Here is a 226,811-nt window from a genome sequence, read left to right as displayed (position 1 = left end):
TCGAGCTGATCGCCGCCTACCGCAACCGCGGCCACCTGATGGCCGACACCGACCCGCTGCGCCTGATCAAGGACAAGTTCCGCAGCCACCCGGACCTGGACGTCACCCAGCACGGCCTCACCCTGTGGGACCTGGACCGCGAGTTCAACGTCGCAGGCTTCCACGGTCAGGAGCGGATGAAGCTGCGCGACGTGCTCTCGGTGCTGCGCGACGCGTACTGCCGCCACGTCGGCGTGGAGTACATGCACATCCTGGAGACCGACCAGCTGCAGTGGATCCAGGAGCGCGTCGAGCAGAAGCACGTCAAGCCGACCGTCGCCCAGCAGAAGTACATCCTGAACCGGCTGAACGCGGCCGAGGCCTTCGAGACCTTCCTGCAGACCAAGTACGTCGGCCAGAAGCGCTTCTCGCTGGAGGGCGCCGAGGCGGTCATCCCGATGATGGACGCCACCATCGACCAGTGCGCCGAGCACTCGCTCGACGAGGTCGTCATCGGCATGCCGCACCGCGGCCGCCTGAACGTGCTCGCCAACATCGTCGGCAAGCCGTACTCGAAGATCTTCACCGAGTTCGAGGGCAACATGAACCCGGCGGCCACGCACGGCTCCGGTGACGTGAAGTACCACCTCGGCGCGCGCGGCACCTACCTGCAGATGTTCGGCGACAACGAGATCGAGGTCTCGCTGACCGCCAACCCCTCGCATCTGGAGGCGGTCGACCCGGTGCTCGAGGGTCTGGTCCGCGCCAAGCAGGACCTGCTGGACAAGGGCGACGGCCCCGAGGGCTTCTCCGTCATGCCGCTGATGCTGCACGGTGACGCCGCGTTCGCGGGCCAGGGCGTGGTCGCCGAGACGCTGAACCTCTCGGGTCTGCGCGGCTACCGGGTCGGCGGCACGATCCACATCGTGGTGAACAACCAGATCGGCTTCACCACGGCACCGGAGAACAGCCGCTCCACCGAGTACTCCACCGACATCGCCAAGTTCATCGGCGCGCCGATCTTCCACGTGAACGGCGACGACCCGGAGGCTTGCGACTGGGTGGCGCGTCTCGCGGTCGACTTCCGCCAGAAGTTCCGCAAGGACGTGGTCATCGACCTGATCTGCTACCGCCGTCGCGGCCACAACGAGGGCGACGACCCGTCGATGACCCAGCCGTACATGTACGACGTCATCGACACCAAGCGCTCGGTGCGCAAGAGCTACACCGAGAGCCTGATCGGCCGTGGCGACATCTCCATGAAAGAGGCCGAGGACGCGCTGCGCGACTACCAGGGCCAGCTGGAGCGCGTGTTCAACGAGGTCCGCGAACTGGAGAAGTTCCCGCCGGGGCCGAGCGAGTCGGTCGAGGACGACCAGAAGGTGCCCGCGACCGTGCAGACCGCGGTCGACAAGGCCGTGCTGCAGCGCATCGGCGACGCCTTCCTCAACGTGCCCGACGGCTTCAACGTGCACCCGCGCGTCAAGCCGGTGCTGGAGAAGCGCCGCGAGATGGCCTACGAGGGCAAGGTCGACTGGGCCTTCGCCGAGCTGATGGCCTTCGGCACGCTGATCGACGAGGGCCGCGCCGTGCGCCTGACCGGTCAGGACTCCCGCCGCGGCACCTTCACCCAGCGGCACGCGGTGATCATCGACCGCAAGACCGCCGACGAGTACACCCCGCTGCACAACATCGGCAGCGAGAACCCGGGTTGGTTCGCGGTGCACGACTCGGCGCTGAGCGAATTCGCCGCCGTCGGTTTCGAATACGGCTACTCGCTGGGCAACCCGAACGCGTTGGTGCTCTGGGAGGCGCAGTTCGGTGACTTCGTCAACGGCGCGCAGTCCATCATCGACGAGTTCATCTCCTCCGGCGAGGCCAAGTGGGGCCAGCTCTCCGACGTGGTGCTGCTGCTGCCGCACGGCCACGAGGGTCAGGGTCCGGACCACACCTCCGGCCGCATCGAGCGCTTCCTGCAGTTGTGCGCCGAGGGCTCGATGACCGTCGCGGTGCCGTCCACCCCGGCGAACTACTTCCACCTGCTGCGCCGCCACGCGCACGACGGCATCCGTCGTCCGCTGATCGTCTTCACCCCGAAGTCGATGCTGCGCAACAAGGCCGTGGTGTCGGATCTCAAGGACTTCACCGAGTCCAAGTTCCACTCCGTGTTCGACGAGCCCACCTACGAGCAGGGCATCGGCGACCGCGGCAAGGTGAAGCGCGTGCTGATGACCAGCGGCAAGCTCTACTACGAGCTGGTCGCCGAGAAGACCAAGCAGAAGCGCGAGGACATCGCCATCGTGCGGATCGAGCAGCTCTACCCGCTGCCCAAGTTCCGCCTGAACGAAGCCCTCGAGGGGTACCCGAACGCGACCGACATCGCGTGGGTGCAGGAGGAACCGGCCAACCAGGGCGCCTGGCCCTTCTTCGGCCTCAACCTCCCCGAGCTGCTCCCCGAGCGCCTCGGCAAACTCCGTCGCATCTCCCGCCGCGCCATGTCGGCCCCGTCCTCGGGTTCGTCGAAGGTGCACGCCGTCGAGCAGGCGGAGATCGTCGCGGAGGCGTTCCTGCCCACCAGCTGACCCCCAGCTGCCTCGAACGCCGGGCGCGAAACCACTGGTTCCCAGTTGGTTTCGGCCCGGCGTTCGCCGTTTCCGGGTGCTGGGCGCGGCTTCGCTGGCGGGGGTGCGGGAATCGTTTCTCTCGGCTCGATAGGAAATTGCGGGGCGACGCGGGTGGATGTGCCGACGGGACGGGGTCGCGGCTCATAGGGTGGGGGCGTTGCGCGCGTCGCGTGACGGAAGGGATTGGTGGAGCGTGGTTCCCGATGCGGGTGGGGGTTCCCTGGCCCTCGTGACGATGGGTATCGGCTGGGACGCGGCGGCCAAGCGGCGGTGGCTGCCCGGCAAACCGGCGGAGATCGATTTGAACGCGGCGGCATTGCTGTTCGCGAACGACGCGATCCTCGATGTGGTGTATCACGAGCAGCTGATGTCGCAGGACGGGTCGGTCCGCCACCTCGGCGACAGCACGAACGGCGAGGGGGACGGCGACGACGAGCTGATCACGATGGACCTGACCAGGATCGCGCCGCAGGTGAACACCGTGATCCTCCTGGTGACCTGCTACACCGGCCAGACCTTCGAGCAGATCGACAACGCCTACTGCCGGGTGATCGACGGCATGACCGAGACCGAGATCGCCCGCTACAACCTCAGCAAGCTGCACGCGCACACCGGCTTCCTCGCGGGTAAACTCGTTCGTACCCAACAGGGTTGGGAGTTCCGCTCGATCGACGAGGAGATCCAGGCCGAGCATCCGGTCGAGGCGGTGCCACAACTCGCCCCGTTCCTCGTCTGAATGCGAATCCTCGTCACGGGCGCCAACGGCTACCTCGGCAGCGCCGTCGCCGGGCGGTTGCCACGCGACGGACACCAGGTCGTCGGACTGGTGCATCGCGAACAAGACCGTCTCCCAAAGGGATTGCCGATCCGGTTCGCCGATCTTCGTGAGCCGGAATGGCTTACGGCGGCCGTGCGGGATGTCGATGCCGTCTGTCACCTGGCCGGACTCACCCGCGCCAGGGAATCGGTCGCCGACCCGCTGCCGTACTTCCAAGTCAACGTCGGCGGCACCGTGGCGCTGCTCGACGCGATGGCACGGGCGGGCGTCGAGAAACTGGTGTTCGCGTCGACCGTCGCGATCTACGCCACCGATATCCAGCCGATGACCGAAGACCTCCCCGACGCACCGCCCCACCCGTACGCCGCGAGCAAGCAGGCGGCCGAATCCGCCATCGCCGCCCAGGCCGCGACCGGCCGCCTCGCCGCGATAGTCCTGCGCATGTCCAACCTCGTCGGCGGCGCCGACACCGACCCCACCCGCCTGCTTCCCCGCCTGCGAGCCGTCGCGGCCGGGACCGGCGCCCGCCTCCCGGTCAACGGCGACGGCACCGCGACCCGCGACTACCTGCACATCGAGGACGCCGCCCGCGCCTTCACCGCCGCCCTCGCCCACCTCCCCGCCCCGGGCGCCTGCCACCGCTACAACATCGGCAGCGGAACCGGCACCAGCATCAACGACCTGATCGACCTCACCTCCCGCCTGACCGGCCGCCCCATCCCGGTCGACCACCACCCCGCCGCCCAGGAACCTCCCACCTTGATCGCCGACAACTCCCGCGCCGCAGGGGAACTCGGCTGGCGACCGACCTGGGATATCGAAGCGATCGTGCGCGAGATGTGGGCCGATCGACCCGACGATCACCCAGCGCACGACGTCGATCCGGCTCACCAGCGTTCAGCGTTCGATCAGCTCGCGGCCATGGACCACAACCCCTTCCTCACCGACGACGAAATCGCTGCCCGGGAGAACCGCGAGCGCCCGACTTAGCCCGATCGCACGCGCCAGCGACCGGTTCGGCTCCTCGAGCACACCAGTAGCGCAGCGTGGCGAACCCGAGTCCGCTCAGCCTCGGAGCGCGGAGGCCAGCTCCGGGCTCAACGCGAGCGCCAAGGTCAGCAGCGATTCCACCAGGAGTTCGACGAGTTCCTCGCGGCTGATCGGCTCCGTGCGCAACCAGGTGAGGGTGGTTTCCTCGACGAACGCGATCCATCCGCGCATGCCGAGCATCAGGCGCGGGTGGTCGGCGGGGTCGATGGGGGTCGGCGCCTCGGCGAGGATGATGCCGATGATGGCGTCACGGGTCTGGTCGACCAGCGGGACCAGGTCGGGGCTGACGCTGGTCGGGCCGCGCAACAGCGCGAGGTAGGACGTGCGGTTCTCGCTGACGTAGTCGACGTAGCGCTCGATCGAATCGCGCAGCATGTCGAAGATGCTCAGCGACCGGTCCGGCGCCACCCGCTCGAGCAGTTCGGCGTTCGCGTGCCGGACGACCTCGCGCTGAAAGTCCTGCTTGGTGGGGAAATAGTGGAACAGCAGACCGCGCGAGATCCCCGCCTGGGCCGCGATCTCGCTGACCGAGAGTTCCTCGATGGTGCGCTCGCCGAGCATCGTGGCGCCCAGCGCGAGCAGCTGTTGACGGCGTTCGTCCGGACTCAGCCGGGTCCGCTTGCCGTTCTCGCCGTGGCTCTTGCTCACGGACTCATGCTACTGAACGGAATTCAATTACTGTTGACTCACGCTCAATAAGCTCGTAGTCTCACTTACATGAGTCGCAAGGTTACAGACAAAGCTGTCGGCGACCGGTCCGTCCGCCACGCCAAGACGATCATCATCGGCAGCGGTTTCGCCGGTCTGGGTCTCGCCATCCGGCTGAGCCAGCAGGGCCGCAACGATTACCTGGTCCTGGAGCGCGGCAGCGATGTGGGCGGCACCTGGCGGGACAACACCTACCCCGGCGCCGCGTGCGACGTCCCCTCGCACCTGTACTCGTATTCCTTCGCACTCAATCCGAATTGGTCGCGCTCGTTCTCCCGGCAGGGCGAGATCCAGTCCTACATCCAGGGCGTCGCGAAGAAGCACAGCGTCCTCGACAAGCACATCTTCGACTGCGACGTGACCGGCGCCCGCTGGAACGACAACACCGCGCAGTGGGAAATCACCTCCAGCAAAGGCGATTTCACCGCCGACACCGTCGTCTCCGCGGTCGGCGCGCTCTGTGAGCCGAACCTGCCCGACATCAAGGGCATCAACACCTTCGAGGGCGAGATCTTCCACTCGGCCCGCTGGAACCACGACGCCGACCTGACCGGCAAGCGGGTCGCGATCATCGGCACCGGCGCCTCGGCGATCCAGATCGTGCCCTCGATCGCGCCGCGGGTCGCCTCGCTGGACGTCTACCAGCGGACCGCGCCGTGGCTGCTGCCCCGCATGGACCGGCCGTACCTGAAGGCCGAGCGGCTGGCGTTCAAGTATCTGCCCGGCGTGCAGCGACTCTCCCGCGCGGCCATCTACGCCGCCCGCGAGACCCAGGTCGTCGGCCTCGCCAAATTCCCCGCGCTGATGCAGGGCTTCCAACTGCTCGCGAAAGCCAAGTTGCAGTACGAGATCCGTGACCCCGAGCTGCGCAAGAAGGTCACGCCGGACTTCCGCATCGGCTGCAAGCGGATGCTGATCTCCAACGAGTACTACCCCGCGCTGAGCCGCGACAACGTCGACGTGGTCACCGACGGCATCCGCGAGGTCCGCGCGGGCTCGATCGTCACCAAGGACGGCACCGAGCGCGAGATCGACGCGCTGATCGTGGCCACCGGCTTCCACGTCACCGACTCGCCGACCTACGAGACCATCACCGGCAAGGACGGCCGGACGCTGAGCGAGGTCTTCGACGAGATCGGCCAGCAGGGCTACAAGGGCTCGACGATCGCCAACTTCCCCAACATGTTCTTCCTGCTCGGCCCGAACGTCGGCCTCGGCCACACCTCGATGGTGTACATGATCGAATCCCAGATCAACTACATCGCCGACGCGCTCGCCACCGTCGATCGCCTGGGTCTGCGCACCGTCGAAGTGCGCCGCGAAGTGCAGGACGCCTACAACAAGGACCTGCAGGCCAAGCTGAGCAAGACGGTGTGGAACACCGGCGGCTGCGCGAGCTGGTACCTGGACAAGCACGGCAACAATACGACGCTGTGGCCCGACTTCACCTTCCAATTCCGTAGGCTGACAAGGCATTTCGATGTCTCGGCCTACGCGACGACAACCGCGCCCGCCGATCTGAAAGCAGTGTGAAACCAGTGAGCAACGATGCTTACTTCCAGAACAAGGTCTGTGTCATCACCGGAGCCGGCTCCGGCATCGGCCGCGCGCTGGCCGAGAACCTGGCCAAGCGCGGCGCCAAGCTCGCGCTCTCCGACATCGACACCGACGGCCTCGCCGAGACCGTTCGCCGCTGCGAACAACTCGGAGCCAAGGTCAAGTCGGATCGGCTCAACGTGGCCGAGCGCGAGGCGGTGCTGCTCTATGCCGACGCCGTGCAGGAGCACTTCGGCGTGGTGCACCAGGTCTACAACAACGCGGGCATCGCCTTCCACGGCGAGGTCCTCCGCTCGGAGTTCAAGGACATCGAGCGGATCATGGACGTCGACTTCTGGGGTGTCGTCAACGGAACAAAGGCGTTCCTGCCGATGCTCATCGAGTCCGGCGACGGGCACGTGATCAACGTGTCCAGCCTGTTCGGCCTGATCGCCGTGCCGGGCCAAAGCGCTTACAACTCGGCCAAATTCGCGGTGCGCGGCTTCACCGAGTCGCTACGCCAGGAGATGCTCGTCGCCAAGCATCCGGTGCGGGTGACCTGCGTGCACCCGGGCGGCATCAAGACCGCCGTGGCCCGCAACGCCACCTACGCCGAGGGCATCGACAGCAAGAACGCCGCGTCCATGTTCGACAAGAAGCTGGCCATCCACACCCCGGCGATGGCCGCGCAGACCATCACCGAGGGCGTGCGCAAGGGCCACGGCCGAGTGCTGATCGGCTGGGAGGCGAAGCTGCTCGATATGTTCGTGCGCGTCACGGCCTCCGGCTACCAGCGCATCGCCGCCGCGGTGAACCGGCCCTTCCTGCCCTGACGACCATGCGAGAGTTCGACATTCCGCTGCCCGTCGGCCGCGTGCTGCTGAAGCCGGTCTTCCGGATGATGCTGAACGCTCGGCTGCCGTTCACGGTGCAGCGCACGCTGATGGATCTCGGTGCGCCACTGCAATTGATGCCCTCGGGCGTCACGGTGCGCAAGACGCGGCTCGGCGCTCGTCCGGCCGAACTGCACATCGCCGACTCGACCAGCCCGACCACCGCCGTGCTCTACCTGCACGGCGGTGGTTACGCGGTCGGCTCGATGGCCACCCATCGCTCGCTGGCGGCGCGGCTGGCCCGCGACACCGGAAGCGCGGTGTACGTCATCGACTACCGGATGGCGCCGGAACACCCGTTCCCCACGGGCCTGGACGACGCGGTCGCCGCGTTCCTGGAGCTGGTGTCGGAGAAGAATTTCCGGCCCGATCAGATCGCCCTCGCGGGCGATTCGGCGGGCGGCGGCTTGAGCATGGCCACCGCGCAGCGGCTGATCGCCGAGCACGGGATGACACCCGCCGCGCTCGGCCTGATCGCGCCGTGGACCGATCCCAACGAGATCCCCGATCGCGACGGCGACACGGTGATCAACAAGGCGTGGTCGCGCGCCTGCGCCGCCGCCTACCTCGGCGACGGCGACGGGAACGATCCCCGCTACGCGCCGCTGCGCGGAGTGCTGCACGGGCTGCCGCCGACCTACGTGCAGGTCGACGTCAGCGAGCTGCTGCACGCGCAGTGCGTCGCGCTGGTCGCGGCGCTGCGCGGCGCGGGCGTGCACGTGCGGTTCACCGAGAGCCGCGGGCTATGGCACGTCGCGCAACTGCAGGCCGGGCTGTTCCGGCCCGCCGCCGTCGCGCTGCGCGAACTATCCGATTTCCTGCGCGATGCCGTCCAACCGGTGTCGGCCAGCGACCTAGGATAAGACGACAAAAGGAGTCCTGGAAGTGTCGACCGATTACCGAGCAGCGAGATTTTCGGTGGTCGATGACACAGCCCGGCACAAGGTGTCGTAGATTACTGGCGAGTAAACCCACGTGGAAGGGCACTGATGCGAGAGTTCGAAGTCCCGGCTTCCTACACCATTCCGGATGACGCGAACAATTCCGACAACGTCTTCCGCCACGCCGAGCAGTCGCCGAACGCGGTGCTGTTCAACGTGCTGAATGGCAGCGGCGGGTGGCGCGACGTCACGGCGGCGGAGTTCGCCAAAACTGTCACCGGCGTGGCCAAGGGCATCATCGCCTCCGGCATCGAACTCGGCGACCGCGTCGCCATCATGGCCCCCACGCGTTACGAGTGGGCCGTACTCGACTTCGCCATCTGGGCCGCGGGCGGCTGCACCGTCGCGATCTACGACAGCTCCGCCGCCGAGCAGGCCAAGTGGATCCTGCAGGACTCGGCGACCAAGCTGCTTCTCGTCGACAACGACAAGCACCGCGCCACCATCGACGAGATCGAGGCGGGCTCGCTGCCCGATCTGAAGGAAACCCTGCAGATCGAGAAGGGCGCCGTCGACGAGCTGATCGCCCGCGGCGCCGAGCTGGACGACCAAGCCGTGCACGACCGCCGCGCGCAGGTCGGCGCGGCCTCGCCCGCCACCCTGATCTACACCTCGGGCACCACGGGCCGCCCCAAGGGCGTCATGCTCACCCACGCGAACCTCTACGCGGAGTCCAAGTCCGACCGGATCGCGCTGAAGCAGTACATCATCGAGGGCAGGAAGACCCTGATGTTCCTGCCGCTCGCGCACGTGTTCGCGCGCGCGGTGGCGCTGACGGCCTTCGACGCCAAGGTGATCGTCGCGCACACCTCCGACTGGTCCACCCTGGTCGACCAGTTCGGCAGCTACCGGCCGCACTTCATCCTCTCGGTGCCGCGCGTGTTCGAGAAGGTGTTCAACGCCTCCAAGCAGAAGGCGCACGACGGCGGCAAGGGCAAGATCTTCGACGCCGCCGCGGACACCGCCATCGCCTACAGCGAAGCGCTGGACAACGGCGGCCCTGGCCTCGTGCTCAAGCTCAAGCACGCGGTGTTCGACAAGCTGGTCTACAGCAAGCTGCGCGCGGCCCTCGGCGGGCAGTGCGAGGCGGCTGTCTCCGGCGGCGGCCCGCTGGGCGCGCGCCTCGGCCACTTCTTCCGCGGCGTCGGCGTGACCATCTACGAGGGCTACGGCCTCACCGAGACCACGGCCGCCATCACCGTGAACACCCCCGAGCACATCCGGGTCGGCTCCGTCGGCCGTCCGGTCGAGGGTCACGCGGCGAAGATCGCCGAGGACGGCGAGCTGCTGCTGCGCGGCTCCGTGGTGTTCGGCGGCTACTGGGGCAACGCCGAGGCCTCCGAGGAAGCCTTCGAGGACGGCTGGTTCAAGACCGGTGACCTCGGCGCCATCGACGCCGACGGCTTCGTGACCATCACCGGCCGCAAGAAGGAAATCATCGTCACCGCGGGCGGCAAGAACGTCTCCCCCGCGCTGCTCGAGGACTCGCTGCGGGCGCATCCGCTGATCAGCCAGGTGATGGTGGTCGGCGACGGCCAGCCGTTCATCGGCGCGCTGATCACCCTCGACCCGGAGGCGCTGCCCGGCTGGAAGGAAAGGCACGGGCTGCCCGCCGACACCGCGATCGAGAAGCTCATCGAGAACGCCGAGCTGGTCGCCGAAATCGACGCCGCGATCGCCGAGACCAACAAGAAGGTCTCGCACGCCGAGCAGATCAAGAAGATCCGCATCCTCGCGGTCGACTGGACCCAGGAGGGTGGCGAGCTCACCCCGAAGATGTCGCTCAAGCGCGCCGTCGTGATGAAGCAGTACGCCTCCGAAGTGGAGAAGATCTACAGCTGATCGGCTGATCGCCGAAGGGCGCTGTTCGCGGGTTCGTCTCGCGGACAGCGCCTTTCGCGTTTCGCAGCGTATTCACGAGGTACGCGACCACGTCGCGGCCGCTCTCGACGCGCTCCTGCATGGTGTCCGCCCGCCCGCCGACGCACTGCGCGCCCTCACCGCCGCCCAGTCCGCCGCCCCAGCCGTCCGCCGCTTGCACTGGGACGGCGCCGCGATCGTCGCTACCCCCCACCGGGACGCCGCCTCCGCCGAGCGCCTGTCAGCGGTCCTCGCCGAAGCCGCGGCCGACCTCCTCACCGACTCCGCCCTCACCGAACTCGAGCGCTGCGAAGCCGACGACTGCGTACTCCTCTTCCTCCCCGCTCACCCCAAACGCCGCTGGTGCTCCCCCGACCGTTGCGGCAACCGCGTCCGCGTGGCGCGCTACTACCGCAAGCACAAGGAGTAAGCGGGGCTGGCGGGCCCGCCCGGTCGACGCGAGCGAAATGGTGGTCGGTGGACTTCGGGTCGGGCGCGGGCGGGGTGGGCGCAGTAGGCTCGCGGCATGGCCGTACTGCGGTGGCGGGTGGCTGCCGGGATACTGTCCGCCGGGTTGGCGCTCGGCGTGGCGGAGCTTGTCGCGGCGTTCATCAGGTCGGAGAGCGCGCCGATGTATGTGCTCGGCTCGACCGTGGTCGACCACACCCCCGACGGACTGCGCGGATGGGCGATCAGCACGTTCGGTACGGCCGACAAGACGGTGCTTTTCGTCTGCATGGGGATTGCCGCGGTTCTCGTCGCGGGTCTCGCGGGCGCACTCGAACGCGTCGATCGCGCGACAGGCTCCACGCTGCTCGTCTTCTTCGGCTTGGTCGCCGCCTTCCTCGCGGCCGAGCGCTACGGTTTTCTCGCCGCGATACCTACCGTAATCGGCGTGGCCGCAGGCGTTTACGCGCTCCGCGTGCTGACCGAGCAGATCGCGGACGCGTTTCCCGGCGCACCATCCGAAGTGTCCGCCCCGGCCACGTCACCGTCCGGCCGCACGACTTCCCCTTCGCCGTCATCCCCACAGGTTCACCCCGGCTCCACCGCGAGCATCGCATCCGAAACTTCTGGCGCACAGTCCGACTCGGATGCGCCCGAACGTGCCGATCGGTTGCAGGCACCGGGTTCGACGCGCAGCGATGCCGTAACCGCGGCTCACACGGACACCGCCGCGGCGGCGAGGGCCGACACCCCCGCCGACCCGCCCAGCGAAGCAGGGGACGGTTCCAGCCGCACAACGGGACCGCAGCGGCGGGATCTGTTGCGAGGGCTGGCTGTCACCGGGGGTGTGGCGGTGCTGGCCGGAGTGGGTGGGCGGTTGTTCGGAGCCCGGCGCGGGGATGTCTCCGCAGAGCGGGCGGCGGTGGTACTGCCGAGACCGACCGAGCCGGGGATCTCGTTGCTGCCCGACGCCGATCTGCGGGTGCCCGGGCTGACGCCGTACATCACCGCCAACGACGACTTCTATCGGATCGACACGGCGCTGTTCCTTCCGCAGGTGTCGATCGAGGACTGGTCGCTGCGCATCCACGGCATGGTGGACCGCGAAATCCGCATCGGCTGGGCGGATCTCGCGCGGCGGCCGGTCGTGGAGCGGCTGATCACGCTGGCCTGCGTTTCGAATCCGGTGAACGGCGATCTGATCGGGAACGCGCTGTGGCGCGGCTACCGCCTCGACGAGTTGCTCGCCGAAGCCGGTCCGCATGCCGACGCCGACATGGTGCTCTCCCGCAGCAAGGACGGCTGGACGGCGGGCTCCCCGCTGGCCGTGCTCACCGACGGCCGCGACGCCCTGCTCGCGGTCGGCATGAACGGCGAACCGCTGCCGGTCTCCCACGGCTACCCGGCCCGGCTGGTGGTGCCCGGCCTCTACGGCTACGTCTCGGCCACCAAATGGGTGACCGAACTCGAGGTCACCCGGTTCGACCGCGCCACCGCCTACTGGACCCGCCGCGGCTGGTCGGCCCACGGCCCGATCAAGACCGGCACCCGCATCGACACACCGCGCGGCCGCGTTCGCCGACCACCCGGCCGCGTCCCCGTCGCGGGCGTGGCCTGGGCCCAGCACCGCGGCATCACCGCCGTCGAAGTCCAGATCGATGACGGCGACTGGCGCCCCGCCCGCCTGTCCACCGAACAGTCCATCGACACCTGGCGCCAATGGGTCTACGACTGGGACGCCACCCCCGGCACCCACACCCTCCGCGCCCGCGCCACCGACGGCACCGGCGAAACCCAAACCGCCGACCGCCGCGACGTCATCCCCGACGGCGCCACCGGCCACCCCACCCTGACCCTCACCATCGGCTGATCTTCGTGCTGGACCACCGCTGACCCAGTACCGGCCGCACGTCGTGCTGGAGCCGGGCGGGACCGAGATCATCGATATGCCAGTGCGTTTGAAGGTGGACTGGGAAAGACTTTCCGGGCTCGTAGGTTGACCGCCGCATCTCGGAGTTTGCGGGATGCGACGGTCAGCCGAGAGTCAGGCCTTGACGGTGTCGACCTTGGCGGGTTCGTCGGTGGGAGTGCCCGCGCCGTGGCGGATGAAGAGGGCCGAGGCCAAGACGCCGATCAGCAGGATGGCGGCGGGGAGGAGGATGGATTCGCTGAGAGCGGAGCTGAATTCGCCCAGGATCTGCGGGGGAATGGGGCCGTGGCCGACGCCTTCCGCGGTGGGCGCGCCGCCCGCGAGTCCGTTGGCGGACATGCGGGCCGCGATCAGGGCGCTGATGGCGGCGCTGCCGAGCACCGAACCGACCTGGCGGGTGGTGTTGTAGATGCCCGCGCCCGCGCCGGCCTGCTGAACGGGCAGGTTGTGGGTGGCGGTGGCGGCCAGCGGCGCCCAGATGCAGGCGTTGGCGAAACCGGCCACCGCGGCGGCCACCAGGAACCACGCGAGGTTCGAGTCCGGCGTCATGATCGCCGACCACCAGAAGATCGAGACCGCGAACAGCGCGAAGCCGAGGGTCGGCACGACGCGCGGGTGCAGCCGGTCGGCGAACTTGCCGACGAACGGCGCGAACACGCCGGTCACGATGGCCATGGGCGCGAACACCAGCGCCGACCTGGTCGGCGACATCTCCCGGACCGCCTGCAGATAGAAGTACGCGGGCACCATCACCGAGACGACCGTCGCACCCATCGCGGCGATGGCCACGTTCGACAGCGCGAAGTTGCGGTCACGGAACAGCGCGAGCGGCACCAGCGGCTCGCCGGTATTGCGCGCCTGGTTCAGCACGAACAGGCCGAGCACCACCAGACCCGCGCAGATCGTCAGCCAGATGCGGGCCGACCAGTCGTAAGTGTTGCCCTCCTGGATGCCGAACACGAGCAGGAACATGCCGACGCCGCTGAGCAGCACGCCGGGGATGTCGAACTTGTGCGGGTTCGTCGGCAGCGCGGGCACCAGCCACACCGCCAATACGAAGGCGATGATGCCGACCGGCACGTTGACGATGAAGATCCACTCCCAGCTCAGCCCGTCGACCAGCACGCCGCCAAGGATCGGGCCGACCAGGGTGGCCAGACCCGCGACGCCGCCCCACAGACCCATGGCCGCGCCGCGCTTGTCCGGCGGGAAGGTGCGGGTGATCACCGCCATGGTCTGCGGCGTCATGAGCGCGGCGCCGATGCCTTGTAGGGCGCGCGCCGCGATCAGCATGCCGACGGTGTGCGACAGTCCGCACCACAGCGAGGCGGCGGTGAAGACCGCGAGGCCGATCAAATAGATGTTCTTGGGTCCGTAGCGATCACCGAGGCGGCCGGTGACCAGCAGCGGCACCGCGTAGGTCAGCAGGTAGGCGCTGGTGACCCAGATGACCTGGGAGATGTCGGCCTGGAGATCCTGCATGATCGCCGGGTTGGCGACCGCCACGATCGTCATGTCCAGCAGGATCATGAAGAAGCCGATCACCAGCGCCAACAGCGCCGGCCACGGATTGCGTTGGGTGGACATGGATTTCGTTCCTCTCCAGGAGGGTCGTCGGCTGCGGTCGGTCGTCGAGGTCACGGCGACCACCCAGTCGGGCGCCGCGGTGTGGGCGGCGGTGTCGGAGGGGTGCCGTCACCCCAGGGGTGTTCGGGCCCGTCGAGCCGTTCGCCGGTGCGCGGGTCGAACTCCTCCCACTCGAGTGCGCCGCCGGCGACTTCGTCGAGGAAGCCGACCAGCCACGCGTGCTCGGCCGCGACGGTGGCGCGCAGATAAGGCAGCACAATCCAGTAGCGGCGCGGCACCTCGTGGGCGCGGGCCCACTCGGCCATCGTGGCGAGGTCGGTGAGATCGTTCTCGAGGTGCGCGACGCGTTCGCGCACCAGCGCGAGCACCTCGTCCTTCGGCAGGTTGTGCGCTTCGCCCAGCGCGACGGGGAAGAGCGGGTATTCCCGGGTGGGATACCGCAGTATCTCGGCGATCCTGGCGCGCAGCGCCGCACGCCCGGACGCGGTGATCCGGTAGATGGTGCGCTCGGGGCGGTTGCCCGCGCGGTCGACGCCCTCGGCGCACACCAGTTCCTGGTCGGCCAGCCGGGCCACGGTGTGATAGAGCGAACCCGGCCGCAGCTTCACGACCAGGTTCTCGCCCCGCCGCAGCATCAGCTGATACATCTCGTACGGATGCATGGGCCGCTCCTCGACCAGCGCGAGCACCGAGACCGCCAACGCGGTCAACGTCGGACGCGCCTCGCCCATGTGATCACCTCCCGCTGGAATCCACCCGCCGCGCCGCGGGAGACGAGCCGCCGAACCTGAACGCGCACGGTAGTCGCGGGCTCCGACATGCTCCACACCGAATACTCCAATTGGAATATACGGCCCGGAGCATTGGGGAGGCAAGAGTGTGAAACGCCAGTGAACGTATGATCAGCGGCCCCGTGACGGACGCGACTCGACTACCCGCCGCCGAGTCCGTCATGCCGAGCGGCGGAAGCCCGCGACACCCCGAGACAGCGACGAACCGACCGATCCCAGCCGAAGCGACGTGGCGAACGAAACCGGCGGTCCCGGCGAGCACGCCCGATACGACACCGCGCACAGGACGACGACGGCGGCGGCGGCGCGACGCCTACAATCCGTGCGCGTCCAACCAGGCTCGCGCGACTTCCCCCGCCGCAGCGCCGTCCCGAACCCGCCGGATCATGTCGACCAACTCGTCGGTCGTGAGCTCCCCCGCCACATAGTTCAACTTCCGAACGCGCTGATCGTCGAGCAGCCCCTTGCGGAACACCGGCACCACGTTCTCGGCGCGAACCGCGTAGTCGGCATCGGTCAACACCGTCAGCCCCTCGGTGACCGGGGCCGTCAGCGCGGACGGTCCACCGACCACGCCCGCTTGAATCGAACTGTCCAGCAGAGCGTTTCGCAGTGCCTCCGCATCGGCGAACGGCGTCTCCGCCGCGAAGTCGCACCCCGCCACCTGCGCCACCGCGGGACCACGCAACACATCCGGCGCGGGAGCCAGCCCGGCCCGCAGCTCCGCGCACCGCGGCACGAGCTCGGCGACCGAATCCACGTCGTCCCGACGCGCGGCCTCCGCCGTGACGAGCACCCGCGGCCGCAGATCGGTCCCGTCGGCCGGATCCGAGACGACCAAACCCTCCGGCAGCGAACGATTCAGATCCTTGACCACGTCGGAAGGTGTGCGCGCGGCGGACCCGCTGTCGTAGTGGGCCAGCAGCTCGCCGGTGTGCTCACCGACCAGAGCGACCCGACCGGCGTCGAGTGCGGCCAGATATTCGGCCCGCGCACCGAGATCCGGCAGCACGGCGACCGGCAGCCCGGTCCTGGACAGCGCACCGGCGTAGATCTCCGCGAGCACCCGCGATTCGACCGCGTCTCCCGCGCCGACCACGAAGGGCGGACCGGCGTCGTCGTCTCCGCAGGATACGACCGTCGCCGCCGCGGCCGCGACGACCAGCACCCGGGCAAGCACCCGCCTCGACGCGGCCAGAACCACCGGCGACACCAACTCTCCGAAGACGACTACAGCCGACAGAAACACCCAGTTGCGGGCAGTATGGACAACCAGAATGTACCGGTGCCCGTCCGGCCAAGGCCGCACGCACCGTCCGCATCTGCCGGAAGGACTCCCGTGAAGACCACGATCACCCCCCTTGCCGGGCGATCGGCGCTGCGGCTCGCGCTGCGCGCCTCCCAGCTTTTCGCCGCCGCCACACTCCTCGCCGTCGGCATGATCCTGTCCGCCTGCGGCGATTCCGATCCGCTCGCCGCCGACGGCGACTGTGCGGGCGAGAGCTTGATCGTCGGCTCGGCGAACTTCCCGGAGTCCGAGACCGTGGCCCACGTGTACGCGGAGGTGCTGCGGATCAACGGCTTCCAAGTGGACACCCGGCTCAATATCGGCAGCCGCGAGGCCTACATTCCGGCGCTGCGCCAGTGCGCGATCTCGGTGATTCCCGAGTACACCGGGAACCTGTTGCAGTACCTGGACAACGACTCGACCGCGACCAGCGCCGCCGACGTCGAGGCCGCGCTGGCGGGCGCGCTCGGCGACCAGCTGGCCACCGCCGCACCGGCGCCCGGCCAGGACTCCGACGCGGTAGTGGTCACCAAGGCCACCGCCGAACGCTGGAACCTGCGCACCATCGCCGATCTCGCGGCGCATTCGGCCGAGGTGAAGTTCGGCGCGCCCGCGGAATTCCAGGAACGGCAGGGCGGCCTGCCCGGCCTGAAGGAGAACTACGGTCTCGACATCGCCGCGAACAACTTCGTCCCGATCGCCGACGGCGGCGGTCCGGCCACCGTGCGCGCGCTGGTGGAGGGGCAGGTGACCGCGGCCAACATCTTCACCACCTCCCCCGCGATCGCCGAGAACGATCTCGTGGTGCTGGAGGACCCGAAGCACAACTTCCCGGCGCAGAACGTGATTCCGCTGTTCAACTCCGCCAAGAAGTCCGACAAGGCCGTTGCCGCGCTCAACGCGGTCTCGGCAAAACTCACCACCGAGGAGCTGATCGAGCTGAACGAGGCCGTGTCGGGCAGCAGCAAGACCGAACCGGCGGCGGCCGCCAAGGCATGGGTCGCGGCGCAGGGGTTGAACACACCCGTCGGGTGAGCCCGCGGGTGAAGGGAGGGCAGCAGTGTCGGACATCGTGTTCCGCGGCGTCAGCAAGACCTATCCGGACGGCACGCACGCCGTCACCGACCTCGATCTGCACATCGAATCCGGCTCGTTCACCGTGTTCGTCGGACCGTCCGGCTGCGGCAAGACCACCTCGATGCGGATGATCAACCGGATGATCCAACCCACTGCGGGCACGATCACCGTTGCCGGACAAGACATCTCGACCGCGGATCCGGTCCGGCTCCGCCTCGGCATCGGTTACGTGATCCAGAGCGGCGGCCTGCTGCCGCACCGCACCGTGCTGGACAATGTCGCGACAGTTCCGGTGCTGCGCGGCGACTCGCGGCGGGCGGCGCGCAAGGCGGCGCTCGAAGTGCTGGACCGAGTGGGCCTGGACCGCGGCTTGGCCCAGCGCTACCCCGCGCAGCTCTCCGGCGGTCAGCAGCAGCGAGTCGGCGTGGCGCGGGCGCTGGCCGCCGACCCGCCGATCCTGCTGATGGACGAGCCGTTCAGCGCCGTCGACCCGGTGGTGCGCGCCGAGTTGCAAAGCGAAATGCGGCGGTTGCAAGCCGAATTGCACAAGACCATCGTGTTCGTCACCCACGACATCGACGAGGCCATCACCCTCGGCGACCGACTCGCGGTCTTCGGCCGCGCCGGCGTGCTCCAGCAGTACGATCCGCCGCAGCGCGTACTCGCGGGTCCCGCAACGGATTTCGTCGCCGAGTTCGTCGGTCGCGATCGTGGTTATCGCGGTCTTTCCTTCCGCTCGGCCGACGACGTTCCGCTGCACGACATTCCGACCGCCACCGCGGGCGCGGTCGGCGCGCTGCGTCTGGAGCAGGGCGACTGGGTGCTCGTGGTGGACGAAGCGGTCAAGCCGCTCGGCTGGGTCGACGCGACCGCCGTCGAAGCGCGGCGGGCGGGCAGGCCGCTCGCGGACTGCATGTCGGCGGGCGGTTCGTTGTTCACTCCCACCGGCGACCTGCGTCAGGCGCTGGACGCCGCCATCTCCTCGCCATCCGGAATCGGTGTGGCCGTGGACGATTCCGGTCTGCTGCGGGGCGGCGTACTCGCCACCGAGGTGATCGCCCAGCTCGCCGAACAGCGCGGCGCGGAGGACGTCGAACGCAACCGGATCGCCAACGAGCAGGGGCTTTCCGACGGCGACGGGACCGGTTCGTGAACCGCGCCGACTTCGTCCCGGGTCCGGTCGAGGAGCGGGAGACCGCGTGCGATACCTGATCGACAACTTCTCCGAGATCCTCGAGATCACCAAGACGCACCTGTATCTCGCCTTGCTGCCCTTGCTGTTCGGTCTGGTGATCGCCATCCCGGCGGGCGCGGTGATCCGGCGAATCCCGTGGCTGCGGCGGATCACCGTCACCGCGGCGAGCCTGGCCTACACCGTGCCCTCGCTCGCGCTGTTCGTCATAATCCCTCCGCTGGTGGGCATTTCGGCGATCGACCCGTGGAACGTGATCATCGCGTTGACCATCTACTCGACCGCGCTGCTGGTCATCGCGGTGCCGGTGGCGCTGGACTCGGTGCCCGCCGCCGTGGTCGACGCCGCCGACGCCGTCGGATTCGGGCCGCTGCGGCGCACGCTGACCGTCGACATGCCTTTGGCCATCCCGGTTTTCGTGTCGAACTTGCGCGTCGTGGTGGTCACCAATATCGCGATGGTCTCGGTCGGCGCGCTGATCGGCGTCGGCGGTCTCGGCAAGCTGTTCACCCAGGGCTATCAGCGCGACTACCCGGACGAGATCGTGGCGGGCATCATCGTGACGCTGGCGCTCGCGCTCGTCTTCGACCGGCTGGTGTACCTGCTCGGGCGCTGGGCGACGCCGTGGACCAGGGCCGACGGGCGAACCAGGCGAGGGGCGCGCACGTGAACCTGTTCGTCGACGCTTGGCACTACTTCACCGACGGCGCCAACTGGGGCGGTCCCACCGGCATCGAATTCCGCTTGGCGCAACATCTTTGGTACACGCTGCTGGCCGTGGCCGGGTCCGCGCTGATCGCGGTGCCGCTGGGCCTCGTCATCGGCCATCGACGGCGGGGCGCCGCGGTGCTCGTCGGCTTCGCCAACGCGATGCGCGCGCTGCCCACCCTCGGCCTGCTCACCTTCCTGGTGCTGTTGCTCGGCCTCGGCCTGATTCCGCCGCTGCTCGCGCTGCTCACCGTCGGCATCCCGCCGCTGCTCGCCGGCGCGTACGCGGGCGTGGCCAACGTACCCGCCGACGTGGTCGACGCCTCGCGGGCTATGGGCATGACGGAGCGGCAGATCCTGTTCCGGGTGGAAGTCCCCAACGCCATGCCGATCCTGGTGAACGGCCTGCGCGGCGCCACCCTCCAGGTGGTGGCCACCGCGACGATCGCGGCGTACGTGAACCTCGGCGGGCTCGGCCGCTACATCTTCGACGGGCTCGGCCTGCACCGATACGACCGGGTGCTGGTGGGCGCGCTGCTGGTGGCCGCCCTGGCGATGCTGCTGGACGGGCTGCTCGCGCTCGTCGTCTGGGCGACGACCCCCGGGACCGGTCGGCTGCGCAGGACACCGGCCCAGGTCGACGTGCCGCAAGCCGCACGGTGACGACGCACTCCCGTAGCGAGCGCGGATAGACGCCTTGACCACGAGTGTGATCTAGGTCACGATGACTGTGGCCGTAGGAGTCGTCAGCCGTGCACGCGCTCGACGCGACTGTGGCACACCGTGTCGAGACCCTGCGCAACCTCGAGTCCTACGGGCACCCCAACCCGAGACAGGAGGATTGCCGTGAGCATGAACGCACCGATGAAGGCACGCGACATCATGCACGCCGATGCCACGTGTATCCCCGTGGACGAAACGCTCGACCGCGCCGCTCAGCTGATGCGCAACCTGGACGTGGGCGCGCTGCCCATTTGCGAGAACGACCGCCTGGTCGGCATGGTGACCGACCGTGACATCGTCGTGCACTGCATCGCCGAGGGACACGATCCCGGCCGCGTCCGCGCCGGTGATCTCGCCAAGGGCACCCCGCGTTGGGTCGACGCCGACGCCGAATTGCGGCAGGTGCTGGACATGATGGAGCAGAACCAGATCAAGCGGCTGCCGGTCATCGAGAACAAGCGCCTCGTCGGCATGATCTGCGAATCAGACCTGGCCAGGAACGTCACCGACGCCCAGCTGGCCGAATTCATCTCGGCCGTTTCCGTGCCGCACTGACCGTCGCAGGATGCGGCAAACAACCACCGGGCGCAGACGACCTAGCTGCGCGCAAAACGACGCAGGGCGCCTCGTTCGCCGTTGAACGGGGCGCCCTGTGATTGCGTAATCAGTTGTTACGCAACGCCCTCCGCACGCGCGGCGGCGGCGACGGCCTCGGCGACGGCCGGGGCGACCCGCGGGTCGAGCGGGCTGGGGACGATCTTGTCGGGGCCGAGTTCGTCGGCGACCACGCTCAGGATGGCGTCGGCGGCGGCGATCTTCATGCCCTCGGTGATGCGACGGGCGCCGGCGTCCAGCGCGCCCTTGAACACGCCGGGGAAGGCGAGCACGTTGTTGATCTGGTTCGGGAAGTCGCTACGGCCGGTCGCGACGATGGAGGCGTACTTGCGCGCCACGTCGGGGTGGATCTCCGGGTCCGGGTTGGACATGGCGAACACGATCGCCTCCGGCGCCATCGAGGCGATGAGTTCCTCGGCGATCAGGCCAGCGGAGAGCCCCAGGAACACGTCCGCGCCCGCGAGCGCCTCGGCGGCGCCGCCGGTGAGTCCGCGCGGGTTGGTGCGCTGGGCCAGGTCGGCCTTCACCTCGTTCAGGTCGGCGCGATCGCGGCTCACGACGCCCTTCGAGTCGAGCACGGTGACATCCTGCACACCCGCGGCGAGCAGGATGTTGGTGCACGCGATACCCGCCGCGCCCGCGCCAGACACCACGACCTTCAGACCGCTGATGTCACGTCCCTGCACGCGAGCCGCGCCGTTCAGGGCGGCGAGCACCACGATCGCGGTGCCGTGCTGGTCGTCGTGCATGACCGGGCAGTCGAGCGCCTCGATGACGCGCTTCTCGATCTCGAAGCAGCGCGGCGCGGAGATGTCCTCCAGGTTGACCGCGCCGAAGCTGGGGCGCAGCCGGATCAGGGTCTCGACGATCTCGTCGACGTCCTTGGTGTCCAGCACGATCGGGATGGAGTCGAGTCCGGCGAACTTCTTGAACAGCGCGGCCTTGCCCTCCATCACCGGCAGCGAGGCGCGCGGGCCGATGTCACCGAGGCCGAGCACGGCGGTGCCGTCGCTGACCACGACCACCAGCCGGTCGGTCCAGGTGTATCGCTTGGCGAGCGTCTCGTCCTGAGCGATCGCGCGGCTGACCTGAGCGACGCCGGGCGTGTACGCGATGGAGAGGTCGCGCTGCGTCTCCAGCGGAGCCGAGAGCTCGACCGAGAGCTTGCCGCCGAGGTGTCCAGCGAAGATTTCGTCGTTGGTGATTTCGGACAAACTCGCGGTGGCATTCGGTGCGTCAGTCACAGGTGACACGATTTCACTCCTGCTCGGGTCGGGCTGAACCGGGGGACGGTTACCGCCGGGTATTTCGTAATAGGTGATTCGTACCGCTCATCGAGTGCGCTGACCGGGACGTTTCGAGTCGGGATTGCGGTGTCGAAACCCGATGATCAGCTCGAGACGTGGCGCTGCACTGATCCGCAGAGCGGGAGCCGGACGGGTGGGTCCGGACGGAACATGCGGGGCGATCCTCGGGGCACAACGGTACGTTGCGCGGCTCGGAGCACCGTGATTCCCGAACCCGGCGGTGGCGTAGGAGGGGAATCCGACACATTCTGCCAGCCGGTCCGATGACTTGCCAAACCGGTGTGTCGGATCCCGGTTGCGCGTCATATTCCGAGGGTAGGTGGCTGTAATTACCCCGAAGTTAGGGGAAACTCGCATCCGCACATCAGGCGGCGGTGAGTTGTCATATCGCCAGACGGTCGGGCGGTGTGAGGTCCGGCCCCCGCTGGTCCGGGACGATCCGCGGGATCTCGGGCAGTCCCGGCGCGGGCTCCGAGCCGACCGGCACCTGGCCGCGCACGACGGACGGCGCGCGCACGATGGGCGCGGGCTCCGACGGTACTCGCCGCGATCGTTCGGCGCTCACCCAGACGCTGTCCAACCCACCCGACATCAAGTGGACTCGCCACTCGGCTCCCGCGTCGGGGTGGTCGGTGCGCCGGTGCATGCCGCGGGTCTCGGTGCGTGCCAGCGCGCTGTGCTTGGTCCATCTGGCCACCGCGAGCAGGGCCGCGGCCTGCCTGGCGCGCACCCGATCGGCGCCGATGCCGCCGAGGGCGTACGCCGCGCCGGGCCACATGCCGTCGAGTTCGGCGATGCTGTCCCGCAGGCTGCCCGCGCTGCGCCAATAACTACGGCGCAGCGGCAGCGTGTGCTCCTGAACCAGTCCGACGATCGCGCGCGGATCGATGCGCGCCCGCGCGGCGAGGCCCGCGCCGGGCACCGGACGCACCGCGCGCACCGGGCCCCTCTTCCGAGCGAAACGGGCGGCGCCCGCGCCCGCCCACACGCCGGACGCGATGCCCCACGCTCCGCTGTGACCGCCGATTCCGCTCACCGCGCCGGTGACCACCTCGCGACTCGTCGCGTCGCCCGCGCCGTACAGCCCCGCCACCGTGGTCGCGCAGTCCGGACCGGTGAGCGCCAGGCCGCCCGTTCCGCGCACCGTTCCCTCGAGCACCGCGTGCAGCGGCACCCGCCGGAATCGGTCGACCGCGCCCTGCCTGGCGAGCCAGTGGCGCGCCGTCTCCGGCACGTCCTCCAGCGCGGCGAACACCCGCCGTCCGTCGGCGATGGCCGCGAACGCCCCGTGCCGACCGCCCGCGACGACGTCGCCGTTCTCGTCGTAGAGCGTCCCGAGACGCAGCGCGAGACCCGAGGCGAAACTCGGATGAATGGCGGGTGTGAACGAATTCAGCGCGGGGCCGAGGGAATAGGCGCTGGAGAATTCCATGCCGGACAGTCGCGCGCCCGCCTCGGCGGCGAGCAGCAGACCGTCGCCGGTGGCCACGTCGGTCCCCGCGCCACCCGAGAGGAACGCGCATCCGCCGGTGGCCACCACCACCGCGCCCGCGCGGATCGTCCAGGAACCGAAACCGTCGTTCTGCCGCACGCCCGCCGCACCCGCGATTACGCCGTCGCCGTCGCGCAGCAGCTGCAACGCGGGATGGTGATCGAGGACGCGCACTCCCGCCTCGATCACGGTGCGGCGCATCCGGCGCAGGTATCCCGCGCCGTCCATGCGAACTCGCGGCGAGCCGCCGCGCGGGTCGTCGGGGAACCGGTAGCCCCAGCCGACCAGCTGTTCGATCCGCCGGTGCGTCTCGTCGAAAACCCGGTCGAGCCACTCCGGATCGCCGAGGTGTCCGCCGTCCGCGTGCGATCGGCGGACCGCCGCGTCCCTGGCCGCGCCGGGTGGGATGTTCCAGACCGTGGTGCTCCCGAACGCAGAAGGCCCGCTGCTTCCGCAACGGGCCTTGTCGACGAGCACCACCCTCGCCCCTCGGGCGGCAGCCGAGACGGCCGCCCAGGTTCCGGCGGGGCCGCCGCCGAGAACCAGCACATCCGTCTCGATCTCACTCACAAGAAAATGTTCGGCCACAATTCACCCGGCCGCAACCAGTACCGGACTATCAGCCCCACCACTGTGTCCAAAGCAATACACCGGTGACCAAGAAAACTACCGCGGACCCGAAAAAGGCGAGAAAACCCCGATGCCTATCCGAAAACGTCTGCGCCGCAAGTACTGTCGCCGAGGCGATCAGATGCCAGGTTACCGATTCCGTGCCCGGGCCGGGGAAGCCGCGCTGCCCGCCGATCAACGCCGCGCCGACCACGACCAGCGTCAGCAACACCGTGCCCGCGGCGACCACGCCGCTGATCGCACGCACATATCTCACGACGTGATCACGGGCACGCCCGTCGCCTTGCCCGCGAGCTCCTCGAATTGCGCTGGATCGGTGGTGAATTCGCCGAGACGGATGGTCTTGTTCGCGCCGTGGTAGTCCGACGAGCCGGTGGTGAGCAGGCCTAGTTCCTCGGCCAGGCCGGTGAGCACGGCGCGATCGGACGCGGAATGGTCGGGATGGTCGACCTCCAGGCCGCCGAGCCCGAGGGTGGCCAGCTCGCGGATGTCGTCGGTGGCGAGCAGCCGCCCCCGCTTGCGGGCCCTGGTGTGGGCGAGCACGCTGACCCCGCCCGCGCCCGCGATCATCTCGACGGCGCGGTGCAGCGGAGTGTCGGCCTTCTCCGCGTAGTACGGACCGCGCGGCGCGAGCAGCTCGGTGAAGGCGGCGTCCACGCTCGGCACCACACCCGCCTCGACCAACGCGCGCGCCAGGTGCGGCCGCCCAGCCGAGGGGCCCGCGGAGGCGAGCACCGCGTCCGGGTCGATGGGCAGTCCGTCGGCGGCCATCCGCTCGGCCATCGCGCGCAGCCGGTCCACCCGCTCGGCACGCAGCCGCTCGCGCTCCTCGGCGAAACCACGGTCGGTCGGATCGAAGAGGTAGGCGAGCAGATGCACCGGCACCGGCCAGCCGTCCTCACCGAGACCGACGCACGACATCTCCATTCCGCGTACCAGGGTCAGGCCCTTCGGTAGCGCGTCGACCGCCTCGGTCCATCCGGCCGTGGTGTCGTGATCGGTGATCGCGATCACGTCCAGACCGGCGGCCGCCGCGTTCCGCACCAGTTCGGCGGGGGTGTCGGTGCCGTCGGACGCGGTCGAATGGGTATGCAGGTCGATGCGCACGTCCTCCAGTCTTACAGTGCGTGATCCGCGGCGGGCACGGCAGCCGACGGCCTCGACCGGCCGCGGCCTCTACCATCGTCGTCGTGCCATCCATCCCGCCCATGCCGTCTTTCCGCGGGCAGGGCCGCGCGGCGATGCCGCGGCCGCGCATTCCGGTTCCCACCGCGCGCGCCATCGTCGACTGCGCCGTCTACGTCGACGGGCAGCGGCTGCCGGGGCGGTTCACCCACGCCGAGGCGCTGGCCGAAGTCCGCTCGCGCGGGACGGGCTTCGTGTGGATCGGGCTGCACGATCCTGACGAGACGCAGATGGCCGATATCGCTTCCACCTTCGACCTGCATCCGCTCGCCGTCGAGGACGCGGTCAAGTCCCGCCAGCGGCCCAAGCTGGAACGCTACGACGACACGCTGTTCCTGGTGTTGCGCACGGTCTCCTATGTGCCGCACGAAATGGACAGCGTCAGCGAGATCGTCGAGACCGGCGACATCATGGTGTTCACCGGACCGGATTTCGCGGTGACAGTCCGGCACGGCGAGCACACCGGCCTCGCGGGGGTGCGCCGCGAACTCGAGGACCGCGCCGACCAGTTGAGCCACGGCCCGTACGCGGTGCTGCACACGGTGGCCGACCACGTCGTCGACTCCTACATCGAGGTGGCGGCGCTGGTGGAGAACGACATCGACGAGATGGAAGAGGCGGTCTTCACCCCGCGCGACCACGTCAGCATCGAGTCGATCTACCAGCTCAAGCGCGAAGTGGTGGAGTTGCGTCGCGCGGTGAACCCACTCGCCGCGCCGCTACGACTGCTGGCGCACAACCCGGATCTGCCGGTGCCCAAGGAGATTCGGCGCTACATGCGTGATGTGTCCGACCACCACACGACCGTCGCCGAGCGCATCTCCGATTTCGACGAATCGCTCAGCGAACTGGTCGGCGCCGCCATGGCCAAGATCACCATGCAGCAGAGCACCGACATGCGGAAGATCTCGGCATGGGTCGCCATCGCGGCGGTCCCGACCATGGTCGCGGGTGTCTACGGCATGAACTTCGACCACATGCCGGAACTGAGGTGGACCTACAGCTACGGCGTATGGTGGCTGCTGGTCCTAGCGGTGTGCATCGGACTGTTCATCACGTTCCGCCGCAACAACTGGCTCTGACCGCCGCTACAGCGTCGCCGCACCGCGACCCGGATCCCGCACATCGATGCCCGCTTCGGTCCACGCGTCGCGCAGTGCCTGCGCACCGCGCACCCGCACCCAGGCCGCCTCGGTCGCGGTCACCGGCGTCACCGTCAGGTACCTGACCGGCTCGGCGGGCTCGGGCAGCACGATCTGCGGTATCTCGCTGTCGCCGAGCAGCGCCGCGGTGAACGTCGAGCCCTGCCACATCGGCTCCCCGAGATCGAGCAGCGCGTCGGCTTGCAGCACAACGCCTTCCACGGAGGGCGTGGCGACCAGGATGCCGAGTGCCTTGGGCAGCCCAGGCATCGCGGTGCCGGAGCGCAGCGTCAGCACCAGCTCCGCGCGTGGGCCGCGTATCGGATCGGCCTGCAGGTCACCGGGATCGCCCATCGGGTGGCGCGAGCCGCCGAGCGTCGCGTAGTGCACGACGTCGCCGTCGACGATGCGCAGGATCTCGATCGGCTCAAGCCCCAGGAACGTCACCGAGGCCGAATCCACGCCGCTTTCGGGCACGCCGTAGTGGTCGAGCACGCCGGTGCGGACCCTGTCCATCACGTTCATGCGTTCAGATCGCCAACCGCGCGAGCATGTCCCGCGCCTGCTCGGCCGACTTCGGGTCGCACAGCACGTCGTAGCGACCGGCCACCAACTGCATGGTGGAGGCGAAATCGCGCTGACCCTTGGTGGCCGCGTACGGAATCGAGGTCGAGATGACGCCGAAGATGATGCCGCCGACCAAGCCGACCAGCAGCGGGCCGAACGCGCCGCTGGTGGTGAACAGGCTCAGCAGCAGGCCGAGGAAGAGGCCGAGCCACGCGCCGGAGACCACGCCGCCGCCGATCACCTTGCCCCAGTTCAGGCGGTAGAGAACCCGTTCGACCTGCATCAGGTCGACGCCGACGATCGTCACGTCCTGCACCGGGAACTGGTTGTCGGCCAGATAGTCGACCGCGCGCTGCGCCTCGGCGTAGGTCGGATAGGAGCCCACCGGCCAGCCCGACGGCGGGGTCGGCAACCCCTGGCGGGCGCGGTTCGTGTTCCCCAAGGGATTCGTCATGGCTCCATTCTGCTATTCCGAGCGGCCGTTCGGTGATGTGAAACGCGTGGTGCGCGTCATTCCAGCGGCGCGCCCCTTCTCGGCGATCACCTGGGCCATCTTGGCGCTGGCCTCGTCGATCATCTCGTCGCCGAGCATGACAGCGCCGCGCGCGCCGCCCGCGGCGGAGGTGTGGAAGGCGTAGGCGTCCAGGATTTCCTCGGCCCGGTCGTAGTCGGCCTGGCGCGGGCTGAAGATCTCGTTGGCCGCGTCGATCTGGGCGGGGTGCAGCACCCACTTGCCGTCGAAGCCGAGCGCGGCGGTGCGCGCGGCGGCCCTGCGGAAACCGTCGACGTCGCGAATCTGCAAGTAGGGGCCATCGATCGCCTGGAGGCCGTGGGCGCGCGCGGCGAGCAGGATGGTCATCAGGATGTGGTGGTAGGCGTCGCCGGTGTCGTAACCCTCGGGCTGTTCACCGACCACCAGGGTGCGCATGTTGATGCTCGCCATGAAGTCGGCCGGGCCGAAGACCAGCGCCTGGACGCGCGGGCTCGCGGTCGCGATCTCATCGATATTGCGCAGGCCCATCGCGTTTTCCAGCTGCGGTTCGATGCCGATCCGCCCGACCTCCAACCCGTTGGCCTTCTCCACCTGGGTGAGCAGCAGATCCAGCGCGCGCACCTGGCCCGCGTCGGTGACCTTCGGCAGCAGGATCGCGTCGATGGCCCGGCCCGCGCCCTCGACGACCGTGATCACGTCGGAGTAGGTCCATTCGGTCGTCCAGTCGTTGACCCGCACCACGCGCAGCTGCGTGCCCCAGCCCGGCTGATTCAGCGCGGCCACGATATTGGCGCGGGCGGCGGCCTTGGCGACCGGCGCGACCGCGTCCTCCAGATCCAGGAAGACTTCGTCGACCGGCAGCCCCTTGGCCTTCTCGATCATCTTGGGGTTGCTGCCCGGCACGGCGAGCACCGATCGGCGCGGCTTCATGGAGCCTCCTGTCTAGTCTGGCAAGCATGGCAGCTACCAGGGTGTACGTCGCCAGGCTTGCCGGCCTGGCGGTGCTGGGACCGGACGGGGAGTCTATCGGCCGGGTCCGCGACGCGGTCGTGGCGATCCGCTACGACCGTCAGGTACCGCGCGTACACGGACTGGTCGTCGAATTGCCGAGCAGGCGCCGGATTTTCGTGCCGATGTTGCGGGTGACCACGATCGAACCGGGCAATGTCACGCTCAATACCGGCACCGTCAGCCTGCGCCGTTTCCAGCAACGACCTGGCGAGATGCTGGCGCTGGCGCAGATCGTGGATTCCAAGGTGCGGGTGGACGATCCGGATCTGCCCGACCTCGCGGGCGTCGACGTCTTCGTTGTCGATCTCGGCATCGAACTGACCAGGACCAGGGATTGGCGGGTCTCCCGGGTCGCGGTGCGCGGACACCGGCGCATCGGACGGCGGCGCACCGTGCACGTCGTCGACTGGACGACGGTGTCGGGTCTGACCCCGTACGAGATCGGCAGGCCGGGCCAGGACGTCACCCAGTTGCTCGAACAGTTCGAGGGCTTGCGGCCCGCCGACGTCGCGCACCTGCTGCGCGAGCTGCCGGAGAAGCGCCGCATCGAGGTGGCCGAGGCGCTGGACGACGAGCGACTGGCCGACGTGGTGCAGGAACTGCCCGACGACGATCAGGTCGACCTGCTCGGCCACCTCGAGGTGCGCCGCGCCGCCGACGTGCTCGAGGCGATGGACCCGGACGACGCGGCCGACCTGCTCGGCGAACTGCCGACGGGGGAACGTGAATCGTTGCTGGCGATGATGGATCCCGAGGAATCCGAGCCGGTGCGCAGGCTGCTCGCGCACTCCCCCGACACCGCGGGCGGTCTGATGACGACCAAGCCCGTGGTGCTGACGCCCTCGACCACGGTCGCGGAGGCGCTGGCCAGGGTGCGCAATCCGGACCTGACGCCCGCGCTCGCCTCGATGGTTTTCGTGGTCCGCCCGCCGACCGCCACGCCCACCGGGCCCTACCTCGGCTGCGTGCACATCCAGCAATTGCTGCGCGAACCGCCCGCGCATCTGGTCGGCGGCATCATCGATGCCGATCTCGCTCCGCTGCGCGCCGAGGTGCCGCTCTCCGCGGTGACCCGGTATTTCGCCACCTACAACCTGGTCTGCGGTCCGGTGGTGGACGACGAGAACCATCTGCTCGGCGCCGTCAGCGTCGACGACGTGCTCGACCATCTGCTGCCGGAGGACTGGCGCGAGGAAGAGCAGCATGAAGGAGTCGCGGCGCATGAGTGAGAAGAACCCGGCGGCGGGCGTCGGGAGAGTGGGGCCGGGCTCGGCGCGGCAGCGCTTGGAGACGCCGGTCGAGTCCCGTTTCCGATTCGACTGGGACGCCGAGGCATTGGCGCGCAGCTCCGAGCGGGTGGCCCGATTCCTCGGCACCGGACGCTATCTCGCGCTGCAGACGATCGTGGTGATCATCTGGATCCTGCTCAACGTCTTCGTCGTCGCGCTGCGCTGGGATCCGTACCCGTTCATCCTGTTGAATCTCGCGTTCTCCACGCAGGCCGCCTACGCGGCGCCGCTGATCCTGTTGGCGCAGAACCGTCAGGACAACCGCGATCGGGTGGCGCTGGAAGAGGACCGGATGCGCGCCGCACAGACCAAGGCGGACACCGAATTCCTCGCCCGCGAACTCGCAGCGCTCCGTATCGCGGTGGGCGAGGTGGCGACTCGTGACTATCTGCGCCGCGAATTGGAGGAGATGCGTGAGGTTCTCGACCGCATCGAGGAGGCGTCGGGCCAGGACGGCAACACGCCGCGTGAGTTGAAGTCCGGCAAGGCGAATCGCAAGAAAACCTCCGGTGGAAAGCAGTCCCAGGTTCAGGTTTCGCCGCCCGTTGCTGATGATTGACCGGAAATGCTCAACAACCTTCTGACCGCTGGGTAACCTGGACAACGTTGTCCTGAGCGGGCCGGGGTGTGGGATGTCCCGGACACCGCACCCATGACGTAGAGGATTGGTGTGGCCGAATGCGAGTTTCCGCTCCGATAACCATGTCGGCCCTCGTTGTCGCAGGTCTGGTCGCCTCCGGCTCGGCGCCCCACAACACGACCGCGAGTGCGCCGCCGCAGGCGCCGGAGGCGCGGCTCGCCGCGTCCAGCGGTCAGGGCGGCGCCGGCAACGGCACGGACACCGACCTAGAAGGCCCTCTGTCTCGGACAGTAGGTCTGTTGCCGGTCACACCGGAGACGCCCCGCAAACTTCGAGCAATGACTCCGCTGAAGGACGGGCTGCCGATGTTCGGTGGCACGATCCCCTTGCACGACGTCACGCTGCCCGCGGTCGGTGGGGCACTGGGCATTCCGGAGATCGTGCTCGCCGCGTACCGGAACGCGGAACTGGCGATGCAGTCCTCGATGCCGGGGTGCGGGTTGTCGTGGAACCTGCTCGCGGGGATCGGGCGGATCGAGTCCGGACACGCCGGAAGCGGTCGCACCGACGCGGCGGGCACGACGGTGACCCCGATCTTCGGACCGGCGCTGGACGGCACGTTGCCGGGCAACGAAGTCATCAAGGCCACGGACGGCGGATACGTGCGGGCGATCGGCCCCATGCAATTCCTGCCAGGGACTTGGAGCCTGTACGCCGCCGACGGCAACGGTGACGGAGTCTCCGACCCGCACAACGTCTTCGACGCCTCGCTTGGCGCGGGCAAGTACCTGTGCTCGGGCGGGCTGGACCTACGCGATCCCGCGCAAGAGCTACGGGCGGTGCTGCGCTACAACAACTCGATGTCCTACGCGGCCAACGTGTTGAGCTGGTCGACGGCCTACCGCACCGGCGGCCGACCGAGCCAGGTCACCATCTCGCCGGAGCTGGTTCCGCCCGGCTCGGCGCCGATCATCGCCGCGAACCCGGACATGAGCGCGGTCGAGAGGACCCTGCCGACCCCCACCTCGCCCGCGGACCAGCCTCCGTCGACGGCGCCCGCCGCGCCCGCCCCCGCGCCGGCCCAGGTGATGATCACGATCCCCGGCCTGCCGCCGATCCCGTGCGGAATCTTCTGCCCGCCACCGCCGCCGCCCGCCAACCCGTGCTCGCAGGTCGCGGTGCCCGCGCCGATGCCACGCCCCGGCGAGTCGGGACGTCCGCTCGGCCCGCGACAGGAATTCGGCGCCGATCCGCTCGATCCGAACGACTCCGCTCTGGCCGAGGACCCTGCACGCGCCGAGGACCCCGCCCGGGCCGAGGCTCGGCAACCGCAGCCGTATCCGGCGTGCGCACCGCAGGTGCAGGCCCTGCCCGCGCCCATGCCGGATGCTCCCGCTCCCGCGCCCAACCCGGCGCAGCCGAATCTCCCCGTCCAGCCGAACGCCCCCGAGCAGCCGAACACCCCGCAGCAGCCGAACCCGGAGCCGGAGGTCGCCACGACCCCCGAGCCCGCGCCCGCCGCGCCCGCCCCGACCGAACAGCCCGGCATCACACTGCCGTTCGGCATCGTGATCCCGCTGCCGCCCGCTCCGCCGCAGGGCTGAGACCAAACCTGAATCCAGATCACGAAGCAGTAACAAAAAGATCTCGAATACGGTAGCCTCTCCTTCGTCCACGAAGGGCTCGTCAGCGAGCCTTTGTGTAACCGAGGAGGGTCACCACACCGTGGGGCGTCACCGCAAGCAATCGCCTAACACCGTCAGGCGCGGCTCCGTAATCGCACTGACCGGGTTGGTTCCCGCCGGATTCGTGGCCTGCGCCGCCGCATCCGATCTGGACTCCGATCAGGCCGCCGTTCAGCAGATCCCCGACGACCAGGACGCGCTCGCCGCCAAGCCCGTCGACTCGATCGAGTTGGTCGCGCACGCCATGGCCGAGCAGCGTTCCGTCGCCCCGCCAGTCGTGAAAACCGTTGCGCTGTCCGCCGATCGGACGAAGGCCGATCTGCCCGCCGGAGCGCTCGGCGTGCCGGGCGTCGCGATCGCCGCCTACCAGAACGCCGAACGCACGCTGGACGCGGAGAACCCCACGTGCAACATGCCGTGGAACCTGCTCGCCGGCATCGGCCGCGTCGAGTCCACCCACGCGTTCGGCGGCAAGGCCGACACCGACGGCAATCCGCTCAGCCCGGTCTACGGCCCCGTGCTGGACGGCTCGCTCGCGGGCAACAACGTCATCCACGACAGCGACGACGGCGCGCTCGACGGACTCGGCGGCTACGACCGCGCGGTCGGCCCGATGCAGTTCCTGCCCGAGACCTGGAAGCGTTACGCCGCCGACGGCAACGGCGACGGCATCGCCGACCCGCAGAACCTCTACGACGCCGCGCTCACGGCGGGCAAGTACCTGTGCGCAGGCGGCTTGAACATGAGCGACCCGGCCCAGCAGTCCCGCGCCATCCTGCGCTACAACAACTCGATGGCCTACGTCGCCAACGTCATGGCGTGGGCGAATTCGTACGGCTCGGGGGTCGCACCGAAGCCCGCGCAGTTGCCTCGGATCTGACCCGCCTAAAATTTCCGTTATGCCAGTGGTAACGGAAACGGATGTACGGGGTGCGCTCGCGAAGGTCGACGACCCGGAGATCCGCAAACCGATCACCGAACTGGGCATGGTGAAAAGCGTCGCCATCGACGCCGAAAGCAATGTCCATGTCGAGGTCTACTTGACGACGGCGGGCTGCCCGCTGCGTACGGAGATCACCCAGCGGGTCACCAAGGCGGTGGCCGACGTCCCCGGTGTCGGCGCGATCTCCGTCGACCTCGACGTGATGAACGACGAGCAGCGCACCACCCTGCGCAAGCAGCTGCGCGGCGACTCCGCCGATCCGGTCATCCCGTTCGCCCAGCCGGGCTCGCTGACCCGCGTGTACGCGGTCGCGTCCGGCAAGGGCGGCGTCGGCAAGTCCTCGGTGACGGTCAATCTCGCGGCCGCCATGGCCGCGCGCGGCCTGTCCGTCGGCGTACTCGACGCCGACATCTACGGACACTCGGTGCCGCGCATGCTCGGCACCGACTCCCGGCCGACCCAGGTCGAGCGGATGATCATGCCGCCGGTCGCGCACGACGTGAAGGTCATCTCGATCGCCATGTTCACCCAGGGCAACACGCCCGTGGTGTGGCGCGGCCCGATGCTGCACCGCGCGCTGCAGCAGTTCCTCGCCGACGTGTTCTGGGGCGATCTGGACATCCTGCTGCTCGACCTGCCGCCGGGCACCGGTGACGTGGCCATCTCCATCGCCCAGCTGATCCCGAACGCGGAGATCCTGGTCGTCACCACCCCGCAGCTCGCGGCCGCCGAGGTCGCCGAGCGGGCGGGCTCGATCGCGCTGCAGACCCGGCAGCGGATCGCGGGCGTGGTGGAGAACATGTCCTGGCTGGACCTGCCGGACGGCAGCCGCATGGAGCTCTACGGCTCCGGCGGCGGGCAGACCGTCGCCGACAGCCTGTCCCGCGCGGTCGGCGCGACCGTCCCGCTGCTCGGTCAGATCCCGATCGAACAGAAGCTGCGCGAGGCGGGGGACGAAGGCACGCCGATCGTGCTGAGCGATCCGGACAGCGCGTCGGCCAAGGCGCTGATCGAGGTCGCCGACAAGCTCGCGGTGCGCCGCCGTGGGCTGGCGGGCATGTCGCTCGGCATCGACACCACGCGGCACCTGTAAACGCGCCTCGGGCGCCGCGTCGGTTGCGTCCTCGGGTTAGTGCTCGGTCGTGAACAAGCATGTCGGAGCGGCGGAATAAGCTCGTGTCATGCTCACGCTGCTGTTGTACGTGCTGATCGTCGGCCTGGTGGCCGCGGTGCTGTTCCTGCTCGCGAGTGCGGTCTTCGGGCGCGGGGAGGAACTCGGTCCGCTGCCCGAGGGCACGACGGCCACCGTGTTGCCCGCCGAGGGCATCACCGGCGCGGACGTGCGCGCGCTGCGGTTCCAGCAGGTGGTGCGCGGCTACAAAGCGGGCGAGGTGGACTGGGCGTTGGCGAGGCTCGCCGCGCGCATCGACGAACTCCAGTTGCAACTGGCCCATGCCCGCGGTGAGACGCCGCGGATGAGCAAGGCGAGCGCGGAAGCGGCGGCGTCCCGTCACGAGACCCCGGCACCGCATCGCGACACCGCGGATTCGGCGCGTCCCGACCCTGGGAATTCGGCGCGCCCCGACGCCGGGGGTTCAGCGCGTCTCGACGCCGGGAATTCCGCGCGTCCCGACGCGATGGTCACCTCCCGCGACGACACCGAGCGCACGGCGACGCCGTGGCCCGCGCCGAGCACCCGCGAACAGCCGTGACCGCTCCGCTCGCCGCCGACGGCAGGATCCGCTGCCCGTGGGCGGAGTCCTCTCAGCTCTACCGCGACTATCACGACTTCGAATGGGGCGAGCCGCTGCGCGGCCCCGACGCGATGTTCGAGCGGGTCTGCCTCGAGGCGTTCCAATCGGGTCTGTCGTGGATCACGATCCTGCGCAAGCGCCCGGCCTTCCGTGCCGCGTTCGCCGACTTCGCCATCGAGAGGGTCGCCGCGTTCGACGACGCCGATGTGGCCCGCCTGCTCGACGATCCCGGCATCGTCCGCAACCGCGCCAAGATCGAAGCCGCCATCGCCAACGCGCGCGCTGCCCGCGCGCTCGACCGCGGCCTCGACGAGTTGATCTGGTCGTTCGCGCCGCCGCCTCGACCGCGTCCGAAGATCATCGCCGACGTTCCCGCGACCAGTCCCGAATCCATCGCTCTGGCAAAAGAATTGAAGCGGCGCGGGTTCCGTTTCGTCGGACCGACCACCGCCTACGCGCTGATGCAAGCAACGGGAATGGTGGACGATCACCTGGCCGATTGCTGGGTCGGAAGTGACCCGCACAACACCGCCCGAGCGATCACATTTCGAACTCAGGTATCCGTCCACATCGGCGATAGGGAAGAATAGGACCGGTGTAGCTCGCCAAATACCGGTGAGCTACCTGGTTGGTGACAACTGTAGTTCCAAGAAAGTGCGCAGAAAACCGCGCAGATCTGGAGGGAGCAGAGGATGGCGGCCATGAAGCCCCGCACCGGGGACGGTCCCCTCGAGGCAACCAAGGAAGGGCGTGGAATCGTTATGCGGGTTCCACTCGAGGGTGGCGGGCGTCTGGTCGTCGAACTCACGCCGGATGAGGCAGCGGCGCTTGGTGACGAATTGAAGAGTGTCACCAGCTAGTCCCTCGGCACTCGCTGACGTGGCGGGTCTGCTGGCCTGCCCGGAATGCCGCCTCGGGCTCGAGGCGGTGGATCGGGCGCTGCGCTGCGACCGCGGCCACAATTTCGACATCGCCAAACAGGGCTATGTCAGCTTGCTGACCGGTGCGTCGACCAAAATGACCGGTGACACCGCGGCAATGCTGGACGCCCGCGCCGCTTTCCAGGGCGAGGGGCATTTCGCCCCGATCGCCGACGCGGTCGCCACCGCCGTCGGTCCGGTCGACGACCGGTCCGCGAGTCTGCTGGAAATCGGCGCGGGCACCGGCTATTACCTGGCCGCGGCCCTGGACGCCGCACCGAACGCCCGCGGTGTCGCCATCGACGTGGCCAAACCCGCCGCCCGCCGCTGCGCGCGCGCCCATCCTCGCGCCGCCGCGGTGCTCGCCGACGCCTGGCGCGGCCTGCCGGTCCGCGACGGCGTGCTCACGGGAGTGCTCTCGGTGTTCGCGCCGCGCAATCCCGCCGAGGTGGCCAGGGTGCTCGACGCGGACGGCCGCTTCGTCGTCGCCGCGCCGACCGCGCGTCATCTCGGCGAGCTGATCGATCCGCTCGGCATGGTGACCGTCGACCCGGACAAGGACCGCCGCATCACCGAGGCGATGTCCGGGCTGTTCGAGCCGGTCGAGCGAGTCGCCGTGGAGTATTCGATGAAACTCGACCACGCGGCGGTGGCGCAGGTGGTCGGCATGGGTCCGTCCGCGCACCACGTGGAGAACGCGCGCGATCCGCGTCTCGCCGCGCTGCCGGAGCAGCTCGAGGTCACCGCTTCGGTCACCGTGTCGACGTATCGCCCCCGCCGCTGACCGCGTCCGGGCCTGCATTGCGCACGGGCTCGCACGTATCGGCCCCGGCTGACCACGCACGGAGCATTCAGAGCTTGTCGTCGTGCTCGCACATGTCGACTTCGGTGCCGACCACGCGGGAATCATTCACGGTTCGGCCCCTGCCAGCACGCATCGTTCAGCGCCGGTCACGCCCGAGGATGCACGGTTTGCGCACGTGCTCGCACATAGTCACCCCGGCAACGACCCGGGCGCGGCGTTCAGGGTTTGCGGACGTACTCGTACACCTCGACGGTCCGCTCGGCGATCCGCGACCAGTCGAATTCCGCGATCGCCCGCGCCCGGCCCGCCGCACCGAACTCGGCCGCCAGGATCGGATCGCCCGCGATCTCGTTGACCGCCGCCGCGAGGCCGCGCTCGTACTCCTCGGCCGCGCCCGCGTCGTAGTGCACGAGTCTGCCGTTGCCGCCGTCGGCGACCACCTCGGGGATGCCGCCGACATCGGAGGCGACCACGGCGGTCGCGCAGGCCATGGCTTCCAGGTTCACGATGCCGAGTGGCTCGTACACCGACGGGCAGACGAACACGCTCGCCGCCGCGAGGATCTGCCGGATCTGCTCGGTGGGCAGCATTTCCCGCACCCAGTGGACGTTCCCGCGCCGCCGCCGCAATTCGGCGACCGCCGCGGCCGTCTCGGCCTCCAGCTCCTTGGTGTCGGGCGCGCCCGCGCAGAGCACCAGCTGGATCTCCGGCTCGAACTCGCGCGCGGCGGCGAGCAGATGACCGACGCCCTTCTGCCGGGTGATGCGGCCGACGAAGGCGACGATCGGACGGTCGGTCCGTACGCCGAGTTCGTCCAGGATCTGCCGGTCGCCCTCGGCGGGCGGTCCGGGCCGCCACAGCGAGGCGTCGATGCCGTTGTGCACCACGTGGACCCGGCTCGGGTCGATCGCCGGGTAGGCGTCGAGCACGTCGTGGCGCATGCCCTCGCTCACCGCGATGACGGCGTCGGCGTGCTCCATGGCGTTGCGCTCCGACCACGAGGAGATGCGGTAGCCGCCGCCGAGCTGCTCGGCCTTCCACGGCCGCCGCGGCTCCAGCGAGTGCGCGGTGAGGATGTGCGGGATGCCGTAGAGGGTACCGGCCAGGTGCCCGGCCAGGCCGGTGTACCAGGTGTGCGAGTGCACCACGTCGACCTCGCCCGCCGCGTCGGCCATCCGCAGCTGCGCCGACATCATCTGCAACGCGGCGTTGGCGGCGTAGAGCGTCGGATCCGATTGGTGCACCACGGCATCGGTGCGCTCGGCGCCCATGCAGTGCACGGTCACCTCGCAGAGCCGCCGCAATTCGGCGGTCAACTGAGTCACGTGTACGCCCGCGCCGCCGTACACCTCGGGTGGGTATTCGCGGGTCAACATCGCGACACGCAACCGGTCCTGGAAGCCCCCCGGCTCGCCGGATCCCGTTGCCGAGTGCCCGTCGTCCGTGCCGAAACTCACCGATCCAAACTAGACGCTCGGCTCGGCAGGGGCCACCCGCGGCCTGACGACACGGTAGTTTGGGCACTGTGAGGAGCCAGCCGCACGTACTCGGGATCGTGCTCGCCGGTGGCGAGGGCAAGCGCCTGTTTCCACTCACCGCCGACCGCGCCAAGCCGGCGGTCCCGTTCGGGGGCGCGTACCGGCTCATCGACTTCGTGCTCAGCAACCTGGTGAACGCGGGCTTCCTTCGCCTGTGCGTACTCACCCAATACAAGTCGCATTCGCTGGACCGGCACATCTCGCAGACCTGGCGGCTCTCGGGTTTCGCCGGCGAGTACATCACGCCGGTGCCCGCCCAGCAGCGCCTCGGCCCGCGCTGGTACACCGGCAGCGCCGACGCGATCATGCAGTCGCTGAACCTGATCTACGACGAGGACCCGGACTACATCGTGGTCTTCGGCGCCGACCACGTGTACCGGATGGACCCGGAGCAGATGGTCTCCCACCACATCGATTCCGGCGCGGGCGTCACCGTGGCGGGCATCCGGGTGCCGCGCAGCGAGGCGAGCGCGTTCGGCTGCATCGATTCCGACGAGTCCGGCCGCATCACCCAGTTCCTGGAGAAGCCCGCCCATCCGCCGGGCACGCCGGACGACCCGAACGTGACCTTCGCGTCGATGGGCAACTACGTCTTCACCACCAAGGTGCTCGTCGACTCGATCCGCGCCGACGCGGACAACTCCGATTCCGACCACGACATGGGCGGCGACATCATTCCCGCGCTGGTCGCGGCGGGTCAGGCCGCGGTATACGACTTCGCCGACAACGAGGTGCCCGGCGCGACCGAGCGCGACCGCGGCTACTGGCGCGACGTCGGGACCATCGACGCCTTCTACGACGCGCACATGGATCTGGTCTCGGTGCACCCGGTGTTCAACCTCTACAACAAGCACTGGCCGATCCGCGGCGCCGCCGAGAACCTGCCGCCCGCCAAGTTCGCCCAGGGCGGCCTCGCCCAGGAGTGCATCGTGGGCGCCGGCAGCATCCTGTCCGCCGCGACGGTGCGCAATTCCGTGCTGAGTTCCAACGTGATGGTCGACGACGGCGCCACCGTCGAGGGCAGCGTGCTGATGCCCGGCGTGCGCATCGGCAGGGGCGCGGTGGTGCGCCACGCCATTCTGGACAAGAACGTGGTGGTCGGCGAGGGCGAGATCATCGGCGTCGACTTGGAGCGCGACCGCGACCGGTTCGCGGTGAGCAAACGCGGTGTGGTGACCGTCGGCAAGGGCGTTTGGGTGTGACGCGTCCGCTGATCAAGGCTCGCTCGGCGGCGCGGTGCAGAACGGCTGGCAGGAGCCCGGCGTGCGCGGAACCGTCGACCGTGAGCCCTCGCCGAAATCGGCGGTGCTGACCAGAATCGCGAGCATGATCGCCAACACGAGCAGGACGGCGAACACGACTGTCGCGCCCGCCCAGTCTTGTGCGCGGTTCCTCGATCGGTCATCGTCGTCGTTCCAGAACATCGGCTCGTCCTCCGCACGGCCCCGGCCCACCCAAGCACACCACGGGACACCCGGTTACCGAAACCGCCAATAGTGTGGCGCCCTACCGGAATTCCGGCCCGGAGTCAGGGCGCGGGCGGTGGGGGCGTTCCGGTGCAGAAGGGCTCACACGGTCCGGTGGTCGGCACCACCTTCGCGGGCCCCGTGTCGAAATCGGCATTGCTCACCACGAGCAGCACGAGCACGACGAGCAGAATCGCCGCGGCGAAAAAGCCCAACCCGGCGACCACCCAATTCAGTGAACCCTTTTCCTCGACCACATGTCCGACATGGCCGTAATGGACGATATCCTCCGCCCGTTCCCAAGTCACCGCACACCTCCGAATTCGCTTGCGGCGCCGGGGTTTTTACGGCACGATTCGCACGACTGTCGCACGGGGTCGCCCGCACCCCGGCTGGTCGTCGGTTACCCGGAGCGGGCGCGCCGAATCAGCGGAATGTCAACTGCCCTACCGCCGAGGCGCTTTCCCGATCCGGTCAGCGGTCGTATCGGATGGATCACCGCGGAAATCCGAGCGGAGGTAGGCCCGGCCCTGCCTAACCGCGTGAGGCGCAGAGCAATCCGTCGCCGACGGGGATCAGCACGCAGGTGAGTTCGGGATCCTCGGCGATGGCGCGGGTCGCGGCGCGCACCGCCTGGGTGGCGGCATCGCGCTGACTCGGGTCGGGGACGCGGCCGCCGAGCAGCGCGTTGTGCAGGATGATGGCGCCGCCGTCGCGCAGCAGCCGCACCGCCTGGGCGACGTACTGCGGGTGCTCCAGTGGAGCGGCATCGATGAAGACCAGATCGTAGGCGCCGTCGGCGAGGCGGGGCAGCACGTCGAGTGCGCGCCCGTTGATCAGCCTGGTGCGGGCGGGCGGGATGTCGGCGGTGCGGAACGCCTCCTTGGCCGCGCGCTGATGCTCCGGCTCGGAATCGATCGTGGTCAGCGTGCCGTCCTCGCGCATGCCGTCGAGCAGCCACAGGCCGCTGATGCCCGCGCCGGTCCCGACCTCGACGACCGCGCGCGCACCGAGCAGCTGGGCGTACATGCTCAGCAGGGCCCCGACCGACGGCGGCACCGGTGCCGCGCCCAGCTCGGTGGCCCGCTCGCGCGCGCTGACGAGGATCTCGTCCTCCACGACGGATTCTTCCACGTAGGAGAGATTTCGCTCCAGGTTCGATGCCACGCCTAAGAGGCTAATGCGGCGCGCGTTGTCTCGGCGTTCCGACAACGCGCTTTCGCGGCGGATCGGTTTTCTCAGGTGTCCCTCAGGATCTCCATATCCCCGCCATATCGGGACAGGAAAGAGTAAGGGCACGCAAGACCAGCCGACCGCGATACGCGGGACGCGGGAACAACGACATACGGGTAGTCGGTTGTATTCCGTACGCGACGGTTCGAGATCCGGACCGAAACGGGAGTCCCGAGTTTACGGTCCCGAGCAGGAGGTAGCCCCATCCACATGGTCAAAGGTTCGTTTGCGGCTCCGCATGGGCACTCCGAGTACGCCACCCTCCCCGACCACATCATGCCGTTCGAGGCCGAGCAGGCCGAGGACCTCGATGTCGAGCTGACCGGCACGGCCGCGTTCGACGCGACGGGCGATCGCTCGGTCATGCCGTCCTGGGACGATCTGGTCCGCGAACACGCCGACCGGGTCTACCGGCTGGCCTACCGTCTTTCCGGCGACGCGCAGGACGCCGAGGATCTCACCCAGGAGACCTTCATCCGCGTGTTCCGCTCGCTGTCGAACTATCAGCCGGGCACCTTCGAGGGCTGGCTGCACCGCATCACGACCAACCTGTTCCTGGACATGGTGCGCCGTCGTAACCGCATCCGCATGGAGGCGCTGCCCGAGGACTACGACCGCGTGCCCGCCGAGGGCCCCGGCCCCGAGCAGGCCTATCACGACGCGCGCCTGGATCCCGACCTGCAATCCGCTTTGGACGCGCTGGCGCCGGAGTTCCGCGCCGCCGTCGTGCTGTGTGACATCGAGGGTCTGTCGTACGAGGAGATCGGCGCTACGCTCGGTGTGAAGCTGGGCACCGTGCGCAGCCGGATCCACCGCGGGCGTCAGGCACTGCGCGAGCATCTTGCGCATAATGGATCTCAGCAGCGGTTGGCCGCTGACACGAACATCGGGTGATTCGCCGGGCACCGGCGACGCCCGGGCCGAAGGATGTCGTTGGAAGGGTGAGCACCGCATGAGTGGCGAGTCCAGCACGTCCGGTCGTCCCGCTCGCGGGGACCGACGGACGCCAGGCAGGTCACCGCGCTTCGCGCCCACCGAACATCTGGCCAGCGAGGCCATCGTCGCCTACGTCGACGGCGAGCTGCGCATGAACGCCTATTTGCGCGCCGCCCAGCATCTTTCGGTCTGCCCGGAGTGCGCCGCCGAGGTGGACGCGCAGCAGCAGGCGCGGTTCGCGCTGCGCCAGTCCGGACCCATCGCGGTCCCCACCGGGTTGCACGACAGCTTGACCCGGATTCCGCTCGCCGAGTTGCCCGGCGGCGCGTCGAACAACCAGGGTCATCCGTCCGGGAACGCCCGCAACGAGGCAGTTTTTGGTTTTCTGCCGGATTCGTTCACCGCGACCCGGTGGACCACGTGGTGGCGCAAGTAGAGTTTGCCGCGTGACCACCGAATCGACGAACACCGGATCTGTGTCGGACTCGCGCCCCACCGCCAGTGACACCTCCGATTCGGCGGCCAGCAGGGGGAACCTGAGGCCGTCGGACGCGCCCGTGCTCGGTCCGCGGCCGGTCGTCCGGCCCCATGTCGACACGCATACCGCCCGCGCCTTCCGGCGCCCGACGGGCACGTCCGGTTCCTTCGCCGAGTACACCCCGCCGCGCGCGGGTGCCGGCGCGCCCGCGCTCGGCCCCGAGTTGCAGAACCGTCCGCCCGACGCGGTGCTCGCCGAGGCGTTCGGCAGGCCGGAGGGCTCCGACGAGCTGCTCCAGCGCGATCCCGACGCGGTCGAGAACGCTCCCGCGCCCGCGGGCCCCGCCGACCCCTGGCGCGATCCGACCGCGGGCGCCCGCCTCGGCGCGCCCGCGGTGCCGACGCCGCGGCCGGAGCCGCTGCCCCGGTCCCGCAAGCTGAGCGTGCGCGAGGTGCTCTTCGGGTCCAGGGTCGCGCCCAAGGCGCTGGCCCTGCTCGCCGCGATCGCGCTCGGCATCGGCGTGCTCGGCGGGCTGGTCGGCAGGCTCACCGCCGAGCAGACCACCAATCTCACCTCGCGCAAGGTCACCCTGGAGCAGACCGACGACATCGAACGTCCGCACGGTCAGATCGCTCAGGTCGCCAACGCGGTGCTGCCCTCGGTGGTCTCCATCCGCGTCACCGTCGGCGACAACGGCGCGACCGGCTCGGGCGTCGTCATCGACGGCGCGGGCTATGTGGTGACCAACAACCACGTCATCTCGATGGCCGCCCAGGACAAGAGCGACCGCGCCGCGATCCAGGTCACCTTCTCCGACGGCAGCCGGGTGCCCGCCGACATCGTCGGCCGCGATCCCAAGACCGATCTCGCCGTGCTCAGGGTCGACGTGAAGAACCTCACGGTCGCCAAGCTGGGCAAGTCCGAAGACGTGCAGGTGGGCGACGACGTGCTGGCCGTCGGTTCACCGCTCGGCCTGAGCAAGACCGTCACCTCCGGCATCGTCAGCGCGCTGCACCGTCCGGTGAAGCTGTCCGGCGAGGGCAGCGACACCAACGCGGTGATCGACGCCGTGCAGACCGACGCCGCGATCAACCCGGGCAACTCCGGCGGCGCGCTGGTCGACATGGACGGCCGCGTCGTCGGCATCAACACCGCCATCCGCAGCGAGACGGGCGGCTCGGTCGGCCTCGGCTTCGCCATCCCGGTCGACACCATGACCGAGGTCGCGCAGAACCTGATCCGGACCGGCAAGATGAACCACCCCGTGATCGGCATCTCGGCGCGCACCAAGACCGTCGCCAACGAAGTGATGAGCGGCGCGGCGGTGGCCGATGTCGCGCCGAACGGTCCTGCGGCGAAGGCGGGCATCGTCGAGGGCGACGTGATCGTGCGGGTCGGCGATCGGGAGGTCACCGGGCCGGAGGAGCTGACCGTCGCGGTGCAGTCCCGCGAGATCGGTGAGACGGTGAACGTGCAGTTGATCCGCGATGGCAGGCAGGTGGACGTGCCTGTGACGTTGGAATCCGACTGAACCGCTGGTCCGACGCACAGGTAGCCTGGATTCGTGTTCAGCAACATCGGCTGGCCCGAGATGATGATTCTGCTCGTCGCCGCCCTCGTCATCCTCGGCCCGGAGCGTCTGCCCGGCGCCGTGCGCTGGACCATCGACAGTCTGCGTAAGGTCCGCGACTACGCCAGCGGGGCGACAGCGCAGCTGAAGGACGAACTCGGTCCCGATTTCGAGGATCTGCGCAAGCCACTGGCCGACCTGAACGAACTGCGCGGGATGACGCCGCGCTCGATGGTCACCAAGCACCTGCTGAACGGCGACGATTCGGTGCTGCGCAACCTGGAGAAGGCCGTGCCGACCAAGGACGATCTGTACGGCACGAGCAGTGGCATGCCGGACTATCCGATGCCGAAGCTGGAAAAACCGTTGGAGCGCAACGAACGTCCGCCGATCGACTCCGACGCCACCTGATCGGCGTTTCGCCCGGCGAGTCCGCGCGAAACGCCGTCGAGCCGAAACAGACTGAGCCGTCTGGTAGTACGCGATGTCAACGAGACTAGACCCGCGAGGCTGTCGAGCTGTCTAGACTTCGCACATGTCGGCCGATGACGTGGCGCGAGTCTTCGCAATCGAGGACAAGGTCGAGAGACTCAAGGCGGCCACCGACGGGGTGGCGGCGGCGCAGCAGACGATCAACGAACTCACCAGGATCCGCAGGGCGGTCATCCGGGAACTTCACGCCGAGGGCTGGACCTTCGCCAGAATCGGTGCGGCGGCGGGTCTTTCCCGCGCCCGCATCCATCAGGTGAGCACCCAGGGCCCGGCCCCGGAAGGGCTGTTCTTCGGCCACGGGACGCTCACCGTGCTGGTACCGGAGGTGCGCGCGGGCCGGGTGCTCGGCGCGCCGGATCCCGGTGCGGCACACCGGCTGGTCGAGCTACTGCACGAACTCGGGTTCGCCGCCTCGATCGAACGGTTCCTGCCGGGCAGGCCGGTGGACCTGAACCGGGACGGGCTGATCGTCGTCGGCGGACCCGAATTGTCCCCCAGCGTGCGACAACTCATCGCCGCCGATCCCCGGCTGCGCCGTGCGGTGGCCAGGGCGGGCGACGCGCGCCGCGGCATCGAGGACAGGGCCGCTCGGCGCGTGTACCGCCCGGGCGGCCCCGACCCGCACGACATCGCGTACCTGGCCCGCCTGCCCCGGCCCGACGGTCGCGGAACGTGTCTGATCATCGACGGACTGCATCCGCCCGGATCACTCGGCGCTGTGCGGCTGCTCGCCACCCGGCTGGCCACGCTGCACGAGCGGGCGGCCAACCATCTCTTCTCGGTCCTCATCGCGGTGCGCTACGACCGAACCACCGGCGAGCCCGTGGACGTCGACCTGCTCACGCCCGTGTACCGGCACGACGCCGATCCCCGGCCGATCAACGCCCGGCCGCGGCGGTGATGCGGATCGATAACCGAGGACCGCCGTTTCCCTTGTCGCGTGCCGGGTTTGCGCGGAATGACCGGCTATTTCCGCAGTGTGTCGCATGTCACGCGACCCTGTGGGTTACAGATACCCGCTCGATGTTTAGATAGCTAGTAGATAACTATTTGTTCGAGTAGGTGAGTGCCCAATGTCTTCCACTATCGAAAGCCGCGCATTCCGGGGATCGGTTGCGCGCGAGGCTGATCCGGGCGCTCGTTCGGGGAGGACGCGATGAACACCATCGTGATCGTCGGTCTGGCCGTCTTCGTCGCCATCACCGTCGGCGTGCTCGTCGCGGTGCTGCGGCGGCCGAATTCTTCGGAGCAGTTGACCGTCGCGGCGATTCAAGCTCGGCTCGCCGACGAGAAGGGGCGGGACTGCGGAGAGGCGGGCGACTCGCAGGCCGAAGGCGAGCTGGCGGCGGCCGAGGTGTCCGGCGGGGAGTCTCGCAGCGAGTCCTGACTTACGCCGCTGCTCGCGACGGGCGCAGCGTGTTCATCGGCGGCCGGTCGGTCAGGCAGACCTCCGTGCTGTGCGCCGTGAACGCGTCACCGACGAGGGGGAATTGGGTGAGGGCGGCGCCGGAGTCGGCGATTCCGCTGCGGCCGAGAACGGTGCCGAGGATCTGGCGGCTCATCACGCCGAGATCGCCGAGCGGGCGGTTGCGGTGGGTCCGCACACCCAGGTTGACCTGGCCGATGGCCGACATGCCGACGCGGTCGTAGGTGTCGAGCAGCAGGCCGATCTCGACGCCGTAGCCGGGGGCGAAGGGCACCGAGGTGAGTAGTTCGCGAGTACCGGCGTATTCGCCGCTGAGCGGTTGCAGGACCGCGCAGAGTTCTGGGCGCAGCGCGGCGAGCAGCGGACGCGCGACCAGCTCGGTGACGCGTCCGCCGCCGTGCGCGTCCACCGCGCCGCCCTGCCGCAGCGGGCGGCGGTAGTAGGCCTTCACCAGGTGCATGTCGTCGTTCAGCAGCAGCGGGCCGAGCAGTTTCGGCACGAAGGCCGGGTCGGGGTCGATGAGATCGGAGTCGACGAACGCGATCAGGTCGCCGCCGGTGACCGCGAGCGAGCGCCACAGCACCTCGCCCTTGCCGGGCAGCGGCTCCAATTCGGGCACCGCCTGCTCACGGCTGATGACCTCGGCGCCCGCAGCGCGGGCTCGTTCGGCGGTGGCGTCGGTGGAGCCGGAGTCGAGCACGACCAGTTCGTCGACCAGCGTGCCGAGCAGCGGCCGGATACTGGCCACCACCTCGGCGACCGTGCGCTCCTCGTTCAGCGCGGGCAGCACCACCGACACGGTGCGCCCGTCCTTCGCGTCGACCAGCTCGTCGACCGTCCACTCGGGGGTGTCCCAGGTATTCGTGCTTACCCAGGCGGACTCGCGGTGTTGGATTTTCATACCAGACCTCGCAGGGTTCGTGCGGGGGGCCGGATGCCCTGGATCGCGGCGATCATGTCCACGACACGCCGGGTTTCGGCGACCTCGTGGACGCGGAAGACTCGGGCGCCGACGGCGGCGGACCACGCTGTCGCCGCCAAGGTGCCCTCCAGCCGCTCGGAGAGCCCGACACCAAGAGTCTCCCCGATGAAATCCTTGTTGCTCAGCGCCATCAAGACCGGCCATCCGGTATTTACGAGAACGTCTACTCCCCGCAACAGTTCGAGCCCGTGATAGGTGTTCTTGCCGAAATCGTGGGTGGGATCGATCAGGATCGAATCCTTGCGCACCCCCGCCGCGAGCGCGTCCTCGGCGGCCCGGACCACCGTGTCGGTGACTTCGCTCACCACATCGGTGTAGCGGACCCGATGCGGGCGGGTACGCGGCACCGCGCCGCCGGTGTGGCTGCACACGATGCCGACACCGAGGTCGGCGGCCACCGCGACCAGATCGGGATCCGCGCCCGCCCAGGTGTCGTTGATCAGGTCCGCGCCTTCGGCCACCGCGGCCCGCGCAACCTCAGACCGCCAGGTGTCGACGCTGATCAGCAGCTCGGGATAGGCGGCGCGGATCGCCGCGACGAACGGCACCACCCGGCGCGTCTCCTCGGCGGCGTCGACCACGGTGCCTGGTCCCGCCTTCACTCCCCCGATGTCGACGAGATCGGCGCCTTCGTCGACGGCGCGGGCGACCGCGTCCATGGCCGCCGCGTCGGTGAAGGTCGCTCCGCGGTCGTAGAACGAGTCGGGGGTCCGGTTGACGATCGCCATGACCAGCGCCCGATCCGTCGCCACCGGTTTGCCGCACAGCGTGGGAGGCGGTACGGCGGGCGGGCTGAACATGCCCTCGACTGTAGCGGCTCGGCTCTTCGGCACGCGGCCCGCGGCGTAGTCGTCGTACGCAGCACGATCGCCGCCCCGCTTTTCGTCGTGCCGTCGACGCCGAACACCAGTGCGCTCGACGGCCTCGTGCCCGCCGAGCGCGCCCTCGACCTCGGCGGGTGGCCACGGCGTTCACCACACTGTCCAGCAGTACGCACAAGCACCTGGTCACGGTGGTGATAGTCGAGCAGCCGACAGTCGCGCCGTCTGCGCGTCTCGTCCTCGACGCGCTAGCTCAGGCCCGGCATAGGTTCCGGTTTCAGCGCCGCGAACGCGGCGGACAGGTCGTTGGCCACGGTGATCCGCTCCATGGCGAAGCGGGAGACGAACTTTCGCTCGTAGAGTTCGTCGATCCACCGGAAAAGGCCGTCGTAGAAGCCGTTCGGATCGAGCACGACCACCGGCTTGGCGTGCTGGCCGAGATAGCCGCCGGTCCAGGTCTCGAAGAACTCCTCGAGCGTGCCGATCCCGCCGGGCAGTGTGAGGAAGGCGTCGGCGCGGTCCTCCATGACCTGTTTGCGCTGGCGCATGGTATCGGTGACCACCAGTTCGTCGGCGTCGACGTCCGCGACTTCCTTGTGCACCAGATGTTTCGGGATCACGCCGATGGTGTTCGCGCCGCCCGCCCGTGCCGCGGTGGCGACGGCGCCCATCATCGAGACGTGGCCGCCACCGGACACCAATTGCCAACCGCGCCGGGCGATCTCGGTGCCGACCCGGGCGGCGAGCGCCAGTGCGCCGGAGTCGGCGGTGCTCGCCGAGCAGTAGACGCAGACGGCATACGGGACGGTGACCTCGAGCGGAACCTCGGTCACCACTTGTCCTCCGTGCCGAGGGTGTCGATGTCGGAGCGTTCGGCGGCCGCGCGCATGATGATCTCGACGACCTCGTCCACATGATCGGTGACGTGGATCAGGTCGAGATCGGCCGGTGCGACCTTGCCCGACCCTTGCAGCGAACCGCGCAGCCAATCCACCAGTCCCGACCAGTATTTGGTGCCGAAGAGGATGATCGGGAAGCGGGTGATCTTGCGGGTCTGTACCAGCGTGAGCGCTTCGAACAACTCGTCCAGAGTGCCGAAACCGCCGGGCAGGCAGATGAAGGCCTCGGAATACTTCACGAACATCGTCTTGCGGACGAAGAAGTAGCGGAAGTTGATGCCGAGATCGACCCATTCGTTGAGGCTCTGCTCGAACGGCAGCTCGATGCCGAGGCCGATCGAGTAGCCGCCCGCCTCGCACGCGCCGCGGTTGGCGGCCTCCATCGCACCGGGGCCGCCGCCGGTGATCACCGCGAAACCGGCCCTGGCGAGCGCGCCGCCGATGGCCATGCCCGCCTGGTATTCGGGGTGGTCGATGGGCGTGCGCGCGGAACCGAAGACCGTGACCGCGCGCGGCACCTCGGCCAGCGCGCCGAAACCCTCGACGAACTCGGCCTGGATGCGCAGCACCCGCCAGGGGTCGGTGTGCACCCAGTCGCTGTCCCCGCGCTGATCGAGGAGGTTCCGGTCGGCGGTCCCGCCGGGTTTACGATCGCGGCGGAACATTATCGGTCCGCGGAATTTCGCTGTCGACTTCGGCTTACTGGCGACCTCGTGATCGGCGGCGTCGGTGGACATGCGCTCCACGCTACCGGGCCGTACGCGCCGCGGGCGGTGCGAGTCGGTGAACGTGCGGCACACCCGCGGTGTCGGATACCGGTGTCACACTCCGGGGTCCCGCGTCGTCGTCTTGGTGAGTCGGAACGACACCGGCGCAGCGAATCCGACGATGGGAGATCACCATGACCATTCTCGTTACCGGCGGCACCGGCACCCTCGGCAAGCACGTCGTCCCGCTGCTCCGCGCCGCGGGCCGCGATGTCCGGGTGCTCAGCCGCGCACCGCGTCCGGCCGCCGCGGGCATCGAGTACGTGACCGGCGATCTGCTGACCGGCGCGGGCATCAAAGCGGCAGTCGCGGGCGTGGACACCATCCTGCACCTGGCGGGCGGGCCCAAGGGCGACGATGTGGCAACCCACAATCTGGTCCAGGCCGCGCAAGGGGTGCGGCACCTCGTGTACATCGGCGTCATCGCCGCGGAAGAGTTGCCGCTCGGCTATTTCCGCGCCAAGTACGAGGCGGAACAGGCCGTCATCGGCTCGGGTGTGCCGTACACCGTCCTGCGCGCGGCCCAGTTCCACGACTTGGCGCTGAAGACCGTGCGCGCCATGGCGAAGCTACCGGTCGTTCCGGCGCCGGGCGGGTTGCGGTGGCAGTCGGTGGATTCGCGCGAAGTGGCGGCGCGGCTGGTCGACCTGACCCTCGACGAGCCCGCCGGACGCGTCCCCGATCTGGCCGGGCCAGAGGTGCGCACGCTGAACGACATGATCCGCGACTACCTGCGTGCCACGGGCAAGCGTCGCGCGCTGCTGCCGGTGCGCGTTCCGGGGAAGGTCGGCCGTCTCTACCGTGCGGGCGCGAACTTGAACCTGGACACCGCCGAACAGGGCAAGCGCACCTGGGCGGAATTTTTCGCCGAACAGCTCGCGAAGGATCAGGCTGCGCCTGTCAGGTAGTTGCGCAGCATGGCGGCGACCGCGGTGATCTGGGCGGTCGGCAGGTGCTCGTCGCGCTTGTGCGCGAGGTTGGGGTCACCGGGGCCGAAGTTGACGGCGGGGATGCCGCGGGCGGCGAAGCGGGACACGTCGGTCCAGCCGTACTTCGCGCGCACCCCGCCGCCGCCGTGGCCGTTCACCGAGGCGATCAGATCGGCGGCGGCGGGCGCGGTGAGACCCGGGAGCGCGCCGGGCGCCGCGTCGACGAGGTCGATCGTGGCGTCGATACCGTCGAAGACCTCGCGCACGTGGCCGATGGCCTGGTCGATATCGCGGTCGGGCGCGAAGCGGAAGTTCAATTCCATCTCGGCGGCGTCGGGAATGACATTGCCCGCCACACCAGCGAACATGCTGGTCGCCGAGAGGCCCTCGCGGTAGAGACAGCCATCGATGTCGACCTGCCGCGGCTGGTAGGCGGCCAGCCGTTGCAGAACGGGGGCCAGTCGGTGAATCGCGTTGTCGCCCATCCACGAACGCGCCGAGTGCGCGCGCACGCCCGTGGTGGCCAGCCTGGCACGCAGGGTGCCCTGGCAGCCCGCCTCGACCCAGCCGCCCGAAGGTTCGCCCAGGATCGCCAGGTCGCCCTCGAGCCATTCGGGCAGGTCGCGCTCGATGTGGCCGAGGCCGTTGTGTTCGGCGGCGATCTCCTCGCCGTCGTAGAAGATCAGTGTCAGGTCGTGCACCGGCTCGGCGATCGTCGCGGCGAGATGCAGGAACACCGCGTCACCGGATTTCATGTCGACGGTGCCGCAACCGTAGAGCAGCTCCTGGCCGTTCTCGTCCTTGTCGAACCGGCTGGGCACGTTGTCCGCGATCGGCACGGTGTCCAGGTGCCCGGCCAGGATCACCCGCGTCGGCAGGCCCCTATCGGTCCTGGCCAGCACCACATTCCCGTGCCGCACGACCTCGAAGCCCTTGGTCTGCTCGCGCAACGCCCGCTCGACGACATCGGTGATCGCCTTCTCGTCCAGTGACACGCTCGGGATGTCGACGAGCGCGGCGGTGAGAGCGATGGGATCGGCAGACAGGTCGATGGTCACGCTCTCAGCCTACGAGCGAGGTGCCGCGGCTCCCCAGCCCGGAGGTGGCGCACCGCTGGGAGCGATCGGTCGGTAACCTTTCATGACGTGAGCATTCAGGGAGCAGCAGCAATCGGTATCGCCAACGTGACCGCGGACGGAACCGTCCTGGACACCTGGTACCCGAACCCGGAGCTCGGTGAGTTCGGCGACACCGGCACCAAGCGCCTGGACGAGGCGCCCGCCGAATACGCCGCGCTGCTCGGCTTCGACGAGGCGCGCGGCGTCGACGTGGTCGCGGTGCGCACCGTCATCGCCGACCTGTCCGCCGCCCCGGTCGACGCGCACGACGTCTACCTGCGCCTGCACCTGCTCTCGCACCGGCTGGTCGAGCCGCACCAGGTGAGCCTGGACGGCCAGTTCGGCCTGCTCAGCAACGTGGTGTGGACCAACCACGGCCCGGCCGCCGTCGAGGGCTTCGAGGCGACCCGCGCCAAGCTGCGCGCCCGCGGCCCGGTGACCGTCTACAGCATCGACAAGTTCCCGCGCATGGTCGACTACGTGGTGCCCTCCGGCGTGCGCATCGGCGACGCCGACCGGGTCCGCCTCGGCGCGCACCTGGCCTCCGGCACCACCGTGATGCACGAGGGCTTCGTCAACTTCAACGCGGGCACCCTCGGCGCCTCCATGGTCGAGGGCCGGATCTCCGCGGGCGTCGTGGTCGGCGACGGTTCCGACATCGGCGGCGGCGCGTCCACCATGGGCACCCTCTCGGGCGGCGGCACCACCGTCATCTCCATCGGCCAGCGCTCCCTGCTCGGCGCCAACGCGGGTCTCGGCATCCCGCTGGGCGACGACTGCGTGCTCGAGGCCGGTCTCTACCTGACCGCGGGCACCAAGGTCGCCACCCCCGACGGCACCGTCGTGAAGGCCGCCCAGCTGAGCGGCCAGAACAACCTGCTGTTCCGCCGCAACTCCCAGACCGGCGCGGTCGAGGTCGTCCACCGCAAGGGCACCGGCATCGAGCTCAACGCGGACTTGCACGCCAACGACTGAGCGCGCGCCGAGTCGGGCGTCGCTCGTGAACAAGCCGACGCGGGCCTAGGCCTGGCCGTCCGACGGCGCGCACGCAGCGGATCGCGTCTCGGGACGAGCTACTTCGCAGCGGTCCGAAGCCAGCGCAGCACAGTGCCGCATCGCGGCCGACTGCTCCGCGGTGCGGCTCGTCGCCCTTCGACTCCGGAGCTCACGCGGTGTGGGCGACCTCGGGCAGGATGCCGAAGGCGATGACCCGCTCCGGGTGGATGCGGATCAGCTCTCGAGAGGCGCCGGACATGTAGGTGTCGACGTCGGTCAGCGCTTCGGCGGTGCCGCGGATTTCCAGGCAGCGCACGCGCCACGGCTGCACCGAGGCGATGTCGTCGACGACGAAGGCGATGCGGTCGTTGGTGGCGAGATTGCGGAACTTGTGGGAGGAGCCCATGTTCCAGCCCGCGACGTCGATGGTGCCGAGTTCGTCGTTGTAGCGGAAGCCGACCGGATTGTTCTGCGGCGACCCGTCCGGCCGCACCGTGGCGAGGCGGCCGAGGCGCTGGGTGCGCAGGTAGGCGATCTGGTCCGAGGTCAGCGTTGCGGTCATGTGAGCGACGGTAGAACCTCGAGCTGACTCGAGGTCAAGACCTATCCCAGCTGCTTCTTCTGCACCTTCCCCATCGTGTTCCGCGGCAGCGTCGCGACAACGCGCACCTCCCGCGGCCGCTTGTGCGCCGAAAGCTGCTCGGCCACGTGATCGATCAGCTCTTTCTCGATCGACGCCTCCGCCTCGCCCCGTAACACGACGAACGCGACCACCCGCTGCCCGAGATCGTCGTCGGGCAGACCGACCACCGCCGCCTCGGCGACCGCCGAATGCCCGAGCAGGGCCGTCTCCACCTCGCCCGCGCCGATCCGGTAGCCGCCGGACTTGATCAGGTCGACCGATTCCCGGCCGACGATACGATGGAAGCCGTCGCCGTCGATGGCGGCCACGTCGCCGGTCTTGAACCACCCGTCCTCGGTCCAGCTTTCGGCCGTGGCGTCGGGCCGGTTCAGATATCCGCCGAACAGCATCGGCCCGCGCACCTGCAACCCGCCGATGCTCTCGCCGTCGTGCGGCACGGGCGCTCCGGTCTCGTCGCGCAGCCTCGTCTCCACGCCGCGTACCGGCGTGCCGACCCACCCCGGACGACGTTCGCCGTCGGCGCGGGTGGACAGCGTGATCATGGTTTCGCTCATGCCGTAGCGCTCGATCGGTGCGTGCCCGGTGAGTTCACGCAGCCGCTCGAACACCGGCACCGGCAGCGGCGCGCTGCCCGACACGAGCAATCGAGCACTGGCCAGTTCGCGTGCGGCATCGGGGTTTTCGACGACGCGCGACCAGACCGTCGGCACGCCGAAGTACAGCGTGCCGTTCGCCTCGGCGTAGGCCTGCGGTGTCGGCTTCCCGGTGTGGATCAGCGGGCTGCCGACGCGCAGCGCGCCGAGCACGCCGAGGATGAGCCCGTGCACATGGAACAGCGGAAGACCGTGCACCAGAACGTCTTTCGCGGTCCAGCCCCAGGCTTCGGCGAGTGCGTCCAGTCCGGCGGCGATCGCGCCGCGAGTCAGCACGACACCTTTCGGCGCACCGGTGGTCCCGGACGTGTAGAGCACGAAAGCCGTTGTCGCCGGGTCGGGTTCGGGATAGGTGTGCCACGACCTCGCGTGCATGCGGACCGGAACCACCGGCAGATCGGTGCCCTCGGGCGCGTCACCCAGCCATGCCTGCGCGCCGGAGTCGGCCAGGATGTGCGCGAGTTCCGCGGCCCCGGAATCCGGCGGCACCGGCACCACCGTGACGCCCGCGATGAGGCAGCCGATTACCGCGAGGACGGTGCGCGCGGTCGGCCGGGCCAGCACCGCGACCCGGTCGGCGCGCGCGATGCGCTCGGCCACCGAGGTCGCCGCGCCGAGCAGGTCGCTGCGCGAGAGCGTCACGCCATCGATGGTGACCGCGTCCGGAATGTCCGCGCCCGCAGCGACCGTGGCCGGATTCAGGGAACGGAGCAGCAGGGAGGGACCGAACGGCATTCGCCCAACCTACTGCGTGCGCGCCGCGGACCGTCAGCGCGTCACAGCTCGGCGTCGACGCGCTGTGACCGTTGACACACCGAAGAGACGGTGAGAAGGTCATAGTACATCCTTCTCAACGAGGAGAACGGGGTCGAACGATGACCAGCCCCCTTCGCGCACCCGCGCTCACCAAGTCCGACGACGATTTCGACATCCGCGGCCACCTCGACGGCTCCGCCGCCTTCTTCGGCGCCGCCGCGAACGTCATCATGCAGCTCAGCGCCCGTCCCGTCGGCTACGGCGTGCTGGAGAGCACGGTCGACAGCGGCAAGATCACGCTGCACCCGGTGAAGCGCACCCGCACCACGCTGACCTACCTGGCCGTGGCGATGCTCGGCACCGACGACGAGCGCGCGGCGTACCGGGCGGCCGTCGATCGCGCGCACCACACCGTTCGGTCCGGCCCGACCAGTCCGGTGAAGTACAACGCCTTCGACTCCCGGTTGCAGCTCTGGGTTGCGGCTTGCCTGTATTGGGGCGCGCGGGATCTGCACGAGCGCATGCACGGACCGATGGACGACGCCACGGCGGACGCGTTCTACCGCAACGCCGAACGTCTCGGCACCACGTTGCAGATGCGCCCCGGCCAGTGGCCCGCCGACCGCGCCGCGTTCGCTCGGTACTGGGCCGAGCATCTCGCGGCGACCGTCATCGATCCGCCGGTCCGCGACTACTTCTGGGACCTGGTGAACCTGCGGATGTTCCCGCGTCCGGTTCAGCTCGCCTTCGGCGGCCTGCACCGCTGGGTGACCGCGGGGCTGCTGCCGGAGCATTTGCGCGACCAGATGGGCATGACCTGGACCGAGCGCGACGACCGACTCCTCGCCACGCTGCTCACCGCCGTCGGCGCGGTGGAGGGCCGGATGCCCAAGGCCGTCAAGGCTTTCCCGGTGAACGCCTTCCTCTGGGACATGCGCCTGCGCCGCCGCCTCGGACTTCCGCTCGTCTGAGCGAACCGCCGCCTTCGCTCCGGCCGTGCGTGGGCGCGCGCTTATATCAGTTAATACACAGCATCCCCATTACGCCACGCCGGAACCGAGCGCCCGCGTACGCTTTGCCTCCTGAATGAAGGCACGACATCGGAGGTCGAACGCCGGGAGGCAATCGTGATCCATCGGATGATCGTCGCGTCACTCGCCGCGGGAGCGCTGTACGCCCTGGGCGCCGCAGCATCGGGCACATCGCCCGCAAACGCTCAGCCAAATGGGGAGGAGACCCCGTCGCGCACCTCGATCGCCGTGCGATCGAGCGTCGGCGCGTCGTGGGGAACCGCGAACCAGCACGAGATTCGCGGCGCCCTTTCGCTGTCCAAGCTCTTCCTCGTCGACTACGCGCTGCGCCACGGCGACGGTTCCGCGACCGATCGCGAATGGGGCGAGCGCATGATCCGCTTCTCCGACGACGGAGCGGCCGGAGCCATGGAAGGCAAGTACCCGCAGGCCATCGATGCCATCGCCGCCGAGTACGGCCTCGCCAACACCCGTTCCGGCGCGGGCGACTGGAGTACCGCGACCACGACCAGCGCCGATGTCGCGGACTTCCTGCACGCCAAGCAACTCCAGGATCCCAGCTCGCCGATCTTCCAGTGGATGGCCACGGCGGGCGACACCGCCGCCGACGGCACCGCGCAGAACTGGGGCACCGCGCAGCTGCCCGGCGTGCTCGGCACCAAGTGGGGATGGTCGGATGTCGGTGCGCCCGAGGTGGCTTCGGCCTCCTACGGAACCGGGTTCACCGTGGCGGCGCTCACCTGGGGCACGTCCGCCGACCAGACCGCCGACGTACTCGGCGCACTGCCGAGCGTGGTGGCCGATGTGCTCGGCGTGCCAGTCTGGCTCGTTCCGCGCTGAGTCGGCGCGGCTCGAATCGCTGGGTTCCGGGCGTCAGCGCACCCGGAACGAGACGACCACGTGGTCGCGGGCGAACTCGCGCAGGGCAGCGTCGTCGCCGAACGGGATGACGGTCTGCGGTGTCAGCGCCAGCGACACCGCGGTCCGCGCGATCATCTCGGCCAGCGGAGCTGGATCGTACGCGGGGAGTTTGCCCTCCTCTTGAAGACGCGTGACGAATTCGGCGACGTAGTCGCGCCCGAGTTCGATGATCGGCGCGCCCTTCACGGTGAGGAACGGAAGCACCAGCTCGGGTTCGGTGGCGAGCAGCCGGTGCACCAGCTGGTTGCCGCGCAGGCCGTTCACGAACGCGACGAACAGCGCGACGATCTGATCTTCGGCGCTGGCGTCCCGGTCCACCTGACCCTGGAGCACGCCGTCCACCTCATCGATGAACTCGCGCGTCTGACGTAGCGCGACGCCCTGGATGAGATCGGATTTGCTGGCGAAGCGCCGATACAGCGTGGCCAGCGAGAGACCGCACCGCCGGGCCACTTCCACCATGCTCGTGCGCTTGATGCCGAAATCCAGGAAGGCCACCAGCGCGGCGTCCAGCACCCGCGCCTGATTGCGATCTTCCGGGCCGGAGTTGCGCACCAGCGGCAGCAATTTGGTGAAGCTCGCCATGTCTCCCACCCTATCGTCCGGCGAAACGATGACAACGTCAGCATCGCATACCTTCACCGCACCGGACCCGAGTGGCACGCGCCTTGGCGGTGCGAATGCGGAGGTCCGCAATTGACAGCGTCCGCCCTCAGATGACAAGGTGAGCCCCTGACCTTCTCATCACTTCACTCCGGTGAACGGAAAGACGAGGACGACGATGACCGCGCCCCTTCGTGCGACGACGCCCGAGCCGGTGCCCGGCAGCCGCTACGGCACCGCCGAGGACTTCGACATCGAGAAGTACTGGAGCGGCGTCGCCGCCTTCCTCGGCGGCACCGCGAACGTGATCATGCAGCTGAGCCTGACCCCGGTCGCCTACGGCGTGCTGGAGAGCACCGTGGATTCCGGCAAGGTCACCCTGCACCCGTGGAAGCGGCTGCGCACCACGCTCACCTATCTCGCCGTCGCCCTGATGGGCACCGAGGAGGAGCGCGCCGCGTACCGCGAGGCGGTCGACACCTCACACCGCAGCATTCGGTCCAGCGCCGAGAGTCCGGTGAAGTACAACGCCTTCGATCCCAAGCTCCAGCTGTGGGTGGCCGCCTGCCTGTACTGGGGCATCGTGGACCTGGAGGAACGGCTGCACGGCCCGCTCGACGCGGCGAGCGCGGACGCGTTCTACCAGTACGCCGCCCGGCTCGGCACCACCTTGCAAATGCGCGGGGAGCTGTGGCCCGCCGACCGCGCCGCGTTCGACGAGTACTGGACCACCAACCTGGCCACCAAGACCATCGACGCCCGCACCCGCGAATACTTCACCGGTCTCGTCGAGCTGAAGATGGTCGCGCCGCCGCTGCGCCTGTTCGCACCGGTGCAGCGATTCATCGTCGCGGGCCTGCTGCCGCCGCACCTGCGCGCCGAGATGGGGATGCGCTGGACGCCGCGCCAGGATCGCGCGCTGGCTCTGCTGCTGCGCGCGATCGGCGCGGTGCACCGGCGACTTCCCCAGCGGCTCAGGCTCTTTCCGATGAACTTCTACCTGTGGGATCTGCGCAGACAGCGCAGGTTGGGCAAGCCGCTCGTCTGAGGCGTACCGGTCCCTCAGGCTGTGTCCGAACGGCCCGCCACCAGCGCGCGCAGGAAGAACCGCATGTTGGCCGGTCGCTCGGCCAGCCTGCGGGTCAGGTAGCCGTACCACTCGTCGCCGTACGGGACGTACACCCGCACCGCGTGCCCAGCCGCCGCCAGCCGCAGCTGCTCGGCGTCGCGCACTCCGTACAGCATCTGATGCTCGAATGTCCCTGCGCTCCGGACCGTTTCGGCCGCCAGGTGTTCGGCGGCCAGCACGAGTGCCGGGTCGTGGGTGGCCACCATCGGGTAACCCGCGCCGCGCATGAGGATCTCCAAACAGCGCAGGTACGAATCGGTCACCTCGACATCCCGCTGATACGCCACCGCCGCGGGTTCGCGATACGCGCCCTTGCACAACCGGATTCGCGAACCGGGACCCGCGAATTCGGCGCAGTCGTCCCTGGTGCGGTGCAGGTACGCCTGAAGAACCGCGCCGAGCAACGGGAATTCCGGCCGCAGCTCGCGCACGGTGGCCAGCGTGGCGTCGGTCGTCGTGTGGTCCTCCGCGTCGACCGTGACCCACACCCCCGCCTCGGCGGCCTTGGTGCACACGATGCGCAGGTTGTCGGTGGCGATGGCGGGACCGTCGCCTGGCAAGGCCTGCCCGAGCGCGGACAGCTTGACCGACACCTCCACCGGCACCGCGACGCCCTCCGGCTCGACGGGCCGGTCGGCCGCGGCGAGCTCGTTGATCAGCGAAAGATATTCCGCGACGGTCGCATCGGCGCGGGACCGATCGGTGGTGTTCTCGCCGAGGTAGTCGACGCTGATCAGCCTGCCGCTGCCGAGCAGCGCCCGCACCACCGGCGCCAATTCCGCCCGAGATTCACCCGGCACGAACCGGCGGACGATATCGGCGGTGAGCTTGGTCCCGGTGAGCGCGCGCTTCATCCGCGGCGAAGCGGCCGCCGCGAGAATCGCCGGGCGCAGCGGGTTCATCGGTCCTCGAGAATGTCACGCATCACGCCTCCCTCTTCCGGCCGACGTGTCGGCGCCGCCGGTCTCACGAGTCCATGTGCGGGTACCGGTGCTGTACCGGTGGCACGAATGTCTCCTTGATGGTGCGCGGCGCCGTCCAGCGCAGCAGGTTCAGCGGCGAGCCCGCCTTGTCGTCGGTACCGGAGGCGCGCGCACCGCCGAACGGCTGCTGACCGACGACGGCGCCGGTGGGTTTGTCGTTGATGTAGAAATTGCCCGCCGCGAAACGCAGTGCGGCGCCCGCTTGTTCGGCGGCGTTGCGGTCGTCGGCGAAGATCGCGCCGGTCAGGGCGTAGGGCGCGGCCGACTCCACCTCGGCGAGAATCGCCGCGTACGAACCGGGTTCGGCGTCGTCGTAGACGTGCACCGAGAGGATCGGGCCGAAGTACTCGGTGGTGAACGACTCGTCGCGCGGGTCGTCGGAGAGCAGCACCGTCGGGCGGACGAACCAGCCTTCGCTGTCGTCGTAGGTGCCGCCGACCGGGATGGTGACGCCCGCGGCTCTGGCCCGTTCGATGGCCGCGACGTTCTTGTCGTAGGCACGCCGATCGATCAGCGCCCCACCGAAATTCGACAGATCGGCCACGTCGCCGTAGCTCAGCTCGGCGGTCGCGGTGAGAAAGTCGTCGCCGATGGTCCGCCACACCGAACGCGCGATGTAGGCGCGCGAGGCCGCCGAGCACTTCTGGCCCTGATACTCGTAGGCTCCGCGAATCAGCGCGGTGCGCAGGGCGTCCGGATCGGCCGACGGGTGCGCGACGATGAAGTCCTTGCCACCCGTCTCCCCGACCAGCCGCGGATAGCCTTGGTAGCGGCCGATATTCGCGCCGACCTGCTGCCACAGCGACTGGAAGGTCCGGGTGGAACCGGTGAAGTGGATACCCGCCAAGCGCGAATCGGTCAGCGCCACCTCCGAGAGCTGGATCCCGTCGCCGGTGACCATGTTGATGACGCCGGGCGGCAGGCCCGCCGCCTCCAGCAGCCGCATGGTGTAGAACGCGGCGAGCGTCTGCGTCGGCGATGGCTTCCACACCACCGTGTTGCCCATCAGCGCGGGCGCGGTCGGCAGGTTGCCCGCGATGGCGGTGAAGTTGAACGGCGTGATCGCGTAGACGAACCCCTCCAGCGGCCGATAGTCCATCCGGTTCCACACGCCGGGACTCGACTGCGGCTGCTGGGCCAGGATGTCGCGCGCGAACGCCACGTTGAACCGCCAGAAGTCGACCAGTTCGCAGGGCGCGTCGATCTCCGCCTGCGCGACCGACTTGGACTGGCCGAGCATCGTCGCGGCAGCCAGCGTCTCCCGCCACGGCCCGGCCAGCAGATCGGCCGCGCGCAGGAAGATCGCGGCGCGATCGTCGAAGGGCATGGTGCGCCACCCCGGGGCGGCCGCGATGGCGGCCTCGATGGCGCCGTGTGCTTCGGAATGAGTGGTATCGGTGTAGGTCCCCAGTACGTGCCGATGCCGATGCGGTGCGACGATCTCGTGCCGCTCGCCGATGCCCGGCCGGTGCTTGCCGCCGATGACCAGCGGCACGTCGACGGATTCGGCGGAGATCTCGGCCAGCTCGGCCACCAGCAGCTCGCGCTCGCGACTCCCCGGCGCGTACGTGTGCACCGGCTCGTTGCCTGGCGTAGGGACAACCGTGACAGCGTCCATAACTCAGGCTAGCCCCAAATCGACGTCCGGACGCCAGCCCTTCCGCGTGTCGGAGTCGATCAGAACGGAGCCTGCGCCCACCACAGGTCGCGGACCTCGTCGAAGGTGTGCCCCGGCCAGGCGACCTCGACCAAGACCGACGAGACCATGGGGGCCACCCAGCCGTGCGTGGCCAGCGCGAACGGCGCGGCGGGATCGGTCGGCCGGAAGACCTGGAGCCCGCCCGGCCTGCTGAATTCGCGCTCACCCGTCAGCGTGGCGTGCGCCGTCAGGTACGCCTGGACATCGCGGAATCCCGCGTACTCGGTGTACCACGCCGTGACGCCGTCCGGATCGGTGCAGACGATCTGGCGCAGCGGCACCGGGTCGCCGGGCTGGGTCACCACCGTCGCGGCCGCGTGACAGCGTGCGCCACGCCAGCCCGTTCCCTCCGGGCTCGCCGGGATGAGCTCGGGAAAGGCGATCGCGATGGAATGCTGCGCGCCCCACGGCAGGGGCTGCGGTCGGTTCGGGCGCACGAACTTCCAGTACACGCCGACGGCCGCGACCCCGCCCACCCCGAGCACCAGTGCCGAGACGAGCAGCAGGACGGAGAACGTCCGCCAGCCGGAGGAGACCTGCCGTCCTGGGGCTCGGCTCACGGGATCGCTCGCCCAGTTGTGCACGGACGCAGGCCGGCGGGCGACAACCGCGTCGGCGGGATGCGGAACCGCGGGCGGCGTACTCGCACCCGACGCGTCCTGCCACCCCGGAGCGTCAGCCGAGTTCGACACTGACGCGGGCACCGGCGGCGAGTAGTCGGCTGGACTTTGCGACACTGCGGCAGCCGCGCGCCCGGCCAACGCCCGTGCCGCCGCGTCGGCGAATTCACCGCAGCCCGCGAACCGGCGCGCCGGGTCCTTTGCCATCGCCCTGGCGATGACCTCGTCCACCGCGGGCGGCAGACCCGGCACGAGCGCACTGGCATTCGGCACCGGTCGTGTCAAGTGGGCAGCGATGATCGCGCCGGGGTTGGTCGCGGTGAACGGCGCCTGTCCGGTCAGCAAGGCGAACAGCGTGCAGCCGAGCGCGTACTGATCCGCGCGCTGATCGACCGCCTCGTCCGAAAGCTGTTCCGGCGCGGCATAAGCCAGCGTGGCGAGCAGTTCGCCGGTCTTGGTCAGCTGGCGGGTGTCCTCGCGCATCCTCGCGATGCCGAAATCGCTGAGCAGTACCCGGTCGCCGCCGCCGTGCGCGGCGCTCAACAGGATGTTGGCGGGTTTCACGTCGCGGTGCAGCACGCCGCGGTCGTGCGCGTAGTCCAGTGCCGCCGCGGTCTGCGCGACGATCCCGGCGGCCCGCGCCGGGTCCATCGGCCTGCCGCGAAACGCGGCCGCGTCGCCGCCGTCGACGTACTGCATGGAAATCCACAGCACACCGTCGTCGGCGCCGCGATCGAGCACCGACACGATGTTCGGATGATCCAGCCGCGCGACCACATCGGCCTCGCGTTCGAATCGCCGCCGCGCCTCCTCGTCGGCGTAGAGCTCGCGGTCGAGCAGCTTCAGTGCGATCAGTCGCGGCAGCCGGGGATGACCGGCCAGGTAGACGGTGCCCATCCCGCCGCGACCGAGCACCCGCTCGATCCGGTATCCGGCGAACACCTCGCCGACGGCGAGCCCCACCCCCTGCATCGCAAACCTTTCGCCGAGCCGATCGAGCGCCTCGAGTGTAAGCGCACCGGAGCCAGCTCGACCGGGCGAAATCAATTCGCGCGCAAGCGCTCCGCGGCGGCGGCGATGCGTTCGTCGGACGCGGTCAGCGCGATACGCACGTGTTCACGGGCCGTCGGTCCGTAGAAGTCGCCGGGCGCGGCGAGGATGCCGCGCTCGGCCAGCCAGTCCAGGGTGGTCCGGCAGTTCTCGCCGCGCGTGGACCACAGGTACAGCCCCGCCTCGGAGTGGTCGATGCGGAAACCCGCGCCCTGCAAGGCGTTTCGCAGCTGCTCGCGGCGGGCGCGGTAGCGTTCGCGCTGCTGGCCCTCATGCGCGTCGTCGCCGAGCGCGGCCGTCATCGCGGCTTGGATCGGGTAGGGCACCATCATGCCCGAGTGCTTGCGCACCTCCAGCAGCTCGGCGACCAGTTCGGGATCGCCCGCCACGAAACCGGCGCGGTAGCTGGCCAGGTTCGAGGTCTTCGAGAGCGAGTGCACCGCCAGCAGACCGGTGTGGTCGCCGTCGCACACTTCGGGATCGAGGATCGAGAGGGGGCGGCTGTCCCAGGACAGGCCCAGGTAGCACTCGTCGGAAGCGACGATCGCGCCGCGCTCCCGCGCGAAGGCCACCACCTTGCGCAAGTGCTCGAGCCCGAGCACCCGGCCGGTCGGGTTGGACGGCGAGTTGAGGTAGATCAGCGCGGGCGACTGCGGGCCGAGCCGGGTGAGCCCGTCCGCACGCAGCACCTGGGCGCCCGCCAGCAGCGCGCCGACCTCATAGGTCGGGTAGGCGATCTCGGGAATGACCACCAGATCGCCGGAGCCGAGGCCGAGCAGCCGCGGCAGACCCGCGATCAGCTCCTTGGTGCCGATCACCGGCAGCACTGCCGCCGGATCGAGGCCGGTGAGTCCGTACCGACGCTTGAGCGCGTCGACCGCGGCGGCGCGCAGCTCGGGCGTGCCGTGCGTGGTCGGGTAGCCGGGCACCTCCGCGACCGCGTTCAATGCCGCCCTGATCAGCGGGGCGACGGGGTCTACCGGGGTGCCGACCGAAAGATCGACGATCCCGTCGGGATGCGCCGCGGCTCTCGCCTTCACCGACGCGATGGTGTCCCAAGGAAAATCGGGCAGCAAAGCGCTGACCCGGCCACGCGAACTCACTTACGGTCTCACTCGCCCATCGGTGGAAGTTCTTTGATGAACGGCGGGTCGTAGTCCACCTTGCCGACCTTGGTCGCGCCGCCCGGCGAGCCCAGCTCGTCGAAGAAGTCGACGTTGGCGTTCACGTACCCGCTCCACTGGTCCGGCGTGTCGTCTTCGTAGAAGATCGCCTCCACCGGGCACACCGGCTCACATGCACCACAGTCCACGCACTCGTCCGGATGGATGTACAGCATGCGACCACCCTCGTAGATGCAGTCCACGGGGCATTCCTCGATGCATGCCTTGTCCTTCACGTCAACGCACGGTTCAGCGATGATGTACGGCACTGCCGCTCTCCTAGTCTGTCCTCACCTGCGGGGATGGTCCGCCACGCGAAACCCTATCCCGACCACCCCACGTTACTACTGGTCAGCCTGCCCTAACTTCACCGGCTCCGCCCCCGGTCGCGGCCGGTGTGCCGAGCCTTCGCATCCGCACCGACGTCCAGTGGACGATGGTAATCGCCCATCGACCCTTCCGTCGCGCGAGTGCGAGTTTCGCACCCGCGCGCGGCGGGGGCCTACCGCACCGACAGCGACAACGTGTGCGGCTTGCGCTCCACCCGCCCGTAGGTCGTCGTGCGCTCCCGGGCCGGGCGGCCGATGCCGGTGGCGATCTCGGTGAGCTCGGCGACCGTCTTCGCGGAGCCGTGCTGGGAGCCGGCCATGCGGGAGATGGTCTCCTCCATCAGCGTGCCGCCGAGGTCGTTCGCGCCGCCGTTGAGCATCATCCTGGTGCCCGCCGTGCCGAGCTTGACCCAGCTGGTCTGGATGTTGTCGATCCGGCCGTGCAGCATGATCCGTGCCAGCGCGTGGGCGGCGCGGTTGTCGCGGATCGTCGGGCCGGGACGTGCCGCGCCCGCCAGGTACAGCGGCGCGCTCTGGTGCACGAAGGGCAGCAGCACGAATTCGGTGAAACCGCCTGTCTCGTCCTGGATTCCGCGGAGGACGCGCAGGTGGCCGACCCAGTGCTTCGGGTTGTCGACGTGTCCGTACATCATCGTCGAACTGGAGCGCAGCCCGACCTGATGCGCCGTGGTGATCACCTCGATCCACGCGGAGGTCGGAAGCTTGCCCTTGGTGAGCACCCAGCGCACCTCGTCGTCCAGGATCTCGGCGGCGGTGCCGGGAATGGTGTCGAGCCCGGCCTCCTTCAGCGCCACCAGCCAGTCGCGGATGCTCTGCCCGCCGCGCGAGGCCCCGTTGACGATCTCCATCGGGCTGAAGGCGTGCACGTGCATGGACGGCACCCGCTGCTTCACCGCGCGCACCAGGTCGGCGTAGCCGGTGACCGGCAGGTCCGGATCGATGCCGCCCTGCATGCAGACCTCGGTGGCGCCGTCGACGTGCGCCTCCCAGGCTCGGTCTGCGACCTCGTCGGTGCTCAGCGTGAACGCGTCGGCGTCGCCCTTGCGCTGGGCGAACGCGCAGAAGCGGCAGCCGGTGTAGCAGATGTTGGTGAAGTTGATGTTCCGGTTCACCACGTAGGTGACGTCGTCGCCGACGGTGTCGCGGCGCAGTTGGTCGGCCAGCGCCGTGACCGCCTCCAGATCGACGCCCTCGGCGGTGGCCAGCGCCAAGTAGTCGGCGTCGGACAGCGCCGCGGGATCGCGTTCGGCGGCGCGCAGCGCGGCGAGCACGTCCCCGTCGAGCCGTTCGGGGGCGGCCAGGTCGCGCGCCTGTTCGCGAATGGTGTCCCAGTCGCCGAAGGCGCCGACCACGTCCTGGCCCAGCGCGGAGTCGCTGCGGCTCTCGGTGTTGCGGCCCTCGGTGTCGATCGAGGTGTTCAGGTCGATCCGGCCCGCCGACTCCCACGATTCGTCCGGCTCCTGCCACGGCAGGCCGACCGGCAGCGCGTCCGGGTTCGCCAGTCCGGTCGCGGGATCGGTCAGCGCGGCCACGTGCGCGCCGATCCGCGGATCCACCCACGGGTTGCCCGCACGCACGTATTTGGGGTGCGCCGAAGTCCTTTCGACGAGCTGGTAGCCCGCCGCCTCGGTGATCTCGCGCAACGTGTCCAGATTCGGCCACGGCCGTTCGGGATTCACGTGATCCGGGGTCACCGGCGAGACGCCGCCCCAGTCATCGATGCCCGCGTCGATCAGCGCGAGGCATTCCTCCAGCGACACCAGGTTCGGCGGGGCCTGCACCGGCACGTCCGGGCCGAGCAGCAGGCGGGTCACCGCGATGGTCGCGCGGAACTCCTCCAGACCGGCGTCGGGCGCGTCGCGCATGGCGGTGTCGTCCTTGGCGCGGAAGTTCTGGATGATCACTTCCTGGATGTGTCCGAAAGCCTTGTGCTGCTTGCGGATCGCCATGATGGACTCGGCGCGCTCGGTCAGCGTCTCGCCGATGCCGACCAGGATGCCGGTGGTGTACGGCACCGAGAGCCGACCGGCGTCGGTGATGGCGCGCAGCCGGACCGCGGGGTCCTTGTCGGGGCTGCCGTAGTGGCACTCCCCCTTCTCGGTGAACAGCCGCGTCGAGGTGGTCTCCAGCATCATGCCCATGGACTGCGCCACCGGCTTGAGCCGCGCGATCTCCTCCCAGCTCATGACGCCGGGGTTGAGGTGCGGCAGCAGACCGGTCTCCTCCAGCACCATGATCGAGACGGCGCGCAGGTAGTCCAGCGTGGAGTCGTAGCCGCGCTCGTCGAGCCACTGGGCCGCTTCCGGCCAGCGCGCCTCGGGCCGGTCGCCGAGGGTGAACAGCGCCTCCTTGCATCCGAGCGCGGCGCCGCGGCGAGCGATGTCGAGCACCTCGTCGGGCTCCAGGAACATGCCCTTGCCCTCGGCCCGCAACTTGCCCGGCACGGTGACGAACGTGCAGTAATGACACTTGTCCCGACACAAGCGGGTCAGCGGAATGAACACGTTGCGCGAATAGGTGATGGTCTTCGACCTGCCCGCCGATTCCAGACCGGCGTCGCGCACCCGCGCCGCGCTGCGACACAACTCGACCAGGTCCTCGCCGCGCGCGTGCAGCAGCACGGCGGCCTCGTCCACGTTCAGTGTCACCCCGTCTCGGGCCCTGCGCAGCGCGCGGCGCATGGCCGACGGGCTGGGCGGGACTGGCGGGACGCTCGGTGTCGCTAGCTCGGTCACGCCCTCGATCATGCGCTACCCATCCTGGACTGTCTCCCTCCAGTGCTCGTGTGTGAGCGTAGTCAGCTCACCGCGACGGCGAGTTCCGCGAAGCCCGTCGTGAGCGTTCACAACCTCACCGCGCCTCACCGTTATTCCACCGGCGTGGCGCGGGGCGGTGAATGTTCGTGCAACCATGACAACCATGTCGCAGCCGCGCACGATCATGGCCGACCCGGCCTGGCGTCCAAGCCCCAAGGCGAAACTGCTGTGGACGGTGCAGGCGGGGCTGGCTTGGGTGCTGCCGTTCCTCGCGCTGCTCGTGTGGATGGCGGTGGACTCGGGCCACCGCGGCTTGCAGCTGACCGCGCTGGCGATCGGGCTGGTCTGCGCGGTGTTCAGCATCGCCGTCGTGCCGTGGTGGCGCTACGCCGTGCACCGGTGGGAGGTCACCGACGAGGCCGTGTACACCAGGGTCGGCTGGCTGGCCCAGGAGAGCCGGGTCGCGCCGATCTCGCGGGTACAGACGGTCGACACCGAACGCGGTCCGCTGGAGCGGCTGCTCGGCCTGGCGACGGTGACGGTCACCACCGCCTCGTCGGCGGGCGCGGTGCAGATCTCGGCGCTGGATCTGCCGGTCGCCGAACAGACCGTCACGCGGCTGACCGAGATCGCCGCGCGGCATCGCGGGGACGCGACGTGACCGAGCGCCTGCCCGCCGACGCCGGACCACCGTGGGCGCGCCTGGATCGGCGAATGCTGTTGGTGCATCCGGTCACCGAGGTGGTCAAGTTCATCCCGGTACTGATCGGTTCGATCATCCTCGGCACGAGCAGCGGCAATCCCGCCTGGAGCATCGTCCCGCTGGTGCTGATCGTCGGGTTCGCGCTGACCAGATGGTTCACCACGACCTACCGGGTCGGCCCGACACATGTCGAATTGCGCACCGGATTGTTGCAGCGCAGGGAGCTTTCGGTGCCGCGCAGCCGGATCCGGTCCGTCGACATCGAATCCGACCTGCTGCACCGAGCGCTCGGACTTTCCGTGGTGGTCATCGGCACCGGCCAGCAGGCCGACAGCGGTGAGAAGTTCAAACTGGACTCGCTCGACGCGCGGGTGGTACCCGCGTTGCGCGCGGAACTGCTCGCGCACACAGCCCGACCGGCACCGACCACTCCCGCCGTCGGCGTATCGGACGACACAGCGGCACAAGAACATTCGGCCGCGCGCGAGATCGGCCACTGGCGGCCGCAGTGGGTGCGGTACGCGCCACTCTCGCTCACCGGATTCGCCGTCATGGCGCCGATAGTGGGCGCGGCGTTCCAATACGGGTTGGGCCAGCGGCTGTTCGAATCCGACGCCGCGCACGACATCGGGGAAGGCACCGCCGTCGCCATCGCGCTCGTCGTGCTCGGCTTGTTCGCCGCGATCGTGCTCGTGGTCAGCCTGGCGGCCTGCACGCGGTACCTGACAACCTATTTCGGCCTCCGCGTCCTGCACAACGGCCGCACCCTGCACGTGCGCCACGGCCTGTTCACCACCAGACAGATCACCCTCGACCTGGCCCGGTTCCGCGGCGCCACGGTGAACGAGCCACTGCTGCTTCGTCTTTCGGGCGCAGCCGAACTCGAGGCGATCATGGTCGGAGAGAACCCGCGCCAGAAGATCCTCCCGCAAGCCCCGCGCGCCGCGGTCGAACGGACGTTGGGGGAGTTGCTGGATGGGGGCGCGAAGCCCGATCGCACGCCACCGAGCGCCGAGCCAGGTGCGGCCGCTGTCGGGCTGCCGCTTCCGAGTGGACCGGCGACGCCAGAGCTCCACGATGCTGCGGCGAGTCCAAGTGCCACCGGTGCGCCCGTTGCTCCTGCGCTGAGCACTGGCGACGCGTCGCGCCGCACTTCCGCGGGCGAACCCCTGGCGCAGATGTCCGCGCGGCTCACCCGCCACGGTCCCGCCGCGCGCCGTCGCCGCTACTTCCGGGCACTGTCGCCCGTCGTCCTGCTGACCTTCGCGGTGCTCGCCTTCGCCCTCGAAGGCCCGGTCCCGCCGTTGTGGTGGCTGCTGCCCGGCATTGCCGCGATCATCGCGATCGCCCTGGCCGAAGACCGCTACCGGGGCCTCGGCCACGTCGTCCTCCCCCGCACCGCCACCTCCCCCGCGTGGCTCATCACCCGTTCCGGAAGCCTCGACCGCGACCGCGACTGCCTCGAAGCCCCCGGCGTCATCGGCTGGACCGTCCGCCAATCCTTCTGGCAGCGCCGCGCCGGTCTGGCCACCGTCATCGCGGCCACCGCGGCGGGCAAGAAGCGCTACCTCGTCATCGACATTCCGATCGCCCAGACCTGGGCGCTCATCGAATCCGTCACTCCCGGCGCGCTCGGCTCCCGCTGAAACCTCGCCGCACGCGTCGCTGCCGAGGCGCGGCGTTCCAGAAGTTTGCGGCGCGGCCGATGAGGCACACCCCGGTGCGGGGACGTGTCGTTCGACGGTGGGCGCAAGGGTGCGGCGTTGAATGTGGGTGTGGTCGAGACCGTAGCGCGGGACGAGTCACGGATCGCCGATCGGCGGATGCGCCGGATGCAGCGCGGCGACGCCTACCGGCTCACCGCGTTCGGAGGTCTGGCGGCGTTGTCGCTGGACGCACTGTCCAGCGTCGCCTACGGGCCGGAGGCCATCGTCCTGGTGCTCGTCGCGGCGGGCGCGGCGGCGGTGCAGTGGACGTTCCCGGTCGCGCTGGCGATCGCGGCCCTGTTGCTGGTGCTCGTCCTGTCCTACCGCCAGGTGATCGCGGCGCACCCGGACGGCGGCGGGGCGTACGCGGTGGCGAAGAAGGATCTCGGCCGGGGGGCCAGCCTGTTGGCCGCGGCCAGTCTGGTGGTCGACTACGTGCTGACGGTCGCGGTCAGCCTTTCGGCGGGCGCGGCGAGCTTGGCCAGTGCGTTTCCCGCGTTGCGCGACCAGGAGCTGGCGGTCGCGCTCGCGGCTCTCACGCTCATCGCCGTGGTGAATCTGATCGGTGTCGCCGAATCCGCCAGGGTGCTGATGGCGCCGATGCTGCTGTTCGTCGGCTGCGTCCTCGGCGTGATCGCGGTCGGCCTGCTGCGCCCGGAGCCGGTGGCCGTGGTCGGCGACGCTCCCGGGCCACTGGTTCCGTACGAGGCGCTCGGAGTGTGGTTGCTGCTCAAGGCTTTCGCCGCGGGCTGTGCGGCGTTGACCGGTGTGGAGGCGATCGCTAACGCGGTGCCCTCGTTCCGCACGCCCGCCGTCCGGCGCGCCCAGCACACCGAGGTCGCGCTCGGCGTACTGCTGTGCGTCATGCTGCTGGGCCTGGCGCTCCTCATCCGCCTACATCACGTGGTGCCACGGGAAGGAGTGACGATCCTGGCCCAGCTCGCCGCGGGCGCGTTCGGCACGGGGTGGCCGTTCTACATTGTGAACGTGGCCGTCGCGATAACGCTCGGGTTGGCGGCCAACACCAGTTTCGGCGGACTGCCGGTGTTGCTCGCGCTGCTGGCCAAGGACCGCCGGATGCCCTCGCTGTTCACGCTGCGCTCCGAGCGGCCGGTCTTCCGATACGGCGTGACCGCCCTCGCCATCGCGGCGGGCGCGATTTTGATCGTGGTGGACGCCGAGACGCACGACCTGCTTCCTCTCTACGCGATCGGCGTCTTCATCGGATTCACCCTGAGCCAATGGGGACTCGTCCGGCACTGGAAGCGGCAGCGCGATCCGGGATGGGCGCCGCGCGCCGCGCTCAACGGATTCGGCGCGTCTCTCACCGCCGTCGCCGCCGTGGTGCTGCTCGGCGAGAAGTTCACCGAGGGCGCGTGGCTGCTGCTGGTGATCATCCCGCTGTTGATCACCTTGTTCGCGCGGACCGAGAACTACTACCGCACGGTGGCGGCGGAACTGCGCCTCGGCGAGATACCGGCGCGACCCCAAAAGGGCTCCGAGACAGCGGCTCTCGTCATCGTCCCGGTGGTGGCCGTCAGCGAGGCGACCGCTCGCGCCCTCGCCGCCGCCCTGCGCATGCGCGGCGAAATCGTCGCCGTCGCAGCGGAAATCGACCCGGCCGCCACCAAACGCCTGAGCGCGCGATGGAAGGAATGGGATCCGGGCGTCCCGCTCACCGTGCTGCCGTGCCCGCATCGCAGCCTGATCGCCACCCTCGTCGGCTATGTGCGCAAACAATCCGCCGCGGGCCGCGACGTCACCGTCCTCCTCGCCCACGTGGAAGCCCGGCACTGGTGGCACCGCCCCCTGCACAACCCGCGCGGCCCCGTCCTCGGCGCCGCCCTGCGCGCCCGCACCGACGCCGTCATCGCCACCCTCCCGATCCGCGTCGACTGAACCGACCCGCTGGCCGCGCCCACCCAGCGTCCTCATCGAGCCACCGCGCGCCCCGCAGCCCAGGCCATCACCACGAGGCGCGCAATGGTCTCTGCGACCTCGGCCCGTCGTCGCAGAGTCACAACACGCCCGCGGCCCTGCTGCGCGGCACACAATGGCTGCGGTCGTCGACCGTTCGGCTATCGACCACCGGGGTCCGCGGCCAGATGCATCGGGCCCGCCCGATCCGCGGCGTGCCTCGCGACCCATGCGAGGCGCGCGAAGGTCTGCGGAGTCAGTCGTGGGCGGGGCGGAGGTAGATGTAGGCCAGCGGTGGGACCAAACCGCAGAGGAGCAGGAGCAGGGTGGGCCAGTCGCTCAACAGCATGAGGTCGCCGCCCGGGCCCGCGAAGGTGCACGCCAGGAAGCCGAAGGTCCAGACGATGACCGGGAGCAACGCGACGCGGGTGCTGTCGGTGAGGGTGCGCATAGCCGCGATCAGCAGGACGTTCAAACCGGCGGCGAGCAGAGCCGTCACCGGTAGAGCGAACGTGCCCGAGCTCGCGACCGCGGCCAGCGGCGCGGCCACCAGGGTGGGCTCCTCGTCGGGCGGCAAATGCGAGGTGCCCAGGTACACCGGCAGATAGAGGACCTCGAAGGCGAGAGTGAACAACCCGCTCAGGGTGAGCACGGCCATCAGCGCCAGCCGCAGGGGTTCGGCGATCCACCCTCGATCATCGGTACGTGGCGCATCCACGCGCTTGTCGAGCGCCGTCACGGCACCGGCGGGTAGCCGAGGAGCGTCAGCAGGTGGCTCTGCATGTCGACGAAGGCGTACAGCACCGACATGTACAGCTCGTGCTGGTGCTCCGCGCCGGGGCGCAAGCTGTCCACGAAGGCCGAGATGGCGTTCTGGAGGTCCCAGTTGTACACGTCCAGGAGTCTATGCCCGGCGGCTCGGCTCGGATCACGCACCATCGACCGGGATGTTCGTGACCACCCGGAACTACCCCGTACAGCCGCGGCGAACCAGTCGTCGATCAGCGCCGGGACGATCAGCGCGATGGTCCAGCCGCCGACCGATCAGTCGAACACGGCCGGTGCGGACAGCGAATTCAAACAATCCCGGCAAACAGGTCGTGTTCGCGCCCATCCGGCCCGACCGGCCCGCGCGTGCCACGGACCAGCACGTAGTGCTCCTCGGGCAGCACCGGCTGGGCGATGTTGTTGGACAGCGCGAACTCTCGCCCCGAAGGCGCGACCGTCACCTGCGTCGCGTGCGCCCGCAACGCCGCCCGCTTGGCGGCCAACGCGTCCGACACCTCGACGGTGGTGGTGACGGTGTGACTCGGCACGCTCGCCAACTCCCCCGCCCCTGGCAGCCGCCACCCGCGCGGCAGCGCGCCGGGCAAGCCTTCGACGGTGCGGCGGGCCAGTGCCTCGGTGTGCAGCCGCAGCATGTCGGCGTCGGTCACCGTCCAATAGAACTTGGGCACGTCCCAGCCGCGCTCGGCCGCCGCCTCGACCGCGGCTGTGGCGACCTCGTGAGCCCGGATGTGATCGGGGTGGCCGTAGCCGCCGCGCGGGTCGTAGCCGATCACCACCCGCGGCCGCAGCTCGAGCAGAATCCCGACGAGCGCGTCCACCGCCTCGGCGCCGGAACTCACGAACGCCCTGGGGTGTTCGGCCGAGGGCGTCCCCGCCATGCCGGAATCCCGCCAGCGGCCCGCCCCGCCGAGGAAGCGCGGCGGCGCGGCGTCCAAAGCGGCCAGCGCCCTTGTCAATTCGAGAACGCGGTAGCCCCCGAGTTGATCGGCGTGCGCGGCGGTCAGCTGCGCCCACTGCTCGCCGATCACCTCGCCCTCCTCGCCGAGGGTGCAGGTCACCACGGTGACCGGAACGCCGCGGCGGCGGTAGTGCGCGATGGTGCCGCCGGTGGTGATGGATTCGTCGTCCGGGTGCGCGTGCACCAGCACGATGCCGCCGGGCCCGTCCGGTTTGGTCACGGGATCCTGCGCCACATCGAGGCATCACCGAAGATGCCCACCTGGATGGCCCCGCTCAGCGACGCGCCGTCCACCCGGGGACCCGCGGCGGCGACCACGTTGTCCTGCACGATCGGCAGCACGGTGGCAAGTCCCCACAGCGCGGGCTCGGCCTCGGCGAGCACCTTGGGCACGTCGATACCGCGCAGCGCGGCGTCGATCGCGGGTTGCAGCACAGGATCGCACACCCCGGACAGGTTGCTCGGCGCGCGCCGCGCCGCCTCGACCGCGGCCTGCGCTTCACCGTCCCCGAGACCGGGATCCGGTGGCAGGCAGCTGTAGCGGGACGCCAGCACGGTGGCCGGATCGGCGCCCGCGACCTCCCAGCCGACGATCGCGTCCACGCCGCCCTCGACCAGTTCCTTGCCGTACAGCTCGTCGGCGGCGAGGCTGCGGACGCTGGCATCGATTCCGGCGCTGCGCAATTGGTCGGCGGCGGTGCTGGCCACCGCGAGCGCGGTCGCGTCACCGGTCACCGCGCCGATCCGCAGCGCGAGGGTCTTGCCGTTCTTCGCGATCGGGCGCGGTTGCGGCGCGGGCGAGGTCGGCGAGATCACCGGCGGCGGCTCGGGTGCGCGCGCGAAACCCGCCTCGGCGAGCAGCGCGAACGCCTCGTCGGCGGTGGGTCGCGGCGGCGCGGTCGGCGCGTAACCGGGATCCGACGGCGTCAGGATCTGCGCGCGCACGGGTTCGACCCATCCGCCGGTCTGCGCGCCGACGGTGGCGAGCAGCGCGGGATCGAGCAGCGCGAGCAGCCCGCGCCGCACCCGCGGATCGGCGAGTTCGGTCGTGCGCCCGTTCAGGACGAATTGCAGTTCGCGCGACTGCGGCATGATCACGGTGCGCACCGAGGGGATCGCGGCCAGCTGCGCCTGGGTCGCGACGCCGCCGTGCACGAGCGCCATCTGCGCGTCACCGGTGCGCAGCGACTCGGCCAGCTGCGCGGGAGTTCCGCCGCGGCGCAACAGGATCTGATCCGGCGCGGCCGGGGTGCCCCAGTAGCGGTCGTTGCGTTCCAGCAGGATCTCGTCGCGACCGGGATCCACCGACTTGATCGCGAAGTTGCCGCCGGACACCGGGATTCCCTCCGCGAGTCCGTTGGCGAAACCACCCGGCTGATCCTTGATCAGATGCGAGGGAAGCAGATTCGCGAACAGTTCGCGCCACGCGGGGTACGGCTGAGTCAGCACCACGGTGACCGTCTTGCCGCCGCCGGAGGAGTTCACATCCGAGATCAACCGGTAGGCGGCGGAATCCGCGACACCGGGCTGCGTCAGCATCTGCTGCCACAGGAAGCGGAAGTCCTCGGCGGCGATGGGCGCTCCGTCGGACCAGTTGGCCTGGTTGCGCAGCGTGTAGGTGATGGTGAACGGCTCCTGGCTGGTGACCTCCGCGGCGGTCACCAGCGCGGTGTCCGGCACCCAGTCCGTGCCGCCCGGCACCGACGAACTCGGCACCGGACGGAACGGGCTCGGCAACACCATCGAACTCACCGCCGAGGTGGCGGGCGACTGATCGGAACGCAGGTGCGGGTTGAACCCGATACCGATGTCGTCGATCGCCACCACGACGGTGTTCTTGCCCGGCTTGGCGGGCGTCGTCTTCGGGCTGTCCGTGCTCTCGATGGGCGGGGGCGGGTTCGCGGTGCATCCGGCGAGCACCGTCGCGGAGGCCGCCAGCAGAACCGTCAGTGCGCGCAGCATCGCGCGTCGTCTTGCCCCCGAGCTCACGTTCGGCACTCTACAGCGCGGCCCGGTCCCGCGCCTTCCGCCTGGACAGCTCGCGGGCCCGCTCGTTCTGGCCGAGGATGACCTTGCGCACCCGGACCACCTCGGGGGTGACCTCGACGCACTCGTCGGCGGCGCAGAACTCCATCGCGCCTTCCAGGTCCAGCTGCAACGGCTTGGCCAGGGTCTCGATGACGTCGGCGGTGGAGCTGCGCATGTTGGTCAGCTTCTTCTCGCGGGTGACGTTGATGTCGAGATCCTCCGCGCGCGGGTTGATGCCCACCACGTGGCCCTCGTAGGTGTCCGCGCCCGGCTCGACGAAGAACTGGCCGCGGTCGGCGAGCTGGATCATCGCGAACGGCGTCACCGACCCCGCGCGGTCGGAGACCAGCGAACCGGTGTGGCGCGCCCGGATCTCGCCCGCCCACGGCGCGTAGCCGTGCGAGACGGCGTTGGCGATGCCGGTGCCGCGAGTCTCGGTCAGGAAGTCGGTGCGGAAGCCGATCAGGCCACGCGAGGGAACGATGAATTCCATCCGCACCCAGCCCGCGGCGTGGTTGTTCATCTGGACCATCTTGCCCTTGCGGGCGGCCAGCAGCTGGGTGATCGCGCCGAGGTACTCCTCGGGGCAGTCGATGGTCAGCTCTTCGTAGGGCTCGTGCACCTTGCCGTCGACCTGCTTGGTCACCACCTGCGGCTTGCCGACGGTCAGCTCGAAGCCCTCGCGGCGCATGGTCTCGACCAGGATGGCCAGCGCCAGCTCACCGCGGCCCTGCACCTCCCAGGCGTCCGGGCGGCCGATGTCGAGCACCCGCAGCGACACGTTGCCGACCAGCTCCTGGTCCAGGCGCGACTTCACCATGCGGGCGGTCAGCTTGTGGCCCTGCACCCGGCCGACCAGCGGCGAGGTGTTGGTGCCGATGGTGACCGAGATCGCGGGTTCGTCCACGGTGATGCGAGGCAGCGCGACCGGGTTGTCGATGTCGGCGAGGGTGTCGCCGATCATGATCTCCGGGATGCCCGCGATGGCGACGATGTCGCCCGCGACGGCCACCTCGCCGGGTTGACGCTCGACGCCGATGGTCTGGAGCAGCTCGGTGATCTTGACCTGCTTGACGCCGTCGGCGTGCATCCACGCCACGTTCTGGCCCTTGCGCAGCTCGCCGTTGTGCACGCGCACCAGCGCGAGGCGGCCGAGGAAGGCCGAGGCGTCGAGGTTGGTGACGTGCGCCTGCAGCGGCGCGGCGGCATCGCCCTTGGGCGCCGGGATGCACTCCATCAGCACGTCGAACAGCGCGTCGAGATTCTCCGCGTCGGGGGCGCTGCCGTTCTCGGGGCGCTCCTTGGAGGCCTTGCCCTCGCGACCGGAGGCGTAGAGCACCGGCAGGTCGAGTGCCAGCTCCGCGGCCTCGGCGGCGGCGTCGTCCAGGTCGGAGGCCAGATCGAGCAGCAGGTCGTGGCTCTCCTCGACGACCTCTTCGATGCGGGCGTCGGGACGGTCGGTCTTGTTGACGACCAGGATCACCGGCAGCGACGCGGCCAGCGCCTTGCGCAGCACGAACCGGGTCTGCGGCAACGGCCCCTCGGAGGCGTCCACCAGCAGCACGACGCCGTCCACCATGGACAGACCGCGCTCGACCTCACCGCCGAAGTCGGCGTGGCCGGGGGTGTCGATGACGTTGATGACGGTGACCGAACCGTCCGCGTTGTGCCGGTGCACCGCGGTGTTCTTGGCGAGAATGGTGATGCCCTTCTCGCGTTCCAGGTCGCCGGAGTCCATCACCCGGTCGACCGGTTCGGCCCGCTCGGCGAAGGCGCCCGACTGGCGCAGCATGGCGTCGACCAGCGTCGTCTTGCCGTGGTCGACGTGGGCCACGATGGCGACGTTGCGAAAATCGCGTGCAGACGACACGCCTGAATCCTCCTGCTGTTGGTGTTGGTGCCGACGGTGCTCGGTGTCCGGCGTGTGCGGGACCCTCCGTGGTTACGCAGGCTGCTGCCTCCGGGTCCTGACTCACACGCCGGGCCCCCTGCAAACAGGTGGAGAATGGAAACTCACCGGGCATCGCGGCCAGCTACACAGTACCGGCAACCGGGTGACCCCTCCGATTCAGGCGCTCGAGTAAGGGTATGCTAACCGTCGTGGGCAAGGTCAAAGCGAAGAAGGTTTCGAGTCTGAAACCGAAGAAGAAGTGCTGTCGTAAGAAGACGCGCTGCTTCAAATGCCCCGTTGTCATCATGCGGATGAAGAAGGCCGAGGCAGCGGGCCTGACCGGCAAGGATTTGAAGAAGGCGCTGAAACAGGCTCGCGCGGCCTGAGTTTCACCGATCCCGGTGCACCTCCGGCAAACGGGGGTACAACCGGCATATGAGCACTCCACTGCTATCCGAAGCCGAGATCGCGGACGCGCTGGCCGGACTGCCGAATTGGAGCCGGTCCGGCGACAACATCACCCGCACCATCAAGGCCGCCTCGTTTCCGGCGGGCATCGATCTGGTGCGCCGGGTCGCCGACGCGGCCGAGGCCGCGAACCATCACCCCGACATCGATATCCGGTGGCGAAATGTGACCTTCACGCTGTCCACCCATTCGGCGGGCGGACTCACCGCCCTGGATCTGGGCCTGGCCCGCGAGATCGATCTGCTCGCGTCGCAGTCCGACTAGCCGCGGGGACAGCCCCGCACCGAACGGTCCCCTGACCGCCGCGCACCCGGACAACCGCCGACCCGGGAGACGGCCGAACTACGCGCGCCGGACCACCGCCGCCGGGCTCACCTCCGATCGGCTGAGACCGGGCCACCGCTGCCCAGCTCACCCCGATCGCCCGCGCGCGCCGACCCCGGGCGGGGCCGGACTACGCCCGCGCGGAATCCTCCGCCACCATCTCGCTCGCCGCGGGCTCACCCGACCGCTCGCGCCGCGCACCCGACCAGATGATCCACGCGAACAGGACGAGCACGCCGAGCACATCCACCGCACCCAGCCAGGACAGCACGCCGGGCCGGGAGATCTCCCAGATCGTCGGCTGGGCGAACGACAGCACCCACGGCACGCCGATCAACATCGTCACCAGCCAATAACCGGCCAGGATTCGCGCGCCCGGCGATCGCCGCAGCGGACCGTAGACCAGCCACAGCACCGTGGGCAGCAGCCAGACCCAGTGGTGCGACCACGAGATCGGCGAGATCAGCAACCCGAACAGCTGCACCATCAGCAGCGTGCCCATCCGGTCGTCCGGTTCCAGCGCCCGCCAGGCGAAGAAGGCCAGCACCGCGAACGCGAGCACCGCCGCGATCCACACCGGGCCGGACTCCACGTCGTGACCGAGGATGCGGCTCAGCGTCCCGCGCAGCGACTGGTTCCACACCGAGCCGACCGGGCCGATCCGGTCCGCGTCACCGAGCAGCGTGCCGAAGTAGCGGGTCGCCTCGTGGTTGTTGATGAGGTAGCTGATGCCGACCGTCGCGCCGAACACCACCGCCGACCACAGCGCGGTCCCCCAGCGCCGCCGCGCGACGAAGTAGAGGCCGGTGATCGCGGGCGTCAGCTTGATGCCCGCGATGATGCCGACCAACCCGCCCGAGACCCACCATCGCGAACTGCGCACCGCGAGCATCGCGCCGAGCACCAGGAAGACGTTGACCTGTCCGTAGTCGATCGTGGTGCGGACGGGCTCGAGCCACACGCCGACCGTCGTCCAGCCGATCGCCGCCGCTCGCCAACCGGGTTCGCGCAGCCGTCGGGCGCCGACGATCAATTCCAGCGCGATCCAGACGACGCCGTACAGCGCCGCCACCGTGGCCAGCAGCCAGCCCACCGCGATCACCTTGAACGGCAGGAAATGCAACGGGAAGAAGACCAGCGCGGCGAACGGCGGATAGGTGAACGGCAGCGGGAAATCCGGGGTCTTCTCCGCGTAGGTGAAGTCGTAGAGCCGGTCGGTGAGCAGCGCCGCCGAACCGTCCACGTAGACGTGCAGGTCGACCAGGTTCATTCCGTTGGGCGACACCAGCATCCACAGCAGCCTGGCCAGAACGGATAGACCGAGCAGCAACACCGCCAGTCGCAGGTGGGCAGCGGCCGGACGCTGGTCCGACCGAGCGCTGTCTCGGTTCAAATCGCGGGCTTTCGGGTCGGGGGGCGGTCGCGAAAACGCGACCCGCCGGTGTCCGGTGTGTCGGCGACAAATGCCGAAGGCTGCGACTAGATTAACCGGAGCGCTGCTCTTCTCTGTGCACGCTATGCACAAGGGATAACATTTGCATCACCTTTCACAGTGGTAACGCCCCGCGGCGCTACGTTCCGATAACACTGATCGTCCACAGCACAACGTGATAACGACCACGGCTGTACAACTCGGTGGTCGTGTCCTTAGAGTGACCCCCGAAACAATGGGTTTTCCCCCGTTGACCCAGATGTACCCGAGGTAAGGACGGCTAGACCAGTGCTTCGCACCCGAGGATCGCGGATCGCATTGACCGCACTCGCCCTGGCGGCGAGCGCTTCGCTCGCCGCGCCGACCGCAATAGCGGCACCGGCGCCCGCCCACGCCGCGGTTTCGAACAGCGTTCCGATGGTGCCCGAGGGCGTCCCGGTGGACGCGATCGCCGCGCTCACCCCCGCCATCGTCGGCGCCATCGCAGGCCCGGCCGATATCGCCAACGGGCCGCAGTCCGCGATCCTCGATCAGGCGCGCATCCTGCTCAACACCCTGAATCTGCCGCCGCAGATCAAGTCGACCCTGGAACGGATCATCACGTTCCTCGACGGCAGCGGCGGCGGCGGTCCCGAACTGCCGCAGGACGGCCCCGTCATCGCGCAGTTCCTCTACCCGACCATCGGCAAGGGCTGCATCAGCCCGACCGCCGACTCGGTCGGCACCGCCCTAGCCGTGCCCGGCCCGGCCACGCTGCCCCCGCCCGGACCGGAGTCCGGCCAGACCGGCTTCGTGTTCACCGCGCTCGGCACCAAGGCGCCGACCGCGCAGCAGAACCCGCCGATGACCGTGCAGTGGCTGAACCTCGACACCCGGCAGTCCGGCGTGCAGGCGCTGACGGGCGAGTCGAAGATCAACCCGGACGGCCCCGCTACCCTGTCCGCCATCGTGAACACCGGCCGCGGCCGGATCGTCGCGGTGGTCGGCGGCTCGCTCACCACCCAGGCTCCCGACGCCGCACCGCGCACCTGCTCGTTCCTGCCGACGCTCGGTTTCTTCACCGTCGCTTGATGTTTCGAAGCCCGGCCGGTCGTACGCGACCGCCGGGCTTCGGCATGTCCGGCCGACACACCGCGGCAATCGCGGCGATAGTCCCCGGCCGGGTCCGGGGTGTGGTAGACCGAAGGCATGCCGACTGTCGAAGGAACGGTACGACCCCGCTCGATCCGGAGCAGGCGCTCACGCCGGTCGATCCTGTCCATCCGGTCCGAAGGCTCGATACTGTCCATCGGATCGGCCTATTCGATCCTGTCCATCGGCAGCGTCGGTTCGGTGCTCTCGGTCGGATCGGTCGGATCGTTCGCGTCCGTGATCTCCTCCGGCTCCTTCGCCAGCCTCGGCTCGGCGCTGTCGGGCCTGTCCCGCTGGTCGCTGCTGTCCTGGATGGGTGATCACGAGGCGCCGGAGACGCGGCCGAATCTGCGCGTGGTGCCCGACGACGAACCGGATCTGCGCGTCGCCCCGGTCTGCCACTGCCAGACCTAGGCGTACCTCCGCCCCGCGCTCACCACTGCCCGTATTCGGGCTTCAGGATGTTGTTGAGATCGATGCCGACGCCGTCGATGGCGCGCTTGTCGATCTCGAACTGGTGCAGGTGCGCGGCGGGGTGCACATACCCCTTCGGGGTGCCCCAATTGTGCTGCCAGTACCAAGAACCCAGGCCTGCCGCCCGCGCGAGATCAATCGTCGGCGAGTTGGCGTAGACGCCGACGTTCTGCTTGCCGAGCACCGCTTCCCAGCCGAGCAGGTACGGCGCGATCATGGTCGCGAAGTCGACCGGGGTCGGATTGTCGTCGATCGAGGCGTAGATGGGTCTGCCCTCGGGGCCACCCGCGGCCAGGTGCAGCTCCAGCCCGCGCTCGGCGTGCTCCTTGCCCGCCTCGAGCCCGCCGCGCCAGTCGGCGGTCGGCCCCTTGCCGAACTGATAGCAGGACACGATCTTCAGTCCGGCCTCGGTGAGCGCCTCGGCCTCGCGTGCGAGCAGTGGCTTGCCCACCATCCATTCCGCGCCGGGCCGCCGATCCGAGACATAACGAATGACGCCGACATGACCGGCTTCGAGAATCGCGTCGGCCGAGGGCACGCCACCGGAATAGTCGATCAGCGTGCCGAGTGATCCCGTCGCGGAGGCGGACGCGGCGGTGCCGGTTACCCCCAGCGCGGCGGCCGCGGCGGTATAGGCGAAAAGCTTGCGGCGAGACAGATCGACAGAACGCATCGCAGGACTCCTTCGCGCAACCCCCATTGGCTGGCAGCGGGCCCGGCGCACCTTCCCCAAGGCTCACACGCGCGCCGGGAGCCTCGAACGTGCACTCATTCCACCACATTTCACATTCGAACCGCTAGACCCATTCGACCCACTTACCCCACTTGTCACAGGAGTTACGCGACGCCGTCGATTCGAGCCGCGACGTCGATGGTGCGGCCGGAGCTGTCGCCGAGCTGCTCGCGCACCACCCCGGCCACCTGCGCGACGACCTGCTTCTTGATTCCGGCCAGCGCGCCGAGGGTCGCCGCGCGCACGCCCTTCGCCTTGAAGTCCATCCGGATGTCCCCGGTCGCGGGCGGCGGCACGTCGATGACGATCAGCAGCGGATCGGCCGCCCTGGCGATCAGTACCAGCGGAATCTCGACATCGGCGCGGTACTCGTTCGCCTTGAAGACCTGCACGGTGATGTCCAGGCCGACCGGCAGCGTGAGATCGAACGAGACGAGATCGTCCGGCCCTTCGGGCCGATCGACCAGACGCGGCTGGCGGATCGCGCCACGCACCGTGACGGTCGCCCGGTCTCTAGGCCCGGTTTTCAGCGGCCCGACCTCGATCGGACGCCCCGCCATCTTGTCCACCACCTCGAAGACCCGGTCCCTGGTCACGATGCGGGAGAAGAATCGGTGGCCGAACTCGCCGTAATCGATCCAGTCGAACTCCTCCTGCGCGCGGTGCCGCGACGGCGTGCCCGCGACCATGGCCTCGACGTCGAAGACTCGCCCGCTCTTGGCCTGCGGTTCGGCCAGCATGCTGTTGACCCGGTTGGCGACCTCGCGCTGCACCAGTCCGGCGATCGGGTCGAGCAGCCACTCCCAGGCCGACTCGACCGTCTGGGCGCGCAGCACGAAACTCACGTCGCGGGTGGTGATGGGCGGGATGTCGATGACGATCAGCAGCGGGTCGGCGGTGCGGGCGTGCAGTGTGAGGTCGATTTCGACGACCGCTTCCAGCCGCAGCTTCCGGCCGCCGAGCCGGACCTTGACCGCGAGGGTGAGCGGCACCGTCACCTGGAAGACGACGTGCGGATCATGGCGCAGAACCGTGGGTTCGCCGACTTTGCCCTCGGCGATGAATCCGGCGAGTCCGGGGGGACCGATGTTGAAGGGTCCGATGGCCATGCCGCGCCCCGCCATGGAGGACACCGCGGCCACGATGCGTTCCTCGGTCACCGCGTGGGTGACGAAGCGTTCGCCGAAGGCGGCGTAGTCGATCCAGGACGGGTCGTTCGTCGTTTCCTCGGTCGGCTGCATCAGAGATTCCGAAACCCTCACCTTTCAACGGACAACCGACACGGTACGCGACGAAAGTTTCCGGAGATCGGAACGTTAGGGAACCCTGTCCTGCTGATGAGGGGGTAGCAGGACAGGGTCCGCGATGGCAGCGCTGCCGGGCGCCGCCGACTCCATACTAAGGCTCCGGAAGGGACGCGCCGAGCAATGCGCTCGCCGAACGGGACGCCCTGAGCGGCAATGATTCTCAGAATCGCCCATACCCGACGACGTCCTTCACGTCGGCAACCCGGAATCGGTGGATACGCACCTCGCCGAACTCGTTGCCGCCGATCGTGGTCACCTCGCCGTTCGCCGCCGTGAGCACGATGTTGGTGTGTTGGGTGAACTGGCTCTCCGGGCCGTAGAGCAGCACGTCACCGGTGCGCGGGCGATAGCCGCTGCCGATGGGCGCGAACAGGTCCGCGTCCTCGTAGTACTCCTGGAGGGTGTAGACACCGGGGATCCGCCACGATCCGGAGTTCGGATTCGACAGCGGACGCCCGGCCTCCCGCATCGCCCAGCTCACGAAGTCGGCGCACCAGGGCTCGATCACTCCCTCGGCGTACTTCGGGCCCCCGCCCGGCTCGGCGAACTCGCGCTCCAACACCTCGACCAGCCGGATCTGCGCCGGGTCGAGCGCGGAGCGGTCGATGGCGGGGAAGGCGGCGGGACTCTCGCCGACCACGGCGGGGCGATCCGAGCCGGTCCACCACCAGACCGTGCCCGCGGCGACGGCCGCGACCACGGCCAGCCCCAGCGTCAGCAACAGACCGAGCCGCCCCCGGGTTCTCTGCGGTGCGGACATTCGCCCCCCAATCGCTTCTACGACCATTCATCCTTAAGACGAACGGACGCGGCTCACGGTTCCCGGATCGCGCCCCAGATAGCGCAACAGTTCCGCGACCGCGTCGTCGTTCGGCGCTCCGTCGACGACCGCGGCATAAGCGCCCCACTGCCGCAGCGGTTCCACGATCGCCGTCTCCGGCCCGCCGCCGGGCGCGGGATTCGCCGTGCGGGCCGCCGTCAGTAGAGCCGCGGCCAGTTCCTCGTCGAGCGGCGAGGCCTGACCGGTGGCGACGGCGAGATCCCAGGCGTGCACGGCCGCGTCCAACGCACAGAGCACCGCGGCGACCGGTGTCGGAAGTTCGCCGTGCGGCAACGGCGTCGGCACCGTCGGCGTGTGCTCGGCGACGGTGTCCCACGCGGCGGCGGTCTGTTCGATCGCGTCGCGCACCAGCGCGGTCGGCGAGCCATCGATGGTGCCCGATGGCTCGAAGGGGTTCTCGGCCGGGCCGTTTCCGATGCCGAGGAATTTCGCGTACGCGAGCTGATCGCCCGCGGCGTGCTGAATCACCTGTGTCACATTCCATTCCGAGCACGGTGTCGGCAGGTGCCACTGGTCGTCGCGAATACCGGCGACGGTGTCGGCGAGCGCGCGGTGGGCGGCGGCGAGGGTCTCGCGCCAGACGGAGGTGAGGGCGACATCGGTATGCATGGCTGGCCTTTCGGGTTTCTCGGTGCTGATACCGAGCCTATGAGTCCATTAGGCTGCTTTCGTTCCTAATAGATCGGAAGATGTGCATGGCCGAGACAACCACCCGCGTCCTGCGCCTGCTCTCGCTCCTCCAGGACCGCACCCATTCCGGCCGTGAGCTGGCCGAAAAGCTCGGCGTCACGGATCGCACGCTGCGCAACGACATTCGCAGATTGCGCGACCTGGGCTATCCCGTGCATGCCGAGCGCGGCGCCATCGGCGGCTACCGGCTCGGGCGCGGCTCCACCATGCCGCCGCTGCTGCTCGACGACGACGAGGCCGTCGCGGTGGCCGTGGCGGTCGGACTGGCCGAGGACGGCGCGACCGGCATCGCCGACATCACCGAGCACGTCGGCCGCGCGCTGGCCAAACTCGAGCAGATCCTGCCGAAACGCTTGCAGCGCAAGGTCACCGCGCTGCGCAGCGCCACCGCCGTCGGCCCGGCGACCACCGGCTCGCGCGAGCCGGACGCCCCCATACCGGCCGAGGTGCTCACCACCCTGGCGGGAGCGATCCGCGACCGCGCCACGGTGCGGCTCGACATCGGCACGGCGGCAGACGAATTCAGCGATCCGACGGAGGTCGAGCCGTACCGGCTGATCAACTGGCAGCGCCGCTGGTACCTCGTCGCCTACGTCCTCGACAGCCACACCTGGCGCGCGATACCCGTCGCCAGGGTGCGCCGCGCGGCCGCGGGCACACGCCGCTTCGCCGCCCGCGCGCTGCCCGACGACGATCTCGTCGCCTTCGTCATGCGCCATGTCGCCAGCACCGGCTGGCGCGTGCACGCGCGGGTCACAGTGCTCGCTCCGGCCGAGCGCGTCATCGCCAGGATCAACCCCGCGGTCGGCGTGGTCGAGGCGGTCGACTCGGACACCTGCGTCCTCTACACCGGCGCCGACGCGCTCGAGACCATCGCCATCTACCTCAGCATGCTGATGATGGACTTTCGTGTAGACGGCCCACCGGAACTCGTCGCGCACCTGCGTATGCTGGCCCGCCGCTACACCGACTCGGTCCGGGAGGCGCCGGACTGATCGGTCAGTCCTTCTTGCCCATCGGAACGCAAGCCGTCAGCGCGATGGCCACCACCGCGGCCGCCATGGCGATGAAGAAGGTGGTGTGGAAGCCCTCGCGGGAGGGCAGCAGGTGCGCGCCGAGCGACATCGTCATGTGCGCGAGCACCACGCTCATCACCGCGGAGGAGGTGGAGGTGCCGATCGAGCGCATCAGCGAGTTGAGCCCGTTGGCGGCGGCGGTTTCGGTGATCGGCACCGCGCCCATGATCAACGCGGGCATCGCGGCGTAGGCCAAACCCACACCGCCCGCGACGATCACGGCGGCGAGCATGATCTCCCAGACGTTGTTCATCAACAGCACCGCGCACAGGTAGCCGACGCCGATCACGGCCGAGCCGAGCATCAGGGTCACCTTGGGTCCGCGCGCCGCCGACAAACGCGCCGACACCGGCGAGAGCGCCATCATCACCAAACCGGTTGGAGCCAGCGCCAATCCGGCGCTCACCATGGAGAGACCGAAGCCGTAGCCGGTCTCCTCCGGAGCCATCAGCAGCTGCGGGAAGGTCAGCGACATGCCGTACAGCGAGAAGCCGACGGCGATCGAGGCCAGATTGGTGAACAGCACCCGCGGTCGTGCCGAGACCCGCAGGTCGACCAGCGGCGCGCCCTGCCGAAGTTCGTAGTAGCCCCAGCCGAGGAAGACCACCACCGACACCGCGAACAGCGTCAGGATCGAGGCGCTGGACCAACCCCAGTCCGCGCCCTTGGTGATCGCGACGAGCAGCGCCAACAGCGCCACCGAAAGACCCACGGCCCCACCGAAATCGAAGCGGGCGGGGGTACGCACCGGCGATTCCGGCACGAAAAGGAAGACCAGAACCAGGCACAGCACGCCGAGCGCCGCGGAGCTCCAGAACAGCACGTGCCAGTCCGCGTTCTGCGCGATCGCCGCGGCCACCGGCAGGCCGATCGCACCGCCGACGCCGAGCGTCGCGCTCATGATCGCCATCGCCGAGCCGACCCGCTCGACCGGCAGTTCGTCGCGCATGATGCTGATCCCCAACGGAATAGCGCCGACGGCGGCGCCTTGCAGCGAGCGCCCGATGATCTCCGGCACCAACGAGGAGAAGCTCGCGCAGACCACCGAACCGGCGATGAGAGCGAGCAGATTCGCGAACAGCACACGGCGCTTGCCGAACATGTCGCCGAGACGACCCGCGATCGGCGTGAACACCGCGCCCGCCAGCAGCGTCGAGGTGATCACCCAGGACGCGTTCGAAGCGGAGGTGTCGAGCAATGTCGGCAGCGCGGGAATGATCGGGATGACCAGCGTCTGCATCAGCGAGACGACCACACCGACCGCGCCGAGCGTGGCGATGAGCAGGCCGGGGGCCGGGCGGCGGGTATCGGCCTCGGTGGCGGGCGAGGACGCGGCAATGGACATGCATGTGTACGGTACACATCGTGTGTATGCTGCACAATTTGTCATAGAAGTGATCCAGGCGACATAGTGAGTGCCATGCCAGACCGGGAACCCGCCGACCCAGCGGCGCTGACGCGCCTCGCCTTCGAGCTCGCGCTGCTCTCCCGGCACTTCCCCGCCTCGGTGTTGCGCCGCCCAGGGTTTCAGCTGGACCGCTCGGCCTTTCTGATCCTGACCAGGTTGGAGATCGACAACCCGCTCACCCTTCGCGAACTCGCCGGCGCCTTCCGCCTCGACATCTCCACCATCAACCGGCAGGTCGGCGCCATGCTCAAGCACGGTCTGGTGGAACGGGTTCCGGATCCCGAAGGCGGTATCGCGCGCAAGATCCGAGCCAGCGCCAAGGGCATGGAGCTGCTCGCCGCCGACCGCGCCCAGAGCCGCGACGGCATCGGCGCCGTGGTCGCCGAGTGGTCCGAGTCCGATATCGGTCAGCTCAGCGCGCTGGTCGCGCGTTTCAACGAGTCCATCGAACACCTCGAGCACAACCCGTGGCCGCGGCCGCCCGCGGCGCGCTGAGCTCGACTTCGCCGAATCCCCTGCGGCGCAGCAGGGGCGCACTATGCTCCCGACGATGGGAGAACTTCGGCATTCCCGGCGCCACGGCACGGTCCGACCGAGCTGGTTCGCCTGGGACAACTACCTGATCGGCGTCGTCGGTCTCGCCTTCGCCGTCGCTTTCGGCACGGCCGCCGCGATCCTCGCCCAAGCGGGGCACTATCCGCCCGCCTTCGCGGTCGCGGCGTTCGCGGCGCTGTTCGCCGCACCCGCCGCGGTGCAGGCGATCGGGGAACTGCTCTCGGGACTGATGCTGGTGGGCATGCTGCTCGGTTCGATCGTGCTACTGCCCGCGCTGTTGGTCAGCCCGGCCGTGCGCCGCTGGGCGAAGCGGCGCTGGGCGCGGGCCACGGCCTGAGCGTTCAGCCCGCGCGCGAATACACGCCGGGCGTGATGCCGTAGCAGCGGCGGAACCAGCGGGTCAGGTGCGCTTGATCGGCGAAGCCAGCGGCCACCGCGGCCTCGGCGACCGGGCGGCCCGCCGCGATCAACCGCCGCGCCGCCCGCAGCCGCAGGATGCGCTGGTAATCGCTCGGCGCCAGACCGTAATTCGCGCGGAAGGCGCGGTAGAGCGCGAAGCGGCTGGCGCCCGTCGCGGTGACGAGATCGTCCATCGACAGCGTCTCCAGATAGCGCTCGTCCAGCACATCGCGCACGCGGCGCGCGATCGCGCCGTTGCCGCCGCCGATCACTGTTCTGGTGCGCGGAGTACGTGCGCCGCGCTGCACCAGCGCCGCCACCGTGGCGGAAAGCGCTTCGTCCCTCGCCAATTCGGTGGCGGGCGAGGTCAGGCTCGCGTACAGCCTGCCGAGCGCGCCAGCGAGCAACGGATCGTGCAGGACCGGTTCGGCGAACAGCGGCAGGCCAGCGGGGCGACCGGCCCGGTCGGACAGCAGGTCGGTGATCAGCTCGGTGCCGATGTGCACGATTCGATAGGTGAAACCCGCCTCGGTGGCGCTGTGCCCGTCGTGCGGTTCGTCCGGGTTGAACGCCATCACCATGCCCGCCGCGCTGACCCGGGCAGCGCCGCGACAGTCGAAACTCTGCGCGCCGAAGTCGGTGAGGCCGAACGAGTAGGTCTCGTGCGCGTGCGGGTGGTAGACGTGCCGCTCGAAGTGGGCGCGCATCACCTCCACCGGCCGGTCCGGCATCCGCCGATATTCGACCCATTCGCTCACCGCCCCATTCTCCCCGCACCAGCGTTCAAGACGCCCGGGCGGTCCGCGCCGAGTATCGAGACGTGCGTATCCGTCTGCTGTTGATCCTGGTCATGGCCCTGTGGGGCAGCGCTTTCGCCTCGTCCAAAGCCGCCGTCGGCGAAGTCCCGCACGAGGTGGCGGGGTTCCTGCGGTTCCTCGGCGGCACCCTCGTGCTGCTGGCCGTCCTGCGCGCGCCCCGGCTGCCCGCCGGCGAAGTGCCGCGCGTCGCGGGCGTCGGCATGGTCGGCGTGTTCGGCTACAACGCGCTGTTCTTCCTCGGCCTTTCCTTGGCGCCCGCGGCCGACGGGAGTGTGATCGTGCCGATGGCCGCGCCCATCTTCACGGTCGCGGTCGGCGTCCTGCTCGGGCGCGTCCGACTGTCCGGGATGCGGTTGCTCGGGCTGGTTCTCGCGGTAAGCGGCGGGTTCGTGTTCTTCCTCGGCATTCCGGATACCGGAAACACCCGCCTGCTCGGCGACCTGACCTTTCTCGGCGCAGCGGCCTGTTGGTCGGCCTACACGCTGCTCGGCGCGCCGCTACTGAGCCGAATGCCCGCGGCCACCGTCACCGTCTACGCGACCGCAGCGGGAACCGCCGCCCTCGGGCTGCTCGCCATACCCGCCTTCGGTGACGTGCGATGGTCGGAACTGGGCCCCGGATTTTGGCTCAACCAGGCGTATCTCGGCGCGCTGCCGACGGCGCTCGCGTACGTCCTGTACTACCGTGCGGTCGGCCAGGTCGGGCCGACCACCGCCACCTCCGCGATGTTCCTCGTCCCGGCCTTCGGGTTGACGTGCGCATGGGTGGTACTCGGGGAGTCCATTGCTCCGTTGCAGGGGATCGGGGCCGGGTTGATGTTCGTTGGGGCATGGGTGAATACGCGTCCGGCGATCGATGATTCGGTGCAGACGACGGCGGATCCTGGCCGAGTCGTCGTCGAAGACGATTGTGTGGCGGCGAGTTCCGAGACGCGGTCGGACGAGCGTTGCGCCTCGGCGGTCGATCCCGCTTCGGCGGCGGCTGATTCCGTCTCGGCGGCGGCTGATTCCGTGCGGCCGAACTAGATTCATCGGATGGATCGAACCGGTCCGGTGCAGGGTGGTGATCGCGTGGATCATCCTTGCTCGACCCCGTGCACATCCCGCTCATCGGCCGGATTTTCTGGCGTCTCGGTGCCGCCGCACTGAAGGCGGTGGAGCGGTCCGCGGTGGTGCGGGCTGCTGGACAACCAATCATAAAGTACTCCGGTCATCACCTGGCACTGACCGCGCCGGACACCGTTGCCGAGCAGCTGATCGCGGCCGTCGGCGCTTCGCTCCTCCGGGTGGTCGCAAGCGGTGGCGCGGCTGAGAATCGCCGCGATCGAACAGCATTCGAGACCGGACGGTTCGAAGGTCGGAGGTTTGGATGCGGCGGAACGAGGCACTACCGCTTCGACAGACTCGTCGAAGGAGAAACCCGTGTCATCCGCAATGGTGGCCGTGGCGATCGTGGCGGTGCTCGTCGCGCTCACGGCCGTACTGCTCTTGTCCTGGCCTTTGCTGCGAACTCGCCGCTTGCGCAAACGATTCGGACCCGAATACGACCGGGCCGTCGAGCAGCGGGACGGCCGCCGCGCCGCCGAACGCGAACTACGCGAACGCGAACTCCGCCACGCCGAACTCGAGCTACGGGACCTCTCCGAGGACCAGCGGAAGCAGTACACCGCTCGGTGGGCCGACGTGCAGGAACGCTTCGTAGACGACCCCGCCGCGGCGCTCGCCGACGCCGACCGCCTCGTCACCAGCGTCATGTCCGATCGCGGCTACCCCGCGGAAAGCTACGACCAGCAGCTGGCCGACCTCTCCGTCGAACACGCCCCCGCCCTCGGCCACTACCGCAGCGCCCACGCCATCGCGGCCCGCAGCAATGGCGACACCAACACCGAGGACATGCGCACCGCCATCGTGCACTACCGCGAACTCTTCCACGACCTCCTCAACGGCCGGACCCGCCAGACCAAGGACGCCCTCTCATGAACACCGATCACACCGAAACCCGCCGCACCACCACCGAATCGCGCACCGCTCCACACGATCCCACGCCGGGTGATCACCTCGACGCGCGCGGCGCCAGCTCCGCGCCGCGCGACATCGAAGCTGGCGGCGCCAACTCCGCGCCCGGCGACAACATCGAAGCACGCAGCGCCAACCCCGCGCCCGGCGACAACAACGAAGCACGCAGCGCCAACCCCGCGCCGGGCAACAACAACGAGGCACGTGGCGCCACTTCCGCGCTGGGCGACAACGAAGCTCGCGGCGCGAACTCCGCGCCGGGCAACAACATCGAAACCCGCAGCGCGAAGTCCGCGCCGGGCAACAACAACGAATCACGCAGCGCCACTTCCGAGCCGAACGCCAACCTCGAAGCACGCAGCGCCACTTCCGCGCCGGGCGACAACAAAGCACACGGCGCCAACCCCGCGCCGGGCAACGCCATCGATGCGCCCGGCACCACCGACTCAGCATCGAGCACGGACCGCGAGGCGCGCACCGCCGCCCACCTCACGCCCACCGACGCGCACCTGAACACGTCGGGCGACATCCCGAACAGCGACCACGCAGCCCCGAGCACCGGCACACGCGATGCCAGCACCGCGGAGGCCGTGGGCGGCGACCGAGCCCACGACAACACCACCGCCGCGACCCCGAACGGCAAATCCACCGCTGCCCGCGACGAACCCATCCCCCTCTTCACCGAAGCCGAGATCGAACGCCTCCGCACCGAATGGCGCACGGTCCAAGGCTCTTTCATCGACAACCCCCGCGACGCGGTCTCCCGCGCCGACAACCTCGTCGCCAACACCATCGACCACCTCACCGCGGCCTACTCCGAACACCGCCGCGGCCTCACCACCCGCTGGTCCCAGGACCCCGACACCGAGGACCTCCGCAACACCCTCCGCGCCTACCGCACCTTCTTCAACCAACTCCTGCCCTGAATCGAATTGTCACTCTCCGCGTTTCGACTTCGGTCGGACGCGGAAGTGAGCACGTTCGCCCTGTTTGCCGAAGAGGCTGAGAAATTCGACTGGTTCGGCGTCGGCGGCGCCGAACCAGTGGGGTATGTGGGTGTCGAATTCGGCCGCTTCGCCAGGGACCAGTTTCAGATCGTGCTCGCCGAGGATGACGCGGAGGCGTCCGTTCAGGACGTAGACCCATTCGTACCCTTCGTGGGTCTGGGGCCGAGGTTGCACGCGGGGGTCGGCGGGCGGCAGGACGATCTTGTATGCCTGGATGCCGCCCGCGCGACGGGTCAGCGGAACCATGGTCATGCCGTGCTGTGTGACCGGTCGCAGGTGGATGCGCGGATCGCCGGTGGGCGGCGCGTCGACGAGCTCGTCCAGCGTGACGCCGTGCGCCTTGGCGAGCGGCAGCAGCAGTTCGAGAGTGGGCCGCCGCGCGCCGGACTCCAGTCGGGAGAGGGTGCTCACGGATATCCCGGTGGTCGCCGAAAGATCGGCCAGCGTGGTTTCGCGCTGGCGACGCAGGGCACGCAGTCGGGGACCGACCGCGTCGAGTGCTCGGTCGAGGCCGTCGTCCATGGGACCAGTTTGCCAGAGTGGCAAACAAAGTTGCCAGTTCGGCGGCGGGGCTCGCATAGTCGTCGCAGGAGGTGGTCACGTGACCGATCAACTGAGAGACAGCTATGACGTGGTAGTGATCGGCGGCGGCGCCGCGGGACTGAGCGGCGCGCTCATGCTCGGCCGATCGCGACGCTCGGTGCTGGTGATCGACGCGGGCGCGCCGCGCAACGCACCGGCCGACGGCGTGCACGGCCTGCTCGCGCGGGAGGGCATGCCGCCCGCCGAGCTGCTCGAACGCGGCCGCGCGGAGGTCCGGCAGTTCGGCGTTCAGCTCGTTTCCGGCGAGGTGCGCGACGCGAGCCGGGACGGCGACGGATTCACGCTGACGACGGCCGACGGCCGGACGGTCCGCGCCCGCAGGTTGCTGCTCGCGACCGGCTTGGTCGACGAGTTGCCCGACGTCCCAGGCCTGCGCGAACGTTGGGGTCGCGACGTGCTGCACTGCCCCTACTGCCACGGTTGGGAAGTGCGCGACCGAGCGATCGGCGTGCTCGCCACCGGTCCGATGTCGGTCCACCAGGCGCTGCTGTTCCGGCAGCTGAGCACCGACGTGGTGTTCTTCACCGACACGACCACACCGACACACGAGGAGACGGTGCAGCTCGCCGCGCGCGGCATCCGGTTGGTCGAGGGCGGGATCGCCGACCTGGTCATCGCCGACGATCGCATCACCGGCGTGCGGCTGAGCGACGGCACGGTGATCGAACGCGAGGTCGTCGCGGTCGGGTCGCGCATGGTGGCGCGGGCCCAGTTCCTCGCGACGCTCGGATTGCGCACCAGCGAGCACCCGATGGGCGAGTTCATCGCGGCAGATCCGACCGGCCGCACCGAGGTGCCCGGCGTGTGGGCAGCGGGCAATATCACCGACTTGGCCGCCCAAGTCGGTGCTGCGGCCGCCGCGGGTGCCACGGCGGGCGCGCAGATCAACGCCGACCTGGTCGCCGAAGAGACCCGAAACGCGGTCGTCGCCTACTCGAGCGCCGACGGACGCGGTCCGGCACCGGACCACCGCACGTGGCCGAGGCACGCGGAACCGTTCTCGGCCGACACCGAAGCGCGCCTGAGCGAGGCGAACTCCGGCGCCAGCCGCCACGGCCTGTGAACGACGAAAGGAGCACCGTGTCCGAACAACTCGACCACGCCTTCTGGGAGAACCGCTACCGCACGACGACTCCGCACGTCCAACCCAACCCACACCTGACGGTGGAGGCGGCGGAACTGCCGCCGGGGCGCGCCCTGGATGCGGGCTGCGGCGAAGGCGCGGAAGCGGTTTGGCTCGCCGCGCACGGCTGGCGGGTGACGGCCGTCGACTTCGCCACCGCGGCACTCGAGCGCGCCCGCGAGCGCGCCGATATCCGCGGTCCCGAGGTGGCCGATCGAATCGATTGGCTCACAGCGGATCTGACCGAATGGACGCCGCCGGAGAGCAGCTTCGACTTGGTCTGCTCCCACTACGCCCACCCCGTCACCGGAGCCGAAACCTTGCTGCGCCGACTGGCCCCAGCGGTCGCACCCGGCGGCACACTCCTCATCGTCGGCCATCATCCGACGGACGCGCATTCGACAGCGCACGCCTCCGGAGTGCACGTCACGGCGGAAAGCCTGGCGGCGAAGCTGGATCCCACCCGCTGGGAAATCATGGTGGCGGAGAACAGATCTCGAACGGTGACGCACGGCAGTCACCAAATCGAGCTTCGCGACGCCGTGCTTGTGGCCCGGAAACATCGCTGACTCGGCCGCTTCGGGCTACCTGGTGTGCCCTGCGCGTGACCGGTTGTGGCGGAACGACCTGGACGACATGCTTCGTCCACTTCCACACGGCCGCCGCCTTGCCCAACCCTGAAGACCCCCAATGGTTCCCGGCCGCGGCGGCGGCGCACTGACCGCCGCGAGCGGGTCAGACCTCCAGGTCCTCTTCGATGCCGCGCAGGTGGTGCCTGGCGAGCGCCAGGTTGGCCCGTCCGCGGTCGAGGGCGAGATAGAGGAAGAGGCCTTTGGATTTGCGGCCGGTCATCGGGCGGATGATGTGGTACTGGCCGGAGAGGGTGATGAGGATGTCCTCGATGTCGTCATTGAGACCGAGCTGCTCCATGGTCCGCAGCTTGGCGCGCACCACTTCGGTGTTACCCGCCGCGGCGACCTGCAGGTCCAACGACTTCGAGCTCCCGAGCATTCCGAGCGCCATGCCACTGTTGTAGTCCACGACGGCGGCACCGACCGCACCGTCGATCACCATCATGTCCTTGAGCGCCAGATCGAGATTCGTCATTTCATTCCTTTCGATGGGTGTGCACTGCCCGGTCCTTTCCGGGCTTTGTCGCCAGCGCCGCCAGATGATCGACGATCGCGCGGGCCACCGGACGCGACTCCAGGTGGAGCCGGCCGACGTTCACTTCGGGTCCGGCCAGTACGGTCAGCGAGGCCCAGCCCGCCGCGTAGATCACCACGTGTCCCTCGGTGCCGCGCACCACGACCTCGTGGAAGCCGCCGCCGTTGGCGGTGGCGGACAGCCGGTACGACAGCGCCAGATGCGAAGCCGACAGCGCTGCCATTCCGTCGGGTTCGATGTGTGCGGGCAGGTCGTGGGCGATCAGCAATCCATCGCCGGAGGAGACCAGCGCGCCGGTCGATTGCGGCACCCGATCCCGCAGCATCTTCAGTTCCGCGAGCACCGCCGCGTTCGGTTCGGGTCCGGACATCGCCACCTTGGTAAACCTTCCCATCCAATCGCCGAGCAATTTCTTTCGCGCGGTCACGCAAGCTCCTCCAACGCCGCCCGCAGGCGAACCAGCACATCGCGGTCCACGGGCTCCCACTGTTCCGCGGTCGGCGGCAGGGCCGACCGCACCCGGCGGCGTAGTGGTGGCGCGGTGGGGTCGCTGATCCGAGGTATCGGCGCGGACGGCTCGTCTTCTCGCGCACGGCCGAAATCTCCGGCCGGCGACTCGATCTCGATGACGCGCCCTCCGGCGGGCGCCCCGGTGCGCGTGGCCAATTCGGTAACGCCCGGCCCGGTCATCTTGGCGTGCTTGCCATTTCGCGTGTCGGTGCGAGCACCCTGCGATCCGCTGTACGGCTCGAACCCCGCACCCCAGTGGGCAGTGTGCCTTCCTCGATCGACGACTGGACTGGGCGGCTTGATCAAGCCCGCCGCGGTCAATTCCCGCACCGCCTCCAGACATCCGTACGTGGTGCGGCCGAGGTCGCGCGCGATTCCGGTGATACTGCGCTGGGTATCCGCCGCCGCGAGCACCTCGGCCTGGCCCGCCGTGAGCACCACCTGCCGCCGCCGGACGCGCCGCACCGGAACTACCGGAGCCCGGTCGACCAGCTCGGCAGGCCAGGGTCCGGACTCCGGATCACCGCGCCGCGCGCATTCCTGCACCAGTGCGCGCGGCGTGATGTGACAGACCGGGGCGAGCCAGTGCGGCGGAGCGGGCCGGAACTCGGGGACGGCGGACGACGCGAGCAGAAAATACGCCGCATCGAAAACCGAAAGCAGCGCAAGGGTTTCCAGTCGCGGGCGGTTCAGCACCTGACCCGGGTCGCCCGAACCCGCTTGCCGCCAATCCTCCGCGGTGGCCACGCCCGCCTCCACCACGAGCCGGTCCAATCCGGTCGCCCTGCGGCAATCGGCGGAGGCGATCACGCCGCCGGTGAGATGAAACGCGCCATCGCCCGCGCGCAACACACCCGTACTCCCTTCCTTTTCCAGCCGCCGCAGCTCGACCGCGAGTTCAACGCCCATGACCGTCCTCGGCGAATTCCGCCAGAATTGCTCGCAGCTGGAATCGCGCCATAGCCAGATTCCCGGTGTCGTCGTCGCACAGGAGGTGCACGAAAAGCCGTCCGTCGAAATCGCCGTCCACCAGATTCAGCAAGTGAAATCCGCGGGTACCGCACACGATGATCTCGGTGAGATCGTCACCGTCGCGACCGGTGGCCAGCGCCGAGCAGCCGAGCACGGCGCGCACCACATCCGTTGTGGCCGCGGCATCTTCGTGCTCGTCGACCAGGTCGTGCTCCCCGGCAGCGGCGATCGCCAGACCACTCGCGCCGTCCACCATCGTCACGCTGCGCGCACCCGGAATGTCCATGATGCGTTTCAGGCAGCCCTCAATTCCGATCACCGTGCCACCGCTTGTCTGTGAGGGATTCAGCGAGTCCCGACGCTACACACGCCCAGTGACCGATGTACAGCTATCGCCGGGAAATTTCTCAGCACACAACGCATTTCCCATGGAAACGAGAAAAGAATACCCTTCGGTATTTGAAACCTACCGGTAGTTAAGGGACTTTTGTCATCTCGCTTTGCGAAATTAGGTTGCCCACAATGCGGAAGACTCGCGCTGCAGGATTCATTTCGTACCGGTAGGCTCTACACAGCTATCCATGCGCGCTCGTGCTCGCAAACTTTGTTGCCGCCCAGTGTTTTTGGGGAGCGCGCTGCGCAGCGGACGCGGACTCGCCGTGACGATGGCACAATTGCGCCGCGCAGCCGAAGGTGGCGTGGGCCGCGCATGGCGCGAGGGCGAATAGAAGAGCGAGTACGCCGCTCTCGACCAGACTCGACGAGTTTTCGAACGGTCGAATTCGGCTGGCGCGGTGCAACGCTCTCGACCGACAGCAATCTCACCAATCACGCGGAGCGACCACTTCGTCGGTTTTGTCGCTGCCCTCGACCAGGGACACGGAGCCGACTCGAATCCATTCCGCCCAGCTTCGTCAACCGGCCGCTCCGACCTGCTTGCGCATCAGGCATTGGGATCTGATCAGCCCCCTCTACGCCGCGCCTCCTCTTCGGACTTGGGCAGTCGGACGCCGTCATGCGTCGCGAAACGGCGCGCTCGGCGTCAGCTCGGCGGCGGGTTCGCCTCCGGCTCGGCGGCGGGCTCGGCCCCGACTCGACGGCGGGCTCGGCCCCGACTCGACGGCGGGTTCGGCGTCGGCTCGGCGGCGGGTTCGCCTCCGGCTCGGCGGCGGGCTCAGCCCCGACTCGACGGCGTTTGTTCGGCCCCGACTCGGCGGCGGGTTCGGCGTCGTCGGATCTGACGACCGGTGACAGGCCTGGCTCAACCCGGGCGAAGGTCCTTAATCGGCAGCCCGTGCTCGACACGCAGACGCTCGGCCACGAGCGAGCGGTGACATGCCTCCGGATCGCACTCGACACAGAAAAGCGCGGTCACCGCGTCGCTCGGAAGCTCGGCCACGAGCGCGCCGAGGTCGAACGGGTCGAGGATCTCACGGGTGTAGCGCTCGGCGTACTCGGGCGCGAGCGCGATGCGGTTGCGCTTGCCCACGCCTTGCCGGTCGTCCTCGCGATATTGGAGCTGACGCAGCTCGGTAGTCGGCGCCAGCCCCTTCACATGCCGGTAGCCGATGCCCGCCGCGGCGAGCATGCTCTGGAGCCGTGCCGAGTTCGCCCAGGAGTAGTCGGGGCCTCGAACCCCCCGGCGCTGGCGGAGGTCGAGTAGCAACCCCACGCCTGCGCCGGTGAGCTCGTCGAGGAAGGTTTCGGCGGTAAAGCCGTAGACGCCGATCGTCACCATTCCGACCACCGGGATATCACCCACCTGCCTGCTATCGTGCCGGTTCCGCTTGTCCCGCCGAGGTGGCGCGATCGCCTCAGGCGACGGCGGTCCCCTCGAGCTCCACCATCAGGACAGGGATCGCCAACCGTGTCACCCCGAGCATCGTGGTGGCCGGCGCCACCCCGGCGGCGCCCAATCGCGACGCCAGCACTCCGTAGTGCTGGAAAAGCAGATCGACGTCGGTGGTGTAGACGTTGAGCCGGACGAGGTTCGCGAGGGACATGCCCGCCTCACCGAGAACGGCCTCCAGGTTGTCGAGGCTCAGCGCCAACTGCGCCGCCATGTCACCGGCGTGTTGCGGCTCGCCGTCACCGCTCATCGCGGTCTGCCCGGCGCAATACAGGGTCCGGGTGTGCCCCGAGACGATCTCGCCCTGGTTGTACCCCAACTTCACCGACCACGGCCACGGATTGATCGCCGTCCGCTCCATCGCCCCGTCAGCGCCGGTCGAGTCCTCGAGAGTCCGTGCGTCCATCGGCTCGGTAACCATCTTCTTTGTCATGCTGGACAGCCTCTCAGCCAATACACGACATCTTGTGTCGTGTATTGCTGACATAATTTTCGTATGCGCGCTGACCGGTTGGTCTCGCTGGTGCTGCTGCTGCGCCAGCACGGTCGGCTGTCCGCGACCGCGCTGGCCCGCGAGCTTGAGGTGTCCACCCGCACCGTGCTGCGCGATATCGAGGCGCTGTCCGCGGCCGGTGTCCCGGTCTACGCCGAACGCGGCAGGCACGGCGGTTTCGCGTTGTTGCCCGGCTTCCAGACCGAGCTCACCGGACTGAACCACGACGAGGCACTTGCCCTGCTGGTGGCCGGATCCCGGCGTGGCGCACAGGCATTCGGCCTCGGCTCGGCGCTAGCGTCGGCCATGCGCAAGGTGGTCGACGCGCTGCCCGAAAGTTATCGGGCCACCGCGGCCGGTGCGGCCCAGCGATTGCTCATCGATCCCGAGACCGATCTCCTCTCGCGCCGGCTGGTCACCGAGGAGGCGCCCGACGCCGTAGTGACCGAGGTTCGGCGCGCGGTGTTCGCCGGACGCAAGCTGCGCATCCACTACGCGGCCGTGAACCAGACCCCGAAATGGCGCACGGTGGACCCGATCGGCCTGGTCACCGCCCGCGGGCACGGCTACTTGCTGGCCACGCGGTCCGGCGCGGACCGCACCTACCGACTGTCTCGAATCTTGGCCGCCGAGGAACTCCCCGAACCCGCACAGCGACCGGACCGGGTCGACCTGGACCGGGCCTGGCAGGAACGCAGCACGCGGTTTCGGACCGGCGGCGACCAGGTCAGCGTGCTGGCACGGGTGGACCCGGCGCGGAGGGAGGAGCTGGTGGGCACCGCGCTTGCCGTCCGCTCCGAAGAAGCCGACGCAGACGGCCGACTGCGACTGGAAGCGACATTCCAAGATTCGAGACATGCGGAATGGGCGCTGTGGCAGCTCGCCGCCGACGCGGAAGTCCTTGCCCCGCAATGGCTGCGTACCTCCCTACGCGATCGCGCCGCCGCGGTCGCCACCTGCTACGGAGAGTCATACGGCCCACCGCCGAACGCTTCCGAAAGTTCCGGCAGTGACTCTCACCCGGCATCCCGCTGAGCGACCAGAAATGGGCAATGACGTTGGCGAGACTCGAGTTCCGCTTCCGTCTGTCTGGAAGCGCACCCTCGCCGACGACCAGCTGGCCGCCATCACCGCGCCCTGCTGCCCCTTTCGGCGCCGATACCAGGTGCGCACCTCGCGTACCGCGGTTCGCCTCTGTCGACAGTGCGATGCGCGGGCCGACCCGTTGCACGAATTGAACTGTCCGGCAGCAGGAGTCGCGGTCGCATGTAACATCCCACGACACAGCGGCGGATACATCCTATGAAATCGACCACTACACGATCGGAGACTTCGTGAAGATCTCGCCACGGGCAGTAGCGATGTGCCTGACCGCCCCCGTTCTCGCACTCACCGCGACAGCAGCGATCGCCGGAACCGCCGCCGCTGACTCGTCCGGCTGCGAGGGGTCGATGAACGGTTCATGGGCGTACAACGGCGTGTGCCGAGGCGGAGAAGGCACCTACCGCCTCGAAATCGATTGCGTCGGATACAACTTCGCGGCCTTCCCACCGGCCATCGGCCCGTACACCACGCGCGTCGACTTGCCCGTCGGACAGCCGGGCACGGTCGCTTGCTTCGGCCCGAACTGGTCCAGCGCCGGATGGGCCGTGGGCTCGCGCATCTTCCGGCTCTGATCGCACCGGCCCGTGGTCGTCCACTGGCCCGCGTCCCGATCAGTGGACGACCACCGGTCCGCGTCAACCGCATCGTCGAAGGCGTCCACGAGGCGATGCCATGATCTGATGGATCAACATCCAAGCAAGGCCGATAAGGCCGACAACCTGATCGGAACATTCGAGCTCAAACGGCGCGCCGCCGACGAGCCCGGCCACGTCACCGACGACGGTCAGGAACTGGAACTGGGTTACCTGATGCGGCGCCACGCCTGGGGCGCGGGCCTGGCGTTCGAGGCCGCTGCCGCCGTATTGCGCACGGCCGCAGCCGAACTCCCCGACCAGCCGGTCCTCGTCGCGACCCGAACCGCCAACAAACGCTGACTGCTCACGCGACCATCGAAGGTGTCCGAACGAAAACGCCTCCTACAAGCGTCCTTTCCTGATATCCAGCGGCCGTGATCGCCCAAAAGGTGTCGGCCCCCTGTGTCACTCTCGAGGTCGGAGCAGCAGCGGCCGAAGGAGCGCGAAATGGCCGAGACCGACGATCGTCCCGAGATCAGGCTGGTAGCCCATTGCCGCCGCTGTCACGGCTGGCTGGTGTCGGCGGAATCGGTCGCGCAGGGCATCGGTCCGACGTGCGCCATCCGCGAGCGGGCCGAACAGCGCGCCGCCGCAGCGCGCGAGCTCACCCTGTTCGACATCGTGGCCTGAAGACGCGGGTGCTCGCGTTCGGTCGGGCAGACACTGTCGGAAACCGCCGAGGTCAGTCGTCGTAGCGCCCGCCGACTCCAATCACAACCAACTCACTGTCCGTGACGTAGTAGATCAGCCGATGTTCGCGGGTGACTCGCCGCGACGAGTGCCCCGCCAAGTGATGCTCAGCGGCTCGGGCTTGCCAATGCCGACGAACGGTCCGCAAGCGCAGCGTTCATGACCTTGTTCGCCGCCTTCAGGATCGTGCGGTCGCGGGCCAACCATGAGGTGTAGGTCTTCCACCCCACCCATAGGCGGTGAAGACCAATTTGCGATCAGACATCCGGATCGATCAGCTCGTGGGCCTCGGCGGCGCCGCGCCGCGCCGCGTGCGCCGATTCGATCGACCGAGGCCGACTGCGTTTCCCATACGTGACAAGCCAGCGCATGACTGAGGTTGCGAAGATCCTATGGTGAGGTTCAGGTGCTGAGCGGAGTTCCGAAAATGCGGCGCAGCGAAGCGGCTGAGGGTAGAGCGATAGAGCCGGTTATCGTTGATTCATCACGTGAGCGACGGCCCGCAAGCCTGGCTCCGGCGCTCAGTGTGACCGATCAGGAAACGAGTGTCGCGGTTGAGGGAGAATTCGGACGTGATCGATGCAATCAGGAAGAAGTTGAGAGATCGACCCGGGGTGCCGTCGATCGTGACTCCGACGGGTGCGACGGCACTCGTCGGCTGCTAGCTCGATGTCGGACCGGGAAGAACCGGGACGCGGATCCCCTCCGGAGCCCGGCGGGACGAGGTTCGACGCGGTGGAACGGTTGCGCAGAAGGCTCGAAGGCCTGAGGGCTGCCGAGACCGGTTCCGCCGAGGCGGGAGACGGCACGTCGAAAGTCACCCGGCTCCCACGTCGACCGCGGCGCGTTTCAGAATCCGGTGAGCGTCCCAACCAACCTTGGCGTTCGGAAGGCGGCTCCGTCTACGATCCGGCTCCGACCAGGCCCGTGCTGCGCTCGGAACTGCAAGCCGAGACAGGACGGTGGCCGGTCGACCCGAGTGCCGCGCGGCACGCCGCTGCGGAGGATGATCCGGGCAGCGCCGACCACCATGGGAGTGTCATCGATCTCGGCGCGATGCGGCGGAAACGAGCTGGCGAGGACGCTCCGGCCGCCGGCATTCGGCGCATCGCCAGACCGCGCCGCATTGGAACCAGGTCCAGCACCGACGATTCTCAGGACAGCGCCCCCACCGATGCCACTGATCCTCCACACTCGGACGGACCTACTCGGGGGCACTGACTCGCCGATTTCGGCGTGATCGCTCGTTGCCCTGCCGCTGGGCCGCCGGGGCCTCGGCCACGTCGGTGGAGTGGGCCAATGCGGTGTACAGCCAGTTGTGCGCTCGCCCCACAGTGATACGAGTTCCGAGCAACTGGCCCGTCAGCGCCCAATAACGATGAATCCGGCAGTCGGTATCGGTTGCGTCGATCAGTAATTGCTCGCGGAACCGCGGGGAATCGCGTTCCCCTCGCGCGAGGGCATGGGCGTTGACGAACCGATCGAGTTCGCTGCCACCACGCGGCCGCACACCGTCCGCGACAAGCGGCACCACCTCCCGCAGTGCGTGGTCCACGTCGGCATACAGACCTCGATGATCGCGGATCAGCTCTGGGCGATTCCGCAAAAGTTGCTGCTGCACAACACTCTTCATCTTGGGATCGGCGACAAGCCTGGCCAACTCGGCGTACGCGACAACCTCGTCAGCGGACGGGTCGGCGGGCGGCTCCGGGACATTCCAGCCCACGTAGATATCGACGTCGCGCCGAGGTATCCGTGCGAGGACGCGCCGCCAGAACCGTACGAGGGAATCGTGCGCCGCGCTACCGTCCTGTGCGGCGGCCAGCAACGCGAGTCGCTCGGCCCGCTGCGGTGGGGTGGCCGTCTCGACTGCCCGCAGTGACGCCCGCCGCCACGCCAGCGACCTGAATTCGATGTCGAGTCGGGCACTTTCGGCGGCGACGACCTCAGTGATCGACCGCTCTTCTTGCAGCACTGCGGTGATCGAGCTCAGCCCGAGACCGAGCGCGCGCAACCGCCGGACCAACAGCAGTCGTTCGGTGGCGCTGTCGGCGTCGAACATCCGATGCCCGCCGGCGCTGCGGCGGGATTCCAGAATGCCCTCGTCGCAGTAGAACCGGATTGTGCGCACCGCGAGCCCGGTGCTGCGCGCCAATTCCCCAATGCTCACCAGCACGCCGGCCTGTGTGTCGTCCGTCACAACCTGTTGAACCTCCACCCCGGTGGAGCTTTTAGCGTACTGGTACCGCCGTTCGGCCCCACACGGAGGAACCAATGCCGTGCTGGAAGGCGAGAGGCGTTGTGCGGATATGTGATTACACCGAGGAGGTTGATTCGTGGCTACCACGCGGGAAGAAATCGTCGCAGGCATCGCGGAGATCGTCGAGGAGGTGACCGGCATCGACGCTTCGGAGGTGGTGATCGAGAAGTCCTTCGTCGACGACCTGGAAATCGACTCGCTGTCGCTGGTGGAGATCGCCGTGCAACTGGAGGACAAGTACGCCGTGAAGGTCCCCGACGAGGACTTGGCGAGCCTGCGAACCGTCGGCGACGCGGTTGCCTACGTCCAGAAGATGGAGGTCGAGGAGCCGCAGATCGCCGCGGAAATGGAGGCGAAATTCAAGGAAGACCGAGAGAATTAAATGCCATCGAGTAAGCCCCCACCGGCTGTCCGGATGGGGGCTCACGAGAACCTCTACCAACAGCGATAACGAGCTGCGTTACTTCTTCACAGGCGGTGATGCGCTGAAGCGCGATTCGACGCCGTCTCGGTTGGCGTCGCAGCCATCGTTGCGATTCCCGGCCGCAAACGCGCGGCCCACGCGCACGCACGTCCAAGGCGGCCGCGCCCCTACGTCCGCGCCGACAGCAGCATCGGCTCGTGCAGGTCGAAGTAGGTGACCTCACCCATGAGCCTGCGCTCCTCCTCGAACAGAGGCCGCAGATCATCCGGAATCTCGACCTTCTCGTGTTCGCGGGCCTCCGCTTCGGACCGGAAGTACACCGCCTCGACGTACCCGTCGGTGCCATAGGTCGACAAGGTGCCGCCGAGAATCTCCGGGCGCAGCTCGTGCACGCGATCACCGGTCTGCGCCAGCAGCTCGCGCATCCGTCGCGTATCGGTCGTGTGACCCTCCATGACCTGTACGAAGCCGGCTTCGTCGGAGCCGCCGCCCATCCACTGCGTCACCTCGGGGCAGTCCATGAAGGTGACCGGCCCGTCGAAGCACCGTTCGGTTTCGGCCCACCAGGCACCCTGTTCTGGGCGCGCACTGTTGCGTCGCGCCGCCTCCTCGGATTCGAAACGGGCCAGCGCGATGAATGTGCCGTCATCGGACAGTCCGTATGTCGTGCCGAGATAGCCGACGGCCCCGGGTTCGAGTTCCGTCGTCCACCGATCCATGCACCGACGCAATTGGTCGACGTCGGACACCTTGCCTTGAATCACTTGGATGAACATCTGTCCTCCTCGTGGTGGAGCGATCGCTCCGCGAAGGTCGCGAGGCCGAAGCGTCGCGGTCCACCGAGCGTGTGCCACCGCGCGGCCCGCGAACGCCGCCGTCGCCAGGTCAATCGTTCACCGACCACCAGGCCCACGCAAGTACGATCCGGGTTCGGCGAACTCGCGGGCCTCTTCGGAAACGACCTGGACGAACGTTCGCTCGCGGCTCTCCGGTAATGCCGCCATTCACGGTTCGCGGCAGTCGACACGTCCTGAATCGCTGTTGGGGGTCAAAGGTTATCCGGATGAGGCGGGCGTCCTGTGCAGCTCGGTGAGTTCCCACCCGAATCTCCGGATGGGCTCAGTTGATGCCAGCTGGCTGCGCCGCGGCGCTGGACTCTTCGATCAGCTACACGTTGAAGCGGAATTCGACGACGTCGCCGTCGGACATGATGTAGTCCTTGCCCTCCATGCGCACCTTGCCCGCGGACTTGGCGGCCGCCATGGAACCCGCGGCGACCAGGTCGTCGAAGGCGACGATTTCGGCCTTGATGAAACCGCGTTCGAAGTCGGTGTGGATGACGCCGGCGGCCTTGGGGGCGGTGTCGCCCTGGTGGATGGTCCAGGCGCGGGATTCCTTGGGGCCTGCGGTGAGGTAGGTCTGGAGGCCCAGGGTGTGGAAGCCGGCGCGGGCGAGGGCGTGCAGGCCGGGTTCGGTCTGGCCGATGGATTCGAGGAGTTCCATGGCGGATTCGGTGTCGAGCTCGAGGAGTTCGGCTTCGACCTTGGCGTCGAGGAAGACGGCGTCGGCGGGGGCGACGGAGGCCTTCAGCTCGGCGACCTTGGCTTCGTCGGTGAGGACGGACTCGTCGGCGTTGAAGACGTAGAGGAAGGGCTTGATGGTGAGCAGCGAAAGCTCTTTGAGCAGTTCGGTGTCCACCTGATCCTGCGCGGCGAACAGGGTCTTGCCGCTGTTGAGGATCTCCTGGGCCGCCTTGGCCGCGTCGGCGACCGGCTTGCGGTCCTTCTTGACCTTGGCTTCCTTCTCCAGCCGCACGACCGCCTTCTCCAGGGTCTGCAGGTCGGCGAGGATGAGCTCGGTCTCGATGACCTCGATGTCGGCGGAGGGGTCGACCCGGCCGTCGACGTGCACCACGTCGTCGTCGGCGAAGACGCGCACCACCTGGCAGATCGCGTCGGCCTCGCGGATGTTGGCGAGGAACTTGTTGCCGAGGCCCGCGCCCTCGGACGCGCCCTTCACGATGCCGGCGATGTCGACGAAGGACACGGTGGCGGGCACGATGCGCTCGGAACCGAAGATCTCGGCCAGCTTGTCCAGCCGCGGATCGGGCAGCGGGACCACGCCGACGTTCGGCTCGATGGTCGCGAACGGATAGTTCGCGGCAAGCACGTCGTTCTTGGTCAGCGCGTTGAACAGCGTCGACTTTCCGACGTTGGGCAGGCCGACGATTCCGAGGGTGAGACTCACGAGGTACAGAGTCTACGCGCCGCGGACCTCCGCCCTCCTCGCGCCTGCCGCATCGTCCCGGCGGCCGCCGGACCCACGCCGCTGATCGTGCTCGATCTGGCGACCGACTCGCGGACGATTCACCGGCACGTCAACGTCGCGAGCTGACGGCGCGCGTCGGCCCGGCATGGGCGGTGCGGCCATGCCGATCGGGGGCAGCGATCACCTGTCGGCCGCACATTTGCGGCGCGGCCGACAGGCGGTCGGCGTCGATCAGGGAATCAGCACGACTTTGCCGAGGTTGCCGCGGCTTTCGATCAGCGCGTGCGCGGCGGCCGCGTCTTCCAGCGCGAACTCCCCGTGCACCACCGGCCGCACCTGGCCGGACGCGAAGTACTGCCACAGCTCCTGCCGCCAGTGCTCGTACACCTCCGGCGTCTCGCGCGCGATCCGCGCCATCTGGAAACCGATCACCGCTTTGGCGCCGGACAGCAGGTCGTAGGCCTGGATGGTGCCGCCGCCGGAGCTGTAGGCGACGAGACGTCCGCCCGGAGCGACGGCCGCCAGAGCGGGTCCGAGCAGTTCGCCGCCGACGGCGTCGAGCACGTAATCGACGGGCTCGCCCCACGACTCCCCGTAGACGACGACCTCGTCGGCGCCGAGTTCGCGCAGGAACTCACCCTTGGCGGGGTCGGAAACGGCGGCGACCACCCGCTTGGCCCCGCGCACCCGCGCCAGCTGCACGGCGAGATGACCGACGCCGCTCGCTGCCGCGGTGACCAGCGCCGATTCACCGGACTGCGGCTTCGCGGCGTCCAGCGCACCGAGCGCGACCAGACCGCTGCGCACCAGCGCGACCGCGTCGACGGCGGAGGCCCCGTCGGGAATCGGCGACGCCATCTCCTGGCGCAGCAGGGCGTACTCGGCGTAGCCGTGGCCGAAGCACAGACCGGTGACGCGGTAGCCGGGCGCGAAGTCGGTGACGCCCTCGCCCACGGCGATCACCTCGCCCGCGATCTCACCGCCGAGCGGGATCGGCTCGCGCTGTTCGCGCACCTTGCGCACCACCGGCAGGGTCACGCCGATCGCGTGGACCTTCACCAGAAGTTCGCCGGGCCCGGGTGTCGGTGTCTCGGCCGATTCCACCTCGAGCACCTCGGGACCACCACTGCGCTCGTATCGGATTCGACGCATGACACCTCCACTCCTCGTCTGAAGGCGTAACGGTAACCGGGTAGCAACCCGAACTCACACACTCGAGGCGCCCCGTGTGCGCGATCTCACCGCACCCCGCGCCGAGGTGTGCGCCACGTTCACACGGCGGGCGATCGGTACGCGAATTGCCCGCGCGGGCGTACCGTGACCCGTATGGAGCCGACCACGGAGGTGGTGACGGCCCGCCCCGCGCCCGCGCTGGCGGCGTTCATCGATCACTACCTCGGCTACCGGATGACGGGATACCGGCCCGGCACGCACCGGGGCCTGCCGTCGCGCCACCTCACGTTCATCGTCGCCATCGGACCGACCATCGACGTTGTGGCGCAGACCGATCCGTCCCAGGATCCACGCGACTATCGCTGCGTGCTCAGCGGCTTGCAGGCGAGTTCGGCCGCCATCGCGCACAACGGGACCCAGGAGGGCGTGGCCATCGCGCTCACTCCGCTCGGCTGCCGGACGCTGTTCGGCCTGCCCGCCGCGAAGATCTGGAACATTTCGCTCGAATGCGCCGAGGTCGCGGGACCGACCGGCGACGAGCTGTGGGAGCGCCTACAGGGCGATGCCCCGTGGTCGCGTCGGTTCGCCGTCTGCGACGAGATCCTGACGCGCCTCGCCTGCCCGGATCGCCTCGTCATCCCCGAGCTCACCTGGGCCTGGCGTGCCGTGGTGGCCAGCGGCGGCACCGCGAGCATCGGCCCGCTCGCCGAACGCATCGGCTGGACCCGCCAGCATCTGACCCGCAAGTTCGGCGCGGAGTTCGGACTGAGCCCGAAGCTCGCCGCCCGCGTCACCCGTTTCGAGCGGGCCAGGCGGATGCTCGAGCACACGCCGTCGTTCGTCTCCATCGCCCAGGTCGCCGCGACCTGCGGCTACTACGACCAAGCACACCTGAACCGCGATTTCCTCGACCTCGCCGGATGCAGCCCGACCACCTGGCTGGCCGAGGAGATTCCATCCGTCCAAGACGAGCCGGGCCTCGGCGGATGAGGCTGGACGCATGACGAATCCCACGACGACAGACACCACCACCCGCACCGCTATCTGGCCCTGCCTCGCCTTCCGCGACGCACGGGCGATGACCGATTTCCTGGTGAACGCCTTCGGTTTCCAGGTCTCGGGCGTCTACGCCCGTGAGGACGAACCGTCGATCGTCGAGCACGGCGAACTGCGCTGGCCGCTCGGCGGCGGCATCATGTTCGGTTCCGCGGGCAAGGACGACACCCCGTTCGGCCAGCGCAAGCCCGGCAACGATTCGATCTACGTGGTCTGCGACAAGCCCGACGAGCTCTTCGAGCGCGCCACCGCCGCCGGGGCCGAGGTGGTGCGCGGACTGCGCGACGAGGACTACGGGTCGCGCGGGTTCACGGTCCGCGATCCCGAGGGCAATCTCTGGAGCTTCGGCACGTACTGGGGTGAATGAGCGCCCAGCGTTCACCGACCGCCGAGACCGGACAGCGTGATGCCTCGGATGAACGCCCGCTGACCGATCGCGTAAACCGCGAGCAGGGGCAGCAGGATGACGACCGCGGCCGCCATCAGCAGCGGCCACTGGGAGTAGTACTGCCCCTGCAAGCGGACCAATCCGAGGGTGACCGTCGCCAGCTCGTTGCGCTGGATCATCACCAGCGGCCAGAGGAAGTCGTTCCACACGGTGATCCAGGTGAGCACCGCGAGCACCATGAGGGCCGGGCGGGTGTGCGGGAGCAGCACGCGCCAATACACCTGCCAGGTCGAGCAGCCGTCGAGGATGGCCGCTTCCTCCAATTCGATTGGCAGCGTGCGGAAGAACTGCCGCATCAGGTAGGTGCCGAAGGCGCTGCCGAACAGGCCGGGCACGATCATCGACCACGCGGTGTCCACCCAGCCGAAGGCGCGCATGAGCAGGAACTGCGGGATGACCGTGACGGTGAGCGGCACCATCAGCGTCGCGAGATAGGCGAGGAACAACGCCTCGCTGCCGCGAAAACGTAAGCGCGCGAACGCGTATCCGGCCAGCGAGCAGAAGAACACCTGCCCGGCGGTCACGCACACGGCGTAGACGGTGGTGTTGAGCAGCATGCGCCCCATAGGCAACAGCTCGAAAACCCGGCCGAAGTTCGACCACTGCGGATCCTCCGGCAGCAAGGCCGGTTCGGTGATCTCGCCGTCCCGCTTCAGCGAACCCGACAGTGCCCAGAGGATCGGCGCCAGCGCGCACCACGCGACACCGGCGAGCGCGGCGTAGATCCCGATGCCGCGCACCAGCCTGCGCACGGCCGCCCGTCGCGCGCGATCGTCCGGGCCGACTGAATCACGCTCCCGCTCAACGGTTGCACCCGACTGAAGGTAACCACCGCCGCGTCCGACGCGGTGCAGGTGACCTTTGGTCGCGTTGCCGCCGCGCAGGCGGGGCCTGAGCAGGACCTTGTGTTTCTTCATAATTCCGTCTCCTCTCGCCGAGACAGACGCAACTGAAGAACCGTCAGCACCAACAGAATCGCGAAGATCACCCAGGCCAGCGCCGAGGCGTAGCCCACCTCGTAGAACCCGAACGCGTGCTGGAACAGCATGATCCCGAGCAGGTAGGTGCCCGTCTCCGGCCCGCCGTTGCCGCCGGTGAGCGCGTACGCCTGGTCGAAGGCCTGCACCGAGTTGATGACGGTGATCACGAAGACGAACGACAGCGGCCCGCGGATCAGCGGCAGCGTCACCGAACGGAAGCGGCGGACGGCCCCCGCGCCGTCGATCTCGGCCGCCTCGTACAGCGTCTGCGGCACGCCCTGCATGGCGGCGAGCAGGATGACGGTGGCGAACGGCACGCTCTTCCACACGGTCACGATGCTGAGCGAGACCAGCGCCCAGTCCGGGTCGGTCAACCACGGCACCGGGTCGACGCCGAACCAGCCGAGCACGATGTTGAGCAACCCGTCGTCGGTGGTGAAGATGAACCGCCACACGACCGCCATCGCCACCGTCGAAGCCACCAGCGGCAGGAACGCCATTGTGCGAAACAGGCCTATTCCGAACAGTTTCCGGTTCAACACGGCCGCGACGACCAGCCCGATCACCACCGTCGGCACCAAGGTCAGCACGGTGAACACCGCGGTGTTGCGCAGCGCGATGAGGAACAGCGGATCGGAGGTGAAGAGCCGCCGATAGTTCGCCGTTCCGACGAATCGCGGCGGGCTGAACAGATCCCAGGAGTGGAAGCTGAGATACAGCGAGAAGCCCAGCGGGAACAGCAGGAAGACCAGAACCGCCAACAGATTCGGCGCGATGAACAACCATCCGGCGCGCTCACGTCGGCGCGCCAGCCGACCGGGACGCGCCGTACCTCGTGAGCGCGGCGGCGGCGCGTCGTCGGCTGCTTCCACCAGAGTGTCGTCGACGGAAGTGCTCATGCCCGCACCTCGCCGACGCTCAGCTCCAGCATGCGCAACGGGCACATGATTCCCTCGCTACGTTCGCTCATGCCTGCGCCTCGCCGAGGCTCGGCTCCACCATGCGCGAGGCGCGCTGGCGCACGATTCGCTCACTGCGTTCGCTCATGCTTGCGCCTCGCTGACGCTCGACTCCAGCATGCGCGAAGCGCGCTGGCACGATTCGCTCACTGCGTTCCCTCATTGCGCCCCCAGCAACGCGTCGACATCCGCGGCGAGCCGTCCACCGAGCGACTGCGCCGTCGCCGCGCCGCGCAGCACCCGGTTCCCGCCGCGTTCGAGCAGCGCCGACACCTTGCCCCACATCGGCGTCACGGGCAGCGGACGGGAACTGGCGGGACCATCGGTCATCACGTCCAGATTGCGGATCTCGCGGTGCGCCGCCGCGAATCCCGGTGTGGCCATGGCGGATTTCAGCACCGGAACGAACAAGCCGGACGCTGCCACGATGGCCTGACCGACCGGCCCCGTCGCGAATTTCACGAATTTCCAGGCCTGTTCGATACGCGGACTGTCGGCGGCGATGGACAGTCCGGTGCAGCCGACGTCCGTGATCGCGCCGGGGCCACCGTGCGGGCCGACCGGCAACACGGTCAGATCGATGGGAACCCCTTCGTTGCCCGCGAATTCGGAGTACAGCCAGTGCCCGCCGAGCGCCATGGCCGCGCGTCCGCGCCGGAACAGATCCGGAGCCGAAACCGATTGCTGGTCGGCGACTCTCGGCGCGACCCGATGCCGCACCGCGAGATCGGCGTAGAACTGAAAGCCTTCCGCGAAGCGGGGATCGCCGAGATTGGTGCGGGTCGGATTCACCGAGGGCGTGAACCATTCGGCGCCGTTGTTCATCCCGAAGCAGGCGGCCGAGAAGTACGGCACCCAGGCGTCGGCGAAGCCCCACTGCGTGGTGCGCCCGTCGCCGTCGCGGCGGGTGAGTGCGCGGGCGGCGTCCAGGAACTGCTCGAAGCTCCACGCGTCACGCCACCGGGCGGGCGGCGTCAGCCCGGCTTCGGCGAACATCGCGCGGTTGTAGTAGAGGAAGACGCCGGACCACTGTTCGGGCAGCGCGTACTGGCCGCCGCCGTAGCTGAAGGTGTCGTACAGCGTGGGAAAGCTGTCGCGGCGCAGTTCGGCGGCGTAGCTCGGATCCCGGTCGAGCAGCGTGCCGAGATCGAGCAGCACGCCGCGCTCGGCCAGTCCCGCGTAGAGCAGTTCCCAGGCCATCAGCACGTCGGGGCATTTGCCGCCCGCGCAGTAGGTAAGCATCTGCTGCAACGGGTCGGGGCCCGACATGATGGTGCGCACGGGGATGTCGGGGTGCCGCTTGCGGAACTCGTCGATGATGCGCAGCCGGACGCGCGCCTCCTCGGGACGGGCCTGGAAGAAGAAGGTCAGCGCGTCGTCGTCGGAGCCGCACGCGTTCGCGAGCAAGGGCGCGGCGAGCGCGGAGCCGAGCAGGGTGCGCCTGCGAATCCCGCGCGGGGCGACAACCGGTGAACGCGCGGCGGGCGCAGGAGAAGTCGAATCCAGCACAGCCCTCCTCGGGCGGACATGGAGTGTGACGAACAGCATCGCAGCATACGTCCGGCTATGACTCAGGTGACGGCCGACACACGAACAATATTTAACGGTCGTCCATCGATGGCCGGAATCCGCGCAGTGGCGATCGGCGATCAGCTACTTTGTCTCGTGTTTCAGCAAGATCCCGCACGTCGAGATCCTGCGCGTTTCACAGGAGAGTAGGCAGATGGCGACAATCGAATATCTGCGGACCGATCCCGACCTGCCACCGGTCGGTGTCGTCGATCGGTCCCCGATAACCCCGGCCAAGAAGGCTGTTTTCGCCGGGATCGCGATACTCGGCGCGGTCGCCTGGGCCATCCTCGCCATCGCGCGCGGTGAGAACGTCAACGCGGTGTGGATCGTGATCGCGGCGGTGTGTACATACATCATCGCGTACCGCTTCTACGCGCGCTTCATCGAATGGAAGATCACCAAGCCGCGCGACGACGTCGCGACTCCGGCCGAAATCCTGGAGAACGGCAAGGATTTCATGCCGATGGACCGGCGGGTGCTCTACGGGCACCACTTCGCCGCCATCGCGGGCGCGGGTCCGCTGGTCGGTCCGGTGCTCGCCGCGCAGATGGGTTATCTGCCGGGCACCATCTGGATCGTGGTCGGCGTCTGCTTCGCGGGCGCGGTGCAGGACTACCTGGTGCTGTGGGCCTCCACCAAGCGGCGCGGGCGCAGTCTCGGCCAGATGGCGCGTGACGAGCTCGGCGCGGTCGGCGGCGTCGCGGCGATCGTGGCGATCCTCGTGATCATGATGATCCTGCTCGCGGTGCTCGCGCTGGTCGTGGTGAACGCGCTCGGCGAGAGCCCGTGGGGTGTGTTCTCCATCGCGATGACCATTCCGATCGCCCTGTTCATGGGCGTCTACCTGCGGTTCCTGCGGCCCGGCAAGGTCGGCGAAGTGTCGGCGATCGGCATCGCGCTGCTGCTGCTCGCCATCGTCTCCGGCGGCTGGGTGTCCGAAACCGAATGGGGCGCCGACTGGTTCACGCTGTCGCGGACCACCATCGCCTGGCTGCTGATCGCCTACGGCTTCCTCGCGTCGGTGCTGCCGGTGTGGCTGCTGCTCGCGCCGCGCGACTACTTGTCGACGTTCATGAAGATCGGCACCATCGGCCTGCTCGCGGTCGGCATCCTGATCACCATGCCGGTGCTGAAGGCCCCCGCGATCTCCGATTTCGCCTCCACCGGCACCGGTCCGGCCTTCGCGGGCAGCCTGTTCCCGTTCCTGTTCATCACCATCGCGTGCGGCGCGCTCTCCGGTTTCCACGCGCTGGTCTCCTCCGGCACCACGCCCAAGCTGCTGGAGAAGGAATCGCACGCGCGGATGATCGGCTACGGCGGCATGCTGATGGAGTCGTTCGTCGCCGTGATGGCCATCATCACCGCCTCGATCATCGACCAGCACCTGTACTTCGGCATGAACGCGCCGCTCGGCCTGACCGGCGGCACTCCGGAAAAGGCCGCCGCGTACACCAATTCGCTCGGCCTGGCCGGACCGCCCGCCACGCCGGAGACCTTCTCCGGCGCCGCCGCGGACGTCGGCGAGAACAGCATCATCTCGCGCACCGGTGGCGCGCCGACCCTGGCGGTCGGCATCTCCGAGGTGTTCCACCAGTTCCTCGGCGGCGAGAGCATGAAGTCGTTCTGGTACCACTTCGCGATCATGTTCGAGGCGCTGTTCATCCTGACCACGATCGACGCGGGCACCCGCGTCGCGCGGTTCATGACCTCGGACGCGCTGGGCAACTTCGGCGGCCCGCTGCGCAAGTTCAAGGATCCGTCCTGGCGGGTCGGCGCGTGGCTGTGCTCGTTCGTCGTGGTCGCGGCGTGGGGTTCCATCCTGCTCATGGGCGTCACCGATCCGCTCGGCGGCATCAACGCGCTCTACCCGCTGTTCGGCATCGCCAATCAGTTGCTCGCCGCCGTCGCGCTGACCGTCGTGATGACCATCATCGTGAAGAAGGGCCTGGCGAAGTGGGCCTGGATTCCGGGCATCCCGCTGGCCTGGGATCTGCTGGTGACGATGACCGCGTCCTGGCAGAAGATCTTCTCCGCCGACCCGAAGGTGGGTTACTGGAAGCAGCACAGCCTCTGCCAGCAGGCGCAGGAGGCGGGCAAGCTCTGCCTGACGGCGAAGACGCCGGAGGACGTGGACACCGTGATTCGCAACACCTTCATCCAAGGCACCCTCTCGATCGTGTTCGCGGTGCTGGTGCTGATCGTCGCGGTGGTCGGCGCGCTGGTGTGCTTCCGTGCTTGGCGTTCCGGTGGCGGCGAGACGACCGAGTCCCCGGAGGAGCCGTCGAAGATCTTCGCGCCGAGCGGGTTCCTCGCCACCGCGACGGAGAAGGCCGTGCAGAAGGAATGGGACGAGCTGATCGCGACGGGCAAGGTGCGCGCACCGGGCGCGGCCCACGCGGCCAAGGCGGAAGCGCCCGCGTAATGGGCGAATCGCTCGCGCCGCGGGAGGGCAGGTCAGCGCGACCGGCCCTCCCGCGGCGTGCGCTCGACGCGGTGCGCGCGGTCGTCTGGTGGTTCGACTCGATCCTCGGCGGCCAGGACTACCAGCGCTACGTCACCCACCTCCAGCGCAACCACCCTGACCGCCCCATCCCCAGCGAGCGCCAATACTGGCGCGACCGGCACGCCGAAGCCGACCGCAGCCCCACCAATCGCTGCTGCTGACCTCGCGGACACCCGTGCCACACACTTTCCACACGCCGCACATAGGCACCGGCTGTGTGAGGCGTGTGCGAGACGTGTGGGAAGGCCCGCGTGGGCCCTGTGGTCGTGGGCTGTGGGGGGCGGCGAGGGTGGGGGGGCGATGGCCGGGATGGTGGCTGATTTCCGCTAGCACGGCGCGGTGGGAACTGCCATTGTGGATTGCGTGACGATCACGGCGTTGGACTTCGAGCAGTGCTATCGGGCGGTGTCGACGCGCGACTCGCGCTTCGACGGTCAGTTCTTCACGGCGGTGCGCACCACCGGAATCTATTGCCGCCCTTCGTGTCCGGCGATCACGCCGAAGCGGGCCAATGTCAGCTTCCTCCCGACGGCGGCCGCCGCGCAGCACGCGGGATACCGCGCGTGCCGCCGTTGCCTGCCGGATGCGGCGCCCGGCTCACCGCTGTGGAACACCAGGGCCGATCTGGCCGCCCGCGCCATGCGGCTGATCGGCGACGGCGTCATCGAACGGGGCGGGGTGCCCGCGCTGGCAGCCACGCTCGGCTACTCCCAGCGCCAGCTCACCCGGGTGCTGACCACCGAGCTCGGGGCCGGACCGCTGGCGCTGGCCAGGGCGCACCGCGCGCACACGGCGCGGCTGCTCATCCAGACCACCGCCATGCCGATGTCGGATATCGCCTTCGCGGCGGGTTTCGCCAGCATCCGGCAGTTCAACGACACCGTGCGCGAGGTGTTCGCGGTCAGCCCGACAACCATGCGCACCGAAGCGCAGCGCGCGCGCAAAGATCCGGCGCAGGCTTCTCCGTCGGCGAACGGCACACTGTCGCTTCGTCTTCCGTTCCGTGAGCCGCTGGATCGCGCGTGGCTGGAGTGGTTCCTTTCCGCGCATGTCGTGCCCGGCATGGAGTCGTGGGAAGACCGCGTCTACACCAGGAATTTGCGCACCCCACACGGCCACGCGACGGCACGGATCGGCTTCCGTGGCGACCACGTGCGCGCCGAACTCGCGCTGCACGACATGCGCGATCTGGCGCCGACCGTGGCGCGGCTGCGGCACCTGCTCGACCTGGACGCCGATCCGGTCGGCATCGACGAGGTGCTCGGCGCGACGCCGCTCGGCGCACCGGCCGACGCGTTCGACACCGAGGACGCGCGGCGCCTGGCCACCGACACCCTGCCCGATATCGGCAGCGCCCCGGCCTCCGACGGACCCGCCGCGCGCAACGGTCGCGGACGGCTGCTGTTCACCCCCGGCATCCGGGTGCCGGGTTGCCTGGACGGCCCGGAACTGTTGTTGCGCACCATGATCGGGCAGCAGATCTCGGTCTCGGCGGCAGCCACTCACACCGCACGGCTGGTGGCGGCGTTGGGCGAACCGGTCGACGGGCCCGCGCCGCGGTTGTTTCCCACACCGGCCGTTATCGCCGAGCGGGGCGCCGAGGTGCTGACCGGTCCGGCGCGGCGCGTCCGCTCGATCATCGGCGCCGCCGCCGCGCTCGCCGCGGGAGATCTGCAACTGCACGCCGGTCGCACCGCGACGGACCTGCGCCGGGACCTGCTGGCGCTGGACGGCGTCGGGCCGTGGACCGCCGACTACGTGACGATGCGGCTGCTGGCCGATCCCGATATCTTGCTCGACACCGACTTGGTCGTCCGGCAGGGCGCGGACCTGCTCGGCATCGACCTGAGCGATACCGCACGCTGGGCGCCGTGGCGCTCCTATCTGTCCATGCACCTGTGGAAGACCGCGCTGAGCAGGCGCGCGGCCGCACCCAAGCGGCCTGCCCGCTCGGCAAGCAAGACCGACTGAACATCCCTGCCGCACCCTCGAAAGCGAGCACACCATGAGCATCGAATCGACCCGCGCCGCCGACTTCGCCGTCGTCGACACCCCCATCGGCCCGTTCACGGCGATCGCCGACGACGAGGGCGCGGTGCTGGCCTCCGGCTGGACCGCCGACGCGGAGAACCTGCGCCTACTGATCCACCCGATGCTGCGTCCACCTGTTCTGCGCCAAAAAGATTCGCTCGGCGCCGTCACCGAGGCCATCGTCGCGTATCACCGCGGGGAGGTGCACGCCATCGACGACGTTCCGGTGCGCCAGCGGTCCGGGGAGTTCCTCATGCACGCCTGGGACGTGCTGCGGAAGGTGCCCGCGGGAGATCCGGTGACCTATACGGCGTTCGCCGCCATCGCCGGGCGGCCGGAAGCGACCCGTGCCGCGGCCAACGCGTGCGCGCGGAACGCGGCGGCGTTGTTCGTGCCGTGCCATCGGGTGCTGCGGATCGGCGGGGCGCTCGGCGGGTTCCGGTGGGGGTTGGACGCGAAGAGGTGGTTGCTCGATCACGAGGGGTGAGATTCGCGGATTCGCATGCGCCGGTTATCCATCGGGTGACCGGCGCGTTTGCGTTCTAGAGGTGGGGATCGCCCACTTGACTAGAGTTCAACTCTAATGACATTCTCGCTGGAGTTAAGCTCTAGCGAGAGGACGGCTCATGGCCGCGAAAGTCTTCGACCGCCGGGAACGGTTGGTCCTGTTGCTGATCACCGTCGTGGAACTGGTGGTCTTTCTCGACACCACCGTGCTGAACGTGGCGCTGCCCGCCATCGGCGCGGACCTCGATCTCGGCGAGGCCGGGCTCGGCTGGGTGACCAACGCTTACCTGCTGGCGTTCGGCGGGTTCATGCTGCTCGGCGGGCGGGCCGCCGACCTGCTCGGACCGCGCAGGGTGTTCACCGGCGGGTTGATCGTGTTCACCGCGGCTTCCGCGCTGGCGGGCTTCGCCGACTCCGCCGCGCTGCTGATCGCCGCGCGCGCCTTGCAAGGCGTCGGCGCCGCGGTGCTGATCCCGGCCCAATTGGCCCTGCTCACCGCGAGTTTCACCGCTGAGGCGGCCAGGAACCGGGCGTTCGGGGTGTGGAGCGCGATGGGTGCGGCGGGCGCGGCGATCGGCACCGCGGTGGGTGGGCCGCTGACGGATGCGTTCGGCTGGCCGTCGATCTTCCTCGTCAACGTTCCGGTCGGACTCGTCGCGCTCGCCGGGATTCGACTACTGCCGCCCGACACCGCGCGGGCGGGCGAGGGGGTGCGCAGGCTCGACGTTCCCGGTGCGCTCACCGGCACGACGGCGCTGCTGCTCGTCGGCTACGCGATCGGGGCGCTCGGCGACGCGGGCACCCGCGGGTTCGCGGCCGGGCTGCTCGCGCTCGGACTGGCCTTGCTCGCCGTCTTCGTGGTGGTCGAAGCACACAGCCCGCATCCGCTGATGCCGTTGCGGCTCTTCAGGATTCGCCAGGTGAGCGGCTCGGCGGTGGTGAACGCACTGGTCGGCGCGGCGCACGTGCCCACCTTCGCGCTGCTCGCGCTCTATCTACAGAACACCCAGGACTACAGTCCGACCCGCTCCGGTCTCGCGGTGCTCCCGGTCGCGGCGGTGAACATCCTGGCCTCCCGCACCCTCATCCCCTACCTCATGGACCGCCTCGGCCCGGCCCGCGTGCTGGCGATCGGCCTCGCGCTGCAAGCCGTCGCCATGGGCTGGTTCGCCCGCCTCCCCGCGCACGCCGACTACCCGATCGACGTCCTCCCCGGCGCGATCCTCCTCGGCATCGGCCTCCCCGCCGCCTTCGTCGGCGTCACCGCACCCGCCGTCACCTCCGTGGACGCCGCCGACGCGGGCATCGCCGCCGGCATCGTCAACACCGCCCAGCGCGTCGGCTCCGGCCTCGGCGTCACCGCCCTCCTCCTGCTCGCCGACCTGATCGCCACCCGCGCCACCACCTCCCCCGACACCGCCTACCGCACCGGCCTCACCACAGCCTTCGCCACCGCCGCCGCCTTGGCCGCGCTCGGCGTGGCACTCACGGTGGTGCTACTGCGGTCGAGGAGTGCGGCGCCGGAGAGTGCAACCGAGGACACGACGGCCAGTCGTTCCAGAACCACAGCCGCGGTCGACGAAGAAGGCGCCACGGCGGACACACCGAGCGGCGGCGCGGCCACGGCCGACGCGAATACTCGCAGCAGCGGCACAGCGGCTACCGCTGCGGCAACCACCGCAGCCGACGATGCGGCGTCGAGCGCAGCAGACTGACCGGTGAGCACCGCCGCACCCGTCGGCGGACCGCGGTGCCACGGGACGAAGTGCTCGCGGCCTTCGTCGGACTTTCTCCCGCCGCGCACGACTGGGCAGCCGAAGCGGCCGAGGTAGTGGACGACTCGATCTTCGATCCATACGACCGCGCCCACCGGCTCGGACAGTTCGCGCCTGGCGAGAGCGAATGACATCTGTCCCGGAGCGAGGACTGGTCGACACCAATGTCCTCGTACTCATCGACGCCTTGGCACCCGCTGAACTCCCCGCCGAGCTGGTGGTGGGCACCCCGACGATGGCGGAACTCGCCTCCGGCCCGCACTATGCCCGCGACCCCGCCGAACGAGCTCGGCGGATCGAACGGCTGCAGAACGCCGAAGCCATCTTCGAGCCGCTGCCCTTCGACACGCGTGCGGCGCGCCGCTACGGCCACGTCATCGCGGCGGTCCTCGCCGCGGGACGAAACCCTAAGCCGCGCAGGGTAGACCTGATGATCGCCGCGATCGCATCGGTCCACCACCTGCCACTCTTCACCGTCGACCCAGCCGATTTCGAGGGCCTGAGCGGCCTGATCGACGTCCGCCCCGTAACGCACCCCGACGACCTTCGCCAGTAATTCAGGCGACGGTGGTTTGGAGGTGGGAGCCGGTGCGGCCGCGGATGACGTGTAGGCGGCTGGGGATGCGTTGGCGCATCTCGTCGACGTGGCTGACCAGGCCGACGACGCGGCCGCCTGCGCGGAGTTCGTCGAGGACGCCCATGACGGCGTCGAGGGTGTCGGCGTCGAGGCCGCCGAAACCTTCGTCGATGAAGAGGGTGTCCAGGACGAGGCCGCCGGATTCGGCGGCGACGGTGTCGGCAAGGCCGAGGGCCAGCGAGAGGGACGCCATGAATGTCTCGCCGCCGGAGAGGGTTTTGGCGGGGCGCACGGCGCCGGTGTAGTCGTCGCGGATGTCGAGGCCGAGACCGCCGCGCCTGCCGCGCGGTCCCGCCTTGTCGGAGTGCACGAATTCGTAACGGCCGCCGGACATTCGGCGCAACCGCACCGAACCGGCGAGCGCCACTTCCTCTAGGCGGGCGGCGAGCACATAGGAGCGCAGCGACATGCGCCGGTTGTTCTCGCCGCGGCCCGCGACCACTTCCGCGAGCCCGGCCAGCTCTTCGTGCGTGCGCTGGAGGGGCGCGATCCGGTCCACCTCGGCCCACAGCTGGCCGCCGAGTTCTTCCAGCAGTTGCACCCGCCGTCCCGCCTCGGCCTGCGCGGCGACGGCGGTGTTGAGCCGGGTCTGCGCGTCGGCGAGTCCGCGCTCCAGCTCGGCGAAGTCGCCGAGTTCGGCGGTGGCGGCGGCTTGGATCTCGGGCTCGGCGAGCACCTTCTCGGCGTGTGCGCGGGCGTTCTCGGCGGCGAGGAGTTCCGCGTCGATCTCCTGCTGCCGCTGCGGGGTTCGCGAGGCGGCGGTGACGACGCGTGCGTAGGCGGTGAGCAGGGCGACATCGTCGCGGGCGGCGTCGTGGTTCCATTCTTGCGGAATGAAACCGGCGGCGCGCGCCAGACTTTCGACGCGATCCGCGACCGCGGTGACCTGCTCGCGAGCGGACGCCGCGGCGGTGCGTGCGGCGCGCAGCGCGGTGGCGTCGGTGACCAGTCCGTTCAGGCGGGCGCGGCGGCGGTCGATGGTCTCGTCGGCGCCAGCGGCGGCGCGCAGACGTTCGGAGAGTTCGTCGAGGCGGGCGATCGACGCCGTGATGCGGGCGATGACGGTGCTGGCCCCGGCTTCGGCCGCGCGCAAGTCGTCGTGCAGGCGCGTTTCCTCGGTGCGCAACCGGGAGAGTTCGGCCGTCGATCCGTCGGCCAGCGCGGCGAGTTCGGCGGCGTCCTCGTAGCGGTGGGTCGCCGAGCGCAGTGCGGCGGCGAGTTCTACGCGGTCGGCGTCGCCGCCGCGGGCGGTCAGCGCCTCGATCTCGCGTTCCAGTCCGGTGATTCGGGCGTGGACGCGGTCGCGGTTCTCCTCGGCGGTGCGCTCGGCGGCCACCGCCGCATCCTCCGTTTCCCTGGAGACGGCGCTCGGCGCGGGCCGAGCCGGGGCCGGATGGTCCGCCGCGCCGCACACCGCGCACGGCTCCCCCTCGACCAACTGACCCGCCAGTTCCGCGGCCATGCCTGCCAAGCGGCGCTCGCGCAGGTCGAGCACCCGCTCCTTCGCGTCGTTGTGCGCGGTGCGCGCGGTCTCGAACTCGATCCGCGTGCGATCGAGATCCGTTCTACGACCGGCCAATTCGACGGCAGCCGTGGCGGCGGCCTGGAGGCGTTCGCATTCGGCGATCAGCGACGGCAAAGTCGCGGCGGCTTCGGTCGTCTCGCGCACCCGCGCCTCGGCCGCGGCGATCGTCGCGGGCAGGCGCTCGCGCCGACCGGTCAGCTCGGTCATCCGTTCGGTCAGGGCGGCGGATTCGGTACGCAGATCATCTATTTCGCGACGAAGCCGGTCGGCCGCCGACGCATCGGCCCGCACCTCGTCTAGCGCGCCGATCTGGGCGCTCCAGCGACGGACCACGTCGTCGAGGTCCGCGTCGGACCGAATCGTCGGACCGGTCGCGACCGCGTCCGAATCATCTTCCGCTTCGATGTCTTCCGAGCCGACCAGCTCGGACCCACCGATGTCGGCCGCGGCCGGATCCAGCAGCGCGGAAGCCAATCGCGCCGCGGCGGCGCTCGCCTCGTTCTCGCGACGACGCGAGGTCATGACGGCGGCGCGCGCCTCGTCGATCGCCTCCGCGACCGGCTGGGCGCGACGGGCAGCTTCGAGTTCCGCACGCAGCGCGGTACGGTGCTCGGCGCGCGCCGCGTACTCCTCGAGGTCAGCCCGCGCGGACTCCATCCGGCGCCGCAACTCCGCCAGCCGCCGCTGCTCGTCGGCGAACTTGCGAAGCTCGACCGAATTCTGCTGGCAACGTTCGGCTTCCGTACTCGCCTGCGCCAGATCGGTGCGAGCCGTGGCGAGCAGATCCTGCGACCACGCCACCGCCTCCAACGCGCCGACCGACTCCGTCACGCTCAGACCCGCCGCACCGCGGATCTGCGCGATCAGCCGTTCGATGCCCTGCCTCCGGGACTCCAGTTCGGCCGCCGAGGCGCGTCGCTTGTCGGCGAGCCACTGTTCGGCGGTGCCGAAACGCTCGGTGTCGAATAGCTTTTCGAGCAGCTTCTCGCGATCCTCGTTGTCGGCACGCAGGAAACGCGCGAAGTCGCCCTGGGGCAGCAACACCACCTGGAAGAACTGGTCGGCGCTCATGCCGAGCAGACGGATGATCTCGTCGCCGATGTCCGGGATGCGGGAGAGGTTCTCGCCGCGCCCGTCCAACCAGGTCAGCGTGGCCTTGGGCGGATCGGTGCGGGTGCCGGTGCCGCGCAGCTTGGGGCGCTCGAATTCGGGAATCCTGGTGAGCCGCAAGCGTCGTCCGCCCAGCGTCGCCTCCAACACGACCTGCGGCGGCGTCTGTTCCGGCGCGTGATCGGAATGCAGGCGCTTGCTTTCACCGCGTGCGCCGGGCACCCGGCCGTAGAGGGCGAAGGCGATCGCGTCCAGCACTGTCGTCTTACCCGCGCCGGTCTGCCCGTGCAGGAGGAAGAGCCCGTCCGCGCCGAGCGCGTCGAAGTCGACGACCGTGGTGTCGGCGAACGGGCCGAAGGCGGTCATCTCCAACCGATGCAGTCTCATGCGGCGGCCTCGCGCCACACCCTCCGCGACCGCCCGCGCCACTCGGTCCGCACACGCCCGTGCCATTCACTCCGAGCTCTCCCGCGCCATTCACTCGGTGCGCCCCCGCGCCTTTCGGTCCGCACTCCACCGCGCCATTCACTCCGCGCGGTCATGCGCCATCCACTCGACGCAGCCGCACGCCGATCACTCAGCTCGGACAAGCGCCTTCCGTTGTCGGTGATCATGCGGTCAGCTCGCCGGAGAGCGGAAGCTGCGCGGGCGCTGCGGACACCCGATCGGGCTCGGCCACGGCGGCGGCCAGCGCCCGCTCGATCCACTTCATCTCTCCCGCGCTCGGCGCACCGCGCACGTCGGTGAGGAAGCTCTGCGCTACTTCGGTGTCGCGGCGGCCGTGCACCCGCTCACGGTAACGCAGTTCCGGGTTGCCCTCGGGGCGTATCCATTCCACGTGCACGGCGTGCGGGAAGCGCTCGCGCAGTTTGCGCAGCGCGTCGATCGGACGGGCCTGGTCGACGAGGGTCGCGGACACGTAGTGGTCGACGGCCGTCTCGTGCGCCGGGTCGGCGAGCAGCTCGTCCAGCGTCCCGGTGAGGCGGCTGAGACCGCGCACCACCGGCAGGTCACGGCGCTGCACGGACGACAGGCCGTCGGCATCCAGGTCGACGATCCACACGGCCTTGCGATGCGAACTCTCGGCGAACGAGTACGGCAGCGGCGAGCCGGAATAGCGCACCGACTCGGACAGCGTCTGCGGCGAATGCAGGTGGCCGAGTGCCACGTAGTCGATGCCGTCGAACTCCGCGAGGGGCACAGTCTCCACCCCGCCGACCGAGATGGAGCGCTCCGAGCCGGTCGCCGCGCCGCCGACCACGAACGCGTGCGCGAGCACCACGGTGCGCGCTCCCGGCCGCGTCGCGATGTCGGCGCGAATCCGGGCCATCGCCGCCGCCAAGATCTCGGCGTGCGAACGCGCCTGCGGGACATCGAGTTCGGCGCGGGTGATCTCCGGTTCCAGATACGGGATGCCGTAGAAAGCCACTTCGCCGTGCTCGTCGGTCAGCAGGACCGGCAGATCGGAGTCCGCGACGGTGGTGCGCAGGTGCAGCCCGCCCGCCGCGGCGAAACTCGCGCCCGCGCCGAGCCGGGCGGGCGAATCGTGATTTCCCGAGGTCGCGACGATCACCGCGCCCGCGGCGCGGATGGCCTCGAAACCTCGGTTGCACACCGCGATCGCGTCGGCGCTCGGAATCGACCTGTCGTACACGTCGCCCGGTACGACGACCACGTCCACCGACTCGGCCGCCACGAGCTCCGCGATGGCGGCCAGCGAACGTGCCTGGTCGGCAAGCAGATCGACGCCGTGAAAGGTACGCCCGATGTGCCAATCCGAGGTGTGCAACATCCGCATGGCCCGAAACCGTAGAGCCACCCACCGACAGAGTTCAATTTGCCGCGCCTGCGGCACGGCGTGTTCGCGGCTGTGTTGTCGGCGCGCTGGCGCGCGTGTGTTCGTAAGACTCGCCCTCGAGCTGGCTGGGAAATGCGTCGGATGCGGTGTGATTCGGTGCGCTGACACCCGGCGCGGCCGCACGGCAGCTGGCTGGTTGCTCGGATGTCGGTGGGGTGCGGCACTATCTGGGCTATGACCGCACCGATGCTGTTCGCGCTGCTGCTGGTGTTCGCCGCTGGGGTCGGAATGGGCTGGCTGGGCCACAGTGCCCGGGCCGGGCAGCGGGCGGCGGTCGCGGAGGCGAGACTGGCGGCCGCCGCCGACAACGAGCGTTTGCTACGGCAATCGCTCAACGCGGCGAACGAGGATGCGGCGCGCAGGCATTCGAGCGCGGTCGGCGCCATGGTGGAACCGCTGCGCGAGGCGGTCGGCGCGCTGAACCAGCACATCCAGCAGGTCGAGCACCATCGCATCAACGCGTACTCGGGTCTGCGCGAACAGGTCGCCAACATGCAGCGCACCTCGCATCAGCTCTCCAGCCAGACCGGTCAGCTGGTCGCCGCGCTGCGGGCGCCGCAGGTGCGCGGGCGCTGGGGCGAGATCCAGTTGGAGCGCGTGGTGGAACTCGCCGGGATGACCAAACACTGCGACTTCTCCACGCAGGTGAGCAGGGCGGTGCGCGGCGACGGCGGACCGGACCGCATCGGTTCGGTGCGGCCCGATCTGGTGGTGTACCTGGCCGGGGGTCGGCACATAGTGGTCGACGCCAAAGTCCCGTTCACCGCCTACCTCGACGCGAGCACCGCCGAGGACCCCGACGTGCGCGCCGATCTGCTGGTGCGGCACGCCAAGCAGTTGCGCGCGCACGTCGACCAGTTGGCTGACAAGGCGTACTGGGCGGCTTTCGATCCCGCTCCGGAATTCGTCGTGCTGTTCGTGCCCGGCGACCCGTTCCTGGACGCCGCGCTGACCACGGACTCCGGGCTTTTGGAGTACGCGTTCGGCCGCAACGTGATCCTGGCCACGCCGACGACGCTGATCGCGCTGCTGCGCACGGTGGCGTTCGGGTGGCGCCAGGAGGCCGTGTCCCGGGATATGGCAATGGTCCAGCAATTGGGTCGGGAGCTCTCGGCGCGCCTCTGCATGACCGGACGGCATTTGGACCGGCTCGGCAACCAACTCGGCAAGGCGGTCGACGCTTTCAATTACGCGGTCGCGTCGGTCGAGTCGCGGGTCATGGTCACCGCGCGCAAATTGCACGAGCTCGAGATAGCCGAGCAGGAGGCTCCGGTGATCCAGCGGGTGGACAGCCGCCCGCGGGTCGTCGGCTTCGCCGACGCCGACGATTCGGCCTAGCCGACGCAGCCCGAGTCGATCCGGTCGAGTCGGCAACGGCCCCGCCGTAACCCCACCGAACGGTATGGCAGTTACTGTTCATATCGTGGCTGCTACCCAACGTGTGCGTTCCCGGGTGCCCGCGCCGCAACGTTCGGTCCTGCCCTCGGTGCCGGGAATCCCGGCCTGGGCGGCTGTCCTGATCGCGGTCGCGTGCACGTTGCTGGGATTCCTGATCGATGCCAGCGGCGACAACGCCGAACTCACCGCCAGCTTCGCCACGCTGTATATCGTCGGCTGTGTCGCCGCGGTGCTCGCCGTGCGCTTCCGCGGGCTGTTCACCGCCATGGTGTTGCCGCCGCTGCTGCTCTTCCTCGCGGTTCCGCTGGCCTACCAGCACCTGACCGGCCGCGTCTCGACCGGCCTCAAGGACATCCTGCTGAACCTGGCCATCCCGCTGGTGAACCGGTTCCCGACGATGATGCTCGCCACCGCGCTGGTGCTGGCCATCGGCGGCGCCCGCATCTTCATGGACAGGCGCGAGTCGGCCGCCGAGCGCTCCAAGGAGTCGCGCCGCGGCTCGAGCTGGGGACGCAGCAGCGTCAAGCGCGGCGAGGAAGACGGGCCCGCGGAATCGGCGCGCCGCCGCCCGCGCCGACCGCAGCCCGAAGTGGACGAGGATCCGGTCACCGACAAGTACGAACCGCCGCGTCCCGGCCGCCGCCCATCGAAGACCGTGGCCGACGCCCCGCCCCGGGTCGGCACGTCGGGTCGCGGCCGACCGGCGGCGCGTGGCGCGCGTCCCGCGCCGGTGCCGCGTACGGAGGGCGAACCGCCACGCGGCGCGCGCGGACGCGCCGAGGTGCCGCCTCATCCGCAGCCGAATGTGCGCTATCGCGAGCGCGATTCGAGCCGCACCCAGCGGCGCAAGCCGGAAAGTCTCTGACACCGTCGACCTTCGACACTGGGCCGACTAATACGGGCGCCGACGCACACAGCCCGAACAGCGCAGCACCGCTGAAAGATCAGCGTCGTCGACGGCGACACCGACCCACCGCGCGGTATCAGACAACGCAGCGCCGCTGGAAGATCAGCGGCGATCGACACAGACGCTCACCGACCGCGCGGCCTCGGACAGCGCACCTTCGCCGAGTAATCGACGGCGGCCCGAAGACAGCGCCGACGAGCACCGCCGAAAGACCAGCGGCAGACGACAGCGACGCCCACCGCGCGGTATCAGACAGCGCCGCGCCGGAAGATCAGCGGCGATCGACACCGACGCTCACCGACCGGGCGGCCTCGGACAGCGCACCCTTCGCCGAGAGATCGGCGGTCGTCCGAAGTCAGCGCCTACCAGCACCGCCGAAAGACCAGCGGCAGACGACAGCGACGCCCACCGCGCGGCCTCACACAACGCACCTTCGCCGAGTAATCGACGGCGGTCCGAAGACAGCGCCGACCAGCGCGCAACGATCGTCCGAGAGCAGCCCCGCACCGGCGACCGCGGCTCAGCTCCGTGCGGTGCGCAGTTCCCTGGGCAGCGCGAAGACCAGCGTCTCGTTGGCGGTGGTCACCGGCTGCACGTCGGCGTAACCGTGCTCGGCGAGCATGTCGAGCACGCCGCGCACCAGGATCTCGGGCACCGACGCGCCGGAGGTGATGCCGATCGTGCGCGCGCCGTCCAGCCAGGCCGGGTCGACCTCGCGAGCGAAGTCGACCAGGTGCGCGGCCCGCGCGCCCGCGCCGAGCGCGACCTCGACCAGCCGCACCGAGTTCGAGGAATTGCGCGAGCCGACCACGATGACCAGGTCGCATTCCGGCGCCATCGCCTTCACCGCGACCTGGCGGTTCTGGGTGGCGTAGCAGATGTCGTCGCTCGGCGGATCCTGCAGCGCGGGGAAACGCTCGCGCAGCCGCTGCACCGTCTCCATCGTCTCGTCGACGCTGAGCGTGGTCTGCGACAGCCAGATCACCTTGTTCTCGTCGCGTACGGTGACCCGGTCGACCGCGTCGGGACCGTCGACGAGTTGCACGTGATCGGGCGCCTCGCCCGCGGTGCCCTCGACTTCCTCGTGGCCCTCGTGGCCGATCAGCAGGATGTCGAAATCGTCGCGCGCGAAGCGCTTGGCCTCCTGGTGCACCTTGGTGACCAGCGGGCAGGTGGCGTCGATGGTGTGCAGGTCGCGCGCCGCGGCCGCCTCGTGCACCGCCGGGGAGACGCCGTGCGCGGAGAAGACCACGACCGCGCCGTTCGGCACCTCGTCGGTCTCGTCCACGAAGACGACGCCGCGATCGCGCAGCGTCTCCACCACGTGCCTGTTGTGCACGATCTCCTTGCGCACATAGATGGGCGCACCGTGCTTCTCCAGCGCCTTCTCCACCGTTTCCACCGCGCGGTCGACGCCCGCGCAGTATCCGCGCGGCTCGGCTAGCAGCACGCGCTTACCACCGTCGGCATCGACTGTTCCGGCGCCCGCCGAGCGGGCGATTCCGACGTTCAAAGGGATGGCCGAAGACATGTCCCCCAGAGTACGTGCACCTGGGGACCGCCGAATGGTCGCATCGACCGGATCGGCCGGGTCATCGACTGTGATCCAGGCCCTGGACAATAGTGTCTGTGACACTAGTTCTTTGCAGATCATGGCGTATCGGGCAGGCTATGAGCATGTTTCGACCACCGTTTCTGGCCCGGGTCGCCGCCGGAGCCGCCGTCTACGCCCTCGAAGAAACCCGTCGGTTACCCACGGCCGCGATGAACTTCCCGATCACCGCGATCAGCCAGATGTTGCAGACCACCATGCACGTCCAGCAGTTCGTGACCAGCCTCGCGCTCAAGGGCGACGCGGTGTTCGAGCGGCTGTCCAACAGCCCGGTGGAACAGCCGGAGTGGGCGACCTTCGACGAGGACCTCGGCGACGAGCAATCCTCGGGCGACGATTTCGCGACCGCGGGCCGCACCAGCCGCTTCGACCTCTACACCGCTGAAGAATCGACCACGAGCTCGACCAACGGGCACGTCGCCCCGGTGCAGACCATCACTGTGCCGGAAATCACCGACCCCGAGCCCGTCGCGGAACCCGCTTCCGACGAGACGGTCTCCGTCGAGGACGAGCCCGCCGAGATCGCCGAGCCCGAGGTCGCGACCCGCTACGACTACGCCAACATGACCCTCGCCCAGCTCCGCGCCCGCCTGCGCATGCTGACCGTCGAGGACCTCACCGCGCTGCTGGACTACGAGCAGCGGACCCTCGCGCGCGCCCCGTTCGTGACCATGCTGACGAACCGGATCGCCACCGTCCGGGCCCAGTGATCGCACCCGCGACGACCTCGCCGGTGGTTGGCCGGGCACGGTCCGGCCAACCCCGCCGCGTATACCTGTCCGTATGACACAGAGCGGTCCCCAGCCGTCCGCCGAGGCAGGCGCGGCCCCCGCCAACTCCGCCGAACACCCGTGGCCGGTGCGCTCCGTCGCCGTGAAGGTCATGCAGTGGATCGACCGCCTCGGCTCCATCTGGGTGGAGGGGCAGATCACCCAGATCAACGCGCGCCCGGGAGCGCGCACCGCGTTCCTCGTGCTTCGTGACCCGTCGGCCGACATGTCGTTGCAGGTGACCTGCGACCCCGATCTCTTGCGCCGCTCCCCGATCCCGCTGCAAGAAGGCAGCCGGGTGGTGGTCTACGGCAAACTCACGTACTTCACCGGGCGCGGGACGTTGTCGTTGCGGGTCATCGAGATTCGGCCCGTCGGTGTCGGCGAACTGCTCGCCCGCATCGAGCGGCTCAAAGCGCTGCTCGCCGCGGAAGGCCTTTTCGATCCCCGGCTCAAGCGGCCGCTCCCGTTCCTGCCCGGCACCGTCGGCCTGATCACCGGCCGCGCGAGCGCCGCCGAACGCGACGTCCTCACCGTCGCCAGAAATCGTTGGCCCGCAGTACGTTTCGAAGTGCGCAACACCGCGGTGCAGGGGCCGACGGCGGTGCCGCAGATCCTGGACGCGCTGGCCGAACTCGACCGCGACCCCGCCGTCGAGGTGATCGTGCTGGCCCGCGGCGGCGGCAGCGTCGAGGACCTGCTGCCCTTCTCCGACGAGGCGCTGTGCCGCGCCATCGTGGCCGCGACGACGCCGATCGTCAGCGCGATCGGCCACGAACCCGACAACCCGCTCGCCGACTACGTCGCCGACCTGCGCGCCGCGACGCCGACCGACGCCGCCAAGCGCGTCGTGCCCGACGCCGCCGCGGAGCTGGCCTGCGTGCGCGAGCTGCGCGGCCGTTCGGCCGCCGCACTGCGCGGTTGGGTGGACCGCGAGACCAGGGCGCTGGCCCAGCTCCGTTCGCGCCCGGTGCTCGCCGATCCGCTGCGCGAGGTCGACCGGCGCGCCGAGGAGATCGAACGGCTGCGGGTGTCCGCGCGGCGCTGCGCCGAGCACGCGGTCCGCACCGAAGCCACCGCGACGCGACACCTGCGCGAAAAGCTCACGGCGGTGGGCCCGGCCGCGACGTTGTCTCGCGGTTACGCTGTCGTGCAGCGCGTGACCGGTTCCGAACGGCACGTCGTACGCAGCATCGAGGACGCGCCCGCGGGCAGCCAGTTGCGCATCCGGGTCGCCGACGGCGCCGTGACCGCGGCGGCGCTCGGCACCCAGGCGCTCGGCGCTCGGAAGCCGAACACCCGCGATTCCGGCGCCCGCCGGGACGACGAGGAACGCACAGGAGGGAACTGACCTTGGCCGACGCCGGCAAGGACGAGCTGGCCGAGATCGCGGACTTCGGCTACGAACGCGCCCGCGACGAACTGGTGAACGTCGTCAAGATGCTCGAGCAGGGCGGCATGGATCTCGATGATTCGCTCGCCCTGTGGGAGCGCGGCGAGGCGCTGGCCAACCGGTGCGAGGAACACCTGGCCGGTGCGCGCAAGCGGGTCGAGGACGCGCTCGCGCGCGGCGCGGCCGACGAGGACTGACCCGAGCGGACGGATCGTCGACGTCGTGGCCCGCGACGGCGCGCGCTACTGAGAGCACGCCACCCGCCGTGGACCGTCAGCTGGGCGTCAGCCGAGCGTGTTCCTCGTCATCTCGAAGCGGATCAAGCCGTCGGCCGCACCGGTGCGACGAAACCCGGCTTTCTCGAGCACCCGCACCGATCCGGGATTCGACGGCTCCACGTCCGCGTACACCGCGTGCACACCGGCGCCCAGCGCGAATTCGGTCAGCGCTCTGGTCGCCGCACTGGCGTACCCGCGCCCACGCCGAGACGGGATCGTGCCGTAGCCGATCTCGAGACCATCGGCACCGGGCGGCCAGAACAGGCCGATCGAACCGACCACGAGACCGGTCTCGCGCTCGATGATCAATCGGTGGCCGTACTCGCCGTACCACTGCGGATGGTCGGCGAACAGCCCGGCGATCGCCCGATCGCCGGCGGCGGGGAAGTCCTCCGCCCAGTGCGCGAGGCGGCGTCCGGCCAGTACGGCGGACACGTCGTCGGGGGTCCAGCGGCGCAGGATCAGGCTCTCGGTGCTCAGTTCACCGGTAGAAATGTGCTCACCGGTAGAAATCTGCTCACCGGTGGAAATGTGGGAAGACACGTGACGCTCCTGGTCATCGAAAGGACCGGCCCGCGTCTCGTACTCAGCGGACCGGAGGGAAGGCATGCGAAATACGGCTGTTGACAGCCATATTCATCGACCTCCGCACCCTCGAATCCGCGTATCTCGCGTCGCGCCAACCCTAATCGGGAACCGAACGGGCGGCAATCGAATTCAGCGGCTGATCGGCTGGGCGGCGGTCACCGCCTGGGCCAGCGTCGTGAACGCGGCCTCGTTCCCGGCTCCCTTGATCAGCACCCGGACGCCGCCGAGGTCGGCGATCCACGCCGTCTCCTCGGTCGGCTCGGCGTAGACGATCCACTTCTGGTCACCGATCTGCTGCGCGCCGCTGGCGTAGCGCGAGCCGAGCACGAAGCGGGCCAGCGACTCCTCGGTGGCGCTGCTCTGGGTCAGCTGCATGTAGGTGCCCTGGGCGGTGATGTAGCCGACCGTGCTGACCGGACCGCCGCCCTGGCCGGTGACGGTGTCGCGGCTGCCGGAGTTGGGGGTCCAGTCGGCGGGCACGCTCGGGTTGCGGATCGGGAATGTCAGCGTGCGCGCGTCGGTCTCGAGCGCCGCCTTCACATCGAAGGCGGGGATCCGACCGGGCGTCGGCCCCTTGGCGGCGAAGCTGCACTGGCTGGCCAGTCCGGCGAAGACCACGGCGATCAGCACCAGGGGGATCAGCGAGAAGAACAGATCCTTGTAGTCGTGCAGGATGCGTGGCTTTTGGTAGGACACGCTCCCAGTATCCACTCGCGGGCCGGGTGCGCGGCCAGGCACCCCCACCCGCCCCGACCAGGTGTGTACGGGAGGTCGACCGCGAAATGAGACAATCGTCCCGTACGTACAACCCGAGGGAGGCACCCCGCCATGACGGCATCTTCGCCCGCACCAAGCCGCCGCGAGGCGCCGGACCGCAACCTTGCACTCGAGCTGGTCCGGGTGACCGAGGCGGGTGCCATGGCCGCTGGGCGGTGGGTCGGCCGCGGTGACAAGGAGGGTGGCGACGGCGCCGCCGTGGACGCGATGCGGCAGCTGGTCAGCTCGGTTTCCATGCGCGGCATCGTGGTGATCGGCGAGGGCGAGAAGGACGAAGCGCCCATGCTGTACAACGGCGAGGAGGTCGGCGACGGCACCGGCCCGGACGTCGACTTCGCCGTCGACCCGATCGACGGCACCACGCTGATGTCGAAGGGCTCCCCCGGCGCGATCTCGGTGCTCGCGGTCGCCGAGCGCGGCGCGATGTTCGACCCGTCCGCGGTGTTCTACATGCACAAGATCGCGGTCGGCCCCGACGCCGCCGACGTGATCGATATCTCGGCGCCGATCGGCGAGAACATCCGCAAGGTGGCCAAGGCGAAGAAGTCCGCGGTGTCCGATCTGACCGTCTGCATCCTGGACCGGCCCCGGCACGCCGACCTCATTCAGCAGGTCCGCGACGCGGGCGCCCGCATCCGCCTGATCTCCGACGGCGACGTCGCCGGCGCGATCGCGGCGGCCCGCCCCGATTCCGGCACCGACATCCTGGTCGGCATCGGCGGTACTCCCGAGGGCATCATCGCCGCGGCGGCCATGCGCTGTATGGGCGGCGCGCTGCAGGGCATGCTGGCGCCGAAGGACGACGCGGAGCGCCAGCAGGCCATCGACGCGGGCCACGACCTGGACCGGGTGCTCACCACCGAGGACCTGGTGTCGGGCGACAACGTCTTCTTCTGCGCCACCGGCGTCACCGACGGCGACCTACTACGCGGCGTTCGCTACTACGGTGGCGGCGCCTCGACTCAGTCGATCGTCATGCGCTCCAAGTCGGGCACCGTCCGCATGATCGACGCCTACCATCGCCTGACCAAGCTGCGCGAGTACTCCTCGGTCGACTTCCACGGCGACGAGCACGCGGTTCCTCCGATGCCCTGATCGGCTTTCACCTCGCGGCCGCATCCGGTACCGCCGGGTGCGGCCGCTGGCATAGAGGGACTCTCGGCGCGCGGGGTTGGGCACTATGGCGGCGGCTGCACGCCGGTCGCGGTCGACGGGCGATGGTTCCGGTCAGCGCCAGGATGAACACATCGGTGAGCCGTGGCCCGGCGGCAGATTACCCAGGACGATGACTAGGTGGGGATCGATACCAGCCGGGAATCACGGTCGAGCACACCCGAACTCATCGATGCGATGGCCGAGGTTGCCGCGCGGGTGGGTGCGCAGCGCCAAACGCCTGTCGTGCTGACCGAACGCGCCGACGTGCTCGTGCTCCGGATCGGCGCGGTCGTCGTCAAGGCTCACCCGGCGGAAACCGATGCGGCGGCACTACTCTCCCGCCTTTGCTTGGCGAGCGCGCCGCGGTGGCGCGGAATCCTGCTGCCGCCCTTGCCGATCGGCGACGCGCTCCTGGTACACCGCGGCAGCCACACGATCACCGCCTGGCCTTACGGCGAACCGGTCGACCCCGACGACCCCGACGCCGCGCCGTGGGAAGCGGCCGCGACGCTGCTCGCCCGGCTGCACGCGCTACCGGAACCCGGACGCGACCTACCGGAACCAGGACGCGACCGACCGGAACCGGGGCGAGACCTGCCGGCCGCAGGCGGCCCGGCCCGGGTCCATCGGGCGATGCGCCGGCTGCGCGCGGCCGGCGCGGCAGCGGACCAAGCTGCCGCGGCAACCGTGTGCCAGGCATTCGCTGCCTTGCCCGACCTGTTCGCCGTACCAGCTGGATCGGCCCGGCTCCCCGAACCGGCAGCGCCGCGACGCACGCTCGTGCACGGCGACTTCCACCTCGGTCAGCTCGTGCGCGACCCCCACGAGAACACCGGCTCCTGGCGTCTCATCGACATCGATGACCTCGGCTCCGGCGATCCCGCGTGGGATCTGGCCCGCCCCGCCGCCCTCTTCGCCGCGGGCATTCTCGAGCCCGTGACCTGGCTCCGTTTTCTCGACGCCTATCGCGCCGCCGACGGTGTCGCGGTGCCGCGGGAGGGAGACGAGTGGACCGCGCTCGATACTCCGGCGCGCGCCGTCGCCGTCCAAGCGGCCGCTCTGGCACTGGTCGCCGCCGCACGCGAGAACCGCGAACTCGATGATCTGGACACGGCTTTGGTGGACGCGTGCCGACGGATAGCCACCGCATCCGTCATATCGTGATGCCCGCATACATGCCGGAAATCGACTAGCGTGGCGGAAATGCAGTGTCCGAAATGTCGTGGATTGATGCAGACGTACAACCGCAGCGGTGTGCACATCGAGCAGTGCGGTAACTGCCGGGGGATCTTCCTGGACTACGGCGAGCTGGAGAACCTCACCCGGCTCGAGTCCGGCTACGCGGCACCGCCGCCACCACCGGCCGCCCCCGCGCCCGCGTGGGGAGCGCCCGCTCCGCACTACGGGCACGGTCACCACCACAAGCACCGTTCGTTCGGCAAGGTCCTGTTCTCCTCCTGAGTGTCGGCGACACCGGTCCGGTGGACGGTATTCCGCCGGATCGGTGTGGGATTCCGCTCAGGCGTGGCTGCCCCACGCGGACCTCGTGCGGCATAGGGTCGAAATCATGACCGAGGAGACGCAGTACCGCATCGAGCACGACACCATGGGCGAGGTACGGGTCCCGGCGCAGGCTTTGTGGCGTGCGCAGACCCAGCGGGCCGTGGAGAACTTCCCGATCAGCGGGCGCGGCTTGGAGCGCGCGCAGATCCGCGCGCTCGGACTGCTCAAGGCCGCGTGCGCCAAGGTGAACAAGGATCTCGGCCTGCTCGACGCCGTGAAGGCGGACGCCATCGTCGCCGCCGCGAACGAGATCGCCGCGGGCGAGCACGACGACCAGTTCCCGATCGATGTCTTCCAGACCGGCTCGGGCACCAGCTCCAACATGAACGCCAACGAGGTGATCGCCTCGATCGCCAAGGCCAACGGCGTCGACGTGCACCCCAACGACGACGTGAACATGTCGCAGTCGTCCAACGACACCTTCCCCACCGCCACGCACGTCGCGGCGACCGAGGGCGTCATCAAGGACCTGGTTCCCGCGCTCGAGCACCTGCGGCTCGCGCTGCTGGACAAGTCCGAGGAATGGCGCACCGTGGTCAAGTCGGGCCGCACCCACCTGATGGACGCCGTCCCGGTGACCCTGGGCCAGGAGTTCGGCGGCTACACCCGCCAGGTCGCCGCGAGCATCGACCGGTTGATGGTGACGCTGCCGCGCCTCGGCGAGCTGCCGATCGGCGGCACCGCGGTGGGCACCGGCCTCAACGCGCCCGCCGGTTTCGGTGCGAAAGTCGTTGCGGAACTGGTGAAGTCGACCGACATCGACGCGCTCTCCGAGGCGATCGACCACTTCGAGGCACAGGCGGCGCGCGACGGTCTCGTCGAGCTCTCCGGCGCGCTGCGCACCGTCGCGGTGAGCCTCACCAAGATCGCCAACGACATCCGCTGGATGGGTTCCGGCCCGCTCACGGGTCTGGCCGAACTCCAGCTGCCGGACCTGCAGCCGGGCAGCTCGATCATGCCGGGCAAGGTGAATCCCGTGCTGCCCGAGGCGGTCACCCAGGTGGCGGCGCAGGTCATCGGCAACGACGCCGCGGTCGCCTTCGCCGGCGCGAACGGCCACTTCGAGCTGAACGTCTACATCCCGGTGATGGCGCGCAACGTGCTCGAGTCGATCCGCCTGCTGGCCAACGTGTCCCGGCTCTTCGCCGACAAGTGCGTGCGCGGGCTGACCGCCGACGTGGAGCGGCTGCGCACACTGGCCGAGTCCTCGCCGTCCATCGTCACCCCGCTGAACTCGGCGATCGGCTACGAGGAAGCGGCCGCGGTGGCCAAGGAGGCGCTGAAGGAGAAGAAGACCATCCGGCAGACGGTGATCGATCGCGGCTTGCTCGGCGACCAGCTCACCGAGGCCGAGCTGGACCGCCGCCTCGACGTGCTGTCCATGGCGAAGGTGGAAGACACGAAGTAACGCACGAGGGCGCCGGACGAAGCGAATTCGTCCGGCGCCCTCGGCGATTCAGTGCGCTTTGGAGAATCTCCTGAGCGATCAGGCGGGCGAGAACGCGCGCAGGTGCTCCAGCTCCGCGCGGGCCTGCTCGCCCTCGGGACCGAGATCGGTCCGGTCGAAGACGTTCCAGCGGCGCAGCAGCGGCGCGAAGACCAGCTCGCCTTCCTTGGCGCGGTCGTAGATGCCCGCCTCGGCCAGCACCTCGTCGCTGCTGCGACCGTCCGGCAGGGCCACGCTCGGCACCTCGAAACCGGCGACCCGGTCGGCGATGGCGCGCATGGTCTGGTCGGGCGCGATCGCGAACGCCGCGGCGACCAGGTCGGCGAAGAACACCGACTGCAGCTCGTCGTCGGCCGCGATGCGCGCGGCGATGGCGGTGACCATCGGGTTCTCGTTCAGCGCGGCGGTGTTGCGGTGCCGGATCGCCGACGCCGCCTCCTCGAACGCGGCGTTGGCGAGAACGTCGAGCAGGTGCAGGGCGGGACGGCGGAATCCGGCCGTCATGTGCGCCATCCGCTGGCGTTCCAGGTCGACCGGATCCACCGACCTGGTGACCATCAGGTAGTTGCGGATCAGGATCTCGTGCCGGTTCTCCTCGGCCGTCCAGCGGCCGACCCAGCGCCACCACGCACCGGTGCGCAAGTACTTGCCGATCTCGCGGTGGTAGGAGGGCAGGTTGTCCGCGATGAGCACGCTCACGGTCAGCGCCAGCTTGGCGACGTCGCCGAGCTCGGACTGTTCCGGGGTCCAGTCGTCACCGCCGAGGAAGGCGAAGTTGCGGCCGTCGTCCCACGGCACGTAATCGTGCGGCTGCCACCCGTCGGCCACGTCGATGTGGCGTCGCAGATTCGATTCCACCTCGTCCGCGAGCGCCTCGAGCAGTTCGCGGTCGGTCAAGAGATTTTGCACGCTCACAACCTAGCTGTTCGGCCCGCGGCGCGGGACTCTACCGGTGGGAATCGCCGACGACGCCCGAGACGCGCCGGGTGCGCTGTCTCGGGCGTCGCAGGGGGTTCGACTACTTCATGGTGACGGTGGTCTGCCCGTTCACCCAGGTGATGGTGCCACCGCTGAACTCGCTCTGCTTGCCGCCGGGGATGTCGGTCTCGTCGCTGATCGGGTAGCCGAGCTCGCCCGCCGCGCCGCCGTTCTCCTCCCACGCCTTGCGGATCTCCCCCCAGACGATGTGCGGCTCGCCGTCCTCGGGCTCGTAGATCGTGCCGCCGACGAAGTCCTGGTACTTGCCGTTGTTCGGGGCGCTCTCCTGGGCCTCGAGCGGCGCGCCCAGCGGGCCGGTGGGGCCGCCCGCCTCCATGTACTTGTCGTAGATGTCGCCGGAGACGGTCACCTCTTCGCCGCCGCCCTGGGCCGGAATCCTGGTCTGGTCCGCGGCGTCGGGGGTCATATCCCCGGTGTCGCGGTCATCGGTATCGGGATTGTCGGTGCCGTGCGCCTCGGTGTGCGTGGTCGCCATCGGGCTGGGCGTCATGCCGAGGGTCGGGGTGGTGAGGACGGTGTCCGAGTCGTTCGTGTCGTCGTCACCGCATCCCGCGATGAGCAGCGCGGCGGCCGCGAGCGCCACCGTGAATCCAGCCGTGCGTCGAGCGTGGTGCATATGTCGTCCCCTCTCGAGTGTGGCTCCGACGGCGCCCTGACACCGGCGCCGCGCGCAGCCTAGGCCGATGTTCGGCAACGACCCGGCGAATCGAATACGACGCGCCGGGCCGTCGCCCAACTGGTAACTCGGCGGATATTACCCACTCGATGTGAGGTGAAACACACCCTGAACGTTAGCTCGGGCGCACCTCGATCTCAGCTCAGGAGTTCGGTCCGTACTCCTCGAGCATCTCGGTGACCAGCGCCGCGATCGGCGAGCGCTCGCTGCGTGTCAGCGTGATGTGCGCGAAAAGCGGGTGTCCCTTCAGCTTTTCGATCACCGCCGCCACGCCGTCGTGCCGGCCCACGCGCAGGTTGTCGCGCTGGGCGACGTCGTGGGTGAGCACGACCCGCGAGCCGGTGCCCAGCCTGCTGAGCACCGTGAGCAGCACGTTGCGTTCCAGCGACTGCGCCTCGTCCACGATCACGAAGGAGTCGTGCAGCGAGCGACCGCGAATGTGGGTGAGCGGCAGCACCTCCAGCATGTCGCGGCTGAGCACCTCCTCCATCACCTCCGGCGAGGCGAGGCCGTCGAGGGTGTCGAAGACGGCCTGCGCCCACGGGCCCATCTTCTCGCTCTCGCTGCCCGGCAGATAGCCGAGATCCTGGCCGCCGACCGCGTAGAGCGGACGGAACACCACGACCTTGCGCTGCGTGCGCCGTTCCAGCACGGCCTCCAGGCCCGCGGTCAACGCCAGCGCCGACTTACCGGTGCCCGCCTTGCCGCCGAGCGAGACGATGCCGACGCTCTCGTCCAACAGCAGATCCAGCGCGATGCGCTGTTCGGCCGAACGTCCGTGCAGCCCGAACGCCTCGCGCTCGCGCACCAGCTGCACGCGCTTGTCCGGCGTCACCCGGCCGAGCGCGCTGGAGCTGGTGCCCAGCAACCGGATTCCGGTGTGACAGGGCAGTTCCCGCGCCTGATCCAGGTCGATCACGGACTCGGCGTAGAGCTGGTCGATCTGGGAGGAGGCGACGTCGACCTCGACCATCCCGGACCAGCCGGAGGTCACCACGTCCTGCGCGTGATACTCGTCGGCGTGCAGACCCACCGCGCTCGCCTTGACGCGCAGCGGAATGTCCTTGGACACCATGACGACCTCGCGACCTTCGGCCGCGAGATTCAAGGCGCAGGCCAGGATCCGGGAATCGTTGCTTTCCGTGCGGAAGCCCACCGGCAGAACCGTGGGGTCGGTGTGATTGAGTTCCACCTGCAGCGTTCCGCCCTCGGTGCCGATCGGCACCTGCTCGTCCAGCCTGCCGTGCCGCAGGCGGAGGTCGTCCAGGTTGCGCAGGGCTTCCCTGGCGAACCAGCCCAGTTCGTGGTGGTGCCGCTTGGCCTCGAGTTCACTGATGACGACCAGCGGGAGGACGACATCGTGCTCGCCGAACCTGGTGAACGCCCAGGGATCGGAGAGCAGGACCGAGGTGTCGATGACGAAGGTCTTGGCACCGGGAGTGTGGGAGAGCGAGGGGCGGGCCCCCTTGGTGTCCGAAGAGACAGCGGCGCGCTTTCCTGTGCCAGCAGAACGGGAGTGCGCCGAGGGGGCGGAAACGGAGCGTGCAGCAGTCACGGTGGGCTCCTTTTGTGTCCACACGGCACCCGCGTGGACGATCTCGCTGGACCGGTCCGTCCTTCTGGATCCGACTTGCGTCAGATGCCACGAGGGCCGGGTGCCGGCCCCCTCGTACTGAGTAGCTCAGTCACGGTCAGGACCTCCCGTACGAACCACACCGACGCGGTCCGCATCTCCGAAGTTACCGCCGACTGGCCGGTCTGCGCTCGGGGACGGTCCGTCGTGTCGGTGAAGATCCCGTTAACGCGCGGCTCAGCGGAGTCGCCGAAGTGGTTGTCGCCGCAGCTCACCGGGGCAGTTACGGGTACTTCCGCCGTCGCTCCGGCCGTGCGCGGACTTTCGACGGACTTCGTCCGGCAGCGCGACTAGAGTCGGATCATGGCCGGTAACGAGGAATTCGAGAACCTGTCGTCCAAGGAGCTGCACGACCGGGCGGTGAAGCTGGCCGTGCGCCGCGGGGACATCAAATACCTGTGGCAGCTGCTCACCCGCATTCCCGCCGCCGAGGCGGCCGCCGGGAACGTCGGCGAGAGCGAGGCGGACATCAAGTTCGTGCTGCCGTTGATCGACGACTACATCCACGCGGGCGACGGCGCGGTGGCCGAGCAGCTACGGCCCTTCTACCTGGACTACCTGGTGGCGCATTCGTGATCACCGCGTGGTCGCGGCAACGCGGCCGCGACCGGCGGCGACAGCGCCGAAAGGTGGTGCGCGCCGGGCTGATTGCACGTGGTGGGCAAACAGGCGGCGGAGCGCGAACCGCGACGGCGAACCAGCGCCGGGCCGGTCGGCGGTGACGGTCGCGGGTTCGCGCCAGCGAAGGTCGTTGGTTGCGACGGCGATCGGCAGCCGGGCTTCAGCGGCGGGCGAAGGCCGCGCGGAAGAGTCCGACGGCAGTGCCGCGCAGGAAGTTCTCCCAGCTGAAGTGGTCGTGCCACAGCACGATTCGGCCGTCACGCAGTTCGAAGGTGCCGGTCACCCAGAACCCGATCTCCACCGGACCGAACCGTAAGTAGTCGGTGCGGTCGGTGAGCACCATGTCGCCGTTGCCCGCGATGTGGTGCATATCGACGCGGAAGCCGAACATCGGGCGATCGAGCCCACGGAACACACCGCCGACGCGCCGGATGCCGCGCACGTCCGGTAGCGAGGTGTTCTTCCAGACGATGTCGGGATCGAGCAGTTCCAGCGCTTCGCCGACCGCACCGAGCTCCAGCGCGGCGAAGAATTCCCGCACCGTGGTGATCGCGTCCTGCTGAAGTTGGAGTTCGTCGGACATGCTTCGACTTTATGCCGCCGGGCCGCTCGATGGGGTGTCGTTTTCGGCGGCACGGCGCGCGACGAGGACGGCCAGGCCGTCGAGGACGCGCTCGATGCCGAAGGTCAGCGCGTCGCCGGGTTCGCCTGCGTAGATCGGGTTCGCCGAGCGGGCCGCCTCCTCCGCGAAGGCCGCCTCGAGCGCGGGATAGCGATCGGCCGCGGCGGCCATCGTGTCGGTGAACTGCCGCAGTATCTGCTCGCCCATGTCGGCCTTGCCCGCCGCGCCGACCTGCTGCGCGAGGCTGCGCACATGGCCGTTGAGCAGGACGACCGTGTCCAGCCGCTCGGGTCCGGTCAGCCCCATGCCGTCCATCGCGACCACCGCGGCCTCCAGCCAGCCCATCTCGTTGGGGCCGATCGGGCGCGCTCCGACGGCGAGCTCGAGCGTCCACGGGTGCGCCCGGTAGCGCTCGAAGATGGCTAGCGCCCAGCCCCGCAGGGCTTCCCGCCAGCCAGCCGGTTCGGGCGGTTCCGGCGGCTCGCCCAGCGCCGTGTCGAGCATCAGCGCGATGAGCTGTTCCTTGCCGGGCACGTAGCGGTAGAGCGACATCTTGGTGTAGCCGAGCCGTTCGGCGAGGCGCTGCATGGACAGGTTGACCAGGCCCTCGGCGTCGGCGAGCGCGACTGCTTCCGCGACGATCCCGGCCAGCGTGAGCGAGGGCTTCGGTCCGCGCCGCGGCGGCTGCCTGGTGCCCCACAGCAGTTCCACGGTGGTGGGTGACGACATCGGCGAATCCTCCAGGACTAACGGCTTGACCCCGGAATTGTGTCTACCATACGCTGATTTGCGTCCGGCGGAAACAGAATACGGCGGACGCAATTCGATTCTCGGGAGAAACCATGCGCCACCAGTCCGTTCTCGTCTCCGGCGCCGGTATCGCGGGCACCGCCCTCGCGTACTGGCTGCACCGGTACGGGTTCGACGTCACCGTCGTCGAGCGCGCCGCGGCGCCGCGGCCCGGTGGGCAGGCCGTCGATTTCAAGGGCCGCACGCACCGCACTGTGCTCGAGCGGATGGGCGTGTGGGAAGAGGTCTGGGAGCGACGCACCGGCGCATCGGACGTGGTGTTCGTCGACGAACGTGGCTCCCGGCTCGCACTCATGTCCGGCGATTTCACCGGCGGCGACGTGGAGATCCTGCGCGGCGATCTCGCCGAGATCCTGTACCGCCGCACGGCGGGCGACTGCGAATACGTCTTCGGGGATTCGATCACCGGGCTCACCGAGACCGCCGAGGGCATGCATGCCACCTTCGAGCGCGGACCGGAGCGCACCTTCGACCTCGTCGTCGGCGCCGACGGAATGCATTCCCGGGTGCGGCGTTTGGCGTTCGGGCCGGAGCGCGAGTTCGTGCGGCACCTCGGGCACTACTACTGCGTCGCCGGTGCCAGCCCATGGAGCGATTCGTCGACGCCGCGCGAGCGGGCCGTCGCCTACGGTTACAACGCCCCTGGTCGGCTCGCGATCAGCGGCGGCTCGAAGGCCCAGCAGCTGTACCTGTTCGCCGCAGCGGAACTGGAGTACGCGCGGGAGGACATAAACGCCCGGCGGCAGATCGTCGCCGAGCACTACGCGGGGCTCGGCTGGGAGGTGCCGCGGATGCTCGCCGAGCTCGCCGAGTTCGACGACGTCTACCTCGACTCGATGGGGCAGGTGCGGATGGACCGCTACACCGCGGGCCGGGTTGCTTTGGTTGGCGATTCGGCGTACGGAAACACTTTGGGCGGCTTCGGAACCGGGCTCGCGGTGGTCGGCGCGTACGTGCTGGCGGGCGAACTCGCGCTCGCGAACGGCGACCACGCCGTCGCCTTCGCCCGCTACGACGAGATCATGCGCCGGTACGCCAAGATCGCGGGCAACTCCAACGCGGGCCGGTTTCTCGCGCCGACCACCACGCTGGGCATCCGGCTGCGCAACTGGTTCCTCGGCTCCCGCCTCTTCACCCTGATGACGAAATACGGCGACAACGCCGCCAACGACATCGACCTGCGCGACTACCCCGCCCTGTTGGCCGCACGCTGAACGGATTTCCCGAGATTCGGTGGAACCGCTCCGCGCGCGGGTGCGTCTATTAGGTTCAAACGGCACTGACGGAAGGGGCCACCGCGATGGCAGTGCACGGAACCGACGGCCGCGCGATCACCAATCCCGAGAACGCGCAGAGCTTTTCCCACGCGGAGATCAAAGCGGCCGCCGACGGGATGAATCCGGGCGGATCCGTCGCCGCCCAGGACGCATGGGCCGCGCTGTCCGCGGTGGTGATCGCCGCGGGTGAGCAGTTCGGCTCGGCGCTACAGCGGGCGGTCGACCAGCGGTGGGAAGGTGCGGCGGCCGATGCTGCGGTGCGCGGTGTCCGCGACTTCCTCGGCCGATTGGGGGAACTCGGGGCGGCGCTGGGGCGGCAATCGGAGCCGATCGCGGCGGCGGCGAGCGCGGCCGCGCAGTTCAAGGCGGCTATACCGGATGTGACTGCGGGAAGCGGGGGTTCGGTCGCGCCGGAGGAGCGCAACGCGCGAGAGGACCAGGCGCGCGACGATATGAACAGGCTGTACATCCAGCCGTACGGTGCGACGGCGTCGCGAATTCCGATGTTGCCGTCGCCGGTGGTGCCGGGTGGTTCGGCGGTTGACGGGCTCCTCGGGAGCGGTGGGCTCGGTGGCGTCGAAGCACTGCCGGGTACGGATCTGGAAACCGAGTCCGTTGCGGGAGACCAGGTTTCGGATCCGGGCCGCGACGAATCGGTCGGGTCGCCGACCTCCACGACCGACACCGGACCAGGGACGCGCCCCGGAGCGGGAACGCAAGCCGGGGACGGCTCGCAAAGCGAGGCCGGAGCGTTGGGCGCCGAAGGACCGGCCGGAACCGGAGCGCACTCCGGGAATGGGGCGGAGTACCTGGCGCAGCCGCACTCGGCGGGTGCCGGAGCCCAGTCCGAGAACGGCGCGTACCTGGGGTCCGGAGCTCACCTCGGAAGCGGCGCGCAGCCGGATACCGAAGGGCAGTCCGGGACCGGTACCCAGCAGGGAAGCGGGGCTCAGCCTGGAACCGGCGCACAGACTGGGAACGGCGCCCAGCCCGAGGACGGCGAACGGCCGGGGTCCGGTGCGCAGCCGGAAGGCGGTGCGCAGCAAGGCGCCGAAGGGCAGCCCGGGTCCGGAGACAGGGAGCAGCCGGGCGGCGAGGCGCAGTCGGGTGCCGAAGGACAAGCCGGGCATGGTGCGGAGTCGGAGACCGGCGCTCGCCCCGATAGCGGTGCGCAGCCGGAGACCGGCGCACAACCCGAGAACGGCGCGAAACCGGGGACCGAGGGACAACCCGGGTCTGGCCCCGATCACCTCGTCGGGGACCTGAACGGCGCACAAGGCGCGGCGGGGGCACAGTCGGAAGCGTCTACCGGTCAGGAGGCAGCGTCGAATCACGACCTGTCATCCGGGGAGAACGGCGCGCGTCCCGCGAAGCCGACCGATGCCGATACGGATGCCGTTGCGGCACAGTCGGTTTCCGCACAATCCGCATCAGCCTCGCCGCCGAGCTCATCCGCACTGTCTCCGACTTCCCCGCCCACCGCACCACATCCACCGTCCGTGGGCCCCACGCCTGCAGCACCACCTCCGACGTCGGTGGGTCCCGCGCCCGCCGCACCGTCCACGGCTTTCCCGCCCCTTGCCACGTCACAACCCACATTCTCGGCACCGAACGCGCCCAGCGGCCCATCCCCCATCTCGGGTCCACCACCTCCACTCGCGTCCGCCGCGCTGAACGACCCCGCGCGTCCGTCCGCGCCTACCCCACCACCCAATGCTCCCGCGCCACCACCGAGCCCCGGCTCCTCGGTACCCGCCCAGCCCGCGGCAACCCCGAATCCCGCACCGCCACCGGGTGTTCCGGCCCGCCCGGGTGTCCCCGGCTCCACCGGCTACGCGAGCCTCATGCCATCCGCCCCGCGAACCCGCGCCGAGGAGGACGGCGAGCACCGGTCGGCGAAGTACCTGCGCTCCGAGGAGCACGGCCGGGAATTGATCGGCGAGACGCCCAAGACCGTCCCGCCCGCGTTGGGAGCCGACTGATGGCGCAGTGGATACTCTCGGCCGAACAGTTCGCCGCGGTGTGGTTCGGCACCGGACTCGATCGGATGCCGTTCCCGTTCCGCTTCACCAGCCGCTTCCCCGGACTCCGCGAATACCAGGCGTACCAGCGCGATTTCCGCACCGAGCTGGAACACGACGAGCACGTGCCGCTGCAACGCGCCGTTCAAGTGCTGGCCCGACCGGATTGGCGCATCGAGCTTCTCGGCATCGATAACCGGCGCGGCGGCGCGGAGCTGCGCGCCATCGGGTGCGCTCACCGGGGTGGCTCCGGAGTCGTCGCGGTGCAGAACTCGGCGCCCGACGGCGGCCGAATCCGCCTGCGCCGCTGCCGAACCGACCAGCTCGCCACCGAACTCGTCCGCTTGCTCCCCGACCACAAGTCGGGCACCGTCGCCGAAAGGACCTATCTCCTGGACGATCTCGCGGATGAACGCCCCGACCCGTTCGGCACCAGCCCGGCCGCCGCGACCCGGGACCGCTACCGCCGCTTCTGGCGCCAGCCGTGCACGACCCGGGGCACCGTCACCGTCCTGCTCGGACCACGCAACGCCGATGCACTGCGCACCGGCAAACTCCGCTGGATCGACACCGACGACGGCCGCTACTGCGAAGTCCCCGCCAACCGTGCCCTCATGATCCGCCCCGCCACCACCGCCGACATTGCCCGCTACTTGGACGAATCGATCATCCGAGCCCGTGCCCGCATGGATGGATGAGGTCGAGGTCCGCAGCGAAGGCGGAGGTTCGCCGTAGGTTGGAGAAATGACAACACGGGATGAAATCGAGTCGTTCCTCGACGAGTATCAGGCCGCGTTGAGCGCGTTCGACGCCGAACGGTCCGCGGCCCTCTGGGGCACGCCGGGCACCATTCTCAGTGACGCATTCGTGGGCTCGCTGTCCAGCAACGCCGAGATGGCGCAGGGCCTCGCACAGTCTTATCCCTTCTACCAGCGGCTCGGCCTCAGCCGCGTCGGCCACACACTGCTCGAGCACGTCGATCTGACGTCGCTCATCACGCGGGTCCGGGTCCGCTGGCACTTCTACGACGACAACGACAACCTGCTCACCGACGGCGACTACGAGTACCTGCTGCGGCGCGATGGCGAGACATTGCGCACCTACGTCGCGGTGGCCATCGACGAGGTGGAGAAGCTCACGAAACTCGCCGCGGAGAAGGGCATCGATCTATCGGCGGGCTAGCCGCGCTTCGCCCTTCCCCTACATAAGAGCGGCGGCGGAGTGGTCCTGCGGCACCCAGCGGCCGCGGCTGTGCGCCACGCCGAAAAGCGAACGCCCCCACGGTATTCCGCAGGGGCATCTCGCAAACACAGACGGCTCAGCCGAGCAGGCGCCAGTCCTCCAGGCCCTGGTACAGCGGAACGCTTTGGGCCAGCTTGGTGACGCGGCCGCGCAGGGTCTCCACATCGGAGCCGCCGACGAGCGCGGTGGCGATGATGTCGGCGACCTCGGTGAACTCCGCGTCGCCGAAGCCGCGGGTGGCCAGGGCGGCGGTGCCGATGCGCAGACCGGAGGTGACCATCGGCGGGCGCGGGTCGAACGGAACGGCGTTGCGGTTCACCGTGATTCCGATCTCGTGCAGGAGGTCCTCACCCTGCTGGCCGTCCAGCTGCGAGTTGCGCAGGTCGACGAGCACCAGGTGCACATCGGTGCCGCCGGTGAGCACGCTGATGCCCTTGTCCTTGACGTCGGCGCCGTTGAGGCGCTCGGCCAGGATCTTGGCGCCGGAGAGGGTGCGCTGCTGGCGGTCACGGAACTCGTCGGTCGCGGCGATCTTGAACGCGGCGGCCTTGGCGGCGATGGCGTGCATGAGCGGACCGCCCTGCTGGCCAGGGAACACCGAGCTGTTCAGCTTCTTGGCGAACTCCTGCTTGGCCAGGATCAGACCGGAACGCGGACCGCCGAGGGTCTTGTGCACGGTCGAGGAGACGACGTCGGCGTAGGGCACCGGGGAGGGGTGCAGACCGGCGGCGACCAGACCGGCGAAGTGCGCCATGTCCACCCACAGGTAGGCGCCCACCTCGTCCGCGATCTCGCGGAACGCGGCGAAGTCCTGGTGCCGCGGGTAGGCCGACCAGCCGGCCACGATGACCTTCGGCTGCGCCTCCTTCGCGATCTTGCGCACCTCGTCCATGTCGATGCGGTGGTCTTCCTTGCTCACCCCGTACGAGTGCACCTCGTAGAGCTTGCCGGAGAAGTTCAGCCGCATGCCGTGGGTCAGGTGACCGCCGTGCGCGAGGTCGAGGCCGAGCAGCTTCTCGCCCGGGTTCATCAGCGCCATCAGCACCGCCGCGTTGGCCTGCGCGCCGGAATGCGGCTGCACGTTCGCGAATTCGGCGCCGAACAGTTCCTTGACGCGCTCGCGGGCGAGGGTCTCGACGACGTCGACGTGCTCGCAGCCGCCGTAGTAGCGACGGCCCGGGTAGCCCTCGGCGTACTTGTTGGTCAGCACGCTGCCCTGCGCCTGCAGCACCGCGCGCGGCACGAAGTTCTCCGAGGCGATCATTTCCAGGGTGTCGCGCTCGCGGGCGAGCTCGCCTGCCATCGCGGCAGCGAGCTCCGGATCGAGCTCACCGAGGGACTGGGTATTGACAGAGGCGGTCGTCTGCGTCACGGGCCTCAGTCTATTGGGGCAGGGTCGAGCTTCCGGCAGCGGGCCGGTCAGCGGATCTGCAGCAAGGTCGCGAGGTTGTCCTGGACGTCGTCGAGCGGGTGGGTCGATTTCGTCGCGCGCGCCTGGACGATGGCGCCCTCGACCGCACTGATCACGAAGCTCGCCAGCGACCGTGCCCGCGCGGCATCGACGCCGCGACCGGTCAGCCCGGCGGTCAGCTGCTCGGTCCAGTCGGCGAAAGCGCTCCCCGCGGCGGCCTGCACGTTCGGTTCGGACTCGGCGAGCGCGGCGCCGACGATCGGGCATCCCGCGGTATACGCGCTGGTCTCCAAGGCCTGTTTCCACCATCCGACGAGCGCGCCGACCCAGTCCGCGGGCTCCCCCGAGCGGGTCACCGTTTCGATGACCGCCGACATCCTGCGGCCCGCCACCTCGGTCGCCGCGGCGACCAACTCGCTCTTGCCCGCCGGAAAGTGCTGGTAGAGCGAATTACGCGAGGCATTGCTCCGGTCGAGCAGCGCGGCAAGCCCAGCGCCGTGCACGCCGTGCTCGCGCACCAGCTCGATGGCGCCCTCGATCAACCGGGCGCGTGGCCCCTGCGTCATAGCCGTCCTTTCTCCGTCACCTTGCGTGAACCGATCGGTCCATGCTCCAATCATGACAGATGTGGACCGATCGGTTCATCGAAAGGATGGAAATCCATGAGTTCGCCCGCGCAGATCGATCCGGCCCAGCTCTCGGGCCTCGAATTGCTGAAGACCGCGATGTCGCTCGAGGACCGCCCACCGTTCATCGGCGACCTGCTCGGCCTGGAGACCGAGGCGCTCGAGCACGGCAAAGTGGTCTTCAGCCTGACGACCCGCCCCGAGTTCGCCAATCCGCTCGGCAGCACGCACGGCGGCATCTGCGCGACGCTGCTCGACTCCGTGATGGGCTGCGCGGTGCACACCACCCTGGAAGCAGGCGTCGGCTACACCACGCTGGAGCTGAAGATCAACTACATCCGCTCGGTGCCCACCGACGGGCGCAAGCTCACCGCCACCGGAACCACCATCCACGTCGGGCGCACCACCGCGACGGCCGAGGGCCGCGTCGTCGACGACCAGGGCCGCCTGGTCGCCCACGCCACCACCACCTGCGTCATCTTCCGCTGAGGAGCACCACCATGACCGAACGCGACACACTGCGAAAGTTCAAGCGCGAAAGGCTGATCGGCCGCTACATCGCGAATCCGGCGGTAGCGGCGCTGGATCGGCTCGGCATCCGCACCGCACTGGTCTCCGAGCTGGAGACCACCGGCGCGAAAACCGGTCTGCCACGCCGGGTTCCGGTGACCGCCTCGTTCGACGACGAGGGCGCCTGGATCATCTGCCAGCACGGCCCCCGCGCGGGCTGGGCGCGCAACATCACCGCCGACCCGCGGGTCCGGCTGCGCCGCGGCGACCGCTGGTACACCGGCACCGCGGCGTTCGTCCCCGACGACGACGTCGTGGCAAGGGCACGCAGCTTCGCCACGGGCAGGATCGCGCGGCCGGTCCTCGCGTGGACGATCAAGGCGCTGGAGACGGAGCCGATCTCGGTGCGCGTCACCTTCTCGGCCGCCTGAGGGGTTCGGGACGGCCCGCTTCACGGCGATCAAAAACCGCTCGGCTGGACGGACCTGCCACCAGTTTTGGGGGCCGCGCGGACCGTAACGACATGTACGGCGCGGACCGGTTTCACAGGTGAGGTTGTCCCCGTCGAACCCGAGGAAATCACCATGCCGCATTTCGTCTCCGTGCCGAACAACCCGATCGATGCTCTGCTGCGGACGTTGTCCCTGCTGATGTGTTCGCTGTCCTCCGGAGAAGGGTGCGCTGTCATTCAGTAGCGAAGGCCGCGACGAGCAGGCACGACACTTCGATCGGCGGCACGTCGTGCCGCACTGATTAGTAGCCGAGCGCGCGCCCGCGCCGGCGGTCGTGCGTTCACATGACGCGCAGCGCGCCGGGGGTGAGCGGCTCGTCGAGCAGCCGCCGGAATCGGTCGGCGCGCTCGTCGGCGTCGGCGGCCCGGTCCAGCCAGCCGCCGAGCAGGCGATACCCCTCGACGTAGGTGCTGATGTAGGCGCGCCACAGCGGCGAGGAAAGGAAACGCAGCGACTGCCGCGCCCGCTCCGGTGTCGTCAGATTCCACTGCTGCAAGAACTCCGCCACCTCGGTCTCGTCGCGACGGCGATCGTGCAGCAGCAGAGCCGCGTCCTGGCGCACGGCGAGCAGTTTCGCCGAGGCCGTGGACAGGCGCTCGGCGCGGTCGCCGTCGAAACGCAGACCCAGATCGGCGTAGATCTCCTGCGCCCACTTTCCCCAGCCGGGTCCCACGATCGAACGCAACGCCAGATCGGCGAGGCCCTCGGCCATCAGGCACTGCGGCGTGTTGACCAGGAACAACGTCTGCTCCGCCTGACCGGCCGCCACCAGACCGGCCTCCTTGCGGCAGTGTTCGGTGTGGTGGCCGGGATAGGACTCGTGCGCGATCAGGTGCGGCAGGTTCGACATGTGCTGTCGCAGATCGGAGTTGATCGCGACCGTGGAGCGGTAGTTCCCGAGGTAGTAGTTGAATCCGGACCACGGCTTGTCGCCGACCACCTCGTAGGTGACGTGCTCGTGGTCGGGCAGCGGGTAGCGCTCGCGCACCAGTTCGCGCAACGCACCGGAGAACGCCTCGACGCAGGCGCGCAGCCGTTCCGGCGGGATCTCGTCCGCCTTGCGGTGCGCGGCGACCCGTTCGGCGAGCGGTCCGTCGCCCGCGAGCACCTCGTCCATCTGGCGGTGCGCGTCGCGGTAGTCCTCGCCGTCCCCCGGAGCGATGTCGACGTCGAAATAGGCGCGCACCTCGTCGACGAAGCCGATGTCGTCGCCCGCGAACTTGCGGCCCGAGCACTCCAGCGCTCGCAGGTGCACGTCGAGGAACTCCGCGCGCTCGGACGACAGGCCCGCGTCTGGCAGCGCCGCGCGCAATTCGGCGGCGCGCTTCGCGAGATCTCGCGGCTGCGGCGCGGGGGCGTTCTGCACCTCCCTGCGCAGCTGCGGGTCGCCGGTGTAGGCGTCGACGAAACCTTCCTCGAGCCGGTCGAAAGCCAGGCCGAGTCGCAGGTACTCGGTGACGAGCGGGTGCGCTTCCATGCCAGCCGACAGTAGCCGCAACCGGCCGAGGTATCGAGGTGGTTACCAGCGAGTAGCGACACCCCCCGTTTCACACAGTGCCGGTACAGAGGAGAATTCGACCATGCGGCGAAAGCTAGATCGAATCTCACCGGGCCGAGCCGGCTTGTGTGCGTGTTTGCCGAAACGGAGCGTCGGGTAAGTGGCACGAATGAGCGAGCCGAGCCCCTATGTGGAATTCGACCGTAAGCAGTGGCGAACGCTGCGCAAATCGACTCCACTGGTGCTCACCGAGGAAGAACTGATCGGGCTGCGTGGTCTCGGCGAACAGATCGACCTCGAGGAAGTCGCGGAGGTCTATCTGCCGCTCGCTCGTCTCATCCACCTGCAGGTGGCCGCGCGTCAGCGCTTGTTCGCCGCCACCGCGACCTTCCTCGGGGAGAAGCATCCGGACCAGCAGGTGCCGTTCGTGATCGGTGTCGCGGGCAGCGTCGCGGTCGGAAAATCGACCACCGCGCGTGTGCTGCAGGCGTTGCTGGCCCGCTGGGATCACCATCCGCGTGTGGATTTGGTCACAACCGACGGGTTCCTGTATCCCACCGCCGAACTCACCCGGCGCGGCATCATGCACCGCAAGGGTTTTCCGGAGAGCTACGACCGGCGCAAACTGCTGCGCTTCGTCACCGAGGTGAAATCCGGCGCGACCGAGGTGTGCGCGCCGGTGTATTCGCACAATTCCTACGACATCGTGCCGGGCAAATTGCACTGTGTGCGCCAGCCCGACATCCTCATCGTCGAGGGACTGAATGTGCTGCAAACCGGTCCGCGCCTTATGGTTTCGGATCTGTTCGATTTCTCCATCTACGTCGACGCCCGCATCGAGGACATCGAAAACTGGTACGTGCAAAGGTTTCTCACCTTGCGCGAGACCGCCTTCGCCGACCCAGCCGCCCACTTCCACCACTACTCGGGCTTCACCGACGAGCAGGCGACCGCCACGGCAAAGGAGATCTGGAACTCCACCAACCGCCCAAACCTCGTCGAGAACATCCTCCCCACCCGCCCCCGCGCCACCCTCGTCCTCCGCAAGGACGCCGACCACAGCATCAACCGCCTCCGGCTGCGGAAGTTGTAATCGCTTACCGCGCAACGTCTTCGACGACGCTCAGAAGCAGCATGGATAGCGGGACGGGTCGTCCCCCTCCTCGGCCCCGCGCAAGCTCGCCGCACCGGAGCGTTGCAGCCGGGCCGCCGTCTCCCTGAGCGCGCGATCCACGAGTCGCACGGCGGCGCCGCAGGCGGTTTGCGAACTCCGACTACAACCGCCAGGCTTGGTCCAAGCGCGTCGCGACGTCGATGTCGAGTACCGAGGCGATGTGCGGTTTGCGGATTTCGGTGGCTATGTAGCGGGCGACGAAACGGCGGATCTCGTGGTCTACGCCGACGAGGACGCGCAGGAGTTGGGCGCGCTTGGTGCCGGCCGCCACGTTGACGCGGACGTCGCGCTGACGGGGTTCGGCGATCTCGATGAGGACCCGGAGTGGTTCGGCGGTGCGGGCGGTGAGGTGCAGGTGGACCGTGCCGTCCACCTCGAAGCGGTGCCGGTCGATGCCGAGATCGACGAGCATGCCGACACGCAATGGCAGGACCAGTTCGAAATCGATGACCTCGCCGACGCGCCGGTGCACGCGCGGAATACCAAGGCGCACATGGGCGACGACCTTGGCCAGCCTGGCAGGCCCGACCCTGATCGGGCCGACGTCGAAGGCCGCTCCGGTCAATTCGCCGAACGCGGCGGCGACGCGCTCTTCGGACACGGCGTACTCGAGGAAACGGCGGCCGAACTCCTCGTAGCTGAGGCGCCTGACCGGTCCGTCACCGCGCGCGGCGGGAGCGGGCGCCTGCGGGGTCTGCGTCAGAACTTGCACAGACCGGACGGTACTGGAGTGTGGCCGTTTCAGACCCCGAAACGGCGATGTCGGGCCGCGTAATCGCGCAAGGCGCGGAGGAAATCCACCCTGCGGAACTCCGGCCAGTAGACCTCGGTGAACCATATTTCCGAGTATGCGCTCTGCCAGAGCAGGAAGCCCGAAAGTCGCTGCTCGCCCGAAGTGCGGATGACCAGGTCCGGATCCGGCTGACCCGAGGTGTAGAGGTGCTGGCCGATGGCGTTGACGGTGATCGACTGCACCAGATCCTCGCCGGTCTCCCCCGCGGCCATCTCCTGGCGCACCAGCGAGCGCACCGCGTCAGTGATCTCCTGGCGTCCGCCGTACCCGACCGCCACGTTGACGTGCACGCCTTGGCGCCCCTCGGTGCGCTCCGCCGCGGTGCGCAACCGCTTGGCGATCAGCTCGGGAAACCCGTCCAGCGAACCGACGATGCGCACGCTCCAATCCCGTTCGGGCGCGGAGAGCTCCTCGACGACGTCGGTGATCACTTCGAACAGCGTCTCCAGCTCGTCGGGATCGCGCTGCAGATTCTCGGTCGAGAGCAGGTAGACGGTGACCATCTCGATGCCCTCGTCCGAACACCAGCCGACCAGCTCGGCGATCTTCAGCGCGCCGACGCGATGGCCGTGGCTCACATCGGTGAACCCGTTCTCCCTGGCCCAGCGGCGATTGCCGTCGCACATGACCGCGACGTGGCGTGGGTGTTGTTTACCGGCCAGCTGCTTGGACAGCCGGGCCTCGTAGATGCGGTATGGCAGACCACGCACCCGACTCCGAAGCTCCACGGCGTCCAACAGTACGCCTTGGCGGCGCGATTCCGGCATCGGCCGCGTTTCCCCGGTACAGTGGCATCCGGCGCTAACCTACGGTGGCGTAGGTTACTCATCGGTTAACTAGGAGGTCACTCTCGTGTCCGAATCTGTCGGTGCGGCCGACGCGGAGTTGGTCGGCACCTCCCCGGCCGAGGCGCTCGCCGCGCTGGTCAAGCCCAGAATGCGCGGCTGGATCCACACCTGGGCGGTCGGCATCGCCGCGCTGGCGGTGATGGCGTTGGTCGCCGAGGCGGCCACCGTCTCCGCGACGGCGGGCTGGTCGACCCTGGTCTACGGGCTCACCGTGTGCGGGCTGTTCGGCATCAGCGCGGTCTACCATCGCATCACCTGGCAGACCCCGCGCACCCGAATCCGGATGAAGCGCGCCGACCATTCGATGATCTTCCTGTTCATCGCGGGCAGCTACACCCCGTTCGCGCTGCTCGGCCTGCCGGGAAGCACCGGGCAGACGCTGCTCGCGGTGGTCTGGGCGGGCGCGCTCGCCGGTGTCGCGCTCAAGCTGCTGTGGCCGACCGCGCCGCGATGGGTCGGCGTGCCGCTGTATCTGTTGCTCGGCTGGGCGATCGTGCCGGTGGCCGGACAGTTGAACAATCAGATCGGCATCGCGCCGCTGATCCTGCTGGTGATCGGTGGTCTGATCTACAGCGGCGGCGCCATTCTCTATGCCACCAAGTGGCCCAACCCGTGGCCGGAGGTGTTCGGGCACCACGAGTTCTTCCATGCCGCGACGGTGCTCGCGGCGTTGAGTCACTACATCGCGATCTGGTTGGTGGTGCTGCGCTGAGCTTTCGAAAGGGCTCGGCGACCGCCGTGTGGAGCGGCTGACAGACGAGATATCCGTTGCCGCCTCTCGGCGCCATCGGGCCGGATAAGCTGCTCTTTCGTGTCACTTGTCGCCGCCCGTCCCCGGCCGCACCGGCGGTCACCGTCTCCGGCGGGTGGTCGCGCGTCGTGATCGCCAAGCTCGTCGTGCGGGCGCTCGAGGCCCGCTGGGGCCTGTCGGCCGTGGTCATCACCGCGAATCTCAGCGGTCTGGCGGTCATCGGCACCGGCCTGTGGTTGAGCGGGTTCTTCGGCAGGCTCGGCGAGGACTGGATGCGCACCATGGGCCTCGTCGCGATCTACCCGGCCGTCGGACTTCTCGCGGGCGTCGGCTTGGCCATGCGTGACCGCGGCAGGTACTTCGGCTGGCTGGATCAGATGCGCAAGCCGACGGCGGAGGAAGCACGCAGACTGCTGCGGCTGCCGATCGCGATCACAATCCGGGCACTGGCACTGTGGATACCGGGCGTGATCATCGTGTCCGCCACGTTCACCCACCTGACCGAAATCGACACTCCCGGAGTGACTGCGGCGCTGTTCACGCTCGGCGCGTTGCAGTCGGCGGCGGTGACCTTCTTGATCGTGGACCGGCTGATCCGACCGACCATTCCGGTGGTGTCGGCGGTGCTGGGCGGCACCATGCACTGGAGCTCGTCGGTGCTGGTTCGGGTGATCGTCACCTGGGGCGTCGCGGGCGCCATGCCGCTCGCCATGCTGATCGTGGTGCTCGCCGACCCCGCCGCGGCCGCGTCGGACCGCATCCGCACCGCCATCTACCTGTCCGCGGTGGGCATCGGCGTCGGCGCGCTGGCGACCGCCATCCTGGCCCGCGCGGTGGCCAGCCCGATGCGGACGCTGCGGCTGGCGCTGGATCTGATCAGCAGGGGCGAGACGAACGTCCGGGTGCCGGTCGGCAGCAGCAGCGAGATCGGGCGGCTCGAACACTCGGTCAACGAGCTGGCCGCGAATCTGCGCGAACGCGAACGGATGCGCGACGTGTTCGGCAGGCATGTCGGCGCGCAGGTGGCCGAGCGGGCGCTCACCGGCGGCATGGACCTGACCGGTGACGTGCGCGTCGTCTCCGCCTTGTTCGTCGACGTGACCGGCTCGGTCGCGCTGTCCACCGGCCTGCCGCCGCAGGAGTTCGTCGCCAAGCTGAACCGCCTGCTCTCGATCGTGGTCGCGGCGACCGAGGACAACGACGGGCTGGTCAACAAATTCGAGGGCGACGCGGCCCTGTGCATCTTCGGCGCGCCGATCGCGCTGCGCGACAACGCGACTCCGGCACTGCGCGCGGCCCGCAGGATCCGCGACGAGGTGACCGCGAACGGCGAGCTGGACATCGGCATCGGTGTAGCGCGCGGGCAGGTGTTCGCCGGGGACGTCGGCACCGACACCCGCCTGGAGTTCACCGTCATCGGCGACGCCGTCAACGAAGCCGCCCGCCTGACGGCCGAAGCCAAGGACGCGCCCCGCCGAATCCTGGTGAGCGGCGCGGTGATCGAGGCCGCGGCCCCGCACGAGCGCGAGCAGTGGACGCTCTACGACAACATCCTGTTGCGCGGCATGCGGGAACCGACGGCCTGTTGGACCGACACCGAACAGGCTGCGACGCAAGGCGACCCGGAGCCCGCGATGGACGGCGCCGACCACCGCCCGCCACCGGCCGACGGCCCTGACACCGCGGCCGAAACCACCGCCGACCGCCCGCTGCTCGCGAGCGCCCCGGCTTCGACCGCGGAAACCTCCGACAACGGCCCGCTGCCCGCCAACAACCCGGGCTCGATCGCCGACACCACCGACAACCGCCCGCTGCCCGCCAACAACCCGGGCTCGATCGCCGACACCACCGACAACCGCCCGCTGCCCGCCAACGCCCCGGCTTCGACCGCGGAAACCTCCGACAACGGCCCGCTGCCCGTGAACAACCTGGACTCGATCGCCGACACCACCGACCGCCCTGTGTCAGCCGATACCTCGACCCCGGCTGCCGACACCACCGACGACCAGCCACCGGTCAGCGCGATCACCGAAATACGAAGCGCTGCATCGGAAGCGGATTAGCACCCGGACCGAGGGGCTCGATGCCTGTGCGAGCACTACCGCGGCGCGGACGCGACTTCAGCTGCCGCCCAACGACTCCCGCAGATCCTTCTCCGTCGTCACCGGCAGATCGCACACCGACCCGCGGCACACGTACGCCGCGGCGGCACCCGACACCAGCGGACGGTCGACGAGCAGCGGCGCGGAATCCGGCGCTCCCGCGAGGATCACCGATCCACCCGGCGCGAGCTCCCGCGCCACGGCGAGCAATTCCGTTGCGGTGTCGGCATTCTCGGCCGAAGAGGCGACCGCGATCTGTAGCGGGCCGCGCACGGCCGCCTCCGCGACCGTGAGCCACTGACCCGCCGAGCGCGGGGCGCGGGCGAGCACGACCGCGCCGCGCAGCAACGTCGCTTCGGCGAGTTCCCGATAGCGCACCGCGCGCTCGACGTCGCTGACCGCCGCGGCGGTGAGCAGCGCCTCGGCCAGCGAGGACGCGCCCGCGGGAGTCGCGCCGTCGATCGGGTCGCGCGGACGGGCGACCAGGGTTTCGGCGTCGTCGGCGGTGTCGAACCAGCTACCGGACGCTTCGGGATCGGCGAAGCGTTCGACGGCGGTGTCCAGCAGCCGCTGCGCCTGCTCCAGCCGTTCCGGGTCGCCGGTCGCCTGATACAGCGCGAGCAGGCCGGTGACCAGCCACGCGTAGTCCTCCAGTACGCCCGCCGAAGCGCCGACCGCACCGCCCAGCGACGCGCGGCGCACCCGTCCGTCGATCACGTGCTCGGCGAGCAGGAACCGCGCGCAGCGATCCGCCGCGGCCACCCAATCGGGCCGCCCCAGCGCCGAACCCGCCTCGGTGAGCGCCGTGATCGCCATGCCGTTCCACGCGGTGACCACCTTGTCGTCGCGGGCGGGCTGCGGGCGCTTGTCGCGCTCGTCGCGCAGCGCCTCCCTCGCCCGATCGAACCGCTCCTGTTCGGCCGCGTCCCGCGGATCGCGGTAGCGGGTGAGCACCGAGGTGCCCTGCTCGAAGTTCCCCGCCGTCGTCACGCCGAAAAAGTCTGCGGCCCAAGCCCCCTCGATAGGACCGAGCGCGCCGATCAGTTCGGCGGGCGTCCACACGTAGGTCGCGCCCTCGACGCCGGGGCCGCCCGGCTCCAGATGGGTGTCGGCGTCCAGCGCGGAGGCGAACCCGCCGTGCTGAGTGCCGAGATCATCGAGGATGAAGTGCGCGGTCTCGCAGGTGACGCGCAGCGCGAGCGAATCCTGCGCGTGCGGTGTGCGGCGTGCCAGATGCGCGTAGGCGCGCAGCAATTGCGCGTTGTCGTACAGCATCTTCTCGAAATGCGGTATCAGCCAACGATTGTCGACCGAGTAGCGGGCGAAGCCGCCGCGCAGCTGGTCGTAGATGCCGCCGCGCGCCATCGCGTCGGCCGCGCGGTGCACGACGTCGCGCACAGTCGCGTCGCCGGTGCGCTCCCAACTGCGCAGCAGCCCCTCCATGAGGGCGGACGGCGGGAACTTCGGCGCCCTGCCGAAGCCGCCGTGCTCAGCGTCCTCGTCGCGCAGCACCGCGGCCACCGCGTGATCGAGCAGTTCGGGTGAAACGTTCAGGTCGGCGTCGGGCAGCCCGGCGGCCTGCGCGCGCAGGGCCTCGACGACCTGCGCCGATGCCTTGTCGACCTCCTCGCGCCGATTGCGCCAGGTGTCGCTGACGGCGGTGAGCAGCTGGCCGAACGAGGGCATCCCGCCGCGCGGATGCTTCGGGAAGTAGGTGCCGCAGTAGAACGGCTCGCCATCCGGGGTCAGGAAGCTGGTCATCGGCCAGCCGCCCTGTCCCGTCATGGCGACGGTGGCGTTCATGTAGATCGCGTCGAGATCCGGGCGTTCCTCGCGGTCCACCTTCACGCAGACGAAGTGGTCGTTCATCAGCGCCGCGGTCGCCTCGTCCTCGAACGACTCGTGCGCCATCACGTGGCACCAGTGACAGGAGGCGTAACCGATGGAGAGCAGGATCGGCACATCGCGCCTGCGAGCCTCCGCGAGCGCCTCGGCATCCCACTCCCACCAGTGCACCGGGTTGTCCGCGTGTTGGCGCAGATACGGTGAGGTCGCTTTCCCGAGCCGGTTCATATCTTCCACGGTCTCACAATTCCAGCCACTCGCGCCGCTCCTCCGGCACGGCCCCGCTCCTGCTCTCCCGCCGAAGATCCGGTGCTCGACTGACGACCCGAAACGGCTCCTTCGACAGCGTGTCGCGGGTCTATCCGGAACGATCAACCCCCGCGCTTGTGACACATTTTTGTGGCACACTCATGGCATGACCGCCATTCCGATCCGTGAACTGTCACATCACACCGCACGGACATTGGCGCTGGTCAAGGCAGGCGAGACAGTCGATATCACCGAGCGTGGCACTGTCATCGGCCGAATCGTTCCGGTGGATCCGACCCGCGATGTGCGGGCTCGTCTGACGGCCGAAGGCCGGATGCGGCCCGCGTCGAGGGGCCGCGCCGACTTGCTCGCCGACCTTCGCCGTCGGATCGATCGAGCACCCGTGGACAATGCGGGCCGCGCCAGTGCGACGTTGCAGGAACTGCGCGACGACGAGCGGTATTGATGCTGTATCTCGACACCAGCGCGCTGGTCAAACTGGTCCACCCGGAAGCCGAGACCGCCGCACTCGTGCGCTGGCTCCAAGAACACTCGGACCTCCCCTGGGTCGCGTCGGCGCTCGTAGAAGTCGAACTGGTCCGTGCCGTGCGGGCCGCCGAACCCGCAGATCTCGTGCACGTTCCCACAGTGCTGGCGCGAGTCGACATGGTGGAGATCGATGGAATCGTCCGGGCGAACGCTGCCGCGGTATCACCGGCAACCGTGCGCAGTCTGGACGCGATCCACCTGGCCACGGCCCTCGAGTTGGCCGCAGACCTGACCGCGCTCGTCGCCTACGACAAACGTCTCGGTGAGGCGGCGGAAGCCGCTGGATTGGTCTGGGCCGCACCACACCGAGAATCCTGAAACGCCCTGTCGAGCCCTGAATCATCTTGTGGCGCACTCGACTCGCGAAGGCGAGGGTCACCCTCGTCGGCCGGTCACTCCTCTGCGGGAAGCGTGATCTCGGCACGCATTCGCTCGTTCGGTGTCCCGATTTCCCAGAACCGAGCGATGCCGGTCGCGTTGCGGTATGCGCCGGTACCACCGGTAATCGCCAGATCGAGCGGGCTCGTACCCTGGACCCACACCGCCTGCATGGTCAGCGATCCCCGTTCGAGCTGAGCGGTCAGCACGCATTGCATGGTGATCTCGGCACCCTCGATATGGACGTTCTGGCATGCTCCACCACCGTGCCCGATCTGGCGACCATCTTGGTGGATACCGCCCGAGTAGACAGTCAGATCACCGAGACTCGCGCCGGGCTTGTCGAGGTCCGCGCCCGCGAGCTGATCGGTCAGAGCGGCTGCCTCGATGATCTCGATCCGCTTCTGCGGCGCGGCCGTCTCGGCGGTGTCCGCGCCGCAGGCGGTCAGCCCACCTCCGACCAGCAGGGCGCCGGCCATTGCGCTGACCATCCTGCTGATGGCGGACCTCTCGTACGACATGATCTTCTCCTCACTGGCAGGGACTCCCGACCTGCCTCGTTGGTGGGGCGGCGTGACGTCCCGGTTGCGTGCGATTCGGCAGTCACCGGAACACCGGGTTTCGACCGCCTCACCAGAACGACGACACGAAGCGGCGAAATGTCAGGCCCGCGTACGCCCATGAGCTGACCTGGACGCGGAACCGTTCGACATGAGCCCCGTCGATGCTCGCGACACCACCGCAGCCCGGGCGAAACGAATAATCGTCGTGTCAGTGGTCGTGACAGCGGCGTGACAGGTGGGTGTCAGGTCGGGCGCCGATGGTTGTCGCATGACGAATTCAGCGATTGCGGTCTCCGGACTGCGAAAGGCTTACGGGGACAAGGTCGTGCTCGACGGCATCGATCTGGATGTCCGTGCGGGCACGATCTTTTCCCTGCTCGGCCCGAACGGGGCGGGTAAGACGACGACGGTCAACGTGCTGAGCACGCTGATCGCGGCGGACGGCGGGTCGATACGGGTCGCGGGCCACGACATCGCGACCGAGGCGAAGGCCGTGCGCGCGGCGATCGGGGTCACCGGTCAGTTCGCGGCGGTGGACGAGCTGCTGACGGGGCGGGAGAACCTGCAACTGATGGTGGACCTCACCGGAACCCCGGCCAAAGAGGGCAAGCGGATCGTCACCGAGCTGCTGGAACGCTTCGAGCTGAGCGAGGCGGCGCAGAAGCCCGCGTCGACCTACTCCGGCGGTATGCGCCGAAAGCTCGACCTGGCGATGACGCTCGTCGGCAGCCCGCGGATCATCTTCCTGGACGAGCCGACGACGGGATTGGACCCGCGCAGCCGCCGCACCATGTGGTCGATCATCCGTGACCTGGTGGCCGACGGCGTGACCATCTTCCTCACCACGCAGTACCTCGAGGAGGCGGACCAGCTCGCCGACCGCATCGCGGTGCTCGACAACGGCCGCTTGGTCGCCGAGGGCACTCCCGACGAACTCAAGCGCCAGATCCCGGGAACCCACGTCCGGCTCCGGTTCACCGAGGTCGCCCAGCTCGACGCGGCCGCGCGTCTCTTCCCCGACTCCACGCGCGACGACGAGGCGCTGACCCTGCGGGTTCCCAGCGATGGCGGGACGAGGTCGCTCCGCGCCCTGCTGGACCGGCTCGACGAGTACTCGCTCAGCGCCGAGGAGTTCTCCGTGCACACCCCCGACCTCGACGACGTCTTCCTCACCCTGACCGGCCACACCACGGAGGTTTTCGCGAAATGAGCACCCAGTCCCACTCGATGGTCATGTTGCGCCGCAACTTCAAACACATCGCCCGAAACCCGACTTCGGTGTTCAACGCGGTCCTGATGCCGATCATCATCATGTTGATGTTCGTGTACATGTTCGGCGACGCGTTCGACGTCGGCGTCGACTACATCGACTACGCGACGCCGGGACTGATCCTGCTGGCCGTCTGCTACGGGCTGGGAGCCACCGCGACCGCGGTGAACTCCGACATGACGACGGGCATCATCAACCGGTTCAAGGTCATGGACGTCTCCCGTGGCGCGGTGCTGACCGGCCACGTCGTCGCCACCGTGTTGACCAACCTGGTCGCCATCGCCGCCCTCCTCGGCGTGGCGTTCCTGCTGGGATTCGATCCGTCGGCGAATGTCCTCGATTGGCTCGGCGTCGTCGGCATGGTCGTGCTGCTCGGTTTCGCGGCGGGCTGGCTCACGATCGCCCTGGGTTTGGCGGCGAAGTCTCCGGAGACGGCGGGTATGGCGTCCGTGCCGCTGGTCATGCTGCCGTTCTTCAGCAGCGCGATCGTGCCCGCGGAGAAGATGGGCCCGGGTCTGCGGCAGTTCGCGGAGTATCAGCCGTTCACGCCGATCATCGAAACCATGCGCGGGCTGCTCGTCGGCGCGCCGGACACCGGCGACGCGCTCACCGCGGTCGCCTGGTGCGTCGGTATCGCTGTCGTCGGATACCTGTGGGCGCGTTCCACATTCACGAAGCGAGCGTGACCGCGACCAGCTCGCTCCAGCTCGTCTCCGTACCCTCCCGCACCGCCTCGGCGAACCCCTTGTCGCCGAGGCGGTTTCGCGCTGCCTGCTCGATCCGGGCCACGTCCGGGTGGGAACGATCCGGCAGGCCGCGCAGGTCGGCGCTCGCCGCGAGCAGCCGTGCGGCTTGTTCGTATTGTTCGGAACGCAGCGCCAGATCCGCGATCCCGACGAGCACCTGGGCGATCAGGAGTGGGTACCCCACCTCGGATGCCGCGTGGAAAGCCGCGACGCGATGCGCACGGGTCTCGTCGAAATCCTCGGCAAGGTAACCGAGCAGATCGTGTTTCAGCGCGCGGATATTCGCCCGCTCGGCGTCATCGCCCAGTATCGCGGTCGCGACGTCGAGTTGCCGGTGTAGCTGTTCGGCGTCGCCGCTCCAGCGTGCGAGCTCTGCCTTCGACAGCGCCAGCTCGGCGAGCACGATCGGCCAGGAGACGCGTTCCGCGAACCGCTGTGCCTCCGCCATCGCCGCCGCGCTCGACTCCACATCGCCGGACAGCCAGTACAACTGGGCTTGCCGCGACCGCATCGGCACGACGTCCTCGACGGCGCCGATCTCGGCGACGATCGCGATCGCCTGTTCGTAGTGCTCGCACGCGGCGGCGAACTCGCCGCGCACGGCGATTCGATTCGCCAGCTCGGTCTGGGCGAACGAAATCCCCCACCGTTCGCCGAGCGCGCGAAACTCGTCGAGCGCGTCCTCGAGACATGTGTCAGCCTCCCGGCCGCCCTGCCCCAGCTGGATGCGCGTCTTGCCGAGTTGCAGCCTGCCGAGGGCGCGCACCCAAGGGTCCTCGTCGTCCAGCAGCGCTTCCCACGCGGGCAAGAAAGCGTCCGGCCCGTGCAACAGGCGTTCCAGCGGGGTGAGCACCCTCAGCACCGGGTGATGGGTCCGAATCTTCCTGCTCAGTTCGTAGCCTTTGCGTATCCACTCCTCCGCCTGATACTGGTCGCTCTGCGGCCCGGAGGTGACGAACTGCACGACGAACGCGTACACCATGGCCCTTGTCTCGTCCGCCACCTCGCCGGGCATCGCCGCCGCCGCCATGATCAGTTCGTTGGCCTCGGCCTTGTGCCCGGCGAGCCACCAGTACCAGCCCGCGGCGGCGGCGAGCCGCATTGCCCCGTCCGCGTCACCGGCGGCCAGCGCGCCGCGCATCGCGGCGGCAATGTTGTCGTGCTCGGCCTCGAGCGTGGCCAGCCATGTCAGTTGCTCGGCGCGGCGCAGATGGGGATCCGCGATCTCGGCGAGTTCGGTGCAATACGCGAGATGCGCACGCCGTGCCCGATCCGACTCCCCCGCCTCGGCGAGACGTTGCTCGGCGTACTCCTTGATCGTGCCGAGCATCCGGTAGCGCGGCGCCCGGTCGTCCACGGTGAGCACCAGCGATTTCTCGGTCAGCGCGGTCAGCAATTCGAGCACGTCACCCGTGTCGACCGCATCGCCAGCGCAAACCCGCTCGGCTGCTTCCAAACTCGCGCCGCCCGAGAACACGGCGAGCCTGCGCAGCACCGCTCGCTCGGCGTCGCTGAGCAGCTCCCAGCTCCAGTCGACCACCGCGCGCAGCGTCTTGTGCCGCGGCAGCGCGGTGCGGCTTCCGCCGGTCAGCAGGCGGAACCGGTCGTCGAGCCGATGCGCGAGCTGATCGAGGGACATGGTGCGCAACCTGGCCGCGGCGAGTTCGATGGCCAGCGGCATCCCGTCCAGCGCCCGGCAGACGCGCGCCGCGGTCGACAAGGTGCCCGCGTCGGTCGCGAGGTCCTTGTTCACCGCACCCGCTCGGTCCACCAGCAGCCGGATGGCCGGGGCGGACTCGATCTCGCCGGGGTCGGCGTCCTCCGCGGGCAGGGCCAATGGCACGACCGGCCATAGCGCTTCACCGGTGATGCCGAGCGGTTCCCTGCTCGTCGCCAGAATCCGGAGCTGCCTGCACTCCCCGAGCACTCGGTGGGCGAACGCCGCCGCGGACTCGATCACGTGCTCGCAGTTGTCCAGAATCAGCAACATCGACCGCTCACGGATCGCCGCGACGACCCGGTCGGTCGGCTCGGCGTCCGGCGCCTCGCCGAGCAGCGCATCGCGCATTTTGAGCGCGGCGAGGGTCGCTTGCGCGACGTTGTTGCCGCCGCCCGTGTCACCATCGGCGCCGATGGCCGCGAGCTCGACGAGCCAGACACCGTCCGGCAGATCACCGAGCAACGTGCGCGCGGTTTCGGTGGCCAGCCTGGTCTTTCCCGAGCCGCCGGGTCCGATCAGCGTGGTGAGCCGATGTTCGGCGTTGAGTTCGCGGACCGCGGCGACATCGGCGTTCTTGCCGACGAAACTGGTCAGCTCGGCGCGCAAGTTGGTCTTGCGGTTGTCCTCCCGCCGTCCCAACTCGCCACGCAGCAGTGCGACGTGCAATGCGGACAGCTCCGGTGCGGGGTCGACACCGAGCTCGTCGGCCAGGGTCTCTCTGGTGCGCTCGAACACGAGCAGCGCCTCGGTGTCACGACCGCTCGCGACGAGGGCGCGCATCAACGCGGCGACGAGCCGTTCGCGCACCGGATGCGCGGCCACCAAGTCGGTCAGCTCAGTGACCAGCTCCGCGCCGTGGCCGAGGCCGATCTCCGCATCGAACCGATCCTCCATGGCGGTCAGCCGCAGCCCCTCGAGACGAGTGACCGCCGCGTCGAACGCCGCGCTCTCCCGCAAACCGATGTCCTGCATGGCCGCGCCGCGCCACAGTGCGAGGGCCTCGCGCAGCCGCCGGACTGAATCCTCGTCGTTGCGGGCCTTGGCGAGGAGGCGTTCGAACCGCACCGCGTCGACGGCATCGGGTTCCACCCGTAGCCGGTAGCCGTCCGGCTGGCCCTCGATCGCCCCGTCCGGCAGCGCCTTCCGCAGCCGGGAAACCAAGCGTTGCAGGGCATTCGCCGCGTCAGCGGGTGGGTTCTCACCCCAGATCCAGTCGACGAGCGTGGCTTTCGGGACCGCGTGACCCGGTTCGAGCGCGAGCGCGATCAACAGCCCGCGCAACCGCGCGCCCGGCACGTCGGCGAGAACACCGTCGTCCGTGCGCACCTCGAATGGTCCAAGAATCCCGATCTGCACCCGGCTGATCTTGCCATGGTCCATCGACGGACGTCCGGCCGCCGATCTGGCGCGGAAGGCCGGTACGCCGTCGAATTTCGCCTCGTCACCGCACGATTCACGCGTCGCTCGGACAGCGGTCTGGGGCCTGTCGACCACGTCTCCGGTGTCAGAGCCGTGTCAGTCGCATGACAGGTCGGTCGGCGACCGTGGTCGCTACAACCGATACGAAAGGCAATCCGATGAGTGGAACGGTTCCCATCCCGCACGGCCTCCCCATGGAACGCGATGCGGGCCCCTTCGCCCCGCCCAGCGAGATCACCCGGCTGCGCGACGCTCGCCCGGTCAGTCCCTTGATGTTCCCCGACGGCCACGAGGGCTGGCTCGTCACCGGATACGACGCGGTCCGCCAAGTCATGGCCGACACCCGCTTCAGCTCGCGCCAGGACATCGGCGTCCTGCACGTGCCGTACGAGACACCAGGCATGCCCGTCCCCACGGAACCGTCCCCGCAGATTCCCGGCTTGTTCATCGCCATGGACCCGCCGGACCACACCCGGCTGCGGCGCATGCTCACCGGCGCCTTCACCGTCAAACGCATGAAGCAGCTCGAAGAGCACATCATCGACGTCGCCGAGCGGCAATTGGACGCGATGGCGCGGATGGCGCCTCCGGTCGACCTGGTCAAGGAATTCGCGCTGCCGGTGCCGTCCCTGGTGATCTGCGAAATGCTCGGCGTCCCCTACGCGGACCGGGCGACCTTCCAGGTCAACTCCGCCAAGTTCTTGGTCAAGGATCAGGCGCTCGAGGAGAAGATGGCCGCGTACGGCGCGATGACCACCTACCTCGCCGAACTGGTCGTCCGCAAGCGCGCCGAACCCGGCGACGACATACTGTCCGACCTGGCGCGCCACGACGAGCTCAGCGTCGAGGAGCTGACCGGCATCGCCTTCCTGCTGCTGCTCGCGGGTCACGAGACCACCGCGAACATGCTGGGACTCGGCACCTTCGCGCTCCTCGAACACCCCGAGCAGCTGGCCGAGCTGCGCGCGAACCCGGACCTGCTGCCCGATGCCGTCGAGGAACTCCTGCGCTACCTGTCCGTCGCCGACATCTTCTACCGCTACGCCACCGACGACATCGAGATCGGCGGCGAAACGATCGCCAAGGGATCGACCGTCGTCGTCTCGCTGCTCGCCGCCAACCGCGACCCCGAGCGCTTCGACGACCCCGACACCCTGGACATCCGTCGCGAGGCCCGCGGTCGCCTCGCTTTCGGTCACGGCATCCACACCTGTCTCGGCCAGCAACTCGCCCGCATCGAGATGCGCGCCGGTTTCGCGGGATTGTTGCGTCGCTTCCCGACGCTCGAGCTCGCCATCCCCGCCGACGAGGTGCGGCTGCGGACCGACATGAACATCTACGGCGTCCACGAGCTGCCGGTCACCTGGACGGCCTCGTAGCCCGTCGGTCACGAAAGGAGAGGACGAGAGTTGCGAATCTCAGTGGATCGGGAGCGCTGTATCGGCGCGGGCATGTGCGCTCTCCTCGCGCCCGCGGTCTTCGATCAAGACGACACCGACGGCAGGGTGCGGTTGCTCGATTCGAACCCGCGGCACGGCCACTCGGCACTGCGGGAGGCCTTGGACGCCTGCCCGTCCGGGGCGCTCGAAATCGACGAGGCCTGACCGCCGACCCGGCGTCGGGCGTGGCCACGACGTGCCGCTGTCACGGCGCCGGGCGGCGTCTTCCAGGCCGAAGCCCGTGTCAGTGGCCGTGTCAGTCGGGTGTCAGGTCGGTATCAGCCGCGCTGGCGACAGTATTCCTGTGAACAGCACAGCAGTTGCGGCTTCCGGGCTGCGAAACGTGTACGGGGACAAGATGATCCACGCGGGTATGGATCTGCGGATCGGCACCGGCCGCTACCCGGCGCTCGGTACGGAATGGCTCGCCCGCGGGACGCGGTTCTTGCGCGGGGAGCACGTCTTCGCCCAGCTGATCCGCTTCGCCTTGGTCGGCGGTTCCAGCAATATCGCCTACGTCCTGCTGTTCATGGCCATGAGCGGGTTCGGCCCGCTGGTCGCCAATATCGCGGGCTCGATCGTCAGCACGGTGATCGCGAACGAACTGCACCGGCGGCTCACCTTCCACGCGGCCGGACGGGTCGGCTGGTTCACCGCGCAGTGGGAAGGCGGTGGGCTGGCGCTGATCGGCCTGCTGATCTCCACGGCGGCGCTGGCCGGGCTCGAGTTCTCGGCGCCCGGCCTAGGCGAGTTCGCGCAGGCGGGCGCCGCGATCGCCATCATGGCGGCGGTCGGCGGTATGCGGTTCCTGGCGCTGCGCGGCTTCGTCTTCTGAAACGCATGGGCGCGTACCGCTTGACTCTCCCGTAGCTGGAAATCCGAGGCTCGATCGAAGCCCTACAGAAGGAGACACCGTGAAACTCGATTTGGCCAAGAGCGACAAGCAGTACTACACCGCGCCGACCGACCCGGTTCTGCGCACTTTCGACGGCTACGACTACGCCGCCATCACCGGCAAGGGCGCACCCACCGGCCCCGAGTACACCGAGGCCGTCGCGCTGCTCTATCGGTCCGCCTACCGGGCCAAGAAGCTCGCCAAGGCGGACGGACGAGATTTCGTGGTGCCCAAGCTCGAGGGCCTGTGGTGGGTCGAATCCGACGAGCCGCCGCTGTCGGTGCCGCGCGAGGAGTGGCACTGGACGATGATGATCCGCATGCCGGAAGGGGTCACCGCGGCGATGATCGGCGAGGGGCCCGTGCGTTTCGAGCGGCTTGTCGAGGGCGAGGCGGTCCAAGCGCTGCACGTCGGGCCATACGCGACGGAACCGGAGACTCTGGCACGGATGGAAGCCTTCATGGCGACCGAGGGGCTGGCGGTGAGCGGCCGCCATCACGAGATCTATCTGACCGACCCGCGCAAGAGCGCGGGCGACCGCACCAGGACGATCCTGCGGCACCCGGTGCGGCGCTCGGCTTGATCAGCCGATCAGGCCGGATTCACCACTTGCGACCGGTGTAGGCCAGTAGCTTGCGGTGCGGCGGCGCGTCGTCCGGAATCGACACCTCGGCCTCGTAGATCCCCGGCGTGCGGTAGACGTCGATGCCACCCATGCTCCGCATCGTCTCCAGCATCTCGGCGCACAGCGCGTCGTCGGCCAGATCGGGGCGGTCGATCGCCAAGGCGATGTCCACGCCGTGCACCACGATCTCGGTGAGGTGGATCATCGCGGCGGCCGGTCCCGGCGTCGGGCCGAGACCGAGATGCACCGTCGCGGTCGGCACGTCGGGCCTGCGCCACGCGGCGCGGTCCACCTCCGCGGCGGCCGCGTAGGCGCCCTGCGGGTCGCCGCCCAGCCAGTCGTCGCCGCGCGCGCTGCGCGGATCGTTCCCACTCAGCGCGGCCGCGTACGTATGCATCCCACCCACCGTGTGGTTCAGCACCGCCCGCACATCCCAGTCGCTGCACGGCGTCGGCGCGGCGAGCAGGTCGTCGTCGACTGCGGCGACGATGGCGCCGGTCATGTCGAGCGCGCGGTCGATGTGGCCGATCAGAGTGTCCATGGGCATCCTTCGGTCGAGCGGAGTTGGAGCATTGATAGCACGACCGGCTGACACGTGTCGGCCGACGCAGCGGGGACCACACCTGCCCCGCGTCACGGCGAAAACGCTTGTGCCCGGCGGAAAATCGGGAATCCACGGCGACGAAAGCATTCACCTGTGCTGGTGAAAGCGTTGTGCGTCAAGAGAATTGGCGATCGCTGCGGTGACCGCTCGAAAGAGCGGTTCTGGAACCGGTTCCGGCACGAGCTGTGACCAACTCGGCACTCGCGCCGAGTGTCAGCCCACTCGACAACGTGCCACGGGGAGCTCGAAATCCCCGGCCGGTGAGCGCGACAACGCTACCGCGGCAACGGCGCTCAACCGGTTTGCGGTCGCCCCTCCGCACCCGCGTCGTCGGGCCCGTCGGCGCGCTGCACGGCGCCGTGGTCGGTCCCCTCGTCGGCCTTTTGATCCGGTTCCGGATGCTCGGGTTCGAAGGTCGGCGGCAGATTCTTCAGGTGCCGGTTCATCGAGCGCACCAGCAGGAAGGTGCCAGCGAGCAGCAGCAGGATGATGGCCAGACCCAGCGGCGAGGCCTTGCCGAATTCGGGACCCGTCGGAGTGTTCGGGGTTTGCGCGAGTAGGACCAACATCACCGGGTCGCGTCCTCGATGCCCGCGAACAGGTCGTTCTCCGGGATGGCGGTGCGCACGCGGGTCTTGGCCAGCTCGAACTCCTCGGTCGGCCACAGCCGCTGCTGCATCTCCAGCGGGATCGCGAAGAACGCGCCGTTCGGATCGATCTGGGTGGCGTGCGCGCGCAGCGCGTCGTCCCGCTGCGGGAAGTACTTGCCGCACTCGATCTGGGTGGTGACCCTGGACATCACGTCGCCGCGCTCCACCGCGTAGGCGCGGATGCGGTCCAGCCACTCCTGCAACGGGAAGGGCTCACCCATCTGCTCGTACTCGGCGGCGAACAGCTCCAGCCGCTTCATGCTGAACCCGTGGTCGTAGTAGAGCTTGAGCGGCGTCCACGGCTCGCCCGCGTCGGGGAAGCGCTCCGGATCGCCCGCCGCCTCGAACGCGGCGACCGACACCTGGTGGCAGCGGATGTGGTCGGGGTGCGGATAGCCGCCGGTCTCGTCGTAGGTGGTGATCACGTGCGGCCGGAACTCGCGGACCACCCGGACCAGCGCCTCGGTCGCCTCCTCCAGCGGAACCAGCGCGAAGCAGCCCTCGGGCAGCGGCGGCAGCGGGTCGCCCTCCGGCAGGCCGGAGTCGACGAAACCGAGCCAGGTCTGGCGCACGCCGAGCGCGCGGGCCGCGGCCGCCATCTCCTCGCGACGGATCTCATCGATGCGCTCCAGCACCCCGGGTGTGTCCATCGCGGGGTTGAGGATGCTGCCGCGTTCGCCGCCGGTCAACGTCACGACGAGGACCTCGTGGCCCTCGTCGGCGTATCGGGCGGTCGTCGCGGCACCCTTGCTGGATTCGTCGTCTGGGTGGGCGTGCACCGCCATGAGGCGAAGGCCACTCACGTCTGTTCACCGTCGCTCTCGGTCGCGGGTGTCGGGTCTTCGTTCCCTATAGTTCCATTCGACCGTCTTTTGTTCCGACGTACCCCCCGGGAGCGACCAGTGACGAGCGATCCGACGCCCGCGAGCAGCGGCGACTCGGCCGCCGACCAGGCGGCGCGACACGCCGACCGCTACGGGACGAAACCGCGGACGCCGCGCCGCACACTGGCGCTGGCCTTGGGCGTCGTCGTCATCGCCGCGGGCATGGGCGTCGCCTTCCTCGGATTCCAGAAGTTCGGGCCGAAGGACATCGACGCCGAGCAGCTCGGCTACACGATCGTCGACGACTCGACCATGACGATCCGGCTGAAGGTCACCCGCGACGAGCCCGGCGAACCGGTCGTCTGCTTCGTCCGCGCGATGGACCGCGACGGCGCCGAGGTGGGCCGCCGCGAGGTGCTGATCGCTGCGTCGCCGAGCGGAACCGTCGAACTCACCACCACGGTTCGCTCCTCCGCGCGACCCGCCGCGGGCAACGTCTACGGGTGCAGCGACCACGTTCCGGAATACCTCCGCGCGGGCTGATCGCCCGCCCAGATCGGACCATTCGGAAGCGAATCGGCGGCGCGACGCCGACAAAACAAACTCCGACCTGCATGTTTGTGATTCATGCTAAAATGGCGTGATACACGGTTCCGCACCCCGGAGCCGTGTTTGCTGCATTGGCGGCCAGCGCTGCACGTTCCGGGTTTTCGGGTTTGCCCGGAACGTCCTGTTGGGGTCCGAGGAACCAACCCCCGGGGATCGCTCTAGCCGTCGGCTGGTGCATGCCCGCCCCAAGGTGGGTAATGCAGCAGTGCATCAGGGAATCCCGGCCCGCCGGGAACAACTACTAGGGAGTGATCGAGATGACCGAGACGAACGTGACCTGGCTGACCCAGGAGTCGCACGACAGGCTCAAGGGCGAACTCGACGCGCTCATCGCCAACCGTCCGGTCATCGCCGCGGAGATCAACGAACGTCGGGAAGAGGGCGACCTCAAGGAGAACGGCGGATACCACGCCGCGCGCGAGGAGCAGGGCCAGCAGGAAGCCCGCATTCGCCAGCTCCAGGAGTTGCTGAACACCGCCAAGGTCGGCGTCGCGCCGACCAAGTCCGGCGTCGCGCTGCCGGGCTCGGTCGTGAAGGTCTACTACGACGGCGACGAGTCCGACACCGAGACCTTCCTCATCGCGACCCGCGAAGAGGGCCTGCGCGGCAATTCCAACCTGGAGACCTACTCGCCGAACTCCCCGCTCGGCGGCGCGCTCATCGACGCGAAGGTCGGCGAGACCCGCGAGTACACGCTGCCGAACGGCAACACCATGAAGGTGACGCTGGTCAGCGCCGAGCCGTACCACAGCTGATCGCGCCGCGCGTCCGCCGTCGGCGCGCAGACACCGGCCCGGTCGCCGACCGGATCCGCCACGAGAAAACCCGACAGATACGCGAGCGGCCGCACTCGATCCCGAATGCGGCCGCTTCGTCGTATCCATCCCTGTCTCTGTCCTTACTTCGCGAGCGCCTGCTCGACGTCGGCCAGCAGGTCGCTGATGTCCTCGATGCCGACCGAGAGCCGCACCAGATCGGCGGGCACCTCCAGCAGCGAGCCCTCGGTGGACGCGTGCGTCATGGCGCCGGGGTGCTCGATCAGCGATTCGATGCCGCCGAGCGACTCGGCCAGGGTGAAGATCTTGGTGCGCGAGCAGAAGTCCAGCGCGGCTTCCTTGCCGCCGTGCAGGCGCACCGAGATCATGCCGCCGAACCGGCGCATCTGCTTGTCGGCCACCACGTGTCCGGGGTGCTCGGGCAGGCCGGGGTAGATGACCTGGGAGATGGCCGGATGCTTGGCGAGGAACTCGGCGAGGGTTTCCGCGTTGTCGCAGTGGCGCTCCATGCGCACCGCGAGCGTCTTGGCGCCGCGCATCGTGAGGTACGCGTCGAACGGGCCGGGCACCGCGCCCGCGCCGTTCTGCAGGAAGGCGAAGGCCGCGTCGAGTTCCTTGTCGTTGGTGATCAGCGCGCCGCCGACCACGTCGGAGTGGCCGCCGAGGTACTTGGTGGTCGAGTGGACCACGATGTCGGCGCCCAGCAGCAGCGGCTGCTGCAGGTACGGGGTGGCGAAGGTGTTGTCCACCACCAGCTTCGCGCCCGCGGCGTGCGCGATGTCGGCGAGCGCGGGGATGTCGCCGATGCTGAGCAGCGGGTTGGTCGGGGTCTCGACCCAGATGAGCTTGGTGTTCGGGCGGATCGCCGCGCGCATCTCGTCGGTGTTGAACACGTGCGCGGGCGAGTGCTCGATGCCCCACTGGCTGAACACTTTGTCGATCAGCCGGAAGGTGCCGCCGTAGGCGTCGTCCGGGATGACGATGTGATCGCCGGGCCGCAGCGTCGCGCGCAGCGCGCAGTCGGTCGCGGCCATGCCGGACGCGAAAGCCCTTCCGTAGCGGCCCGATTCGAGCGCGGCGAGGTTCGCTTCCAGCGCCGTCCGGGTCGGGTTGCCGGTGCGGGCGTACTCGTAGCCGCCGCGCAGCCCGCCCACACCGTCCTGGGCGAAGGTCGAGCTCGCGTAGATGGGCACGTTGACCGCGCCGGTCTGGGGATCGGGATCGAATCCGGCGTGCACGGCGCGTGTGGAGAATCCCAGCTCACTCATGGGGACAGCGTAGAGAAGCCACTCCCGGGCTATCCGCCCGGGGCGCGCCGTGACGCGGGTCTCATCGCCACGGCGGCCAATTACGCTGAGGCCATGGTTACTGTCGAAGAACTGTTCGCGATCGATGCCCTGCTCTCCGCGGAGGAGCGCGAAATCCGGGATACCGTCGCGGCCTTCGCGGCGCAGCGGCTGCGCCCGCACATCGCCGACTGGTTCGAGGCGGGCACCTTCCCGGCTCGCGAAATCGCCCCGGAACTGGGCAAACTCGGCCTGCTCGGCATGCACCTCGAGGGCTACGGATGCGCCGGGATGTCGGCGACGGCCTACGGCCTGGCCTGCCAGGAACTGGAGGCGGTCGATTCCGGCGTGCGCAGCATGGTGTCGGTGCAGGGCTCGCTGGCGATGACCGCGATCCACAAGTTCGGCTCCGAGGAGCAGAAGCAGCGGTGGCTGCCGGATCTGGCCGCGGGCGCCGCGCTTGGTTGTTTCGGACTGACCGAACCCGACTTCGGCTCCAACCCCGGCGGCATGCGCACCAGGGCCAAGCGCGACGGCGACGACTGGGTGCTCAACGGATCGAAGATGTGGATCACCAACGGCTCGGTGGCCGATGTCGCGGTGGTCTGGGCCTACGCCGAAAACGGCGACGCCAAGCCCGTGGTGCGCGGTTTCCTGGTGCCCGCGGGAACGCCCGGCTTCACCGCGCGCGAGATGCACCGCAAGCTCTCGCTGCGCGCGTCGATCACCGCCGAACTCGACTTCGACGACGTGCGGCTGCCCGCCGACGCCGTGCTTCCGGAATCGAGCGGACTGAGCTCGCCGCTGGCCTGCCTGAGCGAGGCCCGCTTCGGCATCATCTTCGGCGCACTCGGCGCGGCCCGCGACTGCCTCAGCGCCGCTATCGACTACGCGAGGTCCCGCGAGGTGTTCGACAAGCCGCTGGCCGGCTACCAGCTCACCCAGGGCAAGCTCGCCGACATGGCGCTGGAACTCGGCAAGGGCCAGCTGCTCGCGGTGCACCTCGGCCGGCTCAAGGATCGCGGCGAGATCAGCGCCGAGCAGATCAGCGCGGGCAAGCTGAACAGCACGCGGGAGGCCATCGCCATCGCGCGCGAGTGCCGCACCATCCTCGGCGCCAACGGCATCACCCTCGACTACCCGGTGCTGCGGCACGCCAACAACCTCGAGTCGGTGCTCACCTACGAAGGGACCGCGGAGGTGCACCAGCTCGTGCTCGGCAAGGCGCTCACCGACGCCAACGCGTTCCGCTGAGTTACACGCGAGTAATTTGCTGGATCAATTACCGTGCGTCGATCGGCAATTGGTCGAATATCACATTTTGATATACCTCCGCCGATTGCTAGCATTGCCGGGTGTTTTTGCTTGGACCCGCGCTGCTCGAAGTGTCGGCGCGCCGAATGCTGAACCGCCTGCACACGACGCACGGGGTGCCGGCGCGTACCGCCGCCGCGGAATTTCCCGCGGTCTCGGCGGCGCTCGATCAGCACGCCGCCGCCGTCCGCGACATCCTCGACTTCGGCGTCGACGACGCTTCCTCGGTGCCCGCCGAGGTGCTGCTCGCCGGATACGTCCGCGGGTTGCTCGACCATGTCGGCGAGCCGGACGCCGTGCCCATGACGAGCGACGCGCCCGTGGATGCCCCGGGCTGGGTCCAGGCCGACTGGTTGCAGATGCGACTCGCGGGCGTCTGCCAATTCGCGGGTAACCAGCCTCCCCGGTAGGCGTTGTCGCCTCGGCACGTCGAACTCGGCGACACCGGGCTACTTCGGCACCTGACCAGCTCGGGTCCATCGCGGCCCACGCTAGGCACACCTTCGGCGACGGGCAATCGCGGCCCCCGGCTGAGACCCACAGAACGAACGTCCGCCCCGGGCGGACCCGGGGCGGACGTATCGATATTCCAGCATTTACCGCGGCTCGGGCGATTCCCCGCCGTACTCGGTGTACTCGCTGCCGCCCTGCGGGTAGCCGCCCTGGCCACCCTGCGGATACGTGCCACCCTGACCACCCTGCGGATAACCGCCTCCCTGACCGCCCTGCTGTGGATAGGCGCCACCCTGACCACCCTGCTGCGGATAGGCGCCCCCCTGACCGCCCTCCGGGTAGCCGTGCCTGCCGCCCTCGCGGTAACCACCGCCCTCGGGATATCCGCCGCGCTGGCCGCCCTGCGGATAGGCACCACCCTGACCACCCTGCGGGTAGCCACCGCCAGGACCCTGGCCGTACCCCGCGCCCTGTCCCTCGACGTAACCGCCCTGCTGCTGCGGGTAACCCTGCTGGCGCCCGCCCGCCATGGCCTCCTCCGGCGCCAACTGCTGAGCACTCGCGGGCTGAGTCGCCCACTGCTGTTCGCGGGACGCGTCCTCGCGGCCGCGCTGGTACGCCTCCGCATGGCCGCGCATCGCCGGCACCTCCTGCTCGAGGTTGCGCAGCCAGCTGTCCCAGCGCCGCTGCATCGGCCGGACGAGACCGCCGCCGACACCGACCACCAGGATGCCGCCGATGGTGGCGAGCACGGCGATCAGGATGGGCGTGGTGACCGTGGTGGCGACGCCGATCTGGTTCAGCGCCGCGATGATGCCGACACCCCAGACGAACACCGAGGCCAACGTGCCGAGCATGCGGCCGTAGGACAGGCCGCCGAGGGCGTTGGTGACCAGTTCGCGGACCGCGTGCGCGATGGCGCCCGCGACGACGATGATGACGATCGCGACCGCGGCCTTGGGCAGCCAGGACACGATGCCGTCGAGCAAGTCGCTGACCGGGTTCGGCCCGAACACACCGAAGCCGAGTTGCAGCGCGATCAGCAGGATCGCGTAGTAGGCGAGCTTGGCGAGCAGGTCCGACGCGTCGTATTTACTGCGCTCGAGCATCTTTCTCACCCCGCCGCGCTCGACGAGTCGATCGAAACCGACCCGCTCCAGCACTTTGTCGACGATCGTCGCCACCGCCTTCGCGACGATCCAGCCGATCAGCAGGATGACGAGGAAGCCCGCGAGCTTGGGCACGAACGTCGCGATGGAACTCCACGCGTCCGAAAGCCCTTGCTGGAAATCGATAGCCAAACTGGAGGTATACACCGCGCCCTTCCCTTCGCTATCCGATTACGCCAGGGCGATTGCCGAGGCGACTTTCCAGGCCGGTTATACCCCTGAAAATCGGCGGAAATCCCGAATTTGCGAAGAAATTGCCCGTTTCGACATACCCCTCGAAGTAGGCGCGCGCACGACGCGGCCGAACTCGCCGCCGAGGGCTGATCGAAGCCCATGGGCCGCGCGAAATGGACTGCGCACCAGAAAATTTCGCGTCACGGCGAAATCGCGACGAAGCCGACCATACGGGCACCGACGCCGACCATACGGGCACGGACGCCGAGGCCCTCGTCACCGCGGACCAGGCCCTGTCTCGAAGTCCCATCCGGCGCACCGGCCGGACTTCGTGACACGGCCTAGCGGTAACACCGAGCGCATAGCCCCCGGACTGCGTGCGCGGCGTGGCTGGTCAGTGACCGATGCGGCCGGTGCTCAGGAAGCCGAGCAGGTCGTGGCGGGTGATGACGCCGACCGGCTTGCCGTCCTCGACGACCATCAGCGCGTCGGTGTCCGACAGCGCCTTGGTCGCGGCGGAGATGAGCTCGCCGGAACCGATCAGCGGGAACGACGGGCTCATGTGCTCGGCCACCGAATCGGTGAGCTGCGCGCGTCCTTCGAAGACCGCGGAGAGCAGGTCGCGTTCGGTGACGCTGCCCGCGACCTCACCGGCCATCACCGGCGGCTCCGCACCGACGACGGGCATCTGGGAGACGCCGTACTCGCGCAGGATCTCGATGGCGTCGCGCACCGTCTCCGACGGGTGAGTGTGCACCAGATCGGGCAGCTCGCCGGACTTGCCGCGCAGCACGTCGCCGACCAGCGGCTCGGGGCTGCCGTCGAGGCGGGTGCGCAGGAAACCGTAGGAGCTCATCCAACGGTCGTTGAAGATCTTGGAGAGGTAGCCGCGACCGCCGTCCGGCAGCAGCACGACGACGACCGCGTCCGGGTCGCGCCGCGCCACCTCGATGGCGGCGACGACGGCCATGCCGCAGGAGCCACCGACCAGTAGACCCTCCTCGCGGGCCAGCCTGCGGGTCATGTCGAAGGAATCGGCGTCGGAGACCGCGATGATCTCGTCCGGCACGGCGGGGTCGTACGCCGACGGCCAGAAGTCCTCGCCGACGCCCTCCACCAGATACGGACGGCCGGTGCCGCCGGAGTAGACCGAACCCTCCGGGTCGGCGCCGATGACCTTGACCTTGCCGCCGGAAACCTCCTTGAGGTAGCGACCGGCGCCGGTGATGGTGCCGCCGGTTCCGACGCCCGCGACGAAGTGGGTGACCTTGCCTTCGGTGTCGCGCCAGATCTCCGGGCCGGTGGTCTCGTAGTGGCTCTGGGGGCCGCCGGGGTTGGAGTACTGATCCGGCTTCCACGCGCCATCGATCTCGCGGACCAGGCGGTCGGAGACGCTGTAGTAGCTGTCCGGGTGGTCCGGCGGCACGGCGGTCGGGCAGACCACCACCTCGGCGCCGTACGCGCGCAGCACGTTGCGCTTGTCCTCGGAGACCTTGTCCGGGCAGACGAACACGCACTTGTAGCCGCGCTGTTGCGCGACGAGCGCCAGTCCGACGCCGGTGTTGCCGGAGGTTGGCTCGACAATGGTTCCGCCCGGCTTCAGCAGCCCCGCCTGCTCGGCGGCGTCGATCATCTTCACCGCGATGCGGTCCTTGGCACTGCCGCCCGGGTTCAGATATTCGATCTTGGCCGCCACGAGCCCGTCGGTCGGGCCGACGACATTGTTCAACCGGACCAGGGGCGTGTTGCCGATGAGGTCCACGACGTGATCCGCGATGCGCATAGCCCTATCGTTGCAGAAGGCCCCAGCGGCATGAGCGACGGTCCCGGAGGCGGCAGCGCAGCGTGACCACGCAGGGGCCCGGGAATGCCGCCCAAACCAACACCGCGGCATGAGCGACGGTCCCGGAGGCGGCAGCGCAGCGTGACCACGCAGGGGCCCGGGAACGCCGGGGATAGGAAACACTGTGAGTTCGCGCACGTGAGCCCGGAGCGTCCCCTCGGCGACACGCCACATGGTCGGCCGAGCGCCCTTAAGATCGGGAAACATGAGGCAGCCCACTATCGCTCGCGCCGCAACCGTCCTCGCCGCGACGGCGACGGCCGCGCTGATCGGGACCGCGCAGGCAAGCGCGGGCACGGTGTCGTTCCCGCCCGTGCCGACCACGGCGCACGGCGGACTCTGCTGGACCACCATTCAGACCTGGGCCGACACCAGCCCCGAGTGGCCGGGCCGCGCCATTCTCAACGTCCGCGCGCTGCCGGTCGCGGGTATCGGTCCTGGCCTGTACCCGCTCGCGCCGCTGTGCGAGGTGCGCACCACCGTGGCATGGCGCAACCTGAACACCGGTGCGACCGGCGCCTACGAGAACACGGTGGTCACCGGTATCTACGGCAGCATCCAGTACGCGCTGTTCCAGGACACCGGCCCCGGCCGCATCGAAGTCACCGTCACCACCGATGCGCTGAGCATTCCCGCGCGCGGCACGTTCGACGTGATCTGAGGCGTTACTCGGCCTCCCGACTTCGTCGCGCCGACCCCGTAAAATTTCGGGCGTGGGAGCACCTCGGATCAGCTGGCGAACGGCCGTCGTCACCGGTGCTGCGACGTTGCTCGCGGGTTCCGGGGCGGGCACCGCGTCGTGGGCCGCGTATCGGCTGCTCATGGCGCAGGCCGGCGCCGCGCGCGGCGTGATCGGCCGCGACACCTCCAAGCCGCCGGAGGCGGACGGCATCTACACCGCGGGTTGCGTCGCGCCCGAGCCGTGGCGTACCGGCAAGCACGCCGACCTGCACCTGATGATCTTCGGCGACTCCACCGCGGCCGGTGTCGGCTGCCTGACCGCCGACGGCGTGCCCGGCGTGCGCATCGCCCGCGCGCTCGCCGAGGCCAGCGGGAAACGAATCCGGTTGAGCACCAAGGCGATCTCCGGCGCCACCTCCAAAGGTCTCGCCGGACAGGTGGACGCCATGTTCGTGGCGGGACCGCCGCCGGACGCCGCGGTGATCTTCATCGGCGCCAACGACATCACCAAGAAGCACTCCATCGGCGCCTCGGCGCGCAGGCTCGGCGCCGCGGTGGCCCGGCTGCACCTGTCGGGCAGCGTCGTCGTGGTCGGCACCTGTCCCGATCTGGGGACGGTGTCCGCGATTCCGCAGCCGCTGCGCACCATCGTGTGGAACTGGAGCGTGCGACTGGCCAGGGCGCAGTTCGCGGTCACCATCGCAGCCGGCGGACACCCGGTAGCGCTGGGCGAGCTGGGCCGGGAATTTCGCACCGCGCCCGAGCAGATGTTCTCCGCCGACGGCTTCCATCCCTCGGCCGCCGGCTACGAACTCGCCGCGGCGCGGGTGCTTCCCGCGCTGCTCGCGGCCCTGGAACAGCGGGGGCTGAACACCGACCGTGGCGCGCACGGCCTGCGCCGCGGACTCGCGGCCCGGCTGCGCGGGCTGGTTGCCCAGAAATCCGGCGCGGTCGCAGCGGACGACGCCGAAGCGCGCAATGGCCGGGGCGACGTTCCCGGCGCTCGACAGGTTCGGTACACATAGAGGTGCCAGTACAAAACTGAGCAGCAAGTACGAAGGAGCCCTCATGCCAGAGGCAGTTATCGTTTCGACCGCCCGCTCCCCCATCGGCCGGGCCCGCAAGGGTTCGCTGGTCGACATGCGGCCCGACGACCTGACCACCCAGATCGTGCGCGCGGCGCTCGACAAGGTTCCTGCGCTCGACCCGACCCAGATCGATGACCTGATCCTGGGCTGCGGCTCCCCGGGCGGCGAGCAGGGCTTCAACATCGCTCGCATCGTCGCGGTGCAGCTGGGATTCGACACCCTCCCCGGCACCACCGTGCACCGCTACTGCGCTTCCTCGCTGCAGTCCACCCGGATGGCCTTCCACGCCATCAAGGCGGGCGAGGGCGACGTATTCATCTCCGCGGGCGTCGAGACCGTCTCGCGCTACGTCAGCGGCTCGGCCGACAGCTGGCCGAACACCCAGAACCCGCTGTTCGACGAGGCGCAGGCCCGGACCGCGAAGACCGCCGAGGGCGGCGCGGGCGTGTGGCACGACCCGCGCGAGGACGGCCTGATCCCCGACGCCTACATCGCGATGGGCCAGACCGCCGAGAACGTCGCCACCTCCACCGGCATCAGCCGCGAGGACCAGGACCGCTGGGGCGTGCGCTCGCAGAACCGCGCGGAGGAGGCCATCAAGAACGGCTTCTTCGAGCGCGAGATCACCCCGATCACGCTGCCGGACGGCACCGTGGTCTCCACCGACGACGGCCCGCGCGCTGGCGTCACCTACGAAGCCGTCTCCCAGCTGAAGCCGGTCTTCCGTCCCGACGGCACCATCACCGCCGGTAACTGTTGTCCGCTCAACGACGGCGCCGCCGCGCTGGTCATCATGAGCGACACCAAGGCCAAGGAACTCGGCCTGACCCCGCTGGCGCGCATCGTGTCCACCGGCGTCTCGGGCCTGTCGCCGGAGATCATGGGCCTCGGCCCGATCGAGGCCGTCAAGCGCGCGCTGGCGCTTGCGGGCAAGACGGTCGGCGACATCGACCTGTTCGAGATCAACGAGGCCTTCGCCGTGCAGGTGCTCGGCTCGGCTCGTGAGCTGAAGATCGATGAGGACAAGTTGAACGTCTCCGGTGGCGCCATCGCCCTCGGCCACCCGTTCGGCATGACCGGCGCCCGCATCACCACCACGCTCCTCAACAACCTCCAGACCTACGACAAGCAGTTCGGTGTGGAGACCATGTGCGTCGGTGGCGGCCAGGGTATGGCGATGGTCATCGAGCGGCTGAGCTGATAGTTCGTTTCGCCGACGACAAGGGCGGCCACCAGGTTTACCCGGTGGCCGCCCTTTGTCTGCATTTCGACCGCAGCCGTCAGGCTGGACGACCTCAGTCGGTGAGGCCGCGGATTCAGCCCGCGGCCGGTCGTCAGTCGTTCTGGAAGTAGCTCAGCAGTCGCAGGATCTCGACGTAGAGCCAGACCAGGGTGACGGTCAGGCCGAGCGCCACGCCCCAGGCCGCCTTCTCCGGCGCCTGCGCGCGGATCAGCTGATCGGCGGCGTCGAAGTCGAGCAGGAAGCTGAACGCGGCGATCGCGATGCAGACCAGGCTGAACACGATGGCGAGCGGGCCACCGTCGCGCAGGCCGAGGCCGCCGTCGATGAAGAAGCTCGCGATCAGGTTGCCCAGCATGAGCACGACGACGCCGATGAGAGCGCCGACGATCATGCGGGTGAATCGTGGCGTCACGCGGATCGCGCCCGTCTTGTAGACGACGAGCATGCCCGCGAACACACCGAAGGTGCCCAGCACGGCCTGCACGATCAGCGTGCTACCGCCCGCACCACCGAAGGTGATGTCGGTGAACATGAACGACAGCGCACCCAGGAACAAGCCCTCGGCGACCGCGTAACCCAGCACGATCGCCGGGTTGTCCATCTTGTTGGCGAAGCTGGCGATCAGCACGAGCACCAGGCCGACCAGACCGCCGACGATGACGAACAGCGGCGCGAGGCTGGTGTTGGCCGTGGTGAGGCCGTAGGCGATGATCGCCGACAGGGCGAGCACGCCCAGCGTGATGCCGGTCTTGGTCACCACGTCGTCGATCGTCATGGCCCGGTGGGTGGGCGGGGCCTGCTGATAGGGCTGCTGCTGGTACTGGTTGGGGTACTGGTTACCGAACTGCTGCCCGAACTGCCCGGCACCCGCTACACCCGAACCGAAGTTGGCGTAGCCGCCGCCCTCTTGCTTGGGCAGATTCTTGAAGACCGGATTGCTTGTGGTGCGCACCGTGAGTGCCTTTCTGGAGTCGTTGCCGCTGTCTGCCGAGCCGTCGCTCGATATCCAACTGCCTGGTCCAACGTTCGGCACTCGCGTCGAGTTCCCGAGCCGTTCGCCGAGGCGGACAATTCGGACTCTACCGTTGCCGGACGTCGTGCAAGCCACGCACCGACCGTGTCACCGTGAACTTCCGGTTTCGGCCGATCACCTCGGTGCGCCCGACCATCCGCTCGACCACACCGCGATAGTTGAGATGGGTGTTGTACACCGTCCAGAGTTCGCCGCCGGGGCGCAGCACGCGACCGGTTTCGGCGAACATCTTGATGGCGGAGCCGGTGTGCACCGCCGCGCCGACGTGGAACGGCGGGTTGCACAGCACGAGATCGGCGCTGTTGTCGGCGGCCGAGGACATCGCGTCGTCGCGTACCACCGTCACCCGGTCGGCGACCTCGTTGGCCGATGCCGTCGCCCGCGCCGAGGCCACCGCGGCAGCCGACTGATCCGTGCCGACCACCCGCAGCGCCGGGCGCGCCTTGGCGAGCGCCACCGCGAGGATGCCGGTGCCGCAGCCGAGGTCGATGGCGTCGCGGGCGTCCGGCTTCATCCACTTCAGGTGCTGCAACAGGAACCTGGTTCCGATGTCCAGACGCGGACCCGAGAACGCCGCGCCGTGGGCGACGACTTCGATGCCGACCTCGTCGAGGCATTCGCGCACCGGAAACGGCGGGTCGCCAACGGGTTTCGGACCCTCGACGAGAAGCGTGCGCGACTTCTGCCTGCCCCGGCTGGCCAGGACGGTCGAAAACGACTCGGCGAGTACATCGTTCATCGACTTGGTCAGATACTTGTCGCGCCCGCCCGCGATCACGCTCACCCCGGGGGCGGCGTACCGCGCGATCGCGTCGGCCACCTCCGCGAGACCCGCGAGCACCCTGGGCAGCCGGAGCAGCACCACTTCGACGCCGCTCAGCAGTTCCTCGGTGAGCGCGTGCGCGGTATAGCGGTCGGCCAGGCCGAGCGTGCGGGCGTTGTTGGCCAGCGCCAGCTCGCCGGTGAGCAGATCTTGGTGCACCCGGACCTCGCGCAGGTCGTGCCTGGCGATCGCGCCGAGCGTCAGCGCGCCGTAGTTGTCACCGATAACGGCTATCTTTCCGCTACCGGCTGTCTCGATCGCGTCCGCGGCCGCGTCGAGGATCAACCGGTCGGCGGCATCGACGGCATAGAGGTTCAGCGCCTCCACATCCGGATACCGCCGCAGTCGGCCAAACACGTCCTCGAGATCGTCCACACGTCAAGTGTGCTAGATCGTTGCCGCATAGTCGCGCGCGGCCCGGCAAATAGAGATTCCGGTGTCGCACCGCGGCTCGTGGCTCGGTACGAGACCCTGTGTCGCAAGGAAACTCGCGCAGGGTCGGGGTGCGACGCGGGCTGCGGACACGCGACGGGAAAGAGACCTTTACCGGCGGCAAGTATCCGGAGCTCCGGTGCCGAGCCAGGTTCGCGCTCCAAAACTACTGCCCAGCAACCGATCACCCCGGGTCGTGCGGCTGCGACGTGCCGCTGTCCGCGCGCAACCATCCTGAACGTTCTCGACAATTGTCCCGGCCGGGACCGGCCACCCGGCCGCTGCGGTAGGGACCGGGCGGCTCCGTCGTCACCGTCCGAACAAGCAATCCGCGCGACACGCGGAGGGCACACGCCAGGTCCGTCATTGTCCCCCGATCCGGCGAAGCCGCTGCGTAGCATCAGCCCCATGCGCAACAGGATGGTGTTGGCGGTCGCCGTCACGGCGGCCCTGATCGCGGGCTGTGACGACGGCGAATCGGTCTCGGCCACCTCGACTCCGCCGCCGACGACGACCGGCTCGCTCGTCGAGGCGCCCGTGCAGCCGCCGGGCGACGCGGGTCCCAAGCGCGGCACCCCGTCCGGCAATGCCGCGCTCACCGTCACCGATCTGCGCATCGGCCACCATTCCGGCTTCGACCGCGTCGTCTACGACCTCGGCGGCACCGGAACCCCCGGCTGGATCGTGCAGTACACCGATCAGGCGGTGCAGGACGGCAGCGGCAACGTCCTCGAGGTGGCCGGACAGTCCGTGCTCGAAGTCCAGATCACCGGATCGGCCTACCCCTTCGACAGCGGCGTCACCCCCTACTCCGGCCCCGATCCCGCCACCGACCCGAGCGCCCCGGGCATCGCGGGCGTCTACCGCACCACTGTCTTCGAGGGCACGACCCAATCCTTCATCGGGGTCAACGCCGATCGCCCTGCCTTCTCGGTCACCACGCTGTCCGACCCGACCCGCCTTGTGATCGACATCGCCACGTCCTGAATCGCCGGAAAGCGGATAAGAGCAGCGGCGACTCACCCATACGCACAGGGGGTACAGGTAACCTCTCCGGTCGCCCGCTACCCTGTTCGATGTGACCGCGCCGCACGCCGCCAAGCAGGCATCCGGGTTCACCCGGCTGCTGGGTGTGGTCGCCCTCATCGCAGGAATCGCGGCCATGCACGTCGGCATCTTCACCACCCCCGCCGCTGCCAAGCACCACTCGACCAGTGCGGCAGCCGGATCGTCTGCCGCCGCCGGCCCCGTTGCCTCCACACCGGCCCGCCATGCTGCCTCCGGCGCGGCGCACCACGGTGCCGACACCTCGACCGCCCCCGTTGCCTCGCGCCCCGCCGCGCGGATCTTTGACAGCGACCACCGTTCCGGGTCCGCCGACCAGGCCCACGCGGTTGCCCGGAGCGAATCTTCGGCGGGCGCCGCCGCCCAACCCGGGTGCGCCGAGTGCGGCGACGGCCACGCCGGTCTGCACGCCTGCGTCTTCATCCTGACCGCGCTCGCCCTGGCGGTCCTGCTCGTTCTGCTGTACCGGATCGCGGGCGATCACCTCGTGGGTGGCCCGAAGCCGCGGCACCGGCGGCCCAGACGTGAACGCCCACCGCCCTGGACCGTGTTGTCCCTGGCCGAATTGTCGATTCTGCGGATCTGACAGGTCCACCGCGTCCGTGATCAACCACGGCCGTGGTTCCGTCCTGCCCTCGTAAACCGTGCTTTTCGCAATTCCCAAGGAGTTCGACCATGTTCATCACCCGTACCCGCATCACGATCGCCGCCGTCGCGTCGGCCGCCCTGCTGTTCGCCGCCGGATGCGGCGACGATTCCGATTCGACGTCCGGCACCGACCACGGCGCATCGTCGAGCACCACCGCGGCGGCCACCTCCGCCGCCCGGACCGATTTCGACAACGCCGATGTGACGTTCCTGCAGATGATGTACCCGCACCACGCGCAGGCGGTCGAGATGGCGAAGCTGGTGCCCGGCCACACCGAGAACCCGCAGCTGCGCGCCTTGGCCGCGGAGATCGAGAAGGCGCAGGCACCCGAGATGGAGCAGATCAGTGCCCTATTGCAGAGCTTCGGCAAGCCAGCGCCCACCGCGGGCGGTGGGCATGAGGGTCACGGCATGCCGGGGATGATGTCGGCCGAGCAGATGACCGCGCTGCAGGCCGCTTCCGGCCCCGCGTTCGACGAGATGTGGCTGGAAATGATGATCGAACACCACGCCGGCGCGATCGATATGGCGAAGACCGAACTGGCCGACGGCGTCAATCCCGACGCGCAGGCGCTGGCCCGCACGGTGATCGCCGCGCAGGAAGCGGAGATCGCCACCATGCGCGCCATGCTCGACCAGAACTGACCGTGCGACCGGTCCGCATCGCCGCCGACCCGGGTGCGATGCGGACCGGTCGGACCGGTTCGGCCCCTGCGATATCGGTTGGCCATCGATATCAGCACGGCCAGCTGTTCGGCCCGGTCGCGCACAGTAACGTCGTAAGGTCCGGTCTCGTCCGCGGCTGGACGCACCGAGGGGAAGGCGAACGGACATGCGACGTTTGGAACGCGCGGGCCTGGCCGCCGCGGCGGCGGCGACCGCGAGCGGCATCATCTTCATCGGCGCCTGCTCCACGCAGATCACCGGCAATCCACAGGTCAACCAGACCGAGTTGGCCGCCTACACCTCCGAAGTCGCCGCCTCCTCGGCCGCCGCGTCCTCGTCGCGGGCCGCCGCCGCCGAACGCGCGGCAGGGGCGGCCTGCGACGCCTTCGCCGCCGCGAACGAGAGCTCGGTGGACTCGTTCAACGCCTACATCGACGCCAGCAACAACAACGCGCCCGACGCGGAGGCCAAGGCCAACGACGCCGTGAACACCTTGCGTACCAACGCGCGCAACGTAGACCAGAAGTTGACCAGGGACGTGCCCCCGGACGTCGCGAGCAGCCTGCGCTCCTACCGCGACGACACCAACAACCTCGCCGATCTACTCGAACGCCGCGTCGACGTCGACACGCTCAACGACGCCATCGACCAGTTCAACGGGACCAAGAACGCCGCACGCGAGGTCTGCCGAGCCCACTGATCCGCCCCCTCACCACGCCGCAGGCTGCTCGTAGCTCGAACCTTCTTGTTGCGCAAGCCGATTCCGCCGCTCGAACAAGAGCAACCCCGTACCCGCCAGCAACGCGGCGCCCGCGACGACGGCCGCGAACAACGCCCATCCCTCCGCGCCGAGGGCCGCGATGGCGATGGTGACGACCACGGTGAACAACCCAACCCCGACCAGCACGAGACCGACCCCGTTCCTGGCGTCGGCCATCGTCTCCCCGGGTCGCGGTTCGGCCGTGCGAGCGATATCCGGTGCGTCGTCGAGCGGGGGAATCTCCCACGCTCCGTCGGATGCCATGATGCGACCACCTCGTTCAGCGGATCGATAGTGTCGCTGGCTGGATGCCCAGCCTTCTCGCGCCGAAACTGACCGCATGACAACCACATCGGCGCAGGGTGGTCGCTCAGCCAGCTAGCGCGCGACCACGCAGGTCACCGTGGTGACCGAATCTCGATACAGCGCCGATCAATTCGTTGAGAAACGGACCCGGCTGCGGCAGCTCGTAGCCTGGCGGCCACAGCCAGCGGCGCTCGTCCGAGGTGGGCCGGCTGGCTTCGCTGAGCAGCGGCAGCGCGACCTGTTCACCCCACTCCACGATCCGCACGTCGGCCTCGGCGAGCACGGGCCGGTGCGCCTGCTCGCCGGTGGGGATGCCCGCGGTGAGGAAGACCCACCGTCCGGTGTCCGGGTCGACGAACACGGGCCCGGCGTGCTGCGCGGGCTGCAACAAGGTCTGTAGGCGCGCGCCTAGCGGCTCGGGCATCGTCACGACCCCCGCAACGCCCACCCGCAGGACCACCTGGGTGCCCATGATCGCGACGGGGAATCGGTACATCTCCCGATAGGTCACGAAGGTCTGCCGCAATGTCATCGTCGCCATCCACCTTCCACGGATCGGCAGGCTTGTGGAATCGATCGCGGCGACATCGTCCCGCCACATCGCGATCCCTTTCGATATTCGCTGCGCGGGTCGGGCCCCGGCAACGCGTTCGGCGATCGCTGGGGAAATCACCAGTGCGGCGCGCGCCGCCCTGGAGATCCCACAACGCCCTGCGACGTGATTGGCGGATGCGATCGCGGGTAACCGGCGGACATGGAGCTACTGGTGATCATCGGGATCGCCGTGCTCGTCGGCGCGGTGGTCCTCTATCGAAAGATGTCCGGACGGCGACCCGAGTCGCCGGAAACCCCCGGCAACGACGGGAAGTGATTCCCATGTCGGCAATGGACCCCGATCCCGCGCGCACCCCCGATCTGGAACCCGGCGGCGGCGTCGCACCCGGCTCGACCCCGCCGGAAACGGCACAGACCTCAGGCCTCTCCGCACCGGAGCCGCGCACCAGGCACCGGTTCCCCGGAACGGGTGTGGCCGCGATGGCGGTCACGATCGCCTTGGTGGTCGTTTTCGCCGTGGTCGCCATCGCGATAATCGTGTCGCTGATCTGACCCGGGGCGGCCGGTCAGGTGCGCCGCGTGCGTACCTAAGATACAACTTGTGTCTAAGACGTACTCATCGGCCGAGCACGCCTATCGCGAGGTGAAAGAGCGCATCCTGTCGGGTGCGCTGCCCGGTGGCGAGCTGATCAGCGAGGGCGAGATCGCCACCGCGCTCGGCACCTCGCGCACGCCTGTCCGCGAGGCGTTTCTCCGGCTGGAGACCGAGGGGTGGATGCGGCTCTATCCCAAGCGCGGCGCGCTGGTGGTGCCGATACCGCCCGACGAAGCCGAGCATGTCGCGCACGCCAGGTACGTCGTCGAGACCGCGGCCGTTCGCACGCTGGTGGCGACCGGCCCCGGCGCCGTGGAGGCGTCGTTGCGCGCTTCGCTGGATCGGCAACGCGTCCTCGCCGCGGGTCGAGACCTGGACTCTTTCGCCGTCGAGGACACCGACTTCCACCGCAGCTACGTCGTCGCGGCGGGCAATCCGCTGCTGACCGGCTTCTATGACTCGCTCCGGGAGCGGCAGCGCCGGATGAACAGCGTCGCCCTGCGCCGCGGTCCGCTGGACATCGACCGGATCATCGACCAGCACGTCCGCCTCACGGAGCTGCTGATCGGCGGTGACGTCGACGGTTTCGCCACGGCGCTGGTCGAACACCTCGCCGGTGTGCACCAGCTGGAACTACGGGGCCTGTGATGACGACCCTGACCGCTCTACGTCCCACCGAATCTCCCACCTCGACCAGACTGTGGTGGGGCGTCGCCGCCGCGGTGTTCGCCATCGCCTGGGGCGGGAACGAGTTCACTCCGCTGCTGGTCATGTACAAGAGCCACGGCCTTCCGCTGACGACGGTGGACCTGCTGCTCTTCTACTACGTCCTCGGCATCGTCCCCGCGCTGCTGATCGGCGGCCCGCTTTCCGACCGCTACGGCCGCCGACGCCTCATGCTGCCCGCGCCGCTGATCGCGGCCGGCGGCTCCTTGCTGCTGGCCGTCGGCTCCGATTCGGTGCCCGCGCTCGCGGCGGGACGGGTGCTGTGCGGTGTCGCGCTGGGCCTGGCGATGGCGGTGGGCAGCAGCTGGCTCAAGGAGCTTTCCCAGCCGCCGCATGGGCCGGTGGTGCCCGCGGGAACCGGTGCGCGACGATCGGCGATGAGCTTGACCGGCGGGTTCGCCGTCGGGGCGGGTGTGGCCGGGGTGCTCGCGCAGTGGGGGCCGCTGCCCGGCTCGCTCACCTATCTGATCAATGCGGCGCTGTGCGTTCTCGCCGCCGCTTGGATGTCGCGTGCGCCGGAAACGGTTCTGTCTCAGTATGATTCGAAGCGGCTCATCGACGATCTGAAGATCCCCGCCGCGGGCCACCGCCGGTTCCTGTGCATCGCCGTGCCCGCGGCATTGTGGTTGTTCACCTCCGCGGCAACGGCTTACGCGGTGATGCCGACCTTGATGCTGCCGCACGTGAGTGGCGCGCCCATCGCGTTCTCGGCGTTGATCACCGTCGTCACGCTGGGTTGCGGATTCGCGATCCAGTCGGTGGCTCGGCGCATCGACCGCCCCGGCACCGCGCGCGCCGCAGCGGTCGGGCTATCGCTGGTCACCTGCGGAATGCTCGCCGCGACATGGGCTTCCGGTGTTCTCACGCTCGGCGCGACCATCTGCACCGCCGCCGTTCTCGGTGCGGGATATGGAATCGGACTCGTCGCCGGGTTGCAGGAGATCGAGCGCATTGCCCGGCCGGATGACCTCGCGGGGCTCACGGCGGTCTTCTACTCGGTCAGTTACGTGGGATTCGGTGTGCCCGCGGCACTTTCGTTCCTGCATCAGAACGTGGGGTGGAGTTATCCGTCGATGTACACCGGGCTCGCGGTTGCGGCGGCGGGGTGCTTGGCGCTCGTGTTGCGCAACTACCGCGGCAGCTGATCACCAGGCCGCTTCGGAAGATTCACTCCCGAGCAGGCACCGCGCATCCCTCGGGACCGCACGCCTCCGCGTCACCCACAATCTGCAACGCCGGTTCGCGATCGGCCCATGCGCGCTCCAGCGCCTGCGCGAAAACCGCCGACGGTTGCGCGCCCGACACTCCGTACTTGTTGTCGAACACGAAGAACGGCACACCGGTGGCGCCGAGCCGAGCCGCCTCGTGTTCGTCGGCGCGGACGGCGTCGGCGTAGGCGGTGGGATCGGCGAGCACGCCACGAACCTCGGCTTCGTCGAAGCCCGTCGCGACGGCGACCCGGACCAGTCGCTCGGCATCGCCGAACAGGGACGCCGCTTCGGCGAAGTTGGCGCGATAGAGGGCGTCGAGCAGATCGTCCTGGCGACCCTTGGCCAGCGCGAAGTGCAGGAGACGGTGCATGTCGAAGGAGTTGCCGTAGTCGCGGCCCTCGGTCAGATACGGCAGGCCCAGTTCCGCGGCTTGTGCGCCGATGCCGCGTTCGTTGGCGGCGGCCTGCGCCTCGCTGATGCCGTACTTACGCGCGATCTTCGCGACGACGGGACCGGTCTCGCCCGCGGGCAACGTCGGATCCAACTCGAACGAGCGGTGCAACACCTCGACCTCGTCGCGCTGCGGAAACTCCGCCAGCGCCCGCTCGAACCGCGCCTTGCCCAGGTAGCAGAACGGGCAGTTGATATCGGTCCAGATCTCGACCCGCACGGTCGTCCTCGCTTTCGTCGTCGCCCCGGTTGGGAGCAACGCCGCGACAATCGGGGGTGTTCCCCCGCCGCCGAGTGCCGGTGGTCACGGCAAGGCCAACCCCCGGAGACCGTGCCTGCTCGGCATCTCGCCCACTCGGGAGGTGCGACGGCTCACGGTCGCGTTGTCGGCCGATATCTACCGCCGACCGGGCGTGGGCGTAACGCAGCCGACGATGAAGCACCCCGCGGGCCAGTCGGCGAACGGCGGCGGCAACGGCTTCCCCAGGCAGGTGACCGGGTCGCAGCCCGGGTAGGCGTAGGGACCCAGTCCGAGTGCGGCGAGGGTGGCGTCCGGGTTGGTCATCATCGGGTCGGTGATGCTGACGTCGGGCAGCGGGACGTACGGTCCGGGGTCGGGCAGCGGCGGTTCCCGGAACGCACCTGCGACGGCGCGCAGCACGTCGTACGCGAAGCCGACCTCGCCGGGGGTGGTCAACCCGGTCCAGCTGACCAGCAAGTTCAGGCTCGGGACGATGTAGTTGTCCTGGCGCATCATGCCGCTCATCTTCACCGCGTCGGTCGGTAAAGCGGGGAATTCCGGCGCGCATCCGGGGCCGTTGACCACGATCAAGAAGCCGTAGCACTCGTGCGACGGCGAAGGCATCGAAGCCTTCGCCAGGTAATCCGCCGAGACGACCCGAGTGCTACCCCAATTTCCCCGATCGGCGACCAGCAGACCGAGTTTCGCGAAATCGTCGGGCGCCATCACCAGATGCGCGTAGCCATAGGTGTTTCCGCTCCGGTCGCGCGCCCAGTAATAGTCGCTGGATCGAATGCCCAACGGGTCGAAGAGTTTACGCTGCGCGTAGGCCTGGAAATCCTCGCCAACCGCCTGCTGCACCACGTAGGCGATGAGATCGACGGCCCGCTGGCTGTACTGCCACTTCGTGCCTTGCGGATGCTCGATCGGCATCGCCAAGGCCTGGGCAACCACGTTGGGATCGAGCTCCACCAGCCCGGTCACCCCCTCGGACACCACCGCGACATCTATGCCCGAGGACTCGGTGAGCAGATTCCGAACGAGGATCGCCCGATGTTCCGCATCGCCGAGGCCGGGCGGCAGATAGTTGTCGATGGGGTCGTCGAGCCGTAGCAGCCCTTCGTCCACGGCGACGCCCGCGACCAGCGAAACCACGCTCTTGGTCGCACTCCACAGATTCCACGGCACCGCACCGGTCCGCCCGTTCCGCGGCCCCGAGGCGATCAGACAATTGTTCCGAAATACCTTGAAATTCAGCCGATTCGGCGAATCGGCCGCCGCGATCGCCCGGCGCAACGCCGCCGAGTCCAGTCCGACCTCCTCGGGCGTCGCCGTCTGAAACTGCCGCCCCTGACTCACCGCGCAGTACTTCAACCCGCCGGGCTCCGCCGCGGCAGTGCCACCGAAACCACCGGCTACCACTCCCATTCCGAATGTGATAGCCAGTGCCACAACACTTTTCAGGGAAATCCGCATGGCCCGCCTTTCGCTCCCCGAGATCCGGTTGTGACATCGGCGTCCACCGAACCCCGTTACGCGAAAACACCCCTGCTCAGCGCCCCGAATTCCCTGGGCGAAACTTCCATGGGCACCCCTCGGCCCATTTGCACCGGGCGAACACGGTGACCCTGGTGCCCCCAGGCCGGCTCCAGCCAGAAGCACATCGTCCGTTGCATGCCCGCAACCACCCGATCACTCATGATCCAAACTCGAGTCGCGTTACCGACACCCAGGCGCGGTAGTCGGAGTGGCCCATCCCCAGTGAATGAGACCGCTCGGTTTTAGAGTCCTTGTGGCCCTGATCAGGGCTGGAAGGGTGGCAGACCGGCGCGACGACCGGGCCGCGGCTCGTGATCAACTATCCGACGAAGCAGCACTGGCGCTCGGCTTCATAGAGCGTACGACATACGGGTGTACGATTGGTGTAGCATATCGGTGCGCTCAGGTGTCCACATATAGGGCGCTGAATTTATTTCGAGGCTGCCCGCACGGCGAATCGCCCAAACATCGCCGGATTCCAAGAAGTATACGATCATGTCATCGGATGTCGCGGCAAGCAGTTTGGTCGCGATGAACAACATATCGGTGACTTGAGCATCTAGGCTTTCGGTCTTATTCAATCTAAAAAAGATCGATACTGTCGGCTTGAATCCGAATCGCTCCTCTATGGGGTCTCCCCAGGCTGGAGATCGGGTGGTGCTTACGCGAATATACAACCCACGTTGAACCGAAATACCATCGATGAGGCTATCCGCAGTTGTCCGATCAGAAATTTCGCCCGAGAGGGGGATCGAGTTCACCAATGTGGCGATTTCTGACACGCTTCGATCTGTTGCGACTGCCACCATGTAGTCAAGTGCCATTTACGGCGGTCTCATCAATTGTGACGGCCCACCGGCAAGTGACTCTCACTTGTCTGCTGACATCCGCACCTCCAGTGCGTGTTGGAGAAACGCCAGCAATGACTTTGCAAGCATCCTGACCTCCGGGTTACCTTCTTGATACGTAAATACTGCCGGGGATTCAGGTTCGAAGAAATATACCTTGTAACCTTGGTGATGGCCAAAGAAGAAACGATTCTCAAGGGACAGCGACTCGCCGTCCCCACTGGCGACATCGATCGCAGCTTCTCGGGCTTCCAGCGATCTGGGATAGAAAATGTCGGTGCCTTCGAACAGCTCTCCGGCCCTCCTGCCCATTACCTGTAAGAATGCAAGATACTGGTCCGGTAGGCGAAATGAACCGGCCCTGGAAGATACATCTTCTATTTCGCTGACCGAACATCCCACGATCTCATCTTCTGACGCGACTCCAGAAGCCAACAATTCTTGACGCAGGTGCTTCATGCCTTCGAAGTTCCTGTCATTACTCACTGGTTACGTTTACCTTCACTCCGGGAAATTGTTCTTCGAACTGTTTTATTACACTTAAGCAGGCATTACATGGTTTCCGTTCAGTATACAGTTCGATGGTACCCTTCGAATCGGGACTGAGTTGCTGAGCGAGAGTCTCCAGAAGCTTGTACTCGGAATCAGTTGGTCGTACAACATCACCATCCTCGGACACGGGTGTGAACATCGTTTTGTCAGGAACGCCTACTGTCCCGGCGGGGGAATTCTTTCCGCTCACCGCGTCCAGCGAAACACTCTGTCCGTCGACCTGACCGCGGATCACTGCGACATTTCGGGTAGCCGCTATGGTTTGACCGCTCGCAGCAAGCCGGTCACGTACCTCCTGAGCTTCCTGCTTGCCGTTGAATGCTGGGTCCGTTCCTGGCTGGCCAGGTCTTGGCGAGTCCACCGTGGTGACAACTATCGGCAGCTCGACGATGGCCAGGAGGTCGCCGTTTGTCAGCGTGGGTGTGGTGAAAGTGAGGGCGCTAAGGGTGGTGAGGAATGTATTGGCGGGCCCGGCTATGGCCCAAGCCGCGTCGTTGAGGAAGTCGATATCTATCTCGACTTTGTTGTCGTTGGGCGACTGCTGCTTGCTCGGCGCCTTTTCCTTCGCTGGTTGCTCTTTGACATTCACCATCGAACGCCCGATCGATATGGCGGTGACGGCAACTACCGCTGCGAACTGGGTATTGATGTCCGCGCGCATTTTCGCCAACGCCGTGTTGTGGGCCTCGACTGAATTGGCGATGTCGTGCGCGGCGGTGCGGATTTCGCGGAGTTTGTCTGCGAGCTTGCGGAGGTTGGCTGTGTGGTTCGGGATGTCGTCCGGGACTTTAGGTCCGAAGCCTTGTTCCAGCCCGGAGGCAACGGTTAGTAGTCGTGCCACGCCGTATTCGAGAGGGTCTGAATTGGCGAAGGTCTTCCACATGGTTGCGGCGCGTGCGAGTTTGTCGGTATCTCCGTCGGGGACTTGGCCACCGGCCACAAGCGTGGTGACCTTGTCCTGCAGTTCGATCCAATCTGTCTGAAGTCCGTTGGTATAGGCTCCTGACGACGCAATTCCGACGACCGTGCCCGTGCCGTAGGGTAGCTCGGACGGGATGCCGGTGGGCAATGACGGTGGGTCGCCTTTGTTGGAATTGCGGTTGGCTGTGTATTCTGCGGCCTTCCAGTTGTAACTGGACGCAGTCAGTATGTCCCCGTAGTGTTGCAGGGCTCGCGCGAAGTTGGTCGCGACCATTGTCAATGCGGCGGCACGGTCGTCGTAGGGCTTCGACCACGACTTGACTGCTTCATAGCCGCCGGCCATCGAATTTGTTTCTAAGAGTACGGTTTGCGGCGTTTCGTAAACGGTTTGAAACTTCTCCGACAAGTCGTAGCATGCCGTGGCCGCGCTTTCATAGGACTGTGGCGAGACTGCGGCCATAGGCGTCAGCCACCGCTCATTCTCAAGTTGGCCTTCCCTGCCGCGCTGTAGGCGTCGCGGGCGGTGACGGCGGCGTTGTACATCTGGGTGAGTCCTTCGATTACCGTGGCAGCCCCGGCAGCCCATTCTCGGTAGGCTTGCTCTTGAGCGTCGGCAGCGGCCCCCTGCCAGTTTTGCTGGATGGATGCGATTCGGTTGTTGATGCCGTCGAGGCTTTCGGTGAGGAAGCCGATGAATCCATTGGCGCGGCTGATGAGCTGGTCCAACTCATCGATGTCGAAGGTGAAGTCGCGGGAGTCGTCCATCACATGTTCAACTGCGGTAGGTCGAGCGAGCTCAAAGCATCGGAGTTCGAGATATCCTGACCGACAACAGCTTTGCTTGCGATGCCCAGAAGTTCGCCCATCGTCGCAAGGGCGTTCAGTACGTCTGCGGCACCCTTCTTGGTTTCAGTCCAGCCGTCCCCGAACGCCTCTGCGGCCGCACCGCTCCAATTGTCGAGGACAGTCGATACCTCGCGGTCGAGCGTGCCGAGCCCGTTGATCAGGGACTCCGCGACCTGCTGGATATAGACACCGGCATCGGTCACCTCGCCCGGTACCATCGTGAAAACTGTTCCAGGCGTATTATTTTCACCCGCCACGCGTCCCCCAATCTCAGGCCAACGGGCCAGCCTAGTCGCGGCAGCGTGGGGCTGCAACAGACGAGGTTTCAACCAAAGGACTCGAGCCCAGCCAGCACCTCGGGCGTCACCGGTGGGTCATCGAACGCACCATCGCCTGGCTTGGTGCCCTTCTTCACACCACCGCTCTCATCGACCACCAGGATCCGCCCCGACGTCGCCGAGATGCTCGATCACGTAGTCGCGCAGGTCATCTCGCAAACCGTCGTAATCGACCACCGCTGCCGCCAGCAGACGCTGCATCGCGTCCGGGCTTGTGTCGCCGGCGTGTTCGGCCAGCGTCCAGCAGTTCTTGTTCGGCAACTCCGACATCATCCCCGCCAGCATCCTCGCGCCGGTCCGGCGGGTTTCCACCCGCGCGAATCGGGCACCGATACGCCCGGTCAACTCCTCGAACTCCCGCTGCCACCGCTCAGGGTCTACGATGACAGCCACGGCCACCGACAATTCAGTTGTGTCACACACAAACACGACATGATCACGCAGTGGCCGCTCCACATCCAACCCGCTGACCAGCAACATCATCGATCACGAAGTCCGGCTGGAGTACTAACCCCGTCTGGGAACTTGCCGCCCAGATTTACGTTCTCGACCTCCTGAACACCCTCGTTCTTCGTGAGATGTTCCTTTGTTGCAACCTGATCCGGCCCACCCCTGCGTCCAGGACGCCCGCCTCGCGCGGCGGGCTCATAGTGTATCCGGCGGTATTCGTCATATGTGCCCCGAGCTGTGTCAATGCGGGAGTTGTCTCGTGCCCCCAGTCGGACTCGAACCGACACTGAATGGATTTTAAGTCCACTGCCTCTGCCAATTGGGCTATAGGGGCGTGTGGTCAGCCTACCGACTCGTACGGCTGTACCGGAATTGGTGGCGCGGCGGGTCTCGGGTTGTGGGATCGGCGGGGGTTCAGGATACGCCGTGCCCCGCCGAATGGGCGGGGCACGGCGATCGGGTTATTCGGCGAGACTCTTGCCGAGTACGGAGTTCCTGCGGCTGTAGGCGAAGTAGACCACGAAGCCGAGGAGCATCCAGACGATGAAGCGCAGCCAGGTCTCGACCGAGAGGTTGAGCATGAGCCACAGGCAGGACAGCACACCGAGGATCGGGACGAGCGGCACCAGCGGGACGCGGAAGCCGCGCGGCAGGTCGGGGCGGGTGCGACGCAGGACGAGCACGCCGAGCGAGACCAGCACGAAGGCGAACAGCGTGCCGATGTTGACCATTTCCTCCAGGGTGCCGAAGTCCACGAAACCGGCGAGCACCGCGCAGGCCACGCCGACGATGACGGTCAGCCGGACGGGCGTGCCCTTGGACCCGGTGTGCGCGAGCGGCTTGGGCAGCAGCCCGTCGCGCGCCATGGCGAACAGCACGCGGGTCTGCCCCAGGTACATCACCATGACGACGGTGGTCAGGCCGGCGAGCGCGCCGATGGAGATGATGTTCTTCGCCCAGTCCGCGCCGTGCAGCGCGAAAGCCGTCGCCAGCGTCGCGTCATCGCCGGACAGTTCGGTGTAGGGAACCATGCCGGTGAGCACCAGCGAGACGGCGACGTAGAGCACCGTGACGATCAGCAGCGAGCCGAGGATGCCGCGCGGCACGTTGCGCTGCGGGTCCTTGGTCTCTTCCGCGGTGGTGGCGACCACGTCGAACCCGATGAACGCGAAGAACACCAGGCTGGCCGCCGCGAGCAGGCCGTACCAGCCGAAGTTGCTGTTCCCGGCGCCGGTCAGGAAGGAGAACAGCGACTGGCGGATGCCCTCGCCGCCCGCGCCCGACTCGGACGGCGGGATGTAGGGCGAGAGGTTCGACTTGTCGAAGTAGGTCACGCCGACGACGAGCACCACGGCGATGACGCCGAGCTTGATCGCGACCGCGATCGCCGACACCCTGGACGACAGCTTGGTGCCGACGGCGAGCAGCACGCCGAGCACCGTGATCAGGCTGACCGCGCCCCAGTCGAAGGTGACCGGCCCGAGGTCCACGACCGCGGGCCCGGTACCCATCACCTGCCCGAGGTACTGCGACCAGCCCTTGGCCACCACCGCGGCCGCGAGCGCGAACTCGAGGATCAGGTCCCAGCCGATGATCCACGCGGCGAGCTCACCGAAAGTGGCGTAGGAGTAGGTGTAGGCGCTGCCCGCCACCGGCACGGTGGAGGCGAACTCGGCGTAGCACAGCGCGGTGAGGCCGCACGCGATGGCGGCGAACACGAAGGCCAGCGAAACCGACGGTCCCGCAACGTTTCCCGCGGTGCGAGCGGTGAGGGTGAAGATGCCCGCGCCGACGACGACGGCGACACCGAAGATGGTGAGGTCCCAGGCGGTCAGATCTTTGCGTAGTTTCGAGTCTGGCTCGTCGGTATCGCGAATCGATTGCTCGACGGATTTGGTTCGGAATAGGCCATCTCGCCGAGACGAGCTCGAAATCGCCACGTGTTCTCCTTAAACATGATGAGGCAGGACGCCGGGGTTGCCGGGTGCCGCCGGTTTGCTAGTGGACGCCGGCCATGTAGCGACTGATCCACGGTCCCAGTGCCGCGACGATCAGTCCCACCGCTATCGCCACGGCCCCGGTGATGCCAAAGTAGGCGACTTCGTGCTCAGGGGCGTAAAAACGAGCAAGAACGCCCGACATCGACGTACCAATACCGACGGAAAAGAAGTACAACGCCATCATTTGCGCCCGGAACGCCTCGGGGGCGAGCTGGGTGGTGACCGCGAGCCCGATCGGTGAGAGCAACAGCTCGGAGATAGCGAACCCGGCCATGATCACCAGAACCGCCAACGCGGGCACGGACTTGTCGTCGAATCCGGCGAGCGGCACGAACAGCAGGAACGACAGACCCATGCCGACGACGCCCAGCGCGAACTTGCGCGGCGTGCTCGGCGCGCGGTTGCCGAGCTTGGTCCACAGCAGCGCGAACAGCGGCGAGAGCGTGATGATCCACACCGGCTCCACCGAGCCGATCCAGCTGGAGGGGGCGGTCCAGCCGAAGATGGTCCAGTCCATCCGCTCGTCGGAGTAGACGGCCAGCACCGTGAAGATCTGCTGGAACAAGGACCAGAACACCGCGTTGGCGAGGAACAGCGGGATGAACGCCCGCACCCTGCTGCGCTCGACGGGTGCGACCTTGGCGCTGGTGAGCATGATGGCGAAATACCCGAGCGAGGCGACGGCAATCACCACCGTCGTCGCCTCGGGCAGGGTCTCCAGCGTGACCAGCCCGGTCGCGAAGACCACGACGACGATCACCGCGGCACCGAGCGCCACACCGACGGCGGGCCAGATCGCACTGCGCGGCAGCGGGTTCGGCACCTCGCGGCCCGCGCTACCGAGGTTGCGCCGGAAGACCACGTACTGGGTGAGGCCGAGCGCCATGCCGAGGGCGGCGGCGCCGAAGCCGTAGTGGAAGCCGAGATGGGTCTGCAGCAGGCCGGTCAGCAGCGGTCCGGTGAACGCGCCGATGTTGATGCCGAGGTAGAAGAGCGTGAAACCGCCGTCGATGCGGGCGTCGTCTTTCGGGTAGAGCGTGCCGAGCAGCGAGGAGGCGTTCGCCTTGAGCGCGCCGCTGCCCAGCGCGACCGAGACCAGACCTACCCCGACCCCGGTCAGCCCCGGCAGCACGGCGAGGGCGATGTGCCCGGCCATGACGACCACGCCGCCGTAGAAGACGGTTCGTTCCATCCCGAGCAGCCGGTCGGCGATCCAGCCGCCGAGCACGGTGGACAGGTACACCAGACCGCCGTAAGCGCCGACGATGCCGACGCCGGTGCTCTGCGCCAGCCCGAGGCCGCCGTCGGTCACCGAGTAATACAGGTAGTAGCCGAGGATCGTGAGCATGCCGTAGAAGGAGAAACGCTCCCACAGCTCCACGCCGAACAGGTTCGCCAACCCGATCGGATGGCCGAACAGAGTCCGAGCCGGGATCGGCCGCTCGGATTCCACTACTTGGGACATGCCCAGCACCTTGACACAAATTGCAACTGTGCAGCAACTCACCCGTTCCGACACGTTGGGGCGGCGTTTGCCCACGGCAGGGATAGCGGAGGCGCATTGCCGGGCGACGGCAGAGGTTCCCGCCTACCCTGAAGAGACGGACGAGCGAGATCCCAGCAACGCGACAGTCGGAGCCGGAAGGAAGCGATGCGCACATGTTGGATGCCGAACTGACCGTGCCGGTCGACCCCGAGCAGGCCTTCGCCGTCCTAGCCGACGGCTGGTTGTATTCCAGCTGGGTGGTCGGGGCCTCCCACATCAGGCAGGTCGACCCCGGCTGGCCCGATGTGGGCACCCGGATTCACCACAGCGTCGGTCTGTGGCCGCTGAACGTGCGCGACCACACCACCGTCCGCGACGTCGACCCACCGCGGATGATCGAGCTGGAGGCCCGCCTGTGGCCGGTCGGATCCGCCCGAATCTTGCTGGAACTCTCCGAGATTCAGCCCGGCACCACGCACATTCGGATGACCGAGCACGCCATGAGCGGGCCGGGCAAGCTGCTGCCGAGCCAATTGCAACGGGCGGCGCTGCGGCCGCGCAACCAGGAGTCGCTGCACCGGCTGGCCGCGCTCATCGTCGGGCGCGCCGACGAGCGCTATCGGCCGACGGGCCCGACGTAGGGCAGCACCACCGCGCAATCGGCGGGTCGCGCGGCGGCCGGGTCGAGCGCGTTCAACACCTCGCGCACGGCCACCGGGTCGGCCGTCAGTTCGTAGTGCTCGGTGTAATCCGTGGCGCACAGGTCCTGCAGGACGATGTTGCGGACATTGGGGCCGTCGAGCAGGCCGGTGGTATACGGCGTGGCGATCTGGTCGTATCGGGTGACGATGGTCGTGAAGTCGATGTCCGGGGCGATCGCGGGGTCGGGGTTGAGCACGTCCAGGAACGGCGATCCCGGCGACATCTGACACGGGCCGCACCGCTCGGCGACCTCCTCGCGCAGCCCGAACGCGTCCAGCACCGAGGAGAACAGCGCGTCGGTGCCGCTGAGCGTCGATCCGTGCAGCGGCGCGGCCAACGCGATGTAGTCATCGATGGTCGGCACGCCGCCGAGGTGATTGAGGTAGTAGAACGGGATCGCGCCGCCCATCGAGTGGCCGACGAGATCGATCTGCCGCGCGCCGGTCGCGGCCAGTACCCGGTCGACGAAGTCCGCGATCTGCCGCGCGCTGTCCGCGACCGGTGCGACGGCGCCGATCGGGCCGAGCGGGCCGGTGCCGTAGGTGGTGGAGAAGACGCAGTATCCGGCGGCGGCGAGCACCGGGGAGAGGGTGTTCCAGGTGATGGTGTCGTTGCTCAGCCCGTGCAGCAGCACCACCGGATTCGAATGCGCGTCGCTCGGTCGGCAGGACCAGTCGTTGGCGCCCGGCGGGGCCTGGTTCGGGCCGGTGAGCTGGGCGGCGAGTCCGGACAGATAGCTGTAGGTCGGTAGTTCCTCGGCCGCGGCCAGACCCGAGGGCCAGCCCGCCACCATGGCCACCGCGGCCGCGAGCACCGCGATCCATCGTCGGGAAATTCGCATGGTCGATCTCCTCGTGAGGTACCGTCGATCCGTCGTGACCGACCGGTCGGTCACACCGTAGCGGGTCGGTAGGATCTGCGATAGAGGGACGACGAAAGGGACCCGTATGCCACGTCCGGCCGAGCCAGGTCGCACCGCCCTGCTGACCGCGGGAGCCAGCGTCGCCGAGGACAAGGGGTTGCGCGGACTATCGATCAACGCGGTCGTAGAACTCGCCGGAATGGCGAAAGGCACTTTCTACCATCACTTTTCGGATCGACGGAGCTACGTCGTCGCGCTGCATCGCCGTTATCACGACGAGCTGACGCAGACCGTCGCCACCGCGATCGCCGATCTGCCACCCGGACCGGAGCGGTTGCGTGTCGGCGTTGTCGCCTACCTGGACGCATGCCTCGCGACCAAGGGGACGAAAGCCTTTCTCGCCCAATCCCGCACCGATACCGACCTGCTCGACGAGGTGCACGCCCGCAACCAGCTCGTCGCGGCATCGATCGAACCCGACCTCGTCGCGATCGGCTGGCCCGATCCCGGGGCCGTCGCCCACCTGTTGGTCGCGATGGTCGCGGAGATCGCGCTCAGCGAGTTGTACGGCGAGGGACCGCGCGCCGACCTCCGCTCGGCCGCGCTGCTGCTGATCGAATCACCGCGCGCGCGAGCCGAATAGGCGCCCGATGCGCGCCCGCGCGGCGAGGCCCGCGCCCGGCACCGGACGCACCGCGCGCACCGGGCCCGCGCCCGTCCAAAAGCTTTCGCCGCCAGTCCGCAGCTGCGCAGGGCTCGGCTCACGGCTGCGGCGCTTCGGGTGGGTGAGCGGTCGAGCCGATCAGGCGGGCGGTTGTCCGACGCCGATCAGGCGATGGACAGCGCGATGCCGTCCAGAATGTCGTGCTCGCTGACGATCAGTTCGGTGATGTTGGCGCGCCGAGACAGTTCGTAGGCGAGCACCTCGGTGATGACGGCGCCACCGCCGATCACGTCGACCCGCCCGGGGTGCATCGGGCCGAGCGCGGCGCGCTGGTCGTGGTTCATCCCGATCAGCCGGTCGCAGACCTCGCGGACCTGGTCCAGCGTGAGCGCGGTCAAATGCACCCGCTCCGAATCGTATTCGGGCAGGTCGAGGGCGACGGCCGCGATCGTGGTCATGGTGCCCGCGACGCCGACCCAGGTGTGCGCCTTCTCGACGGGCACCTTGGCGAAGGCCTCGGCGAGCCGCTCGGTGGCGAATTCGCGGGCGGCGGTGACCTGGTCGGCGGCGGGCGGGTCGCCGGGCAGGCAGCGCTCGGTGATGCGGACGCAGCCGATGTCGGCGGAGAACGCGGCGTGCACGCCGTCCGCGTCGCCGAAGACCAGCTCGGTGGAGCCCCCGCCCAGATCGACGACGACGAACGGACCTGCCGCGCTGGACAATTCGCCGATCGCGCCGGTGAACGACAGACGCGCCTCTTCGTCGCCGGTGATCACCTCGGCCTCCGCGCCAGGCACCACGGTGCCCAGTTCCGCGCGGGCCATGGCGAAGAAGTCCTCGCGGTTGGACGCGTCGCGGGTCGCGGAGGTGGCGACCATCCGCACCCGCGCGACACCGGCCTCCCGCATCATCGCGGCGTAATCCGCGAGCGCGACCCTGGTGCGTTCGATCGCCTCGGGCGCCAGCGAACCCGTCGCGTCCACGCCCTGGCCGAGCCGCACGATCCGCATCTCACGGTGCACGTCGGCGAGGCGGCCGTTCTCGAGCACGTCGGCGATCAATAGTCGGATGGAGTTCGTCCCGCAGTCGATGGCGGCGACCCGGTCACTCATGGTGTGCTCCGTCCTCGGGCTGATATGTCGGCCAGTCGGCCGGGATGGCGGTGCCGCGCAGTCCGTGATCGGCGGCCAGCGCCACCGCCTCGTCGCCGAACGGGTTGACGCCGGGCCCCTTGGCCAGGCTGTGCGCGATGAGCACGTGCAGGCACTTGACCCGTTCGGGCATGCCGCCGCCGGTGAAATCGGTGCCGAGGGATTCGATCGCGTTCCGCTCGGCCAGGTAGCTCTCGTGGGCGGCGCGGTAGGCCGCGGCCAGTTCCGGATCGCGGCCGAGGCGCTCGGTCATCTCGCGCATCACGCCCGCCGATTCCTGCCTGCTCGCCTCGGCGGTCAGCCGGGGATCGGTCAAGTAGTACAGCGTCGGGAAGGGAGTGCCGTCCGGCAGCCGCGGCGCGGTCTTGACCACCGCGGGCAGCCCGTCCGGTGTGCGGTAGGCGACGGCGAGCACGCCGCGCGGCGCACGGCCGAGCTGTTCGGCGATGATCTCGAGATCGCGGTCTGTCGGTGCGGTCACCTGGGTCCTTCCGGTCCTGGCGGGGCGGGCGTCGTCGATTCGGCTGCGGGCGCGGGCTGCGGTTCGGAGAGGGTGCGCCACAGATCCGTGTACCACGGGTCGGGCGCCTTCGACCGCGGCGGCGCGGCCGGACGCGGCGGCGCTTCGATACCGGGCACCTGCACGATGTAGGGCGTCTCCCCCGGCATCACCAGCCGCAACCGGTCCCTGGCCTCCGAACGGATGTAGGCCGGATCCTGTTGCTGCGCACGGCGATCCCGCAGCCGGGCCAGATCGGCCTCCAGCTCCCTGCGCTCCTGGGCCAGCTGCGCGGCCTCGGCGCGCTGGCTGAAGTAGGTGCGCATCGGCACGGACAGCGTCAGCGCCAGCGCGCACACCACGACCGCGAGAATCACCGCCTTGCCGGTGGACAAGCCGAGGATGGTGCGCTCGTGCTTGTCCGCCCCCGCGCGCGGGGCTATCTTGCGCGGTCGCGCCTTCTTCTCCGCGGTCTCGCCGCGCCTGCGCGTGCGCTTGACCGCGGCGGGGCGGGCCGCGGTCTCGGTGTCCGCGCCCGCCCTCGGGCGTGATCGAGCGGCGCGCGACGTGCGGCGGTCCCCGCGTCCGGCCGGACTGGTCCCACGCGCACGTCGCTCGGTCATGCCGCTCCCTGTATCAAATTGCGGTGCTCACGCGGGTTGCCCCTCCGTGCCCGTCGCTCGCACCGCGGCTGTCAGCCCTCGAACGCGAAGCGCGGGAACGCCACGTCACCCGCGTAACGGGCGGAGTCGCCCAGTGCGTCCTCGATGCGCAACAGCTGGTTGTACTTGGCGACCCGCTCGCTACGCGCGGGCGCGCCGGTCTTGATCTGGCCGCTGCCGACCGCGACGGCGAGATCGGCGATGGTGGTGTCCTCGGTCTCGCCGGACCGGTGCGACATCATCGTCTTGTAGCCGTTGCGGTGCGCCAGCTCGACCGCGTCCAGCGTCTCGGTCAGAGTGCCGATCTGGTTGACCTTCACCAGCAGCGCGTTGGCCGCGCCCTTGGTGATGCCTTCTTCCAGGCGCTCCGGATTGGTGACGAACAGGTCGTCGCCGACCAGCTGGATCTTGTCGCCGATCTGGTCGGTCAGCGCGACCCAGCCGTCCCAGTCGTCCTCCGACAGCGGGTCCTCGATGGAGACCAGCGGGTAGGCGGTGAGCAGGTCGGCGTAGAACTGGGCCATCTCGGCGGCCGTGCGCACCGCGCCCTCGAACTTGTAACCGCTGCCCGCGGTGTAGAACTCGGTGGCCGCGACGTCCAGCGCCAGCGCGACATCGCTGCCCAGCTTCAGGCCGGTCTTGGCGATCGCGGTGCTGATCAGGTCGAGCGCCTCGCGGGTGCCCGCCACGTCGGGGGCGAAGCCGCCCTCGTCACCCAGGCCGGTGGCCAGGCCCTTGGCCTTCAGCACCGACTTCAGCGCGTGGTAGACCTCGGCGCCCCAGCGCAGCGACTCCTTGAAGGTCGGCGCGCCGATGGGGGCGACCATGAACTCCTGGACGTCGACGCCGGTGTCGGCGTGCGCGCCACCGTTGAGGATGTTCATCATCGGGACCGGCAGCACGTGCGCGTTCGGACCGCCCAGGTAGCGGAACAGCTCCAGGCCCGAGGACTCGGCGGCGGCGCGCGCCACCGCGAGCGAGACGCCGAGCAGGGCGTTCGCGCCGAGGCGGGACTTGTCCGGGGTGCCGTCCAGGTCCAGCAGCGCTTGGTCGACGGTGCGCTGCTCGACCGCGTCCAGGCCGATGACGGCGGGCGCGATCTCGTCGAGGACGCCCTCGACGGCCTTCTGCACGCCCTTGCCCAGGTAGCGGTCGCCGCCGTCGCGCAGCTCGACGGCCTCGTGCTCACCGGTGGAGGCGCCGGACGGGACAGCGGCGCGGGTCAGCGTGCCGTCGTCGAGGGCGATCTCGACCTCGACAGTGGGGTTACCGCGCGAATCCAGGATTTCGCGTGCTCCGACCTGTTCGATGATGGCCACGAAAACGACACTCCTTCGGCTGCTGGCACGGTAGGTCTCACGGATGGGCCGTGCGGTGCCGAGCCTAGCGCCCCCGCCGCGTACGAGGTAACCGGCACTCCGGGGCACCGGTGCGGTCAGGCGCTCACACCCGGCGGCCGACGCTGTAGGCGGCGGCACGATCACGAACGGTCAGCAGGTAGCGGGTGGACTGGTTGTAGGTCATCAGCGCCTGCTGCCAACCGCGCTCGGAGGTGAGATCACCGCCGCTGGCGCACAGGTAGCGCGCGGCGGTGAGCGCGGCGTCATCGATGTTCTGCGGGTCGATCACGCCGTCGCCGTTGGCGTCGACGCCCCAGCGCTTCCAGGTTTCCGGGATGAACTGCAACGGACCGACCGCGCGATCGTAGGTCTGGTCACCGTCCAGTCTTCCGCCGTCGGTGTCACGGATCAGCGCGACGCCCGGTGAGCCGTCCAGCGGGATGCCGATGATCGGCGGGACGACGGTGCCGTGATCGTCGACGTCGGAACCGCGGTGCGTGCCGTGTTTGCTCTCCACACTGGCGATGCCCGCGAGGGTGGTCCACGCGATGCCGCAGCCGGGCCGCGACCTGGCCATCACCGCGGCGGCATAGCCGTACGCCTCCAGGGCGACATGCGGGATGCCGAGGGTGTCGGCCTGATCTCCCGCCCAGCCGCGCAATTGCAGTGCGGTGCGGCCGGGTCCGTCCACGTCGATCAGCGGCAGCGGGGAGCCGGGGCCGGGCGGAATACCTTCCGGGATGGGCGGCAGATCGGGGCCGATGCCGCAACCGGCGAGCACCAGGGCCAGCAGTGCGGCGGCGACAGCGCCGGTCTTCTTCGGGAGCACTCTTCCATCATCCAGATCCGCGGCGGTGCTCCCGTTTCGCCGGTCGCGAAGATCACCCGCGATCGTTCGCGGACGGCGGTGAGGCGCGCGTCACCGCTCAAACCAGCAGATCATGGGTGGCCTGTTCGACGGGATTGGCGAGTACTTCGGCGGTGCGACCGGATTCGACGATGCGACCCTGATCGAGCACGACCAGTTCGGCGCAGTGTCCGGCCACCAGATTCATGTCGTGAGTGATCACCAGCAGGGCGGTGCCGCGGTCGGCGCGAATCCGGTCCAGCAGGGCCATGATCGAGGCCGCGGTCGCGTGATCGAGGGCCGAGGTGATCTCGTCGCAGATCAGCACCGAGGGCTCGGCGGCGAGGGCACGGGCGAGCGCCACCCGCTGACGTTGGCCGCCGGACAGTTCGTGCGGGTACCGCGCCGCCAATGCCGCGGGCAGCTCCATCGCGTCGAGTAGTTCGGTGATCCGTTGCGGTGCCGCGCTTTTCCGGACGCGCGCGACACGGCGCAGCGGCCTGCCGAGGGTTTGGGCGACGGTGCGACGCGGGTTCAGCGCGGACATCGGGTTCTGCGGAACGAGTTGAATGCCGTTGCCGCCGCGCCCGATTCGCCGCTTACCGCCGATCTCGATCGGATTGTCCGCCACGAGGAGCGAACCGCCCTCGGCCGCGCGGAGACCGGCGATCACCCTGGCGAGGGTGGTCTTGCCCGCGCCGGAAGCGCCGACGACCGCGAGCGCGGAGCCCGCGGTGAGCGCGAGGTCGATGTCGGCGAGCACTTGGTGTTCGCCGATCGTGGCGCTGATTCCGCTGGCGCGCAGGGCGATCGGGGGCTGTGAGTCGCGGAGCGCGGCAGTCTCCGGTTCGGCCGACTGTGTCGCCGCTGCATCCGGCCGTGCGGTGGATGCCTCGAGCGGGCGGGCATCCGGTCCGGTCTCGCTGCCGTCTGCGCTCGGCAGGTTCGGCCCTGTCGCGGCAGCGGCGGAGGCAGTGCCTGCGTCCGGGCGTGCGGAGGAATCGGCATCGGCGGTCTCGTTGTCGGCCGCGGTGGTGTCGGCATCCGCGTGGGCGCGGGCAGTGCAACCCCCATCGTGCGCCGCGGAGCCGGTGCGGTTTGTCGCCTCGGCGATGCCTTCGCACAGTGGACCTGCGTCGGTTTGCGGCGCGGCGGTGGGCCACGGCGGAAAATGGCGGTCCGCGTGGGAATCCGGCGCGGCGGTGCGGCGCGGAGGCGTGCCGATCTCGATCACCTGGTCGGCGATGGCGTGGATGGCGGCGGTGTCGTGGCCGGAGAGGAGGATCGTGGTTCCGCGGTTCGCGAGATCGCCCAAGAGGGTGCCGATTTCGGAGCGTAGTGCGCCGTGCAGTCCCGCCAGCGGTTCATCGAGCACCAGAACGTCGCTGCGGCGGACCAGGGCTCTGGCCAGGGCGACCCGGCGTTGCTGACCGCCTGATAGTTCGGCCGGGCGGCGGCGCAGGTGCTCGGCGGAGAGGCCGACCGCCGCCAAGGCTTCGACAAGGGCGGATTCGGAGCGATCCTGCGCGACTTCGGCGAGCAGGGTTCGCACGCGCATGAGCGGATTCAGCGCGGAGCCGGGGTCTTGGCCGACGTAGGTGATACGCGTACGCCGAAAATGCCGCAGCTCGGCCGGATCCAGTGCGAACACCTTCTGTTCGGCCACCGTGACCGTGCCCGCGGTCAGGACCGCTCCGGGCGGCAAGTGGCCCAGCAGCGCCCGCATCAGGGTCGTCTTGCCCGATCCCGACGGACCGGTCAGCGCGGTTACCGTGCCCGGCCGCATCCGCAGGGAAACAGGCTCGACCAACTCCTGCCCGGCCGGCCCTCGCACGAAGAGGCCGTCGACGATCACGAGCGCGTCCGGTTCGCTGCCGCCGTCGTGCGAGTTGCCACCGTCGTCCGATACAGCGGACACACCGTCAACCCTGACATCGTCCGGCACGGCAAATCGACCGTTGTCCTTGCCCGTGACCTCCGACAGCTTCGCGGCCGCCGAACCCACGGCGACATCGGTCCCCTCGTCGAACACCGTGCTCGCAGCCGGGCCGGGGCCGTCACCCTGCCGGACACCCGCCGTATCGATCATCGCCGATACCCGTCTGCCGCGCCCGAATTCGGTGACCGCGAGGTTCACGCTCACGGCGACGACGGCGATGGCGAGGCTCGGCGCGAGGACCGACCACGGGTTGAGCAGCATGCCGGAGGCGTTGTCGCGGACCATGACCGCCCAGTTGCTCGCGCCGAGGGTGGTGGGCAGGTGCAGGAAGGAGGCGGTGCTGACCAGGTAGACGGCGGCGACGAAGCGCAGGCCGAGTTGGGCGGCGAGCACTTCGCGCAGATTCGGCAGGACCTCACGAAAGACCAAGTGGGCGAGAGTTTCTCCGCTCGCGCGCGCCGCTTCGACGTAGCCGGTGGCCGCGACGCCCGCCGCGGCGGCGGCGAAGACCCGTGCGCAGTACGGCGCTCCGAACAGCAGCGCGACCGCGATCAGTCCGTAAACACCCGCGTCCGGCCAGGTCGTGAGGACGAGCAGGATGCCGAGCACCGCCGGGACCAGCATCGCGAGATCGGTCGCGGTCTCGATCACCGCGCCGACCCGCGCCCGCAGTGCGGCGACCGCGCCGAGCACGCTCGACACCGCCGTCACCAGCACGGCGATCACGGCGGCGAGCAGCAGCAGACCCCAACCCCCGTACAGCAGATGGCTCAGCACATCGCGGCCGAGCCGGTCGGTGCCGAGCGGGGCGTCGGCGCCCGGGTCGGCGAACGGTATGCCCACTGCCTGCTCGGCGGACCGCGGCGCGAGCGCGGGGCCGACCGCGGCGATCAGGATCACCAGCAGACCGGGCAGCACCATCAGCAGTCGTAGCCGCGTCATCGCATTCCCCCTCCAACTCATCGCCGTCCCCGCAACGACCAGGCGCGAATTCCGTCGGCCACCGCCAGCATCAGCATGATGACCACTCCCGACAGCGCGACCACCGCCGCGACCACCGACGTGTCGCGATCGGCCACCGACCCGGCGAGCACCGCGCCGAGACCCGGGTAGTTGAAGATGGTCTCGACCACCAGCGCGCCGCCCAGCAGCATGCCGACGGTGGTGGCGAAGCTGGCGACGATGGTCGGCGCGGCGAACGGCAGCAGGTAGCGGGACAGCACGTGCGGCGTCGAAAGTCCGTCCAGCACCGCGCTTTCGACGTGCGGCGCGCGGGCGGCGTCGGCCAGCGCGGCGCGCACCACCCGGGTGTTCCAGCCGATCTGCGGGATGGCCAGCGCGAGCACCGGCAGCACCAGCATGTCCGCGCTCACCGGGAAGCCGGAGCGGCCGGTGATGGTGACCGCGGGCAGCCAGCCCGTCGCCAACGAGAACACCATGATCAGCAAGGTCGCCAGGACGAACTCGGGAACGGCCGCCGCGACCGTGCTACCCGGCTGCAACACCCGCGCGGCGACGCCTCGGGAGCGCGTCGCCCACCAAGCGCCGAGCAGCACCGAGGCCAGGACCGTCACCGTCAGCGCTATGCCGCCGAGCAGCAGGGTCGGCGGAAACTTGGCCGCGAGCAGTTCGTTGATCGACCTGCCGCGCGCGGTACGACCGAAATCGCCGGTCGCGACACCGGATATCCAGTCCAGGAACCGTACGACGATCGGCCGGTCGAGTCCGAGCTCGCGCTCCTTCGCCGCGACCTGCTCCGGCGTCGCCTCCCTGCCGAGGACCGCGCGGGCGGTATTGCCCGGCAACAGATCCACGGCCACGAACACCGCGGCGAGCAGCGCGAGCAGCAAGGCGACGCGCCGGAGCAGAAGTCGGGCGAAGGTCGTCACGCCAGCCAGACCCGTTCGAGCTGCACCCGCCCGAAGCCACCGAGCGTCGGCAGGTCACGCACCGCGCTGGTGGCGATATCGATGCCGTCGGCCATGCCCCACACCAGGTAGCCGCCGCGCTCGTGCTGGATGGCTTGCACACGGCGACTGGCCTTTTCGAGCTCGGCCGGGTCGGCGGCGGCCAGCGCCGCGGCCGTCGCCGCATCGAATTCGGTGTCCTTGAAGGCGGTTTCGTTGCGATTGGAGCCGCTGGACATGAGTTTGCTCGCGTAGAACATCGTCGAATCGTTGGTGCCCCAGGAGACGGTGTAGAGCGGGGCCTGCAACCAGGTGCGGTCGTAGAAGGCGTTGGACTCCTGCTCGACCACGTCCAACCGGAGACCGATCTCGGCGAGCTGGGTGGCGATCACCTTCGCCGACTCGACCTCGCCAGGCGCCTCCGGCTTGGTCACCAGCGGGTAACTGCGTCCGGTGTCGAAATTCGCCTCGCGCAGCAGGGTTTTCGCGCGCTCGATATCGCGCGTGCGCTGCGGGATGCTCGCGTCGTACGTCGGGTCCGCCGTACCCATTATGTCGTTGGCGATCGTGCCGTAGCCCGAATGCACCTGATCCACCAACGCCTTTCGATCGACGCCGAGCCGCACCGCGGTGCGCACCCGCGGATCGGCGAACGGACCGTCGGCGGTGCGCATCGCCACGCCGAGCATGGTGTCGTTCGCGCGCCGCACCACTCGAAGATCACCGCGACCCTCCGCGGTGCGCCCCGCGATCGCGCCGACGTTGGACGCCAGATCGATCTGCCCGCCGAGCACCGCATTACCCAGTGCCGTCACGCTTTCGAACATCGTCACCTCGATGGCGTCGAGCAACGGCAGTCGCGGTTCCGCGCCCGCGCCGTGCCAGTTCTCGTTGCGCACCAGCCGGGCGTTGCCGCCTTGGAAGGACTCGAGCCGGAACGGACCGGTGCCGTTCGCCTTGGTGAAGTCCGTAGTGTCCTTTCTCACAGTAAACGTCATCAGCCGAATCAGCAGTGGCAGTTGGGAATTCGGCTCCGGGACGGTGAGCGCGACCCGGTTCGGGCCGTCGGCGGTGATGTCCTCGGCCGCGACGGGCATCTTCGACGCGCCGCCCACCGAGCGCAATCTGCGCAGCGACCACACCACGTCCTCGGCAGTAACCGGCGCTCCGTCGTGGAAGGTGGCGCCCTCCGCTACGGTGAACGCCCAGCGCCGCTGCGCCGCATCCGGCTCCCACGAAGTCGCAAGGCGCGCAGCGGTATTCGGCTCGGCGGACGGCACGGTCAATGCGTCGTAGACAAGCGATGTGATCAGAAAATCGCTGTCGTTGCTGAGGTTCGCGTGCGGGTCGCGTTCGATGCGCGCCGCGGTGCCGAGCGCGCCGACACGCAGGGTTCCGCCGCGCCGCGCGGGGCCGCTCGGATCGACACTGTCGGTACAGGCCGCGACAAAAAGTAGCGCTCCGACTCCGGCGCTCGAGCGCAGAAGTTGCCGTCGGTTGAAACCCATCCGTGCCGCCTTCCCTCATCGTTCACTGCGGGTCCGAGACCCGACACTACAAGGCTAGGACAGGCTAGCCTAAATACGCTGCCTACCAGTGCGTATCCGCCGATCAGCGCATGGACGCGAGCGCTGGGCGGCAGTTGCCGACGAATGTCCGGCGCACGCCCCGAGCCAGACCTAGGCTTTTCGATACGTTTTCGCTATTTTCCCGACTCGCTTAGGTTAGCCTTGCTTAAGCGCGCGAGAAGCGCTAGCTTCGCAGATCGAATCGTCCCCACCCGCTTTTCGACCCGATGCGAAGAAGGGAATCCCCGGTGAAAAGCGTTCTCTCCGAACGTAAGACGCTTCACCCGCAGGACATCGAACGACGCGAGCTGCCCCCGGACGCCGGGCGTGCGGTGCGTGAGCTCGCGCGTGAGATTTGTAGCACAATTCACCGCCGTCCCGGCGGCGCGGCCACGATGACGCGGACGTTGGTCGATCCGGCGCTCATCGCGCTGGTCGAAGCGGGCGCGCACGAACTGCCCGACTCGGTCCGGCTCGCCATGCGCCCGCCAGCGGGCCGCGCGGGCGCGACCATCGTGCGCGGGCTGCCGTTGACCGACGACGAGTTCGGTCCGACGCCGCCGAGCTGGCGCGAAGCCGCCCGGTGGAGCGGCGATCCGCAGCGCGGCAACTCCTTTCAGCTCGACATCGCCATGCTGCTGCTCGCGCGCTGCGCGGGGGAACCGTTCGGCTGGTCCGGGCAACAAGACGGACGCTTGGTCAACAACATCGTGCCCACGCCGGGCCACGAAGACGAGCAGTCCGGCGCGAGCAGCAAGACGCTGCTCAGCCCGCACACCGAAGACGCCTTCCACCCCGACCGCGCGAACCTGCTTGTGCTCGCCTGCCTACGCAATCCGGACATGGTGGGCACCACGGTGTCCTCGGTGCGGCAGGTCGAACTGACCGAGGACGAGTACCGGCTGCTCGGCACCCCGACACTGCCGATCCTGCCCGACGTCTCCTACGGCAGCGGCCACGAACGGTTCACTCCGCCGCCTATCCCCACGGTATGGTCCGAGTCCGAAACCGGTTCGGGAACAACGGATCCGACTCTGCGCTACGACCCGGCCTACACCCCGCTCGACGACGCGGACCCCGATTTTCGCGCAGCCTACGCCCGGCTCACCGCGGAACTCGAACGGGTGTGCCACACCGCCGCCCTGGCGCCCGGCGAATTGTTGCTGGTGGACAATGACGTAGCCGTGCACGGTCGGGTACCGTTCACCGCGCGTTACGACGGCACCGACCGCTGGCTCAAGCGGGTCAACATCCGCCTGCCCGAACGTCGGCGCCGAGCCGCCGAGGCCCATGAGAATGGTTACGGGCAACGAACAGTCGCCCCGTTCCGAATGGGAACTGGCCGAGCGGATGCAGAGCGGGACACAACACCAGATGATCGAGGAACCGTTGAACACTCGTGATCGGAGCACGCCGCTGCGCGTGCTGAGCCGTAGCGACCTCGCCGACGTCCCCATCACGCCGGGCGACGTGGTGCGTGCGGTCGAAGACGCGTATCTGGCTTTCGCGGCAGGAGATTCGGACAATCCGCGCAAATTGAGCGTCGCCAATCCGGACGGCTGGTCGGTGGCCTACGCCATGCTCGGCCGCGACGGCAGGCGGCGCGTGGTCGCCATGAAGACCTCGTACAAGTTCGATCCGGGCCACGACCGCAGCACCAAGCGGTACTACACGACCATCACGCTCTACGACGACAGCACCGGCGCGCCCATCGCCATGATGGATTGCGCGCGGGTCGGCGCGCTGCGCACACCGGCCGTCTCCGCGCTGCTGGTGCGCGAGACCATGCGCCGCGGTGCGGAGAGCGTGCTGCTGATCGGCACCGGAACCCAGGGCCGTAACGCGCTGCCGCATCTGCTCGCCGCGAATCCGCAGCTGCGCAAGCTGATGGTGTACGGAACGCACTCGGACGGTCTCGCCGCGGTGCATCAGCAGCTCGCCGAGCACAATCCGCAGGCGCTGCTGGAAACCGTCGCCGATCCGCGCGCCGCCGCGGCCCACGCCGACGTGGTGCTGGCGACCGCGGGCCCCGGCACCGAAGTGGCCTTGGAGGCCGAGGATCTCGCGCCCGGCTCGACCGCCGTGCTGGTCGGTTACGGCCTCGCGCCGTCGGCGCTGGTCGAGGCGGACCGGGTGGTGGCGACGAGCGCCGAACAGATGCAGCTCACCGGCACCGACATGGTCGGCCCGGACGGCACGCTGCGCGCGGTCGACGCCGAACTGCCGCAGATCCTCAATCGCAGGGCCGTGGCGCGGCGCTCGGACGAGGAGAAGATCTTCGTCTACAACAGCGGCCTCGTCCTCACCGACGTCGCCGTCGCGCACGCGCTCGCCGAACGCGCCATCGCCGAAGGCCGCGGCACGGAGGTGCCCCTGTGGGATTAGAGGCCGCCGTCGAGCCGGAGGTCGTCGACCCGGACGCCATGGTGCTGTTCGACATCGCCGCGCCCCGCAAGGCGAGAGGCGGTGCCCGCGGGAGCCGAACCCGCGAACATGCCACGCCCCGCCCGGCCGACGCCCTCGCGGACACCGTGGCGCCAACCGACTTCGGCACGCCGCCGATCCTGTCCGACCCGCAGACGTCCGACCAGATCACGCCGCCCGAGACCGGCACGGCCCTTCGCCGCAACGGCACAACGCCGCCCGACACGGAAACGTCACCGGTCGGCGCCGCCTCCTCGCCGCCCGACGCAGACATGCCGCCACCCGATGCCGAAGCGAGGGCGCTGGAGGCCACCGCGCCGCTTCACGCGGACACGCCGGTCCTCGCGGACGCCGAGACGAGTCCGCTCGACACAGGAGCGCACGGGCTCGGCGATGACGGATCACCATTCGATACCGAGGCAACACAACTCGACGCCGACACATCCGCCCTCGACCACGGCGTAAAGCACCCCGTCGGCACCGATGCGCGGACACTGGCCCCTGAAGCGTCGCCCTTCGATACCGAGGCGGCGGCGCCCGAGGCAGACACGTCGCCTCTCGATATTGCAGCGAGGGCGCTGGAGGCCACCACCACATCGCCGCAGGCGGAAACGCCGTCCCCCGCGGACGCCGAGGCGAGTCCGCTCGACGAGGGTGCGTCAGCACTCGGTACCGAAGCGACAGCGCTCGAGGACGGCACGATGTCGCCGCAAGGAGACGTCCCATTCACCGCGGACGCTGAAGCGGAGTCGACCGGCGAAGCGCACACCTCGGACCCCGACGATTTCGACGACTACCCCGAACCAGACTGGGACGACACCGATTCCGACGTCTTCCTCGAGCTGCTCGTCGAGGAGATCGCCGACGAACCGGCCGAGCGCGCACCGGGCATCGTGGCTCCCGCGATGACTGCGCACATCGACGACTGGGAGCGCCGGGTGCTCGCCGACCCGCACCTGCTCGCCGATATCGCGTTCGCGGTCGGCGGACCGTTCCATCTGATGTATCCCGCGCGGGTGGCGGAGAACATCCGCGGCTTCCGCGACGCGTTCGCGCGGGCGGGCGTCGACGGGCTCGTCTACTACGGCAAGAAGGCGAACAAGGCAGCGTGCGTGGCGCGGGCCTGCGCGGAGAACGGCGCGGGCGTCGACGTGTCCAGCGTCGGCGAGCTGACGGCGGCGCTCGCGGCGGGCGTGCGCGGTGGCGAACTGATGGTCACCGGCCCGGCGAAGTCCGACGACCTGCTGTGGCTCGCCGTGCGCCACGGTGCGCTGATCGCGGTGGACAGCCTCGGCGAGCTCGACCGCCTCGGCGCGATCGCCTCCGCCGCGAATCCGGCGAGGGTGCTGCTCCGGGTGCTGCCCGCGGGCTCGGCCAGCCGGTTCGGGATGACCGAGGACGAGCTGGACCGGGCGCAGTCGGTGATCGCAGCGGCCGGACCGCGCGGACTGGAGCCGATTCAGTTGGAAGGTTTCAGCTTTCACCTCTCCGGCTACGACGCGATCGCCCGCGCCGAGCAGGCCGCCGACCTGATCGACCGCTGCGCGGCGGCGCGCGAACTCGGGCATCCGGTCGGCACGATCTCGATCGGCGGCGGATTCGGCGTCGACTACGTGCCGGAGCGCGCGTGGCGCGAGTTCACCGACGGCGTCGACCGGTCGTGGTTCCACGCCGGGAAGTCGTTCGGTTCGTACTACCCATACCACTTCCCCGCGCCGGGGCCCGCCATGCTCTCGGAGATCCTTGCCCACGGTGACCTGGCTCGCCGCCTGCGCGACAAAGATATTCGCCTGGCCGTCGAGCCCGGCCGGGCGCTGCTCGATCGCGCGGGCAGCACCGTCTTCCGTGTGCAGGGCAGCAAGATCCGGCACGCCGACGGGCAGCCGTACCAGCTGCTCACCGTCGACGGCACCAGCCTCAGCCTGTCCGAGCAGTGGTTCGACAGCGAGTACCTGCCCGATCCGGTGCTCTGGCCATCGAGCTCCGGCGAACCGACGCCGACCAGCGTCGGCGCCGCGAGCTGTCTGGAATCCGACATGCTCAGCTGGCGGCGCGTCCCGCTGCCGAGGCGAGCCGAGGAGGGCGATCTGCTCGTCTATCCGAACACCGCCGGCTATCAGATGGATTCGAACGAGTCCGCCTTCCACGAACTGCCGATCCCGCCGAAGGTCGTGCTCTCCGACGGCCGGGAAGATCGGCTGCGCTGGACGCTCGACGCCGGGTAATCAACAACGAGAACGACAACTCACCATCGCACCGCGCTCACCGCAACCTCGCAGCGCGGGCAGGCGATCCCTGAGCCGGGTCGCCCCTGGATAGGAGACTTTCATGCCTGTCGTCACGCGCGTGACGGACCTGATCGGTCGCACACCGCTCTTCGAGCTGGCCACCACCGCGACCGGCACCCGATTGCTGCTCAAACTCGAACAGTTCAATCCGACGGGCGCGGCCAAGATCAGGATGGCGCGCGAGATGGTGCTCGACGCCGAGCGGCGCGGTTTGCTGCCGAGTGGCGGGCATATCATCGAATCCACGTCCGGTAACACCGGGCTCGGCTTGGCGGTGGTTGCTGCCGAACGCGGGTACCGCTTCACCGCCGTGGTCGACCACCACGCATGTAAGGACAAGCTGCGCGCGATGCGAGCGATGGGTGCGGAGTTGGTGTACGTCGCCGACGAGGGCGACGACAACCTGGCCACTTCGGCGCGGGAGGACCTCGCCGAGGCGATGGCCGCCGCGCAGGACGACGCCTACTTCACCGAACAGCACAACAACGACGCCAACGCGGTCGGCTACTACGCCGTCGCCGAGGAGTTGCTCGAGGACGTGGAGCGGGTCGACATCCTGCTCTCGGCGGTCGGCACCGGCGGTTCGCTGTTCGGCACCGCGACCCGGCTGCGCCAGCTGGGCTGTCCGCCGCACGTGATCGGGGTGGAACCGGTGGGTTCCATCGCCTTCGGCGGGCCTGGCGGACCGTATTGGCAATCCGGCACGGGCACGCCGCCCGGCGCCACCATCGGCACCGCGGTCGACTACTCGCTGCTCGACGAAGGCGTGAAGGTGTCCGATGTGGCGGCCTTCGCCACCGCCCGCGCCGTCGCCAAGAAGCTGGGCCTGATGCTGGGCGGTTCGGCGGGCGGCTCGGTGTACGCGGGGCTGACCAGGCTCGAGCAGTTCCCGGCGGGCTCGACGGTGGTCACCATCGTCTGCGACGGCGGCGAGAAGTACCTGGACACCGTCTTCGACGACGACTGGATGAACGACCGCGATCTGCTCGACGCCGACTCCGAGCGCGAGGTGCTCGGTCTGCTCGATCGCTACTCCCCCGCCCGCCGAAAGCAGTTGGTGGAGGCGCGGTGAACCTGGGTGAGTTCCGCGCAGACGGTCGTCGGCTCGCCGCCCTCGCGACGCCGATCGCACTGACCCAGCTGGCCCAGATCGCGGTCTCCACGACCAACATCGCGCTGATGGGCACCCTCGGGGTACGCCAGGTGGCGGCGGGCGGCCTGGCGATCGTGCTGTTCAACCAGATCCGGACGATGTGCGTCGGATTGATCACCGGCACCGGCAACCAGATCGCGTCGGCGGTGAGCGCGGCGGACAAGCGCGGCGATTCCGCCGACCGCGAGGTGCGCGAGGTGGTCCGGTCGAGTTTCCTCATCGCGACGGTGGCCGGTCTGCTCGGCGGCGCGGTGCTCATCGGGCTCGGCTGGTCGTTGCAGTGGCTCGGCCAGGACGCCGGGGTGCTCGCCGACGCGCGGCCGCTCATGGTCGCGCTGGCTCCCGGGCTGCTGCCCTGCCTCTGGTTCCAGGTGCTTCGCCAGTACACGGTGGGCATGCAGCGTCCGCAGGCTCTGCTGCTGGTGACGCTGGGTTCGGTCGCGCTGAATCTGGGGCTGGCCCTCGCCTTCATCCACGGCTGGGCCGGGCTGCCCGCGCTCGGCCTGACCGGCATCGGCGTGGCGACCTCGCTGGTCTTCCTGATCACCTTCGGCGTGTTCTGGGCGATGGTGCGCCACGATTCGCGACTCGGTCCCACCCTGTCGATCCGGCCGTGGCCGGTGCACCGTGCGACGGTCGTCTCGGAGCTGAAGCTCGGCACCCCGATCGCGCTCACCTACGGGTCCGAGGCGGGCATGTTCTCGGTGCTCGCGCTCGTGATGGGCAGCATCGGACCGGCCGCGCTGGCCGCGCACAACGTCGTCTACCAGATCATCTACATCGTGTTCCAGGTGGCGATCGGGCTCTCGCACGGCGCGTCCATCCTGGTCAGTCACGCGGAGGCGCGCGACGAATACCAGCACGCCAAGGCGCTGGCCTGGCTGGCGCTGCGCTACGCGGGCATCGTCGCCGCGATCACCGGCGCGGTGTACGTGCTCGCGCCGGGCGCGGTGCTGCGCCCGTTCCTGGAGCCAGGCGACACGGCGACGATCGAGATCGCTCGAACTCTACTGCTGATCGGCATCGTGTTGCAGTTCTTCGACGCCGCGCAGAACATCGGCACCGGCTTGCTGCGCGGGCTGAAGGACACCCAAGCGGGTTTCCGACTATCGCTGATCGGCTACTGGATGGTCGGCCTGCCCACCGCCCTGCTGCTGGCTTTCCCGTTGCACCTCGGCGCCGTGGGCGTCTGGTGGGGGCTCACCGCGGGGTTGGCTACCACCGCCGTCCTCATGGTGCGGCGCTACTTCGGTCTACTCGACGACATGGCGCACGCGTACCCGCAACGCCTGCCGGAGAAGCTGTCGAGCCCCAGCTGATCTCGCCGGGGCCGACCGCTCAGATGTTGACGCCGTAATCGCGGGCGATGCCCGCGAGACCGGACGCGTAGCCCTGGCCGATGGCGCGGAACTTCCACTCGCCGCTGTGCCGGTACAGCTCGCCGAACACCATGGCGGTCTCGGTGGACGCGTCCTCGGTGAGGTCGTAGCGGGCCAGTTCGGCGCCGGTGGTGGCGTCGACGACGCGGATGAAGGCGTTGCGGATCTGACCGAACGACTGCCCCCGCGCGTCGGCGTCGTGGATGGACACCGGGAAGAAGATGTTGGTGATCGCCGGCGGCGTCGCCGCGAGATCGACGTTGATCACCTCGTCGTCACCCTCGCCCTCACCGGTGAGGTTGTCGCCGGTGTGCTCGATGGTGCCCTCGGGCGAACGCAGGTTGTTGTAGAACACGAAGTGCTGATCGGAGAGCACCTTCAGGTTCGGGCCGGTGGCCAGTGCGCTCGCGTCGAGGTCGTAGTCCGCACCGGTCGTGGTGCGCACGTCCCAGCCGAGTCCCACCGCGACCTTGGTCAGGTTCGGCGCCTGCTTGGACAGCGAAACGTTTCCGCCCTTGGCGAGTGTGACGCTCATGATCCCTTCCCGTACGGCGCGCGGGCGCCGCCTTTCTCGTTGTACCGGTTCAGTTCTGGTCGTCGGACCAGCCGCGCAGCGTGGCGACGCGGCCCTGCAACGCGTGCAATTCGCTCGCGTCGAGCACGGTGCGCTGAATGCTCTTGTCCACCGTGAACGCGGACTGGCGGTGATCGTCGATCACCGCGACATCGATCTGCACCGCGACGTAATCCTCGGCGTCGGGCATCTGTTCGGCGATCACCTTGGCCGTGCCACGCGCGCACAGCGCGACATTGCCGCCGCCGAGGATCAGCAACGCGACCTCGGGCCGTTCCCGCAGCCGGGCCAGCGAACCACGGTCGAACTTCAGGCTGATCAGAATCCGCCGGTCACCGGCGCGCACCGGCCAGGAGACCGGAATCGCATGCGGCGCCGGGTCGGTGGTGACCAACACGGCGATCGTTTCCTGCGGCCATTCCGGCAACACGTCCAGTTCGGGATGATCGGTCGAGTGGTCTTGTCGTTGCGCAGGGCTCGCTCCGGCTGCCATCTTCGTCACCTCATGGATCGTCGCGCGCGACGGGCTGTGTCGCACTGATAGCAGTCTAAGGTGCTGGGACACATGCGCGCTGGCGCTGTGCCGTTTGTCCGGCGGGACCTTAAGTTCTTTCACCGAAGCGGTTGCTGTTCGTCCGCTTGCGTTGTGTCACTTGCACGCTGGGGTAGGCAAACCTAATTCCGGCACACTCCGCGCAACGCCCCGGTGAATCGATGAAGCGGCGAGTTCGTTCAGGCCGAAGCGAATTCGAGAACGGGCAGCGACCGCGCCCACTCACGCGCCATGTCGCGCACGCGCACCTCGGTGGACGCGTCGTGGCGCGCGTGCTCGCCGACCTGGGTCGCGCCGCGAGCGGTCAGCTTCTCGGCCGCGATCTCGCCACCGCGGTTGAAGGTGTCGCCGTAGACGGAATCGCCGAGGCCGAACACCGCGAAGCGCAAACCGGTCAGATCGGGCGTGCGCGCGTCGAGGGCGTCGAAGAACGGCTCCGCGCCGGTCGGCAGATCACCGTCGCCGTAGGTCGAGCAGACGACGACGTGGAAGGCGGCGACGTCCAGATCGTCGACGTCGAAGTCGGTCATGTCGTAGACCGAGACCTCGTGCGCGCCCGCCAGCTCGTCCGCGACGCACCCGGCCGCGGTTTCGGAAGTACCCATCTCCGACCCGAACAGAATGACTACGCGCACCGCGCCCGCTCCTTCCCGGCTCGCGCCGATAGCCGCTTTTGATTTGGCAAGGCTACCCTAATTTCTCGGCGGATGGACATCGTCGCGGCCCGGTCCCGTATCCGTGCCGGTTTTCGATTGACGGACCGCCGCCACGGATGCATCATTCAGTAGCAACCCCCTGTTCAGCGGGGGTTCTCCGATCAGCCGGCCGATGACTGTCCGGCCTTGCGTGTTGCTCCCGGCCGCGCTAGGTCCCATCGCCCCGCGAGCCCGGTCAACACTCCCCATCCATACGAACGCTTCCCGCGTCCGGCCGTGAGTGAGGTGAGAACGATGGTGTACCGATCGTCAGGACTTCCGCGAATCACCGCGTTCCTGCACTACGGCAGGGCTCCGCATTTCTGACTCCGCACCGCATCGGGCACGTCCTGCGACGCGTCGGCGTCGCCGGGACCTCGCTCGGCTCCCGGTGCGGTGCGGGTGAAAGTACGGGCGCATCGTCGGAAACGGCCCAAAGGGAGGCGAATATGGACAGGGCAGTGAATCCAGGGGGTTGGGATCCCGGCACGGCTCGGGTGGGATACGACACCGTCGCGATCGCGGCGAGCAATCTGGCGGTCTCGGAGGCCGCGATCGCGGATCTCGGTTACCTGCGCGGCCAGCTCGCCGCGGCGGAGGTGCCGTTTCTGCTGATCAAGGACAGCGGGCACCGGCTGATCCTGGCCGCCGACGCCGCGCACCGCGGCATGGTGCACCGCGTGACGGACGCCGCGCGCGCCGCGGGCTTCGCGGTCGCGGAGGTCGGTCACCAGGTTTTCCGGCTCGGCCGCGACGCCGATCCGGCGCATCACGTCGAGCTGGAGCTGTGGGAGTACCACGGCGACACCGTCGAATGCCCGCGGCCCAACGCGTTGACCCGCAGCGTCTTCGACCTCGCCGACGTGGAGTTCACCCAGATCCGGCTGTTCGACCGGACGTGGCCGACCCTGGCCGACATGTTCGCGCCGCAGGCCACCGATGTCGCCTTCGACATCGACATCGTCTTCTCCTGGGTGGACGGCTCGGACCCGGAATTCCGCGCCCGGCGCGCGGGCCTGATGACACAGGTCGTCGTCGGTGAGGGCGACGACGCGGACGCCAGGATCCGCCAGATCGATGAACTGAAGTACGCCATGCGTTCGGTGCGCAAGAACGCGCCGTGGATCCGCCGCATCTTCGTCGCCACCGATTCGGCGGTCCCCGACTGGCTGAGCGAGCACCCGAAGGTCACTATCGTGCCCGCGATCGAGCACTTCAGCGAGCCCGCGGCGCTGCCGACCTTCAACTCGCACGCGGTGGAATGCCAGTTGCAGCACATCGAGGGGCTCAGCGAGCACTTCCTGTACTCCAACGACGACATGTTCTTCGCCAGGCCGGTGCGGCCCGAGATGTTCTTCACGCCGGGCGGCATCAGCCGGTTCATCGAGGCGGACACCCGCATCGGGCCGGGCCGGAACAACGAGCGCCGCAGCGGATTCGAGAACGCGGCGCGGGTGAACCGCGCGTTGCTCGCCGATCGCTTGGGGCACGTCATCACCCGGCACCTCGAGCACACCCCCGCGCCGTTGCGGCGCAGCGTGCTGCTGGAGATGGAGGCGGAGTTCGGCGCCGACTTCGCGCGCACCATGGCGAGCCGATTCCGTTCGGCCACCGACATTTCCGTCACCAACTCGCTGTACCACTACTACGCGCTGCTGACCGGTCGCGCGGTACCGCAGGAGGCGGCGCGCATGCGCTACGTCGACACCACGAGCCGCGACGGGCTCGCGCTGCTCGACCACTTGGCCGCCGTGCGGGACGTCGACTTCTTCTGCCTCAACGACGGCAGCTTCCCCGAGGTGCCGGAATCCGAACGAGTCCAACGAGTTTCGGAATTCCTCGCGGACTGGTTCCCGGATCCGGCGCCATGGGAACGGCTCAGTGCACCGCCTCGTCGTCCGCTTCCGGAGTCGGCTCCCGGCGCCGCATGACGTGCGGGATGCGGCCCGCGGGTGGAATCGCGATGCCCGCCTCGGCGAGTTTCGCCGCCGCCTCCTCGGGGGTGGCGGGCTCGCCGACGGTCGCGCCCACGTCGATCGGGACCACCGAATGCACGACCGTGTCCGGATAGACGTGCACGAAGTTGAAGGCCTGGGCGCCGTCGCGGCCGCGCAGTCCGCCCGTCGCGGCGGCCAGATCCTGCGTGTAGCAGGTGGACGAGGCGACCGAGACCGGGATGCCCGCGAACGTCGCGTAGGTGGAGAAGTGCACGTGACCGGCGAGGATCGCGCGCACGTCGGTGCCGTCCAGCACGTCGGCGAGCCTGCGCTGGTCGCGCAGCTCCACCGTGACGGCCAGGTCGACCACGCACGGCACCGGCGGGTGGTGCATGGCCAGGATGGTGCCGAACGGCGCGGGCTCGGCGAGCACGTCGCTCAGCCAGGCCAGCTGCTCGTCGGAGATCTCGCCGTGGTGGTGTCCCGGCACCGAGGTGTCCAGCGCGATGATGCGCAATCCGTCGATCATGTGCACGCGATCGAACGGCTTCGTCGATGGCGCCTCGTCGAGCAACGTGTGCCGCAGCACCCCGCGATCGTCGTGGTTTCCCATCACCCAGACCACCGGCGCGCCGACGTGCCGCGCGAACGGCTCGACCAGCGCGCGTAGCTTCTCGTACGCGCCAGGCTCGCCGCGGTCGGCGAGATCGCCGGTGAACACCAGTGCCGTCGGGCGGATGCGGCTGGCCGCTGCCTGACCGAGCAGCCTGCGTAAACGCTGCTCGGCATCCACATCCCCGTACAGCTCGCCGTCACCGGCGATGAGGTGGGTGTCACTGAAATGGAACAACACGTGATCCGGTCGCGGATGCTCCGCGACTCTGCTGATGCGCACCGGACCGAACGTCCCTCCCGGCGGATGGCCCGCCATCGGCTTCGGGTTCCAGCCAGGATAGCGAACCCCTACCAACGGCTTTCCCGCCAAGTTGTGACGACAAGCTTGCGGGAAGGTGAGGTTTCGGTGTACAGGCCGCGCGTCGGATACGCTGCGGGCGACTCGAGACGGCCGGTGCGCGCCGGTGTTCGGAGGGGGTTCTGATGGGCATGCGGACGGTCGCGATCGGCGTTGCCTGCGTGGGGGTGCTGGTCGGTTGCGCGGCGTGCGCGAGTCCGCGCGAATACGGCGCCGACGACGCGATCTGGGCGTCGACCACGACCGCGAAGGCGGCGGGTGCGCAGTCCACGACGGGGGTGCCGGACGACCCGCTGCGGTGCCGAAGCGCCGAGCTCTCGCTGCGCTCGGTGGCGGGGCCGCAGGGCGGCGGCGGGACCGTCCGCGCCTACCTGGTGCTGACCAACGCGTCGGGACGCACCTGCACGGTGTTCGGCCATCCGGGCGTGGATTTTGTGAACAATGACACACTCTTCGGTGCGCGAACCGAGCCGGTGCCGCCGACCGCGGCGGCGCCCCGCGCGGTGCAGACGCTCGACCCCGGCGAATCGACCGCGGCGGAGTTCGTTTTCCGCGGCGAACCGGGTGGGACCTGCGCCGATATGCGTGCCATCCGAGTCGTCCCGCCGGACCAGACCGTGGCGTTGACCACTCCGCTCGTCGATCTGCACACCGGGCCCGTGGAGAGGTTTCGCGTCTGCGACAAGGTGATCACGGTGGGGGCGTTCACCACGGCGCGGGGGTTGCCGCGCAAGTAGGGCTTCGTCCGCCCGGATGTGCCCGGGGCGAAGGAGCATCGCGGCCGCCGAGCCCGTTCGGACCAGCAGCCGCCGACCTTGTCCAGATCAGCAGCGCTGAGCCCCATTCGGACCAGCGGCCGCCAACCCCCTCCAGATCAGCAGCGCCGAGCCCCATTCGGACCAGCGGCCGCCAACCACGTCCAGATCAGCAGCCGCCGACCTTGTCCAGATCAGCAGCCGCCGAGGCCATTCGGACCAGCAGACCATCGAGCCCGTTCGGACCAGCGGCCGCCGAGCGCTTTCGAATCGTCAGCCGCCGAGTGTCGCCGAATCAGCGACCGCCGAGGGCGTCCGCAGCGAGTAGAGCGTCGAACACCATTGTCGCGTCCACCGTGAACGGCTCGTTGTGGATCGTCTCGCCCGGTGCGGTGGCGCGAGTCGCTATGGCGGACAGGGTTTCCCGGTCGGCGTCGGCGAGGCCGAGGTCGGCGAGGGAGGTCGGCAAGCCGACGTGGTCGCAGAAGTCCAGGACGGTGTCGATCTCGTTGGCGGGCGCGCCTTCCAGCACCAGCTGGGTGAGTACGCCGAAGGCGACCTTTTCGCCGTGCAGGTACGGGTGGGTCTGCGGTGCGGCGGTGAGTCCGTTGTGCACCGCGTGCGCGGCCGCGAGGCCGGAGGATTCGAAGCCGAGGCCGGAGAGCAAGGTGTTGGCCTCGACGATGCGTTCCAGCGCCGGGGTGACGGTCTTTGTGTGCACCGCGGCCAACGCCTGCGGTCCGTCGGAGAGCAAAGTGCGGTAACACAATTCGGCGAGCGAACCGGCACTGCGGGTGGACGCGCCGCCGCGCATGTTGCGCACGTGTCCGGCGAGGCAGGTGCGCGCCTCGAACCAGGTGGCGAGCGCGTCGCCCATACCAGCGACGAGCAGCCGCGCGGGAGCCTGCGCGATGGCGGAGGTATCCACCAGCACCAGCGCGGGATTGCGGCGCACCAGCTGATACGCCTCGAATTCCCCTGCGTCCGTGTAGATCACCGACAGCGCGCTGCACGGCGCGTCACTCGACGCGGTGGTCGGACAGCTGATCATCGGCAGCCCCAGATCGTCGGCCACCGCCCGCGCCGAATCGATCACCTTCCCGCCACCGGCGCCGAGCACCGCCGCACTGCCACCGGCCCGCACGGCGTCGGTGATCCGCGCGATCTCCGCCCTGCTGCACTCCCCGCCGGAGGGATGCACCGAATACTCGATCTTCGCCTCCCCCAACGACCGCTCCCACGTCGCGGACAGCAACCGCCGCGCACTGCTCCCCGCGACGATCAACACCGGCCCCTCGATCCCCAACCGGCGCAATTCCTCCCCCAATGCCGCCGAGGCATCGCGCCCCTGCACATAGTGACCAGGCGACGAGAACACACTCAGCATCCGACACCTCCCGCTCGAGGGGCACCGGCGCACCCCAACCAGCCGCCATCGACCCGCCCAACGCTACGCGCCGAGCCCCCGCCCCACCGCGAATTCAGCCGCGCGCGGCGCTCAGTTCAGCGCCTCAGAACCTGGGTAGGAACGCCACCGCGGGCGCGTCCGGGCGGCGAACCGCCGATTCGGACCGAACCAGTTCCTCAGGGCGGCCAGAAGTGGCGCCAGTCGGCGGGCGTCAGGGCGGTGCGGGTGCCACGGGCGGATTCGGCGGCGTCTTCCGCATTGCGAATGGTGACGGCGAAGGCGAGGGTGGCTTTGCGGAGCCGTTCTTCGGCGCTGTCGGGGCCGCCGAGGTGGACAACGCGCAGGTCGGCGGGGATCAGGTCGTCGGGAAGGCCCGCGCGGGTGCTGCGGGAGACGATCTTCTCGGCGAGGGCGAGGGCGGGCTGGGCCATCGCGATACCGTCGAGGCAGGAGCGGCGCGCCTTCTCGGCGGACTTGCGTTCCTCCCAGGCGCGTTCCTGGGCGGCGATCTTCTCCTCGACGGTGGCGTCGGGCGCGATGCCGGAATCGATCAGGTGCGGGCTGCGGTTGACGAGCTTGGCGACCAAGGCCGCCGCGACATCATCGACGGTGAATTCGCCTGCGGCTTCGGCGATCCGGGAGTGGAAGAGCACCTGGAGCAGCAGGTCGCCGAGTTCTTCCTTGATGGTGTCGGCGTCTTCGTGCTGGATGGCGTCGAGCAGTTCGTAGGTTTCTTCCAGCAGGTAGGGACGCAGCGAGTCGTGGGTCTGGGTCACCTCCCAGCCGCCGAAATGCCATAGCCGGTCCATGACCTCGACGGCCCCGGTCAAACCCGCGGCCACCAGCGCAACGTCGGCCCCTGGCTGCGCACCGCATGTCCCCGATTCGGCGCCGCCCGCCACAGCGGATTCCTCGACTCCGGCCGATGAAACGCCCCGGCTCCCCGAACCAGCGCGGCCCGCCACAGCGGGTTCCTCGGCGCTGGCCGATGACGCGCTCGGGCTTCCCGATGTGCCGTTGCGCGAGGCGGAACCCTCGGATCGCCCTGAACCACCTCCCGCGGCACCGTCCGGAGTACTCATCGAGCCGCCGTCGCCTCGGTGTCCACCGTGAGATCCACTGCCCCCTGGGCCTTTCCGTCCAGCGCGAGCAGCAGATCGGCGACGAACTGCAACAGCCGCACGTCGCGCACCCGCTCCGCTCCGACACTGTCCTCGACCCTGGGCAGCGGCAGCTGCACGACACCGCTCGCCGCCTTGTAGCCCGCGCTCGGATAGAGCCGCTTCAACCGCAACTGCTTGGAGTCGGGCAGGTTCAGCAGCGGCGAGACCTTCAAAGTCGTTCCAGTGACGGCGATCTCGGTAACACCGTATTCCCGCGCGACCAAACGCAGCTTCGCCACCGACACCAGACGCCCCACCTCGACAGGCAGCGGGCCGTAACGGTCGACCAGCTCCTCCACCACCGCGGCGAGAGCCGGATCGTCTTGGGCGGCAGCCAGTTTGCGGTACGCCTCCAAGCGCAGCCGATCGCTGGCGATGTAGTCGGGCGGGATATGCGCGTCGACGGGCAGGTCGATGCGCACTTCCTTGACCTCTTCGGTGGTGATCGGCTTGCCGTCCGCGGCGGCGCGATACGCCTCCACCGCCTCGCCGACCAGGCGCACGTACAAGTCGAAGCCGACGCCCGCGACGTGACCCGACTGTTCGGCGCCGAGCACGTTACCCGCGCCGCGAATCTCCAGGTCCTTCATGGCCACCGCCATGCCCGCGCCGAGATCGGAGTTCTGTGCGATGGTGGCCAGCCGGTCGTAGGCGGTCTCGGTGAGCGGCTTCTCCGGCGGATACAGGAAGTAGGCGTAGCCGCGCTCCCGGCTGCGCCCGACGCGACCGCGCAACTGGTGCAGCTGCGAAAGACCAAGGGCGTCGGCGCGTTCCACGATCAAGGTGTTGGCGTTGGAGATGTCCAGGCCGGTCTCGATGATGGTGGTGCAGACCAGCACGTCGAACTCGCGCTGCCAGAACCCCTGCACGGTCTGCTCGAGCATGTCCTCGTTCATCTGACCGTGCGCGACCACCACCCGCGCCTCGGGAACCAGATCGCGAATCCGCTTGGCCGCCTTGTCGATCGAGGACACTCGGTTGTGCACGTAGAACACCTGGCCGTCGCGCAGC

225 protein-coding genes, 1 tRNA gene and 1 pseudogene (2 of these 227 running past the window's edge) are annotated in these 226,811 nt (G+C 68.9%); 115 read left to right on the top strand and 112 right to left on the bottom strand.

Annotated features, from left to right (window positions below; translation table 11 throughout):
* From AB0H49_RS13070 to AB0H49_RS13060, 3 genes are all read left to right on the top strand, one after another.
* Positions 1-2,561, top strand: the 3' portion of a protein-coding gene (locus AB0H49_RS13070) for a multifunctional oxoglutarate decarboxylase/oxoglutarate dehydrogenase thiamine pyrophosphate-binding subunit/dihydrolipoyllysine-residue succinyltransferase subunit (RefSeq protein ID WP_357250711.1). The gene continues 1,252 nt to the left of window position 1, outside the view; the window shows 2,561 of its 3,813 coding nt (coding positions 1,253-3,813); its start codon lies beyond the left edge, outside the window; its stop codon occupies positions 2,559-2,561.
* 271 nt (positions 2,562-2,832) lie between these two features.
* Positions 2,833-3,339: a TerD family protein gene (locus AB0H49_RS13065; protein WP_357250708.1), complete on the top strand. Its 507-nt coding sequence runs from the start codon at positions 2,833-2,835 to the stop codon at positions 3,337-3,339.
* Entirely contained in the window at positions 3,340-4,371 is a 1,032-nt protein-coding gene (locus AB0H49_RS13060; protein WP_357250705.1) for an NAD-dependent epimerase/dehydratase family protein, read from the top strand.
* 75 nt (positions 4,372-4,446) lie between these two features.
* Here AB0H49_RS13060 and AB0H49_RS13055 read toward each other — a convergent pair whose 3' ends face one another.
* Entirely contained in the window at positions 4,447-5,079 is a 633-nt protein-coding gene (locus tag AB0H49_RS13055; protein ID WP_355001829.1) for a TetR/AcrR family transcriptional regulator, read from the bottom strand.
* 69 nt (positions 5,080-5,148) lie between these two features.
* Here AB0H49_RS13055 and AB0H49_RS13050 point away from each other — a divergent pair, with 69 nt between their 5' ends.
* The 6 genes from AB0H49_RS13050 to AB0H49_RS13025 all read left to right on the top strand — a co-directional run bounded on the left by AB0H49_RS13050 (position 5,149) and on the right by AB0H49_RS13025 (position 12,686).
* On the top strand, positions 5,149-6,672 hold the full coding sequence (locus AB0H49_RS13050; protein WP_357250701.1) for an NAD(P)/FAD-dependent oxidoreductase: 1,524 nt from the start codon (positions 5,149-5,151) through the stop codon (positions 6,670-6,672).
* Between the two features lie 5 nt (positions 6,673-6,677).
* A complete protein-coding gene (locus AB0H49_RS13045) occupies positions 6,678-7,508 on the top strand; it encodes an SDR family oxidoreductase (protein ID WP_357250698.1) in 831 nt (276 codons plus the stop codon).
* Positions 7,509-7,513: 5 nt separating this feature from the next.
* Entirely contained in the window at positions 7,514-8,431 is a 918-nt protein-coding gene (locus AB0H49_RS13040; RefSeq protein WP_357250695.1) for an alpha/beta hydrolase, read from the top strand.
* Positions 8,432-8,557: 126 nt separating this feature from the next.
* A complete protein-coding gene (locus AB0H49_RS13035; protein ID WP_357250692.1) occupies positions 8,558-10,351 on the top strand; it encodes a long-chain fatty acid--CoA ligase in 1,794 nt (597 codons plus the stop codon).
* 4 nt (positions 10,352-10,355) lie between these two features.
* Positions 10,356-10,799, top strand: coding sequence for a CGNR zinc finger domain-containing protein (locus tag AB0H49_RS13030; RefSeq protein WP_357251013.1), 444 nt, complete (start codon positions 10,356-10,358; stop codon positions 10,797-10,799).
* 96 nt (positions 10,800-10,895) lie between these two features.
* A complete protein-coding gene (locus AB0H49_RS13025; protein WP_357250689.1) occupies positions 10,896-12,686 on the top strand; it encodes a molybdopterin-dependent oxidoreductase in 1,791 nt (596 codons plus the stop codon).
* A gap of 174 nt (positions 12,687-12,860) precedes the next feature.
* Here the strand turns inward: AB0H49_RS13025 and AB0H49_RS13020 are convergent, their stop codons facing one another.
* The 3 genes from AB0H49_RS13020 to AB0H49_RS13010 form a co-directional block, all read right to left on the bottom strand.
* The gene (locus AB0H49_RS13020) at positions 12,861-14,333 is read right to left on the bottom strand and encodes an MFS transporter (RefSeq protein WP_357250686.1); all 1,473 of its coding nucleotides are present in this window, start codon (positions 14,331-14,333) and stop codon (positions 12,861-12,863) included.
* Positions 14,334-14,383: 50 nt separating this feature from the next.
* Positions 14,384-15,064, bottom strand: coding sequence for a helix-turn-helix transcriptional regulator (locus AB0H49_RS13015; RefSeq protein WP_355001835.1), 681 nt, complete (start codon positions 15,062-15,064; stop codon positions 14,384-14,386).
* 373 nt (positions 15,065-15,437) lie between these two features.
* Positions 15,438-16,337: a glycine betaine ABC transporter substrate-binding protein gene (locus AB0H49_RS13010; RefSeq protein WP_357250683.1), complete on the bottom strand. Its 900-nt coding sequence runs from the start codon at positions 16,335-16,337 to the stop codon at positions 15,438-15,440.
* 177 nt (positions 16,338-16,514) lie between these two features.
* Between AB0H49_RS13010 and AB0H49_RS13005 the strand changes: the two genes are divergently transcribed.
* The 5 genes from AB0H49_RS13005 (at position 16,515) to AB0H49_RS12985 (ending at position 20,667) form a co-directional block, all read left to right on the top strand.
* Positions 16,515-17,447, top strand: coding sequence for an ABC transporter substrate-binding protein (locus AB0H49_RS13005; protein ID WP_357251010.1), 933 nt, complete (start codon positions 16,515-16,517; stop codon positions 17,445-17,447).
* Between the two features lie 25 nt (positions 17,448-17,472).
* A complete protein-coding gene (locus AB0H49_RS13000) occupies positions 17,473-18,642 on the top strand; it encodes an ATP-binding cassette domain-containing protein (protein WP_357250680.1) in 1,170 nt (389 codons plus the stop codon).
* 46 nt (positions 18,643-18,688) lie between these two features.
* On the top strand, positions 18,689-19,351 hold the full coding sequence (locus AB0H49_RS12995; RefSeq protein ID WP_357250677.1) for an ABC transporter permease: 663 nt from the start codon (positions 18,689-18,691) through the stop codon (positions 19,349-19,351).
* The gene (locus AB0H49_RS12990) at positions 19,348-20,052 is read left to right on the top strand and encodes an ABC transporter permease (RefSeq protein WP_357250674.1); all 705 of its coding nucleotides are present in this window, start codon (positions 19,348-19,350) and stop codon (positions 20,050-20,052) included. Before AB0H49_RS12995 ends, AB0H49_RS12990 begins: the two co-directional genes overlap by 4 nt.
* Positions 20,053-20,241: 189 nt before the next feature.
* Positions 20,242-20,667, top strand: a complete 426-nt coding sequence (locus tag AB0H49_RS12985; protein WP_357251007.1) for a CBS domain-containing protein — start codon at positions 20,242-20,244, stop codon at positions 20,665-20,667.
* Between the two features lie 116 nt (positions 20,668-20,783).
* Here AB0H49_RS12985 and AB0H49_RS12980 read toward each other — a convergent pair whose 3' ends face one another.
* The 4 genes from AB0H49_RS12980 to AB0H49_RS12965 all read right to left on the bottom strand — a co-directional run bounded on the left by AB0H49_RS12980 (position 20,784) and on the right by AB0H49_RS12965 (position 25,263).
* Positions 20,784-21,971 (bottom strand): NADP-dependent malic enzyme, encoded by a 1,188-nt coding sequence (locus AB0H49_RS12980; RefSeq protein ID WP_355002207.1) that lies wholly within the window; start codon positions 21,969-21,971, stop codon positions 20,784-20,786.
* A gap of 445 nt (positions 21,972-22,416) precedes the next feature.
* The gene (locus tag AB0H49_RS12975; protein WP_357250671.1) at positions 22,417-24,096 is read right to left on the bottom strand and encodes an FAD-binding protein; all 1,680 of its coding nucleotides are present in this window, start codon (positions 24,094-24,096) and stop codon (positions 22,417-22,419) included.
* Positions 24,097-24,145: 49 nt separating this feature from the next.
* Positions 24,146-24,412, bottom strand: coding sequence for a hypothetical protein (locus AB0H49_RS12970; RefSeq protein WP_357250668.1), 267 nt, complete (start codon positions 24,410-24,412; stop codon positions 24,146-24,148).
* Positions 24,409-25,263 carry a PHP domain-containing protein gene (locus AB0H49_RS12965; RefSeq protein WP_355001843.1) on the bottom strand — a complete coding sequence of 285 codons (855 nt, stop codon included), beginning with the start codon at positions 25,261-25,263 and terminating at the stop codon, positions 24,409-24,411. The genes AB0H49_RS12970 and AB0H49_RS12965 overlap by 4 nt, the downstream gene beginning before the upstream one ends.
* Positions 25,264-25,364: 101 nt before the next feature.
* On the opposite strand from AB0H49_RS12965, the gene AB0H49_RS12960 reads away from it, so the two are divergent.
* Complete coding sequence (locus AB0H49_RS12960) at positions 25,365-26,423, top strand: magnesium and cobalt transport protein CorA (RefSeq protein WP_357251004.1); 1,059 nt, start codon at positions 25,365-25,367, stop codon at positions 26,421-26,423.
* Positions 26,424-26,429: 6 nt separating this feature from the next.
* On the opposite strand, the gene AB0H49_RS12955 is transcribed toward AB0H49_RS12960, so the two are convergent.
* The 3 genes from AB0H49_RS12955 to AB0H49_RS12945 are packed head-to-tail and all read right to left on the bottom strand — an operon-like array spanning position 26,430 to position 28,473.
* Positions 26,430-27,008: a suppressor of fused domain protein gene (locus tag AB0H49_RS12955; protein WP_357250665.1), complete on the bottom strand. Its 579-nt coding sequence runs from the start codon at positions 27,006-27,008 to the stop codon at positions 26,430-26,432.
* A gap of 4 nt (positions 27,009-27,012) precedes the next feature.
* The gene (locus AB0H49_RS12950) at positions 27,013-27,504 is read right to left on the bottom strand and encodes a general stress protein (protein ID WP_067788497.1); all 492 of its coding nucleotides are present in this window, start codon (positions 27,502-27,504) and stop codon (positions 27,013-27,015) included.
* Between the two features lie 12 nt (positions 27,505-27,516).
* Positions 27,517-28,473 (bottom strand): CoA ester lyase, encoded by a 957-nt coding sequence (locus AB0H49_RS12945; RefSeq protein WP_357250661.1) that lies wholly within the window; start codon positions 28,471-28,473, stop codon positions 27,517-27,519.
* A gap of 26 nt (positions 28,474-28,499) precedes the next feature.
* On the opposite strand from AB0H49_RS12945, the gene AB0H49_RS12940 reads away from it, so the two are divergent.
* The 9 genes and pseudogenes from AB0H49_RS12940 (at position 28,500) to AB0H49_RS12900 (ending at position 36,509) form a co-directional block, all read left to right on the top strand.
* Complete coding sequence (locus AB0H49_RS12940; RefSeq protein WP_355001846.1) at positions 28,500-29,783, top strand: CBS domain-containing protein; 1,284 nt, start codon at positions 28,500-28,502, stop codon at positions 29,781-29,783.
* Entirely contained in the window at positions 29,776-30,402 is a 627-nt protein-coding gene (locus AB0H49_RS12935; protein ID WP_355001847.1) for a DUF1003 domain-containing protein, read from the top strand. Before AB0H49_RS12940 ends, AB0H49_RS12935 begins: the two co-directional genes overlap by 8 nt.
* A 359-nt stretch (positions 30,403-30,761) precedes the next feature.
* Positions 30,762-32,027 (top strand): lytic murein transglycosylase, encoded by a 1,266-nt coding sequence (locus AB0H49_RS12930; protein WP_357250657.1) that lies wholly within the window; start codon positions 30,762-30,764, stop codon positions 32,025-32,027.
* A 121-nt stretch (positions 32,028-32,148) separates the two neighbouring features.
* Entirely contained in the window at positions 32,149-32,988 is an 840-nt protein-coding gene (locus AB0H49_RS12925; protein WP_355001849.1) for a lytic murein transglycosylase, read from the top strand.
* A 19-nt stretch (positions 32,989-33,007) separates the two neighbouring features.
* Positions 33,008-34,144, top strand: coding sequence for an Mrp/NBP35 family ATP-binding protein (locus AB0H49_RS12920; protein ID WP_355001850.1), 1,137 nt, complete (start codon positions 33,008-33,010; stop codon positions 34,142-34,144).
* A gap of 88 nt (positions 34,145-34,232) precedes the next feature.
* Positions 34,233-34,502, top strand: a pseudogene (locus tag AB0H49_RS12915) (DivIVA domain-containing protein); the annotation flags it as partial.
* A 257-nt stretch (positions 34,503-34,759) separates the two neighbouring features.
* The gene (locus tag AB0H49_RS12910) at positions 34,760-35,395 is read left to right on the top strand and encodes a DNA-3-methyladenine glycosylase I (RefSeq protein WP_357250653.1); all 636 of its coding nucleotides are present in this window, start codon (positions 34,760-34,762) and stop codon (positions 35,393-35,395) included.
* A gap of 102 nt (positions 35,396-35,497) precedes the next feature.
* Positions 35,498-35,665, top strand: coding sequence for a DUF3117 domain-containing protein (locus AB0H49_RS12905; protein ID WP_011211259.1), 168 nt, complete (start codon positions 35,498-35,500; stop codon positions 35,663-35,665).
* 19 nt (positions 35,666-35,684) lie between these two features.
* Positions 35,685-36,509, top strand: coding sequence for a putative RNA methyltransferase (locus AB0H49_RS12900; protein WP_357250650.1), 825 nt, complete (start codon positions 35,685-35,687; stop codon positions 36,507-36,509).
* 239 nt (positions 36,510-36,748) lie between these two features.
* On the opposite strand, the gene glgA is transcribed toward AB0H49_RS12900, so the two are convergent.
* Positions 36,749-37,918: a glycogen synthase gene (glgA, locus tag AB0H49_RS12895; protein WP_357251001.1), complete on the bottom strand. Its 1,170-nt coding sequence runs from the start codon at positions 37,916-37,918 to the stop codon at positions 36,749-36,751.
* Between the two features lie 137 nt (positions 37,919-38,055).
* Here glgA and glgC point away from each other — a divergent pair, with 137 nt between their 5' ends.
* Positions 38,056-39,270 carry a glucose-1-phosphate adenylyltransferase gene (gene glgC / locus AB0H49_RS12890; RefSeq protein WP_355001853.1) on the top strand — a complete coding sequence of 405 codons (1,215 nt, stop codon included), beginning with the start codon at positions 38,056-38,058 and terminating at the stop codon, positions 39,268-39,270.
* Between the two features lie 12 nt (positions 39,271-39,282).
* Here the strand turns inward: glgC and AB0H49_RS12885 are convergent, their stop codons facing one another.
* The 3 genes from AB0H49_RS12885 to AB0H49_RS12875 form a co-directional block, all read right to left on the bottom strand.
* The gene (locus tag AB0H49_RS12885) at positions 39,283-39,492 is read right to left on the bottom strand and encodes a hypothetical protein (RefSeq protein ID WP_355001854.1); all 210 of its coding nucleotides are present in this window, start codon (positions 39,490-39,492) and stop codon (positions 39,283-39,285) included.
* A gap of 104 nt (positions 39,493-39,596) precedes the next feature.
* On the bottom strand, positions 39,597-39,842 hold the full coding sequence (locus tag AB0H49_RS12880) for a hypothetical protein (protein WP_355001855.1): 246 nt from the start codon (positions 39,840-39,842) through the stop codon (positions 39,597-39,599).
* A gap of 226 nt (positions 39,843-40,068) precedes the next feature.
* Positions 40,069-40,701, bottom strand: a complete 633-nt coding sequence (locus AB0H49_RS12875; protein WP_355001856.1) for an O-methyltransferase — start codon at positions 40,699-40,701, stop codon at positions 40,069-40,071.
* Between the two features lie 342 nt (positions 40,702-41,043).
* On the opposite strand from AB0H49_RS12875, the gene sigE reads away from it, so the two are divergent.
* From sigE to AB0H49_RS12845, 6 genes are all read left to right on the top strand, one after another.
* The gene (sigE, locus tag AB0H49_RS12870) at positions 41,044-41,661 is read left to right on the top strand and encodes an RNA polymerase sigma factor SigE (RefSeq protein ID WP_355002210.1); all 618 of its coding nucleotides are present in this window, start codon (positions 41,044-41,046) and stop codon (positions 41,659-41,661) included.
* A 58-nt stretch (positions 41,662-41,719) separates the two neighbouring features.
* Complete coding sequence (locus AB0H49_RS12865; protein WP_355001857.1) at positions 41,720-42,139, top strand: hypothetical protein; 420 nt, start codon at positions 41,720-41,722, stop codon at positions 42,137-42,139.
* 10 nt (positions 42,140-42,149) lie between these two features.
* Complete coding sequence (locus tag AB0H49_RS12860) at positions 42,150-43,712, top strand: trypsin-like peptidase domain-containing protein (protein ID WP_357250645.1); 1,563 nt, start codon at positions 42,150-42,152, stop codon at positions 43,710-43,712.
* Positions 43,713-43,745: 33 nt separating this feature from the next.
* Positions 43,746-44,162 carry a Sec-independent protein translocase protein TatB gene (gene tatB, locus AB0H49_RS12855; protein ID WP_067788474.1) on the top strand — a complete coding sequence of 139 codons (417 nt, stop codon included), beginning with the start codon at positions 43,746-43,748 and terminating at the stop codon, positions 44,160-44,162.
* A gap of 124 nt (positions 44,163-44,286) precedes the next feature.
* Positions 44,287-45,144: a hypothetical protein gene (locus tag AB0H49_RS12850; protein WP_355001859.1), complete on the top strand. Its 858-nt coding sequence runs from the start codon at positions 44,287-44,289 to the stop codon at positions 45,142-45,144.
* 255 nt (positions 45,145-45,399) lie between these two features.
* Positions 45,400-45,630, top strand: coding sequence for a hypothetical protein (locus AB0H49_RS12845; RefSeq protein ID WP_355001860.1), 231 nt, complete (start codon positions 45,400-45,402; stop codon positions 45,628-45,630).
* 1 nt (position 45,631) lies between these two features.
* Here the strand turns inward: AB0H49_RS12845 and AB0H49_RS12840 are convergent, their stop codons facing one another.
* The 4 genes from AB0H49_RS12840 to AB0H49_RS12825 form a co-directional block, all read right to left on the bottom strand.
* Entirely contained in the window at positions 45,632-46,570 is a 939-nt protein-coding gene (locus AB0H49_RS12840; RefSeq protein WP_355001861.1) for a glucosyl-3-phosphoglycerate synthase, read from the bottom strand.
* On the bottom strand, positions 46,567-47,451 hold the full coding sequence (folP, locus tag AB0H49_RS12835) for a dihydropteroate synthase (protein ID WP_357250640.1): 885 nt from the start codon (positions 47,449-47,451) through the stop codon (positions 46,567-46,569). Before folP ends, AB0H49_RS12840 begins: the two co-directional genes overlap by 4 nt.
* A gap of 269 nt (positions 47,452-47,720) precedes the next feature.
* Positions 47,721-48,308, bottom strand: coding sequence for a TIGR00730 family Rossman fold protein (locus AB0H49_RS12830; RefSeq protein ID WP_357250637.1), 588 nt, complete (start codon positions 48,306-48,308; stop codon positions 47,721-47,723).
* Positions 48,302-49,108 (bottom strand): TIGR00730 family Rossman fold protein, encoded by an 807-nt coding sequence (locus tag AB0H49_RS12825; RefSeq protein ID WP_357250634.1) that lies wholly within the window; start codon positions 49,106-49,108, stop codon positions 48,302-48,304. The genes AB0H49_RS12830 and AB0H49_RS12825 overlap by 7 nt, the downstream gene beginning before the upstream one ends.
* Before the next feature lie 158 nt (positions 49,109-49,266).
* Between AB0H49_RS12825 and AB0H49_RS12820 the strand changes: the two genes are divergently transcribed.
* Positions 49,267-50,046, top strand: coding sequence for an SDR family oxidoreductase (locus tag AB0H49_RS12820; protein ID WP_357250997.1), 780 nt, complete (start codon positions 49,267-49,269; stop codon positions 50,044-50,046).
* Here the strand turns inward: AB0H49_RS12820 and dapE are convergent.
* Positions 50,025-51,125: a succinyl-diaminopimelate desuccinylase gene (gene dapE / locus AB0H49_RS12815; protein WP_355001865.1), complete on the bottom strand. Its 1,101-nt coding sequence runs from the start codon at positions 51,123-51,125 to the stop codon at positions 50,025-50,027. The two genes, AB0H49_RS12820 and dapE, sit on opposite strands and share 22 nt — an antisense overlap.
* 87 nt (positions 51,126-51,212) lie before the next feature.
* On the opposite strand from dapE, the gene dapD reads away from it, so the two are divergent.
* Positions 51,213-52,160: a 2,3,4,5-tetrahydropyridine-2,6-dicarboxylate N-succinyltransferase gene (gene dapD / locus AB0H49_RS12810; protein ID WP_355001866.1), complete on the top strand. Its 948-nt coding sequence runs from the start codon at positions 51,213-51,215 to the stop codon at positions 52,158-52,160.
* A gap of 190 nt (positions 52,161-52,350) precedes the next feature.
* Here dapD and AB0H49_RS12805 read toward each other — a convergent pair whose 3' ends face one another.
* Complete coding sequence (locus AB0H49_RS12805) at positions 52,351-52,743, bottom strand: PPOX class F420-dependent oxidoreductase (RefSeq protein ID WP_355001867.1); 393 nt, start codon at positions 52,741-52,743, stop codon at positions 52,351-52,353.
* 41 nt (positions 52,744-52,784) lie between these two features.
* Positions 52,785-54,212 (bottom strand): acyl-CoA synthetase, encoded by a 1,428-nt coding sequence (locus AB0H49_RS12800; RefSeq protein ID WP_357250630.1) that lies wholly within the window; start codon positions 54,210-54,212, stop codon positions 52,785-52,787.
* Between the two features lie 140 nt (positions 54,213-54,352).
* Between AB0H49_RS12800 and AB0H49_RS12795 the strand changes: the two genes are divergently transcribed.
* Together AB0H49_RS12795 and AB0H49_RS12790 are read left to right on the top strand one after the other, a co-directional pair.
* The gene (locus AB0H49_RS12795) at positions 54,353-55,204 is read left to right on the top strand and encodes an oxygenase MpaB family protein (RefSeq protein ID WP_355001869.1); all 852 of its coding nucleotides are present in this window, start codon (positions 54,353-54,355) and stop codon (positions 55,202-55,204) included.
* A gap of 156 nt (positions 55,205-55,360) precedes the next feature.
* Positions 55,361-56,104 (top strand): hypothetical protein, encoded by a 744-nt coding sequence (locus AB0H49_RS12790; protein ID WP_357250627.1) that lies wholly within the window; start codon positions 55,361-55,363, stop codon positions 56,102-56,104.
* Positions 56,105-56,137: 33 nt separating this feature from the next.
* On the opposite strand, the gene AB0H49_RS12785 is transcribed toward AB0H49_RS12790, so the two are convergent.
* Positions 56,138-56,770: a TetR/AcrR family transcriptional regulator gene (locus AB0H49_RS12785; RefSeq protein WP_355001871.1), complete on the bottom strand. Its 633-nt coding sequence runs from the start codon at positions 56,768-56,770 to the stop codon at positions 56,138-56,140.
* A gap of 196 nt (positions 56,771-56,966) precedes the next feature.
* Between AB0H49_RS12785 and AB0H49_RS12780 the strand changes: the two genes are divergently transcribed.
* Positions 56,967-57,836, top strand: a complete 870-nt coding sequence (locus AB0H49_RS12780; RefSeq protein WP_357250623.1) for an oxygenase MpaB family protein — start codon at positions 56,967-56,969, stop codon at positions 57,834-57,836.
* Between the two features lie 14 nt (positions 57,837-57,850).
* Here the strand turns inward: AB0H49_RS12780 and AB0H49_RS12775 are convergent, their stop codons facing one another.
* From AB0H49_RS12775 to AB0H49_RS12750, 6 genes are all read right to left on the bottom strand, one after another.
* Positions 57,851-58,819: a proline dehydrogenase family protein gene (locus AB0H49_RS12775; RefSeq protein WP_355001873.1), complete on the bottom strand. Its 969-nt coding sequence runs from the start codon at positions 58,817-58,819 to the stop codon at positions 57,851-57,853.
* 64 nt (positions 58,820-58,883) lie between these two features.
* On the bottom strand, positions 58,884-60,518 hold the full coding sequence (gene pruA, locus AB0H49_RS12770; protein ID WP_357250619.1) for an L-glutamate gamma-semialdehyde dehydrogenase: 1,635 nt from the start codon (positions 60,516-60,518) through the stop codon (positions 58,884-58,886).
* Positions 60,519-60,577: 59 nt separating this feature from the next.
* Positions 60,578-62,191: a serine/threonine-protein kinase gene (locus AB0H49_RS12765; protein ID WP_357250617.1), complete on the bottom strand. Its 1,614-nt coding sequence runs from the start codon at positions 62,189-62,191 to the stop codon at positions 60,578-60,580.
* A gap of 71 nt (positions 62,192-62,262) precedes the next feature.
* The gene (gene dapC / locus AB0H49_RS12760; RefSeq protein ID WP_357250614.1) at positions 62,263-63,372 is read right to left on the bottom strand and encodes a succinyldiaminopimelate transaminase; all 1,110 of its coding nucleotides are present in this window, start codon (positions 63,370-63,372) and stop codon (positions 62,263-62,265) included.
* An 8-nt stretch (positions 63,373-63,380) separates the two neighbouring features.
* A complete protein-coding gene (fdxA, locus tag AB0H49_RS12755; RefSeq protein WP_011211287.1) occupies positions 63,381-63,701 on the bottom strand; it encodes a ferredoxin in 321 nt (106 codons plus the stop codon).
* 233 nt (positions 63,702-63,934) lie between these two features.
* Positions 63,935-66,529, bottom strand: a complete 2,595-nt coding sequence (locus tag AB0H49_RS12750; protein ID WP_357250610.1) for a bifunctional FO biosynthesis protein CofGH — start codon at positions 66,527-66,529, stop codon at positions 63,935-63,937.
* A gap of 172 nt (positions 66,530-66,701) precedes the next feature.
* On the opposite strand from AB0H49_RS12750, the gene AB0H49_RS12745 reads away from it, so the two are divergent.
* The 3 genes from AB0H49_RS12745 (at position 66,702) to AB0H49_RS12735 (ending at position 70,846) form a co-directional block, all read left to right on the top strand.
* Positions 66,702-67,199, top strand: coding sequence for a PH domain-containing protein (locus AB0H49_RS12745; RefSeq protein WP_355001878.1), 498 nt, complete (start codon positions 66,702-66,704; stop codon positions 67,197-67,199).
* A 53-nt stretch (positions 67,200-67,252) separates the two neighbouring features.
* Positions 67,253-68,887: a PH domain-containing protein gene (locus AB0H49_RS12740; RefSeq protein WP_357250994.1), complete on the top strand. Its 1,635-nt coding sequence runs from the start codon at positions 67,253-67,255 to the stop codon at positions 68,885-68,887.
* A gap of 177 nt (positions 68,888-69,064) precedes the next feature.
* On the top strand, positions 69,065-70,846 hold the full coding sequence (locus tag AB0H49_RS12735) for an amino acid permease (RefSeq protein ID WP_357250991.1): 1,782 nt from the start codon (positions 69,065-69,067) through the stop codon (positions 70,844-70,846).
* 274 nt (positions 70,847-71,120) lie between these two features.
* On the opposite strand, the gene AB0H49_RS12730 is transcribed toward AB0H49_RS12735, so the two are convergent.
* The 5 genes from AB0H49_RS12730 to typA all read right to left on the bottom strand — a co-directional run bounded on the left by AB0H49_RS12730 (position 71,121) and on the right by typA (position 76,509).
* The gene (locus tag AB0H49_RS12730; protein ID WP_357250607.1) at positions 71,121-71,603 is read right to left on the bottom strand and encodes a hypothetical protein; all 483 of its coding nucleotides are present in this window, start codon (positions 71,601-71,603) and stop codon (positions 71,121-71,123) included.
* A complete protein-coding gene (locus tag AB0H49_RS12725) occupies positions 71,600-71,758 on the bottom strand; it encodes a hypothetical protein (RefSeq protein ID WP_097245437.1) in 159 nt (52 codons plus the stop codon). The genes AB0H49_RS12730 and AB0H49_RS12725 overlap by 4 nt, the downstream gene beginning before the upstream one ends.
* A 182-nt stretch (positions 71,759-71,940) precedes the next feature.
* Entirely contained in the window at positions 71,941-72,831 is an 891-nt protein-coding gene (gene mshB, locus AB0H49_RS12720; RefSeq protein WP_357250604.1) for an N-acetyl-1-D-myo-inositol-2-amino-2-deoxy-alpha-D-glucopyranoside deacetylase, read from the bottom strand.
* Positions 72,828-74,573, bottom strand: a complete 1,746-nt coding sequence (locus tag AB0H49_RS12715) for an ABC transporter family substrate-binding protein (protein ID WP_357250988.1) — start codon at positions 74,571-74,573, stop codon at positions 72,828-72,830. The genes mshB and AB0H49_RS12715 overlap by 4 nt, the downstream gene beginning before the upstream one ends.
* Before the next feature lie 37 nt (positions 74,574-74,610).
* Positions 74,611-76,509: a translational GTPase TypA gene (typA, locus tag AB0H49_RS12710; RefSeq protein WP_355001881.1), complete on the bottom strand. Its 1,899-nt coding sequence runs from the start codon at positions 76,507-76,509 to the stop codon at positions 74,611-74,613.
* A 230-nt stretch (positions 76,510-76,739) separates the two neighbouring features.
* Between typA and AB0H49_RS12705 the strand changes: the two genes are divergently transcribed.
* Complete coding sequence (locus AB0H49_RS12705; RefSeq protein WP_097244929.1) at positions 76,740-76,916, top strand: hypothetical protein; 177 nt, start codon at positions 76,740-76,742, stop codon at positions 76,914-76,916.
* Between the two features lie 49 nt (positions 76,917-76,965).
* Positions 76,966-77,262, top strand: coding sequence for a 4a-hydroxytetrahydrobiopterin dehydratase (locus AB0H49_RS12700; RefSeq protein WP_355001882.1), 297 nt, complete (start codon positions 76,966-76,968; stop codon positions 77,260-77,262).
* A gap of 190 nt (positions 77,263-77,452) precedes the next feature.
* Here AB0H49_RS12700 and AB0H49_RS12695 read toward each other — a convergent pair whose 3' ends face one another.
* Positions 77,453-78,715: a mannosyltransferase gene (locus tag AB0H49_RS12695; protein ID WP_355001883.1), complete on the bottom strand. Its 1,263-nt coding sequence runs from the start codon at positions 78,713-78,715 to the stop codon at positions 77,453-77,455.
* Positions 78,716-79,042: 327 nt separating this feature from the next.
* On the opposite strand from AB0H49_RS12695, the gene AB0H49_RS12690 reads away from it, so the two are divergent.
* Together AB0H49_RS12690 and AB0H49_RS12685 are read left to right on the top strand one after the other, a co-directional pair.
* Positions 79,043-79,825, top strand: coding sequence for a hypothetical protein (locus AB0H49_RS12690; protein ID WP_357250599.1), 783 nt, complete (start codon positions 79,043-79,045; stop codon positions 79,823-79,825).
* A gap of 117 nt (positions 79,826-79,942) precedes the next feature.
* Entirely contained in the window at positions 79,943-80,299 is a 357-nt protein-coding gene (locus tag AB0H49_RS12685) for a hypothetical protein (protein WP_355001885.1), read from the top strand.
* 19 nt (positions 80,300-80,318) lie between these two features.
* Here the strand turns inward: AB0H49_RS12685 and AB0H49_RS12680 are convergent, their stop codons facing one another.
* The 4 genes from AB0H49_RS12680 to AB0H49_RS12665 all read right to left on the bottom strand — a co-directional run bounded on the left by AB0H49_RS12680 (position 80,319) and on the right by AB0H49_RS12665 (position 83,849).
* Positions 80,319-81,032: a DUF1906 domain-containing protein gene (locus AB0H49_RS12680; protein WP_355001886.1), complete on the bottom strand. Its 714-nt coding sequence runs from the start codon at positions 81,030-81,032 to the stop codon at positions 80,319-80,321.
* 164 nt (positions 81,033-81,196) lie between these two features.
* On the bottom strand, positions 81,197-82,333 hold the full coding sequence (locus AB0H49_RS12675; protein ID WP_357250595.1) for a hypothetical protein: 1,137 nt from the start codon (positions 82,331-82,333) through the stop codon (positions 81,197-81,199).
* A 226-nt stretch (positions 82,334-82,559) separates the two neighbouring features.
* Complete coding sequence (locus tag AB0H49_RS12670; RefSeq protein ID WP_357250592.1) at positions 82,560-83,159, bottom strand: CHAP domain-containing protein; 600 nt, start codon at positions 83,157-83,159, stop codon at positions 82,560-82,562.
* 33 nt (positions 83,160-83,192) lie between these two features.
* Positions 83,193-83,849, bottom strand: coding sequence for a TIGR03086 family metal-binding protein (locus AB0H49_RS12665; RefSeq protein ID WP_357250589.1), 657 nt, complete (start codon positions 83,847-83,849; stop codon positions 83,193-83,195).
* An 86-nt stretch (positions 83,850-83,935) separates the two neighbouring features.
* Here AB0H49_RS12665 and AB0H49_RS12660 point away from each other — a divergent pair, with 86 nt between their 5' ends.
* Positions 83,936-84,925 (top strand): WYL domain-containing protein, encoded by a 990-nt coding sequence (locus AB0H49_RS12660; RefSeq protein ID WP_357250586.1) that lies wholly within the window; start codon positions 83,936-83,938, stop codon positions 84,923-84,925.
* Between the two features lie 4 nt (positions 84,926-84,929).
* Here the strand turns inward: AB0H49_RS12660 and AB0H49_RS12655 are convergent, their stop codons facing one another.
* Positions 84,930-86,351: an MFS transporter gene (locus AB0H49_RS12655; RefSeq protein WP_357250583.1), complete on the bottom strand. Its 1,422-nt coding sequence runs from the start codon at positions 86,349-86,351 to the stop codon at positions 84,930-84,932.
* 75 nt (positions 86,352-86,426) lie between these two features.
* Here AB0H49_RS12655 and AB0H49_RS12650 point away from each other — a divergent pair, with 75 nt between their 5' ends.
* Both AB0H49_RS12650 and AB0H49_RS12645 read left to right on the top strand, forming a co-directional pair.
* Positions 86,427-86,909: a MarR family transcriptional regulator gene (locus tag AB0H49_RS12650; RefSeq protein ID WP_357250580.1), complete on the top strand. Its 483-nt coding sequence runs from the start codon at positions 86,427-86,429 to the stop codon at positions 86,907-86,909.
* A 55-nt stretch (positions 86,910-86,964) separates the two neighbouring features.
* Entirely contained in the window at positions 86,965-87,306 is a 342-nt protein-coding gene (locus AB0H49_RS12645) for a hypothetical protein (protein WP_355001893.1), read from the top strand.
* Positions 87,307-87,310: 4 nt separating this feature from the next.
* Here the strand turns inward: AB0H49_RS12645 and AB0H49_RS12640 are convergent, their stop codons facing one another.
* Positions 87,311-88,126, bottom strand: a complete 816-nt coding sequence (locus AB0H49_RS12640; RefSeq protein WP_355001894.1) for an AraC family transcriptional regulator — start codon at positions 88,124-88,126, stop codon at positions 87,311-87,313.
* A 62-nt stretch (positions 88,127-88,188) separates the two neighbouring features.
* On the opposite strand from AB0H49_RS12640, the gene AB0H49_RS12635 reads away from it, so the two are divergent.
* From AB0H49_RS12635 to AB0H49_RS12625, 3 genes are all read left to right on the top strand, one after another.
* Positions 88,189-89,211: a DMT family transporter gene (locus tag AB0H49_RS12635; RefSeq protein ID WP_357250577.1), complete on the top strand. Its 1,023-nt coding sequence runs from the start codon at positions 88,189-88,191 to the stop codon at positions 89,209-89,211.
* A gap of 396 nt (positions 89,212-89,607) precedes the next feature.
* Positions 89,608-90,165: a hypothetical protein gene (locus AB0H49_RS12630; protein WP_357250574.1), complete on the top strand. Its 558-nt coding sequence runs from the start codon at positions 89,608-89,610 to the stop codon at positions 90,163-90,165.
* A complete protein-coding gene (locus AB0H49_RS12625; RefSeq protein WP_357250571.1) occupies positions 90,162-91,127 on the top strand; it encodes a hypothetical protein in 966 nt (321 codons plus the stop codon). The genes AB0H49_RS12630 and AB0H49_RS12625 overlap by 4 nt, the downstream gene beginning before the upstream one ends.
* Positions 91,128-91,136: 9 nt before the next feature.
* Here AB0H49_RS12625 and AB0H49_RS12620 read toward each other — a convergent pair whose 3' ends face one another.
* Positions 91,137-91,730, bottom strand: coding sequence for an XRE family transcriptional regulator (locus tag AB0H49_RS12620; protein WP_355001898.1), 594 nt, complete (start codon positions 91,728-91,730; stop codon positions 91,137-91,139).
* Between the two features lie 79 nt (positions 91,731-91,809).
* Between AB0H49_RS12620 and AB0H49_RS12615 the strand changes: the two genes are divergently transcribed.
* Both AB0H49_RS12615 and AB0H49_RS12610 read left to right on the top strand, forming a co-directional pair.
* On the top strand, positions 91,810-92,874 hold the full coding sequence (locus AB0H49_RS12615) for an NAD(P)/FAD-dependent oxidoreductase (protein WP_357250568.1): 1,065 nt from the start codon (positions 91,810-91,812) through the stop codon (positions 92,872-92,874).
* Between the two features lie 17 nt (positions 92,875-92,891).
* On the top strand, positions 92,892-93,503 hold the full coding sequence (locus AB0H49_RS12610; protein WP_357250565.1) for a methyltransferase domain-containing protein: 612 nt from the start codon (positions 92,892-92,894) through the stop codon (positions 93,501-93,503).
* Positions 93,504-93,669: 166 nt separating this feature from the next.
* On the opposite strand, the gene AB0H49_RS12605 is transcribed toward AB0H49_RS12610, so the two are convergent.
* The 6 genes from AB0H49_RS12605 to AB0H49_RS12580 form a co-directional block, all read right to left on the bottom strand.
* On the bottom strand, positions 93,670-94,041 hold the full coding sequence (locus AB0H49_RS12605) for a hypothetical protein (RefSeq protein WP_355001901.1): 372 nt from the start codon (positions 94,039-94,041) through the stop codon (positions 93,670-93,672).
* Position 94,042: 1 nt separating this feature from the next.
* Complete coding sequence (locus AB0H49_RS12600; protein ID WP_357250562.1) at positions 94,043-94,528, bottom strand: roadblock/LC7 domain-containing protein; 486 nt, start codon at positions 94,526-94,528, stop codon at positions 94,043-94,045.
* A complete protein-coding gene (locus tag AB0H49_RS12595) occupies positions 94,525-95,520 on the bottom strand; it encodes a hypothetical protein (protein ID WP_357250559.1) in 996 nt (331 codons plus the stop codon). Before AB0H49_RS12595 ends, AB0H49_RS12600 begins: the two co-directional genes overlap by 4 nt.
* Positions 95,510-95,902, bottom strand: a complete 393-nt coding sequence (locus AB0H49_RS12590) for a hypothetical protein (RefSeq protein ID WP_355001904.1) — start codon at positions 95,900-95,902, stop codon at positions 95,510-95,512. The genes AB0H49_RS12595 and AB0H49_RS12590 overlap by 11 nt, the downstream gene beginning before the upstream one ends.
* A 942-nt stretch (positions 95,903-96,844) precedes the next feature.
* On the bottom strand, positions 96,845-97,321 hold the full coding sequence (locus AB0H49_RS12585) for a DUF488 domain-containing protein (RefSeq protein ID WP_357250555.1): 477 nt from the start codon (positions 97,319-97,321) through the stop codon (positions 96,845-96,847).
* 76 nt (positions 97,322-97,397) lie between these two features.
* On the bottom strand, positions 97,398-97,793 hold the full coding sequence (locus AB0H49_RS12580) for a RidA family protein (protein ID WP_357250985.1): 396 nt from the start codon (positions 97,791-97,793) through the stop codon (positions 97,398-97,400).
* Between the two features lie 135 nt (positions 97,794-97,928).
* Between AB0H49_RS12580 and AB0H49_RS12575 the strand changes: the two genes are divergently transcribed.
* From AB0H49_RS12575 to AB0H49_RS12560, 4 genes are all read left to right on the top strand, one after another.
* On the top strand, positions 97,929-98,960 hold the full coding sequence (locus AB0H49_RS12575) for a WYL domain-containing protein (RefSeq protein WP_357250552.1): 1,032 nt from the start codon (positions 97,929-97,931) through the stop codon (positions 98,958-98,960).
* A gap of 416 nt (positions 98,961-99,376) precedes the next feature.
* Positions 99,377-99,601: a hypothetical protein gene (locus AB0H49_RS12570; protein WP_357250549.1), complete on the top strand. Its 225-nt coding sequence runs from the start codon at positions 99,377-99,379 to the stop codon at positions 99,599-99,601.
* 108 nt (positions 99,602-99,709) lie between these two features.
* Positions 99,710-99,964: a GNAT family N-acetyltransferase gene (locus tag AB0H49_RS12565; RefSeq protein WP_357250546.1), complete on the top strand. Its 255-nt coding sequence runs from the start codon at positions 99,710-99,712 to the stop codon at positions 99,962-99,964.
* 147 nt (positions 99,965-100,111) lie between these two features.
* Positions 100,112-100,294, top strand: a complete 183-nt coding sequence (locus AB0H49_RS12560) for a DUF6011 domain-containing protein (RefSeq protein ID WP_141808942.1) — start codon at positions 100,112-100,114, stop codon at positions 100,292-100,294.
* A gap of 52 nt (positions 100,295-100,346) precedes the next feature.
* Here AB0H49_RS12560 and AB0H49_RS12555 read toward each other — a convergent pair whose 3' ends face one another.
* Together AB0H49_RS12555 and AB0H49_RS12550 are read right to left on the bottom strand one after the other, a co-directional pair.
* Positions 100,347-100,454 (bottom strand): type II toxin-antitoxin system YoeB family toxin, encoded by a 108-nt coding sequence (locus AB0H49_RS12555; RefSeq protein ID WP_357250543.1) that lies wholly within the window; start codon positions 100,452-100,454, stop codon positions 100,347-100,349.
* A 1,104-nt stretch (positions 100,455-101,558) separates the two neighbouring features.
* Positions 101,559-102,725 carry a MerR family transcriptional regulator gene (locus tag AB0H49_RS12550; RefSeq protein WP_357250540.1) on the bottom strand — a complete coding sequence of 389 codons (1,167 nt, stop codon included), beginning with the start codon at positions 102,723-102,725 and terminating at the stop codon, positions 101,559-101,561.
* On the opposite strand from AB0H49_RS12550, the gene acpM reads away from it, so the two are divergent.
* Positions 102,691-102,996: a meromycolate extension acyl carrier protein AcpM gene (acpM, locus tag AB0H49_RS12545; protein WP_357250537.1), complete on the top strand. Its 306-nt coding sequence runs from the start codon at positions 102,691-102,693 to the stop codon at positions 102,994-102,996. The genes AB0H49_RS12550 and acpM overlap by 35 nt on opposite strands.
* A gap of 209 nt (positions 102,997-103,205) precedes the next feature.
* Here the strand turns inward: acpM and AB0H49_RS12540 are convergent, their stop codons facing one another.
* From AB0H49_RS12540 to AB0H49_RS12530, 3 genes are all read right to left on the bottom strand, one after another.
* Complete coding sequence (locus AB0H49_RS12540) at positions 103,206-103,814, bottom strand: hypothetical protein (RefSeq protein ID WP_357250534.1); 609 nt, start codon at positions 103,812-103,814, stop codon at positions 103,206-103,208.
* A 391-nt stretch (positions 103,815-104,205) separates the two neighbouring features.
* A complete protein-coding gene (gene ychF / locus AB0H49_RS12535; protein ID WP_355001913.1) occupies positions 104,206-105,285 on the bottom strand; it encodes a redox-regulated ATPase YchF in 1,080 nt (359 codons plus the stop codon).
* A 252-nt stretch (positions 105,286-105,537) separates the two neighbouring features.
* A complete protein-coding gene (locus AB0H49_RS12530) occupies positions 105,538-106,458 on the bottom strand; it encodes an NADP-dependent oxidoreductase (RefSeq protein WP_357250530.1) in 921 nt (306 codons plus the stop codon).
* 174 nt (positions 106,459-106,632) lie between these two features.
* Between AB0H49_RS12530 and AB0H49_RS12525 the strand changes: the two genes are divergently transcribed.
* On the top strand, positions 106,633-107,469 hold the full coding sequence (locus tag AB0H49_RS12525) for a helix-turn-helix domain-containing protein (protein WP_357250527.1): 837 nt from the start codon (positions 106,633-106,635) through the stop codon (positions 107,467-107,469).
* 10 nt (positions 107,470-107,479) lie between these two features.
* On the top strand, positions 107,480-107,902 hold the full coding sequence (locus AB0H49_RS12520; RefSeq protein WP_357250525.1) for a VOC family protein: 423 nt from the start codon (positions 107,480-107,482) through the stop codon (positions 107,900-107,902).
* Positions 107,903-107,913: 11 nt separating this feature from the next.
* Here the strand turns inward: AB0H49_RS12520 and AB0H49_RS12515 are convergent, their stop codons facing one another.
* From AB0H49_RS12515 to AB0H49_RS12505, 3 genes are all read right to left on the bottom strand, one after another.
* Positions 107,914-108,900 carry a carbohydrate ABC transporter permease gene (locus AB0H49_RS12515; protein WP_357250522.1) on the bottom strand — a complete coding sequence of 329 codons (987 nt, stop codon included), beginning with the start codon at positions 108,898-108,900 and terminating at the stop codon, positions 107,914-107,916.
* Positions 108,897-109,862 carry a sugar ABC transporter permease gene (locus tag AB0H49_RS12510; RefSeq protein WP_355001918.1) on the bottom strand — a complete coding sequence of 322 codons (966 nt, stop codon included), beginning with the start codon at positions 109,860-109,862 and terminating at the stop codon, positions 108,897-108,899. Before AB0H49_RS12510 ends, AB0H49_RS12515 begins: the two co-directional genes overlap by 4 nt.
* 219 nt (positions 109,863-110,081) lie before the next feature.
* A complete protein-coding gene (locus AB0H49_RS12505) occupies positions 110,082-111,371 on the bottom strand; it encodes a sugar ABC transporter substrate-binding protein (RefSeq protein ID WP_357250982.1) in 1,290 nt (429 codons plus the stop codon).
* 274 nt (positions 111,372-111,645) lie between these two features.
* Between AB0H49_RS12505 and AB0H49_RS12500 the strand changes: the two genes are divergently transcribed.
* The 7 genes from AB0H49_RS12500 (at position 111,646) to AB0H49_RS12470 (ending at position 118,866) form a co-directional block, all read left to right on the top strand.
* Positions 111,646-113,916, top strand: a complete 2,271-nt coding sequence (locus AB0H49_RS12500) for a carbon starvation CstA family protein (RefSeq protein WP_357250518.1) — start codon at positions 111,646-111,648, stop codon at positions 113,914-113,916.
* Positions 113,916-114,158, top strand: coding sequence for a YbdD/YjiX family protein (locus AB0H49_RS12495; RefSeq protein ID WP_357250515.1), 243 nt, complete (start codon positions 113,916-113,918; stop codon positions 114,156-114,158). The genes AB0H49_RS12500 and AB0H49_RS12495 overlap by 1 nt, the downstream gene beginning before the upstream one ends.
* A gap of 193 nt (positions 114,159-114,351) precedes the next feature.
* A complete protein-coding gene (locus AB0H49_RS12490) occupies positions 114,352-115,968 on the top strand; it encodes an Ada metal-binding domain-containing protein (protein WP_357250979.1) in 1,617 nt (538 codons plus the stop codon).
* A gap of 34 nt (positions 115,969-116,002) precedes the next feature.
* The gene (locus tag AB0H49_RS12485; RefSeq protein WP_357250512.1) at positions 116,003-116,515 is read left to right on the top strand and encodes a methylated-DNA--[protein]-cysteine S-methyltransferase; all 513 of its coding nucleotides are present in this window, start codon (positions 116,003-116,005) and stop codon (positions 116,513-116,515) included.
* Positions 116,516-116,654: 139 nt separating this feature from the next.
* On the top strand, positions 116,655-118,250 hold the full coding sequence (locus AB0H49_RS12480; RefSeq protein ID WP_357250509.1) for an MFS transporter: 1,596 nt from the start codon (positions 116,655-116,657) through the stop codon (positions 118,248-118,250).
* 35 nt (positions 118,251-118,285) lie between these two features.
* Positions 118,286-118,441 carry a hypothetical protein gene (locus AB0H49_RS12475; protein WP_355001923.1) on the top strand — a complete coding sequence of 52 codons (156 nt, stop codon included), beginning with the start codon at positions 118,286-118,288 and terminating at the stop codon, positions 118,439-118,441.
* Positions 118,438-118,866, top strand: coding sequence for a type II toxin-antitoxin system VapC family toxin (locus tag AB0H49_RS12470; protein WP_357250506.1), 429 nt, complete (start codon positions 118,438-118,440; stop codon positions 118,864-118,866). The genes AB0H49_RS12475 and AB0H49_RS12470 overlap by 4 nt, the downstream gene beginning before the upstream one ends.
* A gap of 1 nt (position 118,867) precedes the next feature.
* Here the strand turns inward: AB0H49_RS12470 and AB0H49_RS12465 are convergent, their stop codons facing one another.
* Together AB0H49_RS12465 and AB0H49_RS12460 are read right to left on the bottom strand one after the other, a co-directional pair.
* Positions 118,868-121,969 (bottom strand): SMC family ATPase, encoded by a 3,102-nt coding sequence (locus AB0H49_RS12465; RefSeq protein WP_357250503.1) that lies wholly within the window; start codon positions 121,967-121,969, stop codon positions 118,868-118,870.
* A 223-nt stretch (positions 121,970-122,192) separates the two neighbouring features.
* A complete protein-coding gene (locus AB0H49_RS12460; protein ID WP_357250500.1) occupies positions 122,193-123,380 on the bottom strand; it encodes an exonuclease SbcCD subunit D in 1,188 nt (395 codons plus the stop codon).
* 234 nt (positions 123,381-123,614) lie between these two features.
* On the opposite strand from AB0H49_RS12460, the gene AB0H49_RS12455 reads away from it, so the two are divergent.
* Positions 123,615-124,778 (top strand): DNA recombination protein RmuC, encoded by a 1,164-nt coding sequence (locus AB0H49_RS12455; protein ID WP_357250497.1) that lies wholly within the window; start codon positions 123,615-123,617, stop codon positions 124,776-124,778.
* Positions 124,779-124,863: 85 nt separating this feature from the next.
* On the top strand, positions 124,864-125,703 hold the full coding sequence (locus tag AB0H49_RS12450) for a DUF6542 domain-containing protein (RefSeq protein ID WP_355001928.1): 840 nt from the start codon (positions 124,864-124,866) through the stop codon (positions 125,701-125,703).
* 562 nt (positions 125,704-126,265) lie between these two features.
* On the opposite strand, the gene AB0H49_RS12445 is transcribed toward AB0H49_RS12450, so the two are convergent.
* Positions 126,266-127,276, bottom strand: a complete 1,011-nt coding sequence (locus tag AB0H49_RS12445; protein ID WP_355001929.1) for a 4-hydroxy-3-methylbut-2-enyl diphosphate reductase — start codon at positions 127,274-127,276, stop codon at positions 126,266-126,268.
* A gap of 146 nt (positions 127,277-127,422) precedes the next feature.
* Here AB0H49_RS12445 and AB0H49_RS12440 point away from each other — a divergent pair, with 146 nt between their 5' ends.
* The 3 genes from AB0H49_RS12440 to AB0H49_RS12430 all read left to right on the top strand — a co-directional run bounded on the left by AB0H49_RS12440 (position 127,423) and on the right by AB0H49_RS12430 (position 129,717).
* Entirely contained in the window at positions 127,423-128,067 is a 645-nt protein-coding gene (locus AB0H49_RS12440) for a lipid droplet-associated protein (protein WP_357250493.1), read from the top strand.
* Between the two features lie 73 nt (positions 128,068-128,140).
* A complete protein-coding gene (gene xseA / locus AB0H49_RS12435; protein WP_355001931.1) occupies positions 128,141-129,478 on the top strand; it encodes an exodeoxyribonuclease VII large subunit in 1,338 nt (445 codons plus the stop codon).
* 2 nt (positions 129,479-129,480) lie between these two features.
* The gene (locus AB0H49_RS12430) at positions 129,481-129,717 is read left to right on the top strand and encodes an exodeoxyribonuclease VII small subunit (protein ID WP_141808918.1); all 237 of its coding nucleotides are present in this window, start codon (positions 129,481-129,483) and stop codon (positions 129,715-129,717) included.
* Positions 129,718-129,804: 87 nt separating this feature from the next.
* On the opposite strand, the gene AB0H49_RS12425 is transcribed toward AB0H49_RS12430, so the two are convergent.
* Complete coding sequence (locus AB0H49_RS12425) at positions 129,805-130,341, bottom strand: GNAT family N-acetyltransferase (RefSeq protein ID WP_357250489.1); 537 nt, start codon at positions 130,339-130,341, stop codon at positions 129,805-129,807.
* A 174-nt stretch (positions 130,342-130,515) separates the two neighbouring features.
* Positions 130,516-131,082, bottom strand: a complete 567-nt coding sequence (locus tag AB0H49_RS12420) for a DUF4245 domain-containing protein (RefSeq protein ID WP_355001933.1) — start codon at positions 131,080-131,082, stop codon at positions 130,516-130,518.
* Positions 131,083-131,214: 132 nt separating this feature from the next.
* On the opposite strand from AB0H49_RS12420, the gene glpX reads away from it, so the two are divergent.
* The 4 genes from glpX (at position 131,215) to AB0H49_RS12400 (ending at position 135,289) form a co-directional block, all read left to right on the top strand.
* The gene (gene glpX / locus AB0H49_RS12415) at positions 131,215-132,258 is read left to right on the top strand and encodes a class II fructose-bisphosphatase (RefSeq protein WP_355001934.1); all 1,044 of its coding nucleotides are present in this window, start codon (positions 131,215-131,217) and stop codon (positions 132,256-132,258) included.
* Positions 132,259-132,456: 198 nt separating this feature from the next.
* A complete protein-coding gene (locus AB0H49_RS12410; protein ID WP_357250485.1) occupies positions 132,457-133,482 on the top strand; it encodes an aminoglycoside phosphotransferase family protein in 1,026 nt (341 codons plus the stop codon).
* A gap of 39 nt (positions 133,483-133,521) precedes the next feature.
* Positions 133,522-133,779 (top strand): zf-TFIIB domain-containing protein, encoded by a 258-nt coding sequence (locus AB0H49_RS12405; protein WP_355001936.1) that lies wholly within the window; start codon positions 133,522-133,524, stop codon positions 133,777-133,779.
* Positions 133,780-133,885: 106 nt separating this feature from the next.
* Entirely contained in the window at positions 133,886-135,289 is a 1,404-nt protein-coding gene (locus tag AB0H49_RS12400) for a class II fumarate hydratase (RefSeq protein WP_355001937.1), read from the top strand.
* Between the two features lie 78 nt (positions 135,290-135,367).
* Here the strand turns inward: AB0H49_RS12400 and AB0H49_RS12395 are convergent, their stop codons facing one another.
* The 3 genes from AB0H49_RS12395 to AB0H49_RS12385 form a co-directional block, all read right to left on the bottom strand.
* Positions 135,368-136,237 (bottom strand): acyl-ACP desaturase, encoded by an 870-nt coding sequence (locus AB0H49_RS12395; RefSeq protein WP_355001938.1) that lies wholly within the window; start codon positions 136,235-136,237, stop codon positions 135,368-135,370.
* A gap of 109 nt (positions 136,238-136,346) precedes the next feature.
* The gene (locus AB0H49_RS12390) at positions 136,347-136,943 is read right to left on the bottom strand and encodes an esterase (protein ID WP_355001939.1); all 597 of its coding nucleotides are present in this window, start codon (positions 136,941-136,943) and stop codon (positions 136,347-136,349) included.
* A gap of 202 nt (positions 136,944-137,145) precedes the next feature.
* On the bottom strand, positions 137,146-138,420 hold the full coding sequence (locus tag AB0H49_RS12385; RefSeq protein ID WP_355002218.1) for a PhoH family protein: 1,275 nt from the start codon (positions 138,418-138,420) through the stop codon (positions 137,146-137,148).
* Positions 138,421-138,939: 519 nt separating this feature from the next.
* Between AB0H49_RS12385 and AB0H49_RS12380 the strand changes: the two genes are divergently transcribed.
* Positions 138,940-139,212: a hypothetical protein gene (locus AB0H49_RS12380; protein ID WP_355001940.1), complete on the top strand. Its 273-nt coding sequence runs from the start codon at positions 138,940-138,942 to the stop codon at positions 139,210-139,212.
* A gap of 205 nt (positions 139,213-139,417) precedes the next feature.
* On the opposite strand, the gene AB0H49_RS12375 is transcribed toward AB0H49_RS12380, so the two are convergent.
* Positions 139,418-139,840 carry a limonene-1,2-epoxide hydrolase family protein gene (locus tag AB0H49_RS12375; RefSeq protein WP_355001941.1) on the bottom strand — a complete coding sequence of 141 codons (423 nt, stop codon included), beginning with the start codon at positions 139,838-139,840 and terminating at the stop codon, positions 139,418-139,420.
* A 9-nt stretch (positions 139,841-139,849) separates the two neighbouring features.
* The gene (locus AB0H49_RS12370; RefSeq protein WP_357250479.1) at positions 139,850-140,608 is read right to left on the bottom strand and encodes a TetR/AcrR family transcriptional regulator; all 759 of its coding nucleotides are present in this window, start codon (positions 140,606-140,608) and stop codon (positions 139,850-139,852) included.
* Positions 140,609-140,721: 113 nt separating this feature from the next.
* On the opposite strand from AB0H49_RS12370, the gene AB0H49_RS12365 reads away from it, so the two are divergent.
* Positions 140,722-141,903: an FAD-dependent monooxygenase gene (locus tag AB0H49_RS12365; RefSeq protein WP_357250476.1), complete on the top strand. Its 1,182-nt coding sequence runs from the start codon at positions 140,722-140,724 to the stop codon at positions 141,901-141,903.
* A 269-nt stretch (positions 141,904-142,172) separates the two neighbouring features.
* Here AB0H49_RS12365 and AB0H49_RS12360 read toward each other — a convergent pair whose 3' ends face one another.
* The gene (locus tag AB0H49_RS12360) at positions 142,173-143,087 is read right to left on the bottom strand and encodes a hypothetical protein (RefSeq protein WP_357250473.1); all 915 of its coding nucleotides are present in this window, start codon (positions 143,085-143,087) and stop codon (positions 142,173-142,175) included.
* Positions 143,088-143,810: 723 nt separating this feature from the next.
* On the opposite strand from AB0H49_RS12360, the gene AB0H49_RS12355 reads away from it, so the two are divergent.
* The 3 genes from AB0H49_RS12355 to AB0H49_RS12345 are packed head-to-tail and all read left to right on the top strand — an operon-like array spanning position 143,811 to position 145,169.
* Positions 143,811-143,948 (top strand): hypothetical protein, encoded by a 138-nt coding sequence (locus tag AB0H49_RS12355; protein WP_355001945.1) that lies wholly within the window; start codon positions 143,811-143,813, stop codon positions 143,946-143,948.
* Positions 143,948-144,685: an ESX secretion-associated protein EspG gene (locus tag AB0H49_RS12350; protein WP_357250470.1), complete on the top strand. Its 738-nt coding sequence runs from the start codon at positions 143,948-143,950 to the stop codon at positions 144,683-144,685. The genes AB0H49_RS12355 and AB0H49_RS12350 overlap by 1 nt, the downstream gene beginning before the upstream one ends.
* A gap of 46 nt (positions 144,686-144,731) precedes the next feature.
* Complete coding sequence (locus AB0H49_RS12345) at positions 144,732-145,169, top strand: hypothetical protein (RefSeq protein WP_357250467.1); 438 nt, start codon at positions 144,732-144,734, stop codon at positions 145,167-145,169.
* 136 nt (positions 145,170-145,305) lie between these two features.
* Here AB0H49_RS12345 and glyA read toward each other — a convergent pair whose 3' ends face one another.
* The gene (gene glyA / locus AB0H49_RS12340; RefSeq protein ID WP_357250464.1) at positions 145,306-146,601 is read right to left on the bottom strand and encodes a serine hydroxymethyltransferase; all 1,296 of its coding nucleotides are present in this window, start codon (positions 146,599-146,601) and stop codon (positions 145,306-145,308) included.
* Positions 146,602-146,648: 47 nt separating this feature from the next.
* Positions 146,649-147,206 carry a TetR/AcrR family transcriptional regulator gene (locus tag AB0H49_RS12335; protein WP_357250461.1) on the bottom strand — a complete coding sequence of 186 codons (558 nt, stop codon included), beginning with the start codon at positions 147,204-147,206 and terminating at the stop codon, positions 146,649-146,651.
* A 96-nt stretch (positions 147,207-147,302) separates the two neighbouring features.
* Between AB0H49_RS12335 and AB0H49_RS12330 the strand changes: the two genes are divergently transcribed.
* Together AB0H49_RS12330 and AB0H49_RS12325 are read left to right on the top strand one after the other, a co-directional pair.
* A complete protein-coding gene (locus tag AB0H49_RS12330; protein WP_355001950.1) occupies positions 147,303-147,755 on the top strand; it encodes a PaaI family thioesterase in 453 nt (150 codons plus the stop codon).
* Positions 147,756-147,766: 11 nt separating this feature from the next.
* Positions 147,767-148,207: a nitroreductase family deazaflavin-dependent oxidoreductase gene (locus AB0H49_RS12325; protein WP_355001951.1), complete on the top strand. Its 441-nt coding sequence runs from the start codon at positions 147,767-147,769 to the stop codon at positions 148,205-148,207.
* 361 nt (positions 148,208-148,568) lie between these two features.
* Here the strand turns inward: AB0H49_RS12325 and AB0H49_RS12320 are convergent, their stop codons facing one another.
* Positions 148,569-149,765, bottom strand: a complete 1,197-nt coding sequence (locus AB0H49_RS12320; RefSeq protein WP_357250457.1) for a DUF885 domain-containing protein — start codon at positions 149,763-149,765, stop codon at positions 148,569-148,571.
* 181 nt (positions 149,766-149,946) lie between these two features.
* On the opposite strand from AB0H49_RS12320, the gene coaA reads away from it, so the two are divergent.
* The gene (coaA, locus tag AB0H49_RS12315) at positions 149,947-150,879 is read left to right on the top strand and encodes a type I pantothenate kinase (protein ID WP_355001953.1); all 933 of its coding nucleotides are present in this window, start codon (positions 149,947-149,949) and stop codon (positions 150,877-150,879) included.
* Positions 150,880-151,060: 181 nt separating this feature from the next.
* Here the strand turns inward: coaA and AB0H49_RS12310 are convergent, their stop codons facing one another.
* Entirely contained in the window at positions 151,061-151,663 is a 603-nt protein-coding gene (locus AB0H49_RS12310) for a hypothetical protein (RefSeq protein ID WP_357250976.1), read from the bottom strand.
* A 38-nt stretch (positions 151,664-151,701) separates the two neighbouring features.
* Positions 151,702-152,520 carry an isoprenyl transferase gene (locus AB0H49_RS12305; RefSeq protein ID WP_141808890.1) on the bottom strand — a complete coding sequence of 273 codons (819 nt, stop codon included), beginning with the start codon at positions 152,518-152,520 and terminating at the stop codon, positions 151,702-151,704.
* A gap of 118 nt (positions 152,521-152,638) precedes the next feature.
* Between AB0H49_RS12305 and AB0H49_RS12300 the strand changes: the two genes are divergently transcribed.
* Positions 152,639-153,313: a hemolysin III family protein gene (locus tag AB0H49_RS12300; protein ID WP_357250973.1), complete on the top strand. Its 675-nt coding sequence runs from the start codon at positions 152,639-152,641 to the stop codon at positions 153,311-153,313.
* Between the two features lie 167 nt (positions 153,314-153,480).
* On the top strand, positions 153,481-155,415 hold the full coding sequence (locus AB0H49_RS12295) for an adenylate/guanylate cyclase domain-containing protein (protein WP_357250453.1): 1,935 nt from the start codon (positions 153,481-153,483) through the stop codon (positions 155,413-155,415).
* 57 nt (positions 155,416-155,472) lie between these two features.
* Here AB0H49_RS12295 and AB0H49_RS12290 read toward each other — a convergent pair whose 3' ends face one another.
* The gene (locus AB0H49_RS12290) at positions 155,473-157,527 is read right to left on the bottom strand and encodes a thioredoxin domain-containing protein (RefSeq protein ID WP_355001959.1); all 2,055 of its coding nucleotides are present in this window, start codon (positions 157,525-157,527) and stop codon (positions 155,473-155,475) included.
* A gap of 187 nt (positions 157,528-157,714) precedes the next feature.
* On the opposite strand from AB0H49_RS12290, the gene AB0H49_RS12285 reads away from it, so the two are divergent.
* Positions 157,715-158,014: a hypothetical protein gene (locus AB0H49_RS12285; RefSeq protein ID WP_357250450.1), complete on the top strand. Its 300-nt coding sequence runs from the start codon at positions 157,715-157,717 to the stop codon at positions 158,012-158,014.
* Positions 158,014-158,415 carry a type II toxin-antitoxin system VapC family toxin gene (locus AB0H49_RS12280; protein ID WP_355001961.1) on the top strand — a complete coding sequence of 134 codons (402 nt, stop codon included), beginning with the start codon at positions 158,014-158,016 and terminating at the stop codon, positions 158,413-158,415. Before AB0H49_RS12285 ends, AB0H49_RS12280 begins: the two co-directional genes overlap by 1 nt.
* A 74-nt stretch (positions 158,416-158,489) precedes the next feature.
* Here AB0H49_RS12280 and AB0H49_RS12275 read toward each other — a convergent pair whose 3' ends face one another.
* A complete protein-coding gene (locus AB0H49_RS12275) occupies positions 158,490-158,996 on the bottom strand; it encodes a hypothetical protein (protein ID WP_357250446.1) in 507 nt (168 codons plus the stop codon).
* Between the two features lie 310 nt (positions 158,997-159,306).
* Here AB0H49_RS12275 and AB0H49_RS12270 point away from each other — a divergent pair, with 310 nt between their 5' ends.
* On the top strand, positions 159,307-160,248 hold the full coding sequence (locus AB0H49_RS12270) for an ATP-binding cassette domain-containing protein (protein WP_357250443.1): 942 nt from the start codon (positions 159,307-159,309) through the stop codon (positions 160,246-160,248).
* A complete protein-coding gene (locus AB0H49_RS12265; protein WP_355001964.1) occupies positions 160,245-160,994 on the top strand; it encodes an ABC transporter permease in 750 nt (249 codons plus the stop codon). The genes AB0H49_RS12270 and AB0H49_RS12265 overlap by 4 nt, the downstream gene beginning before the upstream one ends.
* On the opposite strand, the gene AB0H49_RS12260 is transcribed toward AB0H49_RS12265, so the two are convergent.
* A complete protein-coding gene (locus AB0H49_RS12260; protein ID WP_357250438.1) occupies positions 160,978-164,268 on the bottom strand; it encodes a BTAD domain-containing putative transcriptional regulator in 3,291 nt (1,096 codons plus the stop codon). The two genes, AB0H49_RS12265 and AB0H49_RS12260, sit on opposite strands and share 17 nt — an antisense overlap.
* Before the next feature lie 83 nt (positions 164,269-164,351).
* Here AB0H49_RS12260 and AB0H49_RS12255 point away from each other — a divergent pair, with 83 nt between their 5' ends.
* The 4 genes from AB0H49_RS12255 (at position 164,352) to AB0H49_RS12240 (ending at position 167,110) form a co-directional block, all read left to right on the top strand.
* Positions 164,352-165,572 carry a cytochrome P450 gene (locus AB0H49_RS12255; protein WP_357250436.1) on the top strand — a complete coding sequence of 407 codons (1,221 nt, stop codon included), beginning with the start codon at positions 164,352-164,354 and terminating at the stop codon, positions 165,570-165,572.
* Positions 165,573-165,602: 30 nt separating this feature from the next.
* Positions 165,603-165,797, top strand: coding sequence for a ferredoxin (locus AB0H49_RS12250; RefSeq protein WP_355001967.1), 195 nt, complete (start codon positions 165,603-165,605; stop codon positions 165,795-165,797).
* Positions 165,798-165,936: 139 nt separating this feature from the next.
* Entirely contained in the window at positions 165,937-166,467 is a 531-nt protein-coding gene (locus AB0H49_RS12245) for a GtrA family protein (RefSeq protein WP_357250432.1), read from the top strand.
* 79 nt (positions 166,468-166,546) lie between these two features.
* On the top strand, positions 166,547-167,110 hold the full coding sequence (locus AB0H49_RS12240; RefSeq protein WP_357250429.1) for a GyrI-like domain-containing protein: 564 nt from the start codon (positions 166,547-166,549) through the stop codon (positions 167,108-167,110).
* Positions 167,111-167,129: 19 nt separating this feature from the next.
* Here AB0H49_RS12240 and AB0H49_RS12235 read toward each other — a convergent pair whose 3' ends face one another.
* From AB0H49_RS12235 to mca, 3 genes are all read right to left on the bottom strand, one after another.
* A complete protein-coding gene (locus AB0H49_RS12235) occupies positions 167,130-167,693 on the bottom strand; it encodes a TIGR03086 family metal-binding protein (protein ID WP_357250426.1) in 564 nt (187 codons plus the stop codon).
* Between the two features lie 356 nt (positions 167,694-168,049).
* Positions 168,050-168,325, bottom strand: coding sequence for a hypothetical protein (locus AB0H49_RS12230; RefSeq protein ID WP_357250970.1), 276 nt, complete (start codon positions 168,323-168,325; stop codon positions 168,050-168,052).
* Positions 168,325-169,191, bottom strand: a complete 867-nt coding sequence (gene mca, locus AB0H49_RS12225; RefSeq protein WP_357250967.1) for a mycothiol conjugate amidase Mca — start codon at positions 169,189-169,191, stop codon at positions 168,325-168,327. The genes AB0H49_RS12230 and mca overlap by 1 nt, the downstream gene beginning before the upstream one ends.
* Positions 169,192-169,308: 117 nt before the next feature.
* On the opposite strand from mca, the gene AB0H49_RS12220 reads away from it, so the two are divergent.
* Together AB0H49_RS12220 and greA are read left to right on the top strand one after the other, a co-directional pair.
* Positions 169,309-169,773, top strand: coding sequence for a DUF4307 domain-containing protein (locus tag AB0H49_RS12220; RefSeq protein ID WP_355001972.1), 465 nt, complete (start codon positions 169,309-169,311; stop codon positions 169,771-169,773).
* Between the two features lie 323 nt (positions 169,774-170,096).
* Positions 170,097-170,594, top strand: a complete 498-nt coding sequence (gene greA / locus AB0H49_RS12215; protein WP_355001973.1) for a transcription elongation factor GreA — start codon at positions 170,097-170,099, stop codon at positions 170,592-170,594.
* 143 nt (positions 170,595-170,737) lie between these two features.
* On the opposite strand, the gene AB0H49_RS12210 is transcribed toward greA, so the two are convergent.
* The gene (locus tag AB0H49_RS12210) at positions 170,738-171,883 is read right to left on the bottom strand and encodes a cystathionine gamma-synthase (protein ID WP_355001974.1); all 1,146 of its coding nucleotides are present in this window, start codon (positions 171,881-171,883) and stop codon (positions 170,738-170,740) included.
* A 93-nt stretch (positions 171,884-171,976) separates the two neighbouring features.
* On the opposite strand from AB0H49_RS12210, the gene AB0H49_RS12205 reads away from it, so the two are divergent.
* Positions 171,977-173,155: an acyl-CoA dehydrogenase family protein gene (locus tag AB0H49_RS12205; RefSeq protein ID WP_357250421.1), complete on the top strand. Its 1,179-nt coding sequence runs from the start codon at positions 171,977-171,979 to the stop codon at positions 173,153-173,155.
* A 101-nt stretch (positions 173,156-173,256) separates the two neighbouring features.
* On the top strand, positions 173,257-173,625 hold the full coding sequence (locus AB0H49_RS12200; RefSeq protein ID WP_357250417.1) for a DUF6401 family natural product biosynthesis protein: 369 nt from the start codon (positions 173,257-173,259) through the stop codon (positions 173,623-173,625).
* Between the two features lie 186 nt (positions 173,626-173,811).
* Here the strand turns inward: AB0H49_RS12200 and AB0H49_RS12195 are convergent, their stop codons facing one another.
* Positions 173,812-174,984, bottom strand: a complete 1,173-nt coding sequence (locus tag AB0H49_RS12195; RefSeq protein ID WP_357250414.1) for a hypothetical protein — start codon at positions 174,982-174,984, stop codon at positions 173,812-173,814.
* Positions 174,985-175,405: 421 nt separating this feature from the next.
* The gene (locus AB0H49_RS12190) at positions 175,406-176,794 is read right to left on the bottom strand and encodes a cystathionine beta-synthase (protein ID WP_355001979.1); all 1,389 of its coding nucleotides are present in this window, start codon (positions 176,792-176,794) and stop codon (positions 175,406-175,408) included.
* A gap of 265 nt (positions 176,795-177,059) precedes the next feature.
* Between AB0H49_RS12190 and AB0H49_RS12185 the strand changes: the two genes are divergently transcribed.
* The 3 genes from AB0H49_RS12185 to AB0H49_RS12175 are packed head-to-tail and all read left to right on the top strand — an operon-like array spanning position 177,060 to position 179,824.
* Positions 177,060-177,515, top strand: coding sequence for a hypothetical protein (locus AB0H49_RS12185; RefSeq protein ID WP_355001980.1), 456 nt, complete (start codon positions 177,060-177,062; stop codon positions 177,513-177,515).
* A 52-nt stretch (positions 177,516-177,567) separates the two neighbouring features.
* Positions 177,568-178,560 carry an SGNH/GDSL hydrolase family protein gene (locus tag AB0H49_RS12180; protein WP_357250409.1) on the top strand — a complete coding sequence of 331 codons (993 nt, stop codon included), beginning with the start codon at positions 177,568-177,570 and terminating at the stop codon, positions 178,558-178,560.
* A gap of 43 nt (positions 178,561-178,603) precedes the next feature.
* Positions 178,604-179,824: an acetyl-CoA C-acetyltransferase gene (locus AB0H49_RS12175; protein WP_355001982.1), complete on the top strand. Its 1,221-nt coding sequence runs from the start codon at positions 178,604-178,606 to the stop codon at positions 179,822-179,824.
* Between the two features lie 133 nt (positions 179,825-179,957).
* On the opposite strand, the gene AB0H49_RS12170 is transcribed toward AB0H49_RS12175, so the two are convergent.
* Together AB0H49_RS12170 and AB0H49_RS12165 are read right to left on the bottom strand one after the other, a co-directional pair.
* Positions 179,958-180,818, bottom strand: coding sequence for a Bax inhibitor-1/YccA family protein (locus AB0H49_RS12170; protein ID WP_355001983.1), 861 nt, complete (start codon positions 180,816-180,818; stop codon positions 179,958-179,960).
* A gap of 127 nt (positions 180,819-180,945) precedes the next feature.
* Positions 180,946-182,097, bottom strand: coding sequence for a methyltransferase (locus AB0H49_RS12165; protein WP_357250405.1), 1,152 nt, complete (start codon positions 182,095-182,097; stop codon positions 180,946-180,948).
* A gap of 465 nt (positions 182,098-182,562) precedes the next feature.
* Between AB0H49_RS12165 and AB0H49_RS12160 the strand changes: the two genes are divergently transcribed.
* The 4 genes from AB0H49_RS12160 (at position 182,563) to AB0H49_RS12145 (ending at position 185,233) form a co-directional block, all read left to right on the top strand.
* Positions 182,563-183,141, top strand: coding sequence for a hypothetical protein (locus tag AB0H49_RS12160; protein WP_355001985.1), 579 nt, complete (start codon positions 182,563-182,565; stop codon positions 183,139-183,141).
* A 91-nt stretch (positions 183,142-183,232) separates the two neighbouring features.
* Complete coding sequence (locus AB0H49_RS12155; RefSeq protein ID WP_357250401.1) at positions 183,233-183,805, top strand: DUF6153 family protein; 573 nt, start codon at positions 183,233-183,235, stop codon at positions 183,803-183,805.
* An 89-nt stretch (positions 183,806-183,894) separates the two neighbouring features.
* Positions 183,895-184,512: a DUF305 domain-containing protein gene (locus tag AB0H49_RS12150; protein ID WP_357250398.1), complete on the top strand. Its 618-nt coding sequence runs from the start codon at positions 183,895-183,897 to the stop codon at positions 184,510-184,512.
* Positions 184,513-184,699: 187 nt separating this feature from the next.
* Positions 184,700-185,233 (top strand): hypothetical protein, encoded by a 534-nt coding sequence (locus tag AB0H49_RS12145; RefSeq protein ID WP_357250395.1) that lies wholly within the window; start codon positions 184,700-184,702, stop codon positions 185,231-185,233.
* 9 nt (positions 185,234-185,242) lie between these two features.
* Here the strand turns inward: AB0H49_RS12145 and AB0H49_RS12140 are convergent, their stop codons facing one another.
* Entirely contained in the window at positions 185,243-185,557 is a 315-nt protein-coding gene (locus AB0H49_RS12140) for a hypothetical protein (protein WP_357250392.1), read from the bottom strand.
* 106 nt (positions 185,558-185,663) lie between these two features.
* Entirely contained in the window at positions 185,664-186,140 is a 477-nt protein-coding gene (locus tag AB0H49_RS12135; protein ID WP_357250389.1) for a hypothetical protein, read from the bottom strand.
* 335 nt (positions 186,141-186,475) lie between these two features.
* Between AB0H49_RS12135 and AB0H49_RS12130 the strand changes: the two genes are divergently transcribed.
* Genes AB0H49_RS12130 through AB0H49_RS12120 form a run of 3 tightly spaced genes read left to right on the top strand, consistent with a single transcriptional unit; the run spans position 186,476 to position 188,620 of the window.
* Positions 186,476-186,706 (top strand): DUF6480 family protein, encoded by a 231-nt coding sequence (locus tag AB0H49_RS12130; RefSeq protein ID WP_355001991.1) that lies wholly within the window; start codon positions 186,476-186,478, stop codon positions 186,704-186,706.
* A gap of 49 nt (positions 186,707-186,755) precedes the next feature.
* The gene (locus AB0H49_RS12125) at positions 186,756-187,397 is read left to right on the top strand and encodes a GntR family transcriptional regulator (protein WP_357250386.1); all 642 of its coding nucleotides are present in this window, start codon (positions 186,756-186,758) and stop codon (positions 187,395-187,397) included.
* A complete protein-coding gene (locus tag AB0H49_RS12120) occupies positions 187,397-188,620 on the top strand; it encodes an MFS transporter (protein WP_357250383.1) in 1,224 nt (407 codons plus the stop codon). The genes AB0H49_RS12125 and AB0H49_RS12120 overlap by 1 nt, the downstream gene beginning before the upstream one ends.
* A 22-nt stretch (positions 188,621-188,642) precedes the next feature.
* On the opposite strand, the gene AB0H49_RS12115 is transcribed toward AB0H49_RS12120, so the two are convergent.
* The 11 genes from AB0H49_RS12115 to AB0H49_RS12065 form a co-directional block, all read right to left on the bottom strand.
* A complete protein-coding gene (locus AB0H49_RS12115; RefSeq protein WP_357250380.1) occupies positions 188,643-189,356 on the bottom strand; it encodes a DsbA family oxidoreductase in 714 nt (237 codons plus the stop codon).
* Positions 189,357-189,533: 177 nt separating this feature from the next.
* Positions 189,534-190,805, bottom strand: coding sequence for a serine hydrolase (locus AB0H49_RS12110; RefSeq protein ID WP_357250377.1), 1,272 nt, complete (start codon positions 190,803-190,805; stop codon positions 189,534-189,536).
* A 461-nt stretch (positions 190,806-191,266) separates the two neighbouring features.
* Entirely contained in the window at positions 191,267-191,740 is a 474-nt protein-coding gene (locus AB0H49_RS12105) for a SitI3 family protein (protein ID WP_357250374.1), read from the bottom strand.
* A gap of 45 nt (positions 191,741-191,785) precedes the next feature.
* Positions 191,786-192,250, bottom strand: a complete 465-nt coding sequence (locus AB0H49_RS12100; protein WP_357250370.1) for an SMI1/KNR4 family protein — start codon at positions 192,248-192,250, stop codon at positions 191,786-191,788.
* Positions 192,243-193,697: a deaminase domain-containing protein gene (locus AB0H49_RS12095; RefSeq protein WP_357250367.1), complete on the bottom strand. Its 1,455-nt coding sequence runs from the start codon at positions 193,695-193,697 to the stop codon at positions 192,243-192,245. Before AB0H49_RS12095 ends, AB0H49_RS12100 begins: the two co-directional genes overlap by 8 nt.
* A 5-nt stretch (positions 193,698-193,702) precedes the next feature.
* Complete coding sequence (locus AB0H49_RS12090; RefSeq protein WP_357250364.1) at positions 193,703-194,002, bottom strand: WXG100 family type VII secretion target; 300 nt, start codon at positions 194,000-194,002, stop codon at positions 193,703-193,705.
* Complete coding sequence (locus AB0H49_RS12085) at positions 194,002-194,301, bottom strand: WXG100 family type VII secretion target (RefSeq protein WP_357250361.1); 300 nt, start codon at positions 194,299-194,301, stop codon at positions 194,002-194,004. Before AB0H49_RS12085 ends, AB0H49_RS12090 begins: the two co-directional genes overlap by 1 nt.
* 207 nt (positions 194,302-194,508) lie before the next feature.
* Complete coding sequence (locus tag AB0H49_RS12080; RefSeq protein WP_357251029.1) at positions 194,509-194,904, bottom strand: hypothetical protein; 396 nt, start codon at positions 194,902-194,904, stop codon at positions 194,509-194,511.
* A gap of 227 nt (positions 194,905-195,131) precedes the next feature.
* Positions 195,132-195,205 (bottom strand) — tRNA-Leu (locus AB0H49_RS12075).
* 127 nt (positions 195,206-195,332) lie between these two features.
* Positions 195,333-196,811: an amino acid permease gene (locus AB0H49_RS12070; protein ID WP_355001999.1), complete on the bottom strand. Its 1,479-nt coding sequence runs from the start codon at positions 196,809-196,811 to the stop codon at positions 195,333-195,335.
* Between the two features lie 58 nt (positions 196,812-196,869).
* On the bottom strand, positions 196,870-198,336 hold the full coding sequence (locus AB0H49_RS12065; RefSeq protein WP_357250357.1) for a peptide MFS transporter: 1,467 nt from the start codon (positions 198,334-198,336) through the stop codon (positions 196,870-196,872).
* A gap of 194 nt (positions 198,337-198,530) precedes the next feature.
* Between AB0H49_RS12065 and AB0H49_RS12060 the strand changes: the two genes are divergently transcribed.
* Positions 198,531-198,998: an SRPBCC family protein gene (locus AB0H49_RS12060; protein ID WP_355002001.1), complete on the top strand. Its 468-nt coding sequence runs from the start codon at positions 198,531-198,533 to the stop codon at positions 198,996-198,998.
* Here AB0H49_RS12060 and AB0H49_RS12055 read toward each other — a convergent pair.
* Positions 198,974-199,900 (bottom strand): alpha/beta fold hydrolase, encoded by a 927-nt coding sequence (locus AB0H49_RS12055; protein ID WP_357250353.1) that lies wholly within the window; start codon positions 199,898-199,900, stop codon positions 198,974-198,976. The genes AB0H49_RS12060 and AB0H49_RS12055 overlap by 25 nt on opposite strands.
* A gap of 106 nt (positions 199,901-200,006) precedes the next feature.
* Here AB0H49_RS12055 and AB0H49_RS12050 point away from each other — a divergent pair, with 106 nt between their 5' ends.
* Positions 200,007-200,564 (top strand): TetR/AcrR family transcriptional regulator, encoded by a 558-nt coding sequence (locus AB0H49_RS12050; RefSeq protein ID WP_357250350.1) that lies wholly within the window; start codon positions 200,007-200,009, stop codon positions 200,562-200,564.
* A gap of 185 nt (positions 200,565-200,749) precedes the next feature.
* Here AB0H49_RS12050 and AB0H49_RS12045 read toward each other — a convergent pair whose 3' ends face one another.
* The 8 genes from AB0H49_RS12045 to AB0H49_RS12010 all read right to left on the bottom strand — a co-directional run bounded on the left by AB0H49_RS12045 (position 200,750) and on the right by AB0H49_RS12010 (position 210,438).
* Positions 200,750-201,697 (bottom strand): Ppx/GppA phosphatase family protein, encoded by a 948-nt coding sequence (locus AB0H49_RS12045; protein ID WP_357250347.1) that lies wholly within the window; start codon positions 201,695-201,697, stop codon positions 200,750-200,752.
* Complete coding sequence (locus AB0H49_RS12040) at positions 201,690-202,217, bottom strand: DUF501 domain-containing protein (RefSeq protein ID WP_357250344.1); 528 nt, start codon at positions 202,215-202,217, stop codon at positions 201,690-201,692. The genes AB0H49_RS12045 and AB0H49_RS12040 overlap by 8 nt, the downstream gene beginning before the upstream one ends.
* Positions 202,214-202,858: a septum formation initiator family protein gene (locus AB0H49_RS12035; RefSeq protein ID WP_357250341.1), complete on the bottom strand. Its 645-nt coding sequence runs from the start codon at positions 202,856-202,858 to the stop codon at positions 202,214-202,216. The genes AB0H49_RS12040 and AB0H49_RS12035 overlap by 4 nt, the downstream gene beginning before the upstream one ends.
* Positions 202,859-202,929: 71 nt before the next feature.
* A complete protein-coding gene (gene eno, locus AB0H49_RS12030; RefSeq protein WP_355002007.1) occupies positions 202,930-204,216 on the bottom strand; it encodes a phosphopyruvate hydratase in 1,287 nt (428 codons plus the stop codon).
* Positions 204,217-204,340: 124 nt separating this feature from the next.
* Entirely contained in the window at positions 204,341-205,066 is a 726-nt protein-coding gene (locus AB0H49_RS12025; RefSeq protein ID WP_355002008.1) for a lytic murein transglycosylase, read from the bottom strand.
* 97 nt (positions 205,067-205,163) lie between these two features.
* Positions 205,164-207,965, bottom strand: a complete 2,802-nt coding sequence (locus AB0H49_RS12020; protein WP_357250337.1) for an ATP-binding cassette domain-containing protein — start codon at positions 207,963-207,965, stop codon at positions 205,164-205,166.
* A 17-nt stretch (positions 207,966-207,982) separates the two neighbouring features.
* Positions 207,983-208,912 carry an ABC transporter permease gene (locus AB0H49_RS12015; protein ID WP_357250334.1) on the bottom strand — a complete coding sequence of 310 codons (930 nt, stop codon included), beginning with the start codon at positions 208,910-208,912 and terminating at the stop codon, positions 207,983-207,985.
* Positions 208,909-210,438: an ABC transporter substrate-binding protein gene (locus AB0H49_RS12010; protein ID WP_357250331.1), complete on the bottom strand. Its 1,530-nt coding sequence runs from the start codon at positions 210,436-210,438 to the stop codon at positions 208,909-208,911. The genes AB0H49_RS12015 and AB0H49_RS12010 overlap by 4 nt, the downstream gene beginning before the upstream one ends.
* A gap of 308 nt (positions 210,439-210,746) precedes the next feature.
* Between AB0H49_RS12010 and AB0H49_RS12005 the strand changes: the two genes are divergently transcribed.
* From AB0H49_RS12005 to AB0H49_RS11985, 5 genes are all read left to right on the top strand, one after another.
* The gene (locus AB0H49_RS12005; protein ID WP_357250328.1) at positions 210,747-211,901 is read left to right on the top strand and encodes a TauD/TfdA family dioxygenase; all 1,155 of its coding nucleotides are present in this window, start codon (positions 210,747-210,749) and stop codon (positions 211,899-211,901) included.
* Entirely contained in the window at positions 211,873-212,883 is a 1,011-nt protein-coding gene (locus AB0H49_RS12000) for an ornithine cyclodeaminase family protein (protein WP_357250326.1), read from the top strand. The genes AB0H49_RS12005 and AB0H49_RS12000 overlap by 29 nt, the downstream gene beginning before the upstream one ends.
* Positions 212,874-215,147 carry a Y4yA family PLP-dependent enzyme gene (locus AB0H49_RS11995; protein WP_357250323.1) on the top strand — a complete coding sequence of 758 codons (2,274 nt, stop codon included), beginning with the start codon at positions 212,874-212,876 and terminating at the stop codon, positions 215,145-215,147. Before AB0H49_RS12000 ends, AB0H49_RS11995 begins: the two co-directional genes overlap by 10 nt.
* 103 nt (positions 215,148-215,250) lie before the next feature.
* Entirely contained in the window at positions 215,251-216,282 is a 1,032-nt protein-coding gene (locus AB0H49_RS11990; protein ID WP_357250320.1) for a cysteine synthase family protein, read from the top strand.
* Positions 216,279-217,682: an MATE family efflux transporter gene (locus AB0H49_RS11985; RefSeq protein WP_357250317.1), complete on the top strand. Its 1,404-nt coding sequence runs from the start codon at positions 216,279-216,281 to the stop codon at positions 217,680-217,682. Before AB0H49_RS11990 ends, AB0H49_RS11985 begins: the two co-directional genes overlap by 4 nt.
* 19 nt (positions 217,683-217,701) lie before the next feature.
* On the opposite strand, the gene AB0H49_RS11980 is transcribed toward AB0H49_RS11985, so the two are convergent.
* The 3 genes from AB0H49_RS11980 to AB0H49_RS11970 form a co-directional block, all read right to left on the bottom strand.
* On the bottom strand, positions 217,702-218,277 hold the full coding sequence (locus AB0H49_RS11980; RefSeq protein ID WP_355002017.1) for a TerD family protein: 576 nt from the start codon (positions 218,275-218,277) through the stop codon (positions 217,702-217,704).
* Between the two features lie 49 nt (positions 218,278-218,326).
* Positions 218,327-218,809 (bottom strand): pyridoxamine 5'-phosphate oxidase family protein, encoded by a 483-nt coding sequence (locus AB0H49_RS11975; RefSeq protein ID WP_357250964.1) that lies wholly within the window; start codon positions 218,807-218,809, stop codon positions 218,327-218,329.
* A 239-nt stretch (positions 218,810-219,048) separates the two neighbouring features.
* The gene (locus AB0H49_RS11970; RefSeq protein WP_357250313.1) at positions 219,049-219,504 is read right to left on the bottom strand and encodes a flavodoxin domain-containing protein; all 456 of its coding nucleotides are present in this window, start codon (positions 219,502-219,504) and stop codon (positions 219,049-219,051) included.
* A gap of 509 nt (positions 219,505-220,013) precedes the next feature.
* On the opposite strand from AB0H49_RS11970, the gene AB0H49_RS11965 reads away from it, so the two are divergent.
* Entirely contained in the window at positions 220,014-221,495 is a 1,482-nt protein-coding gene (locus AB0H49_RS11965) for a stealth family protein (protein WP_357250310.1), read from the top strand.
* Here AB0H49_RS11965 and AB0H49_RS11960 read toward each other — a convergent pair.
* Complete coding sequence (locus AB0H49_RS11960) at positions 221,443-222,396, bottom strand: phosphodiesterase (RefSeq protein ID WP_355002021.1); 954 nt, start codon at positions 222,394-222,396, stop codon at positions 221,443-221,445. The genes AB0H49_RS11965 and AB0H49_RS11960 overlap by 53 nt on opposite strands.
* A gap of 203 nt (positions 222,397-222,599) precedes the next feature.
* Between AB0H49_RS11960 and AB0H49_RS11955 the strand changes: the two genes are divergently transcribed.
* Entirely contained in the window at positions 222,600-223,211 is a 612-nt protein-coding gene (locus tag AB0H49_RS11955) for a DUF4232 domain-containing protein (RefSeq protein WP_357250308.1), read from the top strand.
* 313 nt (positions 223,212-223,524) lie between these two features.
* On the opposite strand, the gene AB0H49_RS11950 is transcribed toward AB0H49_RS11955, so the two are convergent.
* The 3 genes from AB0H49_RS11950 to mfd form a co-directional block, all read right to left on the bottom strand.
* Complete coding sequence (locus AB0H49_RS11950) at positions 223,525-224,616, bottom strand: glycerol dehydrogenase (protein ID WP_357250306.1); 1,092 nt, start codon at positions 224,614-224,616, stop codon at positions 223,525-223,527.
* A gap of 197 nt (positions 224,617-224,813) precedes the next feature.
* A complete protein-coding gene (locus AB0H49_RS11945) occupies positions 224,814-225,446 on the bottom strand; it encodes a MazG family protein (RefSeq protein WP_357250961.1) in 633 nt (210 codons plus the stop codon).
* Between the two features lie 269 nt (positions 225,447-225,715).
* Positions 225,716-226,811: the final stretch of a transcription-repair coupling factor gene (gene mfd, locus AB0H49_RS11940; protein ID WP_357250303.1), read on the bottom strand. It continues 2,573 nt past the right edge of the window; only the last 1,096 of its 3,669 coding nucleotides appear in the window; its start codon lies off the right edge, out of view; the stop codon is at positions 225,716-225,718.

The sequence above is a fragment of the Nocardia sp. NPDC050713 genome (assembly GCF_040654315.1).
Lineage (GTDB): Bacteria > Actinomycetota > Actinomycetes > Mycobacteriales > Mycobacteriaceae > Nocardia.
This window is presented reverse-complemented; position numbering and strand designations above follow the sequence as displayed.

Excerpts from the sequence above, each read along its gene's own strand:
- AB0H49_RS13060 (WP_357250705.1), top strand. The coding sequence starts at position 3,340 with ATGCGAATCCTCGTCACGGGCGCCAACGGCTACCTCGGCAGCGCCGTC.
- AB0H49_RS13050 (WP_357250701.1), top strand. The coding sequence starts at position 5,149 with ATGAGTCGCAAGGTTACAGACAAAGCTGTCGGCGACCGGTCCGTCCGC.
- AB0H49_RS13040 (WP_357250695.1), top strand. The coding sequence starts at position 7,514 with ATGCGAGAGTTCGACATTCCGCTGCCCGTCGGCCGCGTGCTGCTGAAG.
- AB0H49_RS13035 (WP_357250692.1), top strand. The coding sequence starts at position 8,558 with ATGCGAGAGTTCGAAGTCCCGGCTTCCTACACCATTCCGGATGACGCG.
- AB0H49_RS13025 (WP_357250689.1), top strand. The coding sequence starts at position 10,896 with ATGGCCGTACTGCGGTGGCGGGTGGCTGCCGGGATACTGTCCGCCGGG.
- AB0H49_RS13020 (WP_357250686.1), bottom strand. The coding sequence starts at position 14,333 with ATGTCCACCCAACGCAATCCGTGGCCGGCGCTGTTGGCGCTGGTGATC.
- AB0H49_RS13015 (WP_355001835.1), bottom strand. The coding sequence starts at position 15,064 with ATGGGCGAGGCGCGTCCGACGTTGACCGCGTTGGCGGTCTCGGTGCTC.
- AB0H49_RS12985 (WP_357251007.1), top strand. The coding sequence starts at position 20,242 with ATGAACGCACCGATGAAGGCACGCGACATCATGCACGCCGATGCCACG.
- AB0H49_RS12960 (WP_357251004.1), top strand. The coding sequence starts at position 25,365 with ATGCCGTCTTTCCGCGGGCAGGGCCGCGCGGCGATGCCGCGGCCGCGC.
- AB0H49_RS12955 (WP_357250665.1), bottom strand. The coding sequence starts at position 27,008 with ATGAACGTGATGGACAGGGTCCGCACCGGCGTGCTCGACCACTACGGC.
- AB0H49_RS12950 (WP_067788497.1), bottom strand. The coding sequence starts at position 27,504 with ATGACGAATCCCTTGGGGAACACGAACCGCGCCCGCCAGGGGTTGCCG.
- AB0H49_RS12945 (WP_357250661.1), bottom strand. The coding sequence starts at position 28,473 with ATGAAGCCGCGCCGATCGGTGCTCGCCGTGCCGGGCAGCAACCCCAAG.
- AB0H49_RS12940 (WP_355001846.1), top strand. The coding sequence starts at position 28,500 with ATGGCAGCTACCAGGGTGTACGTCGCCAGGCTTGCCGGCCTGGCGGTG.
- AB0H49_RS12935 (WP_355001847.1), top strand. The coding sequence starts at position 29,776 with ATGAGTGAGAAGAACCCGGCGGCGGGCGTCGGGAGAGTGGGGCCGGGC.
- AB0H49_RS12930 (WP_357250657.1), top strand. The coding sequence starts at position 30,762 with ATGACTCCGCTGAAGGACGGGCTGCCGATGTTCGGTGGCACGATCCCC.
- AB0H49_RS12920 (WP_355001850.1), top strand. The coding sequence starts at position 33,008 with ATGCCAGTGGTAACGGAAACGGATGTACGGGGTGCGCTCGCGAAGGTC.
- AB0H49_RS12905 (WP_011211259.1), top strand. The coding sequence starts at position 35,498 with ATGGCGGCCATGAAGCCCCGCACCGGGGACGGTCCCCTCGAGGCAACC.
- AB0H49_RS12885 (WP_355001854.1), bottom strand. The coding sequence starts at position 39,492 with ATGTTCTGGAACGACGACGATGACCGATCGAGGAACCGCGCACAAGAC.
- sigE (WP_355002210.1), top strand. The coding sequence starts at position 41,044 with ATGCCGTTCGAGGCCGAGCAGGCCGAGGACCTCGATGTCGAGCTGACC.
- AB0H49_RS12865 (WP_355001857.1), top strand. The coding sequence starts at position 41,720 with ATGAGTGGCGAGTCCAGCACGTCCGGTCGTCCCGCTCGCGGGGACCGA.
- AB0H49_RS12850 (WP_355001859.1), top strand. The coding sequence starts at position 44,287 with ATGTCGGCCGATGACGTGGCGCGAGTCTTCGCAATCGAGGACAAGGTC.
- AB0H49_RS12845 (WP_355001860.1), top strand. The coding sequence starts at position 45,400 with ATGAACACCATCGTGATCGTCGGTCTGGCCGTCTTCGTCGCCATCACC.
- AB0H49_RS12840 (WP_355001861.1), bottom strand. The coding sequence starts at position 46,570 with ATGAAAATCCAACACCGCGAGTCCGCCTGGGTAAGCACGAATACCTGG.
- folP (WP_357250640.1), bottom strand. The coding sequence starts at position 47,451 with ATGTTCAGCCCGCCCGCCGTACCGCCTCCCACGCTGTGCGGCAAACCG.
- AB0H49_RS12825 (WP_357250634.1), bottom strand. The coding sequence starts at position 49,108 with ATGTCCACCGACGCCGCCGATCACGAGGTCGCCAGTAAGCCGAAGTCG.
- AB0H49_RS12805 (WP_355001867.1), bottom strand. The coding sequence starts at position 52,743 with ATGACCGCAACGCTGACCTCGGACCAGATCGCCTACCTGCGCACCCAG.
- AB0H49_RS12800 (WP_357250630.1), bottom strand. The coding sequence starts at position 54,212 with ATGCCGTTCGGTCCCTCCCTGCTGCTCCGTTCCCTGAATCCGGCCACG.
- AB0H49_RS12795 (WP_355001869.1), top strand. The coding sequence starts at position 54,353 with ATGACCAGCCCCCTTCGCGCACCCGCGCTCACCAAGTCCGACGACGAT.
- AB0H49_RS12785 (WP_355001871.1), bottom strand. The coding sequence starts at position 56,770 with ATGGCGAGCTTCACCAAATTGCTGCCGCTGGTGCGCAACTCCGGCCCG.
- AB0H49_RS12780 (WP_357250623.1), top strand. The coding sequence starts at position 56,967 with ATGACCGCGCCCCTTCGTGCGACGACGCCCGAGCCGGTGCCCGGCAGC.
- AB0H49_RS12775 (WP_355001873.1), bottom strand. The coding sequence starts at position 58,819 with ATGAACCCGCTGCGCCCGGCGATTCTCGCGGCGGCCGCTTCGCCGCGG.
- pruA (WP_357250619.1), bottom strand. The coding sequence starts at position 60,518 with ATGGACGCTGTCACGGTTGTCCCTACGCCAGGCAACGAGCCGGTGCAC.
- AB0H49_RS12765 (WP_357250617.1), bottom strand. The coding sequence starts at position 62,191 with ATGCAGGGGGTGGGGCTCGCCGTCGGCGAGGTGTTCGCCGGATACCGG.
- AB0H49_RS12750 (WP_357250610.1), bottom strand. The coding sequence starts at position 66,529 with ATGATCGAGGGCGTGACCGAGCTAGCGACACCGAGCGTCCCGCCAGTC.
- AB0H49_RS12745 (WP_355001878.1), top strand. The coding sequence starts at position 66,702 with ATGTCGCAGCCGCGCACGATCATGGCCGACCCGGCCTGGCGTCCAAGC.
- AB0H49_RS12740 (WP_357250994.1), top strand. The coding sequence starts at position 67,253 with ATGCTGTTGGTGCATCCGGTCACCGAGGTGGTCAAGTTCATCCCGGTA.
- AB0H49_RS12735 (WP_357250991.1), top strand. The coding sequence starts at position 69,065 with ATGCGCCGGATGCAGCGCGGCGACGCCTACCGGCTCACCGCGTTCGGA.
- AB0H49_RS12715 (WP_357250988.1), bottom strand. The coding sequence starts at position 74,573 with ATGCTGCGCGCACTGACGGTTCTGCTGGCGGCCTCCGCGACGGTGCTC.
- AB0H49_RS12700 (WP_355001882.1), top strand. The coding sequence starts at position 76,966 with ATGAGCACTCCACTGCTATCCGAAGCCGAGATCGCGGACGCGCTGGCC.
- AB0H49_RS12685 (WP_355001885.1), top strand. The coding sequence starts at position 79,943 with ATGCCGACTGTCGAAGGAACGGTACGACCCCGCTCGATCCGGAGCAGG.
- AB0H49_RS12680 (WP_355001886.1), bottom strand. The coding sequence starts at position 81,032 with ATGCGTTCTGTCGATCTGTCTCGCCGCAAGCTTTTCGCCTATACCGCC.
- AB0H49_RS12675 (WP_357250595.1), bottom strand. The coding sequence starts at position 82,333 with ATGCAGCCGACCGAGGAAACGACGAACGACCCGTCCTGGATCGACTAC.
- AB0H49_RS12670 (WP_357250592.1), bottom strand. The coding sequence starts at position 83,159 with ATGTCCGCACCGCAGAGAACCCGGGGGCGGCTCGGTCTGTTGCTGACG.
- AB0H49_RS12665 (WP_357250589.1), bottom strand. The coding sequence starts at position 83,849 with ATGCATACCGATGTCGCCCTCACCTCCGTCTGGCGCGAGACCCTCGCC.
- AB0H49_RS12660 (WP_357250586.1), top strand. The coding sequence starts at position 83,936 with ATGGCCGAGACAACCACCCGCGTCCTGCGCCTGCTCTCGCTCCTCCAG.
- AB0H49_RS12655 (WP_357250583.1), bottom strand. The coding sequence starts at position 86,351 with ATGTCCATTGCCGCGTCCTCGCCCGCCACCGAGGCCGATACCCGCCGC.
- AB0H49_RS12650 (WP_357250580.1), top strand. The coding sequence starts at position 86,427 with ATGCCAGACCGGGAACCCGCCGACCCAGCGGCGCTGACGCGCCTCGCC.
- AB0H49_RS12645 (WP_355001893.1), top strand. The coding sequence starts at position 86,965 with ATGGGAGAACTTCGGCATTCCCGGCGCCACGGCACGGTCCGACCGAGC.
- AB0H49_RS12625 (WP_357250571.1), top strand. The coding sequence starts at position 90,162 with ATGAACACCGATCACACCGAAACCCGCCGCACCACCACCGAATCGCGC.
- AB0H49_RS12620 (WP_355001898.1), bottom strand. The coding sequence starts at position 91,730 with ATGGACGACGGCCTCGACCGAGCACTCGACGCGGTCGGTCCCCGACTG.
- AB0H49_RS12605 (WP_355001901.1), bottom strand. The coding sequence starts at position 94,041 with ATGACGAATCTCGATCTGGCGCTCAAGGACATGATGGTGATCGACGGT.
- AB0H49_RS12595 (WP_357250559.1), bottom strand. The coding sequence starts at position 95,520 with ATGGGCGTTGAACTCGCGGTCGAGCTGCGGCGGCTGGAAAAGGAAGGG.
- AB0H49_RS12585 (WP_357250555.1), bottom strand. The coding sequence starts at position 97,321 with ATGGTGACGATCGGCGTCTACGGCTTTACCGCCGAAACCTTCCTCGAC.
- AB0H49_RS12580 (WP_357250985.1), bottom strand. The coding sequence starts at position 97,793 with ATGGAGCGGACGGCGATCAATCCGTGGCCGTGGTCGGTGAAGTTGGGG.
- AB0H49_RS12575 (WP_357250552.1), top strand. The coding sequence starts at position 97,929 with ATGCGCGCTGACCGGTTGGTCTCGCTGGTGCTGCTGCTGCGCCAGCAC.
- AB0H49_RS12570 (WP_357250549.1), top strand. The coding sequence starts at position 99,377 with ATGAACGGTTCATGGGCGTACAACGGCGTGTGCCGAGGCGGAGAAGGC.
- AB0H49_RS12565 (WP_357250546.1), top strand. The coding sequence starts at position 99,710 with ATGGATCAACATCCAAGCAAGGCCGATAAGGCCGACAACCTGATCGGA.
- AB0H49_RS12560 (WP_141808942.1), top strand. The coding sequence starts at position 100,112 with ATGGCCGAGACCGACGATCGTCCCGAGATCAGGCTGGTAGCCCATTGC.
- AB0H49_RS12550 (WP_357250540.1), bottom strand. The coding sequence starts at position 102,725 with ATGCCTGCGACGATTTCTTCCCGCGTGGTAGCCACGAATCAACCTCCT.
- AB0H49_RS12540 (WP_357250534.1), bottom strand. The coding sequence starts at position 103,814 with ATGTTCATCCAAGTGATTCAAGGCAAGGTGTCCGACGTCGACCAATTG.
- AB0H49_RS12530 (WP_357250530.1), bottom strand. The coding sequence starts at position 106,458 with ATGCGTCGAATCCGATACGAGCGCAGTGGTGGTCCCGAGGTGCTCGAG.
- AB0H49_RS12525 (WP_357250527.1), top strand. The coding sequence starts at position 106,633 with ATGGAGCCGACCACGGAGGTGGTGACGGCCCGCCCCGCGCCCGCGCTG.
- AB0H49_RS12520 (WP_357250525.1), top strand. The coding sequence starts at position 107,480 with ATGACGAATCCCACGACGACAGACACCACCACCCGCACCGCTATCTGG.
- AB0H49_RS12515 (WP_357250522.1), bottom strand. The coding sequence starts at position 108,900 with ATGAAGAAACACAAGGTCCTGCTCAGGCCCCGCCTGCGCGGCGGCAAC.
- AB0H49_RS12510 (WP_355001918.1), bottom strand. The coding sequence starts at position 109,862 with ATGAGCACTTCCGTCGACGACACTCTGGTGGAAGCAGCCGACGACGCG.
- AB0H49_RS12500 (WP_357250518.1), top strand. The coding sequence starts at position 111,646 with ATGGCGACAATCGAATATCTGCGGACCGATCCCGACCTGCCACCGGTC.
- AB0H49_RS12495 (WP_357250515.1), top strand. The coding sequence starts at position 113,916 with ATGGGCGAATCGCTCGCGCCGCGGGAGGGCAGGTCAGCGCGACCGGCC.
- AB0H49_RS12485 (WP_357250512.1), top strand. The coding sequence starts at position 116,003 with ATGAGCATCGAATCGACCCGCGCCGCCGACTTCGCCGTCGTCGACACC.
- AB0H49_RS12480 (WP_357250509.1), top strand. The coding sequence starts at position 116,655 with ATGGCCGCGAAAGTCTTCGACCGCCGGGAACGGTTGGTCCTGTTGCTG.
- AB0H49_RS12470 (WP_357250506.1), top strand. The coding sequence starts at position 118,438 with ATGACATCTGTCCCGGAGCGAGGACTGGTCGACACCAATGTCCTCGTA.
- AB0H49_RS12465 (WP_357250503.1), bottom strand. The coding sequence starts at position 121,969 with ATGAGACTGCATCGGTTGGAGATGACCGCCTTCGGCCCGTTCGCCGAC.
- AB0H49_RS12460 (WP_357250500.1), bottom strand. The coding sequence starts at position 123,380 with ATGCGGATGTTGCACACCTCGGATTGGCACATCGGGCGTACCTTTCAC.
- AB0H49_RS12455 (WP_357250497.1), top strand. The coding sequence starts at position 123,615 with ATGACCGCACCGATGCTGTTCGCGCTGCTGCTGGTGTTCGCCGCTGGG.
- AB0H49_RS12445 (WP_355001929.1), bottom strand. The coding sequence starts at position 127,276 with ATGTCTTCGGCCATCCCTTTGAACGTCGGAATCGCCCGCTCGGCGGGC.
- AB0H49_RS12440 (WP_357250493.1), top strand. The coding sequence starts at position 127,423 with ATGTTTCGACCACCGTTTCTGGCCCGGGTCGCCGCCGGAGCCGCCGTC.
- xseA (WP_355001931.1), top strand. The coding sequence starts at position 128,141 with ATGACACAGAGCGGTCCCCAGCCGTCCGCCGAGGCAGGCGCGGCCCCC.
- glpX (WP_355001934.1), top strand. The coding sequence starts at position 131,215 with ATGACGGCATCTTCGCCCGCACCAAGCCGCCGCGAGGCGCCGGACCGC.
- AB0H49_RS12405 (WP_355001936.1), top strand. The coding sequence starts at position 133,522 with ATGCAGTGTCCGAAATGTCGTGGATTGATGCAGACGTACAACCGCAGC.
- AB0H49_RS12400 (WP_355001937.1), top strand. The coding sequence starts at position 133,886 with ATGACCGAGGAGACGCAGTACCGCATCGAGCACGACACCATGGGCGAG.
- AB0H49_RS12390 (WP_355001939.1), bottom strand. The coding sequence starts at position 136,943 with ATGCACCACGCTCGACGCACGGCTGGATTCACGGTGGCGCTCGCGGCC.
- AB0H49_RS12380 (WP_355001940.1), top strand. The coding sequence starts at position 138,940 with ATGGCCGGTAACGAGGAATTCGAGAACCTGTCGTCCAAGGAGCTGCAC.
- AB0H49_RS12375 (WP_355001941.1), bottom strand. The coding sequence starts at position 139,840 with ATGTCCGACGAACTCCAACTTCAGCAGGACGCGATCACCACGGTGCGG.
- AB0H49_RS12370 (WP_357250479.1), bottom strand. The coding sequence starts at position 140,608 with ATGTCGTCACCCACCACCGTGGAACTGCTGTGGGGCACCAGGCAGCCG.
- AB0H49_RS12365 (WP_357250476.1), top strand. The coding sequence starts at position 140,722 with ATGCGCCACCAGTCCGTTCTCGTCTCCGGCGCCGGTATCGCGGGCACC.
- AB0H49_RS12355 (WP_355001945.1), top strand. The coding sequence starts at position 143,811 with ATGCCATCCGCCCCGCGAACCCGCGCCGAGGAGGACGGCGAGCACCGG.
- AB0H49_RS12350 (WP_357250470.1), top strand. The coding sequence starts at position 143,948 with ATGGCGCAGTGGATACTCTCGGCCGAACAGTTCGCCGCGGTGTGGTTC.
- AB0H49_RS12345 (WP_357250467.1), top strand. The coding sequence starts at position 144,732 with ATGACAACACGGGATGAAATCGAGTCGTTCCTCGACGAGTATCAGGCC.
- AB0H49_RS12335 (WP_357250461.1), bottom strand. The coding sequence starts at position 147,206 with ATGACGCAGGGGCCACGCGCCCGGTTGATCGAGGGCGCCATCGAGCTG.
- AB0H49_RS12330 (WP_355001950.1), top strand. The coding sequence starts at position 147,303 with ATGAGTTCGCCCGCGCAGATCGATCCGGCCCAGCTCTCGGGCCTCGAA.
- AB0H49_RS12325 (WP_355001951.1), top strand. The coding sequence starts at position 147,767 with ATGACCGAACGCGACACACTGCGAAAGTTCAAGCGCGAAAGGCTGATC.
- AB0H49_RS12320 (WP_357250457.1), bottom strand. The coding sequence starts at position 149,765 with ATGGAAGCGCACCCGCTCGTCACCGAGTACCTGCGACTCGGCCTGGCT.
- AB0H49_RS12305 (WP_141808890.1), bottom strand. The coding sequence starts at position 152,520 with ATGCCGGAATCGCGCCGCCAAGGCGTACTGTTGGACGCCGTGGAGCTT.
- AB0H49_RS12290 (WP_355001959.1), bottom strand. The coding sequence starts at position 157,527 with ATGAACCGGCTCGGGAAAGCGACCTCACCGTATCTGCGCCAACACGCG.
- AB0H49_RS12285 (WP_357250450.1), top strand. The coding sequence starts at position 157,715 with ATGACCGCCATTCCGATCCGTGAACTGTCACATCACACCGCACGGACA.
- AB0H49_RS12280 (WP_355001961.1), top strand. The coding sequence starts at position 158,014 with ATGCTGTATCTCGACACCAGCGCGCTGGTCAAACTGGTCCACCCGGAA.
- AB0H49_RS12275 (WP_357250446.1), bottom strand. The coding sequence starts at position 158,996 with ATGTCGTACGAGAGGTCCGCCATCAGCAGGATGGTCAGCGCAATGGCC.
- AB0H49_RS12270 (WP_357250443.1), top strand. The coding sequence starts at position 159,307 with ATGACGAATTCAGCGATTGCGGTCTCCGGACTGCGAAAGGCTTACGGG.
- AB0H49_RS12265 (WP_355001964.1), top strand. The coding sequence starts at position 160,245 with ATGAGCACCCAGTCCCACTCGATGGTCATGTTGCGCCGCAACTTCAAA.
- AB0H49_RS12255 (WP_357250436.1), top strand. The coding sequence starts at position 164,352 with ATGAGTGGAACGGTTCCCATCCCGCACGGCCTCCCCATGGAACGCGAT.
- AB0H49_RS12235 (WP_357250426.1), bottom strand. The coding sequence starts at position 167,693 with ATGGACACTCTGATCGGCCACATCGACCGCGCGCTCGACATGACCGGC.
- AB0H49_RS12230 (WP_357250970.1), bottom strand. The coding sequence starts at position 168,325 with ATGTTGGTCCTACTCGCGCAAACCCCGAACACTCCGACGGGTCCCGAA.
- mca (WP_357250967.1), bottom strand. The coding sequence starts at position 169,191 with ATGGCGGTGCACGCCCACCCAGACGACGAATCCAGCAAGGGTGCCGCG.
- greA (WP_355001973.1), top strand. The coding sequence starts at position 170,097 with ATGACCGAGACGAACGTGACCTGGCTGACCCAGGAGTCGCACGACAGG.
- AB0H49_RS12210 (WP_355001974.1), bottom strand. The coding sequence starts at position 171,883 with ATGAGTGAGCTGGGATTCTCCACACGCGCCGTGCACGCCGGATTCGAT.
- AB0H49_RS12205 (WP_357250421.1), top strand. The coding sequence starts at position 171,977 with ATGGTTACTGTCGAAGAACTGTTCGCGATCGATGCCCTGCTCTCCGCG.
- AB0H49_RS12190 (WP_355001979.1), bottom strand. The coding sequence starts at position 176,794 with ATGCGCATCGCGGATCACGTCGTGGACCTCATCGGCAACACGCCCCTG.
- AB0H49_RS12185 (WP_355001980.1), top strand. The coding sequence starts at position 177,060 with ATGAGGCAGCCCACTATCGCTCGCGCCGCAACCGTCCTCGCCGCGACG.
- AB0H49_RS12175 (WP_355001982.1), top strand. The coding sequence starts at position 178,604 with ATGCCAGAGGCAGTTATCGTTTCGACCGCCCGCTCCCCCATCGGCCGG.
- AB0H49_RS12160 (WP_355001985.1), top strand. The coding sequence starts at position 182,563 with ATGCGCAACAGGATGGTGTTGGCGGTCGCCGTCACGGCGGCCCTGATC.
- AB0H49_RS12150 (WP_357250398.1), top strand. The coding sequence starts at position 183,895 with ATGTTCATCACCCGTACCCGCATCACGATCGCCGCCGTCGCGTCGGCC.
- AB0H49_RS12145 (WP_357250395.1), top strand. The coding sequence starts at position 184,700 with ATGCGACGTTTGGAACGCGCGGGCCTGGCCGCCGCGGCGGCGGCGACC.
- AB0H49_RS12140 (WP_357250392.1), bottom strand. The coding sequence starts at position 185,557 with ATGGCATCCGACGGAGCGTGGGAGATTCCCCCGCTCGACGACGCACCG.
- AB0H49_RS12135 (WP_357250389.1), bottom strand. The coding sequence starts at position 186,140 with ATGGCGACGATGACATTGCGGCAGACCTTCGTGACCTATCGGGAGATG.
- AB0H49_RS12130 (WP_355001991.1), top strand. The coding sequence starts at position 186,476 with ATGTCGGCAATGGACCCCGATCCCGCGCGCACCCCCGATCTGGAACCC.
- AB0H49_RS12120 (WP_357250383.1), top strand. The coding sequence starts at position 187,397 with ATGACGACCCTGACCGCTCTACGTCCCACCGAATCTCCCACCTCGACC.
- AB0H49_RS12110 (WP_357250377.1), bottom strand. The coding sequence starts at position 190,805 with ATGGGAGTGGTAGCCGGTGGTTTCGGTGGCACTGCCGCGGCGGAGCCC.
- AB0H49_RS12105 (WP_357250374.1), bottom strand. The coding sequence starts at position 191,740 with ATGGCACTTGACTACATGGTGGCAGTCGCAACAGATCGAAGCGTGTCA.
- AB0H49_RS12095 (WP_357250367.1), bottom strand. The coding sequence starts at position 193,697 with ATGGCCGCAGTCTCGCCACAGTCCTATGAAAGCGCGGCCACGGCATGC.
- AB0H49_RS12090 (WP_357250364.1), bottom strand. The coding sequence starts at position 194,002 with ATGGACGACTCCCGCGACTTCACCTTCGACATCGATGAGTTGGACCAG.
- AB0H49_RS12085 (WP_357250361.1), bottom strand. The coding sequence starts at position 194,301 with ATGGTACCGGGCGAGGTGACCGATGCCGGTGTCTATATCCAGCAGGTC.
- AB0H49_RS12080 (WP_357251029.1), bottom strand. The coding sequence starts at position 194,904 with ATGATGTTGCTGGTCAGCGGGTTGGATGTGGAGCGGCCACTGCGTGAT.
- AB0H49_RS12065 (WP_357250357.1), bottom strand. The coding sequence starts at position 198,336 with ATGTCCCAAGTAGTGGAATCCGAGCGGCCGATCCCGGCTCGGACTCTG.
- AB0H49_RS12060 (WP_355002001.1), top strand. The coding sequence starts at position 198,531 with ATGTTGGATGCCGAACTGACCGTGCCGGTCGACCCCGAGCAGGCCTTC.
- AB0H49_RS12055 (WP_357250353.1), bottom strand. The coding sequence starts at position 199,900 with ATGCGAATTTCCCGACGATGGATCGCGGTGCTCGCGGCCGCGGTGGCC.
- AB0H49_RS12050 (WP_357250350.1), top strand. The coding sequence starts at position 200,007 with ATGCCACGTCCGGCCGAGCCAGGTCGCACCGCCCTGCTGACCGCGGGA.
- AB0H49_RS12045 (WP_357250347.1), bottom strand. The coding sequence starts at position 201,697 with ATGAGTGACCGGGTCGCCGCCATCGACTGCGGGACGAACTCCATCCGA.
- AB0H49_RS12035 (WP_357250341.1), bottom strand. The coding sequence starts at position 202,858 with ATGACCGAGCGACGTGCGCGTGGGACCAGTCCGGCCGGACGCGGGGAC.
- AB0H49_RS12020 (WP_357250337.1), bottom strand. The coding sequence starts at position 207,965 with ATGACGCGGCTACGACTGCTGATGGTGCTGCCCGGTCTGCTGGTGATC.
- AB0H49_RS12010 (WP_357250331.1), bottom strand. The coding sequence starts at position 210,438 with ATGGGTTTCAACCGACGGCAACTTCTGCGCTCGAGCGCCGGAGTCGGA.
- AB0H49_RS12000 (WP_357250326.1), top strand. The coding sequence starts at position 211,873 with ATGATCGAGGAACCGTTGAACACTCGTGATCGGAGCACGCCGCTGCGC.
- AB0H49_RS11990 (WP_357250320.1), top strand. The coding sequence starts at position 215,251 with ATGCCTGTCGTCACGCGCGTGACGGACCTGATCGGTCGCACACCGCTC.
- AB0H49_RS11980 (WP_355002017.1), bottom strand. The coding sequence starts at position 218,277 with ATGAGCGTCACACTCGCCAAGGGCGGAAACGTTTCGCTGTCCAAGCAG.
- AB0H49_RS11975 (WP_357250964.1), bottom strand. The coding sequence starts at position 218,809 with ATGGCAGCCGGAGCGAGCCCTGCGCAACGACAAGACCACTCGACCGAT.
- AB0H49_RS11965 (WP_357250310.1), top strand. The coding sequence starts at position 220,014 with ATGGACAGGGCAGTGAATCCAGGGGGTTGGGATCCCGGCACGGCTCGG.
- AB0H49_RS11955 (WP_357250308.1), top strand. The coding sequence starts at position 222,600 with ATGGGCATGCGGACGGTCGCGATCGGCGTTGCCTGCGTGGGGGTGCTG.
- AB0H49_RS11950 (WP_357250306.1), bottom strand. The coding sequence starts at position 224,616 with ATGCTGAGTGTGTTCTCGTCGCCTGGTCACTATGTGCAGGGGCGCGAT.
- AB0H49_RS11945 (WP_357250961.1), bottom strand. The coding sequence starts at position 225,446 with ATGGACCGGCTATGGCATTTCGGCGGCTGGGAGGTGACCCAGACCCAC.